The organism is Pseudomonas sp. GW821-FHT02C04 (genome assembly GCF_059421845.1).
The window spans coordinates 1-229144 of the sequence record NZ_JBWKVT010000002.1; the positions used below are offsets into that span (position 1 = coordinate 1).

203 protein-coding genes, 1 tRNA gene, 1 pseudogene and 1 riboswitch (1 of these 206 cut by a window edge) are annotated in these 229144 nt (G+C 60.9%); of the genes and pseudogenes, 104 read left to right on the plus strand and 101 right to left on the minus strand.

The annotated features are described in order from the left end of the window. Nucleotides 1-164 precede the first annotated feature (164 nt). Nucleotides 165-1364 (minus strand): tyrosine--tRNA ligase, encoded by a 1200-nt coding sequence (gene tyrS, locus AC07VV_RS08085; protein WP_457379710.1) that lies wholly within the window; start codon nucleotides 1362-1364, stop codon nucleotides 165-167. 210 nt (nucleotides 1365-1574) lie between these two features. On the opposite strand from tyrS, the gene AC07VV_RS08090 reads away from it, so the two are divergent. Both AC07VV_RS08090 and AC07VV_RS08095 read left to right on the plus strand, forming a co-directional pair. Further along, nucleotides 1575-2999, plus strand: a complete 1425-nt coding sequence (locus tag AC07VV_RS08090) for a peptidoglycan DD-metalloendopeptidase family protein (RefSeq protein WP_096817945.1) — start codon at nucleotides 1575-1577, stop codon at nucleotides 2997-2999. A 3-nt stretch (nucleotides 3000-3002) separates the two neighbouring features. Continuing rightward, nucleotides 3003-4094, plus strand: coding sequence for an anhydro-N-acetylmuramic acid kinase (locus AC07VV_RS08095; RefSeq protein WP_495035954.1), 1092 nt, complete (start codon nucleotides 3003-3005; stop codon nucleotides 4092-4094). A gap of 74 nt (nucleotides 4095-4168) precedes the next feature. Here AC07VV_RS08095 and erpA read toward each other — a convergent pair whose 3' ends face one another. Next, the gene (gene erpA / locus AC07VV_RS08100; RefSeq protein WP_003228776.1) at nucleotides 4169-4519 is read right to left on the minus strand and encodes an iron-sulfur cluster insertion protein ErpA; all 351 of its coding nucleotides are present in this window, start codon (nucleotides 4517-4519) and stop codon (nucleotides 4169-4171) included. Between the two features lie 167 nt (nucleotides 4520-4686). Next, nucleotides 4687-5721 (minus strand): N-acetyl-gamma-glutamyl-phosphate reductase, encoded by a 1035-nt coding sequence (gene argC / locus AC07VV_RS08105; protein ID WP_457379713.1) that lies wholly within the window; start codon nucleotides 5719-5721, stop codon nucleotides 4687-4689. A gap of 135 nt (nucleotides 5722-5856) precedes the next feature. On the opposite strand from argC, the gene hemJ reads away from it, so the two are divergent. From hemJ to coq7, 6 genes are all read left to right on the plus strand, one after another. Continuing rightward, complete coding sequence (hemJ, locus tag AC07VV_RS08110) at nucleotides 5857-6285, plus strand: protoporphyrinogen oxidase HemJ (RefSeq protein ID WP_085709241.1); 429 nt, start codon at nucleotides 5857-5859, stop codon at nucleotides 6283-6285. A 33-nt stretch (nucleotides 6286-6318) separates the two neighbouring features. Beyond that, nucleotides 6319-7287, plus strand: coding sequence for an NAD(P)H-dependent flavin oxidoreductase (locus AC07VV_RS08115; RefSeq protein WP_495035955.1), 969 nt, complete (start codon nucleotides 6319-6321; stop codon nucleotides 7285-7287). 94 nt (nucleotides 7288-7381) lie between these two features. Further along, nucleotides 7382-8332: a DUF805 domain-containing protein gene (locus AC07VV_RS08120; protein ID WP_495035956.1), complete on the plus strand. Its 951-nt coding sequence runs from the start codon at nucleotides 7382-7384 to the stop codon at nucleotides 8330-8332. Nucleotides 8333-8393: 61 nt separating this feature from the next. Beyond that, nucleotides 8394-9182 (plus strand): SDR family NAD(P)-dependent oxidoreductase, encoded by a 789-nt coding sequence (locus AC07VV_RS08125; protein ID WP_007956321.1) that lies wholly within the window; start codon nucleotides 8394-8396, stop codon nucleotides 9180-9182. An 80-nt stretch (nucleotides 9183-9262) separates the two neighbouring features. Then, the gene (locus AC07VV_RS08130; protein ID WP_003228789.1) at nucleotides 9263-9601 is read left to right on the plus strand and encodes a histidine triad nucleotide-binding protein; all 339 of its coding nucleotides are present in this window, start codon (nucleotides 9263-9265) and stop codon (nucleotides 9599-9601) included. A gap of 106 nt (nucleotides 9602-9707) precedes the next feature. Further along, entirely contained in the window at nucleotides 9708-10355 is a 648-nt protein-coding gene (gene coq7, locus AC07VV_RS08135; protein WP_007956317.1) for a 2-polyprenyl-3-methyl-6-methoxy-1,4-benzoquinone monooxygenase, read from the plus strand. Between the two features lie 61 nt (nucleotides 10356-10416). On the opposite strand, the gene speD is transcribed toward coq7, so the two are convergent. Both speD and AC07VV_RS08145 read right to left on the minus strand, forming a co-directional pair. Next, nucleotides 10417-11211 (minus strand): adenosylmethionine decarboxylase, encoded by a 795-nt coding sequence (speD, locus tag AC07VV_RS08140; RefSeq protein WP_007956315.1) that lies wholly within the window; start codon nucleotides 11209-11211, stop codon nucleotides 10417-10419. A gap of 237 nt (nucleotides 11212-11448) precedes the next feature. Beyond that, on the minus strand, nucleotides 11449-11871 hold the full coding sequence (locus AC07VV_RS08145; protein WP_003228794.1) for an OsmC family protein: 423 nt from the start codon (nucleotides 11869-11871) through the stop codon (nucleotides 11449-11451). Nucleotides 11872-12107: 236 nt separating this feature from the next. Between AC07VV_RS08145 and crp the strand changes: the two genes are divergently transcribed. Next, complete coding sequence (gene crp / locus AC07VV_RS08150; RefSeq protein WP_085709238.1) at nucleotides 12108-12752, plus strand: cAMP-activated global transcriptional regulator CRP; 645 nt, start codon at nucleotides 12108-12110, stop codon at nucleotides 12750-12752. 10 nt (nucleotides 12753-12762) lie between these two features. On the opposite strand, the gene AC07VV_RS08155 is transcribed toward crp, so the two are convergent. From AC07VV_RS08155 to AC07VV_RS08170, 4 genes are all read right to left on the minus strand, one after another. Beyond that, the gene (locus tag AC07VV_RS08155; RefSeq protein WP_495035957.1) at nucleotides 12763-13461 is read right to left on the minus strand and encodes a lipoate--protein ligase family protein; all 699 of its coding nucleotides are present in this window, start codon (nucleotides 13459-13461) and stop codon (nucleotides 12763-12765) included. A 96-nt stretch (nucleotides 13462-13557) separates the two neighbouring features. Beyond that, nucleotides 13558-14394, minus strand: coding sequence for an indole-3-glycerol phosphate synthase TrpC (gene trpC, locus AC07VV_RS08160; protein WP_495035958.1), 837 nt, complete (start codon nucleotides 14392-14394; stop codon nucleotides 13558-13560). Next, nucleotides 14391-15440, minus strand: a complete 1050-nt coding sequence (trpD, locus tag AC07VV_RS08165; RefSeq protein WP_096817925.1) for an anthranilate phosphoribosyltransferase — start codon at nucleotides 15438-15440, stop codon at nucleotides 14391-14393. The genes trpC and trpD overlap by 4 nt, the downstream gene beginning before the upstream one ends. A gap of 9 nt (nucleotides 15441-15449) precedes the next feature. After that, nucleotides 15450-16043, minus strand: coding sequence for an aminodeoxychorismate/anthranilate synthase component II (locus AC07VV_RS08170; RefSeq protein WP_495035959.1), 594 nt, complete (start codon nucleotides 16041-16043; stop codon nucleotides 15450-15452). A gap of 403 nt (nucleotides 16044-16446) precedes the next feature. On the opposite strand from AC07VV_RS08170, the gene estP reads away from it, so the two are divergent. Then, nucleotides 16447-18357, plus strand: coding sequence for an esterase EstP (gene estP / locus AC07VV_RS08175; protein WP_495035960.1), 1911 nt, complete (start codon nucleotides 16447-16449; stop codon nucleotides 18355-18357). 68 nt (nucleotides 18358-18425) lie between these two features. Here estP and trpE read toward each other — a convergent pair whose 3' ends face one another. The 10 genes from trpE to AC07VV_RS08225 all read right to left on the minus strand — a co-directional run bounded on the left by trpE (nucleotide 18426) and on the right by AC07VV_RS08225 (nucleotide 30543). After that, nucleotides 18426-19904, minus strand: a complete 1479-nt coding sequence (gene trpE / locus AC07VV_RS08180) for an anthranilate synthase component I (protein WP_085709232.1) — start codon at nucleotides 19902-19904, stop codon at nucleotides 18426-18428. Nucleotides 19905-19975: 71 nt separating this feature from the next. Further along, complete coding sequence (locus AC07VV_RS08185; RefSeq protein ID WP_495035961.1) at nucleotides 19976-20794, minus strand: phosphoglycolate phosphatase; 819 nt, start codon at nucleotides 20792-20794, stop codon at nucleotides 19976-19978. Next, nucleotides 20791-21465, minus strand: coding sequence for a ribulose-phosphate 3-epimerase (gene rpe, locus AC07VV_RS08190; RefSeq protein ID WP_007918813.1), 675 nt, complete (start codon nucleotides 21463-21465; stop codon nucleotides 20791-20793). Before rpe ends, AC07VV_RS08185 begins: the two co-directional genes overlap by 4 nt. Before the next feature lie 114 nt (nucleotides 21466-21579). Beyond that, nucleotides 21580-22728 (minus strand): iron-containing alcohol dehydrogenase, encoded by a 1149-nt coding sequence (locus AC07VV_RS08195; protein WP_495035962.1) that lies wholly within the window; start codon nucleotides 22726-22728, stop codon nucleotides 21580-21582. 197 nt (nucleotides 22729-22925) lie between these two features. Beyond that, complete coding sequence (locus tag AC07VV_RS08200; protein ID WP_096817915.1) at nucleotides 22926-23750, minus strand: ABC transporter permease; 825 nt, start codon at nucleotides 23748-23750, stop codon at nucleotides 22926-22928. A 12-nt stretch (nucleotides 23751-23762) separates the two neighbouring features. Beyond that, entirely contained in the window at nucleotides 23763-25010 is a 1248-nt protein-coding gene (locus tag AC07VV_RS08205; protein ID WP_249483293.1) for an ABC transporter permease, read from the minus strand. A gap of 68 nt (nucleotides 25011-25078) precedes the next feature. After that, complete coding sequence (locus AC07VV_RS08210; protein WP_096817911.1) at nucleotides 25079-26122, minus strand: polyamine ABC transporter substrate-binding protein; 1044 nt, start codon at nucleotides 26120-26122, stop codon at nucleotides 25079-25081. A gap of 48 nt (nucleotides 26123-26170) precedes the next feature. Further along, the gene (locus AC07VV_RS08215; protein WP_007959931.1) at nucleotides 26171-27295 is read right to left on the minus strand and encodes an ABC transporter ATP-binding protein; all 1125 of its coding nucleotides are present in this window, start codon (nucleotides 27293-27295) and stop codon (nucleotides 26171-26173) included. A gap of 218 nt (nucleotides 27296-27513) precedes the next feature. Beyond that, nucleotides 27514-28143 (minus strand): response regulator, encoded by a 630-nt coding sequence (locus tag AC07VV_RS08220; protein WP_003228820.1) that lies wholly within the window; start codon nucleotides 28141-28143, stop codon nucleotides 27514-27516. Further along, nucleotides 28144-30543 carry a PAS domain-containing sensor histidine kinase gene (locus AC07VV_RS08225; protein ID WP_495035963.1) on the minus strand — a complete coding sequence of 800 codons (2400 nt, stop codon included), beginning with the start codon at nucleotides 30541-30543 and terminating at the stop codon, nucleotides 28144-28146. A gap of 73 nt (nucleotides 30544-30616) precedes the next feature. On the opposite strand from AC07VV_RS08225, the gene AC07VV_RS08230 reads away from it, so the two are divergent. Further along, on the plus strand, nucleotides 30617-31606 hold the full coding sequence (locus tag AC07VV_RS08230; protein WP_493069991.1) for an alpha/beta hydrolase family protein: 990 nt from the start codon (nucleotides 30617-30619) through the stop codon (nucleotides 31604-31606). 50 nt (nucleotides 31607-31656) lie between these two features. On the opposite strand, the gene AC07VV_RS08235 is transcribed toward AC07VV_RS08230, so the two are convergent. The 3 genes from AC07VV_RS08235 to AC07VV_RS08245 are packed head-to-tail and all read right to left on the minus strand — an operon-like array spanning nucleotide 31657 to nucleotide 34113. Next, complete coding sequence (locus tag AC07VV_RS08235) at nucleotides 31657-32424, minus strand: TerB family tellurite resistance protein (protein WP_102619793.1); 768 nt, start codon at nucleotides 32422-32424, stop codon at nucleotides 31657-31659. A gap of 1 nt (nucleotide 32425) precedes the next feature. Further along, entirely contained in the window at nucleotides 32426-33097 is a 672-nt protein-coding gene (gene murU, locus AC07VV_RS08240; RefSeq protein ID WP_495035964.1) for an N-acetylmuramate alpha-1-phosphate uridylyltransferase MurU, read from the minus strand. After that, a complete protein-coding gene (locus tag AC07VV_RS08245; protein WP_495035965.1) occupies nucleotides 33094-34113 on the minus strand; it encodes an aminoglycoside phosphotransferase family protein in 1020 nt (339 codons plus the stop codon). The genes murU and AC07VV_RS08245 overlap by 4 nt, the downstream gene beginning before the upstream one ends. 130 nt (nucleotides 34114-34243) lie before the next feature. Between AC07VV_RS08245 and AC07VV_RS08250 the strand changes: the two genes are divergently transcribed. From AC07VV_RS08250 to AC07VV_RS08300, 11 genes are all read left to right on the plus strand, one after another. Then, entirely contained in the window at nucleotides 34244-37057 is a 2814-nt protein-coding gene (locus AC07VV_RS08250; RefSeq protein ID WP_495035966.1) for an LPS-assembly protein LptD, read from the plus strand. Further along, on the plus strand, nucleotides 37038-38354 hold the full coding sequence (surA, locus tag AC07VV_RS08255) for a peptidylprolyl isomerase SurA (protein WP_141401754.1): 1317 nt from the start codon (nucleotides 37038-37040) through the stop codon (nucleotides 38352-38354). The genes AC07VV_RS08250 and surA overlap by 20 nt, the downstream gene beginning before the upstream one ends. Beyond that, a complete protein-coding gene (gene pdxA / locus AC07VV_RS08260; RefSeq protein WP_096817898.1) occupies nucleotides 38351-39340 on the plus strand; it encodes a 4-hydroxythreonine-4-phosphate dehydrogenase PdxA in 990 nt (329 codons plus the stop codon). The genes surA and pdxA overlap by 4 nt, the downstream gene beginning before the upstream one ends. Beyond that, the gene (gene rsmA, locus AC07VV_RS08265; RefSeq protein ID WP_096817896.1) at nucleotides 39337-40155 is read left to right on the plus strand and encodes a 16S rRNA (adenine(1518)-N(6)/adenine(1519)-N(6))-dimethyltransferase RsmA; all 819 of its coding nucleotides are present in this window, start codon (nucleotides 39337-39339) and stop codon (nucleotides 40153-40155) included. The genes pdxA and rsmA overlap by 4 nt, the downstream gene beginning before the upstream one ends. A 113-nt stretch (nucleotides 40156-40268) precedes the next feature. Continuing rightward, a complete protein-coding gene (gene apaG / locus AC07VV_RS08270) occupies nucleotides 40269-40649 on the plus strand; it encodes a Co2+/Mg2+ efflux facilitator ApaG/CorD (RefSeq protein WP_495035967.1) in 381 nt (126 codons plus the stop codon). Next, nucleotides 40649-41530 carry a symmetrical bis(5'-nucleosyl)-tetraphosphatase gene (locus AC07VV_RS08275; RefSeq protein WP_495035968.1) on the plus strand — a complete coding sequence of 294 codons (882 nt, stop codon included), beginning with the start codon at nucleotides 40649-40651 and terminating at the stop codon, nucleotides 41528-41530. The genes apaG and AC07VV_RS08275 overlap by 1 nt, the downstream gene beginning before the upstream one ends. Before the next feature lie 33 nt (nucleotides 41531-41563). After that, the gene (gene glpE / locus AC07VV_RS08280) at nucleotides 41564-41893 is read left to right on the plus strand and encodes a thiosulfate sulfurtransferase GlpE (RefSeq protein ID WP_007959911.1); all 330 of its coding nucleotides are present in this window, start codon (nucleotides 41564-41566) and stop codon (nucleotides 41891-41893) included. A gap of 297 nt (nucleotides 41894-42190) precedes the next feature. After that, a complete protein-coding gene (locus AC07VV_RS08285) occupies nucleotides 42191-44113 on the plus strand; it encodes a PrkA family serine protein kinase (RefSeq protein WP_096817891.1) in 1923 nt (640 codons plus the stop codon). A gap of 205 nt (nucleotides 44114-44318) precedes the next feature. Further along, nucleotides 44319-45590, plus strand: coding sequence for a YeaH/YhbH family protein (locus AC07VV_RS08290; protein ID WP_495035969.1), 1272 nt, complete (start codon nucleotides 44319-44321; stop codon nucleotides 45588-45590). Beyond that, a complete protein-coding gene (locus AC07VV_RS08295; protein ID WP_457379735.1) occupies nucleotides 45587-47149 on the plus strand; it encodes a SpoVR family protein in 1563 nt (520 codons plus the stop codon). Before AC07VV_RS08290 ends, AC07VV_RS08295 begins: the two co-directional genes overlap by 4 nt. Before the next feature lie 63 nt (nucleotides 47150-47212). Next, on the plus strand, nucleotides 47213-48442 hold the full coding sequence (locus AC07VV_RS08300) for a multifunctional CCA addition/repair protein (protein ID WP_495035970.1): 1230 nt from the start codon (nucleotides 47213-47215) through the stop codon (nucleotides 48440-48442). Nucleotides 48443-48484: 42 nt separating this feature from the next. Here the strand turns inward: AC07VV_RS08300 and folK are convergent, their stop codons facing one another. Next, entirely contained in the window at nucleotides 48485-49006 is a 522-nt protein-coding gene (gene folK / locus AC07VV_RS08305) for a 2-amino-4-hydroxy-6-hydroxymethyldihydropteridine diphosphokinase (protein WP_495035971.1), read from the minus strand. Further along, nucleotides 48997-49353, minus strand: a complete 357-nt coding sequence (gene folB / locus AC07VV_RS08310) for a dihydroneopterin aldolase (RefSeq protein WP_034155079.1) — start codon at nucleotides 49351-49353, stop codon at nucleotides 48997-48999. The genes folK and folB overlap by 10 nt, the downstream gene beginning before the upstream one ends. A 74-nt stretch (nucleotides 49354-49427) precedes the next feature. Here folB and plsY point away from each other — a divergent pair, with 74 nt between their 5' ends. Next, nucleotides 49428-49997, plus strand: coding sequence for a glycerol-3-phosphate 1-O-acyltransferase PlsY (gene plsY, locus AC07VV_RS08315; RefSeq protein ID WP_096817882.1), 570 nt, complete (start codon nucleotides 49428-49430; stop codon nucleotides 49995-49997). A gap of 23 nt (nucleotides 49998-50020) precedes the next feature. Here the strand turns inward: plsY and tsaD are convergent, their stop codons facing one another. After that, nucleotides 50021-51046: a tRNA (adenosine(37)-N6)-threonylcarbamoyltransferase complex transferase subunit TsaD gene (tsaD, locus tag AC07VV_RS08320; RefSeq protein WP_039768071.1), complete on the minus strand. Its 1026-nt coding sequence runs from the start codon at nucleotides 51044-51046 to the stop codon at nucleotides 50021-50023. A gap of 199 nt (nucleotides 51047-51245) precedes the next feature. Here tsaD and rpsU point away from each other — a divergent pair, with 199 nt between their 5' ends. From rpsU to AC07VV_RS08400, 16 genes are all read left to right on the plus strand, one after another. Further along, nucleotides 51246-51461, plus strand: coding sequence for a 30S ribosomal protein S21 (rpsU, locus tag AC07VV_RS08325; protein WP_002551877.1), 216 nt, complete (start codon nucleotides 51246-51248; stop codon nucleotides 51459-51461). Nucleotides 51462-51941: 480 nt separating this feature from the next. After that, the gene (gene dnaG / locus AC07VV_RS08330; RefSeq protein WP_495035972.1) at nucleotides 51942-53909 is read left to right on the plus strand and encodes a DNA primase; all 1968 of its coding nucleotides are present in this window, start codon (nucleotides 51942-51944) and stop codon (nucleotides 53907-53909) included. 67 nt (nucleotides 53910-53976) lie between these two features. Next, on the plus strand, nucleotides 53977-55824 hold the full coding sequence (gene rpoD / locus AC07VV_RS08335; protein ID WP_495035973.1) for an RNA polymerase sigma factor RpoD: 1848 nt from the start codon (nucleotides 53977-53979) through the stop codon (nucleotides 55822-55824). A 126-nt stretch (nucleotides 55825-55950) separates the two neighbouring features. Beyond that, nucleotides 55951-59697 carry an EAL domain-containing protein gene (locus AC07VV_RS08340; protein WP_495035974.1) on the plus strand — a complete coding sequence of 1249 codons (3747 nt, stop codon included), beginning with the start codon at nucleotides 55951-55953 and terminating at the stop codon, nucleotides 59695-59697. Nucleotides 59698-59712: 15 nt separating this feature from the next. After that, a tRNA-Ile gene (locus AC07VV_RS08345) sits at nucleotides 59713-59789 on the plus strand. 73 nt (nucleotides 59790-59862) lie between these two features. Continuing rightward, entirely contained in the window at nucleotides 59863-60054 is a 192-nt protein-coding gene (locus tag AC07VV_RS08350) for a hypothetical protein (RefSeq protein ID WP_495035975.1), read from the plus strand. 308 nt (nucleotides 60055-60362) lie between these two features. Continuing rightward, nucleotides 60363-60824: an Lrp/AsnC family transcriptional regulator gene (locus tag AC07VV_RS08355; RefSeq protein WP_007959884.1), complete on the plus strand. Its 462-nt coding sequence runs from the start codon at nucleotides 60363-60365 to the stop codon at nucleotides 60822-60824. 146 nt (nucleotides 60825-60970) lie between these two features. Continuing rightward, nucleotides 60971-62653 carry a flavin monoamine oxidase family protein gene (locus AC07VV_RS08360; protein WP_495035976.1) on the plus strand — a complete coding sequence of 561 codons (1683 nt, stop codon included), beginning with the start codon at nucleotides 60971-60973 and terminating at the stop codon, nucleotides 62651-62653. Nucleotides 62654-62665: 12 nt separating this feature from the next. Further along, entirely contained in the window at nucleotides 62666-63460 is a 795-nt protein-coding gene (locus AC07VV_RS08365; RefSeq protein WP_495035977.1) for a carbon-nitrogen hydrolase family protein, read from the plus strand. Nucleotides 63461-63498: 38 nt separating this feature from the next. Further along, a complete protein-coding gene (gene pqqF / locus AC07VV_RS08370) occupies nucleotides 63499-65925 on the plus strand; it encodes a pyrroloquinoline quinone biosynthesis protein PqqF (protein ID WP_495035978.1) in 2427 nt (808 codons plus the stop codon). Between the two features lie 159 nt (nucleotides 65926-66084). Continuing rightward, nucleotides 66085-66159 (plus strand): pyrroloquinoline quinone precursor peptide PqqA, encoded by a 75-nt coding sequence (gene pqqA / locus AC07VV_RS08375; protein WP_003444522.1) that lies wholly within the window; start codon nucleotides 66085-66087, stop codon nucleotides 66157-66159. A gap of 84 nt (nucleotides 66160-66243) precedes the next feature. Further along, a complete protein-coding gene (pqqB, locus tag AC07VV_RS08380) occupies nucleotides 66244-67155 on the plus strand; it encodes a pyrroloquinoline quinone biosynthesis protein PqqB (RefSeq protein ID WP_495035979.1) in 912 nt (303 codons plus the stop codon). 21 nt (nucleotides 67156-67176) lie between these two features. After that, the gene (gene pqqC, locus AC07VV_RS08385; RefSeq protein WP_011336228.1) at nucleotides 67177-67929 is read left to right on the plus strand and encodes a pyrroloquinoline-quinone synthase PqqC; all 753 of its coding nucleotides are present in this window, start codon (nucleotides 67177-67179) and stop codon (nucleotides 67927-67929) included. Next, nucleotides 67926-68201, plus strand: coding sequence for a pyrroloquinoline quinone biosynthesis peptide chaperone PqqD (gene pqqD / locus AC07VV_RS08390; protein WP_007959876.1), 276 nt, complete (start codon nucleotides 67926-67928; stop codon nucleotides 68199-68201). The genes pqqC and pqqD overlap by 4 nt, the downstream gene beginning before the upstream one ends. Before the next feature lie 7 nt (nucleotides 68202-68208). Further along, entirely contained in the window at nucleotides 68209-69345 is a 1137-nt protein-coding gene (pqqE, locus tag AC07VV_RS08395) for a pyrroloquinoline quinone biosynthesis protein PqqE (RefSeq protein ID WP_495036320.1), read from the plus strand. After that, nucleotides 69311-71119, plus strand: a complete 1809-nt coding sequence (locus AC07VV_RS08400) for a S9 family peptidase (protein ID WP_495035980.1) — start codon at nucleotides 69311-69313, stop codon at nucleotides 71117-71119. Before pqqE ends, AC07VV_RS08400 begins: the two co-directional genes overlap by 35 nt. 3 nt (nucleotides 71120-71122) lie before the next feature. On the opposite strand, the gene AC07VV_RS08405 is transcribed toward AC07VV_RS08400, so the two are convergent. The 4 genes from AC07VV_RS08405 to AC07VV_RS08420 form a co-directional block, all read right to left on the minus strand. Then, nucleotides 71123-71281 carry a YqaE/Pmp3 family membrane protein gene (locus AC07VV_RS08405; protein WP_003228885.1) on the minus strand — a complete coding sequence of 53 codons (159 nt, stop codon included), beginning with the start codon at nucleotides 71279-71281 and terminating at the stop codon, nucleotides 71123-71125. 107 nt (nucleotides 71282-71388) lie between these two features. Then, nucleotides 71389-71709 (minus strand): helix-turn-helix domain-containing protein, encoded by a 321-nt coding sequence (locus AC07VV_RS08410; protein ID WP_039768053.1) that lies wholly within the window; start codon nucleotides 71707-71709, stop codon nucleotides 71389-71391. Continuing rightward, nucleotides 71702-72058: a type II toxin-antitoxin system RelE/ParE family toxin gene (locus tag AC07VV_RS08415; RefSeq protein WP_495035981.1), complete on the minus strand. Its 357-nt coding sequence runs from the start codon at nucleotides 72056-72058 to the stop codon at nucleotides 71702-71704. The genes AC07VV_RS08410 and AC07VV_RS08415 overlap by 8 nt, the downstream gene beginning before the upstream one ends. Before the next feature lie 252 nt (nucleotides 72059-72310). Then, a complete protein-coding gene (locus AC07VV_RS08420; RefSeq protein ID WP_493065742.1) occupies nucleotides 72311-73594 on the minus strand; it encodes an aspartate aminotransferase family protein in 1284 nt (427 codons plus the stop codon). Between the two features lie 169 nt (nucleotides 73595-73763). Between AC07VV_RS08420 and AC07VV_RS08425 the strand changes: the two genes are divergently transcribed. Next, nucleotides 73764-74693 (plus strand): LysR family transcriptional regulator, encoded by a 930-nt coding sequence (locus AC07VV_RS08425; protein WP_495035982.1) that lies wholly within the window; start codon nucleotides 73764-73766, stop codon nucleotides 74691-74693. 227 nt (nucleotides 74694-74920) lie between these two features. Here the strand turns inward: AC07VV_RS08425 and AC07VV_RS08430 are convergent, their stop codons facing one another. From AC07VV_RS08430 to bioB, 11 genes are all read right to left on the minus strand, one after another. Further along, nucleotides 74921-76699 (minus strand): acyl-CoA dehydrogenase C-terminal domain-containing protein, encoded by a 1779-nt coding sequence (locus tag AC07VV_RS08430; RefSeq protein ID WP_495035983.1) that lies wholly within the window; start codon nucleotides 76697-76699, stop codon nucleotides 74921-74923. 184 nt (nucleotides 76700-76883) lie between these two features. Beyond that, nucleotides 76884-78680: an acyl-CoA dehydrogenase C-terminal domain-containing protein gene (locus tag AC07VV_RS08435; protein ID WP_495035984.1), complete on the minus strand. Its 1797-nt coding sequence runs from the start codon at nucleotides 78678-78680 to the stop codon at nucleotides 76884-76886. A gap of 90 nt (nucleotides 78681-78770) precedes the next feature. Beyond that, entirely contained in the window at nucleotides 78771-80060 is a 1290-nt protein-coding gene (locus AC07VV_RS08440; protein WP_249483358.1) for a GGDEF domain-containing protein, read from the minus strand. Between the two features lie 208 nt (nucleotides 80061-80268). Beyond that, the gene (locus AC07VV_RS08445) at nucleotides 80269-82383 is read right to left on the minus strand and encodes a cytochrome-c peroxidase (RefSeq protein WP_495035985.1); all 2115 of its coding nucleotides are present in this window, start codon (nucleotides 82381-82383) and stop codon (nucleotides 80269-80271) included. Between the two features lie 261 nt (nucleotides 82384-82644). After that, nucleotides 82645-84450 (minus strand): phenylacyl-CoA dehydrogenase, encoded by a 1806-nt coding sequence (locus AC07VV_RS08450; RefSeq protein WP_096817852.1) that lies wholly within the window; start codon nucleotides 84448-84450, stop codon nucleotides 82645-82647. Between the two features lie 275 nt (nucleotides 84451-84725). Then, complete coding sequence (locus AC07VV_RS08455) at nucleotides 84726-85022, minus strand: pyrroloquinoline quinone biosynthesis protein PqqE (protein ID WP_085731685.1); 297 nt, start codon at nucleotides 85020-85022, stop codon at nucleotides 84726-84728. Nucleotides 85023-85128: 106 nt separating this feature from the next. Then, nucleotides 85129-85809, minus strand: coding sequence for a dethiobiotin synthase (gene bioD, locus AC07VV_RS08460; RefSeq protein WP_096817848.1), 681 nt, complete (start codon nucleotides 85807-85809; stop codon nucleotides 85129-85131). Continuing rightward, complete coding sequence (gene bioC / locus AC07VV_RS08465; RefSeq protein ID WP_495035986.1) at nucleotides 85806-86612, minus strand: malonyl-ACP O-methyltransferase BioC; 807 nt, start codon at nucleotides 86610-86612, stop codon at nucleotides 85806-85808. Before bioC ends, bioD begins: the two co-directional genes overlap by 4 nt. Further along, complete coding sequence (locus AC07VV_RS08470; protein ID WP_495035987.1) at nucleotides 86605-87336, minus strand: alpha/beta fold hydrolase; 732 nt, start codon at nucleotides 87334-87336, stop codon at nucleotides 86605-86607. Before AC07VV_RS08470 ends, bioC begins: the two co-directional genes overlap by 8 nt. Then, nucleotides 87329-88507, minus strand: coding sequence for an 8-amino-7-oxononanoate synthase (bioF, locus tag AC07VV_RS08475; protein ID WP_207863720.1), 1179 nt, complete (start codon nucleotides 88505-88507; stop codon nucleotides 87329-87331). Before bioF ends, AC07VV_RS08470 begins: the two co-directional genes overlap by 8 nt. Before the next feature lie 67 nt (nucleotides 88508-88574). Then, nucleotides 88575-89630, minus strand: a complete 1056-nt coding sequence (bioB, locus tag AC07VV_RS08480; protein WP_085731680.1) for a biotin synthase BioB — start codon at nucleotides 89628-89630, stop codon at nucleotides 88575-88577. A 127-nt stretch (nucleotides 89631-89757) separates the two neighbouring features. On the opposite strand from bioB, the gene AC07VV_RS08485 reads away from it, so the two are divergent. The 5 genes from AC07VV_RS08485 (at nucleotide 89758) to rarD (ending at nucleotide 95304) form a co-directional block, all read left to right on the plus strand. Beyond that, on the plus strand, nucleotides 89758-90462 hold the full coding sequence (locus AC07VV_RS08485) for a ComFC family protein (protein ID WP_495036321.1): 705 nt from the start codon (nucleotides 89758-89760) through the stop codon (nucleotides 90460-90462). 58 nt (nucleotides 90463-90520) lie between these two features. Beyond that, nucleotides 90521-91285, plus strand: coding sequence for a TOBE domain-containing protein (locus tag AC07VV_RS08490; protein ID WP_495035988.1), 765 nt, complete (start codon nucleotides 90521-90523; stop codon nucleotides 91283-91285). A 72-nt stretch (nucleotides 91286-91357) separates the two neighbouring features. Next, the gene (locus AC07VV_RS08495; RefSeq protein ID WP_495035989.1) at nucleotides 91358-93259 is read left to right on the plus strand and encodes a PhoX family protein; all 1902 of its coding nucleotides are present in this window, start codon (nucleotides 91358-91360) and stop codon (nucleotides 93257-93259) included. A 116-nt stretch (nucleotides 93260-93375) separates the two neighbouring features. Further along, nucleotides 93376-94350 carry a serine/threonine protein kinase gene (locus AC07VV_RS08500; RefSeq protein ID WP_495035990.1) on the plus strand — a complete coding sequence of 325 codons (975 nt, stop codon included), beginning with the start codon at nucleotides 93376-93378 and terminating at the stop codon, nucleotides 94348-94350. A gap of 66 nt (nucleotides 94351-94416) precedes the next feature. Continuing rightward, nucleotides 94417-95304 carry an EamA family transporter RarD gene (rarD, locus tag AC07VV_RS08505; protein WP_096817833.1) on the plus strand — a complete coding sequence of 296 codons (888 nt, stop codon included), beginning with the start codon at nucleotides 94417-94419 and terminating at the stop codon, nucleotides 95302-95304. A gap of 223 nt (nucleotides 95305-95527) precedes the next feature. On the opposite strand, the gene AC07VV_RS08510 is transcribed toward rarD, so the two are convergent. Then, a complete protein-coding gene (locus tag AC07VV_RS08510) occupies nucleotides 95528-96046 on the minus strand; it encodes a glycine cleavage system transcriptional repressor (RefSeq protein WP_007959830.1) in 519 nt (172 codons plus the stop codon). Between the two features lie 454 nt (nucleotides 96047-96500). On the opposite strand from AC07VV_RS08510, the gene AC07VV_RS08515 reads away from it, so the two are divergent. After that, nucleotides 96501-98678 carry a malate synthase G gene (locus tag AC07VV_RS08515; protein WP_495035991.1) on the plus strand — a complete coding sequence of 726 codons (2178 nt, stop codon included), beginning with the start codon at nucleotides 96501-96503 and terminating at the stop codon, nucleotides 98676-98678. 54 nt (nucleotides 98679-98732) lie between these two features. Here AC07VV_RS08515 and AC07VV_RS08520 read toward each other — a convergent pair whose 3' ends face one another. Together AC07VV_RS08520 and AC07VV_RS08525 are read right to left on the minus strand one after the other, a co-directional pair. Continuing rightward, on the minus strand, nucleotides 98733-99140 hold the full coding sequence (locus AC07VV_RS08520) for a hypothetical protein (protein ID WP_495035992.1): 408 nt from the start codon (nucleotides 99138-99140) through the stop codon (nucleotides 98733-98735). A 130-nt stretch (nucleotides 99141-99270) separates the two neighbouring features. Further along, nucleotides 99271-99717 carry a response regulator gene (locus AC07VV_RS08525; protein WP_495035993.1) on the minus strand — a complete coding sequence of 149 codons (447 nt, stop codon included), beginning with the start codon at nucleotides 99715-99717 and terminating at the stop codon, nucleotides 99271-99273. 253 nt (nucleotides 99718-99970) lie between these two features. On the opposite strand from AC07VV_RS08525, the gene AC07VV_RS08530 reads away from it, so the two are divergent. The 8 genes from AC07VV_RS08530 to AC07VV_RS08565 all read left to right on the plus strand — a co-directional run bounded on the left by AC07VV_RS08530 (nucleotide 99971) and on the right by AC07VV_RS08565 (nucleotide 108879). Continuing rightward, a complete protein-coding gene (locus tag AC07VV_RS08530) occupies nucleotides 99971-101911 on the plus strand; it encodes a putative nucleotidyltransferase substrate binding domain-containing protein (RefSeq protein ID WP_495035994.1) in 1941 nt (646 codons plus the stop codon). Further along, nucleotides 101908-102615 (plus strand): 3'-5' exonuclease, encoded by a 708-nt coding sequence (locus tag AC07VV_RS08535; protein ID WP_096817824.1) that lies wholly within the window; start codon nucleotides 101908-101910, stop codon nucleotides 102613-102615. The genes AC07VV_RS08530 and AC07VV_RS08535 overlap by 4 nt, the downstream gene beginning before the upstream one ends. Before the next feature lie 111 nt (nucleotides 102616-102726). After that, nucleotides 102727-103245, plus strand: a complete 519-nt coding sequence (locus tag AC07VV_RS08540; protein ID WP_495035995.1) for an RNA polymerase sigma factor — start codon at nucleotides 102727-102729, stop codon at nucleotides 103243-103245. Beyond that, nucleotides 103242-104213 (plus strand): FecR domain-containing protein, encoded by a 972-nt coding sequence (locus AC07VV_RS08545; RefSeq protein WP_495035996.1) that lies wholly within the window; start codon nucleotides 103242-103244, stop codon nucleotides 104211-104213. Before AC07VV_RS08540 ends, AC07VV_RS08545 begins: the two co-directional genes overlap by 4 nt. Nucleotides 104214-104375: 162 nt before the next feature. Further along, on the plus strand, nucleotides 104376-106802 hold the full coding sequence (locus AC07VV_RS08550) for a TonB-dependent siderophore receptor (protein WP_495035997.1): 2427 nt from the start codon (nucleotides 104376-104378) through the stop codon (nucleotides 106800-106802). Between the two features lie 74 nt (nucleotides 106803-106876). After that, nucleotides 106877-108007, plus strand: coding sequence for a PepSY-associated TM helix domain-containing protein (locus AC07VV_RS08555; RefSeq protein ID WP_495035998.1), 1131 nt, complete (start codon nucleotides 106877-106879; stop codon nucleotides 108005-108007). Continuing rightward, nucleotides 108004-108183 (plus strand): hypothetical protein, encoded by a 180-nt coding sequence (locus AC07VV_RS08560; RefSeq protein WP_096817815.1) that lies wholly within the window; start codon nucleotides 108004-108006, stop codon nucleotides 108181-108183. The genes AC07VV_RS08555 and AC07VV_RS08560 overlap by 4 nt, the downstream gene beginning before the upstream one ends. Nucleotides 108184-108249: 66 nt before the next feature. Continuing rightward, nucleotides 108250-108879 carry a glutathione S-transferase gene (locus tag AC07VV_RS08565; protein WP_495035999.1) on the plus strand — a complete coding sequence of 210 codons (630 nt, stop codon included), beginning with the start codon at nucleotides 108250-108252 and terminating at the stop codon, nucleotides 108877-108879. 87 nt (nucleotides 108880-108966) lie between these two features. Here AC07VV_RS08565 and creD read toward each other — a convergent pair whose 3' ends face one another. Next, nucleotides 108967-110337: a cell envelope integrity protein CreD gene (creD, locus tag AC07VV_RS08570; protein ID WP_495036000.1), complete on the minus strand. Its 1371-nt coding sequence runs from the start codon at nucleotides 110335-110337 to the stop codon at nucleotides 108967-108969. A gap of 165 nt (nucleotides 110338-110502) precedes the next feature. Here creD and AC07VV_RS08575 point away from each other — a divergent pair, with 165 nt between their 5' ends. Beyond that, the gene (locus tag AC07VV_RS08575; RefSeq protein WP_495036001.1) at nucleotides 110503-111513 is read left to right on the plus strand and encodes an acyltransferase family protein; all 1011 of its coding nucleotides are present in this window, start codon (nucleotides 110503-110505) and stop codon (nucleotides 111511-111513) included. Nucleotides 111514-111537: 24 nt separating this feature from the next. Here AC07VV_RS08575 and creC read toward each other — a convergent pair whose 3' ends face one another. The 3 genes from creC to rloA2 form a co-directional block, all read right to left on the minus strand. Continuing rightward, entirely contained in the window at nucleotides 111538-112956 is a 1419-nt protein-coding gene (creC, locus tag AC07VV_RS08580) for a two-component system sensor histidine kinase CreC (protein WP_495036002.1), read from the minus strand. Then, on the minus strand, nucleotides 112956-113636 hold the full coding sequence (gene creB, locus AC07VV_RS08585) for a two-component system response regulator CreB (RefSeq protein ID WP_495036003.1): 681 nt from the start codon (nucleotides 113634-113636) through the stop codon (nucleotides 112956-112958). The genes creC and creB overlap by 1 nt, the downstream gene beginning before the upstream one ends. A 68-nt stretch (nucleotides 113637-113704) precedes the next feature. Then, entirely contained in the window at nucleotides 113705-114211 is a 507-nt protein-coding gene (gene rloA2 / locus AC07VV_RS08590; protein ID WP_102619757.1) for a retropepsin-like aspartic peptidase RloA2, read from the minus strand. 173 nt (nucleotides 114212-114384) lie between these two features. On the opposite strand from rloA2, the gene yihG reads away from it, so the two are divergent. Beyond that, nucleotides 114385-115272: a 1-acylglycerol-3-phosphate O-acyltransferase, YihG family gene (gene yihG / locus AC07VV_RS08595; protein ID WP_495036004.1), complete on the plus strand. Its 888-nt coding sequence runs from the start codon at nucleotides 114385-114387 to the stop codon at nucleotides 115270-115272. Between the two features lie 14 nt (nucleotides 115273-115286). Here the strand turns inward: yihG and AC07VV_RS08600 are convergent, their stop codons facing one another. After that, nucleotides 115287-115838 carry a DUF2780 domain-containing protein gene (locus AC07VV_RS08600; protein ID WP_192559162.1) on the minus strand — a complete coding sequence of 184 codons (552 nt, stop codon included), beginning with the start codon at nucleotides 115836-115838 and terminating at the stop codon, nucleotides 115287-115289. A 149-nt stretch (nucleotides 115839-115987) separates the two neighbouring features. Between AC07VV_RS08600 and AC07VV_RS08605 the strand changes: the two genes are divergently transcribed. Genes AC07VV_RS08605 through AC07VV_RS08615 form a run of 3 tightly spaced genes read left to right on the plus strand, consistent with a single transcriptional unit; the run spans nucleotide 115988 to nucleotide 117723 of the window. After that, a complete protein-coding gene (locus AC07VV_RS08605) occupies nucleotides 115988-116614 on the plus strand; it encodes a sigma-70 family RNA polymerase sigma factor (RefSeq protein WP_495036322.1) in 627 nt (208 codons plus the stop codon). Then, nucleotides 116611-117285 (plus strand): anti-sigma factor, encoded by a 675-nt coding sequence (locus AC07VV_RS08610; RefSeq protein ID WP_495036005.1) that lies wholly within the window; start codon nucleotides 116611-116613, stop codon nucleotides 117283-117285. Before AC07VV_RS08605 ends, AC07VV_RS08610 begins: the two co-directional genes overlap by 4 nt. Before the next feature lie 57 nt (nucleotides 117286-117342). After that, complete coding sequence (locus AC07VV_RS08615; protein ID WP_096817795.1) at nucleotides 117343-117723, plus strand: DUF3757 domain-containing protein; 381 nt, start codon at nucleotides 117343-117345, stop codon at nucleotides 117721-117723. A gap of 41 nt (nucleotides 117724-117764) precedes the next feature. Here AC07VV_RS08615 and fdhA read toward each other — a convergent pair whose 3' ends face one another. The 8 genes from fdhA to AC07VV_RS08655 all read right to left on the minus strand — a co-directional run bounded on the left by fdhA (nucleotide 117765) and on the right by AC07VV_RS08655 (nucleotide 127407). Next, complete coding sequence (fdhA, locus tag AC07VV_RS08620; RefSeq protein WP_096817794.1) at nucleotides 117765-118964, minus strand: formaldehyde dehydrogenase, glutathione-independent; 1200 nt, start codon at nucleotides 118962-118964, stop codon at nucleotides 117765-117767. A gap of 99 nt (nucleotides 118965-119063) precedes the next feature. After that, nucleotides 119064-119921, minus strand: coding sequence for a formyltetrahydrofolate deformylase (gene purU / locus AC07VV_RS08625; RefSeq protein WP_008086918.1), 858 nt, complete (start codon nucleotides 119919-119921; stop codon nucleotides 119064-119066). A 49-nt stretch (nucleotides 119922-119970) separates the two neighbouring features. Then, on the minus strand, nucleotides 119971-120603 hold the full coding sequence (locus AC07VV_RS08630; RefSeq protein WP_096817792.1) for a sarcosine oxidase subunit gamma: 633 nt from the start codon (nucleotides 120601-120603) through the stop codon (nucleotides 119971-119973). A 55-nt stretch (nucleotides 120604-120658) separates the two neighbouring features. After that, a complete protein-coding gene (locus tag AC07VV_RS08635; protein ID WP_495036006.1) occupies nucleotides 120659-123676 on the minus strand; it encodes a sarcosine oxidase subunit alpha in 3018 nt (1005 codons plus the stop codon). Further along, nucleotides 123673-124002, minus strand: coding sequence for a sarcosine oxidase subunit delta (locus AC07VV_RS08640; protein WP_016986286.1), 330 nt, complete (start codon nucleotides 124000-124002; stop codon nucleotides 123673-123675). Before AC07VV_RS08640 ends, AC07VV_RS08635 begins: the two co-directional genes overlap by 4 nt. Before the next feature lie 13 nt (nucleotides 124003-124015). Further along, a complete protein-coding gene (locus tag AC07VV_RS08645) occupies nucleotides 124016-125266 on the minus strand; it encodes a sarcosine oxidase subunit beta (RefSeq protein WP_003206307.1) in 1251 nt (416 codons plus the stop codon). Nucleotides 125267-125286: 20 nt separating this feature from the next. Further along, nucleotides 125287-126540, minus strand: coding sequence for a serine hydroxymethyltransferase (glyA, locus tag AC07VV_RS08650; RefSeq protein ID WP_096817789.1), 1254 nt, complete (start codon nucleotides 126538-126540; stop codon nucleotides 125287-125289). Between the two features lie 156 nt (nucleotides 126541-126696). Further along, on the minus strand, nucleotides 126697-127407 hold the full coding sequence (locus tag AC07VV_RS08655) for a TraX family protein (RefSeq protein ID WP_495036007.1): 711 nt from the start codon (nucleotides 127405-127407) through the stop codon (nucleotides 126697-126699). 128 nt (nucleotides 127408-127535) lie between these two features. Here AC07VV_RS08655 and AC07VV_RS08660 point away from each other — a divergent pair, with 128 nt between their 5' ends. The 5 genes from AC07VV_RS08660 to AC07VV_RS08680 all read left to right on the plus strand — a co-directional run bounded on the left by AC07VV_RS08660 (nucleotide 127536) and on the right by AC07VV_RS08680 (nucleotide 131918). Further along, a complete protein-coding gene (locus AC07VV_RS08660) occupies nucleotides 127536-128576 on the plus strand; it encodes a threonine aldolase family protein (RefSeq protein ID WP_011336276.1) in 1041 nt (346 codons plus the stop codon). 113 nt (nucleotides 128577-128689) lie between these two features. Further along, the gene (locus AC07VV_RS08665) at nucleotides 128690-129514 is read left to right on the plus strand and encodes an SDR family oxidoreductase (RefSeq protein WP_495036008.1); all 825 of its coding nucleotides are present in this window, start codon (nucleotides 128690-128692) and stop codon (nucleotides 129512-129514) included. Nucleotides 129515-129604: 90 nt separating this feature from the next. Then, a complete protein-coding gene (locus tag AC07VV_RS08670; RefSeq protein WP_495036009.1) occupies nucleotides 129605-130090 on the plus strand; it encodes an Hcp family type VI secretion system effector in 486 nt (161 codons plus the stop codon). Continuing rightward, the gene (locus tag AC07VV_RS08675) at nucleotides 130087-131535 is read left to right on the plus strand and encodes a hypothetical protein (RefSeq protein WP_495036010.1); all 1449 of its coding nucleotides are present in this window, start codon (nucleotides 130087-130089) and stop codon (nucleotides 131533-131535) included. The genes AC07VV_RS08670 and AC07VV_RS08675 overlap by 4 nt, the downstream gene beginning before the upstream one ends. A gap of 113 nt (nucleotides 131536-131648) precedes the next feature. After that, entirely contained in the window at nucleotides 131649-131918 is a 270-nt protein-coding gene (locus AC07VV_RS08680) for a hypothetical protein (protein ID WP_495036011.1), read from the plus strand. A gap of 67 nt (nucleotides 131919-131985) precedes the next feature. On the opposite strand, the gene gbcB is transcribed toward AC07VV_RS08680, so the two are convergent. Next, nucleotides 131986-133086: a glycine betaine monooxygenase reductase subunit gene (gene gbcB / locus AC07VV_RS08685; protein WP_096817778.1), complete on the minus strand. Its 1101-nt coding sequence runs from the start codon at nucleotides 133084-133086 to the stop codon at nucleotides 131986-131988. Nucleotides 133087-133367: 281 nt separating this feature from the next. Between gbcB and gbca the strand changes: the two genes are divergently transcribed. Then, on the plus strand, nucleotides 133368-134660 hold the full coding sequence (gene gbca / locus AC07VV_RS08690; RefSeq protein WP_096817776.1) for a glycine betaine monooxygenase oxygenase subunit: 1293 nt from the start codon (nucleotides 133368-133370) through the stop codon (nucleotides 134658-134660). Between the two features lie 49 nt (nucleotides 134661-134709). On the opposite strand, the gene AC07VV_RS08695 is transcribed toward gbca, so the two are convergent. The 9 genes from AC07VV_RS08695 to AC07VV_RS08735 form a co-directional block, all read right to left on the minus strand. Next, entirely contained in the window at nucleotides 134710-135954 is a 1245-nt protein-coding gene (locus AC07VV_RS08695) for a metallophosphoesterase family protein (protein WP_495036012.1), read from the minus strand. A 25-nt stretch (nucleotides 135955-135979) separates the two neighbouring features. Further along, nucleotides 135980-137848: a c-type cytochrome gene (locus tag AC07VV_RS08700; protein WP_495036013.1), complete on the minus strand. Its 1869-nt coding sequence runs from the start codon at nucleotides 137846-137848 to the stop codon at nucleotides 135980-135982. Between the two features lie 164 nt (nucleotides 137849-138012). Beyond that, the gene (locus AC07VV_RS08705; protein WP_495036014.1) at nucleotides 138013-141465 is read right to left on the minus strand and encodes an alpha/beta fold hydrolase; all 3453 of its coding nucleotides are present in this window, start codon (nucleotides 141463-141465) and stop codon (nucleotides 138013-138015) included. Between the two features lie 991 nt (nucleotides 141466-142456). Beyond that, entirely contained in the window at nucleotides 142457-143227 is a 771-nt protein-coding gene (gene etfB / locus AC07VV_RS08710) for an electron transfer flavoprotein subunit beta (RefSeq protein ID WP_495036015.1), read from the minus strand. Nucleotides 143228-143236: 9 nt separating this feature from the next. After that, on the minus strand, nucleotides 143237-144457 hold the full coding sequence (gene etfA, locus AC07VV_RS08715; protein WP_495036016.1) for an electron transfer flavoprotein subunit alpha: 1221 nt from the start codon (nucleotides 144455-144457) through the stop codon (nucleotides 143237-143239). After that, on the minus strand, nucleotides 144457-146406 hold the full coding sequence (dgcB, locus tag AC07VV_RS08720) for a dimethylglycine demethylation protein DgcB (RefSeq protein WP_074692124.1): 1950 nt from the start codon (nucleotides 146404-146406) through the stop codon (nucleotides 144457-144459). The genes etfA and dgcB overlap by 1 nt, the downstream gene beginning before the upstream one ends. A gap of 174 nt (nucleotides 146407-146580) precedes the next feature. Beyond that, complete coding sequence (gene dgcA / locus AC07VV_RS08725) at nucleotides 146581-148641, minus strand: dimethylglycine demethylation protein DgcA (RefSeq protein ID WP_007959780.1); 2061 nt, start codon at nucleotides 148639-148641, stop codon at nucleotides 146581-146583. A 15-nt stretch (nucleotides 148642-148656) separates the two neighbouring features. Further along, nucleotides 148657-149187 (minus strand): DUF5943 domain-containing protein, encoded by a 531-nt coding sequence (locus AC07VV_RS08730; RefSeq protein WP_007959778.1) that lies wholly within the window; start codon nucleotides 149185-149187, stop codon nucleotides 148657-148659. Nucleotides 149188-149261: 74 nt separating this feature from the next. Further along, entirely contained in the window at nucleotides 149262-150239 is a 978-nt protein-coding gene (locus AC07VV_RS08735) for a dipeptidase (protein ID WP_007959776.1), read from the minus strand. Nucleotides 150240-150473: 234 nt separating this feature from the next. Between AC07VV_RS08735 and AC07VV_RS08740 the strand changes: the two genes are divergently transcribed. Next, complete coding sequence (locus tag AC07VV_RS08740; RefSeq protein WP_102619806.1) at nucleotides 150474-150875, plus strand: lysozyme inhibitor LprI family protein; 402 nt, start codon at nucleotides 150474-150476, stop codon at nucleotides 150873-150875. 39 nt (nucleotides 150876-150914) lie between these two features. On the opposite strand, the gene AC07VV_RS08745 is transcribed toward AC07VV_RS08740, so the two are convergent. After that, nucleotides 150915-151880: a tyrosinase family protein gene (locus tag AC07VV_RS08745; protein ID WP_495036017.1), complete on the minus strand. Its 966-nt coding sequence runs from the start codon at nucleotides 151878-151880 to the stop codon at nucleotides 150915-150917. 282 nt (nucleotides 151881-152162) lie between these two features. Between AC07VV_RS08745 and AC07VV_RS08750 the strand changes: the two are divergent. The 3 genes and pseudogenes from AC07VV_RS08750 (at nucleotide 152163) to AC07VV_RS08760 (ending at nucleotide 153166) form a co-directional block, all read left to right on the plus strand. After that, nucleotides 152163-152410: pseudogene (locus AC07VV_RS08750) on the plus strand (type II toxin-antitoxin system RelE family toxin). After that, nucleotides 152394-152717, plus strand: a complete 324-nt coding sequence (locus tag AC07VV_RS08755) for a helix-turn-helix domain-containing protein (protein ID WP_085608908.1) — start codon at nucleotides 152394-152396, stop codon at nucleotides 152715-152717. Before AC07VV_RS08750 ends, AC07VV_RS08755 begins: the two are co-directional and overlap by 17 nt. Nucleotides 152718-152749: 32 nt before the next feature. After that, a complete protein-coding gene (locus AC07VV_RS08760) occupies nucleotides 152750-153166 on the plus strand; it encodes a DUF3010 family protein (RefSeq protein WP_495036018.1) in 417 nt (138 codons plus the stop codon). A gap of 1 nt (nucleotide 153167) precedes the next feature. Here the strand turns inward: AC07VV_RS08760 and AC07VV_RS08765 are convergent, their stop codons facing one another. Continuing rightward, complete coding sequence (locus AC07VV_RS08765) at nucleotides 153168-154112, minus strand: GlxA family transcriptional regulator (RefSeq protein WP_085688589.1); 945 nt, start codon at nucleotides 154110-154112, stop codon at nucleotides 153168-153170. A gap of 192 nt (nucleotides 154113-154304) precedes the next feature. On the opposite strand from AC07VV_RS08765, the gene AC07VV_RS08770 reads away from it, so the two are divergent. From AC07VV_RS08770 to aac(6'), 7 genes are all read left to right on the plus strand, one after another. After that, nucleotides 154305-155249 (plus strand): choline ABC transporter substrate-binding protein, encoded by a 945-nt coding sequence (locus AC07VV_RS08770; protein WP_096817760.1) that lies wholly within the window; start codon nucleotides 154305-154307, stop codon nucleotides 155247-155249. Nucleotides 155250-155324: 75 nt separating this feature from the next. Next, a complete protein-coding gene (gene cdhC, locus AC07VV_RS08775) occupies nucleotides 155325-156212 on the plus strand; it encodes a 3-dehydrocarnitine:acetyl-CoA trimethylamine transferase CdhC (protein WP_011336296.1) in 888 nt (295 codons plus the stop codon). Between the two features lie 70 nt (nucleotides 156213-156282). Further along, nucleotides 156283-157248 (plus strand): L-carnitine dehydrogenase, encoded by a 966-nt coding sequence (locus AC07VV_RS08780; protein ID WP_011336297.1) that lies wholly within the window; start codon nucleotides 156283-156285, stop codon nucleotides 157246-157248. A gap of 57 nt (nucleotides 157249-157305) precedes the next feature. Then, nucleotides 157306-157782, plus strand: coding sequence for a thioesterase family protein (locus tag AC07VV_RS08785; RefSeq protein WP_495036019.1), 477 nt, complete (start codon nucleotides 157306-157308; stop codon nucleotides 157780-157782). 24 nt (nucleotides 157783-157806) lie between these two features. Beyond that, nucleotides 157807-158970, plus strand: a complete 1164-nt coding sequence (locus tag AC07VV_RS08790; RefSeq protein WP_495036020.1) for a gamma-butyrobetaine dioxygenase — start codon at nucleotides 157807-157809, stop codon at nucleotides 158968-158970. 273 nt (nucleotides 158971-159243) lie between these two features. Continuing rightward, a complete protein-coding gene (locus AC07VV_RS08795; protein WP_096817966.1) occupies nucleotides 159244-159504 on the plus strand; it encodes a hypothetical protein in 261 nt (86 codons plus the stop codon). A 55-nt stretch (nucleotides 159505-159559) separates the two neighbouring features. After that, nucleotides 159560-160006, plus strand: coding sequence for an aminoglycoside 6'-N-acetyltransferase (aac(6'), locus tag AC07VV_RS08800; RefSeq protein WP_495036021.1), 447 nt, complete (start codon nucleotides 159560-159562; stop codon nucleotides 160004-160006). Here the strand turns inward: aac(6') and gbdR are convergent, their stop codons facing one another. Further along, a complete protein-coding gene (gene gbdR / locus AC07VV_RS08805; RefSeq protein ID WP_065260190.1) occupies nucleotides 160007-161110 on the minus strand; it encodes a choline metabolism transcriptional regulator GbdR in 1104 nt (367 codons plus the stop codon). It lies immediately after the preceding gene. Between the two features lie 445 nt (nucleotides 161111-161555). After that, nucleotides 161556-162932, minus strand: coding sequence for an L-serine ammonia-lyase (locus AC07VV_RS08810; RefSeq protein ID WP_096817752.1), 1377 nt, complete (start codon nucleotides 162930-162932; stop codon nucleotides 161556-161558). A gap of 433 nt (nucleotides 162933-163365) precedes the next feature. On the opposite strand from AC07VV_RS08810, the gene AC07VV_RS08815 reads away from it, so the two are divergent. The 3 genes from AC07VV_RS08815 to choV all read left to right on the plus strand — a co-directional run bounded on the left by AC07VV_RS08815 (nucleotide 163366) and on the right by choV (nucleotide 166400). Further along, nucleotides 163366-164313, plus strand: a complete 948-nt coding sequence (locus AC07VV_RS08815) for a choline ABC transporter substrate-binding protein (protein WP_096817750.1) — start codon at nucleotides 163366-163368, stop codon at nucleotides 164311-164313. Nucleotides 164314-164379: 66 nt separating this feature from the next. Then, nucleotides 164380-165225: a choline ABC transporter permease subunit gene (gene choW, locus AC07VV_RS08820; RefSeq protein ID WP_085709139.1), complete on the plus strand. Its 846-nt coding sequence runs from the start codon at nucleotides 164380-164382 to the stop codon at nucleotides 165223-165225. Next, nucleotides 165222-166400: a choline ABC transporter ATP-binding protein gene (choV, locus tag AC07VV_RS08825; protein ID WP_096817748.1), complete on the plus strand. Its 1179-nt coding sequence runs from the start codon at nucleotides 165222-165224 to the stop codon at nucleotides 166398-166400. The genes choW and choV overlap by 4 nt, the downstream gene beginning before the upstream one ends. Nucleotides 166401-166498: 98 nt before the next feature. On the opposite strand, the gene betT is transcribed toward choV, so the two are convergent. Then, nucleotides 166499-168496, minus strand: a complete 1998-nt coding sequence (gene betT, locus AC07VV_RS08830; protein ID WP_495036022.1) for a choline BCCT transporter BetT — start codon at nucleotides 168494-168496, stop codon at nucleotides 166499-166501. Between the two features lie 425 nt (nucleotides 168497-168921). On the opposite strand from betT, the gene betI reads away from it, so the two are divergent. From betI to yccS, 9 genes are all read left to right on the plus strand, one after another. Further along, a complete protein-coding gene (gene betI / locus AC07VV_RS08835; protein WP_011336305.1) occupies nucleotides 168922-169515 on the plus strand; it encodes a transcriptional regulator BetI in 594 nt (197 codons plus the stop codon). 88 nt (nucleotides 169516-169603) lie between these two features. After that, nucleotides 169604-171076 (plus strand): betaine-aldehyde dehydrogenase, encoded by a 1473-nt coding sequence (gene betB / locus AC07VV_RS08840; protein ID WP_495036023.1) that lies wholly within the window; start codon nucleotides 169604-169606, stop codon nucleotides 171074-171076. A gap of 115 nt (nucleotides 171077-171191) precedes the next feature. Next, the gene (gene betA / locus AC07VV_RS08845) at nucleotides 171192-172895 is read left to right on the plus strand and encodes a choline dehydrogenase (protein ID WP_495036024.1); all 1704 of its coding nucleotides are present in this window, start codon (nucleotides 171192-171194) and stop codon (nucleotides 172893-172895) included. A 193-nt stretch (nucleotides 172896-173088) separates the two neighbouring features. Next, nucleotides 173089-174531, plus strand: a complete 1443-nt coding sequence (locus AC07VV_RS08850; protein ID WP_495036025.1) for a TldD/PmbA family protein — start codon at nucleotides 173089-173091, stop codon at nucleotides 174529-174531. Further along, a complete protein-coding gene (locus AC07VV_RS08855) occupies nucleotides 174531-175868 on the plus strand; it encodes a TldD/PmbA family protein (RefSeq protein WP_495036026.1) in 1338 nt (445 codons plus the stop codon). Before AC07VV_RS08850 ends, AC07VV_RS08855 begins: the two co-directional genes overlap by 1 nt. A 146-nt stretch (nucleotides 175869-176014) precedes the next feature. Beyond that, nucleotides 176015-177442 carry a multidrug transporter subunit MdtD gene (gene mdtD / locus AC07VV_RS08860; protein ID WP_495036027.1) on the plus strand — a complete coding sequence of 476 codons (1428 nt, stop codon included), beginning with the start codon at nucleotides 176015-176017 and terminating at the stop codon, nucleotides 177440-177442. 57 nt (nucleotides 177443-177499) lie between these two features. Further along, a complete protein-coding gene (gene dbpA / locus AC07VV_RS08865; protein WP_495036028.1) occupies nucleotides 177500-178885 on the plus strand; it encodes an ATP-dependent RNA helicase DbpA in 1386 nt (461 codons plus the stop codon). Nucleotides 178886-179034: 149 nt separating this feature from the next. Further along, on the plus strand, nucleotides 179035-180213 hold the full coding sequence (locus tag AC07VV_RS08870) for a BaiN/RdsA family NAD(P)/FAD-dependent oxidoreductase (protein WP_495036029.1): 1179 nt from the start codon (nucleotides 179035-179037) through the stop codon (nucleotides 180211-180213). A 110-nt stretch (nucleotides 180214-180323) separates the two neighbouring features. Continuing rightward, nucleotides 180324-182507: a YccS family putative transporter gene (gene yccS / locus AC07VV_RS08875; RefSeq protein ID WP_102619733.1), complete on the plus strand. Its 2184-nt coding sequence runs from the start codon at nucleotides 180324-180326 to the stop codon at nucleotides 182505-182507. A 6-nt stretch (nucleotides 182508-182513) separates the two neighbouring features. Here the strand turns inward: yccS and AC07VV_RS08880 are convergent, their stop codons facing one another. Beyond that, complete coding sequence (locus AC07VV_RS08880; RefSeq protein ID WP_096817728.1) at nucleotides 182514-183251, minus strand: substrate-binding periplasmic protein; 738 nt, start codon at nucleotides 183249-183251, stop codon at nucleotides 182514-182516. A gap of 256 nt (nucleotides 183252-183507) precedes the next feature. On the opposite strand from AC07VV_RS08880, the gene AC07VV_RS08885 reads away from it, so the two are divergent. Continuing rightward, a complete protein-coding gene (locus AC07VV_RS08885) occupies nucleotides 183508-183960 on the plus strand; it encodes a GNAT family N-acetyltransferase (RefSeq protein WP_011336314.1) in 453 nt (150 codons plus the stop codon). Nucleotides 183961-184002: 42 nt separating this feature from the next. Here the strand turns inward: AC07VV_RS08885 and AC07VV_RS08890 are convergent, their stop codons facing one another. The 3 genes from AC07VV_RS08890 to AC07VV_RS08900 are packed head-to-tail and all read right to left on the minus strand — an operon-like array spanning nucleotide 184003 to nucleotide 186980. Then, a complete protein-coding gene (locus AC07VV_RS08890) occupies nucleotides 184003-184299 on the minus strand; it encodes a winged helix-turn-helix domain-containing protein (protein ID WP_090178776.1) in 297 nt (98 codons plus the stop codon). A 24-nt stretch (nucleotides 184300-184323) separates the two neighbouring features. Beyond that, nucleotides 184324-184815 carry a YgjP-like metallopeptidase domain-containing protein gene (locus AC07VV_RS08895; RefSeq protein WP_096817726.1) on the minus strand — a complete coding sequence of 164 codons (492 nt, stop codon included), beginning with the start codon at nucleotides 184813-184815 and terminating at the stop codon, nucleotides 184324-184326. 41 nt (nucleotides 184816-184856) lie between these two features. Then, nucleotides 184857-186980, minus strand: coding sequence for a putative bifunctional diguanylate cyclase/phosphodiesterase (locus AC07VV_RS08900; protein WP_495036030.1), 2124 nt, complete (start codon nucleotides 186978-186980; stop codon nucleotides 184857-184859). Nucleotides 186981-187313: 333 nt separating this feature from the next. Between AC07VV_RS08900 and AC07VV_RS08905 the strand changes: the two genes are divergently transcribed. After that, complete coding sequence (locus AC07VV_RS08905) at nucleotides 187314-187982, plus strand: polysaccharide lyase family 7 protein (RefSeq protein ID WP_007959711.1); 669 nt, start codon at nucleotides 187314-187316, stop codon at nucleotides 187980-187982. A gap of 414 nt (nucleotides 187983-188396) precedes the next feature. After that, nucleotides 188397-188756 carry a DUF6124 family protein gene (locus AC07VV_RS08910; protein WP_495036031.1) on the plus strand — a complete coding sequence of 120 codons (360 nt, stop codon included), beginning with the start codon at nucleotides 188397-188399 and terminating at the stop codon, nucleotides 188754-188756. 82 nt (nucleotides 188757-188838) lie between these two features. Here AC07VV_RS08910 and fba read toward each other — a convergent pair whose 3' ends face one another. The 6 genes from fba to tkt all read right to left on the minus strand — a co-directional run bounded on the left by fba (nucleotide 188839) and on the right by tkt (nucleotide 195060). Next, nucleotides 188839-189903 (minus strand): class II fructose-bisphosphate aldolase, encoded by a 1065-nt coding sequence (fba, locus tag AC07VV_RS08915; protein WP_007959708.1) that lies wholly within the window; start codon nucleotides 189901-189903, stop codon nucleotides 188839-188841. A gap of 125 nt (nucleotides 189904-190028) precedes the next feature. Then, nucleotides 190029-190361: an MliC family protein gene (locus AC07VV_RS08920; protein WP_096817719.1), complete on the minus strand. Its 333-nt coding sequence runs from the start codon at nucleotides 190359-190361 to the stop codon at nucleotides 190029-190031. Nucleotides 190362-190418: 57 nt separating this feature from the next. After that, complete coding sequence (locus AC07VV_RS08925; protein ID WP_085697808.1) at nucleotides 190419-190640, minus strand: hypothetical protein; 222 nt, start codon at nucleotides 190638-190640, stop codon at nucleotides 190419-190421. Between the two features lie 34 nt (nucleotides 190641-190674). Further along, on the minus strand, nucleotides 190675-191838 hold the full coding sequence (locus AC07VV_RS08930) for a phosphoglycerate kinase (protein ID WP_102619725.1): 1164 nt from the start codon (nucleotides 191836-191838) through the stop codon (nucleotides 190675-190677). A 12-nt stretch (nucleotides 191839-191850) separates the two neighbouring features. Next, nucleotides 191851-192903: an erythrose-4-phosphate dehydrogenase gene (gene epd, locus AC07VV_RS08935; RefSeq protein ID WP_495036032.1), complete on the minus strand. Its 1053-nt coding sequence runs from the start codon at nucleotides 192901-192903 to the stop codon at nucleotides 191851-191853. Nucleotides 192904-193062: 159 nt separating this feature from the next. Further along, a complete protein-coding gene (gene tkt, locus AC07VV_RS08940; protein ID WP_495036033.1) occupies nucleotides 193063-195060 on the minus strand; it encodes a transketolase in 1998 nt (665 codons plus the stop codon). Between the two features lie 271 nt (nucleotides 195061-195331). Between tkt and AC07VV_RS08945 the strand changes: the two genes are divergently transcribed. From AC07VV_RS08945 to AC07VV_RS08960, 4 genes are all read left to right on the plus strand, one after another. Further along, nucleotides 195332-196327, plus strand: coding sequence for an ArsR/SmtB family transcription factor (locus tag AC07VV_RS08945; protein WP_495036034.1), 996 nt, complete (start codon nucleotides 195332-195334; stop codon nucleotides 196325-196327). 18 nt (nucleotides 196328-196345) lie between these two features. Continuing rightward, the gene (metK, locus tag AC07VV_RS08950; protein ID WP_096817710.1) at nucleotides 196346-197536 is read left to right on the plus strand and encodes a methionine adenosyltransferase; all 1191 of its coding nucleotides are present in this window, start codon (nucleotides 196346-196348) and stop codon (nucleotides 197534-197536) included. A 146-nt stretch (nucleotides 197537-197682) separates the two neighbouring features. Then, nucleotides 197683-199362 (plus strand): NAD-dependent DNA ligase LigB, encoded by a 1680-nt coding sequence (ligB, locus tag AC07VV_RS08955; protein WP_495036035.1) that lies wholly within the window; start codon nucleotides 197683-197685, stop codon nucleotides 199360-199362. A gap of 96 nt (nucleotides 199363-199458) precedes the next feature. Beyond that, nucleotides 199459-199854 (plus strand): DUF1090 domain-containing protein, encoded by a 396-nt coding sequence (locus AC07VV_RS08960; RefSeq protein WP_495036036.1) that lies wholly within the window; start codon nucleotides 199459-199461, stop codon nucleotides 199852-199854. A gap of 52 nt (nucleotides 199855-199906) precedes the next feature. On the opposite strand, the gene AC07VV_RS08965 is transcribed toward AC07VV_RS08960, so the two are convergent. After that, nucleotides 199907-200356 (minus strand): c-type cytochrome, encoded by a 450-nt coding sequence (locus tag AC07VV_RS08965; protein ID WP_495036037.1) that lies wholly within the window; start codon nucleotides 200354-200356, stop codon nucleotides 199907-199909. A gap of 128 nt (nucleotides 200357-200484) precedes the next feature. Between AC07VV_RS08965 and mltA the strand changes: the two genes are divergently transcribed. Continuing rightward, the gene (gene mltA, locus AC07VV_RS08970; protein WP_493070089.1) at nucleotides 200485-201657 is read left to right on the plus strand and encodes a murein transglycosylase A; all 1173 of its coding nucleotides are present in this window, start codon (nucleotides 200485-200487) and stop codon (nucleotides 201655-201657) included. A gap of 49 nt (nucleotides 201658-201706) precedes the next feature. Here the strand turns inward: mltA and AC07VV_RS08975 are convergent, their stop codons facing one another. Further along, complete coding sequence (locus tag AC07VV_RS08975) at nucleotides 201707-202090, minus strand: MAPEG family protein (protein WP_102619717.1); 384 nt, start codon at nucleotides 202088-202090, stop codon at nucleotides 201707-201709. Between the two features lie 37 nt (nucleotides 202091-202127). Then, a complete protein-coding gene (locus AC07VV_RS08980) occupies nucleotides 202128-202961 on the minus strand; it encodes an EamA family transporter (protein WP_096817687.1) in 834 nt (277 codons plus the stop codon). Between the two features lie 238 nt (nucleotides 202962-203199). Here AC07VV_RS08980 and AC07VV_RS08985 point away from each other — a divergent pair, with 238 nt between their 5' ends. Then, a complete protein-coding gene (locus tag AC07VV_RS08985) occupies nucleotides 203200-204465 on the plus strand; it encodes a cation:proton antiporter (protein ID WP_495036038.1) in 1266 nt (421 codons plus the stop codon). Here AC07VV_RS08985 and AC07VV_RS08990 read toward each other — a convergent pair whose 3' ends face one another. Then, nucleotides 204466-205353: a formate/nitrite transporter family protein gene (locus AC07VV_RS08990; RefSeq protein WP_102619715.1), complete on the minus strand. Its 888-nt coding sequence runs from the start codon at nucleotides 205351-205353 to the stop codon at nucleotides 204466-204468. It abuts the gene before it with no gap. Nucleotides 205354-205426: 73 nt separating this feature from the next. Beyond that, nucleotides 205427-205834 carry an acyl-CoA thioesterase gene (locus AC07VV_RS08995; RefSeq protein WP_007959686.1) on the minus strand — a complete coding sequence of 136 codons (408 nt, stop codon included), beginning with the start codon at nucleotides 205832-205834 and terminating at the stop codon, nucleotides 205427-205429. Nucleotides 205835-206031: 197 nt separating this feature from the next. Then, a riboswitch (S-adenosyl-L-homocysteine riboswitch) is annotated at nucleotides 206032-206130 on the plus strand. Between the two features lie 23 nt (nucleotides 206131-206153). On the opposite strand from AC07VV_RS08995, the gene ahcY reads away from it, so the two are divergent. The 4 genes from ahcY to rhlE2 all read left to right on the plus strand — a co-directional run bounded on the left by ahcY (nucleotide 206154) and on the right by rhlE2 (nucleotide 211682). After that, nucleotides 206154-207563, plus strand: a complete 1410-nt coding sequence (gene ahcY / locus AC07VV_RS09000; RefSeq protein ID WP_127800358.1) for an adenosylhomocysteinase — start codon at nucleotides 206154-206156, stop codon at nucleotides 207561-207563. Between the two features lie 189 nt (nucleotides 207564-207752). Further along, nucleotides 207753-208598 carry a methylenetetrahydrofolate reductase [NAD(P)H] gene (metF, locus tag AC07VV_RS09005; protein WP_007959683.1) on the plus strand — a complete coding sequence of 282 codons (846 nt, stop codon included), beginning with the start codon at nucleotides 207753-207755 and terminating at the stop codon, nucleotides 208596-208598. Nucleotides 208599-208766: 168 nt separating this feature from the next. Then, complete coding sequence (locus tag AC07VV_RS09010) at nucleotides 208767-209579, plus strand: substrate-binding periplasmic protein (RefSeq protein WP_495036039.1); 813 nt, start codon at nucleotides 208767-208769, stop codon at nucleotides 209577-209579. 222 nt (nucleotides 209580-209801) lie between these two features. After that, the gene (gene rhlE2 / locus AC07VV_RS09015; RefSeq protein ID WP_096817662.1) at nucleotides 209802-211682 is read left to right on the plus strand and encodes an RNA helicase RhlE2; all 1881 of its coding nucleotides are present in this window, start codon (nucleotides 209802-209804) and stop codon (nucleotides 211680-211682) included. 69 nt (nucleotides 211683-211751) lie between these two features. On the opposite strand, the gene AC07VV_RS09020 is transcribed toward rhlE2, so the two are convergent. The 3 genes from AC07VV_RS09020 to AC07VV_RS09030 all read right to left on the minus strand — a co-directional run bounded on the left by AC07VV_RS09020 (nucleotide 211752) and on the right by AC07VV_RS09030 (nucleotide 214962). Next, the gene (locus tag AC07VV_RS09020) at nucleotides 211752-212345 is read right to left on the minus strand and encodes a YceI family protein (RefSeq protein ID WP_096817658.1); all 594 of its coding nucleotides are present in this window, start codon (nucleotides 212343-212345) and stop codon (nucleotides 211752-211754) included. 31 nt (nucleotides 212346-212376) lie between these two features. Continuing rightward, nucleotides 212377-212928 carry a cytochrome b gene (locus AC07VV_RS09025; RefSeq protein ID WP_495036040.1) on the minus strand — a complete coding sequence of 184 codons (552 nt, stop codon included), beginning with the start codon at nucleotides 212926-212928 and terminating at the stop codon, nucleotides 212377-212379. A gap of 249 nt (nucleotides 212929-213177) precedes the next feature. Further along, nucleotides 213178-214962, minus strand: a complete 1785-nt coding sequence (locus tag AC07VV_RS09030) for a flavin monoamine oxidase family protein (protein WP_192559196.1) — start codon at nucleotides 214960-214962, stop codon at nucleotides 213178-213180. 223 nt (nucleotides 214963-215185) lie between these two features. Between AC07VV_RS09030 and AC07VV_RS09035 the strand changes: the two genes are divergently transcribed. Both AC07VV_RS09035 and AC07VV_RS09040 read left to right on the plus strand, forming a co-directional pair. Then, nucleotides 215186-216592: an adenosylmethionine--8-amino-7-oxononanoate transaminase gene (locus AC07VV_RS09035; RefSeq protein ID WP_495036041.1), complete on the plus strand. Its 1407-nt coding sequence runs from the start codon at nucleotides 215186-215188 to the stop codon at nucleotides 216590-216592. A 146-nt stretch (nucleotides 216593-216738) separates the two neighbouring features. Continuing rightward, nucleotides 216739-217458 carry a 16S rRNA (uracil(1498)-N(3))-methyltransferase gene (locus AC07VV_RS09040; RefSeq protein WP_192559197.1) on the plus strand — a complete coding sequence of 240 codons (720 nt, stop codon included), beginning with the start codon at nucleotides 216739-216741 and terminating at the stop codon, nucleotides 217456-217458. 109 nt (nucleotides 217459-217567) lie between these two features. Here AC07VV_RS09040 and trhA read toward each other — a convergent pair whose 3' ends face one another. After that, nucleotides 217568-218185 carry a PAQR family membrane homeostasis protein TrhA gene (trhA, locus tag AC07VV_RS09045; protein WP_007953311.1) on the minus strand — a complete coding sequence of 206 codons (618 nt, stop codon included), beginning with the start codon at nucleotides 218183-218185 and terminating at the stop codon, nucleotides 217568-217570. Between the two features lie 141 nt (nucleotides 218186-218326). Here trhA and AC07VV_RS09050 point away from each other — a divergent pair, with 141 nt between their 5' ends. Beyond that, entirely contained in the window at nucleotides 218327-219247 is a 921-nt protein-coding gene (locus tag AC07VV_RS09050; RefSeq protein WP_007953313.1) for a LysR family transcriptional regulator, read from the plus strand. Nucleotides 219248-219379: 132 nt separating this feature from the next. Here the strand turns inward: AC07VV_RS09050 and madM are convergent, their stop codons facing one another. From madM to AC07VV_RS09105, 11 genes are all read right to left on the minus strand, one after another. After that, entirely contained in the window at nucleotides 219380-220144 is a 765-nt protein-coding gene (gene madM, locus AC07VV_RS09055) for a malonate transporter subunit MadM (protein ID WP_495036042.1), read from the minus strand. Between the two features lies 1 nt (nucleotide 220145). Then, nucleotides 220146-220562, minus strand: a complete 417-nt coding sequence (gene madL / locus AC07VV_RS09060) for a malonate transporter subunit MadL (protein ID WP_085709094.1) — start codon at nucleotides 220560-220562, stop codon at nucleotides 220146-220148. A gap of 64 nt (nucleotides 220563-220626) precedes the next feature. After that, the gene (gene mdcH / locus AC07VV_RS09065; protein ID WP_495036043.1) at nucleotides 220627-221547 is read right to left on the minus strand and encodes a malonate decarboxylase subunit epsilon; all 921 of its coding nucleotides are present in this window, start codon (nucleotides 221545-221547) and stop codon (nucleotides 220627-220629) included. Beyond that, the gene (locus AC07VV_RS09070; protein WP_495036044.1) at nucleotides 221544-222164 is read right to left on the minus strand and encodes a malonate decarboxylase holo-ACP synthase; all 621 of its coding nucleotides are present in this window, start codon (nucleotides 222162-222164) and stop codon (nucleotides 221544-221546) included. The genes mdcH and AC07VV_RS09070 overlap by 4 nt, the downstream gene beginning before the upstream one ends. Further along, nucleotides 222158-222943, minus strand: coding sequence for a biotin-independent malonate decarboxylase subunit gamma (mdcE, locus tag AC07VV_RS09075; RefSeq protein ID WP_495036045.1), 786 nt, complete (start codon nucleotides 222941-222943; stop codon nucleotides 222158-222160). Before mdcE ends, AC07VV_RS09070 begins: the two co-directional genes overlap by 7 nt. Continuing rightward, on the minus strand, nucleotides 222940-223791 hold the full coding sequence (locus AC07VV_RS09080) for a biotin-independent malonate decarboxylase subunit beta (RefSeq protein WP_495036046.1): 852 nt from the start codon (nucleotides 223789-223791) through the stop codon (nucleotides 222940-222942). Before AC07VV_RS09080 ends, mdcE begins: the two co-directional genes overlap by 4 nt. Next, a complete protein-coding gene (locus AC07VV_RS09085; RefSeq protein WP_007913697.1) occupies nucleotides 223784-224083 on the minus strand; it encodes a malonate decarboxylase subunit delta in 300 nt (99 codons plus the stop codon). The genes AC07VV_RS09080 and AC07VV_RS09085 overlap by 8 nt, the downstream gene beginning before the upstream one ends. Then, complete coding sequence (locus AC07VV_RS09090; protein WP_495036047.1) at nucleotides 224083-224955, minus strand: triphosphoribosyl-dephospho-CoA synthase; 873 nt, start codon at nucleotides 224953-224955, stop codon at nucleotides 224083-224085. Before AC07VV_RS09090 ends, AC07VV_RS09085 begins: the two co-directional genes overlap by 1 nt. Next, the gene (mdcA, locus tag AC07VV_RS09095) at nucleotides 224955-226625 is read right to left on the minus strand and encodes a malonate decarboxylase subunit alpha (RefSeq protein WP_495036048.1); all 1671 of its coding nucleotides are present in this window, start codon (nucleotides 226623-226625) and stop codon (nucleotides 224955-224957) included. Before mdcA ends, AC07VV_RS09090 begins: the two co-directional genes overlap by 1 nt. 99 nt (nucleotides 226626-226724) lie before the next feature. Next, nucleotides 226725-227192 (minus strand): chemotaxis protein CheW, encoded by a 468-nt coding sequence (locus tag AC07VV_RS09100; RefSeq protein ID WP_096817632.1) that lies wholly within the window; start codon nucleotides 227190-227192, stop codon nucleotides 226725-226727. Beyond that, on the minus strand, nucleotides 227185-229144 hold the end of the coding sequence (locus tag AC07VV_RS09105; RefSeq protein WP_495036049.1) for an Hpt domain-containing protein. 3956 nt of this gene lie beyond the right edge of the window; 1960 of the gene's 5916 nt are visible here — the last part of the coding sequence; the start codon falls outside the window, past its right edge; it ends in the stop codon at nucleotides 227185-227187. Before AC07VV_RS09105 ends, AC07VV_RS09100 begins: the two co-directional genes overlap by 8 nt.

Here is a 229144-nt window from a genome sequence, read left to right on the forward strand (position 1 = left end):
CATCACCACTCTTTCAACTCCTTCCAGGCTTCGATGATCTGAAGCAAGCCGCTGTCGAAAACTGCGTAACTCATTGAACTTCAAGGAGTTTTCCGTTTCGACTGCGCCGGAAGTGGGGCGAATTATAGGCCTCCAGAATCTGCCGTCAACCCCTAATTTCAACCTTACTCGGATTTCAGCGTAATCCGTGCAAAAGCCTTCTTGCCAGCCTGGCAAACATGAGTCGCACCCAGCACGCATATAAAGGAACGATCGACAACCTCACCATCTACACGCACACCGCCAGAAGCCAGCAGGTCACGAGCAGCCGCCGAGTTCTTCACCAGGCCTGCCTTATTAAGGACGGCAGCAATCGGCATATCTTCGGCAGCAGTCAGTTCGACTTCCGGCAAATCATCCGGCAACTCGCCATCCTTCATACGGTTACCCGCACCACGGTGAGCATTGGCAGCAGCCTCTTCACCATGGAAACGCGCAACAATTTCCTCAGCCAGCTTGATCTTGATGTCGCGAGGATTGGCACCCGCCTCTACATCAGCACGGAAAGCATTGATCTCATCCATCGAACGGAAGCTGAGCAGTTCGAAGTAACGCCACATCAACGCGTCCGGGATCGAAACCAGCTTGCTGTACATGACGCCCGGCGCTTCCTGGATACCGACGTAGTTGCCCAACGACTTGGACATCTTCTTAACGCCATCCAGCCCCTCGAGCAAAGGCATCGTCAGAATGCATTGAGCTTCCTGACCATAACCACGCTGCAGCTCGCGCCCCATCAGCAGGTTGAACTTCTGATCGGTACCGCCCAGCTCCACATCCGCACGCAATGCAACCGAGTCATACCCCTGAACCAGCGGATAGAGGAACTCATGAATGGCGATTGGCTGATTGGTGGTGTAGCGCTTGTCGAAGTCATCACGCTCAAGCATACGAGCCACGGTGTACTGCGAAGTCAGGCGAATAAAGTCCGCTGGCCCCATCTGATCCATCCAGGTGGAGTTGAACGCGACTTCGGTTTTCGCCGGATCAAGAATCTTGAAGACCTGAGTCTTGTAGGTCTCGGCATTTTCCAGAACCTGCTCACGGGTCAGTGGAGGACGAGTTGCACTCTTGCCACTCGGGTCCCCGATCATTCCGGTGAAGTCACCTATAAGGAAGATCACCTGATGCCCCAGCTCCTGGAACTGGCGCAGCTTATTAATAAGCACGGTGTGACCAAGGTGCAGATCCGGCGCCGTTGGATCGAAGCCGGCCTTGATTCGCAGCGGCTGGCCACGCTTGAGCTTTTCGATCAGCTCGGACTCGACCAACAATTCTTCCGCACCACGTTTAATCAGCGCTAGCTGCTCTTCAACCGACTTCATAACAGACCCGCAAGGCTCAGATTCAAAGGGAACCAACCATACAAGATCGCGCACCAATTACAAGTTTTGCCCGGCGCACGGACACCAATCCACGGGCGAGATGCCTGCGGACTTGCCTCAGAGATGATTTGGTTATATTTTATACAGTTATTTCATCTTCATCATGTCATTCATCTTTTCCAATTCATCTTTTCAAAGTCAAAACTACTTATGACCACTGAACCGTCTAAAGCGCCACCGCTTTACCCGAAGACCCACCTGCTTGCCGCAAGTGGGATCGCCGCCCTTCTCAGCCTGGCGCTCCTGGTATTTCCTTCCAGTGATGTTGAAGCCAAAAAGACAACCCTGAGCCTTGAACTGGAAAGTCCTGCTGAACAACTGACACAAGATCAAGACGCTGCTGACGCGGTTCAAGCCACAAATGAGCCAGTAGCTTCGCCCTTCGCGCAGATCGAAAACAGCGCAGAAGACGCACCTCAAACCGCCCAGGCCGCGCCAGCGCCTGCACCGGTCGCTCCTGAAAAGAAGGCTCCAGGCCACAGGGAAGTGATCGTCTCCAAGGGCGATACCCTTTCGACATTGTTCGAGAAGGTCGGCCTTCCCGCCGCAGCCGTCCATGACGTGCTGGCCAGCGACAAACAGGCCAAGCAGTTCAGCCAGCTCAAACACGGCCAGAAACTCGAATTCGAGCTCAACCCGCAAGGCCAACTGACCAACCTGCACAGCAAGGTCAGCGACGTCGAAACCATCACCCTGACCAAGAACGACAAGGGTTATGTTTTCAACCGCGTTACCGCCAAACCAACCGTTCGCACCGCTTACGTCCACGGCGTAATCAATAGCTCGCTGTCCCAATCAGCCGCCCGCGCCGGCCTGTCCCACAGCCTGACCATGGATATGGCCAGCGTGTTCGGCTACGACGTCGACTTCGCCCAGGATATCCGCCAGGGTGACGAGTTCGACGTGATCTACGAGCAGAAAGTGGTCAATGGCAAAGCCGTCGGCAATGGCCCGATCCTGTCCGCCCGCTTCACCAACCGCGGCAAGACCTACACCGCCGTGCGTTATACCAACAAGCAGGGCAACAGCAGCTACTACACCGCCGATGGCAACAGCATGCGCAAGGCGTTCATCCGTACTCCGGTGGACTTCGCTCGCATCAGCTCCAAGTTTTCCATGGGCCGCAAACACCCGATCCTCAACAAGATCCGCGCCCACAAAGGTGTCGACTACGCCGCCCCGCGCGGTACGCCAATCAAGGCTGCCGGTGACGGCAAAGTATTGCTGGCAGGTCGTCGTGGTGGTTACGGCAACACTGTGATCATTCAGCACGGCAACACCTACCGCACGCTGTACGGCCATATGCAGGGTTTCGCCAAAGGCGTGAAAACCGGTGGTACCGTCAAGCAGGGCCAGGTGATCGGCTACATCGGCACCACCGGCCTTTCCACCGGTCCTCACCTGCACTATGAGTTCCAGGTCAACGGTGTTCACGTCGATCCGCTGGGCCAGAAGCTGCCAATGGCCGACCCGATTGCCAAAGCCGAACGCGCTCGCTTCCTGGCACAGAGCCAACCGCTGATGGCTCGCATGGACCAAGAGAAGGCCACCATGCTGGCCTCGAGCAAGCGTTAAGCCATGGCTCTCTATATCGGCGTGATGTCCGGAACCAGCCTCGACGGTCTGGACATCGCCCTGATCGAGCAGACCTCGGCGATAAACCTGATCGCCACGCATTACATTCCCATGCCTGACTCTCTGCGCGCCGAGCTGCTTGGCTTGTGCGCCAGCGGCCCCGACGAGATCGCCCGCTCGGCCATTGCCCAGCAGAACTGGGTGAAGCTTGCAGCCCAAGGGATCCATGCCCTGCTCGAGCAGCAACAGCTCAAACCCGAAGCCATTCGCGCGATCGGCAGCCACGGCCAGACCATTCGCCATGAGCCGGCACGCGGCTTCACCGTACAGATCGGCAACCCTGCCCTGCTGACCGAGCTGACCGGCATTACGGTCATCAGTGACTTCCGCAGTCGCGATGTGGCCGCCGGCGGCCAAGGCGCCCCGCTGGTTCCTGCCTTCCATGAAGCGTTGTTCGAAGAGCGTACCGGTAACCGCGCAGTCCTGAATGTCGGCGGTTTCAGCAATCTCAGCCTGATTGAACCGAACAAGCCTGTAGCCGGATTCGACTGCGGGCCTGGGAATGTGCTGATGGATGCGTGGATTCACCAACAGCGCGGCGAAAACTATGATCGCAATGGTCAATGGGCAGCCAGCGGCAAGGTTGAGCCAATCCTGCTCAAGGCATTGCTGAGCGATCCCTTCTTCTCGACCCAAGGTCCGAAGAGTACCGGCCGTGAAGTGTTCAACCTGCCTTGGCTGGAACAGCATCTGTCACACCTGCCGGGTTTCACACCCGAAAACGTACAGGCAACGCTGCTCGAACTGACAGCGCTGACCATCGTCGAGTCGCTGCAAAGCGCTCAATCGAATACCGAAGAGCTTCTGGTCTGCGGCGGCGGCGCCCACAACGCCACGCTGATGAAGCGTCTGGCTGACCTGCTACCAAACGCAAAAGTCGCCAGCACCGCCACCCACGGCGTAGATCCGGATTGGGTCGAAGCCATGGCCTTCGCCTGGCTGGCCCATTGCTGCCTGGAGGGCATCACCGCCAATCGCCCCAGTGTCACCGGCGCAAAGGGCTTGCGCGTACTCGGCGCCATCTACCCCAACTAAGGCAAAACGCAGATAACAAAACGCCGCAGAACCGTGAAGTTCTGCGGCGTTTTACTGTGCACGGTGAAGCGAAATCAGATCGAGAACGAGGAGCCGCAACCACAAGTCGTGGTGGCATTCGGGTTCTTGATCACGAACCGCGAACCTTCCAGACCTTCCTGGTAGTCCACCTCGGCACCTGCCAGGTATTGGAAACTCATCGGATCAACCACCAGACTCACGCCTTCGCGCTCGACGATAGTGTCGTCCTCGGCCACATCTTCATCGAAGGTGAAGCCGTACTGAAACCCTGAACAACCGCCGCCCGTAACGAATACGCGCAGCTTCAAGCGATCATTCCCCTCTTCATCGACCAGGCTCTTCACCTTGTGCGCGGCACCCTGGGTGAATTGCAAAGCCGTGGGGGTGAAGGATTCGACGCTCATGCTGACTTTCTCCCGGCGTTACGCCGCCATAATGCGTGATGACGCGCATTATCCGCTTGTCCTAGAAAATCGGTCAACTATTGTTACGGTATATCAATAAAGCCGATCAACCGACCAGAATGCAAAAAGGCCCGTTCCACGGGCCTTTTTACGAGTCCAACAAGCCGTTACGGCAGCATGCCCGCATGGGACAGACCAAAGCGCTCATCCAGCCCGAACAGGATGTTCATGTTCTGCACCGCCTGACCCGATGCGCCTTTGACCAGGTTATCGATCACCGAAAGCACCACTACCAGATCACCATCCTGTGGACGATGAACCGCGATACGGCAAACGTTCGCGCCACGCACGCTGCGGGTTTCCGGATGGCTACCGGCCGGCATCACGTCGACGAACGGTTCGTTGGCATAACGCTTTTCGAACAGTGCCTGCAGATCCACCGAGCGATCCACCACGGTCGCATAGAGCGTGGAATGGATGCCGCGAATCATCGGTGTCAGGTGTGGCACGAAGGTCAGACCGACATCCTTGCCCGCCGCACGACGCAGCCCCTGACGAATTTCCGGCAAATGACGGTGACCTTTCACCGCATAAGCCTTCATGCTTTCCGACGTCTCGGAGTACAGCGAGCCTACGGCAGCACCACGACCGGCACCGCTGACACCGGACTTGCAGTCAGCGATCAGCAGCGAAGTATCGGCCAGACCTGCCTCAAGCAATGGCAGGAAACCCAGCTGAGTTGCGGTCGGATAGCAACCCGGCACCGCAATCAGGCGTGCTTTCTTGATTTGCTCACGATTGACTTCCGGCAAGCCATAAACCGCTTCATCCAGCAGCTCCGGCGCACCGTGCGGCTGGCCGTACCACTTGGCCCATTCATCCGCGTCCTGCAGACGGAAGTCCGCCGACAGGTCGATGACCTTGGTGCCCGCCGCCAGCAATTCACCGGCCAGTGCGTGGGCAACGCCGTGCGGGGTGGCGAAGAACACCACATCGCAAGCGCCCAGGGTCTTGATGTCCGGCACGCTGAACGCCAGGCCATCGTAGTGGCCGCGCAGGTTCGGGTACATATCAGCCACGGCCAGACCGGCCTCGGATCGGGAAGTGATCACCACCACTTCTGCCTGCGGATGCTGTGCCAACAGACGCAGCAGTTCGACACCGGTGTAACCCGTGCCGCCGACGATACCGACCTTGACCATAAACCTGCCCTCAACGAACCCACTGGAAAGCCGTCGATAATAGGGGCCGCGCGCCCCTGCGACAACCGTCAAGGTGACGTGCGGACGCTCAAGCCTCTACTATCCGGCCTACCGTGAATGAGGGAATAAACAAAAATGCTCTATCTATGGATCAAAGCGCTTCATATCGTCAGCATCGTGTGCTGGTTTGCCGGACTGTTCTACCTGCCGCGACTGTTCGTTTATCACGCCCAAAGTGAAGACACGATCAGCAAGGAACGCTTCAGCGTCATGGAGCGCAAGCTGTATCGCGGCATCATGGGCCCGGCGATGATCGCCGCGCTGATCTTCGGCGGCTGGCTGATCTACCTGAACCCGAGCATCTTCAGCAGCGGTGGCTGGATCCACGCCAAGCTGACCCTGGTCGTGCTGTTGATCGGTTATCACCACATGTGCGGCGCGCAGGTAAAACGTTTTGCCCGTGGCGAGAACACCCGCAGCCATGTCTTTTATCGCTGGTTCAATGAAGTGCCGGTTCTGATATTGCTGGCTATCGTAATTCTGGTCGTGGTCAAGCCGTTCTAACTTCAACTGGTTCAACTTTCCGGGGTACTTCCGATGTCGCTGCCCGCTCTGCTCGAACAACGTCTGCGCCTGCCCGTCGTGGCTGCGCCGATGTTCCTGATTTCCAATCCTGAACTGGTGCTCGCGTGCTGTCGCAATGGCGTGGTGGGCAGCTTTCCGGCGCTCAACCAACGCGAAAGCAGCGGGTTCAAGGCCTGGCTGGAACAGATCGAAGCAGGACTGGCGACACTGGATAACCCGGCGCCTTATGCCGTGAACCTGATTGTTCACAAGAGCAATCCGCGTTTGCAGGCGGATCTGAAGATCTGCGTCGAGCACAAGGTGCCCATCGTCATCACCAGCCTCGGTGCGGTTAAGGAACTGGTGGACGCCGTGCACAGCTATGGCGGCCTGGTGTTCCACGACGTGACGACTCGCCGCCATGCGGAAAAAGCCGCCGAAGCCGGCGTCGATGGTTTGATCGCCGTTGCCGCCGGCGCCGGTGGCCATGCCGGCACCTGGAGCCCGTTTTCGCTGATTGCCGAGATTCGTCAGTTCTTCGACAAGACGCTGCTGCTTGCAGGATGTTTGAACCACGGCCATGAGATTCTCGCCGCACAGCTGCTCGGCGCGGATTTGGCCTACTTCGGTACGCGATTCATCGGTACGACTGAAAGTCATGCGCCCGACGCCTACAAGGAGATGCTCCTGACAGCCAAGGCCGCGGACATCATTCATACTCCTGCCGTGTCTGGAGTACCGGCCAGTTTCATGCGTCAAAGCCTGGAAGCTGCCGGTTTCGACACGGCTGCGCTGCAAGGCAAAGGTGAAGTGAACTTCGGCGACAAGCTCAAACCGATCAACGATGAAGCCAAGGCCTGGAAAACCGTGTGGTCGGCCGGCCAGGGGGTAGGCGAAATCGATGATCTGCCGAGCGTGGACCAACTGGTGGCACGCCTCGATGCCGAGTATCGCCAGGCCCTGGAGCACGCGGCGCAACTTCCGAAACGCTGGCCACGCTGAGAAAATTCCGGCCAGTCATTGCCCGACTGGCCTTACACTGGGCGACTGCAACACGCTTCAATTCAATTTCTTTCGCGACAAGGATGCCTCGGTCATGAGCGAACCGCGTTACAAGATCGTTTTCGACGGAGCCCTTCAGCCTGGCGTCGATATCACCACGGCCAAACTCAATCTGGCCGACCTGTTCAAGAGTGACGTGGCCGGCATCGAGCGCCTGTTCAATGGACGCGCCGTTGCCCTCAAGCGCGACCTGTCACACAGCGACGCCCAGGCTTATTTGCAAGCGCTGGGCAAGACTGGGATCGACGCCCGGATCGAGACGGAAACAGCCATCGAACTGAATCTGTCCGATGTCCAGGAACACTCCGCTGCCGTGACTGAGCCCGACTCACCCTATGCACCGCCTCGGGCCAGTGTCGGTGAACACCTGCCAGAGTTCGCAGCCCTGAAGCCACTGAGTGTCGAAGGCCGGATCGGCCGCCTGCGCTACCTGGCATGGTCGATGGTACTGAGTCTGGTGACGCTGCCAATCATCGGTGTGTTTGCGCTGATCGGTCTGGGCCTGGTGAGCGCCGATTCGACCTCCGGCCTGATCATTGGCGGTATCTTCGCCTTCTTCCTGTTCCTGGCCTTCGCGATCGTCGGCATCCTGTTCAGCATTCAGCGTCTGCACGATATCGGCTGGTCAGGCTGGCTCTGGCTGCTGACCCTGGTCCCGTTCGTGGGCAGCTTCTTCCCGCTGGTGATCATGGTCATGCCGGGCAATACCGGCGCCAATCGCTATGGCCCGCCACCGCCACCGAACAGCACCGCAGTCAAAGTCCTGTGCTCCCTGTGGATCGTCTTTATCGGGTTGTTCTTCGTCGGCGGAATGCTGGGCGGGATCTCGGCGATCCAGCAGGAGTACGAAACCAGCCTCGAAAGCAGTTACGAGAGCGGTTCGGTGACCGCTGATGAAGTCGATGTCGAAGTCGAGCCCGCGCCGAATTTGGTGGACGATGCAGCCGAAGCCGCGCCGGCCCCTGTAGACTCTGCGAAAGAATGAACAGCGCTCCCCGCCGTGACACCTGCGTCCACGGCGCGGAGTTGTTGCGATGGAGAACTGCATGACCCGTTACGCTCTGATCACTGGCGCCTCCAGCGGTATCGGCCTGGCCATGGCCGAAGCCCTGGCCCGCCGAGGCCGCAGCCTGATTCTGGTGGCCCGACAGCGTGATCAGCTGGAAAGCATTGCGATTGAACTGACCCAGCGCTTCGGCGTGGAGGTACTGTTCCGGGCCTGCGATCTGGGCGAGCCGTTGCGCCTGTCCGGGTTTCTGCTGGAGCTTGAAGAAGGTGACCGGCAGATCGATCTGCTGGTGAACTGTGCCGGCATCGGCACGTGCGGTCCGTTCCTGGCCCAGGACTGGATGACCGAGCAGGACCTGATCGAAGTGAACATCCTCGCCCTCACGCGCCTGTGTCACGCGATCGGCAACAGCATGGCTCTGCAGGGTGGCGGGCAGATTCTCAATGTGGCATCGGTCGCCGCGTTCAATCCCGGTCCGTGGATGAGCACTTACTACGCCAGCAAGGCCTACGTTCTGCATTTTTCCGAAGCGCTGCGGGTGGAACTGAAAAAATGCGCGGTGAAAGTCTCGGTGCTCTGCCCGGGCCCGACACGCACGGCGTTCTTTCGCACGGCGCAACTGAACAACGACAAACTCAACGCCAGCAAACTGCTGATGAGCCCCGAAGAAGTCGCGCTGTATACCGTGCGCGCCCTGGAGAAAAACCGCGCGATCATCATTCCCGGGCGCAGAAACCGCTGGTTCGCCTTTCTGCCACGACTGGGTTCGCGCTGGCTCAACCGCACCATCGTCGGCATGGTCAACAAAGCTTACTGCCCGCGCTGAAGGGCCGGCAGGCAAATGGCTGGGCGCGGTGATCCCTCGTGGGTACACTCAGCCCAGCTCACACAACGGAGAAAACAGCTGTGGATACTCTGTTCACCAAGATCATCAACCGGGAAATCCCGGCGAAGATCATCTACGAGGACGACCAGGTTCTGGCGTTCCACGACATCGCCCCACAGGCACCGGTGCATTTTCTGGTGATCCCGAAGAAACCGGTGCGCACCCTCAACGACCTGACGGAAGACGACAAGGCACTGGCCGGGCATATCCTGTTCACCGCCCAGCGTCTGGCGCTGGAACTGGGTTGCGAGGAAGGCTTCCGCGTGGTGATGAACTGCAATGAAAAGGGTGGGCAGACGGTCTACCACATTCATATGCACGTACTCGGTCAACGCCAGATGAACTGGCCACCGGGCTGATCGACCTCGAAATCTGTGGGAGCGCCCTGCTCCCACATGACCCAGCGCAAACCTTCCCCGGCCGATTCGGTTAAACTGGCCGCCGAGATTCTTCCCGGAGGTCAGCATGACTACCCAACGTCACTATTCGCCAATTGACCGTCTTCTGCTGCAAGCCGATGCCGCAATGCGAACCCTGCTGCCCTTCAGCGGCCAGCCGTACCGTCCGTCGCCGGCCATCGTGCAGCCCGACGTGCAGATGAGCGACGAAGACACCCGCCACGTCGCCGGCCTGATGCGTATCAACCATACCGGCGAAGTCTGTGCCCAGGCGCTGTATCAGGGTCAGGCCCTGACCGCCAAGCTGCCGCAGGTGCGCGAAGCCATGGAGCATGCGGCCGAAGAAGAGATCGATCATCTGGTCTGGTGCGAACAGCGTATTCATCAGTTGGGCAGCCACACCAGCGTGCTCAATCCGCTGTTCTATGGCATGTCGTTCGGGATCGGCGCAGTCGCCGGGCTGATCAGCGACAAGGTCAGCCTCGGTTTTGTCGCGGCAACCGAGCATCAAGTGTGCAAGCACCTGAACGAGCATCTGGAACAACTGCCGGCCGAGGATGAGAAATCCCGGGCAATTCTGGAACAGATGCGTATCGATGAAGAACATCACGCAGAAAGCGCGCTGGAGGCTGGTGGTTTCCGCTTCCCGGCGCCGGTGAAGTTCGGCATGAGCCTGTTGGCCAAAGTGATGACAAAAAGCACTTACCGAATCTGAAAAACGCCCATAAAAAAGGCGACTGCCGCAAAGCAGTCGCCTTTTTTTGTGCCCGGATTTCTTAACTCGGCATATTGCGCGCGTAGAAGATTTCCAGCATTTCGTGCTTCACACGCTCGGTCACCTGGGCGCGTTGCTCAGAGGACAGATTACTGGTGGCATCGCCGAACAGGTAGTTATCCAGTTCGAAGTTCTTCAGCAGCATTTTGGTGTGGAACAGGTTTTCCTGGTACACGTTCACGTCGGTCATCTGGTACGCGTCGCGGGTGTCTTCGGAAAGGTAGTTCTGAATCGAGTTGATCTCGTGGTCGATGAAGTGCTTGTTGCCTTCAACGTCACGGGTGAAGCCGCGCACACGGTAATCCACGGTCACGATGTCCGAATCGAACTGGTGAATGAGGAAGTTGAGCGCTTTGAGCGGTGAAATGACACCACAGGTCGACACGTCGATGTCCACACGGAATGTTGCAATACCGGCGTCCGGATGGATTTCCGGGTAGGTATGCACCGTGATGTGACTCTTGTCGAGGTGGGCCAGGATGATTTCCGGCAGCGGACCCGGGGACTCTTCGATCTGGCTTTCGGTCGGGGTGACCGGTTCTTCCGAGATCAGAATCGTGACGCTGGCACCCTGAGGCTCATAGTTCTGACTGGCAATGTTCAGAATGTTGGCACCAATGATTTCGACAACTTCCGTGAGGATCTGCGTCAGGCGTTCCGCGTTGTACTCTTGATTGATGTACTCGACGTAAGCCTGCTGGTCTTGCGGGGTTTCCGCGTAGCAGATGTCATAGATGTTGAAGCTCAAGGTCTTTGTCAGGTTATTGAACCCGTGGAGCTTGAGTTTGCTTTTCACCGTTAAAAACTCTCTATGTATGCGGCCCGGCCGCGTGATCAAGCATGCCCGTCAAGTGCGAACAACGCACCTGCGTAGGACGGTTAACACCTCTTCGCGATGGCGATTTTGGTTATCTGTTCAGGCGGATGACCCGTCGATTGACCGATCACTGCCCTGAAAAAAGTGGCGCATTATGCAGACGTCAGCGGGGGATCGCCAGAGTCTGCACTGCTTTTATGATAGTTGAATGTCGGCTCAGCCGAGTTCGACGATTTCATAGTCGTGGGTGATTGCCACGCCGGCCGCGCCGAGCATGATCGAGGCCGAGCAATACTTCTCCGCCGACAGCTCGATGGCGCGTTTGACCTGGGCTTCTTTCAGGCCACGACCCTTGACCACGAAGTGCATGTGGATCTTGGTGAACACCTTCGGATCTTCGGTCGCGCGCTCGGCCTCCAGGAAAGCTTCGCAGCTTTCAACTGCCTGACGGGACTTCTTCAGGATGCTGACCACGTCGAAGTTGCTGCAGCCGCCAACGCCCAGCAGGAGCATTTCCATCGGGCGAACACCCAGATTGCGACCACCGGCGTCCGGCGGACCGTCCATGACCACGACATGACCGCTGCCGGATTCGCCGAGGAACATGGCTTCGCCAGCCCATTGGATGCGTGCCTTCATCGCCAAGACTCCACTGTAGAAAAAAGGGTCGCCAGCTTAGCACAGGGCCCCGGTTTGACTGCGAGCGCTGATCCTAGGACGGATGCCCTTACTGCGTAGGTAATTTCTCGAATTTTCGACGAAGTGTCTGGTAAGCTGGCGCCAATTCACTGGCGCCTAGCCAGTATTTGTAGCGACCGCCTCAGCGCCTCATATAAAAACCAAATATAACCGTGCAGTCTTTTCGGGATACAACCATGGTTGGTATTACCCCCACACCTAAAATCAAGAACCTCGACAAGCTGCTGATGCATTGCCAGCGCCGCCGTCATGCGGCCAAGAGCAATATCATCTGCGCCGGGGATCGCTCGGACACGCTGTACTTCATCATCCGCGGTTCGGTCACGATCCTGATCGAGGACGACGACGGCCGCGAGATGATCATCGCGTACCTGAATGCCGGGGATTTCTTCGGTGAGCTGGGCCTGTTCGAACAGGCCGGCCAGGAACAGGAGCGCAGTGCCTGGGTGCGGGCGAAGGTCGAGTGCGAAGTCGCGGAAATCAGCTACGCCAAATTCCGTGAGTTGTCGCAGCAAGATCCAGACATTCTTTACGTGCTCAGCGGACAAATCGCACAACGCTTGCGCAACACCACGCGCAAGGTCGGCGATCTGGCGTTCTTCGATGTCACCGGTCGTGTGGCCCGCTGCCTGCTGGAGTTGTGCAAGCAACCCGATGCGATGACCCACCCGGACGGCATGCAGATCAAGGTGACCCGTCAGGAAATCGGGCGGATTGTCGGTTGCTCGCGGGAGATGGTCGGTCGCGTGCTCAAGGATCTTGAGGAACGCAACCTGGTGGATGTGAAAGGCAAGACCATGGTGGTCTTCGGCACTCGCTGAGTTCGAACGCTCAGGCGGCGTAGATCTGCGCCAGCATTAAACGAAAGAGTTCATCGAGTCGCGCCAATGCATGGGGCGCCGGGAATTTCTCATGCAACGCGATGTGGCTGGCGGCACGTACCCGTTGCTCCAGGCCACACGCTTCGTTGAAGCGATTGACCGCCGCGACCATCGATTCGCGCTCGTCATCCAGCAGCATCGCACCGTGCACCAATCCCACCGGGCGCTGACCACCCTGACTCTGGCGCCAGCGCTGAGCGGTGCCGACCATCTTGCGGCCGTCGAGGTTGACGTTGAAACGACCGTCGCAGAACGCGCCATCGATTTCACCCAGCGAAGACGTACCACCCAACTCATCCAGCAACTGACAGATCGGATCACACAGACGCCGGTAACCGGTTTCGATGCGGTTCAGATCGCCTTCGCTGCGAGGCGGCGCGTAGACCAGAGCAATGTTGATCGTCGAAGCGGATTGCGGAACAGGTTCACCACCGGTTTCACGCAGCAGCACCGGCCAACCGGCAGCGGCGGAGACTTCACAGGCGTGATCGAATCCGGGAAGGCGGTTCAAGCGGCGTGGCATGACCAAAGCGCGATCACTGGGTTGCCAGAACAGCAGGCCGAACTCGGCATCACCGGCGCAGACCGAGGCCAGCAGATCCTGCTCGGCTTGCAGACCGGCTTCGATGGTCAGGGAAGTGGGGATCATAAGGTTTCCATAGGACGTTCAGTCTGAGGTGAATCTTATGCTGCCTTCGCGGGCAAGCCCGCTCCCACAGGGATACGGGCGCCTGCGAAGAGTCGATCAGTCGAGGGTCGAACCGCTCACCGGAACGCCGCGCTCTGGGAAGAACAGGCGTTGCAGTTCAATGCCCGGGCTTTCGGCGCGCATGAACGCTTCACCGACCAGGAACGCATAAACGTCGCTGATTTCCATCAGTTCGACATCGGCACGGTTGAGGATCCCGCTCTCGGTGATCACCAGACGATCGCGCGGAATGCGCGGCAGCAGGTCGAGGGTGGTTTCCAGGCTCACGTCGAAGGTGTGCAGGTTGCGGTTGTTGACCCCGACCAGTGGCGTGTCGAGGGTCTTCAATGCGCGTTCCAGCTCATCGCCGTCGTGGACTTCCACCAGAACATCGAGACCGACGCCTTTGGCCACCGAAGCCAGCTCGGCCATTTTCACGTCATCCAGCGCGGAGACAATCAGCAGCACGCAGTCGGCGCCCAGCGCACGGGCTTCGACGATCTGGTACGGATCGATCATGAAGTCCTTGCGGATCACCGGCAGCGAACACGCGGCACGGGCCTGCTGCAGATAAGCATCAGCGCCCTGGAAGTAGTCGATATCAGTCAGTACCGACAGACAGGTCGCCCCGCCCTTCTCGTAGCTTTTGGCGATGTCGGCGGGAACGAAATTCTCGCGGATCACGCCTTTGCTCGGCGAAGCCTTCTTGATTTCAGCGATCACTGCCGGTTGTTTCTTCTTGGCCTGCGCCAGCAAGGCACGGGCAAAACCGCGGGGTGCATCGGCCGTCTTGGCCAGACTTTCCAGCTCGCTCAGGCTCACACGGGCGCTACGCTCGGCGACTTCCTGAACCTTGCGGGCCAGAATGTTTTCCAGAACCGTCGGTACACTCATCCCTCATTCTCCACTTTGAATACCGCGGTAAAGGCACCCAACTCCTCGAGTTTTTCCCGAGCGAGACCGGTGTGCAGAGCGTCGTGGGCAAGTGCCACGCCTTCTTTCAGACTTGTTGCCAGATCGGCGGCGTACAGCGCCGCACCGGCATTGAGCACGATCATTTCGGCAGCCTTCTGGCCGTTCTCGGTCTTGCGCTTGCCCAGCGCGTCGCGGATCAGTGCCAGCGAAGCTTCCGGACCTTCGACCGACAGACCGTGCAGACTCTGGCTCTTCATGCCCAGATCTTCCGGTTCGACCCAATATTCGGTGATCTCGTTGTTCTTCAGCTCGGCCACAAAAGTCGGCGCAGCAAGGCTGAATTCGTCCAGACCGTCCTTCGAATGCACCACCAGCACATGTTTGCTGCCCAGACGCTGCAAGACTTCGGCCAATGGCCGGCACAGTGCCTGGGTGAATACGCCGACTACCTGATGTTTGACGCCGGCCGGATTCGTAAGCGGGCCGAGCATGTTGAACAGGGTACGCAGGCCAAGGTCGCGGCGCGGGCCGGCGGCGTATTTCATGGCTTTGTGGTGAGTCTGGGCAAACATGAAACCGATGCCGACGTTGTCGATGCAGCGCGCTACCTGAACCGGGGTCAGGTTGAGGTAGATCCCGGCCGCTTCCAGCAGGTCGGCGCTGCCGCTCTTGCCCGACACCGCACGGTTGCCATGTTTGGCCACGGTGCAGCCGGCAGCGGCAACGACAAAGGATGAAGCGGTGGAAACGTTGAAAATGTTCGCGCCATCACCGCCGGTGCCGACCACATCGACCACGCCGTCGAGGGTCTTGAGTTCGACCTGGTCGGCCAACTCGCGCATCACCGACACCGCGCCGACGATTTCGTCGATGCTTTCGCTCTTCATGCGCATCGCCATCATGAACGCGCCGATCTGCGCATCCGTGCATTGGCCGGTCATGATTTCGCGCATCACATCGCGCATCTCATCGGTGCTGAGGTCGAGGTGATCGACGATACGGCTCAGGGCTGTCTTGATATTCATGGAGAGTCCTTAGCGCGTGCCGCCGGTTTGTTTGAGGAAGTTGGCGAACAGTTCGTGGCCCTGCTCGGTGAGGATCGATTCCGGGTGGAACTGTACGCCCTCGATGTTCAGGGTCTTGTGACGCAGGCCCATGATTTCATCGACCGAGCCGTCATCGTGCTGAGTCCACGCGGTCAGCTCCAGGCAATCGGGCAAGGTCTCGTGCTTGACGATCAGGGAATGATAGCGGGTGACCGTCAGTGGGTGATTCAAGCCGGCAAATACGCCCTTGTCCTCGTGGAATACCGGACTAGTCTTACCGTGCATCACTTGCCGGGCGCGCACCACGTCACCGCCAAAGGCCTGGCCGATGGACTGGTGGCCGAGGCAGACGCCGAGGATCGGCAGCTTGCCGGCGAAGTGCTTGATGGCTTCGATGGAGATGCCGGCTTCGGTCGGTGTGCACGGACCGGGGGACACCACGATTCGCTCCGGGTTGAGCGCTTCGATTTCGGCGATGGTCAGCTCGTCGTTGCGCACGACCTTGACCTCGGCACCCAACTCGCCGAGGTATTGCACAACGTTGTAAGTAAAGGAGTCGTAGTTGTCGATCATCAGCAACATGGCGTTTCGAACCTCTTGAATTCTGACTTGGAAACAGCCTTCGGATGACTTGCCAGGACGCTGCACGATGTCGGACGCACAGGTGGCGACGGCAAAGCGGCATTTCAAACGGGCAAGGAAGGCAAAGCGATACAGATCCGGCGGGGCCGGCAGAAAAGATTCAGGCGCGCCAACGCCAGCGGGCGTGTGCCTTGATGACTTGATCCAGGAGTTTGCTGGTGATCAACACGGGGAAGGTCTCGTTCATACGTTCCCGCACAGTAACTTAGCTGGGCAGAGCGTGCAATATGGCCGGGCCTGACGGGGGGAAAACTATGGGAGGGTTGACGACCGATGGCAAAACGCCGGAAGTTTTTGGTACTGTCGTTTCGTTCCATACAACAATAAATAAACGGACTTGCTCATGATCAAACAGACGTTGTTTGTACCGCTCGCCGGATGCCTGCTCGCGATGGCCTGCGCCCAGGCGAATGCCGCGCCCAATCCTTATTCGAACTTCGTTGTCTTCGGCGACAGCCTCAGCGATGCAGGTACGTTCTCCGACCCCGACGGTCCAGCCGGCTCGGTCAAGCGTTTCACTAACCGTACAGGCCCGAACTACCAGGACGGCAGCGGTGAGTTCTACTCGCTGAACGCCACCCAATTGATCGGCGGTCGACTGGGTTTCACGCCAAATCAGACCGCTTCCGCTGATTCGGCGGTACGCGCCGGCCAGGGTTTGCCGGACGGCAACAACTGGGCGGTGGGCGGCTACCGCACCGACCAGATTCTCGACTCGATCACCACTACATCCGCCAGCGGTGAACGCACCCGTACCGGCTACCTGCCGTCGAACGGTTTCCGCGCCGATCCGAATGCACTCTATTACCTGACCGGGGGCGGCAACGACTTCCTTCAGGGACGCGTCACCAGTCTCCCTCAGGCCAACGCCGCCGCCGATCGACTGGTCGACAGCGTACGCACACTGCAGGGTGCCGGTGCCCGTTACATCATGGTCTGGCTTCTGCCGGACATCGGCCTGACACCGGCCATCAACGGTTCGCCTCTACAAGCTTTCACCTCGCAACTCAGCGCCCAGTTCAACACCGAACTGGTGAGCCAACTGCAGACGGTCAACGCCAACGTCATTCCACTGAACATTCCGGTGCTGCTCAAGGAGGCGTTTGCCAGCCCCGCGCAGTTCGGCCTGGCCACCGATCAGAACCTGGTCGCTACCTGCTTCAGCGGCGATGGTTGTACTGAAAACGCCCGATACGGGATCAACAGTGCAACGCCGGATCCGACCAAGCTGATCTACAACGACTCGGTGCACCCGACCGAAGCCGGGCAACGACTGATTGCCGATTACGCCTACTCGTTGCTGGCTGCACCCTGGGAGCTGACCCTGCTGCCGGAAATGGCCCAGGGTACGTTGCGTGCGCATCAGGATGAACTGCGTAATCAATGGCTGGCCGATTGGGAAAACTGGCAGGGCGTTGGTCAATGGCGAGCAATTGTTTCCGCTGGCGGCCAGCATCAGGACTTCGATGACCAGCACGCCGGGGCGAGCGCCGACGGTAACGGTTACAACCTGAACATTGGTGGCAGCTACCGCCTCGACGACGCCTGGCGTGTCGGTGTGGCGGCAGGTTTCTATCACCAGAAAATCGAAGCCGGCGACAACGACTCCGAGTACAAACTCAACTCCTACATGGGCACCGCATTCGCCCAGTACCAGCAAAACCGCTGGTGGGGTGACCTGGCCGTTACCGCCGGGCATCTGGACTACGACAGCCTGAAGCGCAAGTTCCAGCTGGGGGTCAACGAGCGTGGCGAGAAAGGCGACACCGACGGTTACGTACTGGCCATCGGCGGCCGTGTCGGCTACGACATCGCGCCAGAAGCCAGCAGCCCATGGCACCTGTCGCCATTCGTCAGCGCCGACTTCGGCAAGGTGGAAGTGGATGGCTACTCGGAAAAAGGCGCGGACGCCACAGCGCTGACCTTCGATGACCAGTCGCGCAACTCCCGCCGTCTCGGCCTCGGCATCCAGGGCAAATACCAGATCACCGCACAGACCCAGGTCTTCGGCGAATTCGCCCACGAGCGCGAATACAACGACGACGCCCAGGATCTGACGATGAACCTCAACAGCCTGCCGAACAATCGCTACACCCTGGAAGGCTACACACCGCAAACCAACCTGAACCGCCTGAACCTGGGCGTGAGCCACAACCTCACCAAAGACGTGGCCCTTCGCGCCAGCTACAACATTCGCAAGGATGACGACTTTACCCAGCAAGGGGTCAATGTTGGCGTAAGTCTCGACTTCTGATCAGTCGGCAATAAAAAACGCGGCGCCCTCACAGACGCCGCGTTTTTTTTATGGCTGAACCCCGTCACTCAGTCCGGGGTTTGTTCCGCCAGTGCAACAGCCCGGAACATCGCCCGGCGCTTGTTAATGGTTTCTTCCCATTCCAGCGCCGGCACCGAATCGGCAACGATGCCGCCACCGGCCTGCACGTGCAGCTCGCCGTTCTTGATCACCGCGGTGCGAATGGCGATCGCGGTGTCCATGTTGCCGTTCCAGGCGAAGTAACCGACCGCCCCGCCATACACGCCACGCTTGACCGGCTCCAGTTCGTCGATGATTTCCATCGCGCGGATCTTCGGCGCGCCGGACAAGGTGCCCGCCGGCAGGATCGCCCGCAGTGCATCCATGGCGGTCAGGCCGGATTTCAACTGACCGGTAACGTTGGACACGATGTGCATCACGTTGGAATAACGCTCGATGACCATCTTCTCGGTGAGTTTCACCGAACCGATTTCCGAAACACGACCCGTGTCGTTGCGACCGAGGTCGATCAGCATCAGGTGCTCGGCGATCTCCTTGTCATCGGACAGCAGGTCTTCTTCCAGCGCCACGTCGGCCTCTTCGGTGGCCCCGCGAGGACGGGTGCCGGCAATCGGGCGCACGGTGATCAGGTTGTCTTCGACCCGCACCAGCACTTCCGGCGAACTGCCGACGACGTGGAAATCGCCGAAGTTGAAGAAGTACATGTACGGCGTCGGGTTGAAGCAACGCAGCGCACGGTACAGATCGATCGGCGCCGCCTTGAAGTCGATCGACATGCGCTGGGACGGCACGACCTGCATGCAGTCACCGGCGAGGATGTATTCCTTGATGGTGTCGACGGCTTTTTCGTAGTCGTCCTGGGTGAAACTGGAGCGGAACACCGGCTCGGCCGCCTGCTGCTTGCTGAAATCCAGGCCACGGCGGGGAGTGATCGGCTGACGCAGTTTTTCCAGCAATTCCTGCAATTGCGCCTGACCCTGCTCGTAGGCATCGGCCTGCGCCGGGTCGGCCAGCACGATCGCGTGCATTTTGCCGGCGAGGTTGTCGAACACCACCACCGCATCGGAGACCATCAGCAGAATGTCCGGCACGCCCAGCGGATCCGGGTTCGGGCATTTGCCGAGACGCTTCTCTACATAACGCACGCAGTCGTAACCGAAGTAGCCCACCAGACCGCCGTTGAAACGCGGCAGACCAGCAATGGTCGGCACGTTGTAGCGGGCCTTGAAGGTTTCGACGAAGGCCAGCGGGTCTTCGACGTCGTGGCTTTCAGTCTCGACGCCATCGACGGTGATGCTGACGTGATGATCGTGAACCCGCAGCACGGTGCGGCACGGCAGGCCGATGATCGAATAACGGCCCCATTTCTCGCCGCCCTGCACCGATTCGAGCAGGTAGGAGTTGGGCTGGTCGGCCAGTTTCAGGTAGATCGACAGCGGGGTGTCGAAGTCGGCCAGGGTTTCGCAGGCCAGCGGGATGCGGTTGTAGCCGTCAGCGGCCAGACGCAGGAATTCTTCGCGGATCATAGGGTGCCTCGTGGTGTGAGGTGCAAATCAGTCAGGTGTGCAAACGCGCCGGCAGGCCGGCCAGGAACAAGTCAGGCGCGCCAACGCCAGCGGGCCAGGGCCTTGATGACTTTCATCCAGAGTTTGCGGGTGACCACCACGATGGCGTTTCCAGAAGGGGATTGAGATGCGTCGGGCAACGTTATCTCAGCGGCCGTATCCAGGCAACCGGGAATTAGCTTGCGCAGATCGTCGATCACCAGTGCCGGGGATTCTTCGGCAATCGGCCGGCCATGGTTGTAGCCATAGCTGAGCGCGACACACTTGACCCCCGCCGCTTTCGCCGCCAGCACGTCGCTGCGCGAATCGCCGACGAACAGCGATTGCGAGGCCGGAATGCCGGACATCTTCATCACGAAGAACAGCGCCGCCGGATCGGGTTTCTTCTGCGGCAGGGTATCGCCGCCGATGATCCACTTGAAGTAGCGGCCGATCTTCATCTGATCCAGCAACGGCGCGACGAAACGCTCCGGCTTGTTGGTGATCAGCGCCATGGCCACGCCCTGCTTGTGCAGCCATTTCAGGGTGTCGCGCACGCCGGGATAGACCACGGTCAGCTCATGGCTGGCGCCGTAGGCTTCCATGAAAACTTCCAGCGCATGCTCGGCTTCGACGTCATCCACGGAGGCATGGTCGATGCCGCCAGCCAAAGCGCGGCGCACCAGCACCGGAGCGCCATTACCGACCCACTCGCGCACCGACTCGATACCGGCAGGCTTGCGCCCGAGGGTGAGCAGCATGTTATCCACCGCCGCCGCCAGGTCTGGTACCGAATCGATCAGCGTGCCATCCAGATCGAACATCACCAACCGCGGCAGTTGCCCCGGGAACAGCTGCTCAAATCCGCTCATGGGCGGGCCAGCGCCAGTTCGGAACGCATCTTGTCGATGACTTCCTGATAGTTCGGCGCATTGAAGATCGCCGAGCCGGCCACGAAAGTGTCGGCGCCGGCAGCGGCGATTTCACGGATGTTGTTGACGTTGACGCCGCCGTCGATTTCCAGGCGGATGTCACGGCCCGAGGCATCGATGATCGCGCGCGCTTCGCGCAGCTTGTCGAGGGTGCCGGGGATGAATTTCTGCCCGCCGAAGCCTGGGTTGACGCTCATCAGCAAGACCATGTCGACCTTGTCGATCACGTACTTCAGTACGTCCAGCGGGGTCGCCGGGTTGAACACCAGGCCGGATTTGCAGCCGCCTTCGCGGATCAGTTGCAGCGAACGATCGACGTGCAGCGTGGCTTCCGGGTGAAAGGTGATGTAGGTGGCGCCGGCCTCGATGAAGTCGCCGACGATGCGATCCACCGGGCTGACCATCAGGTGCGCGTCGATCGGCGCGGTCACGCCGTACTTGCGCAGCGCGGCGCAGACCATCGGGCCGATGGTCAGGTTCGGTACGTAGTGGTTGTCCATGACATCGAAGTGAACGAAGTCGGCACCGGCGGCCAGAACGTTGTCCACTTCCTCGCCCAGGCGGGCGAAGTCGGCGGAGAGAATCGACGGAGCAATAACGAAGGGCTGCATGACGCACCTTTTCTGAGCTAAATCACGATGGCGCGCATTGTATACCTCAAGTTTCCGCGCGCGCACCGTGACCGCGATGATTGGGTTGTGCCATGACCGATGACCGGCGGGTTCTCAGTACGCCGCCCGGTAGATCTTCTCGATGTCGGCAGCGCTGAGCTTGCGCGGGTTGTTGCGCATCAGGCGCTCGATGCCTGCGGCCTCTACGGCCATGGCCGGAATCGCCTCTTCGGGCACGCCGAAACTACGCAGACCCTGCGGAATTTCCACCGCGGCGCACAGTTCGGTCATCGCCGTGACGGCGCAGTCGGCCGCTTCATTTAGACTCAGATGAGCGGTCTTCACCCCCATGGCTTCGGCGATATCCTGCATCCGTTCGACGCAGGCCATCTTGTTCCAGGTCATGACATACGGCAGCAACAGCGCATTGCTGACGCCATGGGCAATGTTGAAACGCCCGCCCAGCGGATACGCCAGCGCATGCACCGCGCCGACCCCGGCATTGCCGAACGCCATGCCGGCCATCAGGCTGGCGGTGGCCATGTCTTCCCGGGCTTGCAGATTGGACGGATTGGCGTAGGCCTTGGGCAATGAGCGAGCGATCAACTTGATCGCGCCGATGGCCAGCGAATCGGTGATCGGCGAGGCATTCAGCGACAGATAGGACTCGATGGCATGCACCAGGGCATCGACGCCACTGGCGGCCGTCACGCTGCGCGGACAAGTCAGGGTCATCTGCGGACTGACCAGCGCCACGTCCGGCAGCAGGTAGTCGCTGACGATGCCTTTCTTCAGTTGGGCGACCTTGTCCGAAAGAATGGCGACGTTGGTCACTTCAGAACCGGTGCCGGCCGTGGTCGGGATGGCGATCAGCGGCGGGCCCTTGCGCGGCACCTGATCGACACCGAACAGATCTTCCAGCGCACCGTGATAACCGGCGTACGCCGCGACACTCTTGGCGATGTCGATGGCACTGCCGCCACCGAGGCCGATCAACCCGTCATGCCCGCCCTCTCGGTAGACGCGCATGCAGTCCTCGACGATGGCGATTTCCGGATCCGGCAGTACCCGGTCGAAGATTTCGTACTCGCGCTCGCCGATCTGCGCCAGCGCCAACTGCACCGTGCCGGACTTGACCAGCGCGGCATCGGTGACGATCAGCGGGTTGTCGATGTCCAGCCGTGTGAGCTCGGCCGCCAGTTGCTCGATGGCCCCGGCGCCGGTGATCAGTTTGTGAGCAATCTTGAACGAGGAAAGACTCATCGTGCGCAGCCTCTTATAGATGTGGGAGCTGAGCACAAGCGTAGCTGGGGAATTCGGGTTGTCTGTCATTCAGCGCATGAATGACCAACTGCGCCCCGATGATCGTTCCCACGCTCCGCGTGGGAATGCAGCCAGGGACGCTCCGCGTTCCATTCGGAAGCTGGAATGCGGAGCGAGGGAACAATCATCGAGGGGGTTCAGACCTGAGCGGTACGCAGTTTCTCGCTACGTCCACGCAACCATTCCAGCGTCAGCAACAGAATCACCGAGAAGGCAATCAGCAGAGTCGCCGCCGCCGCAATCGTCGGACTCAGGTTCTCGCGAATCCCGCTGAACATCTGCCGAGGCAACGTCGCTTGCTCAGGGCCGGCAAGAAACAGCGTCACCACCACTTCATCGAACGATGTCGCAAAGGCAAACAGCGCACCGGAAATCACCCCCGGCGCAATCAGCGGCAAGGTCACCCGACGGAACGTGGTCAGTGGCGAAGCGCCAAGACTGGCCGCCGCCCGCACCAGGTTGTGGTTGAACCCTTGCAAGGTCGCCGACACCGTGATGATCACGAACGGCACACCGAGCACCGCGTGCACCACGATCAGCGAGAAGAAACTGTTGCCCAGGCCCAGCGGCGCGAAGAACAGGTAACTGGCCACACCGATGATCACCACCGGCACCACCATCGGCGAAATCACCAGCGCCATCACCAGCGCCTTGCCGGGGAAGTCGCCACGGGTCAGGCCGATCGCCGCCAGCGTGCCGAACACCATCGCCAGCACCGTCGCGGCCGGGGCGACGATGATGCTGTTCTTCAGCGAGCGCATCCATTCCGCCGAGGCGAAGAAGTCCTGATACCAGTGCAGCGAGAAACCTTGCAGCGGGTACACCAGGAAGCTGCCCGAGTTGAACGACAGCGGCACGATCACCAGCACCGGCAGGATCAGGAACAACAGGATCAAGCCGCAGAGGATCCGCAAGCTGTAGAACCACACCCGCTCGACGGGCGACATATAAGGACTCAGCATTTCTAATTCCCCTTAGCTCAGGCGCAGGCGACTGGCGCCCACCAGCCAGCTGTAGATCAGATAAAGCACCACGGTCGCCAGCAGCAACAGCCCGCCGAGCGCGGTGGCCATGCCCCAGTTGATGCTGGTGTTGGTGTAGAACGCGACGAAGTAGCTGACCATCTGATCGTTCGGGCTGCCCAGCAGCGCCGGGGTGATGTAGTAGCCGATGGCGAGGATGAACACCAACAGGCAACCGGCGCCGACACCGGCATAGGTCTGCGGGAAATACACCCGCCAGAAACTGGCGAACGGGTGGCAGCCCAGGGAAATCGCGGCGCGCATGTAGGTCGGCGAGATGCCTTTCATCACGCTGTAGATCGGCAGGATCATGAACGGCAGCAGGATGTGCACCATCGAGATGTAAACCCCGGTGCGGTTGAACACCAGCTCCAGCGGTTTATCGATCACGCCCATTGCCATCAGCGCGCTGTTGATCAATCCGCCGGATTGCAGCAACACGATCCACGCGGCGACCCGTACCAGGATCGAGGTCCAGAACGGCAGCAGCACCAGAATCATCAGCAGGTTGCTTTGACGTGACGGCAGGTTGGCCAGCAGATACGCCAGCGGATAAGCGAGCACCAGGCAGATCACGGTGATGATCAGGCCCATCCAGAAGGTCCGGGCGAAGATGTCGAGGTAGATCGCCTGATCCGGAGTGGCCGGGGCCAGCTCGCCGAGGTCGTCGATGCGATGATCCACCGCCGCCAGCAGATAGAACGGCGTGATGCTGCTGGTGTTGCGCTTCACGGCCTGCCAATAGGCCGGATCGCCCCAGCGTTCGTCGAGGCCTTCCAGCGCTTCTTTATAAGAGGCCGGCTCGCTGGCGAATGGCAGCGAACGGGCGGTTTTGGTCAGCAGGCTGCGATAGCCGGCCAACTCCATGTTCAAGCGCTTGGACAGATCGCCCAAGGTCTGGTTTTTGCGAGCTTCGGCGAGGTCTTCGCCGGCGGCTTTGTAGACCGGCTCAGCGGGCAGTCCGCGACCGTCCCAACTGGCGATGGCTGCCACGGTGCGTGGCATGCCGCCCACCACTTCCGGGTTGCCGACGCTTTTGTAGAGCAGCGCCACGATCGGCACCAGGAACACCAGCAACAGAAACAGCACCAGCGGCGCAATCAGCGCCTGGGCCTTCCAGCGGTTGACCCGCTCGGCGCGCTTGAGCTTCTGCTTCAAGGTGGGGCTGTTGCCCTCGTTCAGGGGAACGGCGATGGCCATGACGTACTCCGGAAATCTTTTGAATGACGGCGTCACCCTTGGGGGTGACGCCGCGTATGCATCAAGCCTTACTTCGCAGCCCAGGAATTGAAGCGCTGCTCCAGTTGCTCGCCGTTGTCAGCCCAGAAGCTGACGTCGATCTGCACCTGGTTGGCGATGTTTTCCGGGGTGGTCGGCATGTCCTTCAGGACATCCTTGGCCAGCAGCGGTACAGCCTGGGTGTTGGCCGGGCCGTAGGCGATGTTTTCCGAATAGGTCTTCTGCTGTTGCGGTTGCACCGAATAGGCGATGAATTTCTTCGCCGCTTCCGCACGCTTGGCGTCCAGGCCTTTCGGGATGGCCCATGCGTCGAAGTCGTAGATGCCGCCGTTCCACACCACTTTCAGGTTGGATTCTTTCTGCACGGCCGCGATCCGACCGTTGTAGGCCGAACTCATGACCACGTCACCGGACGCGAGGTATTGCGGCGGCTGGGCACCGGCTTCCCACCACTGGATGCTTGGCTTGAGTTCGTCCAGCTTCTTGAATGCGCGATCCTGACCATCTTTGCTGGCCAACACTTTGTAGACGTCTTTCGGCGCAACGCCGTCGGCCATCAGTGCGAATTCGAGGGTGTACTTGGCGCCTTTGCGCAGGCCGCGCTTGCCCGGGAATTTCTTGGTGTCCCAGAAGTCCGCCCAACTGCTCGGTGCGGTTTTCAGCTTGTCGGCGTTGTAGGCCAGCACGGTCGACCACACGAAGAAGCCCACGCCGCACGGCTGGATCGCGCCTTTGACGTAGTCTTCGGTCTTGCCGAACAGCGCAGGATCGAGTTGCTCGAACATGTCTTCGTCGCAGCCACGGGACAGTTCCGGCGATTCAACCTCTACCAGATCCCAGGACACGCTCTTGGTGTCGACCATGGCTTTGACCTTGGCCATCTCACCGTTGTACTCGCCAGCAACGATCTTGCCGTTGCCCGCTGCTTCCCACGGTGCGTAGAAGGCTTTGACTTGCGCCGCCTTGTTCGCCCCGCCAAACGACACCACGGTCAGATCCGGGCCAGCGGCCATTGCGCTTGCCGCACCCATCAGGCCCAGGGTCAGGGCTGTGAACTTCAGGGATCTCAACATTTATTGTTCTCTCCACGTGCAGGGTTGGTGTTGGTATTGCCGGGGCGCTTAATGCGCCTCTAGAAGAGGATCAAGCGCGCGAACGTGCTCAACCTGCCAGCCAAGCGGAACCACGTCGCCGACCGCGAGCGCTGGATCGAGCTCGGCAATCGGTTGTTTCACGAAGAAGTCGGTCTTGCCGCAGACTTCCAGGCGCACCCGGACGTGGTCGCCCAGATAGATGAATTCGGCCACCCGCCCGGAGAAGCGGTTGACGCATTGATCGCTCGAACCGTTGAGGCTGACGCGCTCCGGACGGATCGACAGGGTGACGGGTTCGCCGGTCTGGCCGATGTTGACCGCCAGCGCTTCGACCTTTTCCCCACGCCCCAACTCGACCACGCAGCGCTCGCCGTTCTGGCTCAGCAGGCGACCGTTGAGGCGGTTGTTCTCGCCGATGAAGTTGGCGACGAAGGTGTTTTTCGGTTCTTCGTAGAGGGTGCGCGGCGGGGCGATCTGCTGGATCTCGCCCTGATGGAATACGGCGACACGATCGGACATGGTCAGGGCCTCGCCCTGGTCGTGGGTCACGTAGACCACGGTCACGCCGAGGCGCTGGTGCAGGTGTTTGATTTCCATCTGCATGTGTTCGCGCAGCTGCTTGTCGAGGGCGCCGAGGGGTTCGTCCATCAGCACCAGTTGTGGCTCGAACACCAGCGCACGGGCCAGCGCCACACGCTGTTGCTGGCCGCCGGACAATTGCGCCGGATAGCGCGAAGCGAAGGCATCGAGCTGCACCATGCTCAGGACTTTCTTGACCTTGTCGCTGACGTCGCTCTTGTTCAGGCCACGCACGGTCAGCGGGAACGCAAGGTTCTCGGCGACGGTCATGTGCGGGAACAGCGCGTAGTTCTGGAACACCATGCCGATGTCGCGCTTGTGCGGCGGCACGTTGTTGATCGCCCGTCCGGCCAGGAGGATTTCACCGGCGGTCGGGGTTTCGAAACCGGCGAGCATCATCAGGCTGGTGGTCTTGCCGGAGCCGGATGGCCCGAGCAGGGTCAGGAACTCGCCCTTGCGGATGTCCAGGTTGAGGTCTTTGACGATCAGGTTCTCGCCGTCGTAGCTCTTCTGCACTCCACGAAAGCTGACCAGCACATCACTGGCCCCTGCGTTTGATTCGACCTGGCTCATACCCACACCTTTGTTATTGATGACTGCTGTGGGATTAAGCCTAGTGGCTGCTTGCAGTCACGCAAATCGGGGCGCAGGAGAGAATCGCCTCAGCCGGATGGAAGGCCGGGGGTAGGGATTGCCCTACAAGGATGGCGCGTTTGGACACGTCAGGTGCGAGCCCTGAAGTTCCAGCCGCAGGAACCGGCAAAAGTGCCTGTCGCTATTGGATATGCGGATTAAAGGAGCTTGTGTTCCATCGCGTACTTCACCAGCTCGGCGAGTGAGGTGATGTTGAGCTTTTGCATCAGCCGCGCCTTGTGGGTGCTGATGGTCTTGCTGCTCAAGGCCAGCTGCTGGGCGATGTCGTTGACGTTGGCGCCCTGGGCCAGGCGCTCGAACACGGAAAACTCACGCTCCGACAACAACGAATGCAGCGGTCGCGTATCGGTCAGACCGACTTCGAAGACCATCCGGTCGGCCAGTTCCGGATCGATGTAGCGCCCGCCCGCCGCGACCTTGCGGATCGCCGTCAGCAGCAGCGCCGGATCGCTGTCCTTGGTCGCATACCCGGCGGCGCCGACCTTCAGCGCCCGGGCGGCCATCTGCGCTTCGTCGTGCATCGACAGCACCAGAATCGCCGGCGGATTGTTCAGTGCGCGGATGCGTGGAATCGCTTCCAGCCCGTTGACCCCGGGCATGGAAATATCCAGCAGCACCACCTCGCACGGCACACTGCGCAGGGTTTCCAGCAACTGCTCGCCATTGCTCGCCTCCCCCACCACTTGCAGATCCTTGGCCAGGCCGATCAATTGCTTGATGCCTTCGCGAACGATGGTGTGGTCTTCGGCTACCAGTACACGGATCACTTACTTCTCCTCATCCCGTGGCACCCGCACGCTCAGCGTGGTGCCCTCGCCCGGCTCGCTGTCGAGTGACAACTGACCGCCCATGATCAACACCCGCTCACGCATGCCCACCAGCCCAAAGGATGTCGGCCTGCCCGCAGTGGCGACAAATCCTACGCCATCATCGCTGACTGTCAGACACAAATCGGCGCCTTCGAGCGCCAGCGTCAGTTCCACAGTATGCGCCTGGGCATGGCGCATGACGTTGGTCAGCGCCTCCTGAAGAATGCGGAACAGGCCGATGGCCTTGGCGTCGCTGAGCGGCGGAAGATTTTCCGGCACCTGCACCAGACATGGAATCTGCGTACGCGCCTCGAAACGCCGGGCCTGCCATTCGATTGCCGAGGCAATCCCGGCATCGAGGATCGGCGGGCGCAATGCCGTCGCCACATCGCGCACCAACTGGAACAGCTGGGCGATCAGGCGTTTCATGCTGTTCAGGCGTTCATTCAGACCGGGGTCGAGTTGCGCGTAGGCCAGTTCGCACATCGACGTCTCCAGTTTCAGCACCGTCAACATCTGCCCCAGCTCATCGTGAACCTCACGGGCAATGCGTGCTTTTTCCTCTTCCCGCACGCTTTCGAGATGCGCCGACAGCTCGCGCAGTTGTTCACGCGATGCCGCCAGTTCCAGTTCGATGCGTTTGCTTTCGGTGATGTCCCAGACGATGCCGTCCCAGACGTAGGCGCCGTCCTCCAGTTGCCGGGTGATGGCCTTGATCTCGGCCCAGCGCTGTTCGCCCTGCCGCGTCAGGATCCGCCCCTGCCACGACCAGTCGCTGTCAGTGTCCAGCGCCCGGTCCTGGGTCTGGTGATAACCGGCCTTGTCGTCCGGGTGCACCAGACTGCGCAGGCCCATGTCGCGATGGGCGATGGCGGCCGGCGCGTAGCCGACCAGACTCTCGCTGCCCTCGCTGATGTAGGCAAAGTCGATCTGCCCGGTCACCGGCGCCCGCTCCAGGCGGAACACCAGCCCCGGCACATTGGCGGCGATGCCTTGCAGGCGCGCCTCGCTTTCCTGCAACGCGGCCAGGGCCCGCCGGCGTTCGGTGACGTCAGTGAGATAAACCACCAGATATTCGCTGTCGCGAAACCGCAGAAAACTCAACGACACATCCGCCGGCAGGATGCTGCCATCGGCGCGCACACAACTCGTTTCAAAGCTGAGCGGCCCTTCTTCACTGGCCCGGGCGCGTTTCCACAGGTTGAGCCAGCGGTCCATGTGCAGGCCGGGTTCGAAGTCGATCAGCGGTCGCTCGATCAGCGCGCCCTGTGGATAACCGAGCATGTGTTCCGCCGCACGGTTGGCGTAACGCACGTGGCTGTCCCAGTTGACCCAGAGGATGCCGACGGTGCTCTGATCGATGGAAAACTGGGTCAGGCGCAAGGCTTCTTCGCTGGCGGCGCGCAGGGCGATGTCTTCCCGGGCGGCGAGCAGGCGTTGTTCAAGGCTGTGTTGCTGGCGCCGCTGCCAGAAGACGATCGCCGCACAACTGAGCAGCAACACGGCGAACAACAGGCTCAGGTTCTGCCAGAACCCCGGCGACTCCGAAAGCCGCGGGTACTTGGGTTGCAGCCATTGGGTGTGCAGGCGCTCCAGATCTTTTGCCGGGATCGCCCGCAAGGCACTTTCGACAATCCCGGCCAGCTCCGGCCAGTCACGACGGGTGGCGACCCGCAGCAGTTGCGGCAAACCGATGTCGCCGACCACTACCAGCCCGGCAAACTCCGGCTCCGTCGACAGGCGTCCCAATTGCGCTTCGTCCACCACCGCGTAAGACGCCTGCTGACTCAACAGCAACTGCAACGCCTGACGCTCCAGCGGCACGCCTTGCAGATTCAGATGGGGATAGTTACCGCGCAGGTAATCGGCGGTGACGCTGGGCATGCGCACGGCTACCCGGGCCTGGCTGTCGAGTTTTTCCAGCTCGACCGAACTGCTGACTTTCTGGTCGCTGACCACCAGTTGCGGCACGCGCATGTAAGGATCGGAAAACTGCCAGAGACGCAGCGAACCGGGCGTCTGGGTCAAGCCTGGGGCAATATCGATCTCTCCGTCCCGCGCGGCGGCTTCAAGTTGCTCCAGATCGGGGAAGTTGCGCCAACTGAGTTCGATGTCGAGGGCCTTGGCCATCCACTTCATCAACTCGACATTGGCCCCGGACAGCCGCTGCAAACGCCGGTCGTATTGCGCGTACGGCGCCTGCAGAATCAGGCCGACGCGCAATTCATTGTGCTGGGTCAGCCACTGTTGCTGGCTCGTCGACAACTGCGCAACATGGCTCGGCGGCGCAGGCGCGGCCCACCCCATCAAGGGAAACGCCAGACAGCCGATAACCCACAGGCAGCAAAAACGCATCATTGAAATCCCATACACTGACAAATTCTGACCAACCCATTAGGCTGCCGGGATACTTTCTGGCCTGGAATAACCGATGCCCCCTGTCTCTCGCCTGGCAATGCCAGCATTGTGCCTGTCGCTGATCCTGCCTTGTGCGTTTTCCGTCGAAGCCGCCGATCCGGCACCCGCCGCAGCAGCGGAAAAACCCGCCGAAGAAAAACCGGTCGAACGCCAGCCACTGCTTGAGCGTAGTCAGGAAGAAGCCTCGGCACTCGAACGCAAAGTCCCGGCCCAGGAACAACAACAGTTGCAGGCCGGCAGCGACACATTCCTCGCGCTGTGGAAACCGGCCAACACGGCCGACCCCAAAGGCGTGGTGATCCTCATCCCCGGTGCCGGCGAAACCGCTGACTGGCCCCAAGCGATCGGCCCGCTGCGGCGCAAGTTGCCGGACGTCGAGTGGAACAGCCTGAGTATCACCCTGCCTGACCTGCAAAGCGATGCCATCGCACCGCGCGTGATCGAAGCGCCCGCAGCGCCGAAAACCGCCGATGCAGGCAGCAAGGATTCGACCACCGCCGAACCGATCGAGCAAGCCGCCGGCGGTGAAGCGGATGTAGCGGACAAGGTCGTCGCCGAAACCACCGAAGAACAGGCCAAGGCCGACGCCGAGCGAATCTTCGCCCGCATCGACGCGGCGATTGCCTACGCCGAACAGCAAGGCGCGCACAGCATCGTGGTGCTCGGCCACGGCACCGGCGCCTATTGGGCCGCGCGTTTCCTGAACGAAAAGCAGACGGCACAAGTGGAAAAACTGGTGATGGTCGCCGCGCAAGTACCGCCCAAGGCCAAGCCTGAACTGGCAGAGCTGACGCCACTGCTGAAGCTGCCGACCGCCGATATCTTCTATATGGACAAGCCGCTGGATCGCAACGCCGCACTGGAGCGTTTGCAGGCCAGCAAGCGCTTGAAGACGTCGGCGTTCAGCCAGGTCGCGCTTAAGGCGTTGCCCGACAACAAGGCCGAGCAGGAACAATTGTTCCGCCGGGTACGCGGCTGGTTGAATCCGCAAACCCCGGACTGACCGACCGCACAAAAAAAGATCGCAGCCTGGGCTGCGATCTTTTTTTTCGTCTAGCGGAAATCCCGCCGCTCGCGAATCAATGTGTAGGCATTGTGCAAGTCGCGAGTTCTTTCAGTTGCCTCGAGCACCTGGGCCGCCGTCGCACCGGTCCCGGCCACCTTGTCCGGATGATGGCGACTGAGCAGGCGACGATAGGCGCGTTTGATCTGTGCCGGTTCGCTGGTCGCCGACACGCCGAGCAGGCGCATCGCATCCTGGTAACTCACCGCTGCGCTGACAATCGGGCGCTTGTTCGGCTCGTAATCCGCCGCCAGCGCCTGAATCTGGTGAGTCGTCCAGCCCAGCCACTTGCCCCATTGCGCCAGCAGTTCGCGTTCGCTGCTGCCGGCCCGGCCATCGGCCCAGACCATCCGCCAGCAGGCGCGCAACACGCCTTCGGCCGCATGGGGCTGAGCGCTGAGACGCCGCAGATAACCGCGCAGGCGATCCCCGCCGGACTTGCCGCGATTGAACGCGGCAATGGCCCGACGCTGCGCCGGCTCGCTCATGTCCAGCGCGCGCATCTCCTGACGCGCCTGCTGGATATGACCGTCGGTGACCCGCCCGTCACTCTTGGCCAGACGCCCGAGCAAGACGAACAACAACTCGTCGTTGCGCAGCATCGGCTGGCCGCCGAGTTTTTCCCGCAAATGCCCCCAGCTCTGCAAATGCAGGCGCCGATCCAGCGCCTGCCCCAACAAAGCCCCAAGCATGGCCCCCGGAATGCTGGCGATAGCAAAACCCGCTCCGGCTCCAATCAGAGTCCCTGGCCACAACATATCAGCGACTCGCTTCTATCAAGGTTTCGGCTTCAGCCAGACGCTCATGCGTACCGACATCGACCCATTGGCCTTTCAGTCGCTCACCGCTCACCTGCCCGTCCGCCATGGCTTTGCGCAGCAACGGTGCCAGTTTGAAAGCGCCGTCCGTGCAGCCATCGAACAATTGCGGATGCAGCACAGCGATGCCGCTGTAAGTCAGGGTTGCCCTGTCCGGTTGGCCGTCCTGCACCTGGTCGCCGACCAGACAGAAATCGCCCGTCGGGTGATGGGCCGGATTGTCCGCCAGCACCAGATGCGCCAGTCCGGTGATCGGCTGGTGCAGCACGCTGAAGTCGTAATCGGTCCAGATGTCACCGTTGACCACCAGGAACGCTTCGTCGCCGAGCAGCGGCAAGGCGCGAAAGATACCGCCACCGGTTTCCAGCGGCTCGCCTTCAGGCGAGTAACGGATGCTCAGGCCGAATTGCGAACCGTCGCCCAGGTAATCTTCGATCTGCTGACCGAGCCAGGCATGGTTGATCACGATGTCGCTGAAACCCGCCGCCGCGAGGGCACGCAGGTGGTACTCAATCAAGGGTACGCCAGCGGCACGCACCAGCGGTTTGGGGGTGGTCAGGGTCAGCGGGCGCATGCGCTCGCCTTTGCCGGCCGCCAGAATCATTGCCTTCATGCAGTCACTCCGCCACGCAGGCTGACCAGCAATGCCTGCAGTTGCGCCAATTCCGGACGGCGTGCGATCACCGCTTCTATATAAGAGAAGAAGCGCGGCACATCGCCGAGGTAGCGTGGCTTGCCGTCGCGGTGACAGATGCGGGCGAAGATCCCGATAACTTTGAGGTGACGCTGCACGCCCATCAGGTCGCTGGCGCGCAGGAAGTCTTCGAAGTCCGGCTGCACGGGGATGTTCAACGCTGTCGCCTGCTGCCAGTAGTTTTCCAGCCAGCCACGTACGCGTTCTTCAGGCCAGCTGAGGAAGGCGTCCTTGAACAGACAGGTCACGTCGTAGGTCACCGGGCCGTACACCGCGTCCTGGAAATCCAGCACGCCGGGGTTCGGCTCGCTGAGCATCAGGTTGCGCGGCATGTAGTCGCGGTGCACCAGCACTTTGGGCTGTGCCAGCGCGCTCTCGATCAGCAGATCGCTGACCTGTTGCCATTGCTGCTGTTGCGTGGCGTCGAATTCCACACCCAGTTCGCGTTTCACGTACCACTCGGGGAACAGTTCCAGCTCGCGACGCAACAGCGCGACGTCATAACTCGGCAGCGGTGCCACCATCGGCAACTGCTGAAATGCCAACAGCGCCTGCAAGGCATCGCTGAACAATGCGTCGGCATTTTCGCTGTCGATCACGTCGAGATAGGTCTTGTTGCCCAGGTCATTGAGCAAAAGAAATCCGCGCTCGAGGTCCTCGGCATAAATTTTCGGCACGTTAATTCCGGATTTCGCCAGCAAAAAGGCGATATCCACGAACGGTTTGCAGTTTTCCTGGGGCGGCGGCGCGTCCATCACGACGAAACTGCGACCGGCGCCTTCCCAACGGAAATAACGGCGGAAACTCGCGTCGCTGCTGGCCGCAGTCAACGTGGCCGGGGGTACGACACCCCAGCCCTGATCGGCAAAAAGGGTTGCCAACTGCTCATCGAGCCAAACTTTCAGGTGTTGCAAGCGTACATCTTGGTCAGGCATTGCAAGGGTCTCCGACGGCGCTAGCCGTCAAGCGGGTCATGCTTTATTATCCAGCATCTTTTTCAGACCATCGAGAGGCGTGCGGCCCACACCGCGGGCAGATGGCACGCAGGAAGCCCGGACTAATAAGATGGCATTGAAATCCCCCGCGTTTCGTAAAAAATTTCCGTTGTTGGTAACCGGCAGTCTGCTGGCTATGCAACCTCTGGCCAGTTCATTCGTTGTCGCCGCCGAGCAGTATGACTGCGCCGTCTCGGCTACGGGCGGCTGGGCCTGTTCGCCAAAGACGTCGGCGGCTGCATTGCCACCGCGTCCGGTGCATGACGGCAGTGCCGTCAGCGCTGCCGGCGAAGCCCCGGCCGAGAACGGCACTGTTTCGGACTCTGGTCCCAAACCCGTGCTGGTCACCGAGTCCAAGGGCCGTGGCCTGAAATCCCGTAGCGAAGACTACAGTCACCTCGACTGGGTTCCGCGCGAGAAGCTCACCGCCGCCCAACTGGCCGAGACAGGTCCTTACTGCTCTGGTTCCTATATCGAACCAATTCGTCCTGGCATGAATGACAAGACGAATAAAAGTGACGCCCCGACCTTCATCGGCGCGAAAGCTTCGCGCTATAACACCGAAGATCAGGTCGGCACGCTGGCCGGTGACGTGGTTCTGCGTCAGGGCAGCATGCAGGTCGAGTCCCAGGAAGCGAGCCTCTATCAGGCCGAGAGCCGCGCCGAACTCAAGGGCGACGTGCGCATTCGCGACAATGGCGCGCTGATCGTCGGCGACCACGCCGATGTACAGCTCGACACCGGTGAAGCGAAAGTCGACAACGCCGAATACGTGATGCACAAATCGCGCATCCGCGGTAACGCGCTGTACGCCAAGCGCGCCGAGAACGCGATCATCCGCTTGAAGGACGGCACGTACACCACGTGCGAACCGAACAGCAACGCCTGGCAGCTCAAGGGCAACAACATTACCCTGAACCCTGCCACCGGCTTCGGTACCGCGACCAACGTGACACTGCGGGTCAAGGACATTCCGATCCTGTACACCCCGTACATCTACTTCCCGATCGACGACCGTCGTCAGTCGGGCTTCCTGCCGCCGACCATCGGCACCGGCAGCGACACCGGCTTCATGCTGGTCACCCCGTACTACTTCAACCTGGCACCGAACTACGATGCCACGTTGTACCCGCGCTACATGAGCAAGCGCGGCATGTTGGTGGAAGGCGAATTCCGTTACCTGACCAAATCCAGCGAAGGTCAGTTCGGCGCCGCGTACCTCAACGACGAAGACACCGATCGCAGCAAGCAGACCGATTACGAAAAAAATCGCTACATGTACAACTGGCAACACAAGGGTGGCCTGGACTCCCGCGTGTACACCCAGGTTGACTACACCAAGATCAGCGATCCGTACTACTTCCAGGACCTGACCACCGACCAGATCGGCGTGAAGAGCCAGGACTTCGTGAATCAGCAGGGTCTGGTTGCCTACCGTGGCGATAACTACACCGCCATCCTGAATGCTCAGCAGTATCAGCTGGCAACCGTTTCGAACATCACACCTTACGGGCGCCTGCCGCAGATCACCTTCAATGGCAAACTGCCGTACCACCCGGAAGGCCTGAACTTCGATTACGAGACCGAACTCGTTCGCTTTGACCGCGATCTGAAAACCGGTGACTTCGTCAACGAAGACGGCACTGTCTCTCCCCGACTGGATACCAACGTGACCGGCCTGGCTCGTGCCAACGGTGATCGCCTGAATCTGAAGCCTGGCGTCAGCCTGCCGCTGAACTGGACGTATGGCTTCCTCAAGCCATCGCTCAAGTACCAGTACACCCAGTACCAACTGGACCTGGACGGCCAGGGCAAAAGCGACATCGTTGCCCAGAAGGCATTCGCTGCAGCGAACGGCGCCCGATACGTCAACGGTAATTTTGGCAGCAACCAAAACCGTGGCGTGCCGATCGCCAGCATCGACAGCGGCCTGTACTTCGACCGCAACACGTCGTTCTTTGGCAAGAACTACCGCCAGACCCTGGAACCGCGTCTGTTCTACCTCTATGTACCTGAGGTGGATCAAGAAGACATTCCAGTGTTCGACACCAGCGAATACACCTTCAACTATTCCTCGCTGTTCCGTGACAACCGTTTCTCCGGTTCCGACCGGGTCGGCGACGAGAACAAGCTTTCGTTGGGTGTAACCAGCCGCTGGATCGAAGACGACGGCTTCGAACGTCAACGTATCAGTGTCGGCCAGGCCTTGTACTTCAAGGATCGCGAAGTCCAACTGCCAGGTATCGATCCAAAGACCCGCGACGATGCGCATTCCAACGTTTCGCCTTATGCGCTGGAATACGAATACCGCTGGAACCGCGACTGGCGCACCACTGCCGACTACAACTGGGATCCGGACAGCCGCAGCCCACGTTCCGGCAGCGCGATGTTCCACTACCAGCCTGAAGACAACCCGAACAAGGTGGTCAACCTCGGTTATCGCTATCGCAACGACCAGGTTCGTTACGACCAGAACACCGGCAAATGGTCGGTGGGTGGTGGTGACTACGGCACCCCGGGCCAGCCTGGCTACGTGAAGGACTACTACAAGATCCAGCAGCATGACTTCTCGGTCATCTGGCCGATCGTTCCACAGTGGAGCGCAATCAGCCGCTGGCAGTACGACTACAACCGCAACCGTACACTGGAAGCCTTCGGTGGTTTCGAGTACGACAACTGCTGCTGGAAACTGCGCCTGATCAACCGTTACTGGGTTTCCTACGACGAGTTCAGTCAGGAAGCTCCGCAAAACGAAAAAGGCGACCACGGCGTCTTCCTACAAATTGTTCTGAAGGGACTCGGCGGCCTCACTGGCGCCAAGGTAGAGAGCTTCCTCGACAAAGGCATCCAAGGTTATCGTCAACGTGAAGACCAAGCTTTCTGATTGTCTGCGCCCGCTGATGCTGGGCGCGCTGTTCCTGGGTACCGCGGCCAACGCCGCGGTGCAGTCCATCGATAAAGTGGTGGCCATCGTCGACAACGACGTGGTCATGCAGAGCCAGCTGGATCAACGCGTCCACGAAGTTCAGCAAACCATCGCCAAGCGCGGTGGCGGCTTGCCGCCTCCGGGCGTGCTGGATCAACAGGTGCTCGAGCGCCTGATCGTCGAAAACCTGCAACTGCAGATCGGCGAACGTTCCGGTATCCGCATCACCGATGAAGAACTGAACCAGGCTGTCGGCACCATTGCCCAGCGCAACAACATGACTGTCGATCAGTTCCGCGCAGCCCTGGCTCACGACGGCCTGAGTTACGAAGGCGCCCGTGAGCAGATCCGCAAGGAAATGGTCATCAGCCGCGTGCGTCAGCGCCGTGTTGCAGAACGCATTCAGGTATCGGAGCAGGAAGTGAAGAACTTCCTCGCCTCCGACCTGGGCAAGATGCAACTGTCTGAAGAGCTGCACCTGGCCAACATCCTGATCCCGACCCCGGAAAGCGCCAACTCTGAAGCGATTCAGAGCGCCGCACGCCAGGCGATGGAGGTTTACCAGCAACTCAAGCAAGGCGCTGATTTCGGTCAACTGGCCGTTGCCAAGTCCGGCAGCGACAACGCTCTGGAAGGCGGCGACATGGGCTGGCGTAAAGCTGCTCAATTGCCACCGCCGTTCGACCGCGAGTTGAGCAGCATGGCTGTCGGCGACATCACTCAACCAGCACGTACCCCGGGTGGTTTCATCATCCTGAAGCTGCTGGAAAAACGCGGCGGCGAAAGCCAGATGCGCGATGAAGTGCATGTGCGCCACATCCTGGTCAAGCCAAGTCCTGTTCGTGACGAAGCGAAGACCAAGGAACTGGCTCAATCGCTCTATAACCGCATCTCGGCCGGTGAAGATTTCGCCGAACTGGCCAAGAAGTATTCGGAAGACCCAGGCTCTGCCCTCAACGGCGGCGACCTGAACTGGATCGACCCGAACGCACTGGTACCGGAATTCCGCGCCGTGATGGCCAAGTCCCCTCAGGGTCAGCTGTCCAAGCCATTCCAGACCCAGTACGGCTGGCACGTTCTGGAAGTCCTTGGCCGTCGCGCCACTGACAGCACCGAACAGGCCCGCGAGCAGCAAGCCATGACCGTACTGCGTAACCGCAAATACGATGAAGAGCTGCAAACCTGGCTGCGTCAGATCCGTGACGAAGCGTACGTAGAGATCAAACTCCCTGGTGCAGACCAGGCAGCGCAGTGAAACCCAAGCGTTTCGCGCTGACACCCGGCGAACCAGCCGGCATCGGTCCCGACCTGTGCCTGCTGCTCGCCTCGCAAGCCCAGCCACATCCCCTGATTGCCATCACCAGCCGCGACCTGCTCCAAGAGCGGGCCGCGCAGCTGGGGCTGGCCGTCAGTCTGCTGCCTGTGTCGCCCGGTCAATGGCCGGATCTTCCGGCGCCGGCCGACAGCCTTTATGTCTGGGACACCCCGCTCAGCGCCCCGGTGGTCGCCGGGCAACTGGACAAGGCCAACGCCGCATTCGTCCTTGAAACCCTGACCCGTGCCGGTAATGGCTGCCTGAACGGCGATTTCGCCGGGATGATTACCGCCCCGGTGCACAAGGGCGTGATCAACGAATCGGGCATCGCTTTTTCCGGCCACACCGAATTCCTCGCCGACCTGACCCACACCGCCCAGGTCGTGATGATGCTCGCTACCCGCGGTTTGCGCGTGGCGCTGGTCACCACTCACCTGCCCCTGCGCGACATCGCCGATGCGATCACGCCGGAGCGACTGGAACGGGTCACGCGAATTCTGCACGCCGATCTGCAAGACAAATTCGGCATCGCCCAACCGCGCATCCTGGTCTGCGGGCTCAACCCGCACGCCGGTGAAGGTGGACACCTGGGCCATGAAGAAATCGACATCATCGAACCCACATTGGAGCGCCTGCGCGGCGAGGGCATGGACCTTCGTGGCCCGCTGCCTGCCGACACTCTGTTTACCCCCAAATATCTGGAGCACTGCGACGCAGTGCTGGCGATGTACCACGACCAGGGCCTGCCCGTGCTCAAGTACAAAGGCTTCGGCGCTGCGGTCAACGTGACCCTGGGCCTGCCGATCATCCGCACCTCCGTCGACCACGGCACCGCCCTGGATCTGGCCGGTAGCGGCAAGATCGACACCGGCAGCCTGCAGGTCGCCCTGGAAACCGCCTACCAGATGGCCGAGACCCGTTTATGACCGAGCAATACCAACACAAGGCGCGCAAACGCTTTGGCCAGAACTTCCTGCACGATGCCGGCGTCATCGACCGCATCCTGCGCTCCATCAGCGCCAAGCCTGACGACCGGATGCTGGAAATCGGCCCGGGCCAGGGCGCATTGACCGCAGGCCTGCTGAACAGCGGTGCACAACTCGACGTGGTGGAACTGGACAAGGACCTGATCCCGATCCTCAACCAGCAGTTCGCCGGCAAGAGCAACTTCAACCTGCATCAGGGCGATGCGCTGAAGTTCGACTTCAACACCCTGAACGCCGCACCGAACAGCCTGCGCGTGGTCGGCAACCTGCCGTACAACATCTCCACGCCGCTGATTTTTCACCTGCTGAACAACGCCGGCATCATCCGCGACATGCACTTCATGTTGCAGAAGGAAGTGGTTGAGCGTCTCGCCGCAGGTCCGGGTGGTGGTGACTGGGGCCGTCTGTCGATCATGGTTCAGTACCATTGCCGGGTCGAGCATCTGTTCAACGTCGGCCCGGGCGCCTTCAACCCGCCGCCGAAGGTCGATTCGGCCATCGTGCGTCTGGTGCCGCACGCAGTACTGCCGCACCCGGCCAAGGACCATCGCCTGCTGGAGCGCGTCGTGCGCGAAGCCTTCAACCAGCGCCGCAAGACCTTGCGCAACACCCTCAAGCAATTGCTGAGCAACGCTGAAATCGAAGCCGCCGGCGTCGATGGCAGCCTGCGTCCCGAGCAGCTTGACCTGGCAGCGTTCGTACGCCTGGCCGACAAGCTCGCCGAACAGCCCGCACCAACACCCGCTGCCGACTGACAGGCAAGCATTGCGCTCGGGCAGGACGTCGCTCTGGTCTCCTGTCCGATACTTGCCTAGACTCAACCCATCGGCGACACCCCGCGTTCCGCTTTGTCCTTAAGGCCTTTTGCATGTCTGATTCTCGTTATCAGGTCGATGTCAGTGTCGTTACTCACTATCTGGCAGACCAATCGCAACCCGAGCACGACCGCTTTGCCTTCGCCTACACCATCACCGTGCAGAACAATGGCGAGCAGCCAGCCCGACTGATCTCCCGGCATTGGGTGATCACTGATGGCGACGGGCATGTCGAAGAGGTGCGCGGCGCCGGCGTGGTGGGCCAACAGCCACTGATCGACGCGGGAAAAAGCCACACCTACAGCAGCGGCACGGTCATGACCACCAAGGTCGGCACCATGCAGGGCAGCTATGAAATGGTCGCCAGCGACGGCAAACATTTCGACGCAATCATCAAACCCTTCCGCCTCGCCGTTCCCGGAGCCCTGCACTAATGGCGACCTATGCCGTCGGCGACCTGCAAGGCTGCCTCGAACCGCTCAAGTGCTTGCTCAAGCAGGTCGCGTTCGACCCGGCAGTGGATCGGTTGTGGCTGGTGGGTGACCTGGTCAACCGCGGCCCGCAATCACTGGAAACCCTGCGCTTCCTTTATGGCATGCGTGAATCGCTGGTCTGCGTACTGGGCAACCACGACCTGCACCTGCTGGCGGCGGCGAAAAACATCGAGCGAATGAAGAAGTCCGACACGCTGCGCGAGATTCTCGCAGCGCCGGACTGCGCCGAACTGATGGAATGGCTGCGCCAGCAGAAACTCATGCACTACGACGAGCAACGTGAAGTCGCCATGGTGCACGCCGGCATTGCACCGCAATGGTCGTTGCGCAAGGCGCTGAAGTACGCCGAAGAAGTCGAGACCGCCCTGCGCGACGACAACCTGTTCCCGGCGTTCCTTGATGGCATGTATGGCAACGAACCGGCGAAGTGGGACAGCGAGCTCAGCGGCGTAACTCGCCTTCGGGTCATCACCAACTATTTCACGCGCATGCGCTTCTGCACTGCCGAGGGCAAACTTGACCTCAAAAGCAAGGAAGGCCTCGACACGGCGCCACCAGGCTACAAGCCCTGGTTCCAGCACAAGGAGCGCAAGACCCGCGGCCTGCGGATCATCTTCGGCCACTGGGCGGCGCTGGAAGGCAATGTCCACGAACCCGGCATTTCAGCCCTCGACACCGGTTGCGTGTGGGGCGGCAGCCTGACCCTGATGAACGTCGACAGCTTTGAACGGCTGTCATGCAAATGCGACGAACACGGCGGCGTCCTGCCCCCGGTCGCGCCATTGATCACCGAATCCTCGCCAGTCAGCGCTGCGCGTTAGACTGCGTTTTCAGCCGAGCCACAGGAACCCGCCATGAGCGAATTCAAACGAATCCCCCCGGAACAGGCCCAGGCCCTGCGCGAGCAAGGTGCCGTGGTCGTCGACGTCCGTGACCCAGCCACATTCGCGGCGCTGCACATCAGCGGCTCGAAGCATCTGGACAATCATTCCCTGCACGCCTTCATCCAGGGAGCCGACCTCGATGCTCCGACTGTTGTGGTCTGCTATCACGGCAACTCGAGCCAGGGTGCCGCCGCGTATCTCGTGAGCCAGGGCTTCTCCGACGTCTACAGCATGGACGGCGGCTTCGAGCTGTGGCGTACGACTTTTCCTTCGGAAACCGCGCAAGGCACCTCCGAATAATTTTTTTGTAACGTGCAAGCCCCGGCTCCCGTGGGCTCGCGCGGTGGCAGACGAACGGTCTGCCACAACTAATTACGTATCTCGCCTTTACCTCCTGAATTCCCAACTATCCTTAAGCCCAGGCCATCCAAAACAGGGGAGAGCCGGTACACCGGCGCACGGGTCATCGGGAGTGACTTTCGCGGTTGTCGATCGCGGAGGGGTTCTGGGGGGTAAACAACAGCTGCCTTAGCGGCTGCTTGCCAGCATCGACTGAGTGATCCGGCGTCGGCTCCACGTATCGAGCGAGGTGACGTCATGAGTATCTTTAGCCACTTCCAACAACGCTTCGAGTCCACACGCCAGGAAGAACTCTCGCTGCAAGAGTACCTGGAGCTGTGCAAGAAAGACCGTAGCGCCTACGCTTCCGCAGCCGAACGTCTGTTAATGGCCATCGGCGAACCGGAGCTGCTCGACACCTCGACCAACTCGAGGCTGTCGCGAATCTTCTCGAACAAGGTGATCCGCCGGTATCCGGCCTTTGAAGACTTCCACGGGATGGAAGAATGCATCGACCAGATCGTGTCGTATTTCCGTCATGCCGCCCAGGGCCTCGAGGAGAAGAAACAGATCCTCTACCTGCTCGGTCCCGTCGGTGGTGGTAAATCCTCCCTGGCCGAGAAGCTGAAACAGCTCATGGAAAGAGTGCCTTTCTATGCCATCAAGGGTTCACCGGTTTTCGAATCTCCCCTGGGTCTGTTCAACGCCACCGAAGATGGCGCGATCCTCGAAGAAGACTTCGGCATTCCCCGGCGCTACCTGAACACCATAATGTCGCCATGGGCGACCAAACGCCTGGCCGAATTCGGCGGCGACATCAGTCAGTTCCGCGTGGTCAAGCTCTACCCGTCGATCCTCAACCAGATCGCCGTGGCCAAGACCGAACCCGGTGACGAGAACAACCAGGACATCTCGGCGCTGGTCGGCAAGGTCGACATCCGCAAACTCGAGGAATATCCGCAGAACGACGCCGATGCCTACAGCTACTCGGGGGCGCTGTGCCGGGCCAACCAGGGTCTGATGGAATTCGTCGAAATGTTCAAGGCACCGATCAAGGTGCTGCACCCGTTGCTGACCGCCACTCAGGAAGGCAACTACAACAGTACCGAAGGCCTCGGCGCGATTCCGTTCACCGGGATCCTGCTGGCTCACTCCAACGAATCGGAGTGGCACACCTTCCGCAACAACAAGAACAACGAAGCCTTCATCGACCGGATCTACATCGTCAAAGTGCCGTACTGCCTGCGGGTCAGTGACGAAGTGAAGATTTACGACAAACTGCTGTTCAACAGCTCCCTGGCCAAGGCCCATTGCGCGCCGGACACCCTCAAGATGCTGGCGCAGTTCACCGTGCTGTCACGCTTGAAGGAGCCGGAAAACTCCAACATCTACTCCAAGATGCGGGTGTATGACGGCGAGAATCTCAAAGACACCGATCCGAAGGCCAAGTCGATCCAGGAATACCGCGATTCGGCGGGCGTCGACGAAGGCATGAACGGTCTGTCGACCCGGTTCGCATTCAAGATCCTGTCCAAGGTCTTCAACTTCGATCCGCATGAAATCGCCGCCAACCCCGTGCACCTGCTCTATGTGCTGGAACAGCAGATCGAACAGGAACAGTTCCAGGCCGAAACCCGCGAGCGCTATCTGCGCTACCTGAAGGAATACCTGGCGCCGCGTTATATCGAATTCATCGGTAAGGAGATCCAGACCGCCTATCTCGAGTCTTACAGCGAGTACGGCCAGAACATCTTCGACCGCTACGTGCTGTATGCGGACTTCTGGATTCAGGATCAGGAATACCGCGATCCGGAAACCGGGGAGATCCTCAACCGCGTTGCCCTCAACGAGGAACTGGAAAAAATCGAGAAACCCGCCGGCATCAGCAATCCGAAGGATTTCCGCAACGAAATCGTCAACTTCGTACTGCGCGCCCGGGCCAACAACAACGGCAAGAACCCGACCTGGCTCAGCTACGAAAAACTGCGGGTGGTCATCGAGAAGAAAATGTTCTCGAACACCGAAGATCTGCTGCCGGTCATCAGCTTCAATGCCAAGGCCAGCAAAGAGGATCAGCAGAAACACAACGACTTCGTTACACGAATGGTCGAACGCGGCTACACCGACAAACAGGTACGACTGCTCTCCGAGTGGTATCTGCGGGTCAGAAAATCACAGTAAACCGCGGCCGGTCAGACCGGTTGTCGTCAGCCCGAGGCTTGTGTGCGCATTTTCTGCTACACAAGCCTCTGGAAGGTGTTCGAAAGGCGGTAGCGAGGTTCAGGCAGCACCCAAAGCGCTTGGGGGAGCGTGTGCGTCCCTTGGCATTCGGTTCAACGCTGCATGACCGCTCGCCCCTTTGCAGGACAGCTTCTAAGGAGCAGTCATGAGCTATGTGATCGACCGACGTCTCAATGGCAAGAACAAGAGCACGGTGAACCGTCAGCGCTTCCTGCGGCGTTACCGTGACCACATCAAGAAGGCTGTCGAAGAGGCGGTCAGCCGGCGCTCCATCACCGACATGGAGCACGGCGAGCAAATCAGTATTCCCGGTCGCGACATCGACGAACCGGTGCTTCACCATGGCCGTGGCGGCAAGCAGACCGTGGTGCACCCCGGCAACAAGGAATTCACCGCAGGCGAACACATCGCCCGCCCACCGGGAGGTGGCGGAGGCCGAGGACCGGGCAAGGCCGGCAACTCCGGCGAAGGCATGGATGAATTCGTCTTCCAGATCACCCAGGAAGAATTCCTCGAGTTCATGTTCGAGGACCTCGAACTGCCCAACCTGGTCAAGCGCAACCTGAGCGGCACCGATACCTTCAAGACTGTCCGCGCCGGGATCAGCAACGAGGGCAACCCGTCACGGATCAACATTATTCGCACACTGCGCTCGGCCCACGCCCGGCGAATCGCGCTGTCCGGCAGCAGTCGCGCCAAACTGCGCGAAGCCAAGGAAGAACTGGCCCGCCTGAAACGCGAAGAACCGGACAACTTCGGCGATATCCAGGATCTCGAAGCCGAAATCGAAAAACTCAGCGCGCGTATCCATCGGGTGCCGTTCCTCGATACCTTCGACCTCAAGTACAACCTGCTGATCAAGCAACCGAACCCCAGCTCCAAAGCTGTAATGTTCTGCCTGATGGACGTTTCCGGCTCCATGACCCAGGCGACCAAGGACATCGCCAAACGCTTTTTCATCCTGCTGTACCTGTTTCTCAAGAGGAACTACGACAAGATCGACGTCGTGTTCATCCGCCACCACACCAGTGCCCGGGAAGTGGACGAAGAAGAGTTTTTCTATTCACGGGAAACCGGCGGCACCATCGTCTCCAGCGCACTGAAACTGATGCAGGAGATCATGGCCGAGCGCTACCCGAACAACGAGTGGAACATCTACGCCGCTCAGGCCTCCGACGGTGACAACTGGAACGACGACTCGCCGATCTGCCGCGACATCCTGATCAACCAGATCATGCCGTTTGTGCAGTACTACACTTATGTAGAGATCACCCCGCGCGAACACCAGGCCCTGTGGTACGAGTACGAACGCATCGCCGAAGCCTTTTCTGACACTTTTGCCCAGCAGCAGCTGGTCTCGGCCGGAGATATCTATCCGGTCTTCCGTGAACTCTTCCAGCGCAGGTTAGTGACATGACCGCCAAAGAGCAGAAGCGCCAACCCATTTCCACCGGCTCCGAATGGACATTCGAGCTGATCCAGACCTATGACCGCGAAATTGCCCGGATCGCGGCCGGGTACGCCCTGGACACCTATCCCAACCAGATTGAGGTGATCACCGCCGAACAGATGATGGACGCCTACGCTTCGGTCGGCATGCCGCTGGGCTATCACCACTGGTCCTACGGCAAACACTTCCTCAGCACCGAGAAATCCTACAGTCGCGGGCAGATGGGGCTGGCCTACGAGATCGTGATCAACTCCGACCCGTGCATCGCCTACCTGATGGAGGAAAACACCATCTGCATGCAGGCGCTGGTGGTGGCTCACGCCTGCTACGGCCACAACAGCTTCTTCAAGGGCAACTACCTGTTCCGCACCTGGACCGATGCCAGCTCGATCATCGACTACCTGGTGTTCGCCAAGCAGTACATCATGCAATGCGAGGAACGCCATGGCATCGACGCCGTCGAGGACCTGCTCGACTCCTGCCATGCCTTGATGAACTACGGCGTCGACCGCTACAAACGCCCGTATCCGATTTCCGCCGAGGAAGAGCGGCGCCGGCAGAAGGATCGCGAAGAACACCTGCAGAAGCAGATCAACGACCTGTGGCGAACCATCCCCAAAGGCGCGGACAAATACAGCGACAAGGACAACGCACGCTTCCCGGCCGAGCCACAGGAAAACATCCTGTATTTCATCGAGAAACACGCGCCATTGCTGGAGCCCTGGCAGCGGGAAATCGTGCGTATCGTGCGCAAGATCGCCCAGTATTTCTATCCACAGCGCCAGACCCAGGTGATGAACGAGGGCTGGGCAACCTTCTGGCACTACACGCTGATGAACGACCTGTACGACGAGGGTCTGGTCACCGACGGTTTCATGATGGAGTTCCTCACGTCTCACACCAGCGTGGTGTTCCAGCCAGGTTTCGACAGCCCCTACTACAACGGCATCAACCCTTACGCACTGGGTTTTGCCATGTACCGCGACATCCGGCGCATGTGCGAAGAACCGACGGAAGAAGACCGTCGCTGGTTCCCGGAAATCGCCGGCACCGACTGGCTGTCGACCATCAAGTTCGCCATGAGCAGCTTCAAGGATGAGAGTTTCATCTTGCAGTACCTGTCACCCAAGGTGATCCGCGACCTGAAACTGTTCAGCATCCTCGATGACGACCAGAAGGACGATCTGCTGGTGCCCGCCATTCATGACGAGGGCGGCTATCGGATCATTCGCGAGACCCTGGCCGCGCAGTACAACCTCGGCAACCGTGAACCGAACGTGCAGATCTACAGCATCGACCGGCGCGGCGACCGCTCACTGACCCTGCGTCACCAGCAGCACGACCGCAAACCGCTGGGCGACTCCACCGAAGAGGTACTCAAGCACTTGCACCGGTTGTGGGGTTTCGACATTCATCTGGAAACCCTGCAGGGCGACCAGATCATGAAAACCCACCATGTACCGCCCCGCAACGAACACGGCGAGGGCGATTACGGTCGGCTCGATCTGGCCGTCATTCATCTTTGATCCCGTTCTGGCCTCCGAAAGTCCGGCGCAAGGGTTATCCTGTCGGGCCAACGGAGGTTTTTTATGCAGATTTACAAGGTCGGCGGCGCAGTACGTGATCGCCTGCTGGGCAAACCGGTCACCGATATCGATTGGGTGGTGGTCGGCGCCACCGCAGAAGAAATGCTCGCCAAAGGGTTTCGCCCGGTAGGCGCGGATTTCCCTGTGTTTCTTCACCCGAAAAGCGGCGAGGAGTACGCCCTCGCCCGTACCGAGCGCAAGAGCGGTCGCGGTTATGGCGGATTCACCTTTCACGCCAGTCCCGAGGTCACGCTCGAAGAAGACCTGATCCGTCGCGATCTCACGATCAACGCCATGGCCGAGGACGATCAGCAAAACCTGACGGATCCCTATCACGGCCAGCGCGATCTCGACGATCGAATCCTGCGTCACGTTTCCCCCGCGTTCGCCGAAGATCCCCTGCGAGTCTTGCGTGTTGCCCGCTTTGCAGCTCGTTACGCGGAACTCGGCTTCAAGGTCGCGCCCGAGACGCTGGAACTGATGCGCGAGCTCAGCGAATCCGGCGAACTAGAGGCACTGACCGCCGAACGCAGCTGGAAAGAGATTTCCCGCGCACTGATGGAAAATCAGCCGCAGGTGTTCATTCAGGTACTGCGCGATTGCGGCGCTCTGAAAGTACTGATGCCGGAAGTCGATGCATTGTTCGGCGTACCGCAACCGGAAGCCCATCACCCGGAAATCGACAGCGGCATTCACACGCTGAGCGTGCTTGAGCAAGCCGCCCTGCACCAGCAACCGCTGACGGTGCGCTGGGCCTGCCTGCTGCACGACCTCGGTAAAGGTCTGACGCCGAAAGAGGAATGGCCACGGCATATCGCCCATGAGCACAAAGGCCTGAAACTGATCAAAGCGGTCAACGAGCGCTTCAAGGCACCGAAGGATTGTCAGGAACTGGCCTTGCTGGTCGGCCAGTACCACACCCACGGTCATCGCGCCCTGGAGCTGAAGGCGTCGACCTTGCTGGAATTGCTGCAGAGCTTTGATGTTTATCGCCGGCCGCAGCGTTTCGAAGAATTTATCGTCGCGTGCGAGATGGATGCCCGAGGCCGCAAAGGACTTGAGCAGCGCAGTTATCCACAGGCTGATTACCTGCGCGGCGCAGCCAGCGCTGCTCGGGGCGTTGCGGTACAGCCGCTGCTGGAGAAGGGTTTCAAGGGCCCCGAACTGGGCGAAGCGCTCAAGCGCGAACGGCTCAAGACGTTGAAGGCTTACAAGGAATCAGCGTCTTCTTGAGAACATCTGACGCCATCGCGAGGCTGCTCGCGATGGCGTCAGTCAGTTCAACAGATCTGAAGGCGTGAGTTGAATACCGCGCCATTCAAACCCGACCGGCGCCAACACCTGATCGATCTGCGCCTCGGCCCACAACGTGGCAAAGCTTTTTCCCACGCCCGGATGTACACGATCCGGCGCAATCAGCGACAGCGGCCACAGCACAAAAGCATTTTTCAGAATTTCGGCCCGGGGCAGGATCAACCCGTCGAAATTGCCTGCCAGCTCGCCGTACAGCAAGACGTCGATATCCAGCGGCAGCCCCTTGCGATCCGGGGCATAACGACCGTTATCCGCCTCGATGAACTTCAGCCGACGATCCAGCTCCATCAGCGGCAGATCGGTATACGCCGAGACCACGAAGTTGTAGAAAGGCCCGCTCTTGATCCCCACCGGCTGGCTTTCGAACACCGCCGAACAGCGGATATCCACCAGAAAACCGGCCAGGGCATCCAGACCTGCGCGCAAATGGGTTTCGCGCTCGATATTGCTACCGAGCCCGAGATAGACCTGAGTCAGCGACATCCGCGCTCGATCTCCACGCCCACACCACCCTTGGCGGCCGGGACCGCGCCAGGCTTGGTCAGTTTCAGACGCACCCAGGTAATCTTGAATTCGTTCATCAGCACTTCGACCAGACGCTCGGCGAAGGTCTCGACCAGCTGGAACTGTGCCTGCTCGGCAAAGGCCTGGATCCGCGTGGAAACACTGGCGTAATCGAGCGCCAGGGTCAGGTCGTCACCGGCAGCAGCCGGGCGATTGTCCCAGGCGAAGCTCAGATCAAGGCGCAGACACTGTCGGATGCCGCGCTCCCAGTCGTAGGCACCGATCACGGTGTCGACTTCCAGGCCCTCGATAAACACTCTGTCCAAGCACTTTTCTCCGCTGCACGACAAGGGCGCAATGCGCCGTTAGAATCAGGGCGTCCTCGCCCGGAATAGTTAGCATGTTTTGGTTACTGGCGATCCTCGCCTACCTGCTCGGCTCGCTGTCCTTCGCCATTTTGCTCAGCCGCCTGACCGGAAATCCGGACCCGCGAATGAGTGGCTCGGGTAATGCCGGTGCCACCAACATGCTGCGCCTGGCCGGTCGCAAACTCGCGATCCTGACCCTGCTGGGTGATCTGTGCAAAGGCCTGCTGCCGGTGCTGATCGCTTCGGCAGCGGGCCTTCCACTACAGGATCAGGCCTGGATCGGCGTCTGCGCCGTTATCGGTCACCTGTTCCCGCTGTATTTCCGTTTTCGCGGCGGCAAGGGCGTTGCCACGGCGGCCGGCATGCTGCTGGGCCTGTATCCGCCTGCCGCGCTGCTGGCCGTGTGCGCCTGGCTGCTGACGTTCTACCTGACCCGCACCAGCTCGCTGGCAGCGCTGATCGCCACGCCCCTGACCCTGCCATTACTGGCCTGGCAGGAACCGGAGGCGCTGCTGCCGATGAGCACGCTGACGCTGCTGATCGTCTGGCGCCACCGGGGCAATCTACGCGACCTGTTTGCCGGGCGCGAACGGCATTTTTAAATACCGCACGTGAGCACCGCTCATCACAGCGCCGACAATTGCTCCATCGGCCAGCGCGCCTGCACGCTGATCGCCAGGCTTTCCTGCTGGCCAGCCTGCAAACGCTGGCAACCGGCAAACGCAATCATTGCGCCATTGTCGGTGCAGAATTCTGGACGGGCATAGAACACATCGCCCTTCATGTCGCCGAGCATTTTCTCCAGCGATACACGCAACGCCTTGTTGGCGCTGACGCCGCCAGCGATCACCAGACGCTTCATGCCGGCCTGCTTCAACGCACGCTTGCACTTGATGGTCAAAGTCTCCACCACGGCCTGCTGGAACGCCAGCGCGATGTCGCAACGGGCTTGCTCGCTGTCGTCTCCGGCGCTGACGCATTGCTGCCAGGTATTGAGGGCAAAGGTCTTCAAGCCGCTGAAGCTGAAATCAAGGCCTGGACGATCGCACATCGGACGCGGGAAGGTGAAACGTCCTGCGACGCCCTTCTCCGCCAGTTTGGCGATTTCCGGACCGCCCGGGTAATTGAGGCCCATCATCTTCGCGGTCTTGTCGAACGCTTCGCCTGCGGCGTCATCGAGTGTTTCGCCCAGCAGGCTGTATTGGCCGATGCCATCGACCTGAACCAGCTGCGTATGACCACCGGAGACCAACAAAGCGACGAACGGAAATTCCGGCGGCTTTGGCTCCAGCATCGGTGCCAGCAAATGGCCTTCCATGTGGTGCACACCGAGGGCCGGAATGCCCCAGGCAAACGCCAGCGCCTGGGCGCACGAAGCCCCCACCAGCAACGCACCGACCAGGCCAGGACCCGCGGTGTAGGCGATGGCGTCAATCTCGGTCGGCACGCAGTCGGCCTCGGCCAACACCTGACGGATCAAGGGCAGCATGCGCTTGACGTGATCGCGCGAGGCCAGCTCCGGCACCACACCGCCGTAGACGCGATGCAGGTCGATCTGGCTGAACAATGCGTCGGCCAGCAGACCTCTTTCACTGTCGTATAAAGCGACGCCGGTTTCGTCGCAGGAAGTTTCTAATCCCAGTACTAGCATGGGTTTGCGCCTTGTTTAGGCTGAATTCGAAGGCGCGCATAATAGTCGCCACTGGATGCCCCGACCAGCGGTTTTCGATCAGAGGCTTTGCATTCCGAGCGTTGAGGGGTTAACATCCGCAACCCTTAAAAACCGACGTCTTCAAGTGCTCTTTTGCCGCGAGGATGTTGACCCCGGTAATGAATGAAGGTAGCTCTGGATGCCAGCCGTCAAAGTTAAAGAGAACGAACCCTTCGACGTAGCTCTGCGTCGTTTCAAGCGCTCCTGCGAAAAAGCCGGTGTACTGGCTGAAGTTCGTAGCCGCGAATTTTACGAGAAGCCAACTTCTGAGCGTAAGCGCAAGGCAGCAGCCGCTGTTAAGCGTCACGCCAAGAAAGTTCAGCGCGAACAGCGCCGCGCCGTTCGTCTGTACTAATACACAGACGTTCGTAGCAAGCTTCTGCCAAGCCCGGCCCTCAGCCGGGCTTATGGCATTTGCGTAAAACGCTTGATGCTTCACCGTCGAAGCCGCACACGCGACCGAGACAAACCCGCTTCACCGCGTCAGGCCTGGCTCTTTTGCCAGCGGTGCACGTCTTTTCTGACGAGCCTTTCAAGGCTACTGACGAGCACACCCACTGATTCCTCTTACGACGATCAGCCCAAGGCACCTGCTTGCGTGCCCGTTTCATGAGCTATCCGAGGCCAGCATACCGGCCGTCAGCGGATTCAGCGCAACACTTTCAAATAGTCGAAGACTGATGAGTACTAACGTCAGTGAATTTTCGGCAGATACACTTCCCGACAGCGATTACGTCAACGACACTGGTCGAGCCGCACTTTTCTTGCGCGCCTTACACCATGATCGTCCGGCCGCCCTTCGCATCGGACCCATTACAGCGCAGACGAGAACGCCATGGCCGGGCTGATTCCCCAGAGCTTCATTGACGACCTGCTGAACCGCACCGACATCGTCGACGTGGTCAGCTCGCGCGTGCAACTGAAGAAGGCCGGCAAAAACTACACCGCCTGTTGCCCGTTTCACAAAGAGAAGACCCCGTCGTTCAGCGTGAGCCCCGACAAGCAGTTCTATTACTGCTTCGGCTGCGGCGCTGGCGGCAACGCGCTTGGTTTTCTCATGGATCACGACAACCTGGACTTTCCCCAGGCCGTCGAGGATCTGGCCAAGGCCGCGGGCATGGAAATCCCGCGCGAAGAAGGTGGCCGCTCGCACAAACCGCGACAGCCGACCGATTCGCCGCTTTATCCGCTGCTGACCGCCGCCGCCGACTTTTACCGGCAGGCGCTCAAGAGCCACCCGGCACGCAAGGCTGCCGTGGATTACCTCAAGGGTCGCGGCCTGACCGGTGAGATTGCCCGAGACTTCGGCCTCGGCTTCGCCCCACCGGGTTGGGACAATCTGTTCAAGCACTTGAGCAGCGACACCCTGCAGCAGAAAGCCATGATCGACGCCGGCCTGCTGATCGAGAACGCCGAAACCGGCAAACGCTATGACCGCTTCCGCGATCGCGTGATGTTCCCGATCCGCGATACCCGTGGGCGCATCATTGCCTTCGGTGGCCGAGTTCTCGGCGACGACAAGCCGAAATACCTGAACTCGCCGGAGACCCCGGTATTCCATAAAGGCCAGGAACTCTACGGCCTTTATGAAGCACGCAAGAACAACCGCAACCTCGACGAAATCATCGTCGTCGAAGGCTACATGGACGTCATCGCCCTGGCCCAGCAAGGCCTGCGCAATGCCGTCGCGACGCTGGGCACGGCCACCAGCGAAGAACACCTGAAACGCCTTTTTCGCGTCGTACCGAACGTATTGTTCTGCTTTGACGGCGACCAGGCTGGCCGCAACGCCGCCTGGCGCGCACTGGAAGCTACCCTGAGCAGTCTGCAGGACGGTCGCCGCGCGCGCTTCCTGTTTCTGCCCGAAGGCGAAGACCCGGATACCTTGATCCGCGCCGAAGGCACCGACGCCTTCCGGGCGCGAATCAATCAGCACGCACAACCACTGGCGGACTACTTCTTCCAGCAACTGACCGAAGAGGCCGACCCTCGCTCGCTCGAAGGCAAGGCGCACCTGGCCACCCTTGCCGCGCCGCTGATCGACAGGGTGCCGGGGGCCAACCTGCGCATCCTGATGCGTCAGCGCCTGACCGAAATCACCGGCCTGAGCAGCGAGACCGTCAGTCAGTTGGCCCAGAGCGCACCACAGGAAGCGCCGCCCGCTTACGATCCAGGCATCGATTACGACGCAATACCGGACTACAGCGACTACCATCAGCCGCAGGCACAGGACATGTATGTGCCGCAGCAGGAATGGACGCCGAAGAAGTCCGGCGCCGGCGGCAAGAAATGGGACAAGAAACCCTGGGACAAAAATGGCAAACGTGGTGGTGATCGCGATCAACCGCGCGCCCCACGGATACCGGCCGCCGTCGAAACACCGATCATGGCCGCCCTGCGAACCGTGATCCACCACCCGCAGCTGGCCCTGAAAGTCGAGACCGCCGGTCACTTCGCGGACGAAGACAATACCAACACCCAGCTTCTGGTGGCCTCGCTTGAAGCCGTACAAAAGAATCCTCAGCTAAACTCTTTTCAGTTGATCTCGCGATGGCACGGCACCGAGCAGGGTCGATTGCTGACCCGCCTGGCAGAAAAGGAATGGCTGATCAACGGAGAAAACCTTGAACAACAGTTTTTCGACACCATAACTAGCTTGTCCGCCCGCCAGCGCGAGCGAAAGCTGGAACAACTTTCCAGGAAATCACGTCAAAGCGATTTGAGCGCCGAAGAAAAATCTTTGCTGCTCGAGTTGCTTAAACGGGATGTTCCTGCATCAAACCCGACCTCAACTGGCGCGTGAGGTCATAGCTCAGGTATAATCCTCGGCTTGTTTTTTGCCCGCCAAGACCTTCAGTGGATAGGGTGTTATGTCCGGAAAAGCGCAACAGCAGTCTCGTATTATTGAGTTGATCAAACTGGGTCGTGAGCAGAAGTATCTGACTTACGCCGAGGTCAACGACCACCTGCCCGAGGATATTTCAGATCCTGAGCAGGTGGAAGACATCATCCGCATGATTAACGACATGGGGATCCCCGTACACGAGAGTGCTCCGGATGCGGACGCCCTTATGTTGGCCGACGCCGATACCGACGAGGCCGCTGCGGAAGAAGCAGCCGCTGCGTTGGCAGCGGTGGAGACCGATATCGGTCGCACCACTGACCCAGTGCGCATGTACATGCGTGAAATGGGTACGGTCGAGCTTCTGACTCGTGAAGGCGAAATCGAAATCGCCAAGCGTATCGAAGAGGGCATCCGTGAGGTGATGAGCGCAATCGCGCACTTCCCGAGCACGGTTGACCACATTCTCTCCGAATACACTCGGGTCACCACCGAAGGCGGTCGCCTGTCCGACGTTCTGAGCGGTTACATCGACCCGGACGACGGCATTACGCCGCCAGCCGCCGAAGTGCCGCCGCCGATCGATGCGAAAGCCGCGAAAGCGGACGACGATTCCGAGGACGATGACGCCGAATCTTCCGATGACGAAGAAGAAGCCGAAAGCGGTCCGGATCCGGTCATTGCTGCCCAGCGCTTCGGCGCCGTGGCTGACCAGATGGAAATCACCCGCAAGGCGCTGAAAAAGCACGGTCGTCACAACAAGGCAGCCGTTGCCGAGTTGCTGGCCCTGGCCGAGCTGTTCATGCCGATCAAGCTGGTGCCGAAGCAATTCGAAGCCCTGGTCGAGCGTGTTCGCAGTGCCCTGGATCGTCTGCGTCAGCAAGAGCGCGCGATCATGCAATTGTGCGTACGTGATGCACGTATGCCGCGTGCCGATTTCCTGCGTCAGTTCCCGGGCAACGAAGTCGACGAAAGCTGGTCCGACGCCCTGGCCAAAGGCAAGAGCAAGTACGCCGAAGCCATTGGCCGTGTGCAACCGGACATCATCCGTTGCCAGCAAAAGCTGACTGCGCTGGAAACCGAAACCGGTTTGACCATCGCCGAGATCAAGGACATCAACCGTCGCATGTCGATCGGTGAGGCGAAAGCCCGCCGCGCGAAGAAAGAGATGGTTGAAGCGAACTTGCGTCTGGTGATCTCCATCGCCAAGAAGTACACCAACCGCGGTCTGCAATTCCTCGATCTGATCCAGGAAGGCAACATCGGCTTGATGAAAGCGGTGGACAAGTTCGAATACCGTCGTGGTTACAAGTTCTCGACTTATGCCACCTGGTGGATCCGTCAGGCGATCACTCGCTCGATCGCCGACCAGGCCCGCACCATCCGTATTCCGGTGCACATGATCGAGACGATCAACAAGCTCAACCGTATTTCCCGGCAGATGCTGCAGGAAATGGGTCGCGAACCGACCCCGGAAGAGCTGGGTGAGCGCATGGAGATGCCTGAGGACAAGATCCGCAAGGTATTGAAGATCGCCAAAGAGCCGATCTCCATGGAAACCCCGATCGGTGATGACGAAGACTCCCATCTGGGTGACTTCATCGAAGACTCGACCATGCAGTCGCCAATCGATGTCGCCACTGTCGAGAGCCTGAAAGAAGCGACTCGCGAAGTACTGTCCGGCCTTACTGCCCGTGAAGCCAAGGTACTGCGCATGCGTTTCGGTATCGACATGAACACCGACCACACGCTCGAAGAAGTCGGCAAACAGTTTGACGTGACCCGCGAGCGGATCCGTCAGATCGAAGCCAAGGCGCTGCGCAAGCTGCGCCACCCGACGCGAAGCGAGCATCTGCGCTCCTTCCTCGACGAGTGACACCAGAACCCCCGGCCCAGGCCGGGGGTTTTGTTTATAGGGCAGATTAAATACCTCGCTCCGCCCTTCCCTCGCGCACAGCCCGTCTACACTCGAAACATTCCCCCGAGCCATAACGAGACCGTTATGCCCAGACTGGCGTCCGTGCTTTTTTTGCTGTCACTGATGATCTGGACCGCAACGGCTGACGCGCTGACTCTGACCGATGAAGAACGTAGCTGGCTGGCGGCTCACCCGGACTTGCGCCTGGGTGTCGATGCATCGTGGCCGCCATTTGAGTTCCGGGACGACCAGAACCGTTATCAGGGCCTGGCGGCGGACTATATCGATGTGATCCGTCAGCGCCTGACTATCAAACTGACACCGATCGAACCCGTGAGCTGGACGGTGGTGCTCGAACAGGCCAAAAACGGCACAATCGATTTGCTGCCGGGCATCATGTCCACCCCGGAACGCCAGAATTACCTGGCGTTCACCCGCCCCTACCTCGACTTTCCGATCGTCATCCTCGCTCACGTCGGCGGCCCGCAACCGCGCAAGATCGAGGATCTGTACGGGCTGAAGATCGCCGTTGTCGAAAACTATGCCCCTCACGAGCTGCTGCGCACCCATCATCCCGACCTGAATCTGGTCGCCATGCCGAATGTCAGCTCGGCCCTGCAGGCCCTGGCCACCGACGAAGTGGACGCCGTGGTCGGCGATCTGGCCTCCAGCGTCTGGAGCCTGCGCCAGCTCAAGCTCGACGGGCTGTATGTCAGCGGCGAAACCCCCTATCGCTATCAACTGGCCATGGGGGTACCCCGGGACAACAAAATGCTAGTGAGCATTCTGGATAAAGTCCTGGCCGACATGTCCCCGGAAGAAATCAGCAGCATCCAGGAACACTGGGTGGGCAACGTCCTCGATCATCGGACATTCTGGTCGGATCTGCTGGTCTACGGCTTGCCTGGCCTGTTGCTGCTGGTGATCATCCTGGCCGTGGTGATCCGCATCAACCGCCGCTTGAGTTCGGAAATCGCCCGGCGCATCGACCTCGAACAGGAACTGCGCAGCAGCGAATATCACTATCGCGGACTGGTGGAGAGCCTGTCGGCCATCGCCTGGGAAGCGCGAATCAGCGATTTCACCTACAGCTACGTTTCGCCCCACGCCGAGGATCTGCTCGGCTATCCACTGTCGCACTGGCTGATTCCGGGCTTCTGGCGCAACATCATCCACCCGGCAGACCTGACCCGCGCACAAAGCTTCTGCGATCACGAAGTCCTCGCCGGGCGCGATCACAGCCTCGATTATCGAGTGATCACCGCTGACGGCCGTTGTTTGTGGGTGCGCGACATCGTCAGCCTGATCGAACACGGCCACGAGCCAGTGATGCGCGGCCTGATGATCGACATCAGCGAAACCAAGCGCACCGAAGAAGCATTGCGCCTGTCAGAGCAGAAATTCGCCTCGGTGTTCCAGCAATGCCCGGACATTCTGGTGATTGCACGGCTGTCCGACGGCTGCCTGCTGGAGGTCAACGAGGCCTTTGAAGAGCAGATCGGGCTGAGAGCCGAAGAAGTCATCGGCCAGACCGCTACCGAACTCAACATCTGGGGCATTCCCGGCGTCGGGCCGGGCCTGCTGCAGCGCCTGCAGGCTGGCAGCATCCGCAACCTGGAGATGCCCTTTCGTCGCAACAATGGCCAGGTGTTCACCGGGCTGATTTCTGCCGAACCGTTCGAACTCGACACCACACCGGCGCTGGTCGTGGTGGTGCGCGACATTTCTCCGCTCAAGGAAACCCAGCAACAACTGCAAACCTCCGAAGAGAAGTTCGCCAAGGCCTTCCACGCCTCGCCGGACGGGCTTCTGCTGTCGCGCCAGAGCGATGGCCTGCTGCTAGAGGTCAACGAAGGTTTCAGCCGCATCACCGGTTTCAACAGCGCCATGTCGGTGGATCGCTCGGCGCTGGATCTGGGGATCTGGGTCAACCTCAACGAGCGCAAACAGATGCTTGATCTGCTGCACCGTGACGGTTTCGTTCGCGACTTCACCTGCCACATCCGCCGCAGTGACGGGCAGATCCGTCTCTGCGAGGTGTCCAGCCGTCCACTGCCGATCGGCGACGAAGACTGCATGCTGACCATCGCCCGGGACATCACCGAACGCCACCTGATGCAGGAAAAACTGCAACAGGCCGCGACCGTGTTCGAGAGCACCGCTGAAGGCGTATTGATCACCGACACTCAACAGCACATCAGTGCGGTGAACCGTGCGTTTACCGAAATCACCGGATACAGCGAAAGCGAGGCACTCGGGCATACCCCGCGCCTGCTGGCCTCAGGGCTGCACGACAGCGCGTTTTACGCGGCGATGTGGCATCAATTGACTGACGAAGGCCACTGGCAAGGCGAGATTTCCAACCGACGCAAGAATGGCGAGCTGTACCCAAGTTGGCTGACCATCAGCGCCGTGCGCAATCGCGACAAGTTCATCACCCACTTCGTTGCGGTATTCGCCGACATCTCCAGCCTCAAGCATGCCCAGGCCAAGCTCGACTACCAGGCCCACCATGACCCGCTGACCGGCCTGCCAAACCGCACGCTGTTCGAAAGCCGTCTGCAGATGGCGCTGAACAGCCAGCAGGAAAATGGCAGCCTGGGCGCGGTGTTGTTCCTCGACCTCGACCGCTTCAAGCACATCAACGACAGCCTCGGACACCCGGTTGGCGACCTGCTGCTCAAGGGCATTGCCGTACGCCTCAAAGAGCAGCTGCGCGATATCGATACCGTTGCACGGCTGGGAGGCGACGAATTCATCATTCTGCTGCCGGGGCTGCAGCAGGCCGGTGATGCCGACAACATTGCCACCAAATTGCTGAACTGCTTCGGCGCACCGTTCCAGGCGGGTGAGCACGAGTTTTTCATCAGCGCCAGCATCGGCACCAGCCTCTATCCGCGTGACGGTTGCGACGTCGCCACCCTGATCAAGAACGCCGACGCGGCGATGTACCGCTCCAAGGCCAAGGGCCGCAACCGTGTCGAAAGCTACACCCGCGACCTCACCGCCCAGGCCAGCGAGCGGGTGGCGCTGGAACATGAGCTGCGCCGGGCTATCGAGCGCGAGGAGCTGTACCTCTACTACCAGCCGAAAATCAGCCTCGATGACCACAGTCTGGTCGGCGCCGAAGCCCTGATCCGCTGGCGTCACCCGACCTTCGGTGAGGTGCCTCCAGAGCATTTCATTCCGCTGGCGGAAGAGAACGGCATGATTCTGCAAATCGGCGACTGGGTGCTGGAAACCGCCTGCCGGCAAATGTTCGAGTGGGGCCAGATCTACGAATCCCTGGGCCCACTGTCTGTCAACCTGGCCGGCGCACAACTGCGCCAGCCGAACCTACTGGGACGCATCGAGCAACTGCTCAAGGACAACCGCCTCAGACCGGATTTACTGCAACTGGAAATTACCGAAAACTTCATCATGAGCCAGGCTGAAGAAGCGCTGGCAGTACTGCACCAACTCAAACACCTCGGTGTGCAACTGGCCATCGACGACTTCGGTACCGGTTATTCCTCGCTGAGCTACCTCAAACGACTGCCGCTGGACATCCTCAAGATCGACCAGTCTTTCGTCCGCGGTCTGCCCGACGACCCGCACGACGCGGCGATTGTCCGCGCCATCATCGCCCTGGGCCGCAGCATGCAATTCACTGTGATCGCCGAAGGCGTGGAAACCCAGGCCCAACAGGAGTTCCTCGCCGCCGAAGGCTGCGAACAGATCCAGGGCTACATCGTCAGCCTGCCGCTGCCACCGGAGGAATTCGCCGCAACGTTTCTTCGCATAGCCGTATCAGATTTTTCGGATAGCACAGCCGAGAAACCGTCGCTATAATCCGCGGCCTACTGAGGGCCTATAGCTCAGTTGGTTAGAGCAGAGGACTCATAATCCTTTGGTCCACGGTTCAAGTCCGTGTGGGCCCACCAAACATGAAAAAGCCGCGCATATGTGCGGCTTTTTTTCGCCTGTCGTTTGGCGATTACGGTATTCAACAACGGCATGGCTTTCATCAACGCCTACGAGGCAAAGAATGACATGCTCGTCGTGGTGGATGTCAGGCACGGACACGTCCTGTGGAACTTCATGCATGCCCCGGCAAGAGCTATGAACAGGCACCGCCAGGGCGAACTTCTCTACAAGAGATACGTTCTTCAGGACAAACAAAAAGGGGAGCCTGTTGGCTCCCCTTGAGTATTTGAATCCTGATATTGGCATCCTCAGGAAATGGGATGAAGAGGTCTCACCTTACACCGATGTTGCAGCATCGCTGAGGTACCTACGTCCGCTGAAGCCCTGCAAGGCAGCGGATTTCGCGCTCTTGAGGCCATTTTTGATAAAGGCAGCAGGCAAGTCAAATCATTTGTCCGTTCTTTTGTTTCAGTAAAATCTCCCGATCCAGCGACTGCCTGACCCCAGCCGTTCAATCAGCGCCCACAAGCGCCTCGCGTGACGAGCCTGTAACATGCAGCCCCATTGATCCGTACCGCTGGAGCCTGCCCTTGCCCGACATCCGCCCACCCGTGCTTGATGAAATCGACCGCCAGCTGATCGCTGCCCTGCAAATCAACGCCCGTGAAAGCGTGGCAATGCTGGCCAGGCAACTGGGCATCGCGCGCACGACCGTGACTTCGCGGCTGGCGCGACTGGAAAAGGCCAAGGTCATTACCGGCTACGGCGTACGTCTGGGCCAACGCGTCGTGGATGGCGGGTTGCAGGCGTATGTCGGGATCAAGGTGCAGCCGCGCTCCGGCAAAGAGGTGTTGCGGCGGTTGAGTGCGATGGCCCAGGTGCAGCAGTTGTGCGCGGTGAGCGGCGAGTTTGATTATGTGGCGTGGCTGCGTACGGACTCACCGGAGCAACTGGATCAATTGCTGGATCAGATAGGCAGCGTAGACGGCGTGGAGAAGACCACGACCTCGATCATCCTCAGCAGCAAAATTGATCGCGGACATCCAGTCTGATCATTATATTCGTCAGATTGCAGCACCAACGCTCAAAACGACGACACTTTGCGTCTTATTAACGTGTTCTACGCTCCCTAGAATGGCTGGCATCTTTTCCTATACTCAGACGCGCATCCAGCGTCGGGTCGCCAGCAAGGTCAGCCATGAACAAGAACAATCGCCATCCTGCAGACGGTAAGAAGCCGATCACCATTTTCGGCCCGGACTTTCCTTTCGCCTTCGACGACTGGATCGAACATCCGGCCGGTCTCGGCAGCATTCCCGAGCACAATCACGGCGCCGAAGTGGCGATCGTCGGTGCCGGCATTGCAGGTCTGGTGGCGGCTTACGAACTGATGAAACTGGGCTTGAAACCCGTCGTTTATGAGGCCTCGAAGCTCGGCGGCCGTTTGCGTTCCCAAGCATTCAACGGCACTGACGGCATCGTCGCCGAGCTCGGCGGCATGCGCTTCCCGGTGTCTTCCACCGCGTTCTATCACTACGTCGACAAACTCGGTCTGGAGACCAAGCCCTTCCCCAACCCGCTGACGCCGGCCTCCGGCAGCACCGTGATCGACCTGGAAGGCAAAACCCATTACGCACAGAGCCTGAAGGATCTTCCTGCACTGTTCCAGGAAGTGGCTGACGCCTGGGCCGACGCCTTGGAGGCCGGTTCGCAGTTCGCCGACATCCAGCAAGCGATCCGCGACCGCGACGTGCCACGCCTCAAAGAACTGTGGAACACCCTGGTGCCACTGTGGGACGACCGCACGTTCTACGACTTTGTCGCCACGTCGAAAGCCTTCGCCAAACTGTCGTTCCATCACCGCGAAGTATTCGGCCAGGTCGGTTTCGGTACCGGCGGCTGGGACTCGGACTTCCCCAACTCGATGCTGGAAATCTTCCGTGTGGTGATGACCAACTGCGACGATCACCAGCACCTGGTGGTCGGCGGCGTCGAACAAGTGCCGCAGGGCATCTGGCGTCATGCGCCGGAGCGCTGCGTTCACTGGCCGCAAGGCACTAGCCTCAAGTCGTTGCACCATGGCGCGCCACGTTCCGGGGTGAAGAAAATTGCCCACGCACCTGACGGACGTTTCGCGGTCACCGACAACAATGGCGACACCCGCGAATACGCCGCCGTGCTGACAACCTGCCAGAGCTGGCTGCTGACCACCCAGATCGAATGCGACGAAAGCCTGTTCTCACAAAAAATGTGGATGGCGCTGGACCGCACTCGCTACATGCAATCGTCGAAGACTTTCGTGATGGTCGACCGCCCGTTCTGGAAGGACAAGGACCCGGAAACCGGCCGCGACCTGATGAGCATGACCCTCACCGATCGCCTGACCCGTGGCACCTACCTGTTCGACAACGGCGACGACAAACCGGGCGTGATCTGCCTGTCGTACTCGTGGATGAGCGATGCGCTGAAGATGCTCCCACACCCGGTGGAAAAACGCGTGAAACTGGCGCTGGATGCGTTGAAGAAAATTTATCCGAAAGTCGACATCGCCGCGCGGATCATCGGCGATCCGATCACCGTGTCGTGGGAAGCCGACCCGCATTTCCTCGGCGCGTTCAAGGGCGCCCTGCCCGGCCACTATCGCTACAACCAGCGCATGTACGCGCACTTCATGCAGGACGACATGCCGGCGGAGCAGCGCGGGATTTTCATCGCCGGCGACGACGTATCGTGGACGCCAGCGTGGGTTGAAGGCGCAGTGCAGACCTCGCTCAACGCGGTGTGGGGAATCATGAAGCACTTCGGCGGGTCCACACATACAGAGAACCCTGGTCCGGGTGATGTGTTCAATGACATCGGCCCGATCGCCCTGCCCGAGTAAGAGGAATTCCTGATGCGTGTAGCCCTTTACCAATGTCCACCGCTGCCTCTGGAACCCGCCGCCAACCTTCAGCGCCTGCAGCAACTGGCGATGGAGGCCAAAGGTGCCGACCTGCTGGTGGTGCCGGAGATGTTCCTGACCGGCTACAACATCGGCAAGGAGGCGGTCGCGACATTGGCCGAGGTCTATAACGGTGAATGGGCGCAACAGGTCGGACGGATCGCCAAGGCTGCCGGCCTGGCGATTCTCTACGGTTACCCCGAGCGCACGGCGGATGGACAGATTTACAACGCAGTGCAGCTAATCAACTCGAACGGCGATCGCTTGTGCAATTACCGCAAGACGCATCTGTTCGGCGATCTGGATCGTTCGATGTTCAGCCCCGGCGATGGCGAGTTTCCCATCGTCGAACTCAACGGCTGGAAGCTCGGGTTCCTGATCTGCTACGACCTGGAGTTCCCGGAGAACGCCCGGCGCCTGGCCCTTGAAGGTGCCGAGCTGATTCTGGTGCCGACGGCGAACATGATTCCTTTTGATTTCATTGCTGATGTTTCCGTGCGCTCCCGCGCCTTCGAAAACCAGTGCTACGTGGCTTACGCCAACTACTGCGGCCACGAAGGCGACATCCATTACTGCGGGCAAAGCAGCATTGCCGCACCGGATGGCAGCCGCATCGCCCAGGCCGGACTGGATGAAGCCTTGATTGTCGGTGAGCTGGATCGCCAGTTGATGGTCGACTCCCGCAGCGCCAATCGCTACTTCAACGACCGCCGCCCCGAACTTTACGACGCGCTCAACAAGCGCTAATCCGCTAGCATTGGCACTTCACTGTTCTGGAAGTGCCCATGCCTGCGCCGACTCACCCCCGCCCCCATACTGAAACCCTGGCCAACGGCTTGCGCGTGACCCTGCGTCACGTGTCCGGCCTGAAGCGCAGCGCCGCCGCGTTGCGGGTGGCTGCCGGTAGCCATGACGTGCCGTTGGCGTGGCCGGGACTCGCGCATTTCCTTGAGCATTTGCTGTTTCTCGGCACCGAGCGCTTTCCTGCAGTCCAAGGGCTGATGGCCTACGTGCAAGGTCACGGCGGCCAGGTGAATGCCAGCACTCGCGAGCGCACCACCGATTTCTTCTTTGAGTTGCCGCCAGCGTCCTTCAGCGGAGGGCTGGAGCGTCTGTCAGACATGCTCGCCCACCCGCGTATGAATACGGACGACCAGTTGCGGGAACGGGAAGTGCTGCAGGCAGAGTTTGTCGCGTGGTCCCAGGACGCCAAAGCTCAGCAGCAAGAGGCGCTGTTCAAAGGCTTGTCAGCAGCGCATCCGTTGCGCGGCTTTCATGCCGGGAACCGCGACAGTCTGCTGGTAGAGCAAGCGGAGTTTCAGCAAGCACTGAAAGACTTCCATCAGCAGTTTTACCGCACCGGGCAGATGACCCTGAGTCTGGTCGGGCCGCAGAGCATTGAAGAGCTGCGAGTGCTGGCCGAGCAGTTTGCCGCCGCGCTGACCGCTGGGGATAAAACTGCACAGGTAGCCCCCGTTCGTTTGATGGACAACCCACAGGCAAGTTATCAACAGGTCGGCGAGCGGCGCGGCAATCTGCTGTTTGCGCTGGAGGATCTGCCGGAGTCGTCGGCCGAAGCGCTGGCGTTTCTCTGTCACTGGTTGAACAGTGCCAAACCCGGCGGGTTGCTCGCCCACTTGCAGCAGCAAGGTCTCGCAGACGGTTTGCAAGCTTGCGTGCAGTACCAGTTCGCAGGGCAAGCCTTGCTGCACCTTCAGTTCACTTCACCCAGCGGGTCACTCGATGCCATTCGCGAGAAATGGCTGGATTGGCTGAGTTTCTTCGCCGCACAGCAGGACTGGCCGGTATTGCGTGAGGAATATGCGGCGCAGCTTCAACGTCAGCGGCAAGTCAGCGGCGCACTGAATCTGGCGCGACTCGACAGCGAACAACTCGAAAGCGGCTTGTCCAAATCGGCCTTCGCGGCGCTCAAAGAAATTCTCGGCAAAATCGGCACTGTGGATAACTTCAACAGCCACTGGCACCTGCCCGCCGCCAACCCGTTTCTGCGTACGGCTGAACCGCTGGCCAACGCCGGCCTGATCCGCGGCCAGACCAGCGCCCACCGTGGCCTGCGCACGTTTGCCCAGGATCGCTCGCGCAGCCGTCGTGAACGCTCGCCGATGCAATTCAGCCAGGCGCTGCCAGATAACAGTGACGAAGGTGCAGTGTATGTGCGCTGGCAAATGGAAGCGGCGGCTACGGCCGAGCTGCAAGCGAAACTGCAATGCAGTCTGCGGGAAGTGTCTGACGACGCGCGTCAGGCCGGGGTCGAGGTGTCGTTCAGCGCCTCGGGCAATCAGTGGCTGTTGAAGGTGACCGGTCTGCAGGACATATTGCCCGGCGTCCTGGAGCATGCGCTGAAACATCTGACGCAAGTTGATGCCGATTCCGCGCGAAGTGAGCCGGAAGCTCCGTTGATGCCGATTCGCCAATTGCTCAAGGCATTACCCGAACACGGCCTGCAATCGCTAACGACGTCTGACGATGCCGCACACCTGTGGACAACTTCCCGCTGGGACGGCCTGGCGTTGGGACTCAACCCACAGACCCAATCCGCCATGGGCCTGGCCCTGAGTCGCATCTTCGGCACACCGGACAATCAATTACCCGCACCGTCGGCAATCAACGCCGGATACCTGTGGCGCCAAATCGAAAGTGCTTCCAGCGAACACGCCTTGCTGCTGTTCTGCCCGACCGCCAGTCACGAAATCGGCGACGAAGCCGCGTGGCGCCTGCTCGCCCACCTGTGCCAGACGCCGTTCTACCAACGCCTGCGCGTCGAACTGCAACTCGGTTATGCGGTGTTCAGCGGGTTGCGCCAGATCCATGGCCAGACCGGATTGCTGTTCGGTGTGCAATCACCCTCGGCTACCGCCGCGCAATTGCTCGATCACATTCAGCAGTTTCTCGATGGCTTGCCAGCCCTGATCGAACAACTCAATGACGCCAGCCTCACCCAGCAACGCCAGACGCTTGTCGATCAGTTCGATGACAGCGCCCTGTCCAGCAAAGATGCGGCCGAGCTCCTGTGGCAGGCCCGACTCGCCGGCCACTCGTCGGATTATCTGGCACAACTGCGCCGCGCCATCGCTCAACTGGATCGCCCGGCATTACTGGCCGCTGCACAACGCCTGATCCGCGCCGAGGGCGGCTGGCACGGCCTGTCCAGTGACGCTGCGCCGGGCGCGCCGTGGCAAGCGGCGAAATGATCATTACCGGGGCTGCAAGGAGCTTTCTCAAAGATTCACGGGCAAACCCCCTGAAATTTTGAGTAACATAGCCACCTAACTATTTGGAACATCCCTGCGCTGCCGTGGACTATACCTATGGATAGCGCTATCTCACCCACCTGAAAAAGGAGTCACCCGATGGCTTGGACCAAACCTGCTTACACCGACCTGCGCATCGGCTTCGAAGTCACCATGTACTTCGCCAGCCGCTGAGTCCTGCCTCAAGCAGAACACTGCAGTGCAACGCCTCGGCTCGCCGGGGCGTTTTATTTTCAGCGTTGAAATGATGGAGCGTTCATGTTCGTCCAGATTCTGGGTTCGGCCGCCGGTGGCGGTTTTCCGCAGTGGAACTGCAACTGCGTCAATTGCGCCGGTTTTCGCGACGGCAGCCTGAATGCCCAGGCCCGTACCCAATCGTCCATCGCGATTTCCGATGACGGCGTGAACTGGGTGCTGTGCAACGCCTCGCCGGACATCCGCGCGCAGCTTCAGAGCTTCGCCCCGATGCAACCGGGCCGAGCCCTGCGTGACACCGGCATCAGCGCGATCATCCTGATGGACAGCCAGATCGACCACACCACCGGCCTGCTCAGCCTGCGCGAAGGTTGCCCGCATCAGGTCTGGTGCACGGACATGGTCCACGAAGACCTGAGCACCGGTTTCCCGTTGTTCACTATGCTCAAGCACTGGAATGGCGGGCTGGACTGGAACCGCATCGAACTCGACCAGAGCTTCACCGTCGCTGCCTGCCCGAACCTGCGCTTCACCCCGCTGCCGTTGCGCAGCGCGGCACCGCCCTACTCGCCGCACCGCTTCGACCCGCATCCGGGCGACAACATCGGCCTGATCGTCGAAGACCTCAGCACCGGCGGCAAACTGTTCTATGCCCCGGGCCTGGGCAAGGTCGACGCGCCGTTGCTGGACATCATGGCCGGCAGCGACTGCGTGCTGGTGGACGGCACGATGTGGGACGACGATGAAATGCAGCGCCGTGGCGTCGGCACCCGCACCGGTCGCGAAATGGGTCACCTGGCGCAGAACGGCCCCGGCGGCATGCTCGAAGTGCTGGAACAGCTTCCCGAGCAGCGCAAGGTGCTTATCCACATCAACAACACCAACCCGATCCTCGACGAAGACTCCCCGGAGCGCGCGGAACTGGTGCGACGCAATGTTGAAGTGGCGTATGACGGCATGAGCATTGTCCTGTAACGAATGCCCCGGAGAACCGCAATGACCGACACCCCGCTGTCCCCCGCCGAATTCGAAGCGGCCCTGCGCGCCAAGGGCGCCTATTACCACATTCATCACCCGTATCACGTGGCGATGTATGAAGGCCGGGCCACCCGCGAGCAGATCCAGGGCTGGGTCGCCAACCGCTTCTACTATCAGGTGAACATCCCCCTGAAAGACGCGGCAATTCTGGCCAACTGCCCGGATCGCGAGATCCGCCGCGAGTGGATTCAGCGCCTGCTCGACCACGACGGTGCGCCTGGCGAAGACGGCGGCATCGAAGCCTGGCTGCGTCTCGGCCAGGCCGTCGGTCTCGACCCGGATCAACTGCGCTCCCAGGAACTGGTGCTGCCCGGCGTGCGTTTTGCCGTCGACGCCTACGTCAATTTCGCCCGCCGCGCCAGTTGGCAGGAAGCCGCCAGCAGCTCGCTGACCGAGCTGTTCGCGCCGCAGATCCACCAGTCGCGTCTCGACAGCTGGCCGCAGCATTACCCGTGGATCGACCCGGCCGGCTACGAATATTTCCGCACCCGTCTCGGTCAGGCCCGGCGCGATGTCGAGCATGGTCTGGCGATCACGCTGGAACACTACAAGACCCGCGAAGGCCAGGAGCGCATGCTGGAAATTCTCCAGTTCAAACTGGACATCCTTTGGAGCATGCTCGATGCCATGAGCATGGCCTACGAACTGAACCGCCCGCCGTATCACAGCGTCACCGATCAACGGGTCTGGCATAAAGGAATCGCCTTATGAGTTTCGACCGCAGCAAGACCCCGACCTGGCGTCCCGGCTACCGTTTCCAGTACGAACCGGCGCAGAAAGGCCACGTGCTGCTGTACCCGGAAGGCATGATCAAGCTCAATGAAAGTGCCGCGCTGATCGGCGGTCTGATCGACGGTGAACGGGATGTCGCGGCGATCATCGCCGAACTCGACAGACAGTTCCCCGGCGTGCCCGAGCTCGGTGACGACATCGAGCAATTCATGGAGGTTGCCCGTGCGCAGCACTGGATCGAACTTGCCTGAGTCATCGGTGCAAGTCCCGGCCAAACCGGAGATCGGCCTGCCGCTGTGGCTGCTCGCCGAGCTGACTTACCGCTGCCCGCTGCAATGCCCGTACTGCTCCAATCCTCTGGATTTCGCCGAGCAGGGCAAAGAGCTGAGCACCGAGCAGTGGATCAAGGTATTCCGCGAAGCGCGGGAGATGGGCGCGGCGCAACTGGGCTTCTCCGGCGGCGAACCGCTGGTGCGCCAGGACCTTGCCGAGCTGATCCGCGAAGCGCGTCAGTTGGGCTTCTACACCAACCTGATCACTTCCGGCATCGGTCTGACCGAACAGAAGATCAGCGACTTCAAGAAGGCCGGACTCGATCACATCCAGATCAGTTTCCAGGCCAGCGACGAGCAAGTGAACAACCTGCTTGCCGGCTCGAAAAAGGCCTTCGCACAAAAGCTCGAAATGGCTCGTGCTGTAAAAGCCCACGGCTATCCGATGGTGCTGAACTTTGTCACCCATCGGCACAATATCGACAAGATCGACCGCATCATCGAGCTGTGCATCGCGCTCGAAGCGGACTTCGTCGAGCTCGCCACCTGCCAGTTCTACGGCTGGGCGCAGCTCAATCGTGTCGGCCTGTTGCCGACCAAGGAACAACTGGTCCGCGCCGAACGCATCACCAATGAATACCGCGCCAAGCTGGAAGCCGAAGGGCATCCGTGCAAACTGATTTTCGTCACCCCGGACTACTACGAAGAGCGCCCGAAAGCCTGCATGAACGGCTGGGGCAGCATCTTTCTGACGGTCACGCCGGACGGCACCGCCCTGCCCTGTCATGGCGCCCGACAGCTGCCGGTACAATTTCCCAATGTGCGCGATCACAGTATGCAGCACATCTGGTACGACTCGTTCGGCTTCAACCGCTTTCGCGGCTATGACTGGATGCCCGAGCCATGCCGCTCCTGCGACGAGAAAGAACAGGACTTCGGCGGCTGCCGCTGCCAGGCCTTCATGCTTACGGGCGATGCCAGCAATGCCGACCCGGTGTGCAGCAAATCCGAACATCACGGTGTGATCCTCAAGGCCCGCGAAGAAGCCGAGCATGCCACCCAGACCATCGAACAACTGGCCTTTCGCAATGAACGAAACTCGCGCCTCATCGCCAAAGGCTGAGCCTTTCAGCGCCACTGCCGCCGTTGCTGCCGGCGTGGATTTCGCCGAGCTGCAGCTCGGCGCCCATGGCTTGTTCTGGAATGAATACCGACCTGCAGACGCCGCGTGCCGGATCTGGCACTGGCGCGATGGCGTGGCGAAATGTCTGACGCCTGCGGGTTTCAGCGTTCGCAGTCGGGTGTACGAATATGGCGGTGGGGCGTTTTGTCTGACGCCTGAGGGGTTGGTTTTCGTCAACGAGGCGGATCAACAGCTGTATCGCCAGACGCTGGACGGCGAGCCCCTGGCATTGACGTCGGGCGAGTGCCGATACGGCGATCTGCATTTCGCCAACGGTCAGGTGCTGGCTGTAGAGGAGAACGGTGATTACCATCGACTGGTGGCTATTGATCTGGCGAATGGCGCCCGCCATATGTTGATGGAAGGTGCGGACTTTTACGCAGCGCCGAGCATCAGCCCGGATGGCCAGCGCCTGGCATGGATCGAGTGGAGCCGGCCGCATCAACCTTGGACGTCCACTCGATTGATGCTCGCCGAGCGCTCGGGTAACGGATTTTCCGCCTCACGTTGCGTGGCTGGAGAAACCTTTGAAGAGTCGATCCAGCAACCGCGCTTCGATGCCAATGGCCGACTGGGTTGCCTGACCGACCGTGGTGGATATTGGCAACCGTGGGTCGAGTCTGCAGACGGTTTGCAACCGATGCCCTGTGCCGCAGCCGATCACGCGCCGGCCCCATGGCAACTCGGCGGCTGCACCTGGCTGCCCACCGACGAAGGCTTTTTGGCGAGCTGGAGCGAAGGCGGTTTTGGTCGCCTGACGCTCAACGGCGAAGACTTCACCGGCGACTACAGTCGGTTCCGTCATCTGGCTGTCGATGATCAGTTCATTTACTGCATCGCCGCCTCCCCCGTCAGCCCTTCTGCGGTAATCGCCATCGATCGCGAGTCGCGTGAAGTGAAAGTGCTGGCCGGCGGCGTTGCACCGCTGCCCGCCGATCGCATCAGCCGACCGCAAACCCTGCGCTATCCCAGCGGTTCGGGTGAAGCGCACGGCTTCTTTTACCCGGCCACCAATGGCGATGAGAAGCCGCCGCTGGTGGTGTTCATCCACGGCGGCCCGACGTCGGCGTGTTACCCGATGCTCGACCCGCGCATCCAGTACTGGACGCAACGCGGCTTCGCCGTCGCCGACCTCAACTACCGTGGCAGCAGCGGCTATGGCCGGGAATACCGGCAAGCGTTGCATCTGAGTTGGGGCGCGGTGGATGTCGAGGATGCCTGTGCGGTAGTGGCTTACCTGAATGATCGCGGCATGATCGACGGCGAGCGTGCATTCATCCGTGGCGGCAGCGCCGGTGGTTACACGACGTTGTGTGCCCTGGCGTTCCATCACGTGTTCCGCGCCGGCGCCAGCCTGTATGGCGTCAGTGACCCGGTGGCTCTGGCCCGCGCGACACACAAGTTCGAAGGCGATTATCTGGACTGGCTGATCGGCGATCCCGAGCAAGACGCCGAACGCTACGCAGCCCGCACGCCGTTGCTGCACGCAGGCAACATTCGCGTACCGGTGATTTTCTTCCAGGGTGAACTGGACGCCGTGGTCGTGCCGCAACAGAGCCGCGACATGGTCGCGGCTCTGGAGCACAACGGCATCGAGGTCGAAGCGCACTACTACGCCGACGAACGCCACGGCTTCCGCCGGGCCATCAATCAGGCCCATGCGCTGGAACAGGAATGGCGCTTCTACCGGCGAGTGATGGGTTTGACGGATTGAGACTCAGCGCTTGGCGATGATGTACACCGCGTGCACGATCCCCGGGATGTAACCGCACAGCGTTAGCAGAATGTTCAGCCAGAACGCGCCACCGAACCCGACCTGCAGAAACACACCCAGTGGCGGCAACAGAATGGCAATGATGATTCGAATGAAGTCCATGGGTCAGCTCCTGATTGGGGGTTGGCTCACCTGAGCCATACAAGCTAATCGACCTGTGCCGTTTGTCAGGGTTCAGTGCTTTTGCCAGTCAGCGCGCAGAAGGCCACTCAAGCCAGAATTTGCAGACCGTGTTTCTGCACGATACTGAGCAGCTTCAGAGCCATGCCGCTCGGATGCTTGTCTCCTGATTCCCATTGCTTGACGGTCGACGCACTGGTGTTCAAATAGCGCGCGAACACTGGCTGGCTGACGTTGTTGCGCTCACGCAACGCCTTGATCTGCTCCGCCGGGATCGCATCTGGAACCGCCGCAAGGCACGACTCATCAAACTCACGCATCGTTGCCTTGCTGATAGCGCCGACTGCATGCAGAGCACTTGCCGACTCGTGCACTGATTCAAATACGTCACTTTTGAATTTTTTACTCATGAGTTATCTCCACAAACGCTTTCATGACCAACAACCCCTGAATCTGCTCTTCGGTAAGTTGCGCATAGGCTTTCGCCAGTTTGCGCAGCTCCTTCAGCTCCGCAGAATTGATGTTGCTCCGATCCTTTTTGGCGAACAGCACCTGATAAATCCAGTAGTGCCCGCCTTTGGCCAGAACAATCGAACGGTGGCGGTTTTCGTTCAGGCGCTTCTTCCAGACACCGCCTCCCAGATTGTCCGCTTGACCATCAAGCATCTCGGTAAAAGCCTCGCGGAGCTCTTCGTCGGTGATCCATGCTTTGCTGGCCTGTATCGCAAAGCCTTTTGTCTTGAACAACCTGAACGACATCGGTATCCCTTCCAAAAAAACATACCACTCAGTGGTATAGATTACAAAGCCCGCCTTTCGACAATGTTGGTCTGCTGGCCTCGGCAATCCTTGCCGAGGCCCACTAAAGAAACACCGCAGTTGCCAATCCTCAAGCACTAAACCGCACTCGCAAAACCCGGCCACAAAAAAACGCCCCACGCCAAAAGAATCAGGCGTGGGGCGTGCGTTATACCGCGAGACGGTTCTTGAGTTCGGGTGGGAAACTTCAGCTCAGACGGCAATCCCTTTGCGGCATTGCAGTTGCGCGGTGCGTACCCGGGAGAAGGCTCGGGCCAGGCGCAGGAGCATTTCGTCGATGTTGGCCTTGCTGACCGTGAGCGCCGGGGTAAAGCGCAGGCAGTTGGCTTGTGGGGCGTTGAGCAGCAAACCTTCATGGAGCGCGGCTTTGACGACGGCCTCGGCGGAGTCTTCCGACAGGGTCAGCCCCCAGAACAGCCCTTGCCCGCGCAACTCGCCATGTTCATAACGATGGGCCAGACGAGCGAGCCCTTCGCGCAGATGCTGGCCGTTGTCCCGGATCTGTTCGAGGAATGCGCGGTCCTGCACGCTGTCGAGCACCACTAGCCCTGCAGCGGTCATCAGCGCGTTGCCGTGATGAGTACCGCCCAACTCGCCGGAGTCGAAACAGCAGGCCTTGCCTCGCGCCAGCAATGCCGCCAGTGGCACGCCACCGCCGAGGCCTTTGCCGAGCACGACGATATCGGCGCGCACGCCATAGGATTGTTCGGCGAGCAAGGTGCCGCAGCGGCCGATGCCGGTCTGCACCTCGTCGAGAATCAGCAGAATCCCCAGCTCACGGCACAGGCGCTCGACACCCTTGAGGTAATGCTCAGTCGCAGGAATCACACCGGCATCACTCTGAATTGGCTCAAGCATGATCGCCACGGTCTGCGCATCAACCGCCGCGTGCAGCGCCGGCAGGTCGTTGAACGGCACCAGATCAAAGCCCGGCAGCAGCGGCGCAAAGCGATTGTGCAGGTTGCAACTGTCCGACGCCGAAATCGTCGCCAGACTACGTCCGTGACAACCTTGTCTGGCGACGATGATCCGCGAGGCGCCACCGCGATGCAGTTGACCCCATTTGCGCGCCAGTTTGATCGCAGCTTCACAGGCTTCGCTGCCACTGTTGAGCAAATAGGCTTGATCACTTGAGGTACTGGCACACAGGCGCTCGGCGAGGCTGAGCATGCCGCGATTGTGCAGATTGAAGCCGGGGTTGATCAGGGCCTGGGCCTGGCTGGCGATGGCTTTGACCAGCGCCGATGGGCTGTGGCCCAGGCTGTTGGCGCCGCCCGCCTGGGAAAAGTCCAGATAGGCGCGGTCATTGCTGTCCCACAACCAGGAACCTTGGCCGCGAACAAATACCTGTTGCGGGCGTTCGACGCTGGGCATCAGGCGCTCGGCATTCAGGCCGTCAGCGGCATCCGATTCATGGGTTTCAAAAGCCAGGTCATCGAGGCTCGGCGTCTGGCGCCGCAGGCTGAACAGATTCATTGCAAAAAGCCTCGCAGGAGGTTTTTTGAACTGCCTATGTAATCGTTATCGAAACAATCGCTGGTCATTGCCCTTTCCGGCCCTGTAAGCCCCGTGGATGCGGTTAGACTAGGCTCACACACGGCCGCCGGCCATTTCGATTTCTCAGCATTTTCGATAAGTGTTACTTATGGATTTCAAACAACTGCGTTATTTCGTCGCGGTCTACGAAGAAGGTCACGTCGGGCGTGCCGCCGAGCGCCTGTCAATCTCCCAGCCTGCGCTGTCCCAGCAGATTCGCCATCTGGAGCAGAACCTCGACGTCACCCTGTTCGAACGCAGCAGCAAACGCCTGCTGCCGACCCTCGCCGCCCATACGCTGTACAACCACGCCCTGCCACTGCTCGACGGCATGCAACGCGCGCGTGAGGCGCTGGGCAACTTCAAGGGGCAGGCGCTGCGCACGCTGGCGATTGGCGTACTGCAAACCGTGCACACCAGCCTGGTGCCGCAAATGCTTGAGCGGGTGCGCAAGGCCCAGCCGCATCTGGTGGTGCAGATTTATGAATTGACGGGGCTGGAGATCGAGCGACGCCTGCTCAATGGCTCGCTGGACATTGGCATCAGTTATCTGCCGCCACGCCAGCCGGGGCTGCACGGCGTGATGCTGTACGAAGATGAACTGACGCTGGTCATCCCGGCGGATCATCCGCTGCGTGAATTCAAGAAGGTTTCAATGAGCCAGGCCGCCGAACTGCCGATGTTGCTGCTGGGCGAGGAATTCCAGATCCGCCAGATCTGGCAGGCGCAACTGGCCAGCCTCGGACGACGCCCGCAAGTGCAGGCGGAACTGAACAACATGGTGGGGATTCTCGACAGCCTGCCGCACACACGTCTGGCGACGGTGCTGCCCGGTCGTTCGCAAAAGGAGTACGACGATCAGGATCTGCTGTGGAAACCGCTCAGTGAACCGCGTGTGCCGTTGAAGGTCGGGCTGGTGTGTCGCGACGTACAACGCCAGCAGGCGCCATTGGCCTTGCTGCGAACCTTGCTGGAAGAGGTCATGCAGCGCGAGGATAAACCGCTCAAGGGCGCGCCGGCCCTGGATTCGCTGAGCTGAAAACTTTTCTGCGGGCAAAAGAAAACCCCGCCGAAGCGGGGCTTTGCAGACTGTTTCCCTGACATCCATTTCACTCCGCCACCCTGGCAGAATCCTACGTGTCCGTGTTGTTGCTTTGCGCTTCCTGCGCGACGTCCATGAAATGTAGATTAGCTCTGGATCCAATTTGCGCATATGGGAGAACAGCAGCACGTCATGTAAGAGATTGCTTACATGACGTTACATCATCAGAACTGCCCGGCATCCAGCAGGAACAGCGACTCGCTGCCAGCCTTGACCGACGCGCTCAACGAGTGAATCCGCGGCAGCAGACGGGCGAAATAGAACCGCGCAGTACCGAGTTTGCTCGCGTAGAAATCGTCCTGCGCTTCTTTGCCCAGCGATGCCTTGGCCATCAGTGCCCACATGTAGGCGTAGGAAACGTAGCCAAACACCTGCAGATACTCGACCGACGCCGCACCGATTTCGTTCGGATTGGTTTTCGCCACGTCCAGCAGCCACGAGGTCAGTTCGTCGAGGGTGTCGACGGCGTCATTCAGCGGTTTGGTGAACTCGCCGAGATCGGCACTGGCGGTCGCAGTGAAATGGCGGATCTCGTCGGCGAACAGTTTGTAGAACGCGCCGCCGCTGCCGACGATCTTGCGACCCACCAGATCCAGCGCCTGAATGCCGTTGGTGCCTTCGTAGATCTGGGTGATGCGTACGTCACGCACCAGTTGCTCCTGGCCCCACTCGCGGATGTAGCCGTGGCCGCCGAAGATCTGCTGGCCGTGGACAGTGGTTTCCAGACCCAGATCGGTCAGGAATGCCTTGGCCACTGGCGTCAGCAGCGCAACCAGGTCCTCGGCACGTTTACGGGTGGCGGCGTCTTCACTGAACTTGGCGGTATCGAGCTGCATCGCCACGTAGGTGGAGAACGCACGGCCGCCTTCGTTCGAGGCTTTCATGGTCAGCAGCATGCGACGCACGTCCGGGTGGACGATGATCGGGTCGGCAACCTTGTCCTTGTTCTGCGCGCCGGTCGGCGAACGGCTTTGCAGGCGGTCGCGGGCGTATTCGATGGCGTTCTGGTACGAGCGCTCGCCGGTAGCCAGGCCTTGGATACCGACACCCAGACGCTCGTAGTTCATCATGGTGAACATCGCCGCCAGGCCCTTGTTCGGCTCGCCGACCAGGTAACCCACGGCTTCGTCGAAGTTCATCACGCACGTGGCGGAGGCCTGGATGCCCATCTTGTGTTCGATCGAACCGCAGTTCGCCGGGTTGCGCGCGCCCAGGCTGCCATCGGCATTGACCATGAACTTCGGCACCAGGAACAGCGAAATGCCTTTCGGCCCCGCCGGCGCGTCCGGCAGCTTGGCCAGCACCAGGTGGATGATGTTTTCGGTCAGGTCGTGCTCACCGCCGGTGATGAAGATCTTGGTGCCGCTGACCTTGTAGGAACCGTCCGCCTGAGGCTCGGCCTTGGTGCGGATGATGCCCAGGTCGGTACCGGCATGCGGCTCGGTCAGGCACATGGAACCGGCCCAGACGCCGGCGTACATATTCGGCAGGTACGCGGCTTTCAGCTCTTCGCTGGCGTGGGCGTTGATCGACAGGCAGGCGCCGGCAGTCAGCATCGGATACAGACCGAAGGACAGGCTGGCGGAGTTGACCATTTCTTCGACCTGAGCCGACACGGCCTTGGGCATGCCCATGCCGCCGTACTCCGGATCACCGCCAACACCGACCCAGCCGCCTTCGGCATAAGTCTGATAGGCCTGTGGGAAACCGGCCGGTGTGGTGACGGCACCGTCGGCCCAATGGCAGCCTTCTTCGTCGGCGGCACGGCTCAGGGGCGCGATGCTTTTGCTGGTGACCTTGCCGGCCTCTTCGAGGATGGCTTCGACGGTTTCGGCGTCGACAGTCTCGGCCAGTGCCGGCAGTTCGGCCCAGAGTTTGGCGACTTCGAACACTTCATTGAGGACGAAGCGCATATCGCGCAGCGGCGCTTTGTAGTCAGCCATGGCAAACCTCGCAAAGATCAAAACAGGTGATTCGTGGAAGGGTGTTTTCGTTGAGTCGGAGTGTAACCCAACAACTTTTGCGACACATAGGGTCAGGCGGTGACTGATTTGTTATTTTTAGTCACCAGCAATCAGCCATAAAGAAGCCCGCAATCAGCGGGCTCTTTTGTTTAACAGTGGCGTGTTACAGCGAGAACAACTGCGCCGGCAATTTCATCAGGCAATCACTGCCCGCCTCAATCGCCGCGCGATGCGCCGCAGTACGTGGCAACAACCGCTTGAAGTAAAACTCGCACGTCGCCAGTTTGCCCTGGCAGAAATCGCCATCACCCTCGCCCGACTCCAGCTGTGCCTGGGCGACCAGCGCCATGCGCAACCACAGATAGCCGAGGACGATGTAACCGCTGTACATCAGGTAATCCACCGACGCGGCGCCGACTTCATCCGGATTCTTCATCGCCGCCATACCGACCTGCATGGTCAGTTCGCCCCACTGCTGATTGAGGCCATCGAGTTGCGCCACAAACCCGCCCAGTTGCGCATGCCCGGCGTTGGCGGCGCAGAACTTGTGGACGATCTTGGTGAAGTTGCGCAGCAATTTGCCTTGGCTGCCAAGGACTTTGCGCCCGAGCAGATCCAGCGCCTGAATGCCGTTGGTGCCCTCGTAGATCGGTGCGATCCGGCAATCGCGGACCAGTTGCTCCATGCCCCACTCGCGGATAAAACCGTGGCCGCCGAACACCTGCATACCGTGGTTGGTCACCTCCAGACCGGTGTCGGTCATGAACGCCTTGCAGATCGGGGTCAGGAACGCCAACAGGTCTTCGGCCTCCTGACGCGCGTCCGCGTCCGGACTCAGGTGCGCGACATCGAGCATTTGTGCGGTGAAATAGGTCAGCGCGCGGTTGCCTTCGTTGAAGGCTTTCATGGTCAGCAGCATGCGTCGCACGTCCGGGTGGACGATGATCGGATCCGCCGGTTTGTCCGGGGCTTTGGCGCCGGTCAGGGCGCGCATCTGCAGGCGGTCGTTGGCGTATTTGATTGCACCCTGGAAACTTGCTTCGCCCAGACACAGGCCCTGCATCCCGGTGCCGAGGCGCGCGTGGTTCATCATGGTGAACATGCAGTTCAGGCCCTTGTTCGGCTCGCCGATCAGGAAGCCTTTGGCGTCGTCGAAGTTCAGCACGCAGGTGGCCGAGGCCTTGATGCCCATCTTGTGCTCGATCGAACCGCAGGAAACGCCGTTGCGCTCCCCCGCCTCACCGGCTGCATCCGGCAGGAATTTCGGCACGATGAACAGCGAAATCCCCTTGGTCCCGGCCGGTGCGTCCGGCAGTTTGGCCAACACCAGGTGAATGATGTTGTCGCTCATATCGTGCTCGCCGGCGGAGATGAAAATCTTGCTGCCGGTGACCGCGTAACTACCGTCGGCCTGAGGCACGGCGCGGGTCTTGATGATGCCCAGGTCGGTGCCGCAATGGGCTTCGGTCAGGCACATGGTGCCGGTCCACTGGCCCGCAGTGAGTTTGCGCAGATAAGTGTTTTTCTGTTCCTCGGTGCCGTGGGCGTGGATCGCCGACATGGCGCCGTGGGTCAGGCCCGGGTACATGCCCCAGGAAGTGTTGCTGGAGGCGACCATTTCGCTGATCACCAGCCCCAGCGAACTCGGCAGGCCCTGGCCGCCGTAGGTCGGATCCGCCGCCAGACCGTGCCAGCCACCTTCCACGTATTGTGCGAAGGCTTGCTTGAAGCCTGTAGGCGTTGTCACCACGCCGTTGTCGAAATGGCAGCCCTCTTCGTCACCGCTGCGATTGAGCGGTGCCAGAACGTTCTCACAGAACTTCGCGCCTTCGTCGAGGATCGCGTTGACCATGTCCGGGCTGGCATCGTGGGCGCCAAGGGCCGCGTACTGGGTGTGGAAGTCAAAGACGTGATCGATCAGAAAGCGCATGTCGCGCAGGGGAGCTTTGTACTCGGGCATGGTGGCTTCTCCTTCAGCAGATTTCTCCAACCTACTGCCGGCCACCCTGCCCCACAATCACTGTCCAGACGCTGAATGCGCCGTCATCACTCAACCTGCGGCACTGTCCATGCGCACCGCGCCACGGCGGTTCTGACCGAATGCGATCACGCAGTTCCGGCCTGCGCCTTTGGCGGCGTAGAGCGCCTCGTCGGCGGATTTGAGAACCTGCTCCGGGTTGCGCTGCTCTACACGTTCGGCGACGCCGATGCTCACCGTCACGGACACACTGGACGCACCGGAACCGGCCCGACGCTGGCGACCCTGTTGGTCGTCCTGCGGGCGGTTTTCCTGGTTGCGCAACTGGATGTTGTAGGACGCGATCGACTCGCGGATGACTTCCAGGTGCGGCATGCACTCTTCAAGGGTCTTGCCTGCAAACACCAGAGCAAATTCCTCACCGCCATAGCGATACGCCCTACCGCCGCCGCTGATTTTTGACAGCTTGCTGGCGACCAGACGCAAGACCTGATCCCCCACGTCGTGACCATGGGTGTCGTTGAATTTCTTGAAATGATCGACGTCGCTCATCGCCAGCACATAGTTGCGCCCCAGACGCTGCATACGCTCGTTGAGTGCGCGACGGCCCGGCAGGCCGGTGAGTTCGTCACGGAAGGCCATTTGATAAGCCTCGTGCGCTACGGCCGCCGCAATCATCAGCATCACCTGGCTGCACATGATGTTCAGGGTGAACGGCAGGATGAAGGTTTTCGGCAGCATCCAGAACACTCCGAGCAACCCCACCAGTTGCGCCGCGTGCAGCGGTCGCGGGTTGCGCCAGTACTGCCAGGCCAGCAACAGGAACGCCGAGAGGAACACTGGATAGGACATCTGGATCAGGCTCATCCATGCGCCGTGCAAGGCTGGCCAGCGAATTTCCGAGAGCCACATCAGCAACGCCTGCGGGTAACTTTGTTCCAACCCCAGCGCCACGCTGCCAAACGCCAGCAGCACGGCAAACCGCGCCACCATGTCCTGAAACAGGTGTGTGCGCTCCTGCCACGCGGCGAACAACCCAAACAACAGGGGCAACAGCAGGCAGACCAGATGGAACACCACGGCCGCGTCTTCGCGCACCTTGCCGTTGTCACGGTAATAGTCGGTCTGGGTGTCGAGCAGGAAGTAGGCGATGTACACCGTGACCATCAGAAACAGTTCGCGCTGGCGTCGGTAAACCGCGCAATACGACCCGCCCAACAACAGCACCAGGGTTGGCAGCACGTTGAACAGCGAGGTGAAGAACACGTTGAGGTCTTTGACGTACGCAGCCGCCAACCCCGCAAGCAACAACAGCAGTGAAGGTATGAAATGACTGAAACGTACAGCGGAAGAACGCGGCAAGGGTAAAGCTCCGACCGTCTTGGCAAAGAGATGGCATTGTGCCTGCAATGTGGCCAGTTAAGCACACACAATGTGATCCAGATCACAGGCTGTCTCTTTAACGGCCGAATCCCTCGGTTTCTGAGCCTTCAATCAAGGTTTTTTGCCTGAGAAGCATGAAACTTTCGTCATGGCCATCATGCTTGATGGCCATGACGATCATTTCCACTCAAAGATCGTTGTAGAACGGTTGCAATGGCCCCTCCGCCGCCGGCCGACCTTCAGCGCCGTAAGGCTTGAGATTGAGCGATGCATCCGTTGCCTGACGAGTCGTGACCTTCGGACTGGCCGGGCGCTGGGTCACGGCATTTTCATCCCCGATATGGCCCTGCGGGATCACCAGCGACGGGTGATCGAAAGGCGCCCGTTCCCAGGCAACGCGCGGATCGGTCAGTCCGACTTCCATGAATTTCACCAACGCGTCGATTTCGTCAGGCGTCAGGTTCAGCGCCGTCATGTCCGGATCGAGGTTGGAGGTGTTGTGCTGATTCACCGCCGGGTGCTCGAAACCGCTGGTGTTGTTGGCGTCCTCACCACGCCGATCGCCGCCACGGTTGTAGAACTCCATGACCTGCTTGAGCGTGGCGCGACTGCCGTTGTGGAAGTACGGGCCGGTCAGGGCGATGTTGCGCAGTGTTGGCGTCTTGAACGCGCCGTCGACCGAATCGCGGAACCCGACATTCGGCTTGAGCGTGGCATCGCACGGAATCGCTGCACTCAGCGGTGCTTCAAAGGTACACACGTCGACATCCAGCGGATCAACCGTCCGGCCGCCCTGCAACACACTGTTGTACTGGCGGGTGAAGGACCACGGATTGCCCCAGGCATCCGCACCGCCGAGGGCCAGGTCTTCCGAAGTCGGCCGGACGCCAGTGTTGTAGAAGCCGTTGTCGTAAAGCGTGGTCAGGTTGTCAGCCATTACCATCCGTTCGATGCGCTCACGCGGATGCATCAGCAAGCGACTGGCGGCATTGGTCAGCTCAGCACCGCCATGGCAATTGACGCACTTGCCCTTGCCGAGGAACAGGTTCATCCCCTCGACCTGCTGCGCGTTCATGGCGGTGTGGTCGCCTTGCAGATAGGCATCAATCGGCGCCTGATCGGAGACCAGCGTGGCTTCGTACATCTGAATCGCCAAGCCGAAGAACAGCGGGAAGTTGGCCTCCATCTGGGTGTAGGGTGCGCCACCGACCGAGACGTTTTGCGTGGCGTTCCACAACCGGGGCTGGAAGGCATTCTTGATCAGTTCGCGATAGGTCGGACGCCGCGCGCCTGACACTGGCCCCAGCACCGAATCACTGGAAGAAATCCGCTGCTGCTTGAGCATCAGGGTGTCCAGCATCCTGCGACCGATGTCGGCGAAGGTGCGACCGCCGCAGGACATTTCCACCGGGCTGCCGGGCGGGCCGACGGCTTGCGAGGCGGCAGACGCATCGTTGAGTGCCAGCCTGACTTTGGTGGCGACCGTGCTGCGCTCGCTGGTCACGTAAATCCCCGCATCGGGATCGCGATTGCCGAACGGCGAAAATCCGTTGAACACATTGTTGGCCCGGCCGTCCCAGAAGTTACGCACGTTGAACGCAGCGTTGATCACCGAAGGCGCGTTGCGCCCGGTACTGCGCCGGACGTTGATGCCACCGACCTGGAACAGACCGTCCGGCTGCTGGGTGCATTTGTCGAAGCGCGGCTGATTGGGTTTGACGAAGTTGGCGTCGAACACGCCTTGGGAGCCGACCACATCGTCAGTCGAGTAAACGATCGGCGAGTTGCGCTCCAGCGGATTGCTCAGCACGTGGGTCGGAAAGTCGGTTTTCTTCAGCGTGTAGTTCGGACCGCCCTTGCCGCCGGACAAGGTGGCGTAGGTCGCCACGTCGCCGGGAATGTCGGAAGCCACAAACGGCTTGTTGAAAATCGACGCGACGTTGGCGTTGGTGTTGGCCTGGCCGGGGTTGAGCTGGTTGGCGATGCGGTGATCGACACCGGCATGGTAGTGACAGGAGGCGCACGCTGTGGCGCCGTCGCTGCCGATCTCCATGTCCCAGAACAATGCCTTGCCCAACAGGATCGCAGCCGAACGGTTGAGCACGTAGTCGGTCATCAGGTCGACCTTGCGTCCGCCTTCGGTCCCGGACGGATCGGGAGGCACCATCCCGCGCAACGATTGCAGCGACGGGACTTCCGGCACCGGGGGATCGACTTCGGCGGGGTCGGCGGCCCATGCGCTGTGGACTGACAGCGCGATGGGTAACCAGAAGGTCAAACGAGCGAGTCGACTGATGTTCATAGGCTTCACCCTGACTGTTGTTGTTAAGTGCCGGGCGTCATGCTTCTTTGAGCAGGCAGTTCTCGTTAGCACCGGTAATTCGGACAGTGCAATTAATTGGCCACCCTTCTGGAAATATCTTGAATCAATAAGCGCAGGGGTTCGGCTGAACAAAGCCGTCATCAATGCTGGGGAATCAGCCCCGGGATTGGGGAAATCCGGGCACAAAAAAAACCGCTGCCCCCGAAGGAGCAGCGGTTTTCAGAACGACCGCGTTAAGGCTTAGTAGCCCAGCGAGAAGTTCTCTTCTTTCATGTCCATCAGGTTGTTTGCGCCCGACAGCATGGTTGCCACGTGCGTACGGGTACGCGGCAGGATGCGCTGGAAGTAGAAGCGCGCGGTTTGCAGCTTGGCGGTGTAGAAGGCCTCGTCGGTGGTACCGGCAGCCAGTTTTTCAGCAGCCAGACGCGCCATGTCAGCCCAGAAGTAAGCCAGGCAGGCGTAACCGGAGTACATCAGGTAGTCCACGGAGGCCGCGCCGACTTCTTCGCGATCTTTCATGGCAGCCATACCGACCTTCATGGTCAGCTCGCCCCACTCTTTGTTCAGTGCAGCCAACGGTGCGACGAATTCTTTAACGGCTTCGTTGCCTTCGTTGTTCTGGCAGAACTTGTGGACGATCTTGGTGAAGCCTTTCAGAGCCTCGCCTTGAGTCATCAGCACTTTACGGCCCAGCAGGTCGAGTGCCTGGATACCGGTGGTGCCTTCGTACAGCATCGAGATGCGGCTGTCGCGAACGTTCTGCTCCATGCCCCACTCGGCGATGAAGCCGTGGCCGCCGTAGATCTGTACGCCGTGGTTGGCGGATTCGAAACCGACTTCGGTCATGAACGCCTTGGCGATTGGGGTCATGAAGGCCAGCAGTGCGTCGGCTTTCTTCTTCTCTTCTTCGTCCACGCCGTATTTGACGATGTCGACCTGTTTGGCGGTGAAGTACACCATCGCACGGTTGCCTTCGGCGAATGCCTTCATGGTCAACAGCATGCGACGTACGTCTGGGTGCACGATGATTGGGTCAGCGGCCTTTTCCGGCGCTTTCGGGCCAGTCAGGGAGCGCATTTGCAGGCGATCGCGAGCGTATTTCAGGCCGCCCTGGAAGCCGATTTCGGCGTGGGCCAGGCCTTGCAGCGCGGTGCCCAGACGTGCGGTGTTCATGAAGGTGAACATGCAGTTCAGGCCTTTGTTCGCCGGGCCGATCAGGAAACCGGTCGCGCCGTCGAAGTTCATCACGCAAGTGGCGTTGCCGTGGATGCCCATCTTGTGTTCCAGCGAACCGCAGCTCACAGCGTTGCGAGCGCCAACGGTGCCATCGGCATTCGGCATGAACTTCGGAACGATGAACAGGGAAATGCCTTTGGTGCCAGCCGGTGCGTCAGGCAGGCGGGCCAGTACGATGTGGACGATGTTGTCGGCCATGTCGTGTTCACCGGCCGAGATGAAGATCTTGGTACCGGAGACTTTGTAGGAACCGTCGGCCTGAGGTTCGGCCTTGGTGCGCAGCATGCCCAGGTCGGTGCCGCAGTGCGGCTCGGTCAGGCACATGGTGCCGGTCCATTCGCCGGAGACCAGTTTGGTCAGATAGGCTTCTTGCTGCTCTGGGGTGCCGTGCTCGGAGATGGTGTTCATCGCGCCGTGCGACAGGCCCGGGTACATGCCCCACGACCAGTTGGCTTCGCCGACCATTTCGCTGACAGCCAGGCCCAGCGACTCAGGCAGGCCTTGACCGCCGTGCTCGACGTCATGAGCCAGGCTTGGCCAGCCACCTTCCACAAATTGCTTGTAGGCCTCTTTGAAGCCAGTCGGGGTTTTCACGCCGGACTCGCTCCAGGTGCAACCTTCGATGTCGCCCACGCGGTTCAGCGGTGCCAGCACCTGCTCACAAAACTTGGCGCCCTCTTCGAGAATGGCGTCAACCATGTCCGGCGTTGCGTCTGCGCACGCTGGAAGGCTCTGATAGTGCGCTTCGTAGCCGAGCAGTTCGTCACGAACGAAGCGAATATCACGCAAGGGGGCCTTGTAGTCAGGCATAGCGATAAACCTCTGCTGATGTAACCGGGAATGAACGACCGCATTGATTTGTTGTGACGGTCAAACAGTTGTTTGAAACATACGTTTACGCCGAAATCTTGTCAAGCGTCGATCTTTTGCCATTCGTCATCACATTTTTCGAACACCGGACACAGCACCGCGACATGCGCCCGGGCGAGCCATGTGCAATGAAAAAAGATTAGTTGAGGGAGAAGGACTTACAACGAAAAACGCCGCGAACAGTCGCGGCGTCTGGCAAAGCGGATATCAGAAAATCAGGCGAACGTATCGATGATCGTACCGAGCATTTCATCGGAAGCCTTGGCGACTTTCGTGCCCAGCTCCACTTGAAACTTGCCCTGGGCCATCTCGGCCATGGCGCTGCCCGGATCCATTTGCTGGCTGCGGTCCACACCGCGCAGGCGATCGATCTGGGCTTCGGAAGACTGGCTGGTGACCGAGCGCTCGATGGTGTTGTTGGCGATCTGGCTGGCAGCCTGATCGACACGGTTCTGCCCGGTCTGAATGCTGCTCAGACCTGCATAAAAAGCTGTGTTTCCGGAGATTTCCATGGGAGCTCTCATCCTTGGGAAGGATCAATGGGTGCCATTGAACCAGAGGCGTCAGAAAAACACCCGTCAAAAACACTAATGGCACAGTGCCTTGTCATAGCCAAAATCAGTCGAGCAGATCCAGTTGCAAATGATCGGCGACCGCCTCGGCGCTGACCGCCTTGAGTTTCGGCACCCGCCCCAGACACGGCGCCGGAATGCGTTCGGCCAGCGTCGCCAGGTTTTCTTCCAGCCGCGAGGTCTTCGGATCAATTATATTCGCCACCCATCCCGCCAATTGCAGCCCGTCCCTGGCAATCGCTTCAGCCGTCAACAATGCATGGCTGATACAACCCAGACGCACGCCCACCACCAGAATCACCGGCAGATTCAGCGCAATGGCCAGGTCCGACAGATTGTCCTGATCCGCCAACGGCACCCGCCACCCGCCCGCGCCTTCAATCAATGTGAAGTCGGCGTTCATGGCCAGAATCTCGCGCATCGGCGCCAGCAACGATTGCACGGTCAGCGCCACGCCTGCCTCACGGGCCGCCAGATGCGGCGCAATGGCCGGCTCGAACGCTACCGGATTGACCTGTTGATAAGTCAGCGGCAAAGAGCATTCGGCCTGCAACGCCAGCGCATCGGAATTGCGCAAACCTCTGGGCGTCACCACACAACCGGACGCCACCGGCTTGCCCGCCGCCGTACTCAACCCTGCCGATCTGGCGGCATGCAGCAACCCGGCGGCGACAGTCGTCTTACCGACGTCAGTGTCGGTTCCGGTGATGAAATAGGCTGCGCTCATACGGGTTTCTCCAACACGGCGTAGACCACCTGATAAGTCGCCGGCAAGCCCTGCGGCTGACGGAACTGCTCGTAAGCCTCGACCAACCCCAGAATCCGCGCCCGACCGGTCAATCCGCCCGGCCGACCGGGGTTCAGGTTATGCGCGCCCAGCGCCTTGAGTTCGTGCGTCAGGCTGCGCACATCCGGGTAATGCAGCACATGTGGCCGGTTCTCCAGACTGACCGTGCGCAGACCACTGGCCGCGCACAATTGCTCGTACCGGGCGAATTCGCGGAAACGGTTGACGTGCACCAGGCCATCGACCTGACGCCAACTGTCGCGCAATTCGTACAGCGTCCCTACACAAAGACTAGCAAACGCGAAAATCCCCCCCGGTTTCAGCACTCGGAAGGCTTCGCCGAGCACCGATTCGAAGTCTGCACACCACTGAACGGCGAGGCTGGAGAGGATCAGATCGCAGGTCGAATTCTGCAACGGCAAGCGTTCGGCATCGCCGGCAATAAAGTGTGTAGCCCCACCCAACGGCCGCGCGTGATTGAGCATGCCCTCCGCGATATCCAGCGCCAGCCCCTCACCAAATCGCTCGGCCAGCGCCCGGGTGAAATACCCGGTGCCGCAGCCGAGATCCAGCCAGCGCGGCGGGAGAAAACCCACCGGCAGACGATTCAGCAACTGCGTGCCGACATCACGCTGCAACTCGGCGACGCTGTCGTAGCTGGCCGCTGCACGAGAAAAAGAAGCCGCGACCTGGCGCTTGTCAGGCAAGCCGCCGGGCAGCGCAGCAAGAGACAAATCAGTCATCACCACACTCACTTAAAAACGCCTGGATTGCACCGGCCACACCGTGGGGGTCTTCCAGAAGAAACGCATGGCTGGCCTGCTCGATCAGCCCGACCTCGACATCCGCCAGCAACGCGAACAACTCGCCTGCGGCTTCCGCCGGCACCAGCCCGTCCAGCCCGCCAAACAGATGCAATTGCGGGCCTCGAAACACCTGCAAGGCATTGCGCGTATCGATCTGCGCCAACAACTCCAGACCCGCCATCAAGGCGATTGGTGAAGTATTCGGCGCGCCGCCCAGCAACAATCGCGACAAGCCGCGAGAGTCTTGCGCCCCCTGAGCACATAACAGTGAAAAACGCTTGAGGGTCTGACGCGGATCAGCACTGCAACCGGCCAGAAATGCATCGAAGGTTTCCCCCGGCATCGCGCTCGGCCACTGGTCATGGGCAACAAAAGAAGGATTGCTCGCCAGCGTCAGCAAGCCGCAGCAATGTTCGCCACGCAGTGCCGCCAGCTCCGAAGCCAACATGCCGCCCAGCGACCAGCCACCCAACCAGACGTCCTGAGGAATACGCTCATCGAGTTCGTCGAGCCAGTCTGCAGGATCGCTGGACTCCAGCTCCGGCAACGGTTCGATTTCGACCGTCAGGTGTTCGTCGAGCCCACGCAGCGCAGCCGCCAAAGGTTCCAGCGGGGAAACACCGAGGCCCCAGCCAGGGAGCAGAATCAGACGATCACGCATGGCTTGGCTCCGACTTCAGTTGGGCAAAGCAATCGGCCAGTCCCTCTAACAATAGTTGCACCTGCGCCTCGCTGTGGGCGGCGGTCAGGGTGACCCGCAGCCGTGCACTGCCGGCAGGCACGGTTGGCGGCCGTATCGCGGTGACCATCAACCCACGCTCGCGCAGCATCTGCGACAAACGCACGGCGCGACCGGCGTCGCCAATCAGGATCGGCTGGATCGGCGTGAAGCTGTCCATCAGCTCCAGACCGATCTGTTCGGCGCCGTGGCGGAATTGGCGGATCAGCGTCTGCAAATGCTCGCGCCGCCAGTGTTCGCTGCGCAGCAGTTCCAGACTTTTCAATGTTGCGCAGGCCAGCGCCGGTGGCTGGCTGGTGGTGTAGATGTACGGACGGGCGAACTGGATCAGGCTTTCGATCAGCTCTTCACTGCCGGCGACAAACGCGCCCGCCGTGCCGAACGCTTTGCCGAGGGTGCCGACCAGCACCGGCACGTCATCCTGGCTCAAGCCGAAATGCTCGACGATCCCGCCACCGTTCGCGCCCAGAGGACCGAAACCGTGGGCGTCATCGACCATCAGCCACGCGCCTTTGGCCTTGGCCTCTCGGGCCAGCGCCGGCAGGTCGGCGAGATCGCCGTCCATGCTGAACACGCCGTCGGTAACCACCAGCGTATTGCCAGTGGCTTTCTCCAGACGCTTGGCCAGGCTGTCGGCGTCGTTATGCAGATAACGATTGAACCGCGCGCCGGACAACAGTCCGGCATCCAGCAACGATGCATGATTGAGCCGGTCTTCCAGCACCGTGTCGCCCTGCCCGACCAGCGCCGTGACCGCGCCGAGGTTGGCCATGTAGCCGGTGGTGAACAACAGCGCACGCGGCCGCCCGGTGAGGTCGGCCAGAGCTTCTTCCAATTCGTGATGCGGGCCGCTGTGGCCGATCACCAGATGCGAGGCTCCGCCGCCAACGCCCCACTTCGAGGCACCGGCGCGCCAGGCTTCGATCACTTGCGGATGATTGGCCAGGCCCAGGTAATCGTTGTTGCAGAACGCCAGCAATGGCTGACCGTCGACCACCACTTGCGGCCCCTGGGGGCTTTCAAGCAGCGGTCGCTGGCGATAGAGATTTTCGGCACGACGGGCAGCAAGGCGTGCGGCGAGATCGAAAGACATGCAAGCCTCACGGGTGGCAAATGAATCAGCAAGCGCTGCCCGAGGCCGCGCCTGAAAGAACGGACGATCAGACTGCCGCGTTGTAGAACTGCTCGCTGCTCTTCTGCTCCACCAGCGCCTGCTCGATAGCGGCCTGATGCACTTCGTCGGCATGTTCTTCGCGGGCTTCCGGCTGAATGCCCAGACGCGCAAACAGCTGCATGTCCTTGTCGGCCTGCGGGTTGGCGGTGGTCAGCAGTTTGTCGCCGTAGAAAATCGAGTTGGCGCCAGCGAAGAACGCCAGGGCCTGCATCTGCTCGTTCATCGCTTCACGGCCGGCGGACAGACGCACATGGGATTGCGGCATCAGGATCCGCGCCACGGCGAGCATGCGGATGAAGTCGAACGGATCGACGTCGTCAGCGTTTTCCAGCGGCGTGCCGGCAACCTTGACCAGCATGTTGATCGGCACCGACTCCGGATGCTCCGGCAGGTTGGCCAGCTGGATCAGCAGGTTCGCGCGGTCATCGAGGGACTCGCCCATGCCGAGGATGCCGCCGGAGCAGATTTTCATGCCGGCATCGCGCACGTAGGCCAGGGTCTGCAGACGCTCGCTGTAAGTGCGGGTGGTGATGATGCTGCCGTAGAACTCCGGCGAGGTGTCGAGGTTGTGGTTGTAGTAGTCGAGCCCGGCCTTGGCCAGCGCTTCGGTCTGATCCTGATCGAGGCGACCGAGGGTCATGCAGGTTTCCAGGCCCATGGCCTTCACGCCTTCGACCATTTTCAACACGTAGGGCATGTCCTTGGCCGACGGGTGCTTCCACGCCGCGCCCATGCAGAAACGGGTCGAGCCGATGGCCTTGGCGCGGGCAGCCTCTTCGAGGACTTTCTGCACTTCCATCAGCTTTTCTTTTTCCAGGCCGGTGTTGTAGTGACCGGACTGCGGACAGTATTTGCAATCTTCCGGGCAGGCGCCGGTCTTGATCGACAGCAGGGTGGAAACCTGGACGCGGTTGGCGTCGAAATGCGCGCGGTGCACCGTCTGCGCCTGGAACAGCAAGTCGTTGAATGGCTGAACGAAGAGTGCTTTGACTTCGGCCAAAGACCAGTCGTGACGCAGGGTGGCAGTGGTGCTGGCGCTCATGGGCGATTCCTTGGTTATGCTTGGCTGGCGCCTGGGGAAACGGAATACCCACAGGCACGACACGGATGTTCGGCATATTTAAGGAAGAGCCATGCACTGTCAACCACATTAAGATAGACCGGTTTACATCTGGTTAAATAACAACCAGAACTGTTTACTGTGCGATGAGCCGACGGAAACCGAAACACCTCTCTGCGTGGCCTGCGAAACCGAACTGCCCTGGCTGGGTGATCAATGCGTGACGTGTGCCTTGCCGCTGCCCGCTGCGGGCCTGACGTGCGGCGGCTGCCTGAAGGATCCGCCCGCCTTCGAACACGTGGCGGTGCCCTGGTTCTACGGCTTCCCGGTAGACAGCCTGATCACCCGCTTCAAGCACAATGCGAAATGGCCGTTTGGCTGCCTGCTCGGCGATGTTCTCGGACAATTCCTGCAACATCGCTTCGACGAAGGCCTGCCACGCCCGGACGCCTTGTTACCGGTGCCGTTGGCGAACAAGCGTCTGCGGCAGCGCGGATTCAATCAGGCGGCAATGCTGGCGCGGTGGCTCGGCACGCAACTGGACCTGCCCTGTGAAGAAAATATCCTGCGCCGTTTTCAAGACACCAGCGCCCAGCAGGCACTCGATGCCAAGGCGCGCAAACGCAATCTGCACAATGCCTTCAACCTTGTGCCGGACGCTGATGTAAAAGGCCGGCATCTCGCCTTGGTGGATGATGTGCTGACCACCGGCGCCACCGCCCAGGCATTGGCCCGGCTGCTGGTGGACGCGGGCGCCACGCGGGTCGATGTCTACTGCCTGGCCCGAACACCGAAACCTGGCGACGCGGCTTGACTCACACGCGCCAAGCGGCCAACTTCCTTCTCCATCCACTCAGCACAAAGCACCCGACATGTCCTTGCCTTCCCTGTTGTCCCAGCACATCGTCCGCCGTCCGCAGCGCATCGCCCTGCTGCAACACATTGCCGAACAGGGCTCGATCACCCGCGCCGCCAAAAGCGCGGGCCTGAGTTACAAGGCGGCGTGGGACGCCATCGATGAGCTGAACAATCTCGCGCAAAAGCCGCTGGTCGAGCGGGCTGTCGGCGGCAAGGGCGGCGGTGGCGCCAAGCTTTCCAGCGAAGGTGAACGGGTGCTGCGTCTTTATCAGAAACTGCAAGCCTTGCAGGCGCAAGTGCTGGAAGCGGCCGAAGACGCCAGCGATCTGGATCTGCTGGGCCGCTTGATGCTCAGGACCAGCGCCCGCAATCAACTGCATGGCAAAGTCGTCAGCATCGAACACCAGGGCCGCAATGACCTGATCCGTCTCGAACTGGCCGAAGGCCTGTGCATCGATGCGCAGATCACCCACGACAGCACCGTGCATCTGGAACTGCAATCGGGCACCGAAGTGGTGGCACTGATCAAGGCGGGTTGGCTCGAATTGCTGGGTCGCGATCAGCCCGCAACATCCGGTCACAATCTTCTGAGCGGTACCCTCGAAGCCATTCTCGATGCCGAAGACGGCCCCAGCGAAGTACGCGTCGCGCTGCCCAATGGCCAGACACTCTGCGCCCTGGCTGAGCCGTTGCACCTGCGCACCCAGGGACTGACCGTCGAACAACCGGTGCAAGTGCAGTTCTCGCCGTCCAATGTGCTGATCGGCACACCGCTTTAGCGCGGGCTCCTGCAACAAAAGCGTCATCGCCTCTCATTAAGGTGGCTGCCAAAACCAAGCAGGGAGCCTGATGTGAGCCTATTAGAAGAAAACCAATCCACTGACCTGGAAAAAATGGTCGGCATGAGCCGTCGCGGTTTCATCGGCGCCGGCGCACTGTGCGGCGCAGCGATGTTCCTCGGCGGCAGCCTGTTGAGCCGCAGCGCGCTGGCCACCGGTGTCAGCGCCGGCAACAGCCGCCTGCTCGGCTTCGACAGCATTCCGGCCGCCACCACCGACGTCATCAGCCTGCCCAAGGGCTACAAGTCGTCGGTGCTGATCAGCTGGGGTCAGCCCCTGCACAAGAACGGCCCGGCCTTCGACCCGAGCGGTAATGGCACCGCAGCTGCACAGGAAGTGCAGTTCGGCGACAACAACGACGGCATGAGCCTGTTCGCCTTCCCGGACGACAAGAATCGCGCCCTGATGGCGATCAACAACGAATACACCAACTACCGCTACCTCTACCCCCATGGCGGCCAGCCTCAGTCGGCGGAAGACGTGCGCAAGGCGCTGGCCTGCGAAGGCGTGTCGGTGATCGAAGTGGCGCGCAAGAACGGTCAATGGCAGTTCGTTCAGGGCTCGCGCTACAACCGTCGCATCCACGGCAACTCGCCGCTGCGCATCAGCGGCCCGGCGGCCGGCCATGAACTGATGAAAACCAGCGCCGACAAGCACGGCAAAAAAGTCCTCGGCACCTTCCAGAACTGCGCCAACGGCAAAACGCCGTGGGGCACTTACCTGACCTGCGAAGAGAACTTCACCGACTGCTTCGGCAGCAGCAACGCCCAGCAGCAGTTCGACCCGGCGCAGAAGCGCTACGGCGTGTCGGTCGCCAGCCGTGAGATCAACTGGCACCCGTTCGATCCGCGCTTCGACATGGCGAAGAACCCGAACGAGCTCAACCGTCACGGCTGGGTGGTGGAAATCGACCCGTTCGACCCGCAATCGACTCCGGTCAAACGCACCGCCCTCGGTCGTTTCAAACATGAAAACGCAGCCCTGGCCGAGACCGACGACGGTCGCGCCGTGGTGTACATGGGCGACGACGAACGCGGAGAGTTCATCTACAAATTCATCAGCCGTGACCGCATCAACCACCGCAACGCGAAGGCCAACCGCGACATCCTCGATCACGGCACGCTGTACGTGGCCAAATTCGATGCCGGCGACGGCAACCCCGATCACCCGAAAGGCCAGGGCCAGTGGATCGAACTGACCCACGGCAAGAACGGCATCGACGCCAGCAGCGGTTTTGCCGATCAGGCCGAAGTGCTGATTCATGCGCGTCTGGCGGCCAGCGTCGTCGGCGCCACGCGCATGGACCGCCCGGAATGGATCGTGGTCAGCCCGAAAGACGGCCAGGTTTATTGCACCCTGACCAACAACGCCAAGCGCGGCGAAGACGGGCAACCGGTGGGCGGCCCAAACCCTCGCGAGAAAAACGTCTACGGACAGATCCTGCGCTGGCGCACCGACCGCGACGATCACGGTTCGAAGACCTTCGGCTGGGATCTGTTCGTGGTGGCCGGCAACCCGGGCGTGCACGCCGGGACGCCGAAGGGCGGTTCGTCGAATATCACTCCGCAGAACATGTTCAACAGCCCGGACGGCCTGGGTTTCGACAAGGCCGGACGGTTGTGGATTCTCACCGACGGTGATTCGAGCAACGCCGGGGACTTTGCCGGGATGGGCAACAACCAGATGCTCTGCGCGGATCCCAAGACCGGTGAGATTCGCCGGTTCATGGTCGGGCCGATCGGTTGCGAAGTCACCGGGATCAGTTTCTCGCCGGATCAGAAAACCCTGTTTGTCGGGATCCAGCATCCAGGCGAGAACGGCGGCTCGACCTTCCCCGAGCATTTGCCGAACGGCAAGCCGCGCTCTTCGGTGATGGCGATTACCCGTGAGGATGGCGGGATCGTCGGCGCCTGATACGGCGGCGGTCAGATCGTTCCCGCGTTCTGCGCGGGAACGATCCCCCTCAAGACAGCCCGTCTGCGCTACCATGCTGGGCCGGACGCGGCAGCCTGCTGCGCGCAGGAGTCAGCATGGCCCACCCGTTTGAAACCCTCACCCCAGACCTCGTGCTCGATGCCGTCGAAAGCATCGGTTTTCTGAGCGACGCTCGCATTCTGGCGCTCAACAGTTACGAAAACCGCGTCTATCAGGTCGGCATCGAAGACTCCGAACCGCTGATCGCCAAGTTCTACCGCCCGCAGCGCTGGACCAACGAAGCCATTCTCGAAGAGCACAAGTTCACCTTCGAACTGGCCGACGTCGAGATCCCGGTGGTGGCGCCACTAGTGCACAACGGCCAGACCCTGCACGAACACGCCGGTTTTCGCTTCACCCTGTTTCCCCGTCGCGGTGGCCGGGCGCCGGAGCCGGGCAATCTCGATCAGCTGTATCGCCTTGGTCAGTTGCTGGGGCGCATTCATGCAGTCGGCGCAACACGTCCGTTCGAGCATCGCGAAGCGTTGGCCGTGCAGAACTTCGGCCACGCCTCGCTGAACACTTTGCTGGAAGGCAACTTCATCCCCAAAAGCCTGTTGCCGGCCTACGAGTCCGTCGCCCGCGACCTGCTCAAGCGCGTGGAAGACGCCTACGCCGCCACGCCGCATCAGAACATCCGCATGCACGGCGACTGCCACCCCGGCAACATGATGTGCCGCGACGAAATGTTCCACATCGTCGACCTCGACGACTGCCGCATGGGCCCGGCCGTGCAGGACATCTGGATGATGCTCGCCGGCGATCGACAGGAATGCCTCGGACAACTGTCGGAATTGATGGACGGCTACAACGAATTCCACGATTTCGACCCACGCGAACTGGCGCTGATCGAACCACTGCGCGCCCTGCGTTTGATGCACTACAGCGCCTGGCTGGCCCGACGCTGGGACGATCCGGCGTTCCCTCACAGCTTTCCGTGGTTCGGCACGGAGCGGTATTGGGGCGATCAGGTGCTGGCCTTGCGTGAACAGCTTGCAGCGTTGAATGAAGAGCCGTTGAAGCTTTTCTGACACGACACGTCTATACAACTGCCCGTACAATCGCTGCTTTGTTAGCTGCCTAAGCAAGGATTCTGCATGCAAGCCGCCAACCCGCGTCGCGGGTACATTCTGGGCCTGAGTGCCTACATCATTTGGGGACTGTTCCCGCTCTACTTCAAAGCCATCGCCGAAGTACCGGCGGTGGAGATCATCATCCACCGGGTGTTGTGGTCGGCGCTGTTCGGCGCGCTGCTGTTGATGGTCTGGAAGCACCCGGGCTGGTGGCAGGAGCTGCGCGACAACCCGAAACGCCTGGCGATTCTCGCGCTCAGCGGCACCTTGATCGCTGCCAACTGGCTGACCTATGTCTGGTCGGTGAACAACGGCCGGATGCTGGAAGCGAGTCTGGGTTACTACATCAACCCATTGGTGAACGTGCTGTTGGGGATGCTGATTCTCGGCGAGCGCCTGCGGCGCATGCAGTGGCTCGCGGTGGGTCTGGCGGCGGTCGGCGTCGCTCAGCAGGTGTGGCAGGTCGGCAGTCTGCCATGGGTGTCGCTGGTGCTGGCACTGACCTTCGGTTTCTACGGGCTGATCCGCAAGCAGGCGCCGGTCAAGGCACTGCCGGGGCTGGTGGTGGAAACCTGGATGCTGGTGCCGATCGCCCTCGCGTGGCTACTGTTCAATCCGACCGCCACCAGTGCACAAGCTGCGTTCTGGACCACCTCCGAAGCCTGGTGGCTGGTGGCGGCAGGCCCGGTGACGCTGGTGCCGTTAGTGTGTTTCAACGCAGCCACGCGGCATTTGCCCTACACCACCATCGGCTTCCTGCAATACCTGGCACCGACGCTGGTGCTGTTGCAGGCAGTGCTGCTGTTCGGTGAGCACTTGTCGTCGAGTACGCTGATTGCCTTCATGTTTATCTGGGCCGGTCTGGCGGTATACAGCGTCGATGCGTGGATGAGCCTGCGTCGTCGCAGCTGATCAAAAAACGCACAAACCTCCACAGGCCACGGTTCTCGTGGCCTGTATCGTTCCTTCCCAAGGTTATCCACAGCGTGATCCCCGCCGTTTGTGCGCAAGTCACTGAATGCTGGCGGTTTTTTGATCAATCTTCGCCAAGCCACGGCGGACGTGGCCTGGCGGTCAGTCTCTACAGGTTATCCACAGGCAGGTGCACGTTTAAACTGGATAACCCGATCCGTCTTCACGGGTCGGTGCGCAGCACCAACTCCACCATCAAGTCATCGGCCAGGGTTTCCAGGCGCGATTGCAGCACATCCAGCGACAGGGTCAGCGGCACCGCCAGAATCGCCTCGGCGTGGAACAACGGCTCGCTGCTCATCGGCGCCGGACGCACTTCGGTCACCAGCCGCTCCAGGTTGACGCCCTGCTCGCTCAGCAGCCGGGTGATGTCACGCACGATGCCCGGACGATCATTGCCCACCAGTTCCATGGCGATCGGTTTCCAAGTGCACGCCTGTTCGATACCGCTTTCGGCCACCAGCACACGAATCCCCTGAGCCGACAAAGCTTGTAGGGCATCGACTAATTCGTCGTAAGCCTCCGCCGGCACGCCCACCCGCAGGATCCCGGCGAACTGCCCGGCCATCCGCGACATGCGGCTTTCCAGCCAGTTGCCGCCGTGTTCGGCGATGCATTGGGCGATGCGCTCGACCTGCCCGGGCTTGTCCGGGGCGAAGACGGTGAGTACGAGGTGATCCATGGCGCAGCCCTCTTGTCATGACTTTTGTTATAGAAAAACAAGTATAGGCAAGCGTTCGACAGACGCCTCAGACGCTCGAAGTCACAAATCGTGTACAACTTTTTATATTTAACTGGAACAATCCATTGGTTTTTTGAGAACATCCCGTTCCGCGCCGTGACCGCAATGCGTCATGGGGTCGCAGAACGACGTAATTAGTCTGATTTTCACAACCGCAACTCATCATGTAGTATGCCGCAGCGCGCACTACATAACGCTGGATCGATGTCTGCCCAAGGCACGTTCGCAACCCTGAAAGCCCTGTCAGCAAGGCCCCCAAGCCGTTGATTGGTCCCAGCCCAGCCGCCAGCGATGGCATGTACTGGTCGAGGGGTTTGTGGTTTAAATGGCCAGAGGCTTCATTGTTAAATTGAAGAGCTGAAAAGCGAAATAGCTGAGCAGAGTGAGGCAAGCAATGACTGAACACGTTCAAGTCGGTGGCCTGCAGGTCGCCAAAGTCCTGTTCGACTTCGTGAACAACGAAGCCATTCCCGGTACCGGCCTCACCGCCGAAAAATTCTGGGACGGTGCCGACAAGGTCATTCATGACCTGGCGCCGAAGAACAAAGCCCTACTCGCCAAACGCGATGACTTCCAGGCCCGTATCGACGGCTGGCACCAGACCCGTGCCGGTCAGCCGCACGACGCCGTGGCCTACAAAGCCTTCCTGCAAGAGATCGGTTATCTGCTGCCAGAAGCGGCTGATTTCCAGGCAACGACGCAAAACGTCGATGACGAAATCGCCCGTACCGCCGGCCCGCAACTCGTGGTCCCGGTGATGAACGCCCGCTTCGCCCTCAACGCCTCGAACGCCCGCTGGGGTTCGCTGTACGACGCCCTGTATGGCACCGACGCCATCAGCGAAGCCGGCGGCGCGGAAAAAGGCAAAGGCTACAACAAGGTGCGTGGCGACAAAGTCATCGCCTTCGCCCGTGCATTCCTCGACGAAGCAGCGCCACTGGCCGCCGGCTCCCATGTCGATTCCACTGGTTACAAGATTGCTGACGGCAAACTGGTCGTCACCCTCAAGGGCGGCAGCAACAGCGGCCTGCGCAACGATGCGCAACTGATCGGCTTCCAGGGCGATGCGTCGGCTCCGATCGCGATTCTGCTGAAGAACAACGGCCTGCATTTCGAAATCCAGATCGATGCCAGCACCCCGGTCGGCCAGACCGATGCCGCCGGCGTCAAAGACATCCTGATGGAAGCGGCGCTGACCACCATCATGGACTGCGAAGACTCCGTGGCCGCCGTCGATGCCGACGACAAGGTTGTGATCTACCGCAACTGGCTGGGCCTGATGAAGGGCGACCTCGCGGAATCCGTTTCCAAGGGCGGCCAGACCTTCACCCGCACCATGAACCCGGACCGCACCTACACCAAGGTCGACGGTAGCGAACTGACCCTGCACGGCCGCTCGCTGTTGTTCGTGCGCAACGTCGGTCACCTGATGACCATCGACGCGATCCTCGACAAGCACGGCAACGAAGTGCCGGAAGGTATCCTCGACGGTCTGGTGACTTGCCTGGCGGCGATGCACAACCTGAGCGGCAACACTTCGCGCAAGAACACCCGCACCGGTTCCGTCTACATCGTCAAACCGAAGATGCACGGCCCGGAGGAAGCGGCGTTCACCAACGAGCTGTTCGGTCGCATCGAAGACGTGCTGGGCCTCAAGCGCAACACCCTGAAAGTCGGGATCATGGACGAGGAGCGCCGTACCACGGTCAACCTCAAAGCCTGCATCCAGGCGGCCAGCGAGCGCGTGGTGTTCATCAACACCGGTTTCCTCGACCGCACCGGCGACGAAATCCACACCTCCATGGAAGCCGGCCCGATGGTGCGCAAGGCGGACATGAAGGCCGAGAAGTGGATCGGCGCCTATGAGAACTGGAACGTCGATATCGGTCTGAGCACCGGCCTGCAAGGTCGTGCACAAATCGGTAAAGGCATGTGGGCGATGCCCGACCTGATGGCGGCGATGCTCGAACAGAAAATCGCGCACCCGCTGGCCGGTGCCAACACTGCCTGGGTTCCATCGCCGACGGCTGCCGCGCTGCACGCGCTGCACTACCACAAGGTCGACGTGTTCGCCCGTCAGGCCGAGCTGGCCAAACGTGCCCGCGCTTCGGTCGATGACATCCTGACCATCCCGCTGGCGGTCAACCCGAACTGGACGCCGGAGCAGATCAAGAACGAACTGGACAACAACGCCCAGGGCATTCTCGGTTACGTGGTGCGCTGGATCGACCAGGGCGTGGGTTGCTCGAAAGTGCCGGACATCAACGACGTTGGCCTGATGGAAGACCGTGCAACGCTGCGGATCTCCAGCCAGCACATCGCCAACTGGCTGCGCCACGGTGTCGTCACCGAAGCGCAAGTGATGGAAAGCCTCAAGCGCATGGCGCCGGTGGTGGACCGTCAGAACGCCAACGACCCGCTGTACCGTCCGCTGGCACCGAACTTCGACAGCAACATCGCCTTCCAGGCGGCGGTCGAACTGGTGATCGAGGGCACCAAACAGCCGAACGGCTACACCGAGCCGGTCCTGCACCGTCGTCGTCGCGAGTTCAAGGCTGCCAATGGCCTGTAACCCGCGCTGATGCCGGACATGAAAAAGCCCTGATCTTTTGATCAGGGCTTTTTATCAGGCGGAGTATTGCTCGGGAAACGTGTAAGAAAAACGGCCTTTCAAATCGAGATCTTTTTTACCGTTGCTCAGCACTGCTGCAATGATCGTCCCGATAATTTCGTAATACTTATCATCGACCACCGCGACAGCGAGTTCCAGGTTGCCAGATTTGACGATTGTGTATTCATCACGAATGTTAAAAGCAAACAGAGCGCCTACAAGATCCTTCAAAGGGTAAGTATTTTTACCCTCGACCACTTGGCCCGGATGGAATTGGAAGGAGACCGCCTTGGCTTCTGCCTCCTCAGAAACAACCAACGTATGTAGTGTTGTACCTGAGACTTTTTTTGTGGAGAACGAGTGCGTTGTGCCATCCAGGATGTAACTAATATTAGCTCCGACCTGATTCTGAGCATTACTCATGGTGTCCCCCTGTTCATAGGTGTTGGAACGCCAACCACACGCCAGCGCTCTCAAAACCAGTGAACACTCCTTACCTGATCTCGCCTACTGTCAGATCTGACAGTTCGGACTAAAAGCAGACAAACGGACATTACGGTTCAATCCCTAACTCATGCTTGACCAGTCCAAGCAATTTGGTGGTATCGATCGGCTTGAGCAGAAAATCCACCACGCTCAAATGCATCGCCGCGATGGCGTCCTTCACGTCGGCATCACCCGACACAATGATGATCGGCATCGCTGCCCGTACCGACTCGCGCACCTGACGAACCAGTTCGAGCCCGCCAACATGGCCCATCCGCAGATCCGTGATCACCAGGCCGATGGAAGGTTTTTCCTCGATCATCTTCAGCGCGGATTCGCCGCTGGCGGCTGTCATGCAGCGAATGCCGTCCAGTGCCAGGATCTCCGACAGCAACTCGCGGGCGTCCTTGTCGTCATCAACGATCAGTACCCGCTGCGGCGGCAGGTCGGGTTCCAGCATGACGGCGCTGAGCGCTTCCCGCTCGGCGTCGCTCAAAATATCGTGGTCGGACATGGCGTTCTCTACGTTTTCAAATCGATCCCCTGGCACAGTGGTCAGACATCGCTGGGCAGAGCTTCAATGTGCACTTCGTCGGATTTTTTTCCAAGGGGCTAACCTGAGAATTTCCGACTGTTTGTGTAGGGCATATCTGAAAACTCCCCAACGGCACGCCAAACCTAGACTTACGTCCAATGGGCACCCCGCGCGATGGGGTCGACCATGGCTGCAACGATCCAATAACAACAATTCGAAAAAGACTGCGGTAATGGTTATGAGTAAAGCGGACGCCTTCACCCAGGCAGGGAAAACCGCGGTGTTGCAGAACATTCAGGGCACTTTGCAATTCCTCCAGCGCTTCCCCCCTTTCAATCAGATGGAACACGCCCACCTGGCCTATCTGGTGGAGCAATGCCAGCTGCGCTTCTACGGTCAGGGCGAGAGCATCATCAAACCCGCCGACGGGCCGGTCGAACACTTCTACATCGTCAAGCAGGGCCGGGTGGTCGGTGAGCGGCCGCACACAGCCAAGGGCGGTACCGAAACCACGTTTGAAATCACCACCGGCGAGTGTTTCCCCCTCGCCGCACTGCTCGGTGAACGGGCGACCCGCACCGAGCATCTGGCCGGCGAAGACACCTTCTGCCTGCAACTGAACAAACTGGCGTTCATCAAGCTGTTCGCCCTCTCCAACACCTTCCGCGACTTCGCCCTGCGCGGGGTCAGCAGCCTGCTCGATCAGGTCAACCAGCAAGTCCAGCAGAAAGCCGTGGAAACCCTCGGCACCCAATATTCGCTGAACACCCGCTTGGGCGAATTGGCCATGCGCCATCCGGTGACGTGCAGCCCTTCCACTCCACTGCGCGAAGCGGTGAAGCTGATGCACGAACAACAGGTCGGCAGCATCGTCGCGGTGGATGAGCACAAGGCACCACTGGGGATTTTCACCCTGCGCGATCTGCGCCATGTGGTGGCTGCGGGCGTTGGCGACTTCAATGAACCGATCGAACGTCACATGACGCCCTCGCCGTTCTATCTGTCGCCGGATCACAGCGCCTTCGATGCGGCGATCGCGATGACCGAGCGGCATATCGCCCACGTCTGTCTGGTCAAGGATCAACGTCTGTGCGGCGTGGTCTCCGAGCGTGATCTGTTCTCGCTGCAACGGGTCGATCTGGTGCACCTGGCACGGACCATCCGCAGCGCCCAGCGGGTTGAACAACTGGTGACCCTGCGTGGCGAGATCGGCCAACTGGTGGAGCGCATGCTGGCTCACGGCGCGTCTTCGACCCAGATCACCCACATCATCACCCTGCTCAACGATCACACCGTGTGCCGGGTGATCGAGCTGACGCTCGCGGAGAAAGGCGACCCCGGTGTGCCGTTCAGTTGGCTGTGCTTCGGCAGCGAAGGCCGGCGCGAACAGACCCTGCACACCGATCAGGACAACGGCATTCTGTTCGATGCGCGGGATGCGGCCCATGCGGCGGAGATTCGCGGCAAGCTGCTGCCCATCGCCCAGCAGATCAATAACAGCCTGGCGCAGTGCGGCTTCACTCTGTGCAAAGGCGACGTCATGGCCGGCAATCCGCAGCTGTGCCTGTCCCGCGCCGAATGGGCCCGACGCTTTGCCGCGTTCATCCGCGAGGCAACGCCGGAGAACCTGCTGGGCTCAAGCATCTATTTCGATCTGCGGGTGGTCTGGGGCGATGAACAGGGTTGCGAGCAATTGCGTCGGGGGATTCTCGATCAGGTCGGCGACAATCGTTTGTTCCAGCGGATGATGGCCGAGAACGCCTTGCGCAACCGGCCGCCGGTGGGGCGTTTCCGTGAATTCGTGCTGACCCGCAAGAACGGCGAGAAAGCCACGCTGGACCTGAAGATCCAGGGCCTGACGCCGTTTGTCGACGGTGCACGTCTGCTGGCTCTGGCCAATGGCATCGACGCCAACAACACCCTCGAACGCTTCCGCCAGTTGGTGGCGAAAGAAGTCATCGACCGACTGGATGGCGCCGCGTACGAGGAGGCTTATCACTTTATCCAGCAGACACGCATGCAGCAGCATCAGCTCCAGACCCGGGAAAACCTGCCGTATTCGAACCGGGTCGATCCCGACAGCCTCAATCATCTGGACCGGCGCATCCTGCGTGAATCCCTGCGCCAGGCCCAGCGCCTGCAAAGCAGCCTGACTCTGCGGTATCAGCTATGAGCCTGTTTTCGTGGCTGCGTCCGGCCAGCCCGGTATTGCCGGACGATCTGCAACAACGCCTGACGAAACTGCCGGCAATCGGCGAACTGAGCGAGTGCAGCCTGCGCGAACAGCGCTGGGTGGTGCTGGATCTGGAAACCACCGGGCTCAACCTTAACAAGGACCGGGTGCTGTCGATTGGCGCGGTGGTGATCGAGGACGGCGCCATCGACTTCAGCCAGCAGTTCGAACGCACCCTGCAATGTCGCGAACTCAAACTCAGCCCCAGCGTATTGATCCACGGACTGGGGCCGAATGCGATTGCCGCCGGCAGCGAGCCGGCCGAGGCATTGCTCGAGCTTCTGGAGTTTATTGGCGACAGTCCGGTGCTGGCGTTTCATGCGCCGTTCGATCAGCACATGCTGGGCCGGGCGGTGAAAGAACATTTGGGGCACAAGTTGCAGCAGGTGTTTCTGGATGTCGCCGACATTGCACCGCTGGTTTGCCCCCAGGCGCACATCCGCGAGGCTGGGCTGGACGAGTGGATCGACTGGTTCAAGCTCGAAGTGTTCGAGCGTCACCACGCCAGCGCCGACGCACTGGCCACGGCGGAACTGGCGTTGATTCTGTTCAGCCGGGCACGGCAGCAGCAGATTCACAGCCCATTGAATTTGCAGCAACGCCTGAGTCAGTGGAAGCGCCGCCAGCAGACGCATTCGTTCTGAGCCCCGGGTTGTCGCCCGACAACCCGACCGGTGGCCAATTGCTAACCATTCCCACCTCTGCCACAATCGCGAACAATTCTCGTTAGTTAACATTTCCCAGTCGGTGCCTTCGTGTCGTCAGCCCAAAGCCCTCACAGTGAGCTCGTCGGTGCGTTGTATCGCGACCATCGCGGCTGGCTGCTGGGCTGGCTGCGGCGCAACGTGGCCTGCCCGCAACGCGCCGAAGACCTGAGCCAGGACACCTTCGTCCGCCTGCTCGGCCGCGAGGAACTGCTGACGCCCCGCGAACCCCGAGCCTTTCTGGTGGCCATCGCCAAAGGCCTGCTGTTCGACTACTTCCGTCGCGCCGCCCTGGAACAAGCCTATCTCGCCGAACTGATGCTGATCCCCGAAGGCGAGCAGCCGTCGGTGGAAGAGCAGCAGCTGATACTCGAAGACCTCAAAGCCATCGACCGCCTGCTCGGCCAATTGTCGACCAAGGCCCGCGCCGCATTCCTTTATAACCGTCTCGACGGCCTGACCCATGCCGAGATCGCCGTCAAACTCGGCGTGTCGGTGCCGCGCGTGCGCCAGTACCTGGCCCAGGGTATCCGCCAGTGCTACATCGCCCTGTACGGTGAGCCGACATGAACCCGGCCAGTTCCAAACCGGTCTCGGCCCACGTACTGGACGCGGCGATTGCCTGGCAATTGACCCTCGATTCCAGCAGCCCGCTGGAGCGCGAAGAGTTCGCCAAATGGCACGCGGCCAACGAAGAACACGCCCGCGCCTGGCGTCAGTTGGGCATGCTCGACCAGCGCTTCAGCGTGGCCAACGGCCCGGCCCGCAGCGCGTTGCTGCAATCGCGCGAAGGCATCCGTCGCCGGGTGCGCAAGCTTGGCAGCGGGCTGGCCAGTGTTGTCGCGGTGGTCGGCCTGTCGCTGTTTGCCGCAGAACACTATCTGCCGCTGGAATACTGGCTCGCCGACCAGCGCACGGCTACCGGTGAACAACGCACCGTACGGCTGGCGGACGGCACCGTGATCAACCTCAACACTCACAGCGCCGTCGATGTGCGGTTCGATGACCAGCAGCGGCTGATCGTGCTGCAGGAAGGTGAAATCCTCATCGAGACCGGTCATGGCGATGCACGACCGTTCATCGTCGAAACCCGCGAAGGCCGCATGCGCGCGTTGGGCACGCGGTTTCTGGTCAAACGCGAAGAACAGGGCACGCGCCTGAGCGTGTTGCAGTCGGCCGTCGCGGCGCACCCGCAATCCGATCCGCAGGAACAGATCCTGCGCGAAGGCCAGCAGGTGCTGATCCGCAATAACGGGCTGGGCGCAGTCGTCGCGCTCAACCCCGGCGCCGATGCCTGGACCCGCGGCATGCTGGTAGTGGACAACGCGCGTCTGGAAGACCTGGTACACGAGCTCGGCCGCTACCGTCGCGGCCATCTGGGCATTGCACCGGAGGTGGCCGACCTGCGCATTACCGGCAGCTTCCCGCTGCACGATACCGACAAGGCGTTGAGCGCCCTGCTCCCGACCCTGCCGGTGCAGATCGAGCAGCACACGCCGTGGTGGGTCACCGTGGCCAAGGCTGATCCGAAGCCCTGACACACCGCGTTGCCTGCTCGCCCCCCATGAAAACGGACTTTCTGCTGACTTGTGCAGCGATGTCGTTCGTTAATCGAAATTATTTTCATCCAGCCCTATCACTTTTCGAATCTCGTCCGGCACCCAAGCAATTGAGAAATATTTCCATTCAGGAGCCGCCGTATGTCCCGTTCGCTAGACACCTTGTTGCGCCCCAGTTTGCTGGCGGTCGCCATTGCCCTCTGCAACCCGCTGGCCAGCAGCCAACTGATCGCCGCGGAACAGGCGTCGAGCGTTCGCGCCTACAACCTGCCGGCCGCGCCGCTCTCCACCACCCTGAACCAGATCGCCAGCCAGGGCGGCCTCACGCTGTCGCTGAATCCGTCGCTGGCAGCCGGCAAGACCTCGGCGCCGGTCAACGGCCAATATGACGCGGCAGGCGCACTGAGCGCCGCCCTGCGCGGCACCGGCCTGCAACTGGAACAGAGCAGCACCGGCACGTACACCCTGGTCGCCGTGCCGGAAGGCGTGATGGCCCTGCCGGAAACTTCGGTGATCGGAGTGGAAAACTCTGAAAGCGCCTGGGGCCCGGTCGAAGGCTACACCGCCACTCGCACCGCCGCCGGCACCAAGACCGACACCGCGCTGGTCGAAGCACCCCGTTCGATCTCCGTCGCCACCCGCCAGCAGATGGACGACCGCAGCGTGCACAGCCTCGATGACGCCGTGCGCTACATGCCGGGCATCACCGCCAGCAGCTACGGCAGCGACACCCGCTCCGACTGGCTGCGTGTGCGTGGCTTCGAACCGACTCAATTCCTCGATGGCCTGCCGCTGCCAAAAGGCGTGTACGCCAACCCGAAACAGGAAACCTGGAACCTCGACCGCCTCGCCCTGTTGCGCGGCCCGGCCTCGTCGGTTTACGGCCAGACCCCGCCGGGCGGCCTGCTGGACATGGTCAGCCGTCGTCCAAGCGATGTGCAGAGCAGCGAAATCCAGTTGCAGTACGGCAGCGACAACCACCGTCAGATCAACTTCGCCAGCACCGGCAAGATCGACGACGCCGGGCAGTTCCTCTACGGCCTCAGCGGCGTGGTACGTGACAGCGGCACGCAGGTCGATCACGTCGACAACAAGCGCTACAACATCGCGCCGAGCCTGACCTGGAACATCGACGACGACACCAAGTTCACCCTGCTGACCCAGTTCACCCGCGACGATACCGGCATCACCAGCCAGTTCCTGCCGGTGCAGGGCACCAAGATCGACATGCCGTTCGGCAAGGTTTCCCACCACAAGAACCTCGGCGATCCGGACTGGGAATACTACGACCGCACCTACTACGCGCTCGGTTATGCCTTCGAACATCGCCTGAACGATGTGTGGCAGTTCAAGCAGAACCTGCGTTACACCAAATCGGAGCTGTCGTTCCAGAGCCTGACCCCGGGCTCGTACCCGTACACCCAGGTGGACAACGCTGGCAACGTCGGTCGCACCAGCACCAGTGTCGAAGAGGACATCAGCCAGTTCGCCGTGGACAACAACTTCCAGGCTGACTTTGCCACCGGCGACATCCGCCACACCCTGCTGCTGGGTCTGGACCACCAGCGCAGCAACAACAACTACACCTCGATCTTCGGTGACGGCCTGACCACCAATGTGCTCAACCCGATCTACGGTCAGCCGATCGTGCGTCCGGCGCGCTCCACCGCCTTCTACGACTATGAGCAGAAGACCTACCAGACCGGTCTGTACGTGCAGGATCAGATGGCCCTCGACCAATGGCGCCTGACCCTCGGTGGTCGTGAAGACTGGGTGCACACCGGTACGAAGTTCATCAACAAGGCCGACGCGACCAACACCGACCGCGACAAGGCCTTCAGTGGCAACGCGGCACTGAGCTACGTGTTCGACTCGGGTTTCGTGCCGTACATTTCCTACGCCGAATCCTTCCAGCCCACCAGTGGCGCCGACGCCTCTTCCACGGAATCGCTCAAGCCGACCGAAGGCAAGCAGTGGGAACTGGGCATCAAGTACCAGCCGCCCGGCAGCAAGACCCTGCTGTCCGCCGCGGTGTATGACCTGACCCAGAAAAACGTCTCGGTAAGCTCCTTCGTCAACGGCGTATCGATCACCAGCCAGACCGGCGAAGTGAAAGTCAAAGGCCTGGAGCTGGAAGCCACCTCCGATGTCACCGACAACCTGAAAGTCATCGCCGCCTACACCCTGGCCAAGTCCGAAGTGCAGAACGGCGCCGACAAGGGCAATCGCCTGCAACTGATGCCGAACCAGCAAGCCTCGCTGTGGACCGATTACACCTGGCACAGCGGCGTGCTCGACGGCTTCGGTATCGGCGGCGGCGTGCGCTACACCGGCAACACCTACGGCGACAAGGCCAACACCTGGCTGGGCAAGGCTGATGCCTACACCGTGTTCGATGCCGCCGTGCATTACGACCTCGGTCGCCTGGACAACAGCCTCAAAGGCGCGTCGCTGGCACTCAACGCCACCAACCTGCTGAACAAGGACTACATTTCCACCTGCGACAGCTTCTACTGCTACTACGGCGACCAACGCAGCGTCGTCGCCAGTGCCACCTACAAGTGGTAAGCGCTTGAGCTGAAACAGGCCCTGCAACCAGGCCGTCCCTCGTGGACGGCTTTGGTGTTTTTGAAGGTCATGAAATGAAAAGTAAAACAATCCGCCGCTGGTCGTTCGTTCACACCTGGACCAGCCTGATCTGCACCGTGTTTTTGCTGCTGCTGGCCCTGACCGGCCTGCCGCTGATCTTTCATCACGAGATCGAGCATCTGCTCGGTGACGCACCCCAGGTGCGCGAGATGCCGGCCGATACGCCGCACCTGAATCTGGCGCAACTGGTGCAAGCCGCCGAAGCCCATCGTCCCGGCGAAGTCGTGCAGTACTTCGGTTTCGAAGACGACGAACCGAACACCGTACTGACGATCATGGCGAAGACCGCCGGCACCGAGCCGAATTCCTCGCACACCTTCATGCTCGACGCGCGCACCGGGGAAGCGCTGGAAACACCGGCGGCCAATGGCGGCCTGATGCTGTTCATCCTGCGCCTGCACGTCGACATGTTTGCCGGTCTGCCGGGCAAGTTGCTGCTGGCGTTCATGGGTGTGCTGTTCGTGGTGGCGATCGTGTCCGGGACGGTGTTGTACCTGCCGTTCATGCGTCGCCTGGACTTCGGCACCGTGCGCCGGGACAAATCCACCCGTCTGCGTTGGCTCGATCTGCACAACCTGATCGGCGTGGTGACCCTGACCTGGGCGCTGGTGGTGGGTGTCACCGGAGTGATCAGTGCCTGTGCCGATCTGATCATCGCGGCCTGGCGCAACGATTCGCTCAACGCCATGATCGCGCCCTACCGCGATGCGCCGCCGCTGACTCACCTCGCCCCGGCCACTCGCCTGCTGGATATCGCCGGCGAAGTTGCACCGGGCATGAAACCGGACTTCATCGCCTTCCCCGGCACGCGGTTTTCCAGCGAGCACCATTACTCGGTGTTCATGAAGGGCGGCACCCACCTGACCTCGCATCTGCTGACACCGGTGCTGATCGACGCCAGCAACCTGCAAGTCACGGCAGTCGCCGAGCGGCCGTGGTACATGGACGCCATGGGAATGTCGCAGCCGCTGCACTTTGGCGACTACGGCGGCATGCCGATGAAAATCCTCTGGGCCACTCTCGATGTGCTGACCATCATCGTCCTCGGCAGCGGCGTGTACTTGTGGGTGGTGCGGCGCAAGGCCGCGAAACCGGTGCTGGAAACAGCGGAGGCTTCGGCATGAAACCGCGTCAGTCGAATTTCTGGAAAGTCTTCAGCACACCGCTGGTGATCGCGTTGCTCAGTGCGGCGGGGTTGTTCGCCGCCCTGCTGGGTGACGGGATCTGGGATGGCTTGAGCTGGATCGGCCTCGGCGTGCCAGCTGCACTCGCCTTGCGCGGTCTGCTGCAACGGCACTGAATGGCTTGAGCCTGACGGGCAACACGCTATGCTGCCCGTTCATTGCCCTTGATCGAGACCCTGCCGATGTCCGCTCCCAGCATGACCCTGTTCCACAACACCCTGTCCCCGTTCGTGCGCAAAGTCATGGTGCTGCTGCACGAGACCGGCCAGCAGGATCGCGTTGCCTTGCAGGACTGCGTCCTGACACCGGTCAGTCCCAACGCTGCGCTGAACGAAGACAATCCGCTGGGCAAGATCCCGGCCCTGCGCCTGGCCGATGGCAATGTCATCCATGACAGCCGGGTGATCCTCGATTACCTCGACCACCAGCACGTCGGCAATCCGCTGATCCCTCGCGACGGCTCGGCCCGCTGGCGCCGCCTGACACTCGCCTCGATGGCCGACGGGATCATGGACGCCTCGGTGATGGTGCGTTACGAGCAAGTGCTGCGCGCCCCGGAGAAGCACTGGGACGAGTGGCTCGAGGCCCAGCGCGACAAAATCCGCCGGACCCTGGCGCTGCTGGAGCGCGAAGCCATCGCCGAACTGACCTGCCATTTCGACGTCGCTTCGATCAGCGTGGCCTGCGCGCTGGGCTATCTTGATCTGCGCTTCCCGGATCTGGGCTGGCGTGAAGCCAACCCGCAACTGGCCAACTGGTTCTTTGAAGTGAGCCAGCGCCCGTCGATGATTGCGACGATGCCGAAGGTTTGACGCACCGGGCGGGAGGCAACGACGCAAAGATCAGCGTCACCAATACCTCTGCCTCCCGCTGATCCTCACGCAACCCCACAAACCGGCTCATTGCACCGCTCCGAGATCAAACTCCAGGGGCTTGGCCGATTTCTGCCCGACGCCGTACCAGTCCAGGTTACGGGTCAGCACCATGAACACGCCCAGCAGGCCGAACAGCAACAGCGAGCCCATCAGCAGCGCGTAATCCTCGGCGCTGAGCAAGCCGTAGAGCAGGCCATACAACGCCGCCAATCCCGCCGAAAAACTCAGGCCATGACGCACGCTGTGCAGCACGTGGCAGACATAGAAGCCAATCAGCAACACACAACCACTGGCCGACAGCAGATACGCCAGGGCAAACCCGATGTGTTCCGACAACGACAACAACAGCAGATAGAAGAACGCCAGTGCCACGCCCACCAGCGCATATTGCACCGGGTGCACGGCCAGGCTTTTCAATATCTCGAACAGGAAGAAACCGGCGAACGTCAGGACAATGAACAGCAGCGCATATTTGATCGCCCGATCGCTCTTCAGGTACTGGTCCACCGGATCGATGAAGCTCACCCCGAAACTGCGCCCGTTGAACGCCTCGCAATCGTTGCCCGAGACGCAACGGTTCATGGTCTCTTGCAGGTTGGTGGAGAAAAACGAGGTTTGCCAATCGGCGGTGAAACCCTGATCGGTGACTTCACGCTTGGCCGGCAGGAAGTTGCCAATGAAGCTCGGATGCGGCCAGTTGGCAGAAAGATTCACGCGGCTGGTCTTGCCCACCGGCAGCACCTGCAACGAGCCGGTGCCTTGCAAACGCAGGTCGAAACCGAAGGCCAGTTCCGTGACCTGAGTTGTATCGAGTGCCGGCAACGTCGCCCGAACGCCCTCGCCGAGCCAGCCCACTTGCGTGCCGGGCACGAAGTCCAGGCGTTGCGAACCGAGTTCCAGTTTCAGGGCATTTTCGATCCCGCGAATATCACTGATGCCGATCGCCAGAAACGGCGCATCGAATTTGTAATCAGCAAAATCTTCCTTGACCCCCAACTGCGCCGGCAGCGAAAAATGCCCGTTGATGCGGTTGTCGGCGTGGAACAGCCGCGCTTCATAGATGCCCCGGGCACGCAGTTCGGTCTGCACCTGGCCGTCGAGTTCGAAGCGCTCCGGCAGGAAGTACAAGCGCCCACGTTCCTCACCTATTTCCTGATAACGCTCATCGGTCTTTTCCCTGGTTTTCCAGGTACGCACCACTTTACGGTACGGCACCACCATCACCGGCCCGCTGATCTGCTGGCTGTAGCTTGAGCTTCTGGCGATGTCTTCGAGCACACCGTCGCGCAGTTGCTGGCGATCATCGATGACGCCGTCGATCATCAGCAGCGGCACCAGCAGTAACAGGATCAACAGGGCAATGGCCCCGAGCTTGAATGTCAGATTTCGGTTCATCGGAACGCTCCCTTGTTGGAATGGAGCGAGTCTGTAAACGCTGTGTGGGTTTGTGATGGAGGTTGTGTGGGCTTTGTGTGGAAATACCTGTAAAACGCCTTTTCCGTCATCAAGTGCAGGACCACTTCGCGCCATAAGGGCAAGGTTCGAACAAGGATTATTCAATTGCGAAACAACTCATTCGACTTGATCAGGCATTGTGCCGCGCTGATGGTGCTGATCAGTCACCACTTCGCACTTTGGGGCCAGGAAGAGCCAGGCATCGCCGGCTACAACTCATTGGGCGGCATCGCCGTCATCGCCTTCTTCTCGATCTCCGGCCTGCTGATCACCCATAGCTTCCTCAATGCCAGCAGCGTCACCGACTATTTGGCCAAACGTGTCGCGAGGATTTTCCCGGCGCTGATCGCCTGCGCGTTCATCATGACGTTTGTGGCGGGCGGGATATTTGCAGACGGCTATGTCACCGGTCCTGCGGCGCTGATCGACTTCCTGCGCATCTCGCTGTTCGGCCGCGCGGCAATCGATGAAATCACCAACGGCTTTATCTTCAGCGAGTCGTTCAATGGCAGCCTGTGGACACTGAAGATCGAATTCACCTTTTATCTGCTGGTGGCGGCCGCGCTGAGTCTGTACCGCCGGGCTGCGACGGCCGGTGCAATGCTGGTGGCGTTCTGTATTGCGACCTATGTGCTGGGCAATGGCCCCGCCTCGGCACTGACGCAGAAACTGGCGGTGTATGGCTGTGCAGGTATCGCCTTTTTTGCCGGGTCGCTCCTGGCCTTCTACAAACAATACCTCGGCGCCAGACATCGAATGGCAATGACGCTGGTGGCCTGTCTCGGCCTGATTCCGTTGGTGGCGGGAACCCCGCTGACCGGGGTGGTCGTCACGCTGTGCATTTGCCTGGCCACGTTGAGCCTGGGCCTGCTGTATATCGATAACACCATTCGTGGCCGGTTCGACCTCTCCTACGGCATCTATCTGTATGCGTTTCCCGTACAGCAGTTGGTGATCAACAAGACGTCGCTGGCGTTCGTGCCTTCCATGATCGTGTCGGCGCTGATCGTGATCGTGTTGGCCATCGCGTCCTGGCTGTGGATCGAACGACCGGCACTGCAATGGGTGCACCGCCGAAGCAAGGCCCGGATCAATGAGGTGATGACGCCGTCCTGAGCGCAAGACGGCTCGCCCGAGTGTTCACGGCAGGTGCAATTGCACCTGCACGCCACCGTCAAGGTTGTCGATGCGCAGAGAGCCACCGTGCAACTTGACCACCTCTTCGACGAAGTTCAGCCCAAGCCCCGTACTTTTGCGGCCACTGTCCGGACGCGGCAATGAATAGAATCGCTCGGTCAGACGCGCCAGCGCGTAATCGGGAATCGGCGCGGCTTCGTTGAACAGCCGAAACTCGATCTGCTCGCCAACCCGCTCGGCGTCAAATCGCAGCAACCCCCGTGGCGGCGTGAAATCCAGCGCGTTCTCCAGCAGATTGCCCAAGGCCTGGCGCAGCAGGAACGGCTCGCCGATCAGTGACAGGTCCGCCGGGATGGCGCACTCGATTCGCAACTGCTTGCCCTCGATCCTCGCCGCCTGTGACTGCAACACTTCATCGACCAGCGCAGCGAGCGGCACGGCGACGCGCTCTTCCAGCGCCTGACGCTGCTCCACCTGGGCCAGATCGAGCAGTCGCTCAATCAGTTGCTGCATGCGCGCACTTTCGCTGTCGATGTTGCCGACGAAACGCTGCCGTTGCGCCAGCGGCATTTCGCTTTGCAACAACTCGGCAGCGCCACGAATCGCCGCCAGCGGGCTCTTCAATTCATGGGTCAAGGTGTGGACGTAGCGCTCAACATAGGCCTTGCCTTCAAGCTGGGTGCGCATCTGTTCCACTGCGCTCGCCAGTTGTTCCAGCTCGCCGCCACGGTAATGCGGCACTTCCACCCGACGCCCTTCGCTCACGGCCTCGGCATAACGGGTCAAACGGTGCAGTGCCCGGCTCAGCCACCACGACAACAGCGCACCGAGCAGCAGACCCAGGACGATCAGCCCGGCGCCATAACCCAGCAAGCGACGCTCGGTGCGGTCGACATAGGGTTGCAACGAGCTGTTGGGTTTGGCCACGGTGACCACGCCGATGATCTGGCCATCGTCGCGGATCGGCGCACCGACGTGCATGACCGAAGAGTTTGGATCATTGGGGTCGCTGCGGCTGGAGCGCGCGCCGTATTCGCCGCGCAGGGTCAGGTAGACGTCGTTCCAGCGCGAGTAATCCTGGCCGACCGCAAGTCCACTGGAATCCAGCACCACGATGCCCTTGGCATCGGTGACGTAGATGCGGTGGTTGACCTGGTTTTTCGGCAGGCCCCAGATCGTCGCTTTCGGCTGGCGCTCGCCATAGGCGCGGAGCAGTTCCGGCCAGCGATTCTGGCTGAGAGTGCCGGCCTTGAAATCGTCCTTGAGGATTTCCGCCATCAGGTTGGCCGTGTCGACCAGGGTCTCCTCGGTGGACTGACGCACGCCAGGGCGGATTTCCTCCATCACGGTGTTGAGCACGAAATAACCGGTGAGGCCGATAAACAGCACGTACACCAGGAAAATCCGCAGCCCCAGCGACATCAGCTGTGCCCCGGGCTGTAGCTGTAGCCGAGGCCGCGATGGGTCTGGATCGGCTCGGCCTCGGCGCGTATCAGACGCAACTTGGCGCGCACGCTCTTGATGTGGCTGTCGATGCTGCGCTCGTAGCCGGCATCCGCTGCCACCCCCAGCGCATCCAGCAGTTGCTCGCGGCTGAACACCCGCTCGGGTTGTTCGAGCAGGCATTGCAGCAGACGGAACTCATGACGGGTCAGGCTCAACGCCTGGCCGCGATAGCTGATCTGCACGCGCTCGGGATCGATGCGAAACACCCCCGACCAGGCTTCGGCCGGCGGACGCGGTGACATGCGCTTGAGAATTGCCCGGACCCGCGCCGCCACTTCCCGAGGGCTGAACGGTTTGACCACGTAGTCGTCGGCACCGATTTCCAGGCCCACCACGCGGTCGATTTCGGCATCCCGGGCGCTGAGAAACAGCACCGGCACTTCGCTGAACCGGCGCAGTTGCTTGCAGGTTTCGAAACCACTGATGTCCGGCAGTCCGATGTCGAGGATGATCAGGTCGGCCGGCGTCTGGCGCTGATGCTCTAGCGCCGCCGCGCCGAGGCTCAGCCAGGTCGTGGTGAAGCCCTCGCCCTGCAAGGCAAAAATCAGCGTGTCGGCAATCGCCGCTTCGTCTTCGACAATCAGGATATGAGGCATGGCGTCCGAGCCTGTGGATTAAGTGCGCGAACGGTGCCCCAAGCCTGACGTTACGTCAATGAGACCACTTAGCAGTCTGGCTTGTCGGCGGTGAATCGACGCGCCGGGTTTACCGCTGCGCCGAACTCACGCAGCGCCTTGGCACCGATCAGCAGTGGATAGTTGAAATGGCTGCGGTCGGTCAGGTTGACCTCAACGGTACGCTTGACGTTGCCCAGGCACAGTTCCAGATCGACCACCGGGCGCTTGGCGGCTTCCGTGGTGTCGCGATCCTCGTCGTCCTCGTCGGAACGGCTCTTGATCTTGCTGATCCGCGCGATCTTGTGTTCGAACACCTTGTTGCTGGCGTCCTTGGTGGCGAGGCGGAAACGCACCCAGTCTTCGCCGTCGCGGGTGAAGGTCTCGATGTCCTTGGCCGACAGCGACGCGGTCAGCGCGCCGGTGTCCATTTTCGCCTTGAGCACTTGCCCGCCGATTTCCGGCAGCGCGATGTATTCGTAACGCCCGTACAGGGTCGGCTCGGCGGCCAGCACCGGCAGGGCAACAAGGGAAAGCAAAGCAAGGAGGGATTTCACGTAAGGGGCTTCCTTGAGAAATGGGGCGTCAGACGCGAGATTTTAGACCGCTGTTCACTTGATCGTTCCCGCAAGGCTAACGCGCCAAAGGTAAAACATTCGTAACCCGCGATTTGGCCTGTCGCCCGAAGCCACTTATCATGGCGCGCCCATCCGCTTTCATAGAGTTGCTTATGCGCCGCCTGCTCACCGGCTGTTTCGTCACCCTGCTGTTATTGCTCAACACCCTGGTGCTGTTCGGCCCGCTGATGGTGTTCGCCCTGCTCAAGCTGATCCTGCCGGGACGCTTTCGCGATTACGCCTCGTGGGCGGTGATGTGGATCGCCGAGACCTGGGCGGAAATCGACAAGCTGATCTTCCGCCTGTGCATCCCGACGCAATGGGACATCCGGGGTGGCGATGATCTGCGTGGCGACACGTCGTATCTGGTGATCAGCAACCATCAGTCCTGGGTCGACATCCCGGCGCTGATCCAGACCCTCAACCGACGCACGCCGTTCTTCAAGTTCTTCCTCAAAAAAGAATTGATCTGGGTACCGTTTCTGGGCCTTGCCTGGTGGGCGCTGGATTACCCGTTCATGAAACGCTACACCAAGGCGTTTCTGGCGAAGCACCCGGAACTGGCCGGCAAAGATCTGGAAATCACCAAAGCGGCGTGCGAGCTGTTCAAGCGTCAGCCGGTGACGGTGGTCAATTATCTGGAAGGCACGCGCTATACCGCGGCCAAAAGCACTCAGCAACAGTCACCGTTTAGCCACCTGCTCAAGCCCAAGGCGGGCGGTGTGGCGTTTGTGCTGGCGGCGATGGGTGAACAGCTGGACGCGATTCTCGATGTGACCGTGGTTTATCCACAGCCGAAGATTCCGGGTTTCTGGGACCTGATCAGCGGTAACGTGCCGCGGGTGATCATCGATATCCGTACTCGTGAACTCGACCCGGCGCTGTGGCAGGGCGACTACGAAAACGATCCGGTGTTTCGCGAGAAGATCCAGAACTGGGTCAACCAGCTCTGGACCGAGAAAGACCAGCGCATCGCCCAACTGCGCGGCGAGCGCGGCTGATCAGCGGGGGTCGGTCAACCGCCGACGCCCCAGACACCGCCGAGGGTTTTCAGCAGCGAACCGCCAACGCCCTGGTCACCCAGGTACTTGAGGATCACCGGAGCAAACTGGCCGACCATGCTGTCGTTCATGCCCAGTGCGCCGAATGCGCTGTTCAGGTCATTGGTGCTCTTCACATTGCCCAGCGCATTTTCCAGCCCCGCCGACTTGCCGGAAGAACCGAGCACGCTGCTCAGCGCGCCCAACTGACCGGCACCACCCGACAGTTTGTCGAGCCCTGGAACGCTTTTGGCCAGTTCCGAATAATCGCTGCCGCTGAGCTTGTTCTTCGCCAGGCCGAACATTGCACTGGTGCCACCGACGGCTTGTTGCGGCGTAACCCCCAGACCAGTGACCGCTTGCAGCAAACCGGCCGTTTCCGAGGTCGGCGCGGCGGCGGTGGCCGCGTTACCGCCCTGCATGCTTGAGGCTGCCTTCGTCACGTCATCCAGGCTGAAACCTGCGAAAACCGGGCTCGCCACAACAGTCATCAGCGAAGCCAGTGCGAAACCGCGTGAAATCTTCATCCAGACATCCTCTTTCGTCATGAAAAACCGCCCGTCACGGGTGGCAAAACTGTCGGTTTGACCGGCGATTCGCCAGCATGTTCCGAGCGTAGCGCATCCATTCTGAACCCGGCCGCGTATATGAAACGTGAAACCCCGGATACCCCATGATGAATGGCACGAGCGCAGTAGCTGAACTAGCCTGTGAACTACCCGAAACCAGCGCCCGCCCTGTCTGGAGACTTGTCATTACCTTCGCCGACACCGATCAGCTGCGGCAATTGCTGGCCCAGTGTTCACTGGGCGACCGCCGTGCCTTCGAAACGCTGTACCGCAGCGTGGGCCCGCGCCTGCACGGTGTGGCGCTGCGTTTCATGGGGCGCCCGGATCTTGCCGAGGAAGTGTTGCAGGAAAGCTTCGTAAGGATCTGGAACAACGCCTCGCGCTACGAATCGCACCTGTCAGCGCCAATGACCTGGATGATCAACATCACCCGCAACCAGGCCATCGACCAGTTACGCAAACACCGCGACCGGCCTTTGACCGATTTTGAACAGGACGCTCTGACGGACGAAAGCCCCTCCGCACACGACCAGTTGAACAGCGCCCGTGAAGCCACAGCCCTGAACCGCTGCCTGGAAACCCTCGAAGGCATGCAGCGCCAGTCGATTACCGTGGCGTACTTTCAGGGTTTGTCTTGCTCGGAGCTGGCCGAACATCTGGCGGCGCCGCTGGGCTCGGTCAAATCATGGATTCGCCGTGGCATGGAACGCCTGCGCCGGTGCCTTGAATCATGAACTACCAGACCCCTGCCCTGCGCCGCGCCCTCGCCGCCGATTACGCCATCGGCTTGATGGCTGCGCCGGCCCGTCGACGTTTCGAGCAGTTGCTGCTGGAAGATGCGGCCTTGCGTGCTGAACTGGCGCACTGGCAGGAAAGCCTCGCCAGCCTTACAGAAACATTGCCGGAGGTTCCAGTGCCGGACCGAGTTTGGCACGGCGTTACCGCGCGGATCGAACCGCAGGTGCTGCACGTCCCCGAGAAGCGTCCGTTCTGGAACTGGCTGCGGGTGACGGCGGCACTGGCTTCAATCGTGGTGCTGGTATTCCTCGGCTCGCTCTACACCCACGACGATGCCCGCTACCGCGCCACCCTGCTGAGTGCCGACGCGAAACCGGCGCTGAAGGTCGAGGCCCATGACGATTACCTGCAAGTCGAGCCGCTGACATTGGCGGCTGTCGATCCGCAGCGCAGCCTGGAACTGTGGGCGATTCCGGCCGATGGCAAGCCGATTTCATTGGGCGTGATCCCGGCGGGCGGCAAAGGCAGGGTTGAATTGAACGACGCGCAGAAGGCGCTGATCGGTAAGCCGATTGCGCTGGCGGTGAGTCTAGAGCCGAAGGGTGGATCGCCGACCGGGCAGCCGACGGGGCCGGTATTGTATCAAGGGGCATTGGCGGGATTATGAAGTCAATCAAGTCCGGCTCAAGGTCCAGAGGTCTTTTTACTCCAGAGGGTTTAAAAGATGCGATCACAACTATTGCTGGGTGCACTTTCTTTTTTCATCATGTCTTCTGTCCATGCGCAAACCTTGATTTGCCCAAAGGCAGCGCAAATTGACCAAGTCAGCACCGAAAGCGGGACTTACGTATTCACGGCACCGGCATCCAAAGGCACGACATGGATGGGTACTGGTGCAGAGGAGTTCGATCTGAAAACGGCATCGTTCACCGGGGCAAAAATAGATGACCCAGTCCTGACTTGCGATTACAAGGACCAGTCTGATCGCACGATGCAGCTAACGTTGAAAGAGGCGAAAAAGGCTCGCCCCGTCGCCAAAGGCAACTGGAAAGAAAACCAGTGCAGCTCCGAAAAGCTCACGCTCTGCGCATTCAACATTCAGTAAAAAAGGCGACCCGTAGGTCGCCTTTCTTTATACCTTGATGCTTACGCCGCACTGAACAACTTGTGCGGATCAATCACAAACTTCTTCGGCACGCCCGCATCGAACTCGCCGTAGCCTTCCGGCGCCTGGTCGAGGCTGATGACCTGCACGCCCACCACTTCGGCAATGTTGATGCGGTCCCACATGATCGCCTGCATCAGCTGGCGGTTGTACTTCATCACCGGGGTTTGCCCTGTGTGGAAGCTGTGGGATTTGGCCCAACCGAGGCCGAAGCGGATGCTCAGGCTGCCCATTTTTGCAGCAGCATCCACAGCACCCGGATCTTCGGTCACGTACAGGCCCGGGATACCGATCTTGCCGGCTACCCGCACTACGCCCATCAGCGAGTTGAGTACGGTGGCCGGGGCTTCGGATTTGACGCCGTCGTGGCCATGACCACGGGCTTCGAAGCCCACGCAGTCCACCGCGCAATCCACTTCCGGTTCGCCCAGCAGCGCGGCGATCTGTTCGTGCAGCGGGGTATCTTTCGACAGGTCGACGATTTCAAAACCCTGAGCCTTGGCGTGGGCCAGGCGGATGGTGTTGACGTCGCCGATGATCACCACCGCCGCGCCCAGCAGACGGGCGGATGCCGCAGCGGCCAGACCGACCGGGCCGGCGCCCGCGATGTAAACGGTGCTGCCCGGGCCAACGCCAGCGGTAACGGCGCCGTGGTAACCGGTCGGCAGGATGTCGGAGAGGCAGGTCAGGTCACGGATTTTCTCCATGGCCTTGTCGCGGTCCGGCAGTTTTAGCAGGTTGAAGTCGGCGTACGGCACCAGCACATACTCGGCCTGGCCGCCGGTCCAGTCGCCCATGTCGACATAACCGTAGGCACCGCCGGCGCGGGCCGGGTTGACGGTCAGGCAGACGCCGGTGTGTTGCTCCTTGCAGGAACGGCAGCGCCCGCAAGCCACGTTGAACGGAACGGAGACCAGATCGCCGATTTTCAGGTTCTCGACGTCGGAGCCTTTTTCGATCACTTCACCGGTGATTTCATGGCCCAGCACCAGACCGGTCTGCGCCGTGGTCCGGCCGCGCACCATGTGCTGGTCGGAGCCGCAAATGTTGGTTGAAACCACACGCAGGATCACACCGTGCTCGATCTTCCTGCCACGCGGATCCTGCATTTTCGGATAGTCGATTTTCTGTACTTCGACCTTGCCAGCGCCGAGATACACCACACCACGATTGCCAGACATGCTTTCACCTCGCTGTTGTTTTTATGGAACCGCGCCGCCCAGGCAGGCAGCGCGTTAAGTGCTCGGGTTATTGCTTGTTGGTCTTGCGTTGTCTGTGACTCAAAGAACGACGGTGCGGTTGGCGTTCAGGAACACCCGTCGCTCGATGTGATAACCCACCGCCCGTGCCAGGGTCAGGCCTTCGATGTCGCGGCCCTTGGCAATCAGGTCTTCGGGGTAATGACTGTGATCCACCGCCTCGACGCCCTGGGCGATGATCGGCCCCTCGTCCAGGTCGTTGTTGATGTAGTGCGCGGTGGCGCCCACCAGTTTCACGCCCTTGTTGTAGGCCTGGTGATACGGCTTGGCGCCCTTGAAGCCCGGCAGCAGCGAGTGATGGATGTTGATCGCCTTGCCATCGAGCTTGCGGCACAGCTCCGGCGACAGCACCTGCATGTAGCGGGCGAGGATCACCAGTTCGGCGCCGGACTCTTCGATCACTTGCCACACCTGACGCTCCTGCGACGGCTTGTCGTTGGGGTCGAGAGGGAAGTGGTAGTAGGGAATCTGGTGCCAGTCGGCCAGCGGCTTGAGGTCCGGGTGGTTGGACACCACCGCTGCCACGTCCATCGACAACTGGCCGATGCGCTGGCGGTAGAGCAAGTCGTTGAGGCAGTGATCGGCCTTGGAAACCATGATCACCACTTTTGGCCGGTAGTTCGGCGCGGTCAGCTCGAAGATCATGCCGAACGCCTGACCGCGCTCGGCGAGGCCGGCGCGGAAGGATTGCTCGTCAAAACCGTCGGGCTGACGGAATTCCACGCGAATGAAGAAGCGGCCCGAGAGCCGGTCGTCGAACGAGTGGTGCTCGGTGACATAACAGCCCTGCTCGAACAGAAAACGCGTCACCGCGTCCACGGTGCCGAGAACGCTGGGGCAGTCGGCGGTCAGAATCCATGTATCCGGGGCGCGGCTCATTGTCGTTTTTCTCCTCTACTCGTTCCCACGCACAGCGTGGGAACGATCATTACGCCTGAACGCTAAGGCCGTATTCGGCGGACGCATCCTGCAACCACAACCACCAGTAATCCGAGAAACTGCGACGAATCAGCAGTTCCCAGGTGTCTTCGGCGGTGTGGCGAATCATCAGCTGCGACTTGGCGAACACCGTGCCCACGGCCTTGCCGACCGGAAAATTGTTCGGATGCACGTCGTAGCTGGTGGACTTCATCAGCACCTGACGCACGTTCGGGCCGCTCAGTTCGAGCACTTGCTGGCCGCCGCTGACGTTGACGATTGCGATGTGCAGGTCGCCCAGCGCTTCGCGCAGTTTCTGCTCGGCGGCGAACTCTTCGCCGCTCGGCACGATCAGCAGCCACTCGTCCGGGCCCATCCATTGCAGGCTGGTTTCGCCTTTGACGATCACGCTCAGGGCGCCCGGCAACTCAATGCCCAGGGCCTTGTGCACGCCGGCCGCGAACGCGGCATCGTGGCCGTCGCCACGAATGGTCAGATGGCCGAGGAGTTTCTTCTCGCGCACGGTCACGCCGGCGCTTTTGCGGCCCTTGCCGACCAGGCTGGCGAGGTCGGCGTGATGCAGCGACGACTCGGCCTTGGCCCCGGTGGTCGGGCGTTGTTGGTAAACGTTGGCTGCGGTCATAAAGCACCCTTCCTGAATTCTGTGCCGCTCCCGCGCCAGGCGCGGGAGCGATCAATTAGATGTTCTGGCGATCGCCTTTCGGATCGAAGAACACCGAAGAAACGATTTCCGCCTCGATCACGCTGCCATCCGCCAGCGGTGCGAACACCCGCTCGCCCAGACGCTTCAGACCACCCTTCACCACACCCATGGCAAACGAATAACCGAGGGAGTTGTGCGCGTAGCTGGAGGTCACATGGCCGACCATGGTCATCGGGATCGATTGCTTGGTGTTGAACACCAATTGCGCACCTTCCGGCAGCCATACGTTCGGATCGACCGGTTTCAGGCCCACCAGCTGTTTGCGCTGGTCACGCACGCAGTCTTCACGGTTCATGCCGCGCTGGCCGATCCACGAGAACGGTTTGGTGCGACCGACACACCAGCCCATGTTCAGGTCGTCCGGGGTCATCGAGCCGTCGGTGTCCTGGCCGACGATGATGAAGCCCTTCTCCGCACGCAGGACGTGCATGGTTTCAGTGCCGTACGGGGTCAGGTTGTACTGCTTGCCGGCCTCGACGATTTTCTCCAGCACACCCATCGCGTAGTCGGCCTGGACGTTGACTTCGTACGACAGCTCACCGGTAAACGAGATACGGAACACCCGCGCCGGCACACCGCCGACCAGACCTTCTTTCCAGGTCATGAACGGGAACGCTTCGTTGGCCAGGTCGATGTCGGTCACGGCGCTGAGCAGCTTGCGGCTGTTCGGACCGGACAGGGTCATGGTCGCCCAGTGGTCGGTGACGGAGGTGAAGTACACCTTCATTTCCGGCCATTCGGTCTGGTGGTACAGCTCCAGCCACTGCAGTACGCGAGCCGCGCCGCCGGTGGTGGTGGTCATGACGAAATGGTTGTCGGCCAGACACGCCGTCACACCGTCGTCGAAGACCATGCCGTCTTCCTTGCACATCAGGCCGTAACGGGCCTTGCCCACGTCGAGCTTGGTCCAGGCGTTGGTGTACACGCGGTTGAGGAACTCACGGGCGTCCGGGCCCTGGATGTCGATCTTGCCCAGGGTCGAAGCGTCCAGCAGGCCAACGCTGTCGCGCACAGCCTTGCATTCGCGTTTGACCGCGGCATGCATGTCTTCGCCGTTTTTCGGGAAGTACCACGGACGTTTCCACTGGCCGACGTCTTCGAACTCGGCGCCGTTTTTCAGGTGCCATTGATGCAGTGCGGTGTAACGCACAGGTTCGAAAATGTGCCCACAGTGACGGCCCGCTACCGCGCCGAAAGTCACCGGCGTGTAGTTCGGACGGAACATCGTGGTGCCCATCTGCGGGATGGTCACGTTCAGCGAACGGGCGGCAATCGCCAGGCCGTTGACGTTGCCGAGCTTGCCCTGATCGGTGCCGAAGCCCAGCGCGGTGTAGCGTTTGACGTGCTCGACCGACTCGAAACCTTCGCGGGTCGCCAGTTCGATGGCGGCGGCGGTCACATCGTTCTGCAGGTCGACGAATTGCTTCGGTGCCCGTGAGGTGTTCTTTTCATGCGGCACCTGGAACAGCGCCAGCGTCGGTTCCTCATGACGGCTCAAGGCTTTCGGCAACACGCCTTCGACGGTCTGGAACCCGGCTTCGGACGCAGCGCGCACGCCACCTTCAAAACCGTCGGCCAGGGAATCGCCGAGACCGTAGACGCCGTTGATACCACCGACGCACACGCGCTTCTGCGGTGCTTCGCCCGGTACGAAACCGAGGATGTCTTCGCGCCAGATCGGTTTGCCACCGAGGTGCGACGCCAGGTGAACCACCGGGCTGTAACCGCCGGAGCTGGCGATCAGGTCGCAGTCGAGCCATTCGCCCGGGCTGGTGACCTTGTGACCTTTGACATCGATCGCCGCCACGCGGGCAGCGGTGACGTGCTTGCTGCCACGGGCCTCGATCACGGCGCTGCCGGTGAGGATGCGGATGCCTTTGGCGCGCGCCTCTTCCACCAGCGCACCACGCGGATTGCTGCGGGCGTCGGCAATGGCGACCACTTGCAGGCTGGCATCGAGCCAGTCCAGCGCCACGCGGTAGGCGTGATCGTTGTTGGTCGACAGCACCAGCTTCTTGCCCGGTGCCACACCGTAGCGACGCACGTAAGTCGACACAGCACCGGCGAGCATGTTGCCCGGCACGTCGTTGTTGCCGTAGACCAGCGGACGCTCGTGGGCACCGGTCGCCAGCACCACGCGCTTGGCGCGGACGCGGTGAATGCGCTGACGCACCTGGCCAATCGGAGCGCGGTCGCCGAGGTGATCGGTGAGGCGTTCGTGAATGGTCAGGAAGTTGTGGTCGTGGTAACCGTTGACCGTGGCGCGCGGCAACAGCAGCACGTCCGGGGTGTTCTTCAATTCGGCAACGACACTGGCGACCCACTCCACCGCAGGCTTGCCATCGAGGCTTTCGCGGGAGTCGAGCAGGCTGCCGCCGAACTCTTCCTGCTCATCGGCGATGATCACCCGCGCGCCGCTGCGCGCAGCCGCCAGGGCAGCCGCCAGACCGGCCGGGCCGGCACCGACGATCAGCACGTCGCAGTGCTGGTTCATGTAGTCATAGGTGTCCGGATCGTTCTCGGTCGGCGAACGGCCAAGACCGGCTGCCTTACGAATGTACTTCTCGTAAGTCATCCAGAACGATTGCGGGTACATGAAGGTTTTGTAGTAGAAACCCGGTGGCATCAGCTTGCCGCCGACCTTGCCGAGAATCCCCATCATGTCGTTGTTGACGCTCGGCCAGCCGTTGGTGCTGGTGGCGACCAGGCCCTGGTACAACGCCTGTTGCGTGGCGCGCACATTGGGAATCTGGGTGGCTTCGGTAGCACCGATCTGCAGCACCGCGTTCGGCTCTTCGGCACCGGCAGCAAAGATGCCCCGTGGACGCGAATACTTGAAACTGCGGCCAATGATGTCGACGCCGTTGGCCAGCAGTGCAGCGGCCAGCGAATCGCCTTCGAAACCTTTGTAGACCTGGCCGTTGAAGGTGAAGCTCAGCACTTTGTTGCGGTCGATCCGTCCACCGTTGGACAGGCGATTGGTCTGGCTCATACCTTCTCTCCCAGCGCCGTCGTGGCTGTTTTCGCAGTGTCAGCCTTGTCGGTGAATTGCGGCTTGGTGCCGATCTTGTAGGTTTCGAGAATCTCGTAGGTCACGGTGTCGCGGGTGACGTTGAAGTACTGGCGGCAACCGGCGACGTGATCCCACAACTCGTGGTGCAGACCACGCGGGTTGTCGCGGAAAAACATGTAGTCGCCCCACTCTTCATCAGTGCAGGCGCCTGGGTCCAGCGGACGCGGGATGTGCGCCTGGCCGGATGCGTGGAATTCCTCTTCGGAGCGCAGTTCGCCGCAGTGAGGACAGAAGATATGCAACATGGGATTTCTCCTGTTAGTGGGCGACAGCCGCAGCGCCGTGTTCATCGATCAACGCACCGTTGTGGAAACGGTCGATGGAGAAAGGTGCAGCCAACGGGTGCATTTCACCCTTGGCCAGACTCGCGGCAAACACGTTGCCCGAGCCAGGTGTTGCCTTGAAGCCGCCGGTGCCCCAACCGCAGTTGAAGAACATGTTCGGTACCGGGGTTTTCGAAATGATCGGGCAGGCGTCCGGCGTGGTGTCGACGATGCCGCCCCATTGACGGTTCATGCGGACCCGCGACAGCACCGGGAACATCTCGACGATGGCCTGGATGGTGTGCTCGATCACCGGGTACGAACCGCGCTGGCCGTAGCCGTTGTAGCCGTCGATACCGGCGCCGATCACCAGGTCGCCCTTGTCGGACTGGCTGATGTAACCGTGCACGGCGTTGGACATGATCACGCTGTCGATGATCGGTTTGATCGGCTCGGACACCAGTGCCTGCAACGGGTGGGATTCGATCGGCAGACGGAAACCGGCCAGTTTGGCCATGTGCCCGGAGTTACCGGCGGTGACCACGCCGACGCGCTTGGCGCCGATGAAGCCCTTGTTGGTTTCGACGCCGATGCACACGCCGTTTTCCTTGCGGAAACCGATCACTTCGGTCTGCTGGATCAGGTCCACGCCCAAGGCGTCGGCGGCACGGGCAAAACCCCAGGCCACGGCGTCGTGACGGGCCACGCCGCCGCGACGCTGGACGGTTGCGCCCATCACCGGGTAGCGAGTGTTTTTCGAGCAATCGAGGTACGGGATCTCGTCCGCGACTTGCTTGGCGTTGAGCAGTTCGCCGTCGACGCCGTTGAGGCGGTTGGCGCTGACCCGACGCTCGGAATCACGGATGTCCTGCAGGGTGTGGCACAGGTTGTAGACGCCGCGCTGGGAGAACATCACGTTGTAGTTCAGGTCCTGAGACAGGCCTTCCCACAGTTTCATCGCGTGTTCGTACAGGTGCGCCGACTCGTCCCACAGGTAGTTGGAGCGAACGATGGTGGTGTTGCGCGCGGTGTTACCGCCGCCCAGCCAGCCCTTTTCGACCACGGCCACGTTGGTGATGCCGTGTTCTTTGGCCAGATAGTAGGCAGTCGCCAGACCGTGCCCGCCGCCGCCGACGATGACTACGTCGTAGACCTTTTTCGGGGTCGGCGTGCGCCACATGCGCTGCCAGTTTTCGTGGTGGCTGAGGGAGTGTTTGAAGAGGCCGAAGCCCGAATAGCGTTGCATAGTCATGTACTCCAGAACGCTCAGCGATAAACCGGGAAGTCAGCGCACAGGGCCGAAACCTGCTGGGCGACATTGGCCTCGACATCGGCATCACCGAGGTTGTCGAGGATGTCGCAGATCCAGCCGGCCAGCGTCACGCACTGGGTCACCTTGAAGCCGCGCGTGGTCACCGCCGGGGTGCCGATGCGCAGGCCGGAGGTGACGAACGGCGACTGCGGGTCGTTCGGTACGGCGTTCTTGTTGACGGTGATGTGAGCGCGACCGAGGGCGGCGTCGGCGTCTTTACCGGTGAGGCCCTGACGGATCAGGCTGACCAGGAACAGGTGGTTGTCGGTGCCGCCGGACACTACATCGTAGCCACGTTTGATAAATACGCTCGCCATCGCCTGGGCGTTGTCGATCACTTGTTGCTGATAGGCCTTGAAGCCAGGCTCCAGCGCTTCCTTGAAGCACACGGCCTTGCCAGCGATGACGTGCATCAGCGGGCCGCCCTGGGCGCCTGGGAAAACTGCGGCGTTAAGTTTCTTCTCGATCTCTTCGTTGGCCTTGGCCAGGATCAGGCCGCCACGGGGACCACGCAGGGTCTTGTGAGTGGTGGTGGTGACCACGTCGGCGTACGGCAGCGGGTTCGGGTACAGACCGGCAGCTACCAGACCAGCCACGTGGGCCATGTCGACGAACAGCAGGGCACCGACCTTGTCGGCGATCTGACGGAAGCGCGGGAAGTCGAGGGTTTTCGAGTAGGCCGAGAAACCGGCGACGATCATTTTCGGTTTGTGCTCGACGGCCAGACGCTCGACTTCGTCGTAATCGATCAGGCCGGTCTTGGTGTCGATGCCGTACTGCACGGCGTTGTACAGCTTGCCCGAAGACGAGACCTTGGCGCCGTGGGTCAGGTGACCGCCGTGGGCCAGACTCATGCCGAGGATGGTGTCGCCAGCCTGGATCAGCGCCAGATAGACAGCGCTGTTGGCCGAGGAACCGGAGTGCGGCTGGACGTTGGCGTAATCGGCGCCGAACAGTTGCTTGGCGCGTTCGATGGCCAGCGCTTCGACCTTGTCGACGTGCTCGCAGCCACCGTAGTAGCGCTTGCCCGGATAACCTTCGGCGTATTTGTTGGTCAGGCCGCTGCCTTGCGCTTCCATGACGCGCTTGCTGGTGTAGTTCTCCGACGCGATCAGCTCGATGTGATCTTCCTGACGTTGCTCCTCGGCATTCATCGCCGCCAGCAGTGCATCGTCGTAACCCTGGATCTGGTCTTGCTTGCTGAACATCGCGTCTCTCCCAGCGGCATCTGTGCGCCATTCGTCTCGGTAAGGCACGGCGTTTCGGCAGTGCCCTTTGATGCGATGGTATGGCCGGCGCAGGGAGGTCAAATGCCTACGGACGCCACGCAAAGGTGCGTTTACGACATGGCGACAGCGATGGACTCAAACAAGCAGCTGGCGCAACCCCAGAAGAACGAGGAAATGCGCGGGATAGAGCGCATACGCCCAGCGGCGCATGGGTGGCGCGCGGAGGAAAGTGACATGTCGCAACAGGAACATTCCGAGCAGTGGCGCCATCAGGCATGTCGCAATGCCGAAGATCGCCACGCGGTTGCCGAACTGGGCGGACTCGTAGAGCAACTGCCACTGATTCGCCGCCAGACACACCAGACCCGGCAGCAAGCTGAAATACCAGGGCTTGCGAAACACCAGCAACATCGCCAGCGGCAGCAGGATGCCGAACAGACCGAACATCAGTCGCTCCGCGAACAACGCCGCCCCCAGCAAGGCGCCGATACCCAGCAGTCGTGAAACCAGCGTTCGATCCTGCCAGCCCCGCGCCACCAGCAGGCCCAGCGCCAGCGTGGGCATCACGTTCAAGGTGTCGGGATCGGGAATGTACAAACGGTAGGGAATCTCGCTGAGCAGACTGAACAGCAGCAACCAGCCCAGATAGCGCCATTCGGTCTTGCGCGCCCCGTCACGCGCCAGGTTCGCCGCCATCGCCAGACAGAACCACGGGAACGCCAACCGCCCTGGCACATACAGCCAATCGGCGCTGATCCCGACATATCGCAGGTGATCGAGCAGCATGCTCAGCAGCGCCAGCCACTTGAGCAGATCGAGTGCGCCGTCGCGTCGGCTCAGGTGCATAATCGACCCGCATCCCTGTAATGTTCTGTCAGCGACATCCCGTGTGCTCCCCGGATGATCTTCGGTAAAGTGCGCACCATCATTGACCCCACGAAGCGCCACAAGCGCCTCGATCACGGAAGCCGGCCATGACCGACAAGAGCCAACAATTCGCCAGCGACAACTACTCCGGTATCTGCCCTGAAGCCTGGGCTGCCATGGAACAGGCCAACCACGGCCACCAGCGCGCCTATGGCGACGATGAGTGGACAGCACGCGCTTCGGATGATTTCCGCAAGCTGTTCGAGACCGACTGCGAAGTGTTCTTCGCCTTCAACGGCACCGCCGCCAACTCGCTGGCCCTGTCGTCGCTGTGCCAGAGTTACCACAGCGTGATCTGCTCGGAAACCGCCCACGTCGAAACCGACGAATGCGGCGCCCCGGAGTTTTTCTCCAACGGTTCGAAACTGCTGATCGCCGGCACTGAAAACGGCAAGATCACCCCGGCCTCGATCCGCGAAGTCGCCCTCAAGCGCCAGGACATCCACTACCCGAAACCGCGCGTGGTGACCCTGACCCAGGCCACCGAAGTCGGCAGCGTCTATACCCCGGAAGAAGTCCGCGCCATCAGCGACACCTGCAAGGAACTGGGCCTGAACCTGCACATGGACGGCGCGCGTTTCTCCAACGCCTGCGCGTTCCTCGGCTGCTCGCCGGCGGATCTGACCTGGAAGGCCGGCGTCGACGTGCTGTGCTTCGGCGGCACGAAAAACGGCATGGCGGTGGGTGAAGCAATCCTGTTCTTCAACCACAAACTGGCCGAAGACTTCGACTACCGTTGCAAACAGGCCGGGCAACTGGCCTCGAAAATGCGCTTCCTGTCCGCTCCGTGGGTCGGCATCCTGGAAAACGACGCCTGGCTCAAATACGCCCGCCACGCCAACCACTGCGCGCAACTGCTGGCCGAACTGGTCAGCGACATCCCGGGCGTGGAACTGATGTTCCCGGTCCAGGCCAATGGCGTGTTCCTGCAACTTTCGGAACCGGCCATCGCCGCCCTGACCGCTCGCGGCTGGCGCTTCTACACCTTCATCGGCAAGGGCGGCGCCCGCTTCATGTGCTCGTGGGATACCGAAGAAGAACGCGTGCGCGAACTGGCGCGCGACATCCGCGAAGTCATGTCGGCCTGATCCCCTCCCCGTGGCGAGGGGGCGTGCTCCCCCGCCACAGCTCCTGTTTCAGCTCCATCGTCTACATTGTTTGTCGAGCCATCGCTCACATAACAATAAGCAGGAGCATCCGCATGTCGCTAAAAGGCAAAACCCTGTTCATCACCGGCGCCAGCCGTGGCATCGGGCGCGAGATTGCGCTACGGGCCGCGCGGGACGGGGCCAACATCGTGATCGCCGCCAAGAGCGCCGAACCGCATGCCAAGCTGCCCGGTACCATCCACAGCGTCGCAGCGGAAGTCGAAGCGGCCGGTGGCAAGGCTTTGGCCCTGCAACTGGATGTGCGCGATGAAGAGGCCGTGCGCCAGGCGCTGGCCCAGGCCAACGAACATTTCGGCGCCATTGATGCACTGGTGAACAACGCCGGGGCGATCAAACTGACCGGTGTTCAACATATCGAACTCAAGCGTTTCGACCTGATGCACCAGATCAACACCCGTGCGGTGTTGCTGTGCAGCCAGGCGGCCCTGCCCTATCTGAAGAAATCCTCCGGGCACATTCTCAACCTGTCACCGCCGCTGAATCTGGCCAGCAAATGGTTCGCGCAATACAGCCCCTACACCGTGACCAAGTACGGCATGAGCATGCTGACCATCGGGATGAGCGAGGAATTCGCCAACTACGGGATCAGTGTGAATTCGCTGTGGCCGCAGACCATGATCGCCACTGCTGCCATCGAATTTCAGCTCGGTAATCGGGAGTCGTTCAAGCATGCGCGCACGCCAGCGATCATGGCGGATGCGGCGCATGTGATTCTGGGCAGCAGCGGACGGCGGATTACCGGGCGGTTGTTGATTGATGAGGAGATCTTGCGGGAGAGCGGCGTGAGCGAATTCGATCACTATCGGTTTGAACCGAAGAGTGACGCGAAGTTGATGACGGATCTGTTTATCGACTGAACATTTTCAGAAACAACCTACGCCAGGCCCTACATAAACCAAACAGACCTCGCCATAGACTGCCTGCTCCTTTTTCGAGGAGTGCTGACTATGGCGAACCCTGCCTACATGACCATCACCGGCAAGACTCAAGGCCTTATTTCAGCGGGATGTTCGACCCCGGAATCGGTCGGCAACAAATACCAGAAAGCCCATACCGATGAAATCATGGTGTTCGCCTTGAGCCATGAAATGCGCCGCGACAACAACCTCGGCAAAGCCGTCCACCAACCGGTCATCATCACCAAAGCGGTCGACAAATCTTCCCCATTGCTGGCTCAGGCGTATTCGAACAACGAAGAACTCGAATGCACAATCAGCCTTTATCGAACCTCGCCTCAAGGTCAGCAGGAAAAGTTTTATTCGATCGCCCTCGATGGGGCCGTTCTCGCCGAACTCTCGCAGGAGATGCCCCACGTCATTCTGCAAAACGACGCCCAACCCCAAGAACAATTAGCCATTCGTTACCGCGGCATCAGTTGGGTACACCACATTGCGGGCACCACCGGCTATACCTCGTGGGGCAGCCAGGATTGAACCCTCGACCACATGACCTCTGCGACGTTGAGGATGCCGCCGGCAACTTGCTCGGACAGGCGCTGACCGCCAGTGCTCGCCATCTGGCCTACGGCATTGCGCGCGTGCAGTTCAATCAACAAGTCGCTTATTTCGCCAAGCACATCACCGATGAGGTTGCAGCCGGACGCCTGACTCCGGAGCAGGGAATCCTTGCGCTTGTGCAAGAACAACAAAACCTGCTGAACCAGTCTCGGGCCCTGCTGCAAAACAGGCACAGAGCGATCACCGGCACGACCAAGACACGACGCTTGCCGATGCTCCCACAGCCTGCAGCAACTCCCGATCCGGAACGTTTGCTGCGGGCCGTTCACCAGCAAGTCATGAAAGTGACACGCCCGAACTCTGCCCCGCCCTCTTCTCCGCGTCCGGTCAACGACTTGCGAATCGTTCCCCGCGAGGAGTGGCCGCAGGAACTGCCGGCGCCCGAAGAGCCGGGGTTCTACATCGTGCCGAAAAGCGTGTCCGCCGAGAAACTTCAGGCGCAGCTGTTTCCGTCGTCAAACCCGAGTGTCATCGCCAAATTCAAAAACCTGAATCCACTGGAGGACGTGGTGAAAGCCGGATCGATGATTGTTCTGAGTAATCCAGACAATCAGCAATGTACCTATGAAGAATCACTGCTGATGGAAACCGCACACATCGTCAGCATGGCGCTGGCGCCGTTGACGGTGGAAGAGGCGGACTTTTTTGCGCAGCACTATGACGTCATCAGACGGACGCTTTCAGATGGCTCGAAAGTTATTGGTGTTGGGACTGCCATGGCGGCTAATCATCTGGATGGCATAAAGGCCGTTTTGAAAGACATTGAGGCATTGCATGCCAGCACTATCAAGGCCAATGGCAGCCTGAATTCAAAGGCATTCAAAAAGCAGCGTGCCGAATTACTTCAACGGCTGGGCGGACAGCTCACCGGATTGACGAAGAAAGCCATTGGCCTCCCTGATTACCCAAACCTCAAAATCGCTCTAGGTATCGAGCATCCGCATCTGGTGCATCGATGGAGAAAGGCCGGCGGCATCGGCCAGAACCCGGGATATGCCACTCATTTTCAGGCCGTCACCAAAGCATCGCAATACATGAAATATGGAGGATGGATTGGTACAGCCTTAGGCGGTGGGGCCTCGGCAATAAAGGTTCAAGAAGTTTGTACGAGCCAGAGTGCCAAGGCATGCAAAAAAGTGAAATATACCGAGGCGGGGAGTTTCCTGGGTGGAGTTGCCGGCTCTGCCTTGGGTGCGAGTACTGCCACGACAATCTGCGTAGCACTCGGGGTATCCAGTGCGGGACTCGGTGGGGCACTGTGCGGGATAGTGGTTGCGGGAGCTGGATTTTTTACGGTCGGCTATATGGGCGAAAAAGGCGGCGAGATCGCCGGAGAGTTGATTTACGAGAAAACCCAATGAACTTTGAAACTGCAAGAGATGCATTCATCATTCTAAACATCATAAACTTCACCGCGCTCATAACAATTAACTGCATCTCGTTGTATATCGCAAAAACAAAAATAGAACTAATAATGAACAGCCTTCAAAACAGCTCGATTGCTGGAGGCCTTATGATGCTATGGCATGGAGGCGTGCGGGGGCGCATCTACATGATGGGAGAAATTTTTAATTTCCTGAAGCGTCCCGAAATCTACATTTATCAAGGGAAATTGAGCGCAAAAGATATTAAAAATTTTCCGTCAGACTTCAAACGCACGCTGCTTACACTATATAAATATCAGAGAATTACCGGCTTCACTTTTTTATTGTTTGGACTTCTCGCCGCATTCGAAGTCATTTAAAAACAGCAACTAATGACTTCATACGATCTCCCCTATGGGAGATCGCCCCCAAGCCTGCAAACTGAATTCAATACTCGATCCGCACATCCCCCTTCGGCACACTGCAGCAAGAAAGAATGTACCCCTCCGCCTCATCGTCCTCGGTAATCCCGCCGTTGTGATCCATCTCCACCTCACCGCCCAGCTTGAGCACCTTGCACGTCCCGCAAATGCCCATCCCGCAGGCCTTCGGAATCATCAGCCCAACTTTCGCTGCGGCCGCATGCACGGTCTCGCCTGGCGCAACACGGATGCTCTTGTCCGATGAGGTGAATTCCACGAGGTGCAGATCCGCTGCCGGGACTTCCGGTGCTTCCGCTGCCTGTTCCGCCTGTTCCACTGCATCGGCACGGGCTTCCGGTGGCGTGGCGCCGAAGGATTCCTCGTGATAGCGCTTCATGTCGTAGCCGGCGTTTTCCAGCAGGCGCTTGACCGCCGTCATGTACGGCGTCGGGCCGCAGCAGAAGACTTCGCGCTCGAGGAAGTCCGGCACCATCAGCTCCAGCATCTTGTGATTGAGGTAGCCGCGATAGCCGGCCCACGGCTCGCCCAGCCCGTGTTTCTCGCAGATCAGGTGCAGGCTGAAGTTGTCGATTCGCGACGCCATGTGTTCCAGCTCGCGGTGGTAAATGATGTCTTTGGGTGAGCGGGCGCTGTGGATGAACGTCATGTCGACGTTACCGTTGGTGTCATAGAACCAGCGCGCCATGGACATGCATGGCGTGATGCCGACACCGCCGCTGAGGTACAGCACTTTCGGGCTCGGAAAGTCGATGGCGTTGAACAACCCGACCGGCCCGTGTACCGCCAGTTCCTGGCCTTCATGCAGGGTGTCGTGCAGCCAGTTGGACACCTTGCCCCCCGGTACGCGCTTGATGGTCACCGAAAAGCTGTACGGCACCGACGGCGAGCTGGAGATGGTGTACGAACGCATGATCGGCTGGCCGTCGATCTCCAGCTCCAGGGTAACGAACTGCCCGGGCTTGAAGAAGAACAGGATCGGCTGGTCGGCCATGAAGCAAAAGGTACGCACATCCCAGGTTTCCTGGATGACTTTGACGCAACGGACAATGTGTCGGCCATTGGCCCAGGTCTGAGTGGTGACCGGATTCAGGAAGCTGTTGGACATGCTTGTTCTCCACGGCCGACTGTCGGCCTTCATGTGGCGATTCTGCGTATAGCGCAGACGGCCCGTTTACCTATCCGCGACATTGACATACTTATCGCGACCAGCCCCCAACCACCGGGGGTTGCGCGTCGGGAACAGATTGCACCATGTCGCCCATGGATAAGGTTCTCGCCTGCGGCGGCCCCACACTCGCCCCAACACAAACAGATTCTTTACACCTTGCGCTGCAACCCTGATCAGCCACTTTCGCGGCCACGCAGATGGCCTTGAGGATTACATCGATGGACACCGCAAAAATCAGCCTGGGCGACCCGCTGGAACCCGCACGCAAGGCCACCGCACAAATGCTGCAAGAGCGCGAGCGCACCTTCTCGCTGCCGCAACCGTTCTACAGTGACGAGCGCCTGTTCGATATCGACATGCAGGAGATCTTCCAGAAAGAGTGGTTGATCGCCGGCATGACCTGCGAGATCCCGGCCAAGGGCAACTACCTGACGCTGCAGATCGGCAAGAACCCGATCATCGTGATCCGTGGCGCCGAAGGCGTGGTGCACGCGTTCCACAACGTCTGCCGCCACCGTGGCTCACGCCTGTGCACCAGCGACAAGGGCAAGGTCGCCAAACTGGTCTGCCACTACCACCAGTGGACGTATGAGCTGGACGGCCGCCTGCTGTTCGCCGGCACCGAGATGGGCGCCGACTTCGACATGAACCAGTACGGCCTCAAACCGGTGAACGTGAAGACCGCCGGCGGCTACATCTTCATCAGCCTGGCGGAGAACCCGCCGGCCATCGATGACTTCCTGTCGACGCTGAACCACTACATGGAACCGTACGACATGGAGAACACCAAGGTGGCGATTACCACCACCTTGATGGAAAAGGCCAACTGGAAACTGGTGCTGGAAAACAACCGCGAGTGCTATCACTGCAACGCATCGCACCCGGAACTGCTGAAAACCCTGCTGGAGTGGGACGACGTCACCGACCCGCGCGCCGACCAGGCGTTCAAGGACCACGTCGCCGATTCCGCGGCGGCCTGGGAAGCTGAAAAGATCCCTTACGCCCACGCCAGTTTCGGCCTGCGCAACCGCATCGTGCGCATGCCGCTGCTTAAAGGCACCGTGTCGATGACCCTGGACGGTAAACAGGGCTGCGCCAAGCTGATGGGCCGGATCAAGAACCCGGACCTGGGCTCGATGCGCATCCTGCACCTGCCGCACTCGTGGAACCACTGCATGGGCGACCACATCATCGTCTTCACCGTGTGGCCGATCAGCGCCCAGGAAACCATGGTCACCACCAAATGGCTGGTGCACAAGGATGCCGTCGAAGGCGTGGATTACGACGTCGAGCGCATGCGCCAGGTGTGGGACGCGACCAACGATCAGGACCGTCGTCTGGCCGAAGAAAACCAGCGCGGGATCAACTCCACCGCCTACCAGCCAGGGCCTTACTCCAAGACCTATGAGTTCGGCGTGGTCAACTTCGTCGACTGGTACAGCGAGCGGTTGCTGAGCAACCTCGGAGCCGAGCCAGCGCCGTATCTCAAAGGTGTTCCGGTTCAGGGTTGATTCGCGTCATTGATCGTTCCCGCGTCCTGCGCGGGAACGATCAAACGGGTCACTTCGATGACCACCTCACAGATCCATCCTCACCAATAAACTCCTCGAAAATATCCTCCCCCACCAACCGGATTCTTGCGTAGCCATTCAACACCCGCAGCGGATAATCCGGATCCTTCGCATCCTGCGTCTCCGAAAACAGCACCCCCGAATGCCCGTTCAGTTCACTGGTGGTGCCGTAGGGAATCGCCCCGTGCCCGGCGCAGCGCGCATGCAACCCACCCTGGGTCGCGTAGACGATGCCGTTGTGCAGGTGCCCCCAGTACCAGTAATCCGGCTCACGCCCCAGTGCATCGCACACCGGTTGATACAGCGCGGTCTTGTTGTGCCCGGTGATGTCGAAACCCTGATGGTGGCTGAGCACCATGAGCTTTTTGCGTTTCGGCAGACTTTTCATCCACTCGATCTGCGGCTTGTTCAGGGTGCCGTCCATGTACAGGTTCATGACGTCCGAGGCGTACGCCGTGTCCAGCCCGACAATCAGCCAGTCGTCGTTGATCAGGGCAAAGTAGCTGGTGCCCTGCTGCCCCGGAAAACGCGCGGCCAGTTCCTTGAAGTAACCGTGGGCGCCGCTGTACATCTCGTGGTTGGAATTGAGGGTGAACGAGCCGTGGGTGCCCATCGGCCAGCCGGCCATGTCGGTGTCTTCCTGGGAGTGGGTACCGGCGTAATAAACGTCCCCCAGGTGAATGGTGAAGTCGGCATTGGCCAGTTGCATCTGGTTGGCCACCGACACCGCCGGCGCATGGCTGTTGAACGGCCCGGTGCCCCAGTCGCCGGCAATCGCCAACGTCACTTCGCGATCCATGGTCACCAGCGCCGGATCGGTGCCGAAGGTCGCGTGATGACGCAGGTTTTCGATCCACTTCAGCAGCGCCTCGCTCCACAGCAGATCCAGCAGTTCCCATTTGCGACAGCCGAGTAGCGTGCCGTCCTTCAGCACCTTGGTTTGCAGTTGGTCAGGCGACTGCGGCAACGGCGTCGCGTTGCCAATGCGCAGGATCGACAAACCGTGGGACAACTCCCACGGCACCGCCGGCTCATCGTCCGGCAACTCGCCGTGCTTGAGCACGTACTGCGCCTGATCGTGCCCCCGCTGGAGCAACTTGATGATGGCCTGGAACTCCTCGGGTTCCAGTTCGCTGATGAGCTTCATCCAGGCCATTTCCACTCGCGTGAACAGGCCGTGCAGACGCACCTTTACCTTGTCGTATTCATGCTTCAGATGACCGACTGCTGACATGGCGTAATCCTCTATCCGTAGGGGTTCACAGGGTTTTCATGAATTCGATCAGCGCGCGTTTGTCGTCGTCCGACAGCGTCGTGCCATACAGGTGACCGCTGTTGTGATTGCCCTCCAGGTGCGTGTCGTACTTGAAGTCCGCCGAGGCTTTGGCCTGCGCGCCGCTGGTCACGAAACCGACGTTGACCGGGTCGTAGACATCGGAGCCGGTGACGAACACCTGCGGACGCTTTTCCGGCGGTTGCAGCAAATCCCACAGGGTCGGCACCGAACCGTTGTGCAGATACGGCGCGCGCAGCCATATGCCGTCGGTGGGCGTGTTGCTATAGCTCTGGGTCTTGCGGTAGGCGCCGAAATCGAATGGCGGTTTCTTGAAGGTGTGGAACGCCGCCACCAGCCCGACAGTGAACGAGTCGAGCCGATGCGGATCAGTGCCGAGCTGGTCGATTTTGGTGGTGACCTGCCCGGTATCGACGCGACCGAAGTCGTGGCAACCGGCGCAATTGGTTTCCCAGATCGGTTTGCCCTGGGCGACCTTGGCCTGATCCAGTGCCCACGGCCAAGCCGGCGCCTTGTGCCCGAGCAGCCAGTTGGTCACGCGATTGAAACTCGGTGGCAGCACCGACTCCGGCGTCGCACCCACCGCCATCGCAGCCGCGTAGTTGCGCTCATGGATCTTGTTGTTATTGCCGTCCCAGTGCAGGTACATCGATTCACGGGGTTTCTGGTTCCACACTTGCGGCAGGTCGACGGTGCCGATGGTCGAGTCATCCGGGAAGCCAAACACCACCATTTTCGTCGGGTTGAAGGTGTCGGTACGCCCCGGTCCCTGCTGCGGGCGTAGCTTCTGCCAGGCATAGGCCTGCTTCTGCTTGAGCAGCGCGGTCTTCGCCATCGGGATGATCAGGTAGCGGTTGTAGATCCGCTCGAAGAAGCCGAGCTGGAACTTGCTGTTGATCGCCGCCATCACCGCGTCGGTGGTGAATTTCGGGTCGCTGGCGCAATCGTAGGCGAACCACTGGAAGGCTTGCAGTTGCAGGGTGTTGGCCGGTGCGCTCGGCACATTGACCGCGACATCACTGGCATTCGCCCGGTAGGAGCCGGTGTGGCACAGCGCGCAGTTCGGCTCGACGGTCGGGTAGCCGATCTGCCGCTTGGCCATGCCGATCGGCAAGTCCTTGCCGTTCTCGAACAGGAAACCGAAAACTTCCCAGCCGCCGGGTTTCGGCATTTTTTCCGGGCACATCTGCGGCAGCACGGAGAACAGGTAGTACGGGATCCGCGCTTCGATGCCCAGGCCAATGGCCGCGTATTTGTAGTGATCTTCGTCGGATGCGTATTCCTGCTCCGGCACCACGCGCAGCATCTGATACCAGGTCTCGTAGCCGATGAACCCCAGCAACGCGACCACGACCAGCGTGCCGACCTTGAACGCGTGGCTCTGCCAATGCCGCGCCCACGCCGCCCGCCATTCGCGCCAGCCGTCACAGAGCAGGGTCAGCGGTCGATTTTCCGGGGTGGTGCCGAGGTACAGCAGGATGCCGAGGATCAGGAAAAAGCTCAGATCGCCCATCAGCATCGGCACGAATACCGAGCCCTGGCTGCTGGTGTTGATCAGGTAGATCCAGAACGCCACGGCGATCAACCGCGTCAGCACACACAGCCAGGAATGCACCACATAGCGCGGTGCGTTGAAGCCCGACGGCATGTAGAACACGCTGATGCCCACCAGCAGCATCCCGGCGTTTTCCAGCCACGGGTCGGAGAGTTGCGGCGGCAGGCCGACCACCGATGTCAGCAACCCCGGCGCGAACAGCGCCGGGATCGCGAACACCATGTTCATCGCAATGCCGAGCCAGATGAAGCGTTGAAACCAGCGGATGTAGCTGTCCATGTCATCCATTTCCTTGTGCAGACTGGAGAGGTGTAGCGCCTGACCTGTCGCCATCGCGAGCAAGCTCGCTCCCACAGAGAGCGCAACCATGCTCAGAATTTGTGCTCGACACAGTCCCCTGTGGGAGCGAGCTTGCTCGCGATGGCAGTCGACTCGGTCTGAGATCAGCCGAGGGCCGTTTTCTCCAGGTGTTCAAGGATGATCGGGTACACATCGACCACCGCGTTCTTGCCGAACATGCAATCGATGTGGCCATAGCCCGGCACCACATGCCGGCTATAACGCTCCGGCCCATGCTTCTCGCAAACCTTCTGATAGGTCTTGAGCGTGCTCTCCGGCAAGTAGCACTGGTTTTCCGCGCCGCTGATGAAGCAGATCGGCATGGTCAACCGGTCGAAGTGCGGCATGTACACATCGTTGCCCTTGAAATCCACCAGATGCCCTTTGCGCACGATCAGTGCCAGGTGCTCGAAGGTCTCGATGTTCGACTCGCCGAACAGTTCGTGCAGGTTGTCATGCAGCGTCTCGTTGAGGGTGTCGTGGCGGTACAGCGAGGCGTACATGAAGGTGATGCGGTGGCACACCGGGTTGGTGCAGTAGCCCTGTGCTTCGATCCGCGCGTAGCCGTTGAGGGCCTTGTCGTAGAGTTTGTTGAACCAGTTCTCCTTGCTGTCGGCGTAGGCCGTCATCGACTTCACGCCAATCGCATCGAGCATGCCCGGCAGGTGCAGACCAGCCTTCAAGCCCGTTGCGGTCGCGACCACCGTGTCGGCGGCAATCTGTGAGCAGACCACCGAACGCACGCCCTGCAAACCGGCGAGCAACGACATGAAGAACGTCGTCGCGCCGTAGCAATGCACCACGCATTGCACGTCCTTCGCGCCGGTCTGCTGCTGGATCTGCCCGATGGCAGCCTTGAAGTCGTACTGGGCGATCTGATCGCCGTTCCATTCCTTCTTGCTCGCCGGCAGCAGGATGCTCACCCGGAAATCCAGCAGCCACACGTCGTAGTCGTGCTTGCACAGAAACTCCAGCAGGTTGGTCTGGATGGTGTCGGTGGAAAAGATATTCGAGCCCACACCCAAGCCATGCACCAGCATCACCGGGCCTTTGCTGCCGGCCTGATAGCGGCTCAGGCGCAGTTCCACGCCATCCTCGGTGGGGAAGAAATGCACAGCCGGCGTCGGCGCATCCAGCGGTCGTTTCAAGCGTGGCGGTGCGTCGGGATTGAAGTATTTGTCACCGGCGAACACCCCGCCGTAACTCTCCCAGAGAATCCCGGCGAAGAACTTGCCGAACCGCGCCAGCCCTTCGATGCGCTCACGCTCGTTGCGCGCATTGAGGACTTTCATGGTGGTCATCTGCTTGGCGAAATCGGCCGGATGGATGTGCATCACACCCGAACCGATCACCTCGCCGGATTTGTCCGGCCCGCGATACAGCGTCACGTAAAGGGTGCTGGTGTCATGCCAGATATTCAGCACGCCGTTGTCTTCCGGCACGGTCTTGAAGGCGCTGAAGAAATAGTCGCTGCCGTCCTCGGCGGTCAGCTTCATGTCGTATTTCATGTGGCGCGTGTCGACCTGCTGCTCGAATTGCTCGAACAGGTTGAACACGCCATTGCTGGCGGTCAGCGGCTGCGGCGACAGCGCCGGGGCGATCACCGTGCCGACGATGGTCGCGGCATGTTCCGGTTCCTTGATCATCCGGTTAAGGTCGTTGGCAGTGATGGTCAGGGTGAAGTCGATCGGCGAATTGTCCGCCTCGCCGCGTTTGGCCGCCGCTTCGTAGACCTTGAGGTCGGTGCTTTGCGCGGCGGTGAAGGCCCGGGAGAAGTAGCCCTTCATGGTTTCGGTAAATTGCACGCCGAGGGTTGGCGGCGCAGTCTGTTTACGCGGCGCCGACGGCAGCGTGTAGTCGATCTTCCAGCCACGATCGGCGGCCAGCAGGCCCATGTTGCGCTCGCTGACGGCGGAGATGGTCAGCAACGGGTTGACCGCCAGTGACGTCGGAATCACCGCGCCGTCAGTCACGTACAGATTGGTGTAGACATCGGTGCCACTGGCACCACTGAACACCTGGCCCTTGTGGTTGACCACGCCTTGCGCGGCGTCTTCACCCATCACGCAACCGCCCAGCGGATGTACCGAGACGATGCTGTGCTTGAGCAGCTTGGTCCAGATCGGGTTCTCGACCCAGATCCCACCCAAGGCCTTGGTGCTCTGGTGCAGGCGTTCGTTGCCGATCTTGAAGTTTTCCTGTTCGCCAACCCCCGGCCAATCGATGCGCAGCTGATCCTTGTTGTCGAGGACCATGCGCCCCTGGCCGCTGTCGTGGCTCATGATCAGGTACGTCTGCATGTTGTGCAGCGCGCCGTAGTACGGGCCGCGCAGGAAGCTTTCGGCCTCGCGCTCCTTGTACTTCACTTTGCCGCTGAAGCTGTCGTCGGTGGGCTTGCCGATCAGCTCGGCAAACCCGGCCATCGCCGGCACCATCGGCCGGCCAAGCGCGCCGGGGATCGAACCTTCCTCGATGACCATGCGACTGCGCCAGTCGCCTTCGGTGCGCATGTCGATGATCGAGGTGATGCACGGGCCGACCGGTTTCATTTCCTTGGCCGGGTGCGTGCCGAAACCGATGCCGTTGATGGTTTGTTCGCAGTTGTGGCCGAAGCCGAGGATGTCACCGTTGCCGCTCATGTTCTCGCCGAGCTGCCCGGACATCGCCAGGCCCTTGTCCCGCGAGCGCAGCAGAATCTCGGTGGAACCGAGGGTGCCGGCGGACACCACGACAATGTCGGCCTTCACGAACAGCGTCGGCGCGTCGAATTTCTCGCGACCGCTGTCCAGATACTGGAAGTGCACGATCCAGCCATCGCCATCGCGCTCCAGATGCCGCACCTGGGCCTGGCAGATGATCTCCGCGCCGTGATTGCAGGCGTCCGGCAGGTAGTTCATCAGCGTGGTGTTCTTGGCCTTGTTGTTACAGCCCGAAACGCAGTCGCCGCAGTGGTTGCACGGCAGTTGCTCGACACCGACGTGGTTGAGGTTGTTCGGCAGTTTGTCGAAGGTCACGTTGATCGGCGGCTTGTAGAAGTGCGCGCCTTGCTTGAGGAAATCCGCGGATTTTTTGTTGGCGTCGAGCTTGGGCAAATTCGGCGCGGTATTCGGGTAAGGATTGGGTTTGAGCATTTCCCGGGCGCGGGCATAACCGTCCTTGAGCAGGGTGTCGCGGTGTTCGCGCACCTCCTGCGGCCAGCGCGGGTCGTCAAAGACGCCCGGCTCAGGTTCCAGCGAGACGTTGGCATTGATCAGCGACGTGCCACCCAGGCCACAGCCGACCACTACGTTCTGCTGCGCGTTGACGTGCAGATCGAACAACCCGGTGCGCGAGCCGATGTGGCCGTCCGGGTCGTTCACCTGCAACTCCTCAGTCGCGGCGATCATGGTGTTGGGGTATTCGCCGGGCTGGATTTCCCGACCGCGTTCCAGCAAACACACCTTTTTGCCGGCCCGGGACAACCGCGAAGCGGCAATGCCGCCGCCATACCCGGAGCCGATGACGATCACGTCGTAGTGTTCCTTGATGTCGCTGATGGGCGTTGCGATCCGTGTCATGAGGTGGTTCCTCTCTCAGGCAGATGGGGCAACTCTGCGGTTGCCTGCAATCAATGGGCGAACGGGCACCTGGCCTCCGGTTTCGGCGGCAGTACAGCGATGTGGGCGATATCGACTCGCTAGAGACGGGCGTGCTGATTGGCTGCACGACGCAAGGTGCGCTTGCGCGGCGTCGGAGCCGACTGCGCGCGGAGCATGCGTGGATTGAGGGGTGAGCGATGTGGCTGGGTATCCATCACGCGTTCTCCCTGAACCAGATGTGGATAAGTGACGGCGGTCCTTGTGCCATTGGAGTGAAGACAGCGGCCGTATTGAAGTCAAGGCAGCGCTTTAGAACTGTATGAAATCTGATCAATTACCGTTTGGACTATAGCCGGCGGGGCTCGCAGGGTTTGGCGAACAAGTTATCCACATAGCCACCCACAGCAAATGGGGACAACTGTGGATGACCCGGAAAAATATCGACGGTTTTGTAAAGAAAAACCGTGACTTATCCAGAAGCAGGGTTTTCAGTAACGATTGAGTGTTTTTTGATCACAAGCCCGAAAGGCACGGATTGCGTGGCTTGCAAAGGATGGCGAACACCTTATCCACAGAAGCGCCAACAGACTTCGGGGGTAACTTGGCGGGCTCTGTGGAAAAGCGCTGGAGGCCTTGATAAATCGAGGTTTGCGCGAGGTCTGGCGAATAAAAAGGCTAAATTGATCGTTTTTCGAACAATTCTTCGCAAGCCACGGTTTATCTAGCTCTCAGCGGATAGCGAACATCTTATCCACAGAAGCGCCAACAGAGATTGGGGGCAACTTGGGGAGTTGTTCTGGGGAAAAAGCTCGTAAAAACCGCGAGTTAGGCTGGTTGTTTTTTGATCTTAAGGCTGGAGGGCTTGGTTGGCGCGGGGTTCAGGGATGGGCGAACACGTTATCCACAGATCCGCCAACAGGGATTGTGGGTAAAAACCCTCTTCCAAAGGAAGAGGGTCAAATGCAGGGCTCTAGCGGACAACACCTTCTTCGATCAGCAGTTTGAGGATAGCTTCGGCACCTGCCTCGGCAGTCACGCCCTTAAGCACCTGCCCCCCACCCCCACTGGCCTTGGCTGTCGCCGCCTTCATCCGGTCCGCCCCGCTCTTGGCCTTGATCACCTTCAACCGTTTCGGCCGTGGCTTGGCCGGTTGCAGGGTCGACACGGCGAGCAATTCGTCGTCCACCACTTCCACGTCTTTTGCCTGGAGAACCCCACGCCGCGCCGGGCCGTAAGCACTTTGTCGAGGCTTGGGTGCGGCGTTATCCACAGTCGCGAGAAACGGCAGACGTACCTTCAACCGGCGCCGCTGCCCACGGGGCAATGCTTGCAGCACCAGCGCCGAACCGTCGTTGATCGACTCGACCTGCGCCAATCCAACCACCAGCGGCCAGCCCAGCCCTTCGGCCAGCAGGAACGGCAGCATTCCCGAACCCTCGCCGGTTTCCGCCTGGCTGCCAGTCAGTACGACCTGGGCGCCGGCATCACGCAGATAGTCGGTCAACGCCGGCAGCGCATCGGCGCCGGCCGGTTGCTCCAGCACATGCATCTGCTCCAGCCCCATGCCCAGATAAGCGCGCAGCGCAGGTTCGCCAATGTCCCCGGCATGCAGCACTTGCAGGTTATCCCCAGCCAGTTGCAGACCAAGCTCCACCGCGCGGGCGTCCTGTTCGGCGCGGCGCGGGCGGCCCGAGGTCGGGTGGGCGCCGATTGAAACCAGACTGATGATCTTTGTGCTCATAACCGTTCCTTAAGCCGCATCGCGCTTGGCTTCGTTGCGGTAAGCCTCTACCGCCGCGATCAAGGCCTGAAGAATTTCCGCGCTTTCGCCGATCACCGACAGGTCGGCACGCTTGATCATGTCGCAGCCCGGATCGAGGTTGATCGCCACCACCTTGTCGCAGGCACCGATGCCTTGCAGGTGCTGGATCGCCCCGGAAATCCCCACGGCCACGTAAACCCGCGCCGTGACCCAGGTGCCGGACGCGCCGACCTGACGGTCGCGGGCCATGAAGCCGTCGTCCACCGCCACCCGCGAGGCGCCTTCGGTGGCGCCGAGAGCGGCGGCGGTCCTGTGGAAAAGATCCCAGTCCTTGACCCCGTTGCCACCGGAGAAGATGAACTCGGCTTCGGCCATCGGGATCGCCGACGGATCCACCGCTACGGCGCCCAGATCCTCGATCCGCGACAGGCTGCGCGCGACAGGTGTGGATAACTCCACCGGCAGCGCTTCGTGACGGGTTTCGCTGACCGGCTCGGCGCATTCGGCCGAAGCCAGAATCAAGCGCGCCACCGGACGGGCAAGATCCTGCAACCCGGCACCGGCGCGGCCGATGCACTCCTGATCCTTGACTTGCCAAACCCGTGTGGCCGGGCGTTCGCCCAGTGCGGCAGCAAAGCGCCGACCCAGTTCGCCGCCACCGCTGCGACTGTCCGGCAGCAGCCAGTGGCGCGGGTTGAACTGGTTATCCACAGCCCTCAGGCCCTGGACTCGTTGCTCCGGTGCATAACCGCTGAACTCTTCGCCTTCCAGCACCAGCAAGCGGTCAACGCCCGCCGTGGCGAAAGCGTTTTCCTTGTGCTCTCCGAATACCACCGCCAGCACCGCGCCGTCGCTGCCGGCCAGTTGATGCGCCAGGCCAAGCAAGTCACGGTCGTGACTGCTCAGGCGACCGCCAACCATGTCCGGCACCACGCTGATATAGAACGCCGGGGCCGGTACCTGATGCAGCGGCAATTGCACTTCCACCGCTGCCGAACGTTTGACCGCCCCACCCTGCTGGGCGCCGCTGCGGTCAATGCGCTTGATGCCGTTCGGCCCGATGAAGCCGATACCGTGCAGGTTCTTGCGGATGATCCCGTTGGGCCCCATCCAGCTGTGTTGCGCCGGTTGCATGGCTGCGTGCAGCGGATGCAGGCGGTTGCGTGCGATCCATTCGGCGCGGGGGTCACGGCGGATAATGTCGCTCATCAGTGGGCCTCCGCAGGTTCACGTTTGGCCGGGGTGGCAGGCTTGTTCGGCGCGGCGTCTTCGAGCAGCGCGTCGGCCACCAGTTCGGCGATGTCCTTGATCAGCGGACGCGGTTCGACCACGCCTTCGAGCATCGCCGTGCACTGTGGACAACCCACGGCCACCAGCTCGGCGCCGGTCTCTCGGATGTCTTCCATGCGCATGTCGGGGATCCGCTGCTTGCCCGGAATGTCGGTGATCGGCGCCCCGCCACCGCCGCCGCAGCAGCGCGAACGGAAGCCGGAACGTTGCATTTCCTTGATCTCGATGCCGAGCGCACGCAGCACTTCGCGCGGCGCCTCGTACTCGCCGTTGTAGCGGCCGAGGTAGCACGGATCGTGGTAGGTCACGCTGTTGCCTTTGTGCTGACCGAGGTTCAGCGCGCCGGCCTGGATGATTTCCGCCAGATAGGTGCTGTGGTGCTGGACGAGGTAGTTGCCGTCGAACGCGCCGTACTCGTTTTTCAGCACGTGGAAGCTGTGCGGATCGCAGGTGACGATGCGGTTGAAACTGTATTTGGCCAGGGTCTGGATATTGCGTTTGGCGAGCAACTGGAAGGTCGCTTCGTCGCCAAGACGTCGGGCCACGTCACCGCTGTCGCGTTCTTCCAGCCCGAGCACCGCGAAGTCGACCTTGGCCGCTTTCAGCACTTTGACGAAGGCACGCAAGGTGCGCTGGTTGCGCATGTCGAAGGCGCCGTCGCCGACCCAGAACAGCACGTCGGTGGACTTCTTCTCGCTGAGCAGGTTGAGGTTCAGGTCCGCCGCCCAGTTCATCCGGCCGCCCGGAGCAAAACCGCCAGGGTTGTCGGTGGCAATCAGGTTTTCCAGGACTTCGGCGCCCTTGTTCGGGGTCGCGCCTTTTTCCAGGGTCAGGTGCCGACGCATGTCGACGATGGCATCGACGTGCTCGATCATCATCGGGCACTCCTCGACGCAGGCGCGGCAGGTGGTGCACGACCACAGGGTTTCGGCATCGACCAGACCGTTGACGATCGGTTGATGCGGATTGCCCGAGTGTTCGCCGACCGGTTTGCCCGGATAAGGGCTGCCGGCGAACTTGGCATCGGTGCCGCCGGCGAGGCCGACCACCATGTCCTGAATCAGCTTTTTCGGGTTCAGCGGCTGGCCGGCGGCGAACGCCGGGCACGCCGCTTCACACTTGCCGCACTGCACGCAGGCGTCGAAACCGAGCAACTGGTTCCAGGTGAAATCCTTGGGTTTTTCCACACCCAGCGGTGCGGTCGGATCATTCAGGTCCAGCGGTTTCAAACCGGTGGAACGACCGCCGCCAAAACGTTCGGCGCGACGGTGCCAGGCCAGGTGCAAGGCACCGGCGAATGCGTGCTTCATCGGGCCGCCCCAGGTCATGCCGAAGAACAGTTCCGACACGCCCCACAACACACCGATGCCGAGAATCGCTGCCAGCACCCAGCCGCCGAAGTTTTCCGGCAGGATCCCGGCCACCGGCAAGGTCACCAGGAAAAACGACGCAGAGAACGCCAGCAGACTTTTCGGCAGGCGCATCCACGGGCCTTTCGACAGCCGCGACGGCGGGTTGAGCCGACGCCGATAAACGAAGATCGCCCCGACGAACATCACCGCCGTCATCAGCAGCAGCGCGTATCCAAGAATGCGGTTATGCAGGCCAAAACCGTGCACCAGAATCGCCAGCACGATCGACGCCACCGCACCGCCCGCCGTGGCGACGTGGGTGTTGGCGATGTATTTGTCCCGCGCCACCACGTGGTGCAGATCGACCATGTAACGCTTGGGCATGGCAAACAGGCCGCCGATCAGATCGACCTTCGAGGCCCGGCCCCGGCGCCACATGGCCACCCGCCGCAATGCACCCAGCACCGCAAGGGCCAGGGCTGCGAACAACAGGATTGGAAGAAGGGTGTTCAACATGGTGAAGCTCCCACCAGTACAGCCTGGAGAAACACGTGACGATCGTTCCCACGCTCTGCGTGGGAATGCCTCAATGGACGCTCTGCGTCCGCTTTGGGACGCGGAGCGTCCCGGGCTGCATTCCCACGCAGACGGTTCGACGCTTCGACGTGGGTACGATCAGTCCATCAGCGTTTAGAAATCCTTGCAGAGCCGCAGGGCGTCATAGATCGCAGCGTGGGTATTACGCTGCGCCACGCAGTCACCGATGCGGAACAGCAGGTAACCGTCGCCGTTGCTGCTCAACGAAGGTTGCGGCTGGATCGCGAACAGCGCCTCGACATCGATCTGGCCCTTGTTGCGCGAGCCGTCCTTGAGGGCGTAGTAGATTTCTTCGTCCGGGCGCACGCCGTTCTCGACAACCACCTGATCCACCACCCGCTCCTCTTTGGCGCCGGTGTATTCGTTCTCCAGCACCGCGACGAGTTTGTCGCCTTCGCGGTAGACCTTCTCCAGCATCATGTCGCCGGTCATGATCACTTCTTTCGGGTACATGCTGCGGTAGTAGGTCGGGAACGACGTACCGCCGATGGCCACGCCCGGCTTGATGTCGTCGGTGACGATCTCGACCTGGCTGCCCTTGTCAGCGAGGAAATCGGCAACCGACATCCCGGTGAACTCGCAAATGGTGTCGTAGACCAGCACGTTCTTGCCCGGCGCGACCTTGCCGTCGAGCACGTCCCAGCTGCTGACAACCAACCCTTCGGCGGCGCCCCAGTGTTCGTTCTGCTCCAGGTACGGATGCCCGCCGACGGCCAGCACCACGATGTCCGGACGCAGGTCCATGATGGTGTCGGCATCCGCTGCAGTGCCCAGACGCAGGTCGACTTTCAGCCGCGCCAGCTCCAGCTGGAACCAACGAGTGATACCGGCGATCTGGTCACGCTGCGGCGCTTTCGAGGCCGTAGTGATCTGGCCACCGATGAATTCCTTCTTCTCGAACAGGGTCACGTCGTGGCCACGTTCGGCTGCCACGCGAGCAGCTTCCATCCCCGCCGGGCCGGCACCGACGATTACCACCTTGCGTTTCGGCCCGGTGGATTTCTCGATGATGTGCGGCACGCCCATGTATTCACGGGAGGTCGCGGCGTTCTGGATGCACAGTACGTCCAGACCTTGGTACTGGCGGTCGATGCAGTAGTTGGCGCCGACACACTGTTTGATCTGGTCGATCTGACCCATCTTGATCTTGGCGATCAGGTGCGGGTCGGCGATGTGGGCGCGAGTCATGCCGACCATGTCGACGTAACCGCCCTCCAGAATCCGCGTGGCCTGGTTCGGGTCCTTGATGTTCTGCGCGTGCAGCACCGGAACCTTGACCACTTCCTTGATCCCGGCCGCCAGGTGCAGGAACGGCTCCGGCGGGTAACTCATGTTCGGAATCACGTTGGCCAGGGTGTTGTGGGTGTCGCACCCCGAGCCGACGACGCCGATGAAATCGAGCATGCCGGTGTCGTCGTAATACTTGGCGATCTGCTTCATGTCTTCGTGGGACAGGCCGTCCGGGTGGAACTCGTCACCGCAGATACGCATGCCGACGCAGAAATCGTCACCGACTTCGGCACGTACGGCTTTCAGGACTTCCAGACCGAACTTCATCCGGCCCTCGAAAGTGCCGCCCCATTCGTCGGTACGCTTGTTGACGCGAGGGCTCCAGAACTGGTCGATCATGTGCTGGTGCACGGCCGACAGTTCGACGCCGTCCAGACCACCGGCCTTGGCACGGCGCGCGGCTTGCGCGTAGTTGCCGATCACCCGCCAGATTTCTTCCGGCTCGATGGTCTTGCAGGTGGCGCGGTGCACCGGTTCACGGATGCCCGACGGCGACATCAGGGTCGGCCAGTGGAAACCGTCCCAACGGGAGCGACGGCCCATGTGGGTAATCTGGATCATGATCTTGGCGCCATGCTTGTGCATGGCGTCGGCGAGATTCTGGAAGTGCGGGATGATCCGGTCGGTGGACAGGTTCACCGAACTCCACCATTGCTGCGGGCTGTCGATCGCCACCACGGACGAACCGCCACAGATCGCCAGGCCGATGCCGCCCTTGGCTTTCTCTTCGTAATACTTGACGTACCGTTCGGTGGTCATGCCGCCGTCGGTCGCGTAGACCTCGGCGTGCGCGGTGCTGAGCACGCGGTTGCGGATGGTCAGTTTGCCGATCTGGATCGGCTGGAACATTGCTTCGAAAGCCATGGCGGGTTCCTCGACTTACAACGGCTTGACGGTGAACAGGCCGTCGTCGTGGCCTTCTTCGGAGCCACCGTAGACTTGTTCGGCCACGGTGCGGATCTTGCTGCCACGAGCGGCGAGGATCTGATCCATCGCGCCGGCAAACCAGCCGGTGAACATGTAGTCGACCTTGCGTCCGACCTTGCCGTAGACGTAGACGAACGCCGAGTGTTCGAGCTTGACGCTGCAGGTGCCTTTATCGAGGTCGATATCCTGGATCTTGAACAGGCCCCAGCCGCGCTGCGACAGGCGCTTCATGTAGTGCTCGAACACCGCGACGCCCTCCAGACCGTGGCATTCGGCTTCTTTTTCACACCAGTGCCAGGCGGATTTGTAGCCGGCCTTGTAGAGGATTTCGGCGTAGGCGTCGGCGCCCAGCACTTCCTCGATGCCCATGTGGTTGTTGACGAAGAAATGGCGCGGCACATACAGCATCGGCAGGGCGTCGGAGGTCCAGACACCGGTCTCGCTGTCGACTTCGATTGGCAATTGCGGGGCGATCTTGGCCATGGAAACTTAACTCCAGAAAAATTTGGGTGTTGCCCCCGGCGCGGACGGCCGGGGGAAAGTATTCGGGAAGCGGCTTACTCGCCCCAGACGTCTTTCAAGACGTTGACCCAGTTCTCGCCCATGATCTTGCGCACGACTCGCTCGGAGTGGCCGCGCTTGAGCAGGGTTTCGGTCAGGTTCGGGAACTCGCCGACGGTGCGGATGCCCAGCGGGTTGATGATCTTGCCGAAGTTGGTCAGACGGCGGGCGTAGCCCTTGTCGTGGGTCAGGTATTCGAAGAAGTCCTGACCGTGACCCTGGGTGAAGTCGGTGCCGATGCCGATGGCGTCTTCGCCCACGATGTTCATGGTGTATTCGATCGCTTCGGCGTAGTCGTCAATGGTCGAGTCGATGCCCTTGGCCAGGAACGGCGCGAACATGGTCACGCCGACAAAACCGCCGTGGTCGGCGATGAACTTCAGTTCTTCATCGGACTTGTTGCGCGGGTGCTCCTTGAGCCCCGACGGCAGGCAGTGGGAATAGCAGACCGGTTTTTTCGATTCGAGGATGACTTCCTCGGAGGTCTTGGAGCCGACGTGGGACAGGTCGCACATGACGCCGACGCGGTTCATCTCGGCGACGATTTCGCGACCGAAGCCCGACAGGCCGCCGTCACGCTCGTAGCAACCGGTGCCCACCAGGTTCTGGGTGTTGTAGCACATCTGCACGATGCCGACGCCAAGCTGCTTGAACACCTCGACATAGCCGATCTGGTCTTCAAAGGCGTGGGCGTTCTGGAAGCCGAAGAGGATGCCGGTCTTGCCCTGCTCCTTGGCCTTGCGGATGTCGGCGGTGGTGCGGACGGGGATCACCAGGTCGCTGTTTTCGCGGATCAGCTTCTGGCTGGCGGCGATGTTGTTGACCGTGGCCTGAAAGCCCTCCCACACCGACACGGTGCAGTTGGCCGCCGTCAGACCGCCCTTGCGCATGTCTTCGAACAGCTCGCGGTTCCATTTGGCAATGATCAGACCGTCGATAACGATGCTGTCGGCGTGTAATTCGGCTGGGCTCATCAGGCGTCCCCTTATTGGCGATTCATGCGCCGAATCGTCTGCCGGCGCTTTGGGGCCAGCATATGCCTCGGTGCGCGACCAGCCGGGTGCAAAAACGACAGGGGAATTGCCGAAAGCGTCAATCCGCGACAAAGGGTCGCCAACCGGTCCGACCAGCCACCTGTTCAAGCCCGCGAGCTTGAGCCAGAATCTGCCGCATCTCGGAAACACCACTGGATTAGAGCGGCGACATCAATGAAATCGATCTTCCTGGCCCTGGCACTGATTGCGACCGGCGTACACGCCGCCGAAGAGTCCGACAACAACCCGTGCGACGCGGTGGAAAACGACGTCCAGACCCTGGAATGCTCGACCTACAGCCGCACCACCGCCGAAGACCTGCTCCAGGACAACTTCAAAAGCCTGAACGAGCGCATGCAATCGACCTACGGCAAGAACCCGGCGCAACTGGCCGACATCACCGCCAAACTCAAGACCGCCCAGCAACAATGGCTGAAAACCCGCGACGCCGACTGCGCCGTCGAAGCCTTCCCGGCGACGGACGGCAGCAAGGCGTTCAAGATTGCGCAGAACGATTGCGTGGCGCGGATGAGTGACGAGCGGTCGGAGTTTTTGGAGTCGATCGGGCAGGAGTGAGGAGTGTTCCTGCACGAGCCGTGCAGGAACGTTGACGCGTCATGACGCCATGAAGGGCGACTTGAATGGACTCTTCTGCAACGGCTGGATGGGGGCATATTCATAACCCAATACGCGGATATCCATGACGTCTCCGATGGTTCTCGTCCATGGCGCGAGCGCGTCATCAAAGTTATGACCGGGCGGCCCACCACGGATCGGCGTGTAATGCGGAGCCCATTGCGGATTGTCCAGAGCCATCTGTGCCTGCCAACTCGCCCAGATCCGGTCGATATTGCAGTGGTGCAGAAAGAACACCGGATCTTCAGGGGAGGTCATGGCCAACATATTGCCCCCTATCCACAGATGGACGCGGTTGTGCAGCTGCGAACCCGGGGTGGTGACTTGAGGATCACCTCGTTGCGTGATCCACCCCTCCAGTCGATTGCGAAATCCCCTGGTATATGGACCGGAATCGTAAGGCGGCGTGTCATATAACCACTCTCGCATCGCCATGCCCACGTCTGCCGACGTCGGAAGCGAGGTCACAAGAACGCCGAACTGACGTTTGAGACCAGGTTCCGTCTCACCGTTTTCCGGATAGGCCGGAACCGGCCAGTTTCCGTACTGGTGAGCAAAAGGCCCGGTCTGTACTCGGTCATGATCACCTTGGCTGCCATTCCCGCCCATCCATTGATCCGTCCAGACAGGTGAGTTTGTCGGATCCGACGCATCTTCAGTCCAGTCCCAATATGGCAGAGTCACTTGAGGATCAATCGCGCGCAAATCCGTCTCGAACTGCATCAGCATTTCTCGATGCCATGGCAGAAATGCCGGGCCAAGGTGGGCTCCGTTTCGATACTCAGGATCTTGCGGTTCCCAAGGATGCACAGTGGGTTTCATCACTCGGTGATGCCAGTGCACATATTTGTCGTACCCCCCATTACGCTTGAGGGCGAGCAGACAGTTGATGAACGCTGCCCGCTCGACGGCCGTATGCGAGCGAATGTTTTTCCTGACGATCATTGTGCGACTCCTTTGCCGGAACAGTCGTTCTTGGGTTCAGAGCCGGTGATGGCCCTCGCATCAATCTTCGAGGCAATATCGATTAGGATCTACTGTCAGAAATAACAGGTCGCCCCCGGTTTCAGATGAACGGTATTTACCTCTGTGTAATTCATGGATGATAGCTAAGCCCGAAATTTTCCCCGCCATGCACCCTGCAACATTCGGTCGAACGTTGTTTATTGGCCACCTGAAAAATATAAGCAAAGATTCGCAAATCTTATAAAAGACTTATATTCTGCCGTGAACAGCATCCACTGGACTCGAAAGGCCGTTAAGCAACTCCTGAAATTGTATTCCGTTCATCAGTGTCAGGTCAGAGACGCCATCACGGTGCTCTCTGACATGCCTGATGTGGGCAATGTGAAAGCACTGGTTGGTCATGACTACGCGTATCGACTGGAAATTACCGAGTCATGTTCGACTGGGATGGCGCGATCAAAGTGGTCAGTATTCAAGAGGTAAAAAAACGCGATGAACGCACTTACTGACATCCAAATCATCAATGACTCCGAGGGCAAGCCCGCTTTCGTGGTCATTCCCTACGCACAGTATGTCGCGCAGAAAATGGAGCCTGACCTGATCCCCCATGAGGTGGTCAGTCGCATTGTCGACGGGGCAACTCCGATCAGGGCCTGGCGCGAACATCTCAACCTGACCCAAGAAGAAGTGGCTCGGCGCATGGGCATTTCGCAGCCTGCCTTTGCCCAGCAGGAAACCGTTGCAAAGCCGCGCAAGGCCACTCGCGAGAAGATTGCAGCGGCGTTTGGCATCACCGCCAACCAGCTTGAGCTGTAAGCTGCACCTCTTCAGCCAATCAAGGGATTCACATGAATATCTGCGGTATCGAAATCAAAGGCAGTGAAGCGATCATCGCCGTGGCGTCCCTCAACGGTTCGGTGCTGAGCCATGTCGCTCTGAGCACCAAGAAAATCGCCCTGGACGATGACGACGAGGCGGCCAACGTCAAAGTATTTGCCGCGCAAGTAGCGTCGTTCGTGCGGGAAAACTCGATTGATCGCATCGCGATCAAGAAGCGCAGCAAGAAGGGCGAGTTTGCCGGTGGGCCGACCACGTTCAAGATCGAGGGCGTGTTTCAGTTGCTCGATGGTTGTGAGGTGACGCTGCTGTCGCCTCAGACGATCAATGCCCAGGCCAAGAAGCACAACTTTGAGCTACCGGGGTCGCTGAACAAGTATCAGCATGAAGCCTATAAAGCGGCCTGCTCGGCTTTACTGAAGAAGTAACTCAAGCCTGAGCGGTACGCCGATCCTCGCGCGGACACCGGGCAAACTTCGCCCGGTAGCTGCGAGTGAAATACGACGGTGATTCGAACCCGCAGGCGATGCTGACTTCCAGCACGCTCATATCGGTCTGGCGCAACAGCTGCCGGGCTTTCTCCAGCCGCAAGCGCAGGTAGAAATTGCTCGGCGTGTCGTTCAGGTGCAGGCGGAACAGGCGCTCCAGTTGCCGCCGCGTCACCTTGATCGATTCCGCCAGTTCCAGGGTGGTCAGCGGCGGTTCGCTGTGCTGTTCCATCTCGCCGATCACATGCACCAGTTTCTTGTTGCTGATGCCGTAACGCGTCGCGACTTCCATGCGCTGGTGGTCTTTGCGCGGACGAATCCTTCCCAATACAAACTGCTCGCTGACCTGGATCGCCAGTTGCGGGCCGTGGGCCTGGGCGATCAGGTCGAGCATCAGGTCGATGGATGCGGTGCCGCCAGCGGACGTGATGCGCCGACGGTCGATCTCGAACAGCTCCTGGGTGACGCTGAGCTGTGGATAAGATTCCTTGAAGGCATCGATGGCCTCCCAGTGCAGGGTCAGGCGATGGCCGTCGAGCAGGCCGGCCTCGGCGAGGACGAAACTGCCAGTGTCGATGGCGCCGAGGGTCACGCCTTCGTTGTCCAGCCGTCGCAGCCAGTGCTCCAGCGCCGGGGTGGCGAATTTCAGCGGTTCGAACCCGGCGACCACCAGCAACGTCGCACCTTTCTTCAGCGGTTCCAATGCCGCGTCGGCGTTGACCGACATCCCGTTGCTCGCCAACACCGCCCCGCCATCGGCGCTCAAGACGTGCCAGCGATACAGCTCGCCGCGAAAGCGGTTGGCCACCCGCAGCGGTTCGATCGCAGAGATGAAACCGATGGCGGAAAAACCCGGCATCAACAGAAAGTAGAAATCCTGGGACATGGCGCGCACTCGGTCAGCGGGTAGCGTGCAACGTTGATACGCCAGTTGCCGGCGGCATTCAAGAGCACAGGTCGCTGCAGTGCAAGAGCTGGTCGCCGCAGTGCGTTTTCAGCGGTGCGCAGCTGCGTAACTTGGCATCACCGACACGAAAGATGTCGGAACCCACAATAACGACCTGCCGAGGAACCCGACATGAAACGACTGATCAGCAGCTGTGTTCTCGCACTCAGCGGTACCGCGTTTTTAAGCGCCAGTGTCATGGCGGCCGAACCTGCCGCGTGCCAGAACGTGCGCATGGGCGTCGTGAACTGGACCGACGTGATCGCCACCAGCGCCATGACCCAGGTTCTGCTCGACGGCCTCGGCTACAGCACCAAACAAACCAGCGCCTCCCAGCAAATCATCTTCGCCGGGATCCGCGACCAGCGTCTGGACCTGTTCCTCGGCTACTGGAACCCGCTGATGACCCAGACCATCACCCCGTTCGTCGACGCCAATCAGGTCAAAGTCCTCCAGGCCCCGAGCCTCAAGGATGCCCGCGCCACCCTCGCCGTACCGACCTATCTGGCGGACAAGGGTCTGAAAACCTTCGCTGACATCGCCAAGTTCGAGAAAGAACTGGGCGGCAAGATCTACGGCATCGAGCCAGGCTCGGGCGCCAACACCCAGATCAAGGCGATGATCGCCAAGAACCAGTTCGGCCTCGGCAAATTCCAGCTCGTAGAATCGAGCGAAGCGGGCATGCTCGCCGCCGTCGATCGCGCCGTGCGCCGCAAGGAAGCCGTGGTGTTCTTCGGCTGGGCGCCACACCCGATGAACGTCAACGTGAAGATGACTTATCTGACCGGCAGCGACGACGCCCTCGGCCCGAACGAAGGCATGGCCACCGTGTGGACCGTCACCGCGCCGAAATACGCCGAACAATGCCCGAACGTCGGTCGCCTGCTGAGCAACCTGACGTTCACCGCCGAAGACGAGAGCCGGATGATGCAGCCGCTGCTCGATCACAAGGACGCTTTCGAATCGGCCAAGCAATGGCTCAAGGATCACCCGCAGGACAAACAGCGCTGGCTCGAAGGCGTGACCACTTTCGATGGCAAACCGGCGGCTGAAAACCTCCAGCTCACCAGTAAATAAACCGCAACGAACGAACCACTTCGCAGCCCGCCACGGGCTGCGAACAGACCCATCACGCCTGAAGGAAAACGCACCATGAACCACGACGTCATCATCACCTGCGCACTCACCGGTGCTGGCGACACGACCGCCAAGAGCCCTCACGTGCCGGTCACTCCGAAACAGATCGCCGCAGCCGCGGTGGAAGCGGCCAAGGCCGGTGCCACCGTCGTGCATTGCCATGTCCGCGACCCGCAGACCGGCAAGTTCAGCCGTGACGTGGCGCTGTACCGCGAAGTCATGGAGCGCATCCGCGAAGCCGACGTCGACATCATCGTCAACCTCACCGCCGGCATGGGCGGCGACCTGGAAATCGGCCCGGGCGAGAACCCGATGGAGTTCGGCCCGAACACCGATCTGGTCGGCCCGCTGACCCGCCTGGCCCACGTCGAGGAGCTGCTGCCGGAAATCTGCACGCTGGATTGCGGCACCCTGAACTTCGGCGACGGCGACACCATTTACGTCTCCACCCCAGCCCAGCTGCGTGCTGGCGCCAAGCGCATCACCGAGCTGGGCGTGAAGGCGGAGCTTGAGATTTTCGACACCGGTCACCTGTGGTTCGCCAAACAGATGATCAAGGAAGGTCTGCTCGACAACCCGCTGTTCCAGCTGTGCCTGGGCATCCCGTGGGGCGCGCCGGCCGACACCACCACCATGAAAGCCATGGTCGACAACCTGCCGGCCGACGCGGTGTGGGCGGGTTTCGGCATCGGCCGGATGCAGATGCCGATGGCCGCACAAGCGGTGCTGCTCGGCGGCAACGTGCGGGTCGGTCTGGAAGACAACCTGTGGCTGGACAAAGGCGTGCTCGCGACCAACGGCCAACTGGTCGAACGCGCCAGCGAAATCCTCAGCCGTCTCGGCGCCCGCGTACTGACCCCGGCTGAAGGTCGCAAGAAAATGGGCCTGACCCAGCGCGGCTGAAGCCACCCTTTCCCCCGGTGGGCGGGCAATTGGCGCCCACCGTTTTTTTGCCTCATTCCAGGAAGTGACCATGAGCTTTATCACCGAAATCAAAACCTTCGCAGCACTGGGCAGCGGCGTCATCGGCAGCGGCTGGGTCGCCCGCGCCCTCGCCCATGGCCTCGACGTGGTGGCCTGGGACCCGGCGCCGGGTGCCGAAGCGGCGCTGCGCAAACGCGTGGCCAATGCCTGGGGCGCGCTGGAGAAAAACGGTCTGGCGCCGGGCGCCTCGCAGGACCGCCTGCGCTTTGTGGCGACCATTGAAGAATGCGTACGCGATGCGGATTTCATCCAGGAAAGCGCCCCGGAACGCCTCGAACTGAAACTGGATCTGCACAGCAAGATCAGCGCGGCGGCCAAGCCCAATGCCCTGATCGGCTCCAGTACCTCGGGCCTGTTGCCGAGCGAGTTCTACGAGAGCTCGACCCACCCGGAACGTTGCGTGGTCGGTCACCCGTTTAACCCGGTTTACCTGCTGCCATTGGTGGAAGTGGTCGGCGGCAAGAACACCGCGCCGGAAGCCGTGCAGGCCGCGATGAAAGTCTACGAATCCCTCGGCATGCGCCCGCTGCATGTACGCAAGGAAGTGCCGGGCTTCATCGCCGACCGCCTGCTCGAAGCGCTGTGGCGCGAGGCGCTGCACCTGGTCAACGACGGGGTGGCAACCACGGGAGAAATCGATGATGCGATCCGCTTTGGCGCCGGTCTGCGCTGGTCGTTCATGGGTACGTTTTTGACTTACACCCTGGCCGGGGGCGATGCCGGCATGCGTCACTTCATGTCGCAGTTCGGCCCGGCGTTGCAGTTGCCGTGGACGTACTTGCCGGCACCGGAACTGACGGACAAGTTGATCGACGACGTGGTGGATGGCACCAGCGATCAACTGGGGCGGCACAGTATTTCGGCGCTGGAGCGCTATCGTGATGATTGCTTGCTGGCGGTGCTTGAGGCGGTGAAGACCACCAAAGAGAAGCACGGGATGAGTTTCAGCGAGTGATGTGTTGATTGATCGTACCCACGCAAAGCGTGGGTACGAACGTGCCTGGAGATAAGTATGCCCACCCTCACCACCTACCAAACCAGAATCATCCCCGACTGGGTCGATTACAACGGCCACCTGCGCGACGCCTTCTATCTGCTGATCTTCAGCTACGCCACCGACGCCCTGATGGACCGCCTCGGTATGGACAGCAACAACCGCGAGGCCAGCGGCAACTCATTGTTCACCCTCGAACTGCACCTCAACTATCTGCACGAAGTGAAGCTCGATGCCGAGGTCGAAGTGCGCACGCAAATCATCGGTCACGACCAGAAACGCCTGCACCTCTATCACAGCCTGCACCTGGCCGGCGGTGACAAGGAACTGGCCGGCAACGAACAGATGCTGCTGCACGTCGACCTCGCCGGGCCGCGTTCGGCTCCGTTTACCCCGGACACCCTGAGCCGCCTGCAAGCCATTGTCGCCGAGCAGACCGACCTGCCCGCCCCGGCTTACATCGGCCGGGTCATCGCATTGCCGCCAGCCCGGTAAATCCATCCATCGCAAGGAGCCGCCATGCAAACCGCCGCCGCAGTTGCCGATTTCCGTACTTATCCGTTGATCAGCGCGCTGAACGGCGTGCAGAACCTGGCGGATCGCGTCCTGATCGAATGGGCCGACGGGCGCGTCAGCCCGTTCCACCATGTGTGGCTGCGGGACAACTGCCCGTGTCCGCACTGCGTCTACAGCGTTACCCGCGAGCAAGTGTTCGAGATCGTCGATGCGGCGCAGGATCTGTCACCCTCCGCCGCCCATATCGACACCGATGGCTGCCTGCGCATCAACTGGCAGGACGGTCACCTCAGCCGCTTTGATGCCGGATGGCTGCGGGCCCACGCCTATGACGACGAGTCCCGCGCCGAACGCCTGGCCGCCAAACCAAAAGCCTTTCTCTGGCGCAGCGACTTGCAGTTGCCGGTGTTCGACTATTCAGCGCTGATGAACGACAACGCCGCGCTGCTGCAATGGTTGCTGGCAGTGCGCGACATCGGCCTGACCCAGGTGCGCGGCGTGCCCGTCGAACCCGGCTCGCTGAAGCTGATCGCCCAGCGCATTTCGTTCATCCGCGAGAGCAATTTCGGCGTGCTGTTCAACGTGCAATCCAAGGCCGATGCCGACAGCAATGCCTACACCGCTTTCAACCTGCCGTTGCACACCGACCTGCCGACTCGCGAGCTGCAACCGGGGCTGCAATTTCTGCATTGTCTGGTGAACGACGCCGAGGGTGGCGAGAGTATTTTTGTCGACGGTTTTGCGATTGCCGAAGCCTTGCGTCAGGAAGATCCCGCGTCGTTCAAGGCGCTGTGCGAGATCCCGGTGGAGTTTCGCAACAAGGATCGCCACAGCGACTATCGCTGCCTCGCCCCGATCATCGCCCTGGATGCGTTGAGCCGGGTTGCGGAAATCCGCATGGCCAACTTTCTGCGTGGCGCGTTCGACACGTCCGTCGAGCAAATGCCCCTGCTGTATCGCGCGTATCGACGCTTCATCGCCATGACCCGCGAGCCGCGCTTCCGGCTGATGCAGCGGCTCAATCCGGGCGAGTTGTGGTGCTTCGACAACCGCCGCACCCTGCACGCGCGCAATGCGTTCGACCCGACCACAGGGGCCCGACACTTTCAGGGCTGCTACATCGATCGGGATGAGTTGTTGTCGCGGATTCTGGTGTTGCAGCGCTAGACCGCGTCATCGTTATTCGCAGACAAAAAAAGCCCCGATACAAGCCGTGACAGGATCGGGGCGAGGGTACTGTTGAGGAGCTGCCATGCCGAGGGTGACCAAACCGTCGTGAAGCGAGCCGGGTCCAGTGTGCCCACTCCCCGACACGGCAAGTTAGCCGAAAACGACATGCTCATAGCCAATGTGGACACTGCGACAAATCGCCCTTGCCGTGCCTGGGCAGGCCTACCAGAATCGAGCCACGACCTCCGTTGCCGAAGAAGGATTCGCGTCATGATGTATGCCGATTTGATCGATCAGGAAGACCTGTTGGGCCAGCTCAAGTCGTTGGGATTCGAAGTACCGTCGGGCTCGTCTGCCCAGCAGGCCTGCGAGTGCGCCGTGCGGGGCCTGGACGATGTGCGGGCCAACACGCTGCGCACCATGGTCAAGCAGATGTACACCAGCAGCGCCAGCATTCAACCCACCGTGCGCGAAGCCATCGACAAGCAGTTGCTGCCGGCCCTGGCGCAGTATCAGCAAACCCGCGCCTGAGGACTCGGGCGTTTGCTAGAGTGCTGGCCTTGACGACCACCACGAGCGAACGCCGATGTTCCTTATCCAGACCTGCCAGTCCAGCGAGCAATCGGGCTGGCTGCCCCTGCGCCAGGCCCTCTGGCCCGATGCTTCGGAACACGAACATCGCGATGAAATCGAGCAGCAACTGAAAGCGCCGCAGCGCTATATCAACTTCGTCGCCTACGACACGCAGCAGCATCCTGTCGGCCTCGCCGAAGCCTCATTGCGCACCGATTACGTCAACGGCACCGACAGCTCGCCCGTGGTGTATCTGGAAGGTATCTACGTGATACCGGAGCAGCGCCGCCACGGCGTGGCCGCCCGATTGATCGAGCAGGTCGCGCAATGGGGACGGGAAAACGGCTGCGTGGAAATGGCGTCCGACACCGGCGTCGACAATCTGACCAGTCAGGCGACGCACAAGGCGCTCGGCTTCGAAGAAACCGAGCGCGTCGTGTACTTCAAACGCGCGCTCTGATCAGAGGCGCACGCTGGCAAAGGTCGACTCGTTGCGCGCCTGGCTCAGCGCCGACATCGGCCCGGACAGCGGCGACATCACGATGGCCTGCGGCAGCGGCAGCATCGCCACTTGCTGGGTGGTGTTGGAACCGACGCGCTCGTCACGCGGCGGAATGCCGAAGTATTCGCGGTAGCACTTGGAGAAGTGCGGCGTCGACACGAAGCCGCAGACCGATGCCACTTCGATGATCGACATCGGCGTCTGCTTGAGCAGTTGCCGCGCACGGATCAGGCGTAGCTTGAGGTAGTAGCGCGACGGCGAGCAGTGCAGGTATTTCTGGAACAGGCGCTCGAGCTGACGACGGGACACGGCGACGTACACCGCCAGTTCGTCGAGGTCGATCGGCTCTTCCAGGTTGGCTTCCATCAGCGCGACGATTTCCTGCAACTTCGGCTGGTTGGTGCCGAGCATGTGCTTGAGCGGCACGCGCTGGTGATCCTGCTCGTTGCGGATGCGCTCGTAGACGAACATCTCGGAGATCGCGGCGGACAGTTCACGGCCGTGATCGCGGCTGATCAGGTGCAGCATCATGTCCAGCGGCGCGGTGCCGCCGGAGCTGGTGAAACGGTTGCGGTCGAGGGTGAACAGACGGGTGCTCATCGCGACGCGAGGAAACGCTTCCTGCATCGCCGCCAGACATTCCCAGTGCACGCTGCAATCGAAGCCGTCGAGCAGGCCGGCGCAGGCCAGGGCCCAGCTACCGGTGCACACGGCACCGAGGCGGCGGGACTGGCGCGCCTGGCTTTGCAGCCACGAAACGTGTTCACGGGTAACGGTGCGTTGAATGCCGATCCCGCCGCACACGATGATGGTGTCGAGGGCCGGGGCTTTGTGCATGGAGGCGTCGGGAGTGATCTGCAGACCGTCACTGGCCCAGACCTGGCCACCGTCGACGGTGAGGGTGGTCCAGCGATACAGCTCGCGACCGGACAACTGGTTGGCCATGCGCAGCGGTTCGACTGCGGAAGCCAGGGAAATCAGCGTGAAATTGTCCAGCAGCAGAAAGCCGATGGATTGAGGCGCACGGTTCTGGGGTTGAGCCCCGGAGTTGAACGACGTCATCGCGGTATCTCCTCACACAAAGCGGGTGATGGCCTCAGGCGGAGGCTCTTGTTATTGCCATCGTTCTCTTGCGTGAGACGGGCTTTGTTATGACAGAGCAATTGCCATGCCTAAATTTGAATGGCCGTTCAATAACTCCTGAAAACGACGTCGCGACGCGTCTATACAAGCCGTCCGACGAAAGGTAGTTCGAAGTGCCATCAGCGGCGGTGAAAGCCCTGCCCCGAAGTGCGTGAGCAAATCGGTAGCACTTGTGGGAACAGGGCCGGGCGCGATTGTCGGACAGTGTCACCGCAGGCACAGGTGACGGACGGTCGCCAGCATCAATCACGCGCTGGAGGTGGGAAACACTCTTATCTGATTGCGACGCGCCAAAAGGTGGCGCGTTTGATTGCCGATGCTCACTTGGTGCGCAGTTTTGACTGGTCTGGTGTTATCGGAGGAATCAGCACTCCACCGCGCTGACCGCCAACCCGCCCCGCGATGTCTCTTTATATTTGTCATGCATGTCGGCGCCGGTATCGCGCATGGTGCGGATCACCCGGTCCAGCGAAATGAAGTGCTGACCATCGCCGCGCAGGGCCATCTGTGCCGCGTTGATCGCTTTCACCGCCGCAATCGCATTGCGCTCGATGCACGGCACCTGGACCAGACCGCCCACCGGATCGCAGGTCAGGCCGAGGTTATGCTCCAGGCCGATTTCCGCCGCGTTGCACAATTGCTCCGGGCTTGCGCCGAGGATTTCCGCCAGCCCTGCCGCTGCCATTGCGCAGGCCGAACCGACCTCGCCTTGGCAACCGACTTCAGCGCCGGAGATCGAGGCGTTCTTCTTGCACAGAATCCCCACCGCCGCCGCCCCGAGGAAATAGTCGACCACGTTGGCGTCGGTCACCGCCTCGCTGAATTTCATGAAGTAGTGCAGCACCGCCGGAATGATCCCGGCCGCGCCGTTGGTCGGTGCCGTGACCATGCGCCCGCCGGCCGCGTTCTCTTCGTTCACCGCCAGGGCGAACAGGTTGACCCACTCCATGGCGCTGAGGGTCGAGCCGATCACGTTGGGCTTGTTCAATTCCTGAAGACTGCGGTGCAGTTTCGCCGCACGCCGACGCACATTGAGGCCGCCTGGCAGGATGCCTTCGTGCTTGAGGCCCTGCTCGACGCAATCCTGCATCGCCCGCCAGAGCTTCATCAGCCCGGCGCGGATTTCCTCTTCGCTGCGCCAGACTTTCTCGTTGGCCATCATCAATTCGGCGACACGCAGGTTGTTCTTCTTGCACAACTCCAGCAGTTCGACGGCGCTGGAGAAGTCATAAGGCAATTCGGTGCGATCCAGATCCACCACACCGCTGGACGCCTGCGCCTCATCGACGACAAAACCGCCGCCGACCGAATAGTAGGTGTCGCGATGAATCTCGCCGTGATCGCCTTCGGCAACCAGGGTCATGGCGTTGGGGTGGAACGGCAGGTTTTCGTCGATCAGGCGCATGTCGCGGGCCCATATAAAGGGCACCGACAAACGACCATCCAGTAAAAGGGTGTGAGTTTCGCGCAGGGCCTGGATTCGCGGGCCGATCTGCGACGGATCGATCGCGTCCGGCCACTCGCCCATCAGTCCCATGATCACGGCGTTGTCGCTGCCGTGACCGACACCGGTGGCCGACAGCGAACCGAACAGCTGCACTTCGATCCGCCGCACTTGCTCCAGCAGGAATTTGTCGCGCAGAGACTCGACGAACAGCGCCGCGGCGCGCATTGGCCCGACGGTGTGGGAACTGGACGGGCCGATGCCGATTTTGAACAGGTCGAAAACGCTGATAGCCATTGATGCAGAGCTCCTGAGAGTGCCGTCCGGGGCGTGAAGCGCCCGCTGGCGGAGCTGCTACGCTCAAGCTGCGATCCGCCGGAATGCCCGCATCATCAGGCTTTTCCCGGGTCGCTCGGCGTCTGACACCGACGCACTCATGCCCACTAACGCCGTGCCGGTTTTCGCCCGTGTTTTCGCCGTTTTTATGCGGTTCAGATGGCCAAACGGGGCTGAAAAAAGCTGTAAACGACGTCACCGACACTGGATGCGACCATCCCTGTACTGGATACGACGCACCCTGTAGGCGTCAGATTTTCACTGGTACATGATCGTATCGACTCGATTGCAAGGCGCCGTGGTAGAGCTGTCTCCAGAACGCCATCCAACCGCAACCTATAAGTGCGGTGGTCCAGTCGGAACACTGCCAAAAAAAACACCAAGGAGTCCATCCATGAAAGGTTCCCCGTCGTTGTTGTTGGCCGCCATGCTGAGTCTGCCGTTACTGGCTCAAGCCGCAGAACCGGCGCAGTGCAGTACCGTTAACTTCTCCGATGTCGGCTGGACCGACATCACCGCAACAACCGCGACCACCAGCGTGGTGCTCGACGCCCTCGGCTACAAGACCAAGACCACCATGATCTCCGTGCCCGTGACCTACAAGTCGCTGGCCGACGGCAAGAACATGGACGTGTTCCTCGGCAACTGGATGCCGACCATGGAAAACGACATCAAGGCCTACCGTGATGCCGGCACCGTGGAAGTCGTGCGCACCAACCTCAAGGGCGCCAAATACACCCTCGCCGTACCGCAGGCGCTGTACGACAAGGGCCTGCATGACTTCGCCGACATCGCCAAATTCAAGAAAGAACTCGACGGCAAGATCTACGGCATCGAGCCGGGCAACGACGGCAACCGTCTGATCCAGAGCATGATCGACAAGGATGCCTTCGGCCTGAAAGCCGCGGGCTTCAAGGTCGTCGAGTCGTCCGAAGCGGGCATGCTCTCGCAGGTCGACCGCGCGCAGAAACGCGACACCGCCGTGGTCTTCCTCGGCTGGGCGCCGCACCCGATGAACAAGCGCTTCAAGATTCAATACCTGACCGGCGGCGACGACTTCTTCGGCCCGGATTTCGGCGCGGCCACCGTCGCGACCAACACCCGCAAGGGCTACGTCGAAGAATGCAGCAACGTCGGTCAGTTGCTGAAGAATCTGGAGTTCACCGTCGACATGGAAAGCACCCTGATGGGCAACATCCTGGACGACAAGATGAAGCCTGACGCGGCCGCCAAGGCCTGGCTGAAAAAGAATCCACAGGTGCTCGATACCTGGCTCGCTGGCGTGACCACCATTGACGGTAAACCTGGCCTGGAGGCCGTGAAAGCCAAGTTGAATCAGTAATCGCTTATGCCGGACGGCTCCGGCCGTCCGGGCTGTTTATTTCCTTGCATGCGGACGTTCACTACCATGCTGATTGATCAGAAAATCCCTTTAGGCCAGTACATCGCGGGCTTCGTTGAATGGTTGACGCAACACGGCGCCAGCACCTTCGACGCAATCGCCGTGACCCTGGAAACGATGATCCACGGCGTGACGTTTGCGCTGACCTGGTTCAACCCGCTGGTGTTGATCGGCCTCATCGCTCTGCTCGCGCATTTCATTCAACGCAAATGGGGCCTCACCGCGTTCGTGATCGCCTCCTTTCTGCTGATCCTCAACCTGGGGTACTGGCAGGAGACCATGGAAACCCTCGCCCAGGTCATGTTCGCGACCCTGGTCTGCGTGGTCATCGGCGTGCCGCTGGGCATCGTCGCCGCGCACAAACCGATGTTCTACACTTTGATGAGGCCGGTGCTCGATCTGATGCAGACCGTACCGACCTTCGTTTACCTCATTCCTACCCTGACCCTCTTCGGGCTGGGCGTGGTTCCGGGCCTGATCTCCACGGTGGTGTTCGCCATCGCTGCGCCGATCCGCCTGACCTATCTGGGCATCCGCGATGTCCCGGAAGAACTGATGGACGCCGGCAAGGCCTTCGGCTGCTCGCGTCGCCAACTGCTTTCACGGATCGAACTGCCCCACGCCATGCCAAGCATCGCGGCCGGCATCACCCAGTGCATCATGCTGTCGTTGTCGATGGTGGTGATCGCGGCACTGGTGGGCGCCGACGGACTCGGCAAACCGGTGGTCAACGCACTGAACACTGCTGATATCGCCCTGGGCTTCGAAGCGGGCCTGGCGATCGTACTGCTGGCGATCATGCTCGACCGTATCTGCAAACAACCCGACGCAAAAGTAGGGGGTGACGCATGAGCATAATTCGCTTCGATAACGTTGACGTTATCTTCGCCAAGGATCCACGCGAGGCGCTCAAGCTGCTGGATCAGGGCATGACCCGTAACGAGATCCTGAAAAAGACCGGGCAGATTGTCGGCGTCGAAAAAGCCAGCCTGGATATCGAGAAAGGTGAAATCTGCGTACTGATGGGCCTGTCCGGCTCCGGCAAATCCAGCCTGTTGCGCTGCATCAACGGCCTCAACACCGTGAGCCGCGGCAAGCTGTTCGTCGAGCACGAAGGCAAACAGATCGACATCGCCTCCTGCACCCCGGCCGAGCTGAAAATGATGCGCACCAAGCGCATTGCAATGGTGTTCCAGAAATTCGCCCTGATGCCCTGGCTGACGGTGCGCGAGAACATCAGCTTCGGTCTGGAAATGCAGGGCCGTCCCGAGAAAGAACGCCGCAAACTGGTGGACGACAAGCTTGAGCTGGTGGGCCTGACCCAGTGGCGCAACAAGAAACCCAACGAACTGTCCGGCGGTATGCAACAGCGTGTAGGCCTGGCCCGCGCACTGGCGATGGACGCCGACATTTTGCTGATGGACGAACCGTTCTCGGCCCTTGACCCGCTGATCCGTCAGGGTCTGCAGGATGAATTGCTGGAACTGCAACGCAAGCTGAGCAAAACCATCGTGTTCGTGAGCCACGACCTCGACGAGGCGCTGAAACTCGGCAGCCGCATCGCGATCATGAAAGACGGCCGGATCATCCAGTACAGCGTGCCGGAAGAGATCGTGCTCAATCCTGCGGACGATTACGTGCGCACCTTCGTTGCCCACACCAATCCGCTGAACGTGCTCTGCGGTCGCAGCCTGATGCGCACCCTGGACAACTGCAAACGCATCAACGGTTCGGTATGCCTGGATCCGGGCGGCGATTCGTGGCTGGACCTGGCCGAAGGCAACACCATCAAGGGTGCACGCAAGAACGGTTCGGTACTCGACCTGCAGAACTGGGTGCCGGGGCAAGCCGTGGAAGGCCTCGATCGTCGTCCGACGCTGGTGGACTCGAACATCGGCATGCGTGACGCACTGCAGATCCGTTACCAGACAGGCAACAAGCTGGTGCTGCACGACAACAACCATGTGGTGGGGATTCTTGGGGACAGCGAGCTGTATCACGCGCTGCTCGGGAAGAACCTGGGGTAAAGAGAGCAGACACAAAAACGCCGCGAGAGGATCGCGGCGTTTTTGTTTGCGTGATGATCGTTCCCACGCAGAGCGTGGGAACGATCCTGGATCACAACTTAGCTATAGACCCGGCCAAGGAGCTGCCGATGGCTTTCAAACTGATCGAGCACATCGCGAGTGATCTGATCCTGCGTGAAGCCCATCAGGTCGTAGTCCTGGCTGCCGTTGTGCAGGTACACCTCGGCGCGGTAGTAACGCTGGCGCGCTTCATCGGACTGGGCCGATTCGGTCGGGGTCGCCAGATAGCCGTCCAGGCTCACTTCGTAGACAAAAGGGTTGCCCTCTTCCATCTCGACGCGCACGCCCATGCAACGCTTGGATTTACCCAGCAGCGTTTGCACTTCCAGGCCTTGGGTACGCAGCTGGGCAGCCGCATCGTCCAGCGCCGGGGTGACGTGTTTGTCCATGAAGCGTTGCACCACCGACTGGCTCGGTTGCAGGTCCAGTTGAGTCAGGCGCTCGCTGAAACCACGACGACCGCGCTCAGCCAGTTGCGCTTGCTCCTGTTCGATCTGCACGTCCTGGCGCATGGCCTTGTGCAAGCCGAACATGAAGAACACCAGCACCACCGAGAACGGCAGACCGGCCAGCACCACCATGGTCTGCATGGCTTCGAAGTTACCGGCGAACAGCAGGCCGATGGTCACCAGGGTGATCACGACCGACCAGAAGATCCGCAACCAGTGTGGTGCGTCTTCGTCGACAGTGCCGCCCTTGCACGAGAGGTTGGCCATCATTACCGCGCCAGAGTCGGCCGGGGTCAGGAACAGCACGAAACCCACAAAGATCGACACACCGATGACGACTTTCGATGCCGGGTAGTGTTCAAGCAACTGATAGATCGCCATCGACGGCTGTTCCAGCGCCGTCTTGCCAAGCTCCACCGCCCCATGGTTCATCACCAGGTCCAGTGCCGAGTTACCGAAGATCGACAGCCAAGCCAGAGTGAAGCCCAGCGGAATCAGCAGCACGCCGGCCACCAGTTCACGCACGGTACGACCACGGGAAATCCGCGCGATGAACATGCCGACGAATGGGGCCCAGGAAATCCACCAGGCCCAGTAGAACAGAGTCCACAGGCCCAGCCAGCGGTCGGACTTGGCACTGTCGCCTTCATAGACATACAGGTCGAAAGTCTTCAGTACCACGCCGTTGAGGTAGTCGCCGATGTTCTGCACGAAGCCGTTGAGCAGGTGCAGGGTCGGGCCGAACAACAGCACGAAAATCAGCAGACCGCTGAACAGAATGATGTTGAGGTTGGACAGACGACGGATGCCGTTTTCCACGCCGGACACGGCAGCGATGGTCGCCACGGTGCTCATCACGATGATCACGATCAGCAGGTTGGTGTTGCTGTGTTCCATGCCGAACAGGTTTTCCAGGCCCGAGGACACTTGCAGCGAGCCAATCCCCAGGTTGGTCACCAGACCCAGCAGGGTCACGAACATGCCGAAACCGTCTACCGCATGACCGGCAGCACCCTTGACCCAACGCTCACCCACCAGCGGGTACAGCGCCGAACGCAGTGCCAGCGGCTGGTTATGACGATAAGCGAAATAGGCAACAGCCAGACCGACCAGTGCGTAGATCGCCCAGCCGTGCAGGCCCCAGTGCAGGAAAGTCAGCTGAACAGCCTGACGCGCCGCCATGTTGGTAGCGGATGCACCTTCCGGTGGGTTGAAGTAGTGATCCAGCGGCTCGGATGCGCCGAAGTACAGCAGCGAAATACCGATACCCGACGAGAACAGCATCCCCGCCCAGGCGCCGTAGCTGAAATCCGGGGTGTCGTCCTTGCTACCCAGTTTGAGTTTGCCGTAGGAGGAAAACGCCAGGCCCACCACAAACACCAGGTAAGCGGCGATCACCACCATGTAGTACCAGCCGAAGCTGCGGGACAACCAGGCCTGAGCCACTCCCAACATTCTGCCGGCCTCTTGCGGGGCGATGATCAGAATGGCGGTCAACAACAGAATCAACGCGGTAGAGGTGTAGAACACCCAACCGTTGACCGTCACCTTCTCGGGCGGGGTCTTTATAAGCGAGGCAGAACTCATGGCACAAATGCTCCAGGCAGTGCGAGAGAAGAACACAAGGCAACACGGAACCCGACCAATCGGTTAGTTGGCAGCCGACCGGCGGGTGATATAAAGACACCCCGAAAAAAGCCCGAACCTGCAGAGATGGCACCGCGAATCGCCGTCGTGGCCGAGGCATGGACGTTCATCCGAAACCTGGCCTTGAGCGTCTTGCCCATTCAACACGTCCATCGAACGTCGAACCGCGCCTTGCCCCGCGCAGGTTTCGAGCATTTTCGGATGTCGGTTTATCGCCACTTACACGTAGGAAAAATCTGTAGGCAGCGACGATTTGTCGCAGATCTTATTCTTTGTTGATTGAACGTTCAATCAAAACAAAATAGACTGGCCCTCAATCCGATAGGCGTTTATCGCCCGTTGGAAGGCCTAAGGAGATGTGCAAGATGCCCAAGGTCGGTATGCAACCCATCCGCCGCCAACAACTGATCGAAGCCACTTTGCAGGCCGTCGATCAGGTCGGAATGGGGGACGCCAGCATTGCGCTGATCGCCCGTTTGGCCGGTGTCTCGAATGGCATCATCAGTCACTATTTTCAGGACAAGAACGGCCTGATTGCCGCCACGATGCGGTATCTGATGAGCGTCCTCAGCGAGAACGTCACCGCGCGCCGTCAGGCGCTGGCAGACAGCAGCCCCCGGGCGCATCTGCAGGTGATCATCGAAGGCAACTTCGACGCCAGCCAGGTCAATGGCCCGGCAATGAAAACCTGGCTGGCCTTCTGGGCCACCAGCATGCACCAGCCGTCTTTGCACAGGTTGCAGCGGATCAACGATCACCGTCTGTATTCCAACCTGTGCTGCGAGTTCCGCCGTGTGTTGCCGCTCGAAGATGCGCGCACCGCCGCCCGTGGACTGGCAGCTCTGATTGACGGCTTGTGGTTGCGCGGCGCGCTGTCGGGAGACGCTTTCGACACTGCGCAGGCGCAACAGATCGCTTACGAATACATGGATTTCCAATTGGCCAAGCAGGTGAGCTAGAGCACAGAGAAAACGCTCGGCCCCTGAACGCCACCGCAGCCTGATCGCGGTGGTCAACGCCAACCACTTATGCACTTGCGAGGACACTATGGCCCGTTTCGAACTGCAAAAACTCTACATCGATGGCGCGTACTCCGACGCCGGCAGCGATGCCACCTTCGAAGCCATCAACCCGGCTAACGGTGAAGTCCTCGCACAAGTGCAACGTGCGACCAAGGAAGACGTCGAGCGCGCAGTAGTCAGCGCCGAAAAGGGCCAGAAAATCTGGGCCGCGATGACCGCCATGGAGCGTTCGCGCATCCTGCGTCGCGCCGTCGACATCCTGCGCGAGCGCAACGATGAACTGGCTGCTCTGGAAACCCTGGACACCGGTAAAGCCTTCTCCGAAACCAAATACGTCGACATCGTCACCGGCGCCGACGTGCTGGAATACTACGCAGGCCTGGTACCCGCCATCGAAGGCGAGCAGATCCCGCTGCGTGACACCGCATTCGTCTACACCCGTCGCGAGCCGCTGGGCGTGGTTGCCGGTATCGGCGCGTGGAACTACCCGATCCAGATCGCCCTGTGGAAATCCGCTCCAGCCCTGGCGGCCGGTAACGCGATGATCTTCAAGCCAAGCGAAGTCACCTCGCTGACCACCCTGAAACTGGCCGAGATCTACACCGAAGCCGGCGTTCCAAACGGCGTGTTCAACGTCCTGACCGGCAGCGGCCGTGAAGTCGGCACCTGGCTGACCGAGCACCCACGCATCGAGAAAATCTCCTTCACCGGCGGCACCGACACCGGCAAGAAGGTCATGGCCAGCGCTTCGGCTTCGTCGCTGAAAGACGTGACCATGGAACTGGGCGGCAAGTCCCCGCTGATCATCTGCGACGACGCCGACCTGGATCGCGCCGCCGACACGGCCATGATGGCCAACTTCTACAGCTCCGGTCAGGTCTGCACCAACGGCACTCGCGTGTTCGTACCGGCGCACCTGAAAGCCGCTTTCGAAGCCAAGATCGTCGAGCGCGTTGCCCGCATCCGCGTTGGCAACCCGGAAGACGAAAACACCAACTTCGGCCCGCTGGTCAGCTTCGCGCACATGGAAAACGTGCTGGGCTACATCGCCAAGGGTAAAGAAGAAGGCGCCCGCGTTCTGTGCGGCGGCGACCGTCTGACCGACGGCGAGTTCGCCAAAGGCGCATTCGTGGCTCCGACCGTGTTCACCGACTGCACCGACGACATGACCATCGTCCGTGAAGAAATCTTCGGCCCGGTGATGGCGATCCTGACCTACGAAACCGAAGAAGAAGTGATCCGCCGCGCCAACGACACCGACTTCGGCCTGGCCGCCGGTATCGTCACCCGCGACCTGAACCGCGCCCACCGCGTGATTCACCAACTGGAAGCCGGTATCTGCTGGATCAACGCCTGGGGCGAGTCCGACGCAAAAATGCCGGTTGGCGGTTACAAGCAGTCGGGCGTTGGCCGTGAGAACGGCATCAGCTCGCTGAACAACTTCACTCGCATCAAATCGGTACAGGTCGAGCTGGGCGATTACGTCTCGGTGTTCTAAGACCCGCCATCGTGCGCTGCCCGCGAAGCCGCCTTCGCGGGCAAGTCTGCTCGCCGCTCCCACACGGGAAGCGCTGGCTGTCTGACCTGACCAACTTTCAAAGAGGGTGCATTCAATGTCCCAAGAATTCGATTACATCATCGTGGGTGCCGGTTCTGCCGGTAACACCCTGGCGACCCGTCTGACTGAAGACGTAGGCGTCACCGTCCTGCTGCTTGAAGCGGGCGGCCCGGACTACCGCATGGACTTCCGCACGCAGATGCCGGCCGCACTGGCATTCCCGCTGCAAGGCCGTCGCTACAACTGGGCGTACGAAACCGACGCCGAGCCACACATGGACGGTCGTCGCATGGAATGCGGTCGCGGCAAGGGCCTCGGCGGTTCCTCGCTGATCAACGGCATGTGCTACATCCGTGGCAACGCGATGGACTACGACGGCTGGGCAAAACTGCCAGGCCTGGAAGACTGGACCTACCTCGACTGCCTGCCGTACTTCCGTAAAGCGGAAACCCGCGACATCGGCCCGAACGACTACCACGGTGGCGAAGGCCCGGTCAGCGTGACCACGCCGAAGGCTGGCAACAACCCGCTGTTCCACGCCATGGTTGAAGCTGGCGTACAAGCCGGTTACCCGCGCACCGAAGACTTGAACGGCTACCAGCAGGAAGGCTTCGGCCCGATGGACCGCACCGTGACGCCGAAAGGCCGTCGTGCTTCCACCGCCCGTGGTTATCTGGACGTGGCCAAGAAGCGTTCGACCCTGACCATCGTCACCCACGCCCTGACCGACAAAGTCTTGTTCGACGGCAAGCGTGCCGTTGGCGTGCGTTACCTGGTCGGCGCCGCTGAAGAGCGCGTTGAAGCCCGTGCCCGTAAAGAAGTCATCGTCTGCTCCGGCGCGATCGCTTCGCCGCAACTGCTGCAACGCTCCGGCGTCGGCCCGGCGAAACTGCTGGAAAGCCTCGACATCCCGGTCGTTCACGATCTGCCGGGCGTCGGCGAAAACCTGCAGGATCACCTCGAGCTGTACCTGCAATTCGCCTGCACCCAACCAGTCTCGCTGTACCCGTCGCTGCTCTGGTACAACCAGCCGGCCATCGGTGCCGAGTGGCTGTTCAACGGCACCGGCATCGGCGCCAGCAACCAGTTCGAAGCCGGCGGCTTCATCCGTACTCGCGAAGAGTTCGAATGGCCGAACATCCAGTACCACTTCCTGCCGGTGGCGATTAACTACAACGGCAGCAACGGTGTGCAAGAGCACGGCTTCCAGGCGCACATGGGTTCCATGCGTTCGCCGAGCCGTGGTCGCATCCAGGTCAAATCCAAGGATCCGCGCCAGCACCCGAGCATCCTGTTCAACTACATGGCCACCGAGCAAGACTGGCAGGAATTCCGCGACGGCATCCGCCTGACCCGTGAAATCATGCAACAGCCTGCACTGGACGCTTTCCGTGGCCGCGAAATCAGCCCGGGCATCGAAGTGCAAACCGATGAGCAGTTGGACAAGTTCATCCGCGAGCACGCCGAAACCGCGTTCCACCCGTCCTGCTCGTGCAAGATGGGCACCGACGAGATGGCGGTCGTGGACGGCCAGGGCCGCGTGCATGGCATGCAGGGTCTGCGTGTGGTCGATGCCTCGATCATGCCGATCATCACCACCGGCAACCTGAACGCCCCGACGATCATGATGGCCGAGAAAATCGCCGACAAGATCCGTGGCCGTCAGCCACTGCCGCGCAGCAAGGCGCCGTACTACGTCGCTGGCGATGCGCCGGTGAAAGGCAAGGCACTGCGTGATGTGAGTGCTGTTGCTCAGTAAATCGTAATACCGGGCGGTGATCGTTCCCATGCAATGTGGGAACGATCAGCCGACTCAAAGCAGTAAATCCTCCTACATCCCCTCTTCACTTGATCCTACCCCCACGCAGGCCTACTCTAGTCCTCGCGCAATCGTTTCACCCCTCCCCGCCGAATCCGCTTCGCCGCTTCTCCCATAACAAGGAGGTTCCCTGATGTTCGATTTCCACCCCCAGCTCAAGCAGCGCTTCGCTGCCTTGCGCACGGGCGCCGAGTTTTTTTCCTTGCGGTATGTACGCGAGTCCGGCCAGTACCTGTCGGTGCGCAAGAATGTCGCCGAACCGCCGAGCCTGAGCCGCGACGAAGGTGCGATGCTCACCGTTCGCGTCAACGGCGTCGAAGCTTACGCCGCAACCAATGACCTGTCGCAACAAGGCCTGCAAGCCGCCCTCGAGCGCGCCGAACAGCAGGCCCGGCGGATCAAGCCCCACGCCCTGCTCGACCTGAGCCAGCAGCCGGTGTCCAGCGACCGCGCCGATTACTTTTCACCCAATCTCGAACAACCCTTCCCGTCCCTGAGCGAATGTTTCGAACTGCTCGGCGCGGAGTCCGCCTCGGTGCCAAAGGATGAGCGCCTGGTGAATTGGGAAGTGAGCATCGGCATCACCCACGTCGAACAGATCTACCTGAGCAGTGCCGGGGCCGAATTGCGCCAGGCCCAGCGCTTCGTTTATCCGGGCCTGGACGTCACCGCCTACGACGGCAACGACAGCCAGACCCGCAGCCTCGGCCGCGAGAACTTCGGCCAGCAGGGCGGCGCGGACGTAATCAGCCGTTGCGGCCTGATCGGTGCTGGCCCGCAAGTCGCCGATCAGGCGCTGCAACTGCTGCTCGCACCGAACACCCCGCAAGGCCCGCGCGACCTGCTGCTGATGCCTGATCAGATGATGCTGCAGATCCACGAATCCATCGGCCACCCGCTGGAACTCGACCGGATCCTCGGCGACGAGCGCAACTACGCTGGCACCAGCTTCGTCAAAGCTTCGGATTTCGGCAGCCTGCAATACGGCTCGAAACTGCTCAACGTGACGTTCGATCCGGACATCCCGGAAGAACTGGCGAGTTACGGTCACGATGACGACGGATCCAAGGCCAGCAAGCAATTCCTGATTCACGAAGGTCTGCTGGTGCGGCCGCTGGGCGGTGCGCTGTCGCAGTTCCGCGCAGGTCTGGACGGCGTCGCCAACAGTCGCGCCTGCGGCTGGAACCGACCGCCGATCGACCGCATGGCCAACCTCAACATCGAGCCGGGCGACCAGTCGCTGGAGCAACTGATCGGCGGCATCGAAAACGGCATCCTGATGAGCACCAACCGTTCGTGGTCGATCGACGATGCACGCAACAAATTCCAGTTCGGCTGCGAATGGGGCCAGTTGATTGAAAACGGCGAACTCAAAGGCGTGGTGAAGAACCCGAACTACCGGGGCATTTCCGCGCACTTCTGGAAGAGCCTGCGCGCCGTCGGCAACGCCGGCACCACCCAGGTGCTGGGCACTCCGAACTGCGGCAAGGGCGAACCGAACCAGGTGATCCGCGTCGGCCACGCTTCGCCGGCCTGCGTGTTCAGCAATGTTGATGTGTTTGGGGGAGACGCCTGATGAGTACTTCCAAGAGCCAGGTCGAGGCCTTCAAGGTTCTGGTCAACTGGTTGCGCGATACCGTGCGCGAGCCGGAACAATTCACTCTGAGTTACGACGCCGAATCGTCGGCATTCGTCCGCTTCAACCACGCCAAGGTGCGTCAGGCCGGGCAAGTGCAGCAAGCCGGTATCGGCCTGAAACTGATCGACGACGGCCGACATGCCGACCTGCACATCACCCTGTCCGGCGAGCCGACCACCGACCTGCAACGTCTGGCCGAAGGCCTGCAACAACTGCGCGAAACCTTGCCGCTGCTGCCGCAGGATCCCTATCTGCTGCTCAACCACAATGGCTGGCAGAGCAAGAATGTGCAGGAACATCCGCTGCCGGACACCGAACAAGTCGTGGCGGAAATCGCTCAAGCGGCCGAAGGCCTGGATCTGGTCGGCTTCTATGCCGCAGGTCCCATCAGTCGCGGTTTCGCCAGTTCTTCCGGTGCGTTCGGCTGGCATCAGGCCAACAGCTTCAACTTCGACTTCAGCCTGTTCCACGAAAACGGCGAAGCGGTGAAAGCCAGCTACGCCGGGCATGACTGGAACAGCGAGGAGTTCGCCAATCGAATCAAGCAAGCCCGCGAACAGCTTGAGTTTCTCGGTCGACCGCTGCGCACCTTGCCGCCCGGCCAATACCGCGCCTATCTGGCGCCCGCAGCCCTGGAAGAAATCATGGGCATGCTGTGCTGGGGCGGCTTCTCGGCGCAGTCGATTGCCAGCAAGAGCAGCCCGTTGCAGAAGCTGTATGCCGGCGACCAGGCGTTCAGCCCGCTGGTGTCCCTCGACGAGAAAGTCAGCGACTCGCTGAGCCCGGCGTTTTCCGGTGAAGGTTACCCGCGCAGCGATCTGCGGTTGATCATCGAAGGCAAGGCGGGTGACCAGTTGGTCGGTTCGCGCAGTGCCGCCGAATACGGTTTGACGGCCAACGGTGCCGGCGGTGGTGAGTCGCCGAGTGCGCTGAACATGGGCGCAGGCGAACTGCCGCAGTCTGAAATCCTCAAGCAGTTAGGCACCGGGTTGTACATCAGCAACCTGTGGTACCTGAACTTCTCCGACCAACCGGCGGCGCGCCTGACCGGCATGACCCGGTTTGCCACGTTCTGGGTCGAGAATGGCGAGATTCAGGCGCCGGTCAGTACCATGCGTTTCGACGACAGCGCCTACAGTCTGCTGGGTTCGCAGCTGGAAGCCTTGACCGCCGAGCGTGAGTTGCTGCTGTCGGCGAGCACTTACAGCCAGCGCAATACCTCATCGGCGCTGTTGCCGGGGGCGCTGGTGAGCCGATTGACCCTCACTCTCTAACCCTCCGACCTGATCGTTCCCACGCTCCGCGTGGGAATGCAGCGCGGGACGCTCCGCGTCCCAGCCAAAAGCGGACGCAGAGCGTCCATGGCGGCGTTCCCACGCAGAGCGTGGGAACGATCATCTTCCAGACAACAAGAGGTTCCATGCCCAACCGCCCGCCTCTCGACGCCATCACCGCCCGCTGGTTGCCGTGGGTCGTCGCCATCGCTTTCTTCATGCAGTCCCTCGACGGGACCATCCTCAACACCGCCCTGCCGGCCATGGCCAGGGATCTGGCCGAAGACCCGTTGCGCATGCAGGGCGTGATCATCGCCTACATGCTCACCGTGGCGTTGCTGATTCCGGCCTCGGGCTGGATCGCCGACCGCTTCGGCACCAAGAAAATCTTCTTCGGCGCGATCCTGCTGTTCAGCCTCGGCTCGCTGCTCTGCGCCTTGTCGAGCAGCCTGAGCATGCTGATCGGCGCCCGAGTGATTCAGGGCCTCGGCGGTGCGCTGATGCTGCCGGTCGGGCGTTTGGTGGTGCTACGCGCCTACCCGCGTTCGGAACTGGTGCGGATCATGGGCTTCATCACCATTCCCGGCCTGCTCGGCCCGCTGATCGGCCCGACCATGGGCGGCTGGATGGTGGAATACCTGACGTGGCACTGGATCTTCCTGATCAACCTGCCGGTCGGCGTCATCGGTTGCTACGCGGCGTGGAAATTCATCCCCGACCTGCGCGGCACCGAGCGCACGCGTTTCGATAGCCTCGGTTTCCTGCTGTTCGGCGCGGCGATGGTGCTGATCACCATCGCCATGGAAGGCCTCGGCGAACTGCACCTGCCGCACTTGCGAGTGATGCTGTTGCTGTTCGGCGGCATGGCGTGTCTGGCGGCGTACTGGTTGCGCGCCGGACACATTGAAAACCCGCTGTTCGCGCCGTCGCTGTTCAAGACCCGCACCTTCGCGGTCGGCATCCTCGGCAATCTGTTCGCCCGACTGGGTAGCGGCGCCCTGCCGTTTCTGGTGCCGTTGCTGCTGCAAGTGGCGCTGGGTTATTCGCCGTCCCAGGCCGGGATGAGCATGCTGCCGCTGGCGGCTGCGGCAATGGTCGCCAAGTGGGGCGCGCGGCCGCTGATCGAGCGCTTGGGCTATCGCATCGTGCTGACCGGCAACACGCTGTTTCTGGGGATCATGCTGGCAAGCATGGGCCTGGTCAGCGAGCAGACGCCGTACTGGCTGCTGCTGTGCCTGCTGGCGATTCTCGGGGCGATCAACTCGCTGCAATTCACCGCAATGAACACCGTGACCCTGATCGACCTCGACGACGCCAGCGCCAGCAGCGGCAACAGCCTGCTGTCGGTGGTGGCGCAGTTGTCGCTGAGCCTTGGCGTGGCGTGCGCCGGTGCGCTGCTCGGCGGCTTTACGGCAGAGATCGGGAATGACGGCGTTGAGACCGTGTTGGGCGCGTTTCAGCTCACGTTCGTGACAGTTGGGATCATGGCGATGCTGGCCGCAACCATCTTTTCGCAGCTTTCCAAGAATGACGGACGGCGTGTCAGACGTCCGGAAGAGCACATCGAGTCTTAGGGCTATTGGCCACCGGGCTGGTACACTGCGCGACATTTTGTTTTGCAGGCCAGTCCCGTGACCACCATCGCCACCGCTTTTAATACTTTGCCGCTGTCCGCCGCCATGCTGGCTAACCTCGACTCCCTCGGTTATGCCCAGATGACGCCGATCCAGGCGCAGAGCTTGCCGGTGATCCTCAAGGGGATGGACCTGATCGCCCAGGCCAAGACCGGCAGCGGCAAGACCGCCGCGTTCGGTATCGGCCTGCTGAACCCGATCAATCCGCGCTACTTCGGTTGCCAGGCGCTGGTCATCTGCCCGACCCGTGAGCTGGCCGATCAGGTCGCCAAGGAAATCCGTCGTCTGGCCCGTGCCGAAGACAACATCAAGGTCCTGACCCTGTGCGGCGGCGTGTCGTTCGGCCCGCAGATCGGCTCGCTGGAGCACGGCGCGCACATCATCGTCGGCACTCCGGGTCGCATCCAGCAGCACCTGCGCAAGGGTTCGCTGGTCCTCGACGGCCTCAATACGCTGATCCTCGACGAAGCCGACCGCATGCTCGACATGGGTTTCTACGACGCCATCGAAGACATCATCGAGCAGACCCCGTCCCGCCGTCAGACCTTGCTGTTCTCGGCCACTTACCCGGTGGGCATCAAACAACTGGCGTCGAAGTTCATGCGTGATCCGCAGACGGTGAAAGCCGAAGCGTTCCACGACGACACCCAGATCGAACAGCGCTTCTACGAGATTTCCCCGGAAGAACGCATGAGCGCGGTGACCAAGGTCCTGCACCACTTCCGTCCAGCCTCCACCGTGGCCTTCTGCTTCACCAAGCAGCAAGTGCAGGAAACCGTCGATCACCTGACTTCCAAAGGCATTTCCGCCGTCGGCCTGCACGGTGACCTGGAACAGCGTGACCGCGATCAGGTTCTGGCGATGTTCGCCAACCGCAGCACTTCGGTACTGGTTGCCACTGACGTCGCCGCCCGTGGTCTGGACATCGATGCCCTGGACATGGTGATCAACGTCGAACTGGCCCGCGACTCGGAAATTCACATTCACCGCGTCGGCCGTACCGGTCGTGCCGGCGAGAAAGGCATCGCGGTCAGCCTGGTGGCGCCGTCGGAAGCGCACCGCGCGCAAGCCATCGAACAATTGCAGAAAACCCCGCTGAACTGGGATCAGGTGGACAACCTGAAATCCCAGGGCGGTGCCCCGCTGCAACCGCCGATGAGCACGCTGTGCATCGGTGGCGGTCGTAAAGACAAGGTGCGTCCGGGCGACATTCTTGGCGCACTGACCGGCGATGCCGGCATCCCTGGCGCTCAGGTTGGCAAGATCGCGATCTTCGACTTCCAGTCCTATGTGGCGGTTGAGCGCACCGTGGTCATGCAGGCGCTGCAGCGTTTGAACAACGGCAAGATCAAGGGTCGTTCGCTGCGCGTTCGCGTCCTCTGACCTGATCGTTCCCGCGTTGAGGCGTCGAACCGTCCGCGCGGGAATGCATCCTGTGACGCTCCGCGTCACGATTTAAAAGCGGACGCAGAGCGTCCATGGCGGCATTCCCGCGCAGAGCGTGGGAACGATCATTGTGTGAGGACACCGTTTTGCGCTCTACCGAAGTCGTGATCATTGGCGCTGGCGCCGCAGGGTTGATGTGTGCACTGACCGCCGCCGGGCGCGGGCGTCAGGTGCTGCTGCTCGACCACGCGAACAAGGCCGGCAAGAAAATCCTGATGTCCGGCGGTGGGCGCTGCAACTTCACCAACATGTACACCGAGCCGAGCAATTTCCTCTCGCAGAATTCGCACTTCTGCAAATCCGCGCTGGCCCGCTACACCCAGTGGGATTTCATCGGCATGGTCGCCAAACACGGCGTGCCGTATCACGAGAAAAAGCTCGGTCAATTGTTCTGCGATAACAAATCCAGCGACATCCTTGGCATGCTGCTGGACGAGTGCGATCAGGTCGGCGTCAGCCTGCACCTGGACACCTCGATCCAGACCATCGAAAAAGTCGAGGGCGGTTACCTGCTCGACACGACTCTTGGCCAGATCCAGTGCCAGTCGCTGGTGATCGCCACCGGCGGCCTGTCGATCCCGACGTTGGGCGCGACCGGTTTCGGTTATCAGGTCGCCAAGCAATTCGGTCACGACCTGCTGCCGACTCGCGCCGGCCTGGTGCCGTTCACCATCACCGATCAGCTCAAGGATTTGTGCACCGAGCTGTCCGGCACCTCGGTGGATTGCCTGGTCAGCTGCAACGACCAGAGCTTTCGCGAGAACATTCTGTTCACGCACCGCGGCCTCAGCGGCCCGGCGATTCTGCAGATTTCCTCGTTCTGGGAATCCGGTGACACGGTAGAAATCAACCTGCTGCCCGATCACGACGCGGCGAGCTGGCTGCAACAGCAAACCGCCGAGCGCCCGAACAGCGAACTGAAAACCCTGCTCGGCGAAATCTTCACCAAGAAGATGGCCAACCTGCTGGCGGACAACTGGTTCGTCTCCAAACCGATGAAGCAGTACACCCACGCCGAACTGGCGGAGATCGCCGAGAAGCTTGGCAGCTGGAAAGTCGTCCCGGCCGGCACCGAAGGCTACCGCACTGCCGAAGTCACCCTCGGTGGCGTCGACACCCGCGAAGTCTCGTCCAAGACCATGGAATCGCTGAAAAGCCCGGGCCTCTATTTTGTTGGCGAAGTGCTGGATGTCACCGGGCATCTGGGCGGTTTCAACTTCCAGTGGGCCTGGGCATCGGGTTACGCGGCGGCGCAATACGTCTGATTCGAAGGCCGGGCGGAACACTTTTTGCTGTCAGATGTGATCGGCGCCATTGCGTCGGCGTCATTACTGGCTCAATTTAGCGGCATCGCCTCGGAAGGCCCTCGCACTTCATGTCCTCGACCTCGTTTCGTCAGTCTTTGCGGCGCCTGTGGGCGCTGGATAAATTCAGCTACAGCGTGCGGGTGTTCATCGCCCTGACCGGCAGCATGGCGCTGTGCTGGTATCAGGATGAAATGGGGCTGCTGATCCCGCTGTTCCTCGGGATCATCGCCAGCGCCCTGGCCGAGACCGACGACAGTTGGCAGGGCCGCCTCAACGCACTGGCGGTGACGCTGGTGTGTTTCAGCGTTGCGGCGCTGTCGGTGGAATTACTCTTCCCCTACCCCATCGTGTTCGTCATTGCTCTGGCACTGGCCAGTTTCGGCCTGACCATGCTCGGGGCGCTCGGTGAGCGATATGGCGCGATCGCCTCGGCGACCCTGATTCTTTCCGTCTACACCATGATCGGCGTCGACCAGCGCGGTGGCGCGGTCACAGATTTCTGGCACGAGCCGATGCTGCTGGTGGCCGGCGCCGCGTGGTACGGCTTGCTGTCGGTGCTGTGGCAGGCGATGTTTTCCAACCAGCCGGTGCAGCAGAGCCTGGCGCGGCTGTTCCGTGAACTGGGTTATTACCTGAAGCTGAAATCCTCGCTGTTCGAGCCGATCCGTCAGATGGACGTAGAGGCGCGGCGGCTGGAACTGGCCCAACAAAACGGCCGCGTCGTGGCGGCGCTGAACAGCGCCAAGGAAATCATCCTGCACCGGGTCGGCAACGGTCGCCCCGGCTCGAAAGTCAGCCGTTACCTGAAGCTGTACTTCCTTGCCCAGGACATTCACGAACGCGCCAGTTCTTCGCACTACCCCTACAACGCGCTGGCCGAAGCGTTTTTCCACAGCGACGTGCTGTTCCGCTGCCAACGCCTGCTGCGCCAGCAAGGCAAGGCGTGCCGGGCGCTGGCCGAATCGATCCAGATGCGCCAGCCGTTCATCTACGACGCGACATTCGCCGAAGCCCTGAGTGACCTCCACGCCTCCCTCGAACACCTGCGCATCCAGAGCAATCCGGCCTGGCGTGGACTGTTGCGCTCGCTGCGGGCACTGGCGGCCAACCTCGGCACGCTCGACCGTTTGCTCAGCGACGCGAGCAATCCGGATGCGCTGGCCGATGCCACCGACAGCAGCCTGCTCGACCGCTCGCCGCGTAACTTCAAAGACGTACTGGTTCGCCTGCGCACCCAACTGACACCGACGTCATTGCTGTTCCGCCACGCCCTGCGCCTGCCGCTGGCGTTGAGTATCGGTTACGGCATGGTGCATCTGATTCACCCGTCCCAAGGCTACTGGATCATCCTCACCACGCTGTTCGTCTGCCAGCCGAACTACGGCGCCACCCGGCGCAAACTCGGCCAGCGGATTCTCGGCACCGCCATCGGCCTGACTATCGCCTGGGCGCTGTTCGATCTGTTCCCGAGCCCGCTGGTGCAGTCGTGCTTCGCCATCGCCGCCGGCGTGGTGTTCTTTACCAACCGCACCACCCGCTACACCGTGGCGACCGCCGCGATCACGATCATGGTGCTGTTCTGCTTCAACCAGGTCGGTGACGGTTACGGGCTGTTTGTGCCGCGCCTGTTCGATACCTTGCTCGGCAGCCTGATCGCAGGCCTGACGGTGATCCTGTTCCTGCCGGACTGGCAGGGTCGGCGCCTGAACAAAGTGCTGGCCAACACCCTGACCTGCAACAGCATCTACCTGCGCCAGATCATGCAGCAATACGCAGCTGGCAAGAGCGATGACCTCGCCTATCGCCTCGCCCGCCGCAACGCGCACAACGCCGACGCGGCGCTGTCGACCACACTGGCAAACATGCTGATGGAGCCGGGACATTTCCGGAAGGAAGCCGACGTAGGCTTCCGCTTCCTTGTGCTGTCGCACACCCTGCTCAGTTATCTGTCAGGCCTCGGCGCACACAGAGAAACCCAGCTGCCGGCCGAGGTGCGTGAGCATCTGATCGATGGCGCCGGGGTGAAACTGGCCACCAGCATCGATGAAATTGCCCAAGGACTGGCCAGCAAACAGCCGATTGCGATTCAGAGCGATGAGGAAGAGGCGCTGGCCAATGAGCTTGAGCAGATGGCGGACGAGATCGACGAAGGCCAGCGACTGGTGCAGACGCAACTGGCGTTGATCTGCCGCCAGCTCGGGCCATTGCGCACGCTGGCGGCACATCTGATCAAGGACACCGGCGAGGCTTGAGCCGCCTCACATGCCATGCTGTCTGAGCAACTTGTCATAGCTGCCGTCGGCCTTCATCGCTGCAATCGCCTTGTCGAACCCGGCCACGATCTGTTCGTGCTCCGGGTTCTTCAGGCTGACCAGAATGTGCAGGCTGTTCTCACTCAGCGGTTTGGGCAGGAACTCCACGGCGTTGCGCACTTTCGGTGATTCACGGGCCAGGTAATAACGGGCGACGAACTCGTCTTCCAGGGTCAGCTTGACCCGGTCCGCCGCCAGCATGCGCACGGCCATGGCGAAGTTATGCACAGGGACTTTCTGCAACGCCGTGTCGGCATCGAACGGCGCCGAATAGGCGTAGCCGCGCACCACCGCAATCGGGTAGGTGTGCAGTTCCTGCAGGTTGTTGTATTCGATGGGCGTGTCTTTGCGCTTGAGAAAACGCACGCGGTTGAGCAGGTACTCGTCGGAAAACTGCCCCAGCTTCGTACGCTCGTCGTTGTACCAGGCGTTGACCAGCACGTCGTAACGCCCCTCGCCAACCCCGAGCAGCGCCCGCGCCCACGGCACCTGTTCGTAATCGCTGGCATAACCTGCCCTGGCCAGGGCCGTGCTGACAATGTCCGTGGCCAGCCCACCGTTGACCAGCGTGTCATCGGTAAACGGCGGCCAGACGTCGAAGACCAGACGCAATTTCTCCGCTGCAGCGCTTTGACCCAGCAACAGCAATCCGATCAAAGCAAAGGCTCGATGCAATCGCGGCATGCTTGAAAATCCTTAGCGGGCGGGCCGCCCGGCGTGTTTTCAGTCAAAACCCCAAGGCCCCGTACCGGCGAATCCCAGGCCCTAACATTAGCTCATTGAAGCCGTTGCACAGCGCTTCTCTGCAGATTACACAAAGAAGTCGGCGGCGCGAGAAAGGAATGATGGCATTTTGGCCTTCGTCACAGATTATTGCGCCATACAGACATATTTCGACGGTGCGCTTAGTATCGGGCGACGTTGTTCAAGGAATCGGAAGATGACAATCGAGTGGGTCTGTAAACATCACAGCGATCTGGGACTGGAGCAGCTGTACGCCATTTTGAAATTGCGCTCGGAAGTGTTCGTGGTCGAACAGCGCTGCGCCTACCTGGACCCGGACGGTCAGGATCTGGATGGCGACACCTGCCACCTGATGGGCTGGGACGGTGATCAATTGGTGGCGTACCTGCGCCTGCTGGACCCGGAGTCCCAGGGTGGCGACGTGGTGATCGGCCGTGTACTGACGGCGCCGGCCGGACGTGGCAAAGGGCTGGGGCATGAAATGATGGAGCAGGCGCTGAAACAGGCCGAGAAACGTTGGCCTGAAGTGCCGATCTATCTGTCGGCCCAGGCGCATTTGCAGGGGTATTACGGGCGGTACGGGTTTGTGGTGGCGGGTGAGGAATATCTGGAGGATGACATTCCGCATATTGGTATGCGGCGGTCCTGAGATTCCCCCTTCGCGGGCGTGCCCGCGAAGGGTCTACATGGGTCAGGGATACTCAAGCACAGCCTTGATCTGCCGCAAATTCCGCTCGATCCACCCCCGATCAATCGCCCCCCACTCACGAATCCGGTAGCGCCCCGCATGATTGCGCGCGCCCTCTTCCTGTTCGAACTCGCAGATGATATCCAGATCCGCCAGCGCCGCGATGGTGTCCTGCGCCGTGCGTCGAGGCATGCCGGTGACTTCGGTCAGCGCCGGTACGCTGCTGGCCAGGCCGCTGTCGATCAGGTACGCCACGTACAAGCGCCGGTAGAAACTGCTCTTGGTCTTGCTCACGTCCATGCACGCACTCCGCTGTTTGATTTTTTATTGCATGTCTCGCCAGGTCAGATACACCCGCAGGTCGAACTCGATCTGGTGATAGCCCGGCAGCATGTGATCACACAATTTGTAGAACGCCTTGTTGTGATCGGACTCCTTGAAGTGCGCCAGTTCGTGCACGACGATCATCTTCAGAAACTCCGGCGCGGCCTCCTTGAACAGCGAGGCGATGCGAATCTCTTTCTTGGCCTTGAGCTTGCCGCCCTGCACCCGAGAGACCGTGGTGTGCAGACCGAGGGCGCGGTGGGTCAGGTCTAGACGGTTGTCGAACAGGACCTTGTCGATGGCCGGGGCGTTGCGCAGGTATTCCTGTTTCAAATCGAGCGCGTAGCCGTACAACGCCTTGTCGCTCTGCACATCGTGGCGGCCCGGATAGCGTTGGCTCAGGTAATCACCGAGGCGATCTTCGGCAATCAATTGGCGCACCTGATCCTGCAATTGCGCGGGATAGGCCTGGAGGTATTTCAACGCAGTCATGGGGCGGCACGGGTCATGAAAAGTCCGCCAGTGTAACGAATTCAACTGGCCAACGCGCTCCAGTCGAATGGCTCGGCAAAGCGCGTGGCGTCCTCGGCGACCAACGGCCGCGCCACCAGGAACCCTTGCACGTACTCGCAACCATGGGCTTGCAGCCATTGGTATTGCTCGACGGTTTCCACGCCTTCGGCAATCACCAGCAACCCGTATTCCTTGCACAGCTCGATGACGCTGCGCACCAGTGAGGCGTCCCGCGATGAGTCCGGCAATCGGGCGATCAGGTGGCGATCGAGCTTGAGCGTATCCAGTTCCAGGTCGCGCAGATGCGACAACGAACAGGATCCGGAACCGAAATCATCCAGCGCCACCCGCACCCCGAGATTGCGCAGCAGCCGCAGCTGTTTGCGCGTTTCATCGGGATTGACCGTCAGCGCCTCCTCGGTGACTTCCACTTCCATCTGATGCGGCTGCAAACCATGGCGCTCCAGCACCTGGCGCAATTCGGTCACCAGATTCGGCAGCCCGAACTGGGTATTGCTCAGGCTCACGCCGAGCACCAGATCCTTGGAAAACTCGGACTCCCAGGCCTTACGCTGCCCGGCGCCGCGATGATAGATCCAGCTGCCGAGCCGGCTGATCAGCGTCGCCTCCTCCAGCAACGGCAGGAACAACCCCGGCGGCACGTCGCCGACGCTCGGATGCTGCCAGCGCAGCAACGCCTCGAAACCGCGAATCCTGCCGTCACCAATCGCCACCTGCGGCTGATACACCAGATTGAAATCACGGTTCTCGATGGCGTTGCGCACGCTCTCTTCCAGCATCAACCGTGAGCGCGCGCGGCCGTTCATTTCGTGATCGTAGAAGCGATATTGCTGACGCCCGGCGCGCTTGGCTTCGTACATGGCGATGTCCGAGGCACGCATCAAACCGTCGAGGTTGTTACCGCAATCCGGGTACGTGGCGATGCCGATACTGGCGCCGAGGGCAATGTCCATGCCTTCGATCTGCTGACAGATCGATACCCGTTCGATGAGCTTCTCGGCGATCTTTGCTGCCTGTTCGGGGAATTCCAGATCCAGCAGCGCGGTGAATTCATCGCCGCCCATCCGCGCCAGAATGTCGAATGGCCGCAGGCAGGCTTTCAATTGTTCGGAGACCCAGCGCAACACCCGGTCCCCGGCATCATGGCCGAGGGAATCATTGACCCTCTTGAAACCGTCGAGATCGAGGTACATCAGCACCCAACTGCTGTCCGTGCGCTCGCCGCGCAGCAGCAGGTTTTCCACAGTCTGGTAGAAACCCCGGCGATTGAGCAGCCCGGTCAACGGATCGGTGACGGCTTGGAACTCCAGCTGCTGATGCAGATGGCGGACCACCGACATGTCCAGCACCGTCACCACCATCGCATGCTGTTCGCTCGGCAGCGGCGCGCAGGACAAGGCCACCGGCACCTGCTGGCCCGGCGCGGTACGCAGCAACGCGTCGTGTAAGCGCAACGTCTCGCCGCGTTTGTAACTGGCATAAAACTCGGAATCGGCCCACAGCGGAATGTGCGGTTTCTGCAAGTAATCGAGAAACTCCTGCCCTTCCAGCTCCTTCACCGGCGCATTGAGCAACCGCGAAATCGCCGGGTTGGCGAAGCGGATCAAGCCATCCTCGGCCAGCACCAGAATCCCTTCGGCGGCGTTATCCAGCACCGAGGCATTGAAGGCTCGCGCCGACTCCAGATCCTGACTCAAGCGCTGCAACGCCCGGCGATTGCGCTGGTGCTCCAGCAACGCCTGGACTTTCGGTTTGAGAATCTGTGGATCGAAGGGTTTGAACAGGTAATCCACCGCGCCACTGGCATAGCCCTTGATCACAGCGTCCTGGGACTGCTCGTTGGCGGTGAGGAAAATGATGGGGGTGAGCCGCGTTCGCTGACTGCCGCGCATCAGGCGCGCGACTTCGAAACCGTCCATGCCCGGCATCTGCACATCCAGCAGCACCAGGTCGATGTCGTGTTCAAGCAACAGGCTGAGGGCTTCGAAACCGGAAGCCGCGGTCATGACCTGCCAGTCCTGGCGCTGCAGCAACGCGCGCATGCTGATCAGATTTTCAGGGTAATCATCAACGATCAAAAGGACTGAGCTGCCTTCACCTGGCTGGGGTTGCGCGCATTCCATGCTGCTTCTCTTGTCGGGACATCCAATCGGGACGCGGCCGGTTTCTCGTGAAAACCGTACAGTTACTGAGCCTTCACTCTAGTCCTGGATCCGAAAAAGCAGTAGCTGTCATCAGGCCATCATTTAACCAAACCGGTAAGAAGCCGACTAACGGTCATCGCTGCAGCCCCCGAAAACCGGGAAAGATGGCATTTCGACAGGATGTTGACGCCAATCATCCGCCAGACGGCCGTTAACAAAAAATCCCTCTACGCTTATAAAGGCCGCCCCCAAGAACCGCGTGCTAGAGCTTCTGGCACGCGAGTGCAGGAAAAATAGAGTGGAAGAACCGACATGATCGACCTCGCAACCTGGAACCTCAGCGTTCCCGTTGGCAGCCCGCCCTACACCGTCGAAACCTCCAAACTGGTGAACGGCTTCAAGGATCAGTACTTCCATTCCGACACCGGCACCCTGTTCTTCTGGTCCCCGGTTACCGGCTCGAAAACCGAAAACGCTATCTACCCGCGCACCGAACTGCGCGAAACCTACAGCAACGGCACCCTGCGCAACTGGTACTACCCGGACGCCGACAACCTGCTGCGCGCGACCCTCTCGGTCAATAAAGTGCCCAGTTCCGGCAAGATCGTCATCGGGCAGATTCATGCCTATGAAAGCCAGAAGCCGATGCTCAAGCTTGAGTATCAGTACAAAGACAAAACCGAGACCGGCAACCTGGTGATCAAGCTGCGCACCCATCCGGATCAGGACGAAAGCCGCGTCATCACCCTCGCCACCGGGATCAAACTGAATCGCGAGTTCAACTACCTCATTCATTTGAGTCCTGGCGGCGCGCTGGGCGTGAGTGCGGCCGGGTATCAGTGGGATTCGCAGATCAGCGCGACGTGGCGCAACAAGCCGCTGTATTTCAAGGCGGGCGTGTATGTGCAGGACAACACCGGGTACACCAGCGAGGGTGGGCAGGTGACGTTCAGCAAGCTGGATATCGATCACGACAAATAACCTGTGGGAGCTGCGGTGCGACGATTCGACTTGCCAGCGAAGGCGCCAGTAGCAGCACCTGAATTAAACGGTCATGTTTAAACCCGCTCGGCGCAACTTCCCGAAGCCTACAACGGCTTGCATCGCTGCCTACCGGTACGCCAGAATCCGCCGGCTTGTGCGCCTGGAGGGCCATCGATAACTTGATTCGGGTCACTGATTCGCAGTGATCGGGTTTAGTAGCCTGTGGTTTCAAGCTTTGTGCACAAGCATCTGTCAGTCAGGTATTTCAATACCTGCGCTCGATGGCGACTGTGCGCAGGGCACCCTCGGGTGCGCCGGTTTGCTCGAAACCCCGGTCTACTAACCTGCGTACAGTTGCCTCCACTTTGATTAGTAGCCAGGGCGGGGGCACTCCAATCAGGTTTCGAGCAAATGATTAAATCTACGCCTCATCCGCCGGTCGCAGACCCGGCCTCCCCCTACGATTCCATCGACCCCAAAAAACTCAACGAAGCCGCCGAACGCGCCCTCGACCACTACCTCTGCCCCGGCGCCCGCATCATGGCCACGGTCAACGAACCCGACCCCATGTACTTCGCCAACCCCGCCTACAACACCGAATCCCTGCTGGCCAACGCCAGCGAAACCCTCGGCTCCGCCAGCGAAATGCTCAACAACTTCGCCGCCACCCTCGCCCCCGCCGACCGCAAAACCGCGATTGGCATTGCGCAATTGGTGATGCTGGGGGAACTGGCGGTGAATCAGGCGCTGGATCACGTAGAGCCGAGCTAGGAACTTTCGTTCGTCCAAAAAATCGGCTCAAAAAAAACCCGCCTCACGGCGGGTTTCTTTCAAATCAGCTCAACACCCAGTCTCAATTGACCTTGGCGTTCAACTCACCCTTCAGATAACGCTGATACATGCTTTCCAGCGAGATCGGCTTGATCTTCGAAGCGTTGCCGGCAGTACCGAAAGCTTCATAACGAGCGATACATACATCGCGCATGGCCTTCACGGTTTCGCCGAAGAATTTACGCGGGTCGAATTCGCTCGGGTTGGTGGCCATCAGGCGACGCATTGCACCGGTGGATGCCAGACGCAGGTCGGTGTCGATGTTGACCTTGCGCACGCCGTGCTTGATGCCTTCGACGATTTCTTCAACCGGTACGCCGTAGGTTTCTTTGATGTCGCCGCCGTACTGGTTGATGATCGCCAGCCACTCTTGTGGCACCGACGAGGAACCGTGCATCACCAGGTGGGTGTTCGGGATGCGTTTGTGGATTTCCTTGATGCGGTCGATCGCCAGCACGTCACCGGTAGGTGGCTTGGTGAACTTGTAGGCACCGTGGCTGGTGCCGATGGCGATGGCCAGGGCATCAACCTGAGTCTTCTTGACGAAGTCAGCAGCTTCTTCCGGGTCGGTCAGCATCTGGCTGTGATCCAGAACGCCTTCGGCGCCGATGCCGTCTTCTTCACCGGCCATGCCGGTTTCCAGCGAACCCAGGCAGCCCAGCTCGCCTTCAACCGAAACGCCGCAGGCGTGAGCCATGGCCACGGTTTGTTGGGTCACGCGGACGTTGTATTCGTAGTCGGTCGGGGTCTTGCCGTCTTCGCCAAGGGAGCCGTCCATCATCACCGAGCTGAAGCCCAGCTGGATGGAACGCTGGCAGACGTCAGGGCTGGTGCCGTGGTCCTGGTGCATGCACACCGGGATGTGCGGGAATTCTTCGATTGCCGCCAGGATCAGGTGACGCAGGAACGGGGCGCCGGCGTATTTGCGGGCACCGGCCGAAGCCTGAACGATCACCGGGGAGTCAGTCTTGTCAGCGGCTTCCATGATGGCGCGCATCTGCTCAAGGTTGTTGACGTTGAAGGCTGGAACGCCGTAGCCGAATTCGGCTGCGTGGTCCAGCATCTGGCGCATGCTGATAAGTGCCATTGTGTGTGTCTCTCCCGGTTTGGGTCGTTAATCGTGCCAGCCTGCCGGAGCGGCGGCGGCTATTCAAGTGATTGCAGATCGGGGGTTGAGGCCCGGCCTGGTGATTCGATAAAGCAGATTCTGTTTTATTCGGCTTTGCAGCCCCGGCCGATCAAATCATTGGTAGCGACCCAGTAGACCAGGCCTTCATTACCTTTGATGTGAAACGCCAGCATGTCGTCGCTGTACAGTGCGCCCGAGGCGCCCGGCTCTTCTTTCAGGCGATAGACCTGATCGCCGCCGCCCAGCCGCACATCGACTGCCTTCTGGCCGGCATCGGTGAAGCGCCACAGCACCTTGGCCTGACTGTCGCAGGTCCAGGTGGTCCAGTTATCCACAGGGGCGGACGACTGAAACGGGTTCCACTGCGCGCAACCACCCAACAATCCCAATGCCGCAACGGCGATCAAGCCTTTCATCCGTGTTCCTCGACCGGCAGCGCACGCCGCCGGCCCTGAGTTAAAGAGTCAGACCGGTCAAGGACAACCATGTTCCTTGGCCGGGGTTTGCGTCTCGTATTTGTCCAGGCCGTCCGGGCCCGAGCGCTTGTTCAGCACCGGGTTGGTTTCGGCCTGCCAGTCGGCCTGGTAGCAGCCTTTCTGTGCCTCGCCGGGTGCCGGCTCCGGCGCAGCCTTCGGGTTACTCCCACAGGCTGCCAATGTACCGGTCAGCAACAACAGCGCTAACGACTTGACCATCTGAACACTCCTTTGCCTGGCCAAACGGGCGGCCTCAGGCCTTGGCCCGACTTTCCAGGACTTCAACGGCCGGCAGCACTTTGCCTTCGACGAATTCGAGGAACGCGCCACCGCCGGTGGAAATGTAGGAGATCTTTTCCGCCACGCCATATTTATCGATGGCCGCCAGGGTGTCGCCACCGCCGGCAATCGAGAACGCAGCGCTGTCGGCGATGGCCTGGGCCAGCACTTTGGTGCCGTTGCCGAACTGGTCGAATTCGAACACGCCGACCGGGCCGTTCCACAGGATGGTTTTCGACGACTTCAGCAGTTCGGCGAAGTTGGCGGCGGTTTGTGGGCCGATGTCCAGAATCATGTCGTCGGCAGCGACGTCAGCGATCAGTTTTACAGTCGCTTCGGCGCTTTCAGCGAATTCCTTGGCAACTACCACGTCGACCGGCAGCGGCACGCTGACCTTGGCGGCGATGGCGCGCGCGGTGTCCAGCAGGTCCGGCTCGTACAGCGACTTGCCGACCGGGTGACCGGCCGCAGCGAGGAAGGTGTTGGCGATGCCGCCGCCGACGATCAGTTGATCGCAGATCTGGCTCAGGCTGTTCAGCACGTCGAGTTTGGTCGAGACCTTGGAGCCGGCAACGATGGCAGCCATTGGCTTGGCCGGTGCGCCCAGGGCTTTGCCCAGTGCGTCCAGCTCAGCGGCCAGCAGTGGGCCAGCAGCCGCGACCTTGGCAAACTTGGCCACACCGTGGGTCGAACCTTCAGCGCGGTGAGCAGTGCCGAAAGCGTCCATCACGAACACGTCGCACAGGGCGGCGTATTGCTGGGCCAGTTCGTCGGCGTTCTTTTTCTCGCCCTTGTTGAAGCGCACGTTTTCGAACAGCACGATGTCGCCGGCCTTGACGTCAACGCCGCCCAGGTAATCGGCCACCAGTGGCACTTCGCGGCCCAGGGCCTTGCTCAGATAGTCGGCGACAGGCTTGAGGCTGTTCTCGGCAGAGAATTCGCCTTCGGTCGGACGACCCAGGTGCGAGCAGACCATCACGGCCGCGCCTTTTTCCAGGGCCAGCTTGATGGTCGGCAGCGAAGCCAGGATACGCGCATCGCTGGTGACAACACCGTCCTTGACTGGGACGTTGAGGTCTTCGCGGATCAATACGCGCTTACCTTGCAGATCGAGGTCGGACATCTTCAACACGGTCATGGGTCGCACTTCCTACGGTTTTTTTGAAGTCGCTGTTTGCAGATAGTGTTCTGCAACATCCAGCATTCGGTTGGCAAAACCCCATTCGTTGTCGAACCAGGCCAGGATGTTCACCAGCCGAGGGCCGGAAACGCGGGTCTGACTGGCATCGACGATGGCCGAATGTGGGTCATGATTAAAATCACAGCTAGCATGGGGAAGCTCGGTGTAGGCCAGCAGACCTTTGAGCGGGCCGCTGGTGGCGGCGTCGCGCAGGATCCGGTTGACCTCGCCGGCGTCGGTGTCGCTCGCGGTCTGCATCGTGATGTCGAGACAGGACACGTTGACCGTCGGCACGCGTACGGCTTTGGCCTGAATTCGTCCGGCAAGTTCCGGCAGCAGACGCTCGATACCGCGCGCCAGACCAGTGGACACCGGGATCACCGACTGGAACGCCGAACGGGTGCGGCGCAGGTCTTCGTGGTGATAGGCGTCGATCACCGGCTGATCGTTCATCGCCGAGTGAATCGTGGTGATCGACACGTAATCCAGGCCGACTGCCTGATCCAGCAGACGCAACAGCGGCACGCCGCAATTGGTGGTGCAGGAGGCGTTGGACACCAGCAGCTCGTCGCCGGTCAGACAATCCTGATTGACGCCGTAGACGATGGTGGCGTCGACATCCGCCTCGCTGGCCATCGGCTGCGAGAACAGCACACGCGGCGCGCCGGCGTCGAGGAAACGCTGGCCGTCTTCGCGGGTGTGGTAGGCGCCGGAGCATTCGAGCACCAGATCGACGCCCAGCGACGCCCAATCGATGCCTTCGGGGGTGGCACTGCGCAGGACCTTCACGCAGTCGCCATTAATATGCAGACAATCGCCGTCGACCTTCACTTCGCCGGGGAACCGGCCGTGGGTGGAGTCGAAGCGTGTCAGGTATTCGATGCTGGCCATGTCGGCCAGATCGTTGATCGCGACAATTTCAAACCCGGCCTTATCGCCTCGCTCGAACAACGCACGCAAGACGCAACGACCAATCCGGCCGTAGCCGTTGAGTGCAACTTTGTAGGGACGCGGTTGAGGCATGGGGTTCTCGATAGTATTCGCTAACAACACAACCCTATGCAGGAGCTGCCGAAGGCTGCGTTCTTTTGATCCTGTTTTTAAGATCAAGATCAAAAGAACGCAGCCTTCGGCAGCACCTACAGGGGAACGCGGTGGCCAGGGCCACCGCATTCGTACTGCTTAGTCTTCCAGCAGCTCTTCAGCCTGACCCAGGATGTTTTCCAGGGTGAAACCGAACTCTTCGAACAGCGCCGGGGCAGGAGCCGATTCGCCGTAGGTGGTCATGCCGATCACGCGACCTTCCAGACCCACGTACTTGAACCAGAAGTCGGCGTGAGCCGCTTCGATCGCGATACGCGCGCCAACCTGCAACGGCAGAACCGACTGCTTGTAGCTGGCGTCCTGAGCGTCGAACAGGCTGGTGCAAGGCATCGAAACAACACGCACCTTGCGGCCCTGCTCGGTCAGTTTGTCGTAGGCCTGAACAGCCAGACCGACTTCCGAACCGGTGGCGATCAGGATCAGCTCAGGCTCGCCTGCACAGTCCTTCAGCACGTAGCCACCACGGCTGATGTCGGCGATCTGGCCGGCATCACGGGTTTGGTGCTGCAGGTTCTGACGCGAGAAGATCAGCGCCGACGGGCCGTCCTTGCGCTCCAGGGCGTTTTTCCAGGCCACTGCCGATTCAACGGCATCGGCTGGACGCCAGGTGTCGAGGTTCGGCGTGGTGCGCAGGCTGGTCAGTTGCTCGATCGGCTGGTGCGTCGGGCCGTCTTCGCCCAGACCGATGGAGTCGTGGGTGTAGACGTGGATCACACGCTGCTTCATCAGTGCGGACATGCGCACCGCGTTGCGGGCGTATTCCATGAACATCAGGAAGGTCGCGCCGTAAGGCACCAGACCGCCGTGCAGGGCAACGCCGTTCATGATCGCGGTCATGCCGAATTCGCGCACGCCGTAGTACATGTAGTTGCCGCTGGCGTCTTCGGCGCTGACGCCTTTGCAGCCTTTCCACAGAGTCAGGTTGGAACCGGCCAGGTCAGCCGAACCGCCCAGCACTTCCGGCAGCAGCGGGCCGAACGCGTTCAGGGCATTCTGGCTGGCTTTACGGCTGGCGATGGTTTCGCCCTTGGCCGCGACTTCAGCGATGTAGGCCGAAGCCTTCTCGGAGAAATCAGCCGGCAGCTCACCGCTCAGGCGACGGATCAGTTCGTTGGCTTCGGTCGGGAACGCGGCGGAGTAGGCAGCGAAACGCTGGTCCCACTCGGACTCGACGGCGCGGCCCTTTTCCTTGGCATCCCATTCGGCGTAGATGTCGGCCGGGATTTCGAACGGACCGTGGTTCCAGTTCAGCGCCTTGCGGGTGAGGGCGATTTCCGCGTCACCCAGTGGGGCGCCGTGGCAATCTTCCTTGCCTTGCTTGTTCGGCGAACCGAAACCGATGGTGGTCTTGCAGCAGATCAGGGTCGGCAGCGGGCTCTTGCGAGCGGTGTCGATGGCAGTCTTGATCTCTTCCGGATCATGACCGTCGACGTTGCGGATCACCTGCCAGTTGTAGGCTTCGAAACGCTTCGGCGTGTCATCGGTGAACCAGCCTTCGACTTCGCCGTCGATGGAGATGCCGTTGTCATCGTAGAAGGCGATCAGCTTGCCCAGGCCCAGCGTACCGGCCAGGGAAGCGACTTCGTGGGAAATGCCTTCCATCATGCAGCCATCACCCAGGAACACGTAGGTGTGGTGGTCGACGATGTTGTGGCCAGGACGGTTGAACTGCGCGCCCAGTACCTTTTCAGCCAGGGCGAAGCCCACGGCGTTGGCCAGACCCTGACCCAGCGGGCCGGTGGTGGTTTCAACGCCCGGGGTGTAACCGAATTCCGGGTGACCCGGGGTGCGGCTGTGCAATTGACGGAACTGTTTCAGGTCGTCGATCGACAGGTCGTAACCGGTCAGGTGCAGCAGCGAGTAGATCAACATCGAGCCGTGGCCGTTGGACAGCACGAAGCGGTCACGGTCAGCGAACGATGGATTGCTCGGGTTGTGCTTGAGGTAGTCGCGCCAAAGCACTTCGGCGATATCTGCCATACCCATAGGGGCACCGGGATGGCCGCTGTTGGCTTTTTGCACGGCATCCATGCTGAGGGCACGAATGGCGTTGGCACGCTCACGACGGCTAGGCATCGCTGATCTCCTGGGTTTGAATAGATTGAAACGGAAAAAAGGAGGGCATTTTCCCTCACCCGAGCGCCTCGGGGCAATGACAGATAGTCATCCGGAGACGTTTTTCCCATGGATAACATCGGTTTCGGCTGGTGAATCCTTTCCGCTGTTCGTCTGTAGAGTTAACCGGCCAGTGAGAAGTGCAATAAAAAGCGCCACCCATCGAGCAATATCAAAACTTTTTGATATTGGCCTTGCGGTGTTTTCCGGCCGTCTCTAGACTGCTGGCCCTATGAACTTACGCGTGCCTTCCATTCGCCATGACGATTGCGACGAGCTGGCGGCCCTGTGCAAGGCCGGCGGCGATCCGCTGCGGCTGAATGTATTGCGCGCCCTGGCCAACGATTCGTTCGGCGTTCTGGAACTGGCGCAGATTTTCGATATCGGCCAGTCCGGCATGAGCCATCACCTTAAAGTGCTGGCACAGGCGGATCTGGTGGCGACTCGCCGTGAAGGCAATGCGGTTTTCTACCGCCGCGCCCTGCCCCATACCGAGTTGCTGGGCGGCAAGTTGCACGCGGCGTTGTTAGAAGAAGTCGACAATCTGGCGCTGCCGGCCGACGTGGAAACGCGGATCGCACAAGTACACGGGCAGCGTGCTGCCAACAGCCAGGATTTTTTCGCACGGGTCGCAGAGAAATTCCGCGCCCAGCAGGATTTGATTGCCGGCCTGCCGCAGTACCGTGAAAGCGTGCTGGCCCTGCTCGACAAACTGAACTTCGATGGTGCAGCCTCGGCCATCGAAGTCGGCCCCGGCGATGGTGCTTTCCTGCCGGAACTGGCCCGTCGTTTCGGCACCGTAACCGCACTGGACAACAGCGCGGCGATGCTCGAACTGGCCCGCCAGGTATGTGAACGTGAAAAGCTGGCTAACGTCAGCCTGCAATTGGCCGATGCATTGAATGGCACAAGCCTTCAGGCCGATTGCGTAGTGTTGAACATGGTGTTGCACCATTTCGCCGCGCCGGCCGAAGCGCTCAAGCACATGGCCAGCCTGCTGCAACCGGGCGGTAGCCTGCTCGTGACAGAGTTATGTAGCCACAACCAGAGTTGGGCCAGGGAGGCCTGCGGTGATCTGTGGTTGGGGTTTGAACAGGACGATCTGGCCCGTTGGGCCACCGCTGCGGGACTCGTTCCCGGGGACAGCCTCTATGTAGGCTTACGTAATGGTTTCCAGATTCAGGTCCGCCATTTTCAGCGACCGACTGGCGACACTCACCATCGGTAAATTCAGGAAAACATCGAGATGAGCGAATACTCCCTCTTCACCTCCGAGTCCGTGTCCGAAGGGCATCCGGACAAAATCGCCGACCAGATTTCCGATGCGGTGCTGGACGCCATCATCACCCAGGACAAACACGCACGCGTTGCCGTGGAAACCCTGGTCAAGACTGGCGTGGCCATCGTTGCCGGTGAAGTGACCACCAGCGCCTGGGTCGATCTGGAAGAGATCGTGCGTAACGTGATTCTCGACATCGGCTACAACAGCTCCGACGTCGGCTTCGACGGCGCGACCTGCGGCGTGATGAACATCATCGGCAAGCAGTCCCCTGACATCAACCAGGGTGTTGACCGTGCCAAGCCTGAAGATCAGGGTGCCGGCGACCAGGGCCTGATGTTCGGCTACGCCAGCAACGAAACCGACGTGCTGATGCCAGCACCGATCACCTTCTCGCACCAGCTGGTTCAGCGCCAGGCCGAAGCCCGTAAATCGGGTCTGCTGCCTTGGCTGCGCCCGGACGCCAAGTCGCAAGTGACTTGCCGTTACGAAGGCGGCAAGGTTGTGGGTATCGACGCTGTTGTTCTGTCGACCCAGCACAACCCTGAAGTGTCGTACAAAGACCTGCGCGAAGGCGTGATGGAGCTGATCGTCAAGCACGTGCTGCCTGCCGAACTGCTGAGCAAGGACACCCAGTTCCACATCAACCCGACCGGCCAGTTCATCATTGGCGGCCCGGTAGGTGACTGCGGTCTGACCGGTCGCAAGATCATCGTCGACAGCTACGGCGGCATGGCCCGTCACGGCGGCGGCGCGTTCTCCGGTAAAGATCCATCGAAGGTTGACCGTTCGGCCGCCTACGCTGGCCGTTACGTTGCCAAGAACATCGTGGCTGCCGGCCTGGCCGAGCGTTGCGAGATTCAGGTTTCCTACGCGATCGGTGTAGCCCAGCCTACTTCGATCTCGCTGAACACCTTCGGCACCGGCAAGATCAGCGATGACAAGATCATCAAACTGGTCCGCGAAGTGTTCGACCTGCGTCCATACGCGATCACCACCATGCTCGACCTGCTGCACCCGATGTACCAGGAAACCGCAGCCTACGGCCACTTCGGCCGTGCTCCGCAGACCAAGACCGTTGGCGAAGACACCTTCACCACGTTCACCTGGGAAAAAACCGACCGCGCCGACGCTCTGCGTTCTGCTGCCGGTCTGTAAGACTTCCCTGGCGATACAAGAAGCCCCGCACGGTTCGCCGTGCGGGGCTTTTTCATGTCCTGGAAACAAGCCGCAAAACAGCTGCCCGCCCCCGCGCTGAAATCCTGACTAGCCTTCAAGCAACTCCCTGAGCAAGGACGCTCACGATGCTTGCCACACTGCGCCTGTTTTTCTTTTTCCTGCCGGTTTTAATCCACTTCAGCACCTTCGCTGACGACTGCCCCACCTGGCCCGTCGACCGGGCACAAACCGAAATCGCCGCCCTGCAACAGCAGATCGATCAGTGGGACGACGCCTATCACCGAGAAGGCCGATCACTGATCGCCGACGAACTCTACGATCAGTCCCGCACCCGTCTCGGCGAATGGCGCCAGTGCTTCAAACTTCCACCGCCGCCCAAGCCGTTACGGACAGCGTCAGGGCCTGTCGCGCACCCGATCGCCCATACCGGCCTCGACAAGATTCACGACGCAGCGGACATCGAAGCCTGGCTGCGCGACCGCAAGGACGTCTGGGCACAACCCAAGATCGATGGCGTGGCCGTCACGCTGATCTATCGCGCCGGGCGTTTGCAGCAGGCGATCAGTCGCGGCGACGGGGTTCGCGGGCAGGACTGGACTGCATCGGCACAGAAGATCAACGCCATTCCCCAACAACTGACACAACCGCTGGACCTGTCGGTGCAGGGCGAACTCTATTGGCGACTGAACGACCATATCCAGGCCCGAGCCGGCAGCGCCAACGCCCGCGCGACAGTCGCCGGCCTGATGGGACGCAAGGACTTGAGTGCCGAACAGGCAGCAGGCATCGGGCTTTTTGTCTGGGACTGGCCGTTGGGGCCGAGCAGTCTGACAGAGCGAATCACGGGACTGGCAACACTCGGCTTCGAAACGACAGAACCTTACAGCCATCCCGTTGGTGATCTTGCTGATGCGAAAAAATGGCGTGATCACTGGTATCGCTCACCTCTGCCCTTCGCCAGTGACGGCATCGTCTTGCGCCAAAGTCTGCGTCCGGCAGCCGAACGCTGGCAGGCACGCTCGCCTTTCTGGGCCGCGGCCTGGAAGTACCCGTTCGCCCAGGCATTGGCCGATGTACGCAAGGTCGATTTCAAGATCGGCCGTACCGGGCGCATCACCCCCGTGCTGGAGCTGGCGCCGGTCATGCTCGATGATCGCCAGATCAGACGCGTCAGCGTCAGCTCACTCAAACGCTGGCAGGAACTGGACATACGCCCCGGCGATCAAGTGGCGATCAGCCTGGCCGGACTGACGATTCCGCGACTCGACAGCGTTGTGCTGCGCAGCACAGAGCGCGTCGAGCTGAACGTTCCACTCGCCAGCGACTTTCACGCGCTAAGCTGCTGGCAACCAACGCCCGGATGCGAGAGTCAGTTCCTCGCGCGTCTGACCTGGCTTGGCGGCAAGCAAGGGCTGGCACTGCCCCATGTCGGGCGCGGTACGTGGGAGAAACTTCTGGAAACAGGCCGCCTGAACAGCCTGCTGGATTGGTTGACCCTCGACGGGCCAGAGCTTGCTAAGATTGCCGGCCTCGGCGAGCGCAGCAGCGCCCGCCTGTCGCACAGTTTTCACAGCGCTCGCCAGCGGCCATTCGCCCAATGGCTCAAAGCCCTCGGGCTGCCGCCGACAGGTCAGGCCTCTCTGGTTGATTCATGGCAAGCGCTGGCACAACGCAATACTGAACAATGGCAGGCAGAACCCGGAATCGGCCCCGGTCGCGCGGCGCAATTGAGCGCTTTTTTCCGCGACCCGCAGGTGCTGGCCCTGAGTGAAACCTTACGTGCCGCCGGAATCGACGGTTTCTGAACATGCATCCCGGTACGCCGGGAACCCAACGGTCGCCGAGGCGCTCCAAGAGCGCAGTGCTTTCACGACCCGATTGCCTTTGCACATGGAGCTTTTATGAAATTTCTCGCACCGCTCGCCCTGCTGACTCTTTGCGGCGTAATGGCCGCCCCCGCGATGGCTGGCGAAGACGCCCCGGGCCTGACCGGTTGTGCTGCCAAGAAGCAAGGCATCATCAATCAGATCGAACAGGCCAAATCCCGTGGCAACGCCGACCAGCAGGCCGGTCTCGAAACCGCACTGCGCGAAGTCACAGACCACTGCACCGACGCCGGCCTGAAAAAGGAACGTGAAAACAAGGTGCTCGACGCCAAGCACGAAGTGAGCAAGCGTCAGGCTGACCTCGACAAGGCCATGAAGAAAGGCGACCCGGAGAAGATCGACAAGCGCAAGAACAAGCTCGCCGAATCGCGCAAGGAATTGCAGGACGCGCTGGACGAACTCGACAAGTAATCCGGCAGGCAACGTGCGGTGAAAGAGTCCTCTCCTTCACTGCACTTCAGGATCAATGATCCCGAAATTCTTTATGGCAGGCACTGCAGGCATCTTCAACCTTCTGCACCGCCGGCCCCAAATTGCTGGCCTTGTACGGTTGAACCTGGCTGGCGATCACCAGTTCACCGGTGGCCGCCTCAAGGGTGCGGGCCATTTCCTGGAAACGTGCCTGTCTCAGCCAGACATCGTCCTTGGCGCTGGTGTGATCTTCTTCGCGCACCTGCGGAAAGTGTTTCCACGGTTCATGGGACAGCGCATCGAGCTTGACCGCGCCTTCCGTGAATTTCGGCCCGTCGAAGGCAATGCGCCCGCGCAGCATGCCGCCCAGGTCTTCGCCGGTCTTGAGCATCTGCTTGAAGATCGCCTTGCGCTGGCCCAGCGGGGAATTCGGATCGACACCGCCACAGGCGGACAAGGTCAGACAGGCCAGCAATACAACAGAAAGTCTTTTAAGAGTCATGGTGGCTTCAGGTCACGGAATTCGGCGGCCAGTATCCTCGCGTCACCGCCAAACACCAATAGCCCTATTAATAATATGGGTTGCTGGCGCGCATGGAGCACGCCTGCAACCGACACAGGAAATTCTCCATGAACAGCCGTTTCAAGGCCTGGCGTCACCCACTCATCGCAACCCTGCCGCTGCTGGCCATCCTCGCCGGCTGCACCGGGGGCGACAGTGCCAAGCCGAAAACCCACGCACTGGCCACTTACTCCAGCGCCACCTGGGAAGCCCTGCCCGCAGTGTCCGACAACGATCTGGTGGCCGGCTTCGGTTCGTGGCGCAGCGCCTGCACCCGGCTAAAGGCTGATCCGATCTGGGGCGCCACCTGCGCAGCGGCAGCCAATGTGCCGCAAAGCGCTGGCGACATCCGCAGCTTCCTCAAGCAGCACCTCGACGTCTTCGGTCTGCGCGCCGAGCACGACAATCCCAACGGCCTGATCACCGGCTACTACGAACCGGTCTACCCCGGCAGCCTGACGCAAACCGCGACCGCCAACGTGCCGGTGTACGGCGTGCCCGAGGACATGATCATCGTGTCCCTGGACAGCATTTACCCTGAGCTGAAAGGCAAACGCCTGCGCGGACGCCTCGAAGGTCGCGTGCTCAAACCCTATGACGACGCAGCTACCATCGAGACCAAAGGCGTCAAGGCACCGGTGGTGGCGTGGCTGACTGACCCGATGAACCTGCAATTCCTGCAGATCCAGGGTTCGGGGCGGATTCAGACCGATGACGGCCGACAACTGCGCATCGCCTACGCCGACCAGAACGGTCACCCGTACCGGCCGATCGGCCGCTGGCTGGTGGAACAGGGCGAACTGAAGAAAGAAGACGTGACCATGGGCGCGATCAGCAACTGGGCCAAGGCCAATCCGTCGCGCATTCCGGAGTTGCTGGGCAGCAACCCGAGTTATGTGTTTTTCACCCGCAACCCGGACAGCAACGAAGGCCCGCGCGGCTCGTTGAATGTGCCGCTGACCGCCGGTTACAGCGCGGCGGTGGATCGCAAGGTGATCCCGCTGGGCAGCCTGCTGTGGCTGTCGACCACTCGCCCGGACGGCACGGCACTGGTACGCCCGGTGGCCGCGCAGGACACCGGCGGCGCGATTGCCGGCGAAGTTCGTGCAGACCTGTTCTGGGGCACCGGTGATGCCGCCGGGCAACTGGCCGGTGACATGAAGCAGCAGGGGCAGATCTGGATGCTCTGGCCCAAAGGCGCGGCGTTGCCGCAAGTGCCGCAGGTGGCCGACAAGCTGTAAGCGCAACGCAAAAGATCGCAGGCCTCGTCAGCCTGCGATCTGTTCAGCTTCAGACCGAAACGAAGAAGAAACTGGCGATCAGCCCCATCCCGACAAACCACACCAGCGACCGCAAAATCGCCCAGTCCGCCAGATAGCAAATGATGTAGAGCAGGCGACTGGTGATAAACAGCACCGCCAGCACGTTGACCGTCACCAGCTCCGCCGTGCCGACCAGATGCGCGACGATCACCGCCGCCGCAAAGGCCGGCGTCACTTCAAAACTGTTCAGTTGCGCCGCATGGGCCCGTCGGGCCAAACCGTTCAGGCTTTCGAGAAAATCCCGAGGATCGTGATTGTCGCTCAGCCGATAACCACCGACAGCCTTGGCCACGCCCGTGCACACATAGGGCAGAAAGATCGCAATCAAAACGCACCACAGAGCCACCGTCATAACGCCGTCCTTCTTCAGTTTTTAGAGTGTTGGCGGGTCAGAACTTCATCACCAGCATGCCGATCAGCACCAGCCCACAGGCTAAGAGCCGTGGCCGACCGAAAGGTTCTTTCAGGTAGCGCATGCCGAACAGCACCACCAGAATCACGCTGATTTCACGCAACGCCGCCGCTTCGGCAATCGAGCCCAACTGCATCGCCCACAGCACCAGAGCGTAGCTGAACAACACGCAGAACCCGACCGCGAGTCCCAGCTTCCATTGTTCGCGCCAGAACAGCATAAACGCCGGCCGCTTGGCCACCCACGCCAGCAGCGGGAACGGCCAGGCGCTGAGCAGCGTGACCCAGACCAGGTAGTCCAGCGGATGCGACCAGCGCCGCAAGGCCTGGCCATCGATGTAGGTGTAGCAGCCGATGCACAGCCCGATCAGCGCCACTACCGGCAGCATCGACCATGGCAAGTGTTTCCCGCCGCCGCCCTGCCAGAGCAGGCAGGCCATACCCAGCGGGATCAGCATGATCCCGAAAATCTGCTGCGTGGTCAGCACTTCACCGGCGAAAATCAGGGTCAGCGCCAGCACCACCAGCGGCGACAGTCCGCGCATCAACGGATAGACCAGGCCCAGGTCGCCGACCCGATAGGCCTGGATCAACAGGTAGCGATAAAGCAGCTCGAACGCCGCCGAGGCCAGAATCCACGGCCAGATCTCCTGGGGCGGCAGGCTGATGAAAGGAAATGCCAGCGCGACGAACAACAGCGCCACGGTGTCCATGCAGGCCACCACCAGCAGCCGTTCGGCGCTGAACTTGATCAAGGTATTCCACGCTGCGTGCAACAGCGCCGCCACCAACACCAGAGCTGTCGCCAGCACGAGTCACTCCTTCATTCTTGTTTTTGAACCTGAGCCCTTTGATCAGGTCTTTTATTCGCGATGTGTCAGGCGTTGTTTATACGCCAAGCGCCCCCGTCGCAACCGGTTGCGCACAGACGAATCTCAAAAAACCCTGTCTGGGCGACACAATTGTGCCCCCACCCGGTGTCTGCCCATCCAACCCTTGCGTCCACGAACGGGCGCGTTGTCTTTTCACCCCCCATCCAAAGGACCCCGGATGCTTGAACTCGTCGCCGCTTTCATCTGCCTCACCACCCTCCTCACTTTCGTGAATTTCCGCTTCATCGGTTTGCCTCCGACCATCGGCGTGATGGTTACCGCACTGATGTTTTCCCTGTTGCTGCAAGGCCTGAGCCTGCTCGGTTACCCCGGCCTCGAAGAGCGCGTACAGCAACTGATCGGCCAGATCGACTTCGGTGATCTGCTGATGAACTGGATGCTGTCGTTCCTGCTGTTCGCCGGCGCCTTGCACGTCAACCTGAATGACCTGCGCAGCTACCGCTGGCCCATCGGCCTGCTGGCGACGTTCGGCGTATTGATCGCCACCGCCGTGATCGGCAGCCTCGCCTATTACATCTTCGCCCTGTTCGGCTGGCACGTGAGCTTCCTCTACTGCCTGTTGTTCGGCGCACTGATTTCCCCGACCGACCCGATCGCGGTGCTCGGCGTGTTGCGTACGGCCAACGCCTCGAAACCGTTGAAAACCACCATCGTCGGCGAATCGTTGTTCAACGACGGCACCGCCGTGGTGGTGTTCACCGTGTTGCTGGGCATCGCGCAACTGGGCGAAACCCCGACCATCGGCGCCACCGCCATGCTGTTCGTCCATGAAGCCGTCGGCGGTGTGCTGTTCGGCGGGCTGATCGGTTATCTGGTGTACCTGATGATCAAGAGCATCGAGCAGCACCAGATCGAAGTCATGCTGACCCTGGCATTGGTGATCGGCGGTTCGGCAATGGCCACCGAGCTGCACGTGTCGGCGCCGATTGCGATGGTGGTCGCCGGCCTGATCATCGGTAACCTCGGTCGCAATCTGGCGATGAACGACATGACGCGCAAATACCTGGACGGTTTCTGGGAGTTGCTCGACGACATGCTCAACGCCCTGCTGTTCGCGCTGATCGGCATGGAGCTGTTGCTGCTGCCGTTCAACTGGCTGCACGTGGCGGCTGCAAGTCTGTTGGCGCTGGCGATTCTGTTGTCGCGGCTGCTCACCGTGGCCCCGGCCATTGTCCTGTTGCGTCGCTGGCGCACGGTGCCGCGCGGCACCATCCGGATCCTGACCTGGGGCGGTTTGCGCGGCGGTGTTTCGGTGGCGTTGGCCCTGGCCCTGCCGCTGGGCCCGGAACGCGATCTGCTGCTGAGCATCACCTACATCGTAGTGCTGTCGTCGATCCTCCTGCAGGGTCTGACCATCGGCAAACTGGTCAAGCACGCCACCCGTGATGAACCGGCAGCCACTGCCGAACCTGCGCACCATTGATCACTTCTTGATCTGCTGCGGATCGGGCTTTTCCGCCTGATCCGCAGACTCCTTCGGTTTTCCGCTTTCGCTGCGAATCTGCGCATGGCTGATCAGGGCGAAGATGAAACTGCCGCCGATGATATTCCCCGCCAGTGTCGGCCCGGCAAACACCGCCCAGAAATCACTCCACGGCAACTCGCCGGCAAACACCAGGTACGACACTTCCGCCGAGCCGACCACGATGTGCGTGAAGTCGCCCAGTGCCATGAGGTAGGTGATGAGGATGATGATCCACATCTTCGCGCTTTCCATGGACGGAATCATCCAGACCATGGTGGCGATCATCCAGCCGGAAACGATGCCCTTGGCGAACATCTGGCTGGCGTGGTTTTCCATGACCTTGCGACCGATTTCGAGGAAGGCTGCGTCGGTCTTGCTGTCGAAGATCGGCAGCTCGAGCATCACGTAAGCCACCAGAATCGTGCCGCACAGATTGCCGAACAGTACGACTGTCCAGAGTCGGATCAGTCGGCCGAAGTTTCGGATCGTCGGTTTGGTCATGACCGGCAGCACAGCGGTCAGGGTGTTTTCGGTGAACAACTGCTGGCGGGCGAGGATCACCGCGAGAAAACCTGCGCAGTAGCCAAAACTGGCGATCACCTTGAATTCGTCACCCTCGGGCAACCGGGAATTGAGCAGGCCCATGCCCATCAGCGACAGGCCCATGGTCAGCCCCGCCGCCAACGCCGACCACCACAGCGCGGCAATGCTGCGCTCCAGTTCCTGGTCGCCCTGTTTACGGATGATTTCATGCAGGACCGCCGCGCGGGGCGGCTGGTTTTTCTCGACTTCGTGCTGTTCCTTGGCCGAGAGGTCGGGGGTCTTGCCGTCTGTTGGCGTGGTCATGGCGGGAAACCGGTGGCGGGGTCATAAAACTACGACACGCGCCATTCGGCTTCCGTTCTACAGGACGCGCCGATTACTCGGTAACGGGCGTTTCATCCTTGAACTGGTCTTTGACGTATTTGATCTCGGTCCGCCCGTGCGGCGCCGGCAGGCCGTCTTCACCGAGGTTGACGAAGACCATCTTCTCGACCGTCAGGATGCTCTTGCGGGTGATCTTGTTGCGCACTTCACAGGTCAGGGTGATCGAGGTGCGGCCGAACTCGGTGGCGGTGATGCCCAGTTCGATGATGTCGCCCTGGCGCGAGGCGCTGACGAAGTTGATCTCGGAAATGTACTTGGTCACCACGCGCTGGTTGCCCAGTTGAACGATGGCGTAGATCGCCGCTTCTTCGTCGATCCAGCGCAGCAGGCTGCCGCCGAACAGGGTGCCGTTGGGGTTGAGGTCTTCGGGTTTTACCCATTTGCGGGTGTGGAAATTCATGTTCACTCCTGAGCGTTTGCCGAAAGATGGGCGCCATCTTGGCAGACTGATCGGTCATGCTCCATGAGGCTTCTACTATGGTCGCGATTGGCGATCTTCATTTGGCCGACAGAAACCCTTTGGAAGATCAGTCTAGACGGCTATAATCGCCCCCGTTTCAAAACGGTAACGTTCACTTGATACCGTTTTCCCGCCACCTGTCCGAGGGGCGCTGCAGCAGGTTCAACCTGTCAGGCTCGGATGGGGCGTTGACTGGCTCAGGCCGGACACTAAACGCACAACGGCGCCCATTCGCATACATTACGAATGGAGGCTCTTCATGAGCGCTGTTATCACGCCTGCAGATTTTAACGATTACAAAGTTGCCGACATGTCCCTGGCTGCCTGGGGCCGTCGCGAAACCATCATCGCCGAGTCGGAAATGCCGGCCCTGATGGGTCTGCGCCGCAAGTACGCTTCCGAGCAGCCGCTGAAAGGCGCGAAAATCCTCGGCTGCATCCACATGACCATTCAGACCGCCGTGCTGATCGAAACCCTGGTTGCCCTGGGTGCCGAAGTTCGCTGGTCGTCCTGCAACATCTTCTCGACTCAGGATCAGGCCGCTGCTTCCATCGCCGCTGCCGGCATCCCGGTTTTCGCCTGGAAAGGCGAGACTGAAGAAGAGTACGAGTGGTGCCTGGAGCAGACCATCCTGAAAGATGGCCAGCCATGGGACGCCAACATGATCCTCGACGACGGCGGCGACCTGACCCAGCTGCTGCACGACAAGTACCCACAGGTTCTGGATCGCGTTCACGGCGTGACCGAAGAAACCACCACCGGCGTACACCGTCTGCTGGACATGCTGGCCAAGGGCGAACTGCGCATCCCGGCCATCAACGTCAACGACTCGGTGACCAAGTCCAAGAACGACAACAAGTACGGCTGCCGTCACAGCCTGAACGACGCCATCAAGCGCGGCACCGACCACCTGCTGTCCGGCAAGCAAGCGCTGGTCATCGGTTACGGTGACGTGGGCAAGGGCTCGGCCCAGTCCCTGCGTCAGGAAGGCATGATCGTCAAGGTCTCCGAAGTCGACCCGATCTGCGCCATGCAAGCCTGCATGGACGGTTTCGAACTGGTTTCGCCGTTCATCGACGGTATCAACGACGGCACCGAAGCCAGCATCGACAAAGCGCTGCTGGGCAAGATCGACCTGATCGTGACCACCACCGGTAACGTCAACGTTTGCGACGCAAACATGCTCAAAGCCCTGAAGAAGCGTGCCGTTGTCTGCAACATCGGTCACTTCGACAACGAAATCGACACCGCTTTCATGCGCAAGAACTGGGCATGGGAAGAAGTGAAGCCACAGGTACACAAGATCCACCGTACCGGCCCGGGCGCTTTCGACGCTCAGAACGACGACTACCTGATCCTGCTGGCCGAAGGCCGTCTGGTGAACCTGGGCAACGCCACCGGTCACCCGAGCCGCATCATGGACGGTTCGTTCGCCAACCAGGTTCTGGCGCAGATCTTCCTGTTCGGCCAGAAGTACGCCGACCTGTCGCCAGCCCAGAAAGCCGAGCGCCTGACTGTTGAAGTACTGCCGAAGAAACTCGACGAAGAAGTGGCCCTGGAAATGGTTCGCGGCTTCGGCGGCGTGGTCACTCAACTGACCAAGCAACAGGCTGACTACATCGGCGTGACCGTCGAAGGCCCGTTCAAGCCGCACGCTTACCGCTACTAAGAGCAGCTGCGAGCTTCAAGCTTCAAGCGGCAAGCAAGGCCACAAGCCGGGCTTGCCGCGCGAAGCCCGAAAGCTCTGCCCCTATTTGTCAAAACAGTGTCAGGCCGCAAGCTTCAGGCACAAGAGACCAGCGCACCTCCGCTGCTCTTGCAGCTTGAAGCTTGCAGCTTGTAGCTGGAGGTCCCCTCCATGTCCCAAGACCGTCGCTACAGCTTCGAGTTCTTCCCGACCAAGACCGATGCTGGGCATGAAAAACTGCTCGCCACTGCCCGTCAGCTGGCCACCTACAACCCTGACTTCTTTTCCTGCACCTACGGCGCGGGCGGCTCGACCCGTGACCGCACGCTGAATACCGTGTTGCAGCTGGAAAGCGAAGTCAAAATCCCCGCCGCCCCCCACCTTTCGTGCGTCGGCGACAGCAAGGACGACCTGCGCGGCCTGCTGAACGAGTACAAGGCGGCCGGCATCAAGCGCATCGTTGCTTTGCGCGGTGACCTGCCGTCCGGCATGGGCATGACCAGCGGCGAGCTGCGTCACGCCAATGAACTGGTTGAATTCATTCGTGAAGAAACCGGCAATCATTTCCACATCGAAGTTGCCGCTTACCCGGAGATGCATCCGCAAGCGCGCAATTACGAAGACGATCTCGCCAATTTCGTGCGCAAGGCCCGTGCCGGCGCCGACAGCGCGATCACCCAGTACTTCTTCAACGCCGACAGCTACTTCTACTTCGTCGACCGTTTGCAGGCGCTGGGCGTGGACATTCCAGTCGTTCCGGGGATCATGCCGATCACCAACTACAGCAAGCTCGCGCGCTTCTCCGATGCCTGCGGTGCGGAAATCCCGCGCTGGATTCGCAAGCAACTGGAAGCCTATGGCGATGACAGCCAAAGCATTCAGCGCTTCGGCGAACAGGTCGTCACCGAAATGTGCGAACGCCTGCTGCAGGGCGGCGCACCTGGTCTGCACTTCTATTCCATGAACCAGGCCGAACCTAGCCTGGCGATCTGGAACAACCTGAAGTTGCCACGCTGAGACCGCTGTACGCCGCAAGCTGAACGCTTCTTGCCACAACAAAAGATCGCAACTTTCGACAGCTTTTACAGCGCTGTCGCAACTGCGATCTTTTGCTTTTAAGGCCCGAAACAGAGCTTCTGCTGCCAGTTTCTGGCTCTTTGGCGTTTCTCGTCGTAATCTCAAGTCATGCCTTTGATCACGCAGTTATTCGCCGTGCTGGTTTTTGCTTGCCTGAGCTTTGCGGCTCGGGGCGAGAAGCTGCGTATCGTCACCGAACCGTGGGCGCCGTACGTTTACGAAGAGAACGGCAAGAACCTCGGGCTGGACTACGAAACCACCGCCATCGTGTTCAAGCGTCTGGGCATCGAAGTCGAATGGCAGTTCCTGCCGTGGAAACGCTGCCTGTCGATGCTCGAAACCGGCCAGGCTGACGGCGCGCTGGATATTTTTCACAGCGCCGAACGCGACGCCACCCTGCTCTACCCGAGCGAACCGCTGTCGGACGTCGAATTTGTGATGTTCTATGCCAACGAACGACCGCATCCCTTTCGCAGCCTTGAAGACCTCAAGGGCCTGACCATCGGCACCTCGCCGGGTTATCTGTACAGCCCGGACTTCAGGGAATCGCCCCTGTTTACCCGCGAACCAGCCCCGACCCACGAAGCCAACTTCGGCAAACTGGTGCGCGGGCGCATCGACCTGCTGATCACCGATCGCCGCGTGGGTCAGCATTTGCTCGACGAACTGAATATCCGCAACCAGATCACCGAAAACCCCACCGTCATCAGCCGTCAGAGCCAGTTTCTGGCCGTTCGGCGCAACGCAGGGATGGATTTGCTGGTGCAGCGCTTCGGCGCCGAACTCAAGCGTTTCAAGCGTGAACCGGCCTATGCCGAGCTCAGCGCACGCTACGGCGCGGCCCCGGCCATGACCGCGCCACTGGGCAGCGCCACCGCCAGCGGCAAAACCGTTGAGCAGCAGGAAAGCGGCGCGCAGTGATTGCTCTGTTATACTCCGGCGTTCCCGCCAGGCTCACGCCCGGACGCCCGGAACCGTAACAGGCCTCCCGACCCGCTACAGCGCAGCTTTTCAGCCCGCGCGAGCGCTCCGGACGTGCCTTCGGAACCGCAGCAGGACCGGACGGGATTGCGTCCTCTTAAACGCCATTCGCGCCAGGCAAGACTCCCATTGGGCCAAGCCCTAACTAAAACAGGATTACTCATGTCCTTTGCTTCCCTCGGTCTCTCCGAGGCTTTGGTCCGCGCTATCGAAGACGCGGGCTATACCGAGCCTACTCCGGTGCAACAGCGGGCCATTCCCGCCGTGTTGCAAGGTCGCGACCTGATGGTTGCGGCACAGACAGGTACCGGTAAAACCGGCGGTTTCGCCCTTCCGATCCTGGAGCGGCTGTTCCCTAACGGTCACCCGGACAAATCCCAGCGTCACGGCCCGCGCCAACCGCGCGTCCTGGTGCTGACCCCGACCCGCGAACTCGCGGCCCAGGTTCACGACAGCTTCAAGATCTACGCCCGTGACCTGAAATTCGTCAGCGCCTGCATCTTCGGCGGCGTCGGCATGAACCCGCAGGTTCAGGCCATGTCCCGTGGCGTGGACGTACTGGTTGCCTGCCCGGGTCGCCTGCTCGACCTGTGCGGCCAGGGCAGCGTCGATCTGTCCCACGTTGAAATCCTTGTGCTGGACGAAGCCGACCGCATGCTCGACATGGGCTTCGTCCATGACGTGAAGAAAGTCCTCGCGCGTCTGCCGGCCAAGCGCCAGAACCTGCTGTTCTCGGCGACCTTCTCCAAAGACATCACCGACCTCGCCGGCAAGCTGCTGCACAACCCGGAACGCATCGAAGTGACGCCGCCGAACACCACGGTCGAGCGCATCGAACAACGCGTATTCCGTCTGCCGGCCAGCCACAAGCGTGCGCTGCTGGCTCACCTGATCACCGCTGGCGCCTGGGAACAGGTACTGGTGTTCACCCGCACCAAGCACGGCGCCAACCGCCTGGCCGAGTACCTGGACAAACACGGCCTGCCGGCTGTGGCGATCCACGGCAACAAGAGCCAGAACGCCCGCACCAAAGCCCTGGCCGACTTCAAGGCCGGCGAAGTGCGCATCCTGGTAGCGACCGATATCGCCGCCCGAGGCCTGGACATCGACCAGTTGCCGCACGTGGTCAACTTCGAACTGCCGAACGTCGATGAAGACTACGTGCACCGCATCGGCCGTACCGGCCGTGCCGGTCGTTCGGGCGAGGCGATCTCGCTGGTTGCGCCGGACGAAGAAAAACTGCTGAAAAGCATCGAGCGCATGACCAAGCAGAAAATCGCCGACGGCGACCTGATGGGCTTCGATGCCAGCACCATCGAGGCCGAGAAGCCTGAAGTGCGCGAGCGTCCGGACATGCGCAACCCGCGCAACGCCCGTGGCCCACGCGGCGACGGCCCGAATGGCGGCGGCGGTGGCGGCGGTCGTAAAGACAAAGGCAAAGACAAGGGCAAGGAAAAACCTGCCGGCGAACGCGGTGAGCGTGGCGAGCGTCCAGCCCGTCAACAGAAGCCGCGCGAAGGCACTCCGGCCCGCGAACAGCGCCAGCCAAGCCAGCCGCCACGCGCCGCTGCCGACCGTGCTCCGGACGAATTCCTCGACGACGATGTGGATAACTTCGGTAACCGCGTTGACTACGTGCCGAAGCAGGCTCCGGCCGGCGGCCGTGGTCGTCGTCCAGGCGCTCCGGCGCAAGGCGCAGGTTCGGGCGCGCCGCGCACCGGTGGCCAGCCACAAGGTCGCCAGAACGGTCCACGCAACAGCAACGGTTCGAGCACCGGCACCCCACCGGCCAAACGCAGCGGCCCGCGCAACGGTGCGCCGCGTGACGGTCAGGGTCGTCGCGACGAAAACCCGCGCAACCGCCGCCCGGCCCGTGACGATCAGCAACGTGCCGAACCGGCCGTGCAGAACCCGCGCAGCAGTGGCCCGAAGATCATGCACAAGGAATCGAAAGCCGACCGCTTCCCGACTCCGGAACAGCTCGATCAACTGCCAAGCCGTCCACGCGGTGAAAAACCGGCCTTGCTGACTCGCAATCGCTGAGTTTCAACAAGGCAATAAAAAACGCCCCCGGTCGCAAGACCGGGGGCGTTTTTGTATGTCTGGCGAAAATTACTTCGCTTTGACACCTTCGAACGAGATGTACAGGTCGACGTTGTCGGACTGAGGACCCAGATCCATCATCTTGCCGAAATCAGAGCGCTTGATGCTGGTGGTGCCTTCGAAGCCGGCACGGTAGCCGCCCCATGGATCCTTGCCTTCACCCAGGAACGTGGCCTTGACCACGATCGGCTTGGTCACGCCGTGCAGGGTCAGGTCGCCGGTCACGTCAGCAGTGTCTTTGCCTGCGGCGTTCTTGCCGGTGGATTTGACGCTGGTGGAGACGAACTTGGCGTCAGCGAATTTGCCCACGTCCAGGAAGTCTTTGCTGGCGATGTGCTTGTCACGCTCGGCGTGGTTGGTGAACACGCTGGCGGTCTTCACGTCGAACTCGATCTTGCTGTCTTCAGGCTTGGCAGCATCGAAGCTGAACTTGCCGCTGATGTCCTTGAAGGTACCGGTGATGAAGCTGTAGCCCAGGTGGCTGATCTTGAAGTCGACGAAGGCGTGCTGGCCTTCTTTGTCGACGGTGTAGTCAGCGGCCATTACGTTGGCGGACAGCACGGCAGAACCGATTGCCAGAGCGGCCAGAGTCTTTTTCAACATGCTTTCTTTTCCTTTGAGTCGAGGTTGAACTTCAGGCTTTGCGACCGAGCATTCGGGTGAGGGTCGCATCACGATCGATAAAGTGGTGCTTCAATGCTGCCAACGCATGGAGGCCGGAAAAAATTACCAGCGCCCACGCCAGGTACAGATGAATCACCCCAGCGGTATCTGCCTGGTCCGGTAGTCCGGAAACCAGTGCAGGAACTTCAAACAGGCCAAACACCGGGATCCCGACACCGTCTGCGGTGGAAATCAGGTAACCGGCAAGCATCACGGCGAACAGCGCAAGGTAGAGAAACCCATGGCCGAACCTGGCGCCGATGCGGGTCATGCGGCTGTAGCTCTGCAGCGTTGGCGGCGGAGGGCTGACAAAACGCCACAGCACCCGCAACACCATCACAGCCAGCAGCACCAGACCGATGCTCTTGTGCAGATCCGGCGCGTCTTTGCGCCAGGTGCTGTAGTAATCCAGCCCCACCATCCACAGACCGAGTGCGAACAATCCGAAGACTGCCAGCGCCACGCCCCAGTGCATGAAAATGCTGATCCAACCGTAGCGCGAAGAAGAGTTACGTAGCTGCATTGCCCAAATCCTGTGAGAACTGCGAACCAAGACTAGCGAGTTATCTATCGAATTAAAGCGGAAAATTTCGCTTTGAAATATCGAGAAATACGATCAAGAGTCTTGAACAGGGGAGTTAAGGAAAGATTAAAGGTGAAAAGTGTGGCGGGATGTTAGTTGGCGGCTCGCAGATTTCCACTGACCGGGCCGACTGACAGGCAATAAAAAAGCGCGGCATGAAAGCCGCGCTTTTTCATTCACCGCAACGCCTTACTGCGCTTTGGTATCGGTCGCTGCTGCAGGTTTGGCTGCTGGCTTCTTCGCCGGTTCAGCCTTTTTCGCTGCAGGTTTGGCCGGGGCTTTTTTCGCCTCGGTCTTGGCTGCAGGTTTTTTCGCTGCTGGCTTGGCTGCCGCTTTCTTGGCTGGCTCGGCTTTCGCCGGGGCTGCTGGCTTCGGTGCTTCCACCGGAGCTGGCGCAGGAGCCGGGGTCGGCGCAGGTGCTGGAGCGGCTGGAGCAGGTGCCGGCTCTGGCGCTTTTACTGGCTCTGGTTTCTTGTCGTCATCCGAGCCGCCGAACAGGTTGGTGAAGAAGTTGCCTTTTTTCGCCGCCGTGGCCGCACCCGCTGCGCCTGCCGCCGCTGCTGCGGTGGCTGCCGCCGGGCCGACCTTGATCGGTTCGAAGGATTTGCCCGCCGCCAGGTCTTCAACCTGACTGGCCGCACGCTGACCGGTGCGCAGTGCGCCTTCCAGGGTGCCCGGGTACAAGGTGTCGGTGTGTTCGCCGGCAAACGCTACGCGTTGCAGCGGACGCTCCCACAGGCGCCAGAATTTGCTGATCTGGCCAGGACCGAAGGCCAGGTAAGAACCGCCAGTCGATGGGTCGGTGCTGTAGCGACGGATTTCATAACCGGTGAACGAGCCACGGGCCTGAGGATAAAACGTGTGCAGACGGATCAGCACCTGATCGACCATCTGCTTGTCGCCGAAGGCCTGCATCACACGGGCGTTGTCGCCGGACAGGTTGATCACCACGTTCGCGCCGCCCTTCAGGGCCGGCTCGATCCACAACATGCCCAGACCGGTGTTGCTGTAGATCTCGCCGGACATCCGCGCCTTGCTTTCCCACACTGGCGTCTTGAACTTCAGCATGATCTGGTCGCGCCAGCCGTAGTTGGTGCCCTTGATCGCAGCCAGGTGCTGGGCGTCCAGCGCCGGGGTCAGCTGGATCTTGTTAAGCGCGCGCAGTGGCACGGCCAATACAACGTAATCCGCCGAATAGCCAACGCTGCCGACCTTGACGGTCACGCCGTCCTTATCCTGGGTGATGGCGGACACCGGCGAATCGGTCTTGATGGTTTTCAGCTGCTTGACGAAGGCCTGGGCCAGCACTGGGCTGCCACCGACCAGACGCGAAGCGCGCAGGTCACGGTCGGACACGCCGCGATAAACCCGGCTCTGCTGCGCGAAATACAGCAGCGACAGGCGCGAAGGTTCGTCGTAGTGAGTACGAATATCCTGGTTGATCAGCTGACGCGCGGTGGCTGGCAGGTTCTGCTTGTCGAGCCAGCTCGACACGTTGATCTGGTCCAGCGCGTGCAGGGTGTTGGTTGCGGCCGGGTTCTGCGGATCGTCGATCGAACGCGCCAGATCGTCGCGGGTCTTCTCGTAGGCTTTCAGCGCCTGGGCGGTGGCCGGTTGCTTGGTGGCCAGGTCGGCGGCGGAGAAATACTCGCCGTCGATCAAGTAACCCGGGGTCCGCACGAATTCAGGGGCCGGCGTGGTGCTCAGCTTGAAGGTCGACACGTATTTGTTCAGCACCGGCTGAGCCTTGTCGTTACCGATCCACTCGCTGGTGGCCATGCCCGAGCGACCGCCCAGGCTCGGTTTGGCTTCCAGCAGCGTCACCTGCCAGCCCTTGTTCTGCAGTTCGTAAGCCGCAGTCAGGCCCGACAGGCCGCCGCCGATCACGATCGCGGTTTTATCCTTGGCCAGCGCCGTAACGCTAAACAGCCCCAACACCACAAGCGCACAGGCGCGCAGCCAACCGACAGACATTCAGCGAACTCCGGAAAAACACGTAGGAAAAAGCAGTTTTGCGGGTCAGACGACCCAAAGAACCGCGAAGAATACGTCAGCCATCAAAACGCCGCCAGCAACGTCTATCGGCCCATACAAAGTAGCTCAATCGACGCAATGGGTTGTCCCGACGCGACGCATTGCATAGGCTTGCGCGATTGTTTGCCCGCGCCTGACGCGAGCCGCCTCGAGGAGACTGAACATGGGCCTGAACAACCAGTGGATGCAACGCGATCTCGCGGTGTTGTGGCATCCCTGCACCCAGATGAAAGACCACGAACAGCTGCCGCTGATCCCGATCAAGCGCGGTGAAGGCGTCTGGCTGGAAGATTTCGAAGGCAAGCGCTACCTGGATGCCGTCAGCTCCTGGTGGGTCAACGTGTTCGGCCACGCCAACCCGCGCATCAATCAGCGCATCAAGGATCAGGTCGATCAGCTGGAACACGTGATTCTGGCCGGCTTCAGCCATCAGCCGGTGATCGAGCTGTCCGAACGTCTGGTGAAGATGACGCCCGAGGGCCTGAACCGGGTGTTCTACGCCGATAACGGTTCGTCCTGCATCGAAGTCGCGCTGAAAATGAGCTTTCACTATTGGCTCAATCGCGGCCAGTCGAACAAGAAGCGCTTCGTCACCCTGACCAACAGCTACCACGGCGAAACCATGGCGGCGATGGCGGTCGGCGACGTGCCGCTGTTCACCGAAACCTACAAAGCCCTGCTGATGGACACCATCAAGGTGCCGAGCCCGGATTGTTACCTGCGCCCGCAGGGCATGAGCTGGGAAGAACACTCGCGCAACATGTTCGCGGCCATGGAACAGACGCTGGCGGAAAATCATGACAGCGTCGCTGCGGTGATCGTCGAGCCGTTGATCCAGGGCGCCGGCGGCATGCGCATGTATCACCCGGTGTACCTCAAACTGTTGCGTGAGGCTTGCGACCGTTACGGCGTGCATCTGATCCACGATGAAATCGCTGTCGGTTTCGGCCGTACCGGAACGATGTTCGCCTGCGAACAGGCCGGCATCCGCCCGGACTTCCTGTGCCTGTCGAAAGCCCTGACCGGCGGTTATCTGCCATTGGCGGCGTGCCTGACCACCGACGAGGTGTACAGCGCGTTCTACGACGATTACCCGACCCTGCGCGCCTTCCTGCATTCGCACAGCTACACCGGCAACCCGCTGGCCTGTGCGGCGGCGCTGGCGACCCTGGATATCTTCGAACAGGACAACGTGATCGAGAACAACCGGGCGCTGGCCCAGCGCATGGCGTCGGCCACGGCGCATCTGGTGGATCATCCGAACGTTTCAGAAGTGCGTCAGACCGGCATGGTGCTGGCCATCGAGATGGTCAAGGACAAAGCCACGAAAGAAGCCTACCCCTGGCAGGAACGGCGTGGCCTGAAGGTGTTCCAGCATGCGCTGGAGCGTGGCGCGTTGCTGCGTCCGCTGGGCAGCGTGGTGTATTTCCTGCCGCCGTACGTGATCACCCCGGAGCAGATCGACTTCCTCGCCGAAGTCGCCAGCGAAGGCATCGACATTGCCACCCGTGACAGCGTCAGCGTGACGGTGCCGAAGGATTTCCATCCCGGTTTCCGCGATCCGGGCTGATCTAAATTACTTAAGTTGACGGCGCGTTCCCATGCTCTGCGTGGGAATGCCTCACCGGACGCTCTGCGTCCGCTCTTGGGACGCAGAGCGTCCCGGGCTGCATTCCCACGCGGAGCGTGGGAACGATCTAACCAGAGAGACCCGAAATGAGACTGTCCCGCTTCTTTATCGACGCCCCGCTCAGCATTGGCGAACACGAACTGCCGGAAGCCCAGGCGCATTACATCAGCCGCGTGCTGCGCATGGCCGAGGGCGATGCGGTGCAGATGTTCGACGGTTCCGGCCACGAGTTTCGCGGTGCACTGCTGGAAGTCGGCAAGAAGCGCGTGACGGTCAGGATCGACGAACAACTCGCCGGCCAGGTCGAGTCGCCGTTGCAAATCCACCTCGGCCAGGGCCTGTCCCGGGGCGAGCGGATGGACTGGGCGATCCAGAAAGCCACCGAACTGGGCGTCAACGAAATCACCCCGATCTTCAGCGAACGCTGCGAAGTCCGGCTCAAGGACGAACGCGCCGACAAACGCCTGCTGCACTGGCGCCAGGTGGCGATCAGCGCTTGCGAGCAATGCGGTCGCTCGCGGGTGCCGGTGATTCATCCGCCGGTGTTGCTGGCCGACTGGTTGAAACAGACCGAAGCCGAACTGAAACTGGTCCTGCACCCGGTGGCCGAACCCTTGGTCAGCCACGCCAAGCCATCGACCCTGGCGTTCCTGATCGGCCCTGAAGGCGGCTTGTCCGACGCCGAAGTCGAGCAGGCCAAAGGCAACGGCTTCCACGCCGCCCGCCTCGGCCCGCGCGTGCTGCGCACCGAGACGGCGCCAGTTGTGGCGCTGGCGGTGGCGCAGCAACTGTGGGGTGATTTCTAACCCTTTTTGCCGGATTGATCGTTCCCACGCTCTGCGTGGGAATGCAGCCCGGGACGCTCCGCGTCCCAAACCGCGTGACGCAGAGCCTAAGAACGATCAGTCCGTCGGGTTACAAGACGTAAAACAAGATCGCCACAAAGTGCAGCAAACTCCCCGCGATCACAAACAGATGCCAGATCCCGTGGGCATGTCGCAACCGATGGTCGAGGGCAAAGAAGATGATCCCCACGGTGTACAACACGCCGCCCGACGCCAGCCAGGCAAACCCTGCCGTTCCCAGCGCTGCAATCAGCGGTTTGACCGCCACCAGCACGATCCAGCCCATCACCGCGTAGATCACGATCGACAGGATCCGCGCCTCCGAGCGCGGTTTGATCTCTTGCAGGATGCCGATAAGCGCCAGCCCCCAGACAATCCCGAACAACGTCCAGCCCCACGGCCCGCGCAGGGTCACCAGGCAGAACGGCGTGTAACTGCCGGCGATCAGCAGGTAGATCGAAAAGTGATCGACCTTCTTCATGATCGCTTTCTTGCGCCCGCGCACGCTGTGGTACACGGTGGATGCGCTGTAAAGCACCAGCAACGTAAAGGCGTAAATCGCCACGCTGACAATCTTCCACGGGCTGCCGTCGAGGCTGGCAATCACCAGCATCCAGACGCCCCCGACAAACGCCGCTATCGCCCCGACCAGATGCGTCCAGGCGTTCAGTTTTTCTCCGTGATACATGTGTCGCACACCTCGATTTCATTACCGCAGCGCGCAAGGCTCGGGCCTTGAGCGTAAAAGCGCAATGTTTCCGTTCAACGCGGGCCTGCGCCTGTCCTGATATTTGGGCACAATCGACCGATACCAAGAAGAGTCCGCGCCATGCTGATCGACGAAGAATTGACCCTGAAGAAACTCGAGGTGTTCCTCGCCTTCATGCGCACCGGCAACCTCGCCCGCGCCGCCGCCGAGCTGCAGACCAGCAACGTCAGCGTGCACCGCGCGATCCATTCACTGGAAAGCGCCCTGCGCTGCCCGTTGTTCAAGCACGAAGGACGCAACCTGACGCCGCTGGAGAGCGCCTATGTACTCGAAGAGCGGGCGCAGAAGCTGATTCAGGACGTGGTCGAAAGCGTGCGCCTGACCCGCGAAGCCGCCGGGTTCTCGGCTGAACGCTTCAAGCTCGGCTCGCTGTATTCGCTGACGGTGAAGACCGTGCCGCAGCTGATCATGGGCCTGAAGATCCGCCGCAGCGAACTCAACATCGATCTGATCCTCGGCTCGAACATCGACCTGCTCTACAAGCTGAAAAACATGGAAGTCGACGCGATCCTGGTGTCGCTGGACGACAGCGTCAACGACCCGGACTGCGAGCAGATTCCACTGTTTTCCGACGACATCTTTCTCGCCACGCCGGCCGATTCCCGCTTCGCCCAACGCAGCGAAGTGGATCTGGCGGAGGTGCGCGACGAAACCTTCATCACCCTTACGCAAGGCTTTGCCACCCATCAGGACGGTATTCGGGTGTTCCGCCAGGCGGGGTTCGAGCCGAAGGTGGCGATGCAGGTCAACGACATCTTCACCCTGCTGAGCATGGTCAGTTCCGGGGTCGGTTATGCGTTGCTGCCGGGGAGGATTGCGGCGGTGTACGAGAACCGGGTGAAGCTGATTCCGTTGCAGGAGAAGTACCGGTTGCAGCAGCACATTGGTGTGGTGTTCTTGAAGGCCAAGGAGCGGGATCCGAATCTGCTGGCGTTGTTGGCGGAGTGTCGGATGTATGCGAATCGCCAAGGCTCCCAATGATCGCGGCTGATGATCATTCCCACGCTCCGCGTGGGAATGCCTCAATGGACGCTCTGCGTCCGCTTTTGGGACGCGGAGCGTCCCGGCTGCATTCCCACGCAGAGCGTGGGAACGATCATCGGTCGGGATCAGTTAGCCAACAATTGCGCGGACGATGAAATACAACAGCGACGGCCCAAGCAGACAACCCAATCCGGTGTGGAAAGTAGCCGTCAACGCCCCATAAGGCACCAACCGCCGATCCGTCGCCGCCAGCCCCGCCGTCACGCCACTCACAGTCCCGGCCAGTCCGCCAAACACCATCGCCGAACGCGGATTATCCAGGCCCATCCAGCGCGCCGCCACCGGTGTGCCGACCATCACCAGAATCGCCTTGATCAACCCGGTGGCAATCGACAGCGCCATTACATCCGAAGTCGCGCCAATCGCTGCACCGGTCACCGGGCCGACGATGTAAGTCACCGCCCCCGCGCCGATGGTGGTCATGCTCACCGCATCGCGATAACCGAAGACCCAGGCCATGCACGCGCCGACAATGAACGGCAGGATCGTGCCCAGCAGCAGCGCGATCACGCCAATCAACCCGGCCTTCTTCGCCTCGGTCGCCTGCACCTCGAAAGCCGTGGCAACGATGGCGAAATCCCGCAGCATCGCGCCGCCCATCAGGCCGATGCCGGAGAACAGCGAAAGATCCGCCAGGCCTTTCTGTCCGCCGGTCATGGTGCCGCCAACCCAGGCCAGCACCAGACCGATGACGATGGCAATCGCCGAGCCGTGAATCCGCCCGAACGTCAGGCGTTTGGAGAGAATCACCGAGACCCACATGATCACGCCGACGAAGGCAAACGCGGTGACCAGACCGTTGTGTTCAAGGCCCTTTTCAATGAGATCCCACATGTCAGCGACCTCCTACGGGCGTGCCGACCGGGGAGACTTCCGCCGGCTCGTCGGGCAAGGGTTCGCCCTTGTGGGTGCGGCTGATCAGGGCAATGGTGCAGCCACAGACCACCACTGAACCGATTGCCGCCAGCACTGCCACCGGGCCGCCGTGCAGGGCGGTGACAACGTTCTGTTGCGCGGCCATCGCTACCACCACCGGAATGTACATGGCGCCCCAGAAGCCGACGCCCATCTCGCAATCCTTGGTCATGCCGCCGCGTTTCTGCATCCACAACCGCGCGCAGATCAACAGGATCATGGCGATGCCGACCCCGCCGACGTTGGATTTGACCCCCAGCAGCACGCCGAGCAGGTCACCCATGATCACCCCTGCCAGCGTACAGATCGCCAGCAGCGCCACACCGTAAATAATCATTGTTGTAGTCCTCAAAGTGCATCGTCGAATGTTGTTTTTGTTGTTCGAAGCCTGAGTCGGTGATTTAGGTTCTTCTGCCCTCCTCCTCACGCAACAGCGCCTGCAAGGTGTCGAGCCGGGCACTGTCGAAGGCAGTGACAGTCCCCTGTTCGAACACCCGGCGCGCCAGCCCGGTCAGCACCGCACCGGGCGGCAGTTCGATCTGTAGTCGCACACCGCGCTCGTAGGCGCTTTGCACGGTGCCGCGCCAGTCCACTACGCGACACATGTTGAAGGCGAGATCGTCGCGCAGCGCTTCAGCCTTGGTCACAGGTCTTGCGCGACTGCCGCTCAGGTAAGCGATTTTCGGTGTTTTCAATTCGACCCTGGCGAATGCTTCGGCGAGGGTTTGCGCAGGCTCATCCAGCAACGGGCAGTGCGACGGCACACTGACCGCCAGACGCTTTGCCAGACCGGCGCCACGACTGCGTGCCAGCTCGGCGACCGCTTGCATCGCCTTGTCGCTGCCGGCAATCACCACCTGGTTATCGGCGTTGATGTTGGCCAGGTACACCGGTGTTTCTGCGCCGTGTACCTGCGCTAGCAGTGTTTCGACTGTGGATAATTGCAGGCCGATGATCGCGGTCATGCCGAAGCCCTGTGGATAAGCCTGCTGCATCAACTCGCCACGCAGGCTGATCAGATGAAGCGCATCGCTGAAGCTCAATGCTCCGGCGACCACTGCTGCCGGGTAGGCACCGATGGACAGGCCGGCGACGTAATCTGCGTTGAGTCCGTCCTGCAGCAACTGCCGCGAGGCCGCGACCCCGGCGATCAGCAGACAGAGCTGAACCGCCCGGGTGCTGCGCAACGCTTCGCTGGAATCCAGCCGCAAGACATCCTCACCGAGCCCATCACTGGCCTCGATCAGCGTTTCCCGAGGCAACCGCTGGAGCATGCCGGGCTGCTGCGCGCCTTGGCCGGGAAACACCAGCAGGCTGCTCACGCTGCCTGCTCCTGCGGGTTCCATGGGTCGCTGACCAGACAGGCTTCATGGGCACTTTTCAGCAGCACCCGCGAAGCATTCCCGGCCCACTCGCGCAGGGCGACTGCACCGAATGGCGTCTGCAACTGCATGTCGACTCGACAGATCGCCTGATCGAAAACTGCGACCAATTTACGTGCCTGATTACGGGTGATGAGTTGCGGTGTACGCAGGATCAAGTCGAGATCGCTGCGCTCGTGCATCGCCGTAAATCCACTGGCCAGCTCAAACCCGACGCTGCCACAGACGCCCCAGATCCAACCGCAATCATCGAGCACCGGCCGCAGTTGCCGCAGCGCGTGCATGACCGGCAGATCACGCTCGCTGTCGATCTGACAAAGCGCTTCCGGGCTGACCCGACAGGCAATCGAATCGATCGCCATGAACGCCGCCATCCGCTGCTCGCGCAACCGACCGCGCACGCCCACCGCCACGAACCCGTCTTCACTCAACGCCCGCCGCACCACCACCGGTTGCCCGGCCGCCAGCGAATCAATTGCCCACTGCGGCGCATCCGCCGGCAACTGCGCCGGCGTCATGCCCCACAGCAGATCGTGGGCCAGAGGCGTGTTCACCACTGCGCCCTCAGCAGTTCACGCACGCGGCTGGAGGCTTCGCGATTTTTCGCGCCGAGACGATTGCTCAAGTCAGTCGCAGCAACATCGCCGATGGCTTGCTTCAGGCATTCGCCGACCCGCACCAGATCCTCCGTCGTCGGCTGTTCGATCTGCTGCACCGACAGGGTTTCCCAGAGCAAGCCGAGGCTGGCATAGCTGTCGATGTCATAGGCCATCGGCGGCACGCTGGAGGCCAGGGTTTCCAGTTCTTCGACGCTGCGCAAGGTCACCCGCGCCGCCGAAGCCTTGCCCATCGCATGCACCATCACCCCCGGATCACGCAGGGCGATCAAGCGATTGGCCTGATAACCGTGGGCCAGAAACGCCCCCGACATGGCCTTGCCCACCAGCAGCGCAATCACCGGATGCCCGGCCAGACGCGCGCGGGCATAAGCGTCCGCCGCACCGGCCAGGGCCTGATGAATGCCGAGGGCTTCTTCGCGGCGGCCATAGGCCTGGCTCGGCACATCGACGATGGCGATCAAGGGGCGCTTTTGCGTTTTGTCACGGTCGGCGCTGATCGCATCATCCACCGCTTTGGCCAGGCCCCAGCCTTCGAGCAAACCGACTTCGCCGTTGCGAGCCCGAGGGAAACGGTTTTCCGGGTCGGCGACCACGGCAATAAAACGCCCGAGTGGCCCGTCAGCGACCTTCAGCGATGGCGGCAAACCTTCAACGGCATGCGCGCCAGCGCTCAAGGCGTTGAACCAGTTCAAACCGCGCACGGAATACCCGCTCATAAGCGCTCTCCTCGATACAGATCGCGAACCACCGAAGGCTCGATTTGCGTGTCAGTGTCCAGGCTCGCGAGTCGTTGCAGGAACCACTCGGCCCGCTGACTGCGCGGTTGTGTCGGCAAGCCTTGTTGCAGCAACTCGCCGACCTGTTGGCGAATCTGCGCCACGTCATCGGCGACGTAACGATCCACCAGACCACTGGCAAACCGTTGCTCGCCACCGGTCAGGCTCCAGATGAAGGGCCGGTCGCGGGAGTCGTATTCCTCGATCCCGGCTTCCTGCTCGATCACCTGCGGGCCGTTCAAACCGAGGCGTGCTTCCTGGGTCACCAGCAAATAGCTGCACAGGGCTGCGGCAATCGACATCCCGCCAAAGCAACCAACGCTGCCGGCCACCACGCCGACCACCGGTTGGTACTGCTGCAGATCGACAATCGCCGCATGAATGTCGGCAATCGCCGCCAGTCCGAGGTTGGCTTCCTGCAAGCGCACGCCGCCGGTTTCCAGCAGCAGGATGGCGCGGGTCGGGATGCCTTTGCGGTTGTCTTCGGCGGCCAGTTCCAGTGCGCCGGCGATCTTCGCGCCGCCGACTTCACCGAGGCTGCCGCCCTGAAACGCGCCTTCAATCGCCGCGATCACCACCGGCAAACCATCGAGGCTGCCCTTGGCGATCACCACGCCGTCATCGGCCTGCGGCACTACGCCCTGACGTTCGAGCCATGGCGACATCACGCGTTGAAACGGGTCGAGCAGTTCGCGGAAAGTGCCGGTATCGAGCAGGGCTTTCGCCCGCTGCCGGGCGCCGAGTTCGACGAATGAATGCTTATGCAGAAGCGCTGAGGTATCAGTCATGGCCGATCTCCTCGAAGCCTTGTTCCAGACGCAGGCGCACCACGCCCGGGGTCGCGCCGAAGTCGTGGATATCGATGGCCATCGCCGGCGGTGTGGTGCCGTCAAACATCCGCGCAAACAGATGCTGCCAGCGCAGCTGTGCGCCGTTGACCGAGGTCTGCACGTTGATCGTCAACTTGCCGGCCAGGCCGGGTTCGATCAGCACTTCCAGATCGCCGGAACCGACACATCCGACCAGCGCCCGACCACGTGGCGGCTGCCCGGCGGGGAATTCAAAAGATAAGGTTTCCATCAAAACGCTCCCTGAAGGATGCCGTCGCGCTCGACTCGGTCGAGCAACAACGTGGCGGCGAGCAAGTCGGCGGCGCCACCGGGCGAGGCATTCAATGCGATGAGTTGTTGATCCAGTTCGTGCAGACGGCGGCGACCGGTGAGGCTCGCGCTGCCACCTGCATCGAGTACCGCTTGAGCGCCGAGCTGCATGGCGTAAAGACCTTGTTCGCCAGCGCGGTAGAGCACGCAGGTGTCGGCGAGGTCGGTCATGATCGCCAGCAAGCCATCGAGCCGGGCGTTCTGTTCGCCATGACCGGCGGCGCGGCTGCGTTTGAGCTGCGGCAGACCGCGTTGCAGCACGGACGGGAAACCGAGTTGCGCTTCTTCCCGGGCACCGCGAGCGCCATAGCGTTGGGCGACTTGCGCGCCGTGGCTCAGCGGGCGCGGCGCATAACGGTCATCGAGCAACGCCAGACGCGCAGCGCGCAGAGTGACGGCGCTGGCACTGGCGGACTTCGAATCCAGCGCAGCGGCCGTGACCAACAGGCCCAACGCCCAGATCGCCCCGCGATGGGTGTTCACGCCGTGGGTGGTGGCGAGCATCGCTTGCTCGCCTTCCCGTCCAATGCGGCCGACGGCTTCGCGCAGCGGTAAGCCGATCTCGCCGAATTCAAGCGCGGCCTCGGCCATTTCCTTGAACGCCGGCCACAACGCCAGCGCCGAAGCGTGCATCAATCCCAAGTGCAGATCGGTATGCGCACCATTGCCGCGACGGTCGACCAGCGCCGGTTTCGGCGACAGATCGGCTTCGTCGATCAACGCGTCCACTGCCAGATCCGCCAGCCGTTCCGCGAGAGTGATGGTTTTGGGTTGCAGGTTGAGTGCGTGCATTACCAGCTCCTGAACTTGGCGGGTGGGTTGTAGAGGCCGCCGGACCACTCGACCAGATCGGCCACGCTCTTCGCCGCAAGCAATTCGCGGGTGGCGTCGGTGCGGCGGATGCCGAGGTCTTCGGGCAAGGCGATCAGCCCTTCGCGGCGCATGCGTTCGGTGTCTTTCGGGTTGTGACGCAAGCCGATGGCGGTGACGCCGGCCACCGCTGCGATCATCGCCTGGCGCTCTTCCAGCGAGCGCGCCTTGTACAGGTAGGCGATGCCCTCTTCGGTGAGCAGGTGGGTGACGTCGTCGCCGTAGATCATGATCGGTGCCAGCGGCATGCCGCTTTTCTTCGCCACCTCCACCGCGTCGAGGGTTTCGACGAAGGTCGGTTTGCCGCCCTCCTGGAACGTCTCGACCATCTGCACCACGAGTTTCTTGCCGCGTTCGAGCATCGGCTGCTGCGAATCGTCATGGCGCATGTCGAGCCACGCCGGGGTGCCGTGACGACGGCCGCGCGGGTCGTGGCCCATGTTCGGTGCGCCACCGAAACCAGCGAGGCGACCACGGGTCACGGTGGAGGAATGGCCATCGCCATCGACTTGCAGGGTTGCGCCGATGAACAGGTCCACCGCGTATTGCCCGGCCAGTTGGCAGAACATCCGGTTGGAACGCAGCGAGCCGTCGCGGCCAGTGAAGAACACATCGGGGCGAGCAGCGATGTAGTTTTCCATGCCCAGTTCGGTGCCGAAGCAATGCACGCTTTCGACCCAGCCACTTTCGATGGCCGGGATCAGCGTCGGGTGCGGGTTGAGGGTCCAGTTGCGGCAGATTTTGCCTTTGAGGCCGAGGGATTCGCCGTAGGTCGGCAGGATCAGTTCGATGGCGGCGGTGTTGAAACCGATGCCGTGGTTCAGCGACTGCACATTGTGTTTTTCGTAGATCCCGCGGATCGCCATCATCGCCATCAATACGTGCACAGGCTTGATGTGGCGCGGGTCGCGGGTGAACAGCGGTTCGATGTAGAACGGCTTGTCCGCCACCACCACGAAATCCACCCACGACGCAGGAATGTCCACACGGGGCAGTTCGCTGACGTCGTCCACCAACTGGTTGACCTGGACGATGACGATGCCGTCGCTGAAGGCTGCCGGTTCGATCAGCGCCGGGGTGTCTTCGGTGCTTGGGCCGGTGTAGATGTTGCCGGCACGGTCGGCCATGAACCCGGCCGAGAGCACGACGTTGGGGATCAGGTCCACCACCAGCCGGGCATAGAGTTCGATGTAGGTGTGAATCGCGCCGACTTCCAGCAGACCGTCTTCAAGCAATTGGCTGATGCGCAGGCTCTGGGTGCCGGCAAAGGAGAAATCGAGCTTGCGGGCGATGCCGCGTTCGAACAGGTCCAGATGCTCGGAGCGGCCGACACTGGGCATGATCATGTGCAGGTCGTGGAGTTTCTCGGGATCAGCCTTGGCCAGCGCACGGGAAAGGAAATCCGCCTGTTTCTGGTTGTTGCCCTCCAGCACCACACGGTCGCCAGGCAGGATCAGCGCTTCGAGCGCCGCGACGATCCTGTCGGTGGGCAACACCACACCGTCGGCCAGCCCGCGCACCTTGTCGAGGCGACGCTGCTTCTCGTCACGCCGCCGCGTCCAGCGCGAGTCGGGGGAAATTGTTGTTGTCATGCTCACTCCACGGGGTTCGCTGTCGTGGAGCTACCTTAGGAGTGTCGGGTGGGGGCATCAATCAAGCGCAGTGCGTGATCGTTACGCCTGGAGTAACGATTACGCCAAGCCTGCATCTACCAGCAGTTTTTCCAGCGCCAACAGATCCGGCACCTTCGCCACCTGTTCCCCAACCTGCACCGCCGCCTGCTCCAGCGCACACAGCGGCACGTCGACATAACTCAACTGGCTATCGAGCTTGTACGAGCGTGGAATCCCCTGCACCAGCAATGCAATGAAGCGCAGCGTCGGCAATCCGCCCAAGGCGTTGAGGATGACGATCCGTGCCCGTTCGCCGATGACGATTTTGTTGCCGCACGCCGACTCGAAACTCAGCAGCGGAATCTGCCGCTCGCGCCAGGTCACCCGGCCCAGATACCACGGCGGTGTGTCGAGATCGAAGGCGCTGGACTGGTAGTCGATCAGTTCGGCGACGGCAACGTTGGGCAGGATCAGGTTGCGATCGGCCAGCGGCAGCAACAGCCCGGTAAGTTGGCTGCTGCGCTGGTTATGACGTCGCTCATGCATGTTTTTTGCTCCACAGGGCAATGCTTTCGAGCAGCACCGATTCCTGGTACGGCTTGCCGAGGTAGTCGTTGACGCCGATGGCCATCGCGCGGTCGCGGTGTTTCTGCCCGGTGCGCGAGGTGATCATGATGATCGGCAGGTGTTGCAGGCGTTCATCGTGGCGCACCTGGGTCGCCACTTCGAAGCCGTCCATGCGCGGCATTTCGATGTCGAGCAGCATCAGGTCCGGCATGTGTTCTTCCAGCAGCAGCATCGCGTCGACCCCGTCCTTGGCGGTCAGCACGTTCATGCCGTGGCGTTCGAGCAGACGGCTGGTGACCTTGCGCACGGTGACCGAGTCGTCGACCACCATCACCAACAGCGGCTTCTGCGGTTCGCTTTCGATTTCGTGGCTGGCCGGACGCTGCGGCAGCCGCGCCTGCATCGCGCGGATCGGCGCCAGCAGATCGAGGATCAGCACTACCCGGCCATCACCGAGGATCGTCGCCCCGGACACGCCCTGCACCGCCGCGAACTGCGGGCCGAGGCTCTTGACCACGATCTCGCGGGTGCCGGCCATGGCGTCGACCTGCACCGCAATGTGCCGCTCGTTGCACTGCACCAGCAGCACCGGCAGTGGCAGGCTCTGGCCAAGCAGTTTCGGCCGTGGCGCGGTTTTCAGCAGCTCGCCCAGGTAGCACAGTTCATAACGCTGGCCGCCATACTCGTAGCGCGGCGGATCGTGACGGAAATGCGCGTCCAGTTCATTTGGCAAGACGCGGACGATGCCGTCGATGGTGTTCAGCGGAATCGCGTATTGATCCTCGCCGCACTGCACCATCAGCGCACGGTTGACCGACACGGTGAACGGCAGGCGAATCCGGAAATGCACGCCCTGCCCCGGCACCGAATCGATGCTCATGGTGCCGCCCAGTTGCCGTACTTCTTCGTGGACCACGTCCATGCCCACGCCGCGCCCGGAAATCTGGGTGATTTTCTCGGCGGTGGAGAAGCCCGGCTGAAGGATGAACTGCAGCACTTCGCGGTCGCTGATTTCCGCGTTCGGCGCCAGCAGACCGCGCTTGATTGCTTTGCGTCGCACCGCGTCCAGTGGCACGCCGGCGCCGTCGTCGCGGATGTCGAAAACGATGTCGCCACCCTCGCGGGACAGGTCGAGGCTGATCTGTCCCTGGGCCGGTTTGCCTGCCGCCAGTCGCACATCGGCGGGTTCCAGACCATGGTCGACGGCGTTGCGCAGCATGTGTTCCAGCGGTGCGGCCATGCGTTCGAGGACGTTGCGATCCATCTCGCCTTCGGCGTTGCCGACGGTGAACGCCACGTCCTTGTTCAGCTCTTCGGCGACCTGACGGACGATGCGCTTGAGTCGCGGCAACATGCGCTCGAACGGCACCATGCGCGTGCGCATCAGGCCTTCCTGCAATTCGGTGTTGATCCGGCCCTGTTGCTGTAGCAGGTTCTCCGCGTCGTGGGTGCGCCGGTCGAGGGTTTCCTTGAGGTCGAGCAGGTCGGAGGCGGATTCGAACAGCGCCCGGGACAACTGCTGCAACTGCGAATGGCGATCCATTTCCAGCGGATCGAATTCTTCGTAGCCCAGACGTTCGGCGTCCACTTGCTGACGGCTGAGAATCCGCCCCTGGGTTTCGGTGTCGAGCCGGCGCAACTGGTCGCGCATGCGCTCGATGGTGGTTTCCATCTCGTTCAGGGCGGTCTGTGCATCGCTGACTTGCTGCTCGATACGCCCACGGAAAATCGAGGTTTCGCCCGCGAGGTTGACCAGATCGTCGAGCAGCTCGGCGGAGACCTTGACCATGTCCGCGCCGGCCTCGGCAGCGGGCGCGGTGGTTTCGGTTTTAACCGGCGCGGGCAACAACAGCGGTGGCGTTGGCGCGGCAACCGGGTGGCTGAAATTCTGGATCGCGCTGATCAATCGATCCGCTGGCGGGCACGGCTGG

What these genes read in the sequence shown, in the direction of transcription:
- tyrS (WP_457379710.1), bottom strand. Translation starts at nt 1,364, where the DNA reads ATGAAGTCGGTTGAAGAGCAGCTAGCGCTGATTAAACGTGGTGCGGAA.
- AC07VV_RS08090 (WP_096817945.1), top strand. Translation starts at nt 1,575, where the DNA reads ATGACCACTGAACCGTCTAAAGCGCCACCGCTTTACCCGAAGACCCAC.
- AC07VV_RS08095 (WP_495035954.1), top strand. Translation starts at nt 3,003, where the DNA reads ATGGCTCTCTATATCGGCGTGATGTCCGGAACCAGCCTCGACGGTCTG.
- erpA (WP_003228776.1), bottom strand. Translation starts at nt 4,519, where the DNA reads ATGAGCGTCGAATCCTTCACCCCCACGGCTTTGCAATTCACCCAGGGT.
- argC (WP_457379713.1), bottom strand. Translation starts at nt 5,721, where the DNA reads ATGGTCAAGGTCGGTATCGTCGGCGGCACGGGTTACACCGGTGTCGAA.
- hemJ (WP_085709241.1), top strand. Translation starts at nt 5,857, where the DNA reads ATGCTCTATCTATGGATCAAAGCGCTTCATATCGTCAGCATCGTGTGC.
- AC07VV_RS08115 (WP_495035955.1), top strand. Translation starts at nt 6,319, where the DNA reads ATGTCGCTGCCCGCTCTGCTCGAACAACGTCTGCGCCTGCCCGTCGTG.
- AC07VV_RS08120 (WP_495035956.1), top strand. Translation starts at nt 7,382, where the DNA reads ATGAGCGAACCGCGTTACAAGATCGTTTTCGACGGAGCCCTTCAGCCT.
- AC07VV_RS08125 (WP_007956321.1), top strand. Translation starts at nt 8,394, where the DNA reads ATGACCCGTTACGCTCTGATCACTGGCGCCTCCAGCGGTATCGGCCTG.
- coq7 (WP_007956317.1), top strand. Translation starts at nt 9,708, where the DNA reads ATGACTACCCAACGTCACTATTCGCCAATTGACCGTCTTCTGCTGCAA.
- AC07VV_RS08145 (WP_003228794.1), bottom strand. Translation starts at nt 11,871, where the DNA reads ATGAAGGCACGCATCCAATGGGCTGGCGAAGCCATGTTCCTCGGCGAA.
- crp (WP_085709238.1), top strand. Translation starts at nt 12,108, where the DNA reads ATGGTTGGTATTACCCCCACACCTAAAATCAAGAACCTCGACAAGCTG.
- AC07VV_RS08155 (WP_495035957.1), bottom strand. Translation starts at nt 13,461, where the DNA reads ATGATCCCCACTTCCCTGACCATCGAAGCCGGTCTGCAAGCCGAGCAG.
- trpC (WP_495035958.1), bottom strand. Translation starts at nt 14,394, where the DNA reads ATGAGTGTACCGACGGTTCTGGAAAACATTCTGGCCCGCAAGGTTCAG.
- trpD (WP_096817925.1), bottom strand. Translation starts at nt 15,440, where the DNA reads ATGAATATCAAGACAGCCCTGAGCCGTATCGTCGATCACCTCGACCTC.
- AC07VV_RS08170 (WP_495035959.1), bottom strand. Translation starts at nt 16,043, where the DNA reads ATGTTGCTGATGATCGACAACTACGACTCCTTTACTTACAACGTTGTG.
- estP (WP_495035960.1), top strand. Translation starts at nt 16,447, where the DNA reads ATGATCAAACAGACGTTGTTTGTACCGCTCGCCGGATGCCTGCTCGCG.
- trpE (WP_085709232.1), bottom strand. Translation starts at nt 19,904, where the DNA reads ATGATCCGCGAAGAATTCCTGCGTCTGGCCGCTGACGGCTACAACCGC.
- AC07VV_RS08185 (WP_495035961.1), bottom strand. Translation starts at nt 20,794, where the DNA reads ATGAGCGGATTTGAGCAGCTGTTCCCGGGGCAACTGCCGCGGTTGGTG.
- rpe (WP_007918813.1), bottom strand. Translation starts at nt 21,465, where the DNA reads ATGCAGCCCTTCGTTATTGCTCCGTCGATTCTCTCCGCCGACTTCGCC.
- AC07VV_RS08195 (WP_495035962.1), bottom strand. Translation starts at nt 22,728, where the DNA reads ATGAGTCTTTCCTCGTTCAAGATTGCTCACAAACTGATCACCGGCGCC.
- AC07VV_RS08200 (WP_096817915.1), bottom strand. Translation starts at nt 23,750, where the DNA reads ATGCTGAGTCCTTATATGTCGCCCGTCGAGCGGGTGTGGTTCTACAGC.
- AC07VV_RS08205 (WP_249483293.1), bottom strand. Translation starts at nt 25,010, where the DNA reads ATGGCCATCGCCGTTCCCCTGAACGAGGGCAACAGCCCCACCTTGAAG.
- AC07VV_RS08210 (WP_096817911.1), bottom strand. Translation starts at nt 26,122, where the DNA reads ATGTTGAGATCCCTGAAGTTCACAGCCCTGACCCTGGGCCTGATGGGT.
- AC07VV_RS08215 (WP_007959931.1), bottom strand. Translation starts at nt 27,295, where the DNA reads ATGAGCCAGGTCGAATCAAACGCAGGGGCCAGTGATGTGCTGGTCAGC.
- AC07VV_RS08225 (WP_495035963.1), bottom strand. Translation starts at nt 30,543, where the DNA reads ATGATGCGTTTTTGCTGCCTGTGGGTTATCGGCTGTCTGGCGTTTCCC.
- AC07VV_RS08230 (WP_493069991.1), top strand. Translation starts at nt 30,617, where the DNA reads ATGCCCCCTGTCTCTCGCCTGGCAATGCCAGCATTGTGCCTGTCGCTG.
- AC07VV_RS08235 (WP_102619793.1), bottom strand. Translation starts at nt 32,424, where the DNA reads ATGTTGTGGCCAGGGACTCTGATTGGAGCCGGAGCGGGTTTTGCTATC.
- murU (WP_495035964.1), bottom strand. Translation starts at nt 33,097, where the DNA reads ATGAAGGCAATGATTCTGGCGGCCGGCAAAGGCGAGCGCATGCGCCCG.
- AC07VV_RS08245 (WP_495035965.1), bottom strand. Translation starts at nt 34,113, where the DNA reads ATGCCTGACCAAGATGTACGCTTGCAACACCTGAAAGTTTGGCTCGAT.
- AC07VV_RS08250 (WP_495035966.1), top strand. Translation starts at nt 34,244, where the DNA reads ATGGCATTGAAATCCCCCGCGTTTCGTAAAAAATTTCCGTTGTTGGTA.
- rsmA (WP_096817896.1), top strand. Translation starts at nt 39,337, where the DNA reads ATGACCGAGCAATACCAACACAAGGCGCGCAAACGCTTTGGCCAGAAC.
- apaG (WP_495035967.1), top strand. Translation starts at nt 40,269, where the DNA reads ATGTCTGATTCTCGTTATCAGGTCGATGTCAGTGTCGTTACTCACTAT.
- AC07VV_RS08275 (WP_495035968.1), top strand. Translation starts at nt 40,649, where the DNA reads ATGGCGACCTATGCCGTCGGCGACCTGCAAGGCTGCCTCGAACCGCTC.
- glpE (WP_007959911.1), top strand. Translation starts at nt 41,564, where the DNA reads ATGAGCGAATTCAAACGAATCCCCCCGGAACAGGCCCAGGCCCTGCGC.
- AC07VV_RS08285 (WP_096817891.1), top strand. Translation starts at nt 42,191, where the DNA reads ATGAGTATCTTTAGCCACTTCCAACAACGCTTCGAGTCCACACGCCAG.
- AC07VV_RS08290 (WP_495035969.1), top strand. Translation starts at nt 44,319, where the DNA reads ATGAGCTATGTGATCGACCGACGTCTCAATGGCAAGAACAAGAGCACG.
- AC07VV_RS08295 (WP_457379735.1), top strand. Translation starts at nt 45,587, where the DNA reads ATGACCGCCAAAGAGCAGAAGCGCCAACCCATTTCCACCGGCTCCGAA.
- AC07VV_RS08300 (WP_495035970.1), top strand. Translation starts at nt 47,213, where the DNA reads ATGCAGATTTACAAGGTCGGCGGCGCAGTACGTGATCGCCTGCTGGGC.
- folK (WP_495035971.1), bottom strand. Translation starts at nt 49,006, where the DNA reads ATGTCGCTGACTCAGGTCTATCTCGGGCTCGGTAGCAATATCGAGCGC.
- plsY (WP_096817882.1), top strand. Translation starts at nt 49,428, where the DNA reads ATGTTTTGGTTACTGGCGATCCTCGCCTACCTGCTCGGCTCGCTGTCC.
- tsaD (WP_039768071.1), bottom strand. Translation starts at nt 51,046, where the DNA reads ATGCTAGTACTGGGATTAGAAACTTCCTGCGACGAAACCGGCGTCGCT.
- rpsU (WP_002551877.1), top strand. Translation starts at nt 51,246, where the DNA reads ATGCCAGCCGTCAAAGTTAAAGAGAACGAACCCTTCGACGTAGCTCTG.
- dnaG (WP_495035972.1), top strand. Translation starts at nt 51,942, where the DNA reads ATGGCCGGGCTGATTCCCCAGAGCTTCATTGACGACCTGCTGAACCGC.
- rpoD (WP_495035973.1), top strand. Translation starts at nt 53,977, where the DNA reads ATGTCCGGAAAAGCGCAACAGCAGTCTCGTATTATTGAGTTGATCAAA.
- AC07VV_RS08340 (WP_495035974.1), top strand. Translation starts at nt 55,951, where the DNA reads ATGCCCAGACTGGCGTCCGTGCTTTTTTTGCTGTCACTGATGATCTGG.
- AC07VV_RS08350 (WP_495035975.1), top strand. Translation starts at nt 59,863, where the DNA reads ATGGCTTTCATCAACGCCTACGAGGCAAAGAATGACATGCTCGTCGTG.
- AC07VV_RS08360 (WP_495035976.1), top strand. Translation starts at nt 60,971, where the DNA reads ATGAACAAGAACAATCGCCATCCTGCAGACGGTAAGAAGCCGATCACC.
- AC07VV_RS08365 (WP_495035977.1), top strand. Translation starts at nt 62,666, where the DNA reads ATGCGTGTAGCCCTTTACCAATGTCCACCGCTGCCTCTGGAACCCGCC.
- pqqF (WP_495035978.1), top strand. Translation starts at nt 63,499, where the DNA reads ATGCCTGCGCCGACTCACCCCCGCCCCCATACTGAAACCCTGGCCAAC.
- pqqB (WP_495035979.1), top strand. Translation starts at nt 66,244, where the DNA reads ATGTTCGTCCAGATTCTGGGTTCGGCCGCCGGTGGCGGTTTTCCGCAG.
- pqqC (WP_011336228.1), top strand. Translation starts at nt 67,177, where the DNA reads ATGACCGACACCCCGCTGTCCCCCGCCGAATTCGAAGCGGCCCTGCGC.
- pqqD (WP_007959876.1), top strand. Translation starts at nt 67,926, where the DNA reads ATGAGTTTCGACCGCAGCAAGACCCCGACCTGGCGTCCCGGCTACCGT.
- AC07VV_RS08400 (WP_495035980.1), top strand. Translation starts at nt 69,311, where the DNA reads ATGAACGAAACTCGCGCCTCATCGCCAAAGGCTGAGCCTTTCAGCGCC.
- AC07VV_RS08405 (WP_003228885.1), bottom strand. Translation starts at nt 71,281, where the DNA reads ATGGACTTCATTCGAATCATCATTGCCATTCTGTTGCCGCCACTGGGT.
- AC07VV_RS08410 (WP_039768053.1), bottom strand. Translation starts at nt 71,709, where the DNA reads ATGAGTAAAAAATTCAAAAGTGACGTATTTGAATCAGTGCACGAGTCG.
- AC07VV_RS08415 (WP_495035981.1), bottom strand. Translation starts at nt 72,058, where the DNA reads ATGTCGTTCAGGTTGTTCAAGACAAAAGGCTTTGCGATACAGGCCAGC.
- AC07VV_RS08420 (WP_493065742.1), bottom strand. Translation starts at nt 73,594, where the DNA reads ATGAATCTGTTCAGCCTGCGGCGCCAGACGCCGAGCCTCGATGACCTG.
- AC07VV_RS08425 (WP_495035982.1), top strand. Translation starts at nt 73,764, where the DNA reads ATGGATTTCAAACAACTGCGTTATTTCGTCGCGGTCTACGAAGAAGGT.
- AC07VV_RS08430 (WP_495035983.1), bottom strand. Translation starts at nt 76,699, where the DNA reads ATGGCTGACTACAAAGCGCCGCTGCGCGATATGCGCTTCGTCCTCAAT.
- AC07VV_RS08435 (WP_495035984.1), bottom strand. Translation starts at nt 78,680, where the DNA reads ATGCCCGAGTACAAAGCTCCCCTGCGCGACATGCGCTTTCTGATCGAT.
- AC07VV_RS08445 (WP_495035985.1), bottom strand. Translation starts at nt 82,383, where the DNA reads ATGAACATCAGTCGACTCGCTCGTTTGACCTTCTGGTTACCCATCGCG.
- AC07VV_RS08450 (WP_096817852.1), bottom strand. Translation starts at nt 84,450, where the DNA reads ATGCCTGACTACAAGGCCCCCTTGCGTGATATTCGCTTCGTTCGTGAC.
- AC07VV_RS08455 (WP_085731685.1), bottom strand. Translation starts at nt 85,022, where the DNA reads ATGGAAATCTCCGGAAACACAGCTTTTTATGCAGGTCTGAGCAGCATT.
- bioD (WP_096817848.1), bottom strand. Translation starts at nt 85,809, where the DNA reads ATGAGCGCAGCCTATTTCATCACCGGAACCGACACTGACGTCGGTAAG.
- bioC (WP_495035986.1), bottom strand. Translation starts at nt 86,612, where the DNA reads ATGACTGATTTGTCTCTTGCTGCGCTGCCCGGCGGCTTGCCTGACAAG.
- AC07VV_RS08470 (WP_495035987.1), bottom strand. Translation starts at nt 87,336, where the DNA reads ATGCGTGATCGTCTGATTCTGCTCCCTGGCTGGGGCCTCGGTGTTTCC.
- bioF (WP_207863720.1), bottom strand. Translation starts at nt 88,507, where the DNA reads ATGTCTTTCGATCTCGCCGCACGCCTTGCTGCCCGTCGTGCCGAAAAT.
- bioB (WP_085731680.1), bottom strand. Translation starts at nt 89,630, where the DNA reads ATGAGCGCCAGCACCACTGCCACCCTGCGTCACGACTGGTCTTTGGCC.
- AC07VV_RS08490 (WP_495035988.1), top strand. Translation starts at nt 90,521, where the DNA reads ATGTCCTTGCCTTCCCTGTTGTCCCAGCACATCGTCCGCCGTCCGCAG.
- AC07VV_RS08500 (WP_495035990.1), top strand. Translation starts at nt 93,376, where the DNA reads ATGGCCCACCCGTTTGAAACCCTCACCCCAGACCTCGTGCTCGATGCC.
- rarD (WP_096817833.1), top strand. Translation starts at nt 94,417, where the DNA reads ATGCAAGCCGCCAACCCGCGTCGCGGGTACATTCTGGGCCTGAGTGCC.
- AC07VV_RS08510 (WP_007959830.1), bottom strand. Translation starts at nt 96,046, where the DNA reads ATGGATCACCTCGTACTCACCGTCTTCGCCCCGGACAAGCCCGGGCAG.
- AC07VV_RS08515 (WP_495035991.1), top strand. Translation starts at nt 96,501, where the DNA reads ATGACTGAACACGTTCAAGTCGGTGGCCTGCAGGTCGCCAAAGTCCTG.
- AC07VV_RS08520 (WP_495035992.1), bottom strand. Translation starts at nt 99,140, where the DNA reads ATGAGTAATGCTCAGAATCAGGTCGGAGCTAATATTAGTTACATCCTG.
- AC07VV_RS08525 (WP_495035993.1), bottom strand. Translation starts at nt 99,717, where the DNA reads ATGTCCGACCACGATATTTTGAGCGACGCCGAGCGGGAAGCGCTCAGC.
- AC07VV_RS08530 (WP_495035994.1), top strand. Translation starts at nt 99,971, where the DNA reads ATGGTTATGAGTAAAGCGGACGCCTTCACCCAGGCAGGGAAAACCGCG.
- AC07VV_RS08535 (WP_096817824.1), top strand. Translation starts at nt 101,908, where the DNA reads ATGAGCCTGTTTTCGTGGCTGCGTCCGGCCAGCCCGGTATTGCCGGAC.
- AC07VV_RS08545 (WP_495035996.1), top strand. Translation starts at nt 103,242, where the DNA reads ATGAACCCGGCCAGTTCCAAACCGGTCTCGGCCCACGTACTGGACGCG.
- AC07VV_RS08550 (WP_495035997.1), top strand. Translation starts at nt 104,376, where the DNA reads ATGTCCCGTTCGCTAGACACCTTGTTGCGCCCCAGTTTGCTGGCGGTC.
- AC07VV_RS08555 (WP_495035998.1), top strand. Translation starts at nt 106,877, where the DNA reads ATGAAAAGTAAAACAATCCGCCGCTGGTCGTTCGTTCACACCTGGACC.
- AC07VV_RS08560 (WP_096817815.1), top strand. Translation starts at nt 108,004, where the DNA reads ATGAAACCGCGTCAGTCGAATTTCTGGAAAGTCTTCAGCACACCGCTG.
- AC07VV_RS08565 (WP_495035999.1), top strand. Translation starts at nt 108,250, where the DNA reads ATGTCCGCTCCCAGCATGACCCTGTTCCACAACACCCTGTCCCCGTTC.
- creD (WP_495036000.1), bottom strand. Translation starts at nt 110,337, where the DNA reads ATGAACCGAAATCTGACATTCAAGCTCGGGGCCATTGCCCTGTTGATC.
- creC (WP_495036002.1), bottom strand. Translation starts at nt 112,956, where the DNA reads ATGTCGCTGGGGCTGCGGATTTTCCTGGTGTACGTGCTGTTTATCGGC.
- creB (WP_495036003.1), bottom strand. Translation starts at nt 113,636, where the DNA reads ATGCCTCATATCCTGATTGTCGAAGACGAAGCGGCGATTGCCGACACG.
- yihG (WP_495036004.1), top strand. Translation starts at nt 114,385, where the DNA reads ATGCGCCGCCTGCTCACCGGCTGTTTCGTCACCCTGCTGTTATTGCTC.
- AC07VV_RS08600 (WP_192559162.1), bottom strand. Translation starts at nt 115,838, where the DNA reads ATGAAGATTTCACGCGGTTTCGCACTGGCTTCGCTGATGACTGTTGTG.
- AC07VV_RS08605 (WP_495036322.1), top strand. Translation starts at nt 115,988, where the DNA reads ATGAATGGCACGAGCGCAGTAGCTGAACTAGCCTGTGAACTACCCGAA.
- AC07VV_RS08610 (WP_495036005.1), top strand. Translation starts at nt 116,611, where the DNA reads ATGAACTACCAGACCCCTGCCCTGCGCCGCGCCCTCGCCGCCGATTAC.
- AC07VV_RS08615 (WP_096817795.1), top strand. Translation starts at nt 117,343, where the DNA reads ATGCGATCACAACTATTGCTGGGTGCACTTTCTTTTTTCATCATGTCT.
- fdhA (WP_096817794.1), bottom strand. Translation starts at nt 118,964, where the DNA reads ATGTCTGGCAATCGTGGTGTGGTGTATCTCGGCGCTGGCAAGGTCGAA.
- purU (WP_008086918.1), bottom strand. Translation starts at nt 119,921, where the DNA reads ATGAGCCGCGCCCCGGATACATGGATTCTGACCGCCGACTGCCCCAGC.
- AC07VV_RS08630 (WP_096817792.1), bottom strand. Translation starts at nt 120,603, where the DNA reads ATGACCGCAGCCAACGTTTACCAACAACGCCCGACCACCGGGGCCAAG.
- AC07VV_RS08635 (WP_495036006.1), bottom strand. Translation starts at nt 123,676, where the DNA reads ATGAGCCAGACCAATCGCCTGTCCAACGGTGGACGGATCGACCGCAAC.
- AC07VV_RS08640 (WP_016986286.1), bottom strand. Translation starts at nt 124,002, where the DNA reads ATGTTGCATATCTTCTGTCCTCACTGCGGCGAACTGCGCTCCGAAGAG.
- AC07VV_RS08645 (WP_003206307.1), bottom strand. Translation starts at nt 125,266, where the DNA reads ATGCAACGCTATTCGGGCTTCGGCCTCTTCAAACACTCCCTCAGCCAC.
- glyA (WP_096817789.1), bottom strand. Translation starts at nt 126,540, where the DNA reads ATGTTCAGCAAGCAAGACCAGATCCAGGGTTACGACGATGCACTGCTG.
- AC07VV_RS08655 (WP_495036007.1), bottom strand. Translation starts at nt 127,407, where the DNA reads ATGCACCTGAGCCGACGCGACGGCGCACTCGATCTGCTCAAGTGGCTG.
- AC07VV_RS08660 (WP_011336276.1), top strand. Translation starts at nt 127,536, where the DNA reads ATGACCGACAAGAGCCAACAATTCGCCAGCGACAACTACTCCGGTATC.
- AC07VV_RS08665 (WP_495036008.1), top strand. Translation starts at nt 128,690, where the DNA reads ATGTCGCTAAAAGGCAAAACCCTGTTCATCACCGGCGCCAGCCGTGGC.
- AC07VV_RS08670 (WP_495036009.1), top strand. Translation starts at nt 129,605, where the DNA reads ATGGCGAACCCTGCCTACATGACCATCACCGGCAAGACTCAAGGCCTT.
- AC07VV_RS08680 (WP_495036011.1), top strand. Translation starts at nt 131,649, where the DNA reads ATGAACAGCCTTCAAAACAGCTCGATTGCTGGAGGCCTTATGATGCTA.
- gbcB (WP_096817778.1), bottom strand. Translation starts at nt 133,086, where the DNA reads ATGTCCAACAGCTTCCTGAATCCGGTCACCACTCAGACCTGGGCCAAT.
- gbca (WP_096817776.1), top strand. Translation starts at nt 133,368, where the DNA reads ATGGACACCGCAAAAATCAGCCTGGGCGACCCGCTGGAACCCGCACGC.
- AC07VV_RS08695 (WP_495036012.1), bottom strand. Translation starts at nt 135,954, where the DNA reads ATGTCAGCAGTCGGTCATCTGAAGCATGAATACGACAAGGTAAAGGTG.
- AC07VV_RS08700 (WP_495036013.1), bottom strand. Translation starts at nt 137,848, where the DNA reads ATGGACAGCTACATCCGCTGGTTTCAACGCTTCATCTGGCTCGGCATT.
- AC07VV_RS08705 (WP_495036014.1), bottom strand. Translation starts at nt 141,465, where the DNA reads ATGACACGGATCGCAACGCCCATCAGCGACATCAAGGAACACTACGAC.
- etfB (WP_495036015.1), bottom strand. Translation starts at nt 143,227, where the DNA reads ATGAGCACAAAGATCATCAGTCTGGTTTCAATCGGCGCCCACCCGACC.
- etfA (WP_495036016.1), bottom strand. Translation starts at nt 144,457, where the DNA reads ATGAGCGACATTATCCGCCGTGACCCCCGCGCCGAATGGATCGCACGC.
- dgcB (WP_074692124.1), bottom strand. Translation starts at nt 146,406, where the DNA reads ATGTTGAACACCCTTCTTCCAATCCTGTTGTTCGCAGCCCTGGCCCTT.
- dgcA (WP_007959780.1), bottom strand. Translation starts at nt 148,641, where the DNA reads ATGGCTTTCGAAGCAATGTTCCAGCCGATCCAGATCGGCAAACTGACC.
- AC07VV_RS08730 (WP_007959778.1), bottom strand. Translation starts at nt 149,187, where the DNA reads ATGGCCAAGATCGCCCCGCAATTGCCAATCGAAGTCGACAGCGAGACC.
- AC07VV_RS08735 (WP_007959776.1), bottom strand. Translation starts at nt 150,239, where the DNA reads ATGAGCCCAGCCGAATTACACGCCGACAGCATCGTTATCGACGGTCTG.
- AC07VV_RS08740 (WP_102619806.1), top strand. Translation starts at nt 150,474, where the DNA reads ATGAAATCGATCTTCCTGGCCCTGGCACTGATTGCGACCGGCGTACAC.
- AC07VV_RS08745 (WP_495036017.1), bottom strand. Translation starts at nt 151,880, where the DNA reads ATGATCGTCAGGAAAAACATTCGCTCGCATACGGCCGTCGAGCGGGCA.
- AC07VV_RS08755 (WP_085608908.1), top strand. Translation starts at nt 152,394, where the DNA reads ATGAACGCACTTACTGACATCCAAATCATCAATGACTCCGAGGGCAAG.
- AC07VV_RS08760 (WP_495036018.1), top strand. Translation starts at nt 152,750, where the DNA reads ATGAATATCTGCGGTATCGAAATCAAAGGCAGTGAAGCGATCATCGCC.
- AC07VV_RS08765 (WP_085688589.1), bottom strand. Translation starts at nt 154,112, where the DNA reads ATGTCCCAGGATTTCTACTTTCTGTTGATGCCGGGTTTTTCCGCCATC.
- AC07VV_RS08770 (WP_096817760.1), top strand. Translation starts at nt 154,305, where the DNA reads ATGAAACGACTGATCAGCAGCTGTGTTCTCGCACTCAGCGGTACCGCG.
- cdhC (WP_011336296.1), top strand. Translation starts at nt 155,325, where the DNA reads ATGAACCACGACGTCATCATCACCTGCGCACTCACCGGTGCTGGCGAC.
- AC07VV_RS08780 (WP_011336297.1), top strand. Translation starts at nt 156,283, where the DNA reads ATGAGCTTTATCACCGAAATCAAAACCTTCGCAGCACTGGGCAGCGGC.
- AC07VV_RS08785 (WP_495036019.1), top strand. Translation starts at nt 157,306, where the DNA reads ATGCCCACCCTCACCACCTACCAAACCAGAATCATCCCCGACTGGGTC.
- AC07VV_RS08790 (WP_495036020.1), top strand. Translation starts at nt 157,807, where the DNA reads ATGCAAACCGCCGCCGCAGTTGCCGATTTCCGTACTTATCCGTTGATC.
- AC07VV_RS08795 (WP_096817966.1), top strand. Translation starts at nt 159,244, where the DNA reads ATGATGTATGCCGATTTGATCGATCAGGAAGACCTGTTGGGCCAGCTC.
- gbdR (WP_065260190.1), bottom strand. Translation starts at nt 161,110, where the DNA reads ATGACGTCGTTCAACTCCGGGGCTCAACCCCAGAACCGTGCGCCTCAA.
- AC07VV_RS08810 (WP_096817752.1), bottom strand. Translation starts at nt 162,932, where the DNA reads ATGGCTATCAGCGTTTTCGACCTGTTCAAAATCGGCATCGGCCCGTCC.
- AC07VV_RS08815 (WP_096817750.1), top strand. Translation starts at nt 163,366, where the DNA reads ATGAAAGGTTCCCCGTCGTTGTTGTTGGCCGCCATGCTGAGTCTGCCG.
- choW (WP_085709139.1), top strand. Translation starts at nt 164,380, where the DNA reads ATGCTGATTGATCAGAAAATCCCTTTAGGCCAGTACATCGCGGGCTTC.
- choV (WP_096817748.1), top strand. Translation starts at nt 165,222, where the DNA reads ATGAGCATAATTCGCTTCGATAACGTTGACGTTATCTTCGCCAAGGAT.
- betT (WP_495036022.1), bottom strand. Translation starts at nt 168,496, where the DNA reads ATGAGTTCTGCCTCGCTTATAAAGACCCCGCCCGAGAAGGTGACGGTC.
- betI (WP_011336305.1), top strand. Translation starts at nt 168,922, where the DNA reads ATGCCCAAGGTCGGTATGCAACCCATCCGCCGCCAACAACTGATCGAA.
- betB (WP_495036023.1), top strand. Translation starts at nt 169,604, where the DNA reads ATGGCCCGTTTCGAACTGCAAAAACTCTACATCGATGGCGCGTACTCC.
- betA (WP_495036024.1), top strand. Translation starts at nt 171,192, where the DNA reads ATGTCCCAAGAATTCGATTACATCATCGTGGGTGCCGGTTCTGCCGGT.
- AC07VV_RS08850 (WP_495036025.1), top strand. Translation starts at nt 173,089, where the DNA reads ATGTTCGATTTCCACCCCCAGCTCAAGCAGCGCTTCGCTGCCTTGCGC.
- AC07VV_RS08855 (WP_495036026.1), top strand. Translation starts at nt 174,531, where the DNA reads ATGAGTACTTCCAAGAGCCAGGTCGAGGCCTTCAAGGTTCTGGTCAAC.
- mdtD (WP_495036027.1), top strand. Translation starts at nt 176,015, where the DNA reads ATGCCCAACCGCCCGCCTCTCGACGCCATCACCGCCCGCTGGTTGCCG.
- yccS (WP_102619733.1), top strand. Translation starts at nt 180,324, where the DNA reads ATGTCCTCGACCTCGTTTCGTCAGTCTTTGCGGCGCCTGTGGGCGCTG.
- AC07VV_RS08880 (WP_096817728.1), bottom strand. Translation starts at nt 183,251, where the DNA reads ATGCCGCGATTGCATCGAGCCTTTGCTTTGATCGGATTGCTGTTGCTG.
- AC07VV_RS08885 (WP_011336314.1), top strand. Translation starts at nt 183,508, where the DNA reads ATGACAATCGAGTGGGTCTGTAAACATCACAGCGATCTGGGACTGGAG.
- AC07VV_RS08890 (WP_090178776.1), bottom strand. Translation starts at nt 184,299, where the DNA reads ATGGACGTGAGCAAGACCAAGAGCAGTTTCTACCGGCGCTTGTACGTG.
- AC07VV_RS08895 (WP_096817726.1), bottom strand. Translation starts at nt 184,815, where the DNA reads ATGACTGCGTTGAAATACCTCCAGGCCTATCCCGCGCAATTGCAGGAT.
- AC07VV_RS08900 (WP_495036030.1), bottom strand. Translation starts at nt 186,980, where the DNA reads ATGGAATGCGCGCAACCCCAGCCAGGTGAAGGCAGCTCAGTCCTTTTG.
- AC07VV_RS08905 (WP_007959711.1), top strand. Translation starts at nt 187,314, where the DNA reads ATGATCGACCTCGCAACCTGGAACCTCAGCGTTCCCGTTGGCAGCCCG.
- AC07VV_RS08910 (WP_495036031.1), top strand. Translation starts at nt 188,397, where the DNA reads ATGATTAAATCTACGCCTCATCCGCCGGTCGCAGACCCGGCCTCCCCC.
- fba (WP_007959708.1), bottom strand. Translation starts at nt 189,903, where the DNA reads ATGGCACTTATCAGCATGCGCCAGATGCTGGACCACGCAGCCGAATTC.
- AC07VV_RS08920 (WP_096817719.1), bottom strand. Translation starts at nt 190,361, where the DNA reads ATGAAAGGCTTGATCGCCGTTGCGGCATTGGGATTGTTGGGTGGTTGC.
- AC07VV_RS08925 (WP_085697808.1), bottom strand. Translation starts at nt 190,640, where the DNA reads ATGGTCAAGTCGTTAGCGCTGTTGTTGCTGACCGGTACATTGGCAGCC.
- AC07VV_RS08930 (WP_102619725.1), bottom strand. Translation starts at nt 191,838, where the DNA reads ATGACCGTGTTGAAGATGTCCGACCTCGATCTGCAAGGTAAGCGCGTA.
- epd (WP_495036032.1), bottom strand. Translation starts at nt 192,903, where the DNA reads ATGCCTCAACCGCGTCCCTACAAAGTTGCACTCAACGGCTACGGCCGG.
- tkt (WP_495036033.1), bottom strand. Translation starts at nt 195,060, where the DNA reads ATGCCTAGCCGTCGTGAGCGTGCCAACGCCATTCGTGCCCTCAGCATG.
- AC07VV_RS08945 (WP_495036034.1), top strand. Translation starts at nt 195,332, where the DNA reads ATGAACTTACGCGTGCCTTCCATTCGCCATGACGATTGCGACGAGCTG.
- metK (WP_096817710.1), top strand. Translation starts at nt 196,346, where the DNA reads ATGAGCGAATACTCCCTCTTCACCTCCGAGTCCGTGTCCGAAGGGCAT.
- ligB (WP_495036035.1), top strand. Translation starts at nt 197,683, where the DNA reads ATGCTTGCCACACTGCGCCTGTTTTTCTTTTTCCTGCCGGTTTTAATC.
- AC07VV_RS08960 (WP_495036036.1), top strand. Translation starts at nt 199,459, where the DNA reads ATGAAATTTCTCGCACCGCTCGCCCTGCTGACTCTTTGCGGCGTAATG.
- AC07VV_RS08965 (WP_495036037.1), bottom strand. Translation starts at nt 200,356, where the DNA reads ATGACTCTTAAAAGACTTTCTGTTGTATTGCTGGCCTGTCTGACCTTG.
- mltA (WP_493070089.1), top strand. Translation starts at nt 200,485, where the DNA reads ATGAACAGCCGTTTCAAGGCCTGGCGTCACCCACTCATCGCAACCCTG.
- AC07VV_RS08975 (WP_102619717.1), bottom strand. Translation starts at nt 202,090, where the DNA reads ATGACGGTGGCTCTGTGGTGCGTTTTGATTGCGATCTTTCTGCCCTAT.
- AC07VV_RS08985 (WP_495036038.1), top strand. Translation starts at nt 203,200, where the DNA reads ATGCTTGAACTCGTCGCCGCTTTCATCTGCCTCACCACCCTCCTCACT.
- AC07VV_RS08990 (WP_102619715.1), bottom strand. Translation starts at nt 205,353, where the DNA reads ATGACCACGCCAACAGACGGCAAGACCCCCGACCTCTCGGCCAAGGAA.
- AC07VV_RS08995 (WP_007959686.1), bottom strand. Translation starts at nt 205,834, where the DNA reads ATGAATTTCCACACCCGCAAATGGGTAAAACCCGAAGACCTCAACCCC.
- ahcY (WP_127800358.1), top strand. Translation starts at nt 206,154, where the DNA reads ATGAGCGCTGTTATCACGCCTGCAGATTTTAACGATTACAAAGTTGCC.
- metF (WP_007959683.1), top strand. Translation starts at nt 207,753, where the DNA reads ATGTCCCAAGACCGTCGCTACAGCTTCGAGTTCTTCCCGACCAAGACC.
- AC07VV_RS09010 (WP_495036039.1), top strand. Translation starts at nt 208,767, where the DNA reads ATGCCTTTGATCACGCAGTTATTCGCCGTGCTGGTTTTTGCTTGCCTG.
- rhlE2 (WP_096817662.1), top strand. Translation starts at nt 209,802, where the DNA reads ATGTCCTTTGCTTCCCTCGGTCTCTCCGAGGCTTTGGTCCGCGCTATC.
- AC07VV_RS09020 (WP_096817658.1), bottom strand. Translation starts at nt 212,345, where the DNA reads ATGTTGAAAAAGACTCTGGCCGCTCTGGCAATCGGTTCTGCCGTGCTG.
- AC07VV_RS09025 (WP_495036040.1), bottom strand. Translation starts at nt 212,928, where the DNA reads ATGCAGCTACGTAACTCTTCTTCGCGCTACGGTTGGATCAGCATTTTC.
- AC07VV_RS09030 (WP_192559196.1), bottom strand. Translation starts at nt 214,962, where the DNA reads ATGTCTGTCGGTTGGCTGCGCGCCTGTGCGCTTGTGGTGTTGGGGCTG.
- AC07VV_RS09035 (WP_495036041.1), top strand. Translation starts at nt 215,186, where the DNA reads ATGGGCCTGAACAACCAGTGGATGCAACGCGATCTCGCGGTGTTGTGG.
- AC07VV_RS09040 (WP_192559197.1), top strand. Translation starts at nt 216,739, where the DNA reads ATGAGACTGTCCCGCTTCTTTATCGACGCCCCGCTCAGCATTGGCGAA.
- trhA (WP_007953311.1), bottom strand. Translation starts at nt 218,185, where the DNA reads ATGTATCACGGAGAAAAACTGAACGCCTGGACGCATCTGGTCGGGGCG.
- AC07VV_RS09050 (WP_007953313.1), top strand. Translation starts at nt 218,327, where the DNA reads ATGCTGATCGACGAAGAATTGACCCTGAAGAAACTCGAGGTGTTCCTC.
- madM (WP_495036042.1), bottom strand. Translation starts at nt 220,144, where the DNA reads ATGTGGGATCTCATTGAAAAGGGCCTTGAACACAACGGTCTGGTCACC.
- madL (WP_085709094.1), bottom strand. Translation starts at nt 220,562, where the DNA reads ATGATTATTTACGGTGTGGCGCTGCTGGCGATCTGTACGCTGGCAGGG.
- mdcE (WP_495036045.1), bottom strand. Translation starts at nt 222,943, where the DNA reads ATGAGCGGGTATTCCGTGCGCGGTTTGAACTGGTTCAACGCCTTGAGC.
- AC07VV_RS09080 (WP_495036046.1), bottom strand. Translation starts at nt 223,791, where the DNA reads ATGACTGATACCTCAGCGCTTCTGCATAAGCATTCATTCGTCGAACTC.
- AC07VV_RS09085 (WP_007913697.1), bottom strand. Translation starts at nt 224,083, where the DNA reads ATGGAAACCTTATCTTTTGAATTCCCCGCCGGGCAGCCGCCACGTGGT.
- AC07VV_RS09090 (WP_495036047.1), bottom strand. Translation starts at nt 224,955, where the DNA reads ATGCACGCACTCAACCTGCAACCCAAAACCATCACTCTCGCGGAACGG.
- mdcA (WP_495036048.1), bottom strand. Translation starts at nt 226,625, where the DNA reads ATGACAACAACAATTTCCCCCGACTCGCGCTGGACGCGGCGGCGTGAC.
- AC07VV_RS09100 (WP_096817632.1), bottom strand. Translation starts at nt 227,192, where the DNA reads ATGCATGAGCGACGTCATAACCAGCGCAGCAGCCAACTTACCGGGCTG.